The following is a 177,319-nucleotide window of genomic DNA, read 5'->3' as shown; positions in this document are numbered from 1 at the left end:
AGGAAGACAGCGAATCCTGCGGGGCCGATGGTGTAGGTTCCGTCGTCATTTTGACCGAGGGCGAGGACGTATGTTGAACCGGGAACGAGTTTGGTCTGCTCGTCGTAGGCGTACGTCTGTGTCTGCTCACGAAGCTCATCGGTGCTGAGATCTGTGAGTCCGCTCTTCTCGGCGCTTTCCTTCGGAGAGTCGTCGAGGACCTGCTGCAATGTCACGGTGCCGCCTGGATACAGGGCAGTGAAGTCCGACTCGATTGCGGGCCCTTTGAGGACGTCGCTGATGCGGAGGTCGACCTTCGTATATGGCATCCCATTGCCGGGGACCGTGAACGAGGCGCGGTCGGCGATCTTCGTCACCTCGGCCGTCACGATCAGGTCGGCGTGCTTGCGGATCTCCTCGATATTGGTGACGTCGAACGCCCACATCGCGGAAACCACCACGTCCGGCTCGGACACGATCGAAGTGTCAAGCTGCTGCTGCGGCTGCGCCTCACTCTGTGCTGGGGGTTCCGGGGCGGTCTCTGGCGCGGCAGAGCAGGAGGCCAGCATGAGGGTGGCGACCAAGAGGGTTGCGGGACCGAGTTTTCTCATCATCAACACCCTCGTCAGTACTTCGCGTTCAGGATGCTGTTCGCATCCGAGGTGAGACGTGTCGCTGTGCCCGAAACTGAGCCGAACATGATCGATGCTTGATTGGCGTTGTTGTACAGATCGCGTAGTCCGTAGCCATGCAGCATCTCGTGCACGATGACCGCTTCACGTTTCGTGTTCGTGAGCCCGTCCATGTGATAGTCGTTCAACCGAACTTCGGCGTAAACCCAGTTGTAAGTGTCCTTGTCGCTGGGAAGCATTGCATAGTAGTTGCCGCTCGCGTTCTTGCGATGGCTGGTTGTCTTCGCAACGGGTTCGGTCGAACTTGAGCTGTAGTACTGGTAAAAGTCCATGTTGGAGTTCGAGTTCACCGTGGTCTTCCACAACACCATGGGGTTGCTCATGCCCGAGGGGTACATGATCTTTTGAACCGCGTTCGGGATCGATGTCGTGTACTCATTGCCGGGAGCGATCCAGTAGCCAATGTTCTGGCCGGTCGCCATCTTCTTGAGCCAATCGATTCGCTCACCATTGACGGTCACCGCTCCAGCCGGTGTGCCGCTCGCGAATACCAAGAGTCCTGCAACAGCTGCGGCCAGAGCCGCTCGTTTGATCCGCGATCGCCGTTTCGACACGATTACCCCCCCCCCCCCCCCCCCCCCCCCCCCCCCCCCGTNNCCCCCCCCCCCCCCAGGTTCCCAGTGCCCAGAACATACAGGTCCGTGGACTAAAAGAAAAGCACCGGGATGACGAGCCCGTCCCGCCGAAAACGATCGTTTTCGGCGGAACCTGGCGGCAGCCGCTCCGAGCCGTGCCGCAATCGTCAGCCATAACCGGGTTTCGGGCAACGTTTTCGGCGCGGCTAATGCTCGAGAGGACCCAGGCCGAGTCTGCTCTTGTGGCGTGAAGACTTCCGCGCTCTCGCGCCGCCGCCACACAGTCCGCACGCCCTCTCGGCGATCGCTCAATCCAAGGCGGATCTGTTGTAGTCAGTCCCGAACGATCGCGTAGGGGTCTCCGTCGCTCTCATACCAAGGGTTAACGCAGTTATGGACGATCACATTCTGCGTACTTGCGAGAGGTTGCAACCCTGCTGTGGACGTGAGCGCGTCCCACCCATCTGCATGAGCTATTTCTCGAGCAGCCGACGACACGTCAAAGACAGCCCGCGATGCATCATCGTCACTTTCGTCCCAGAGGCCTTTGTAAGCTTCCCGACCAGCATCGATCACTGTTGCTTCGTCAACGACGCGGTAATCCCATCGCCCGACGACGGTCAGCGTCGCACCGCCGACAGCATCGTCATCGTCATCGTCATCGTCATCGTCATCGTCATCCGCGTTGAGGCGTAGTGGAAACGATCCACACCAGTCGAACTCGGCCCCGTCGAGGGCGACAGCAGCCGCACGAAGGCGCGACGCTGAGGGAAAGTACTGTTCAAACTCACCCTGACTGCCCAAGCGGGCCGCGGTGACGGCGATGTGCTCTCGCAAGGCTTCGAGCAACTCGTCACCCCGCGCAATGTATGCCTGGCGCGAAGCCGCCGTCCACTGCGTCTCTTCGATGTCATCGCTCACTCGTGAACTCTAGACAACGACAGCCCTCCGGCGGACGACCCGCGAATATGTCGGCCGCAGACTTCTCGAGATGACGTCCAGCGACTTCCGAGAGGTCCGCCCACCCTGGCCTCTTTCCGCTACTGTCCTTGCCGAAAACGATCGTTTTCGGCTAGCGACTGACTATCGGATGAAGAGGTGTGTTGTCTCGCCCTAGCGGTGCGTGCGAGCAGGGCGCGAGGATGCAGGCATGACGCACAACGATGGCGATTCATCGCCTCGCCGGTATCGGTGGAAGTACGGCCCGCTTCGTCTGGTGATGCCGTGGGTCTGCGTGGTCGTCGGCGTCGGCATGGCCATCAAGGGGTTAGTAGCCCCCGAGAACGACGGAACGACGTTCGTGGTCTTGGGTGTCGGGTTCGTGATCCTCGGCGTGGTCGCCGCGATCGTCGCGCGCTGGATGGCAAAACGTGGCATCTGACACGTCTTCCTGGAAGAGCTACCCGGCGCTCGGCCTGATCTTCATCGCGGTTTCCGTAGCGGCGATGCTGTTGCTTTCCGCAGGAGTCGACACCGGCAGGCTCTCCTCCTGGGCCCTTCTCGGTATCCCGATGGGGCTGGCGATCATCGGAATAGCGTTCTACAAGAAGCGAAAGCAATCTCGTCGCTGACCTCACCCGCCGATGCTCTCGAAGGCGACGCACCGGTCGGATGGTGACTTTCGGCTGTTCCGACCTCTCATCTACATGGCCCGCCAGAAACGTCTGCCAAAACTCGGTTCCGGCTTACCTTTCTGGCACCCCATCTGGCCGCTCCACGCCCTGCGAGCCGCAAACGATCGTTTTCGGCGGCGAGCCGCACCGCAGATGCCAAGTCAAATAACCCCGCTACCTGCGGACCAGACGATCGCTCTGTCGTTGAGAGTGTCGCGAACTGGGTGCCCTTGACCAGAGGGCGCGCGTCCCAAGCTAGCTGTCGGGGTCGTCAAGCATCTCGTACTGCTGCCACTGCTTCCTGGCGCGCGCGGTGTTGCTCCATATGAGCGCGAACGTCGAGACCAGAAGGACGGTGAGCGCCGGTATCAAAAGGACCCAGAGATCCCCGTCCCTGCTAGCAAAAACGATCGTCATCCAGATCAGCGCGCACCCAGCGAGAATCCCCGCGATTGGCCAGATAAAGCGCATCGAGACTTCGAGCAGTTTGGTCAGCCACCAGTGCATCGAAACGTCCTATCGAGCCCGATGTCGCGCTGGGCTGGCTGAATCGGCATGATCCTTCCTATCTCATACCGAGCCGCACAGAAACAGCTTCCACCACTCGACCTGTCCGCAGAATCCCGCGCACGGCCCGCCAGAAGGTCCACCGAAACCCTGTTCCGGCTTACCTTTCCGGGAGCCCGTTCGTTCACTCGCGCGCACCCCGCCGACAACGATCGTTTTTCGGCGGATGCTGGGCAGATGGCAGGTCCGCCGCGGTGACCCCACTAGCCACCGCTGTTTGCTCTCGATACGCTCGCGGCATGACAGGCGACCGGGAACACGCGCTCGCTCGCCGCAACATCTTGCGGGCGTACATCGCCGTTATGGATCAGCCAGAGAAGCTCTTGGCGGCTTGCGCGACTGCATCGGGTGACGCGAACGAAGTCCGGCGTGCCGTGGAGAAAGCATTCAATCTCCCCGCACTTGCCGCGAACGCAGTTCTATCAATGCAGATCCGACGTTTCACCCCCCGCGAGCGAGAGCGGATTGAGGACGAGCTCGAAGAACTGAAAGCAGCCCTGGCCTGACGAAACTGCCCGCAGGATCAGATCTCACAACACGACACCTAGTAAGCAAATATGACAGATCGAAAGCGATCGAGCACTGCGGCGGTCTTGGCTACTATCTCGTTGCTAGTCGGAGGCGTTGCGCATGCGTCCCCCGTTGCCGCAGCTCCTGTCACGCCAGCCGCTGTGACTAGTGCGTCAGGTTTACTTTTCTGCCCTGCTGGCACGGAACTATATGTAAGGACAACCTTGGCTTTCCGCGGAACCCTCAAGTACTACAACGGAAGCCGGCTCGTCCACACTGCTGATGGAAACTTCCACTTCTGGACCTACCCAAACTCGGGCGGCAAGACGACGTCTTGGCGGGTCCAGGCAAACACGAACATCGACGAAGTTGGTGACGGGTGCACCTGAACCACACCGCCACCGCCTTCCACGGCCACCTCACCAGCAACCTCGGAAGCAGCCACTGACCCAACCGAAAACGCCCGCCGAAATCAGTTTCTGACCCACCTTTTCGGCGGGCGTTCTTGCGCGTTCGGGACCACTCAGCCAAAAACGATCATTTTCGGCGGGCTGGGGTGAGTCAACACCACGGCTCGCAGAAGGGCGCTGGCAGGGTGACGTCGCCACTGGATACCCTTCCGACATGATGGACGATCGAGAAACGGATCGTGCTCGCCGCGACATCCTGCTTGCGTACATCGCCGTGATGGATCGACCAGAAGAGCTCCTAGCAGTCTGCGCGAATGCGTCGGGTGACGCGGATGACGTTCGACGCGCGATCGAGCGTGCTTTCGAGATCTCGGCGGTTGCAGCCGATGCAATCTTGTCGATGCCGGTGCGGCGCTTTACGCCCGCAGAGCGCAAACGCATCCAAGACGAACTGGCGACGCTGGACGCGGGCGCAACGTAATCAGCCGTACGACCGCGCGCGCCCGACTTGATGGATGCCCCGGAGTTCGGTGAATCACGCCGAAAAGGTCGGCCGAAACCAGGTTTTGATCAACGTTTCCGGTGGGGCCTTTGATGACTTCGTCTCGATGCGGCCGGAAACGATCGTTTTTGACACCACGTGGTGAGGCTCGCTTCCAGCGTCATCACACTCCGACAAGGGCAGATTGAGAGCAGCTACTCGTTGGGGCATCCTCGCAGGGCTGTCTCATCGAACGTCGGGGCGGGACGGGCCTGCGCCTCTTCTGGGGTTTCAGCGATTCCATTACTCGAAATGTCGTCGATGAGCCAGTTCATCTCGAGGATTTCGTTGCGCTGTGCCGCGCTGATTTCGGCGGCGAGTTCGCAGACGCGAACGTCCTGGATCTGTGCACGTTCGGAGCGGGTGATGGCGAGGGAGTGGTGGGGGATCATCGCGTTCATCCAGGCGGTGTCGTCCACGGTGATCTGACTGCGGTCAAGCGCGACTCCGCCGGCGAGCAGCAGGACGCTAACTGTGGCGACGGCGATGTTCGCTTTGACGCTCTTGTACATGTTGAGCATCCACGCCAGCATCACCAACCCCATCGCACCGCCCATGGTCAGGGCCATGAAGACGCGGCTTTCGCTGAAGCGGATGTGGCTCCACTCCCAGGAGCCGACGAACATCACCCAGTACATGACAACCATCCCGGTGAGGATCATCGCCCCGAATCGGAGATACATTTTCCAGGGCTTGGAATGACCCTGCTGGCTGTGATCGTCGGTCTCTGCGCTTTGGTCGTTCTGCTTGGGATCGGGGTGGTCGTTCGCGGTCATGACGTCTCCTGTTCGGATGGGAGGGGGTGCGGCGACGGTGGCTGGGCGGGCGATTGCGGCATCGACCGTCCCGTCAGCGACCGCCAATGGCGGGTAGTGCTCGCAGGAGGACTGCGAACCTGGTCCGCTTTAGAGAGCGGCGAGAAGGTCGGTGCATGCCTCCTCGCAGCGGCGGCAGGATTCGGCGCACACGCGGCAGTGCTCATGCATGTCTGCGTGCTGTTCACACTCGGCGGCACAGGACGCGCAGGCGGTGCGGCAGGCTTCGAGCAGGGCGCGAACCGTTGCAACATCCGGTGCGGTTTGACGGGAGAGCACTGCACCTGTGGCGGCGCAGATGTCTGCGCAGTCCGAGTTCTTCCGGATGCATGTAACGAGCTCCGCGACCATGTCTTCTCCGAGGCATGCGTCCGCGCAGGCGGTACATGCCTGGGCGCATTCGGCGCATGCCTCGATACAGCGCAGAAGGGCGTCCTGGGTTGCGGCGAAACCGACTTTCGGGTGGGTGGCGAGCATCTGATCTGCAACAGTCATGGCTGCTTTCCTTTCTTCGGGGGCCTTCCCCGACATGCGGTCACCCTAGAGCGGGGTCGAGGGTCGACGTAGGGGGTTGAGGTCTGTCGATGAATGGCGGCCGTAAACCAGGTTCAATACGGCCAACGTTCACGGCGGCCGGTTGACGCAGCCTCGGCTCGCCCGGAAACGATCGTTACCGGTGCGACCGCAGCGGAAGGCTGCTCAGATGGATGAAATGAGGTCCGCGCAAGCCTTCGCCCCTCGTCTGGCGATGTCCACTCGCCGTGCGCAGGAAGCAGTGGCCTCCTTGTGTGGTCCGCAGATGTCGCCACACGACGAGATCGCGGAAAGGCACCGCCGCACCGTATTCCGTACCGCGGCCAGCTCGACGGTGGCCTGGCCGAGCATCACCGCAACTTCCCGGCAGGCGTCGGCGGCCTGAATGACCGTAGCGTCCCACGCGCACAGGTCAGGCGATACACCCTCGGACTGGGCGTCGCGTGTATCAAGCTCTCGCGCCAGCTCCAGGTACACGGCAATGTGGGCTGCCCTCTGCGTAACGGTCATCCGGCCATCGAATGCACGCAGTTGCAACGCATGCTCCAGGGCAGATGTTCGCTCTTCGCCAGGTGCTGCCTCCGAGCGGCGAACAGTTGTGCCCGCGGGCGGTCCGGGGGTGGGGTGGTTCAAACTGCGACCCCTCGTGCTCGGAGGAAGGGGGCAGGGTCAACCCGGACGCCGCCGATGTACACCTCGAAGTGGAGGTGGCAGCCGCTGGAGGCGCCGGTGCTGCCGATGTACGCAATAACTTGACCGGCGCGCACTCGTTGCCCGTAGTTGACGTTGTAGCCACCGTTGATGATGTGCGCGTACCCAGTGACCGTGCCGTCTGCGTGCTGGATCTTGATGTAGTTGCCCCATGCGCCGCTGTGCCCAGCAAAGATGACGGTGCCGGGGTACGCGGCGTAGATCGGGGATCCGCAGCTGCTCGCGAAGTCAATCCCCCGATGGCCGGCGCGGGTGCAGTAGCCGTTACGGCAGATGCTGCCGCGGGTTCCGAACCACGAGCTGATCCATCCGTGCGCCGGTCGAACCCACCCGGAGGACTGGACCTTCCCCCCGCCGCCCCCGCTACTGGAGCTTTCGCCTCCGGTTCCGACGTTGTTTGGGGCTTGTCGGCGCCGTTCTTCCTCGCGGCGGCGTCGTTCTTCTTCGCGAGCGCGGGCAGCCGCTGCTTCCCGCGCACGGCGGATGCGCGCCTCGCGCTCCCTGCGTCGAACTTCCACACCGGCCTGGTACTGGCTGATCGTGCGGGATGTTGTGTCTGAAGGGCTGCGAGTTGAGCGTCGAGCACGTCACGGTACCCGTTCTGACTAGCTAGCGCGGCCAGGGCTGCCTGCGCCGCTGCTTGCGCCGTCTGCATCTTTTGTTCGGCTTCCGCCTCCCGGCGGTTACGTTCGTCGCGAGCTACCTGAGCTTGATCGCTGAGGTGGCGTGCGCTGTCGCGGGCGCCAGCAGCGTCGGCGTAGACCTTCCGGTTCGCGTCGACGAGACGGTCCATCGTCCCCAACCGGGACAGCAGATCCTCTGCGGAACCGGCGGAGCCGGAAGAGAACAGGTCCAGGGTCGGATCGGTGTTCCCTGAGCGGTATTGCTCAGCCGCGAGGGCACCAAGCTTGGCCGCGGCAGCGTCGGCCCGGGCCGACTCGGCGTCGGCCTGTTGCTGGAGGGACTCGGCGCGCGCGACGGCGTCCTCGTAGGCCTCCAGAGCGAGGACATGTTCTTGGCCGAGCCGGTCGGCTTCGGCTTGCTTCGTGTCCAGGTCCTGCTCAAGTGATCGGATCAGCCCTTGAATTCGGGTGACTCCGGCGCCCTTCGCGGCCTCGTTGTTCCGAGCCTTTTCGACGTCATCCCAGGTGGGGTATTCCGCGGCGAATGCTGACGGAGCGAGGCTGGCTCCGGTCGCGGCGAGGAAGACCCCGATCGCGCCGGCGCTGAGCGCGCGCCTCCGAGTGATTCCCCCACGTAGCGTGCGGGCCTCTTCCGCAGTGGGGCCGCAACCGCATGGGACGTCGTCAGTGACGCTCTGGATGTCCGTCATGGTCGGTCAGTTCGGTGAAGTCAACTGCTTGGAAACGGGTAGCGCGGTGAGCCCCGATTCCCCGGCGATAAGGATGTCGCCAGTGTCGGTAATCGCAACGGCCTGCGGGGTGGCTGGGGCAACGCCCACTTGCTCCCACGCCTGTGATCCTGCCTGCGCGACCCAGAGGGTGTTGCCGCTGCCAATCCCGACAATGCGTTGCCGGTCGGGGGACGTGTTGAGAAGTGCGATGAGTGGGGCACCGTCCCACGGGACGAAGCGGCCCCCGCCGTCGAGGCTCACCTGTAGTCCGTCGGGAGTGGATGCAATGAGGCGTTCATCTGCGTCGACGGTCAGGTTGAACGCCGGCAGGGCGCTGCCGGTGGGTGCCCATGTCTGGCCCTGGTCGGTGCTGGTGAGGATGTCGGGGTTGTCGGTCGTGATGCCGTACAGGGTGCCGCTAGGGCCGGCGGCGAGGACGTGGAAGTCCTTCTCGCCGGTGTAGGCGACGGGTTGCCAGGACTGCGCGGTGTCGGTGCTGCGGATGATGCCCAGGTGCGGGGCGCCGAGTTCGGGAGGAGTGTCGGGCCCGGGGTGACCGGAGGCGATCAGGGTGCCGTCGATCGAGGTCAGACCCATCGCATCGAACACGGGGCCGGCGACCGGGTCACCGAGCTGGCCGTCCTCGGTGGCGGTGTAGATGCCTTCGTGGGTGCCGATGAGGAACCCGTTTCCGTCCGGGGCAGGCACGATGCTGTGCACGTGGGTGGTGGCTACAGGCTCTGGTGATGTCACTTCCGGTTCGGGTGAGGCGCATCCGGCGAGGGTGAGAGCTCCGACCGCAATCGCGGTGACGGCGGCGAGGGAACGGCAACGGGTGAGCGTGCGGGATGAGGGCAGGGCGGAGTGAAGAGGGAGGTGTGTCATGGTGTTGACCTTGCGAAGCGGGAATCGAGGAGTGGGACGGCGCGGGCGCCGTCCCACTCCTGCCGGTCACAGGCTGGCGAGGATGTCCTCCATCGCAGCGATCTCGGCGGTCTGGTCGTCGACGATCTTCTGCGCGAGGGCGGTCGCGTTCGGGTTCTGCCCGTTGCTGACTTCTTCCTGAGCCATCTCGATTGCACCGTTGTGGTGCTCGATCATCTGCTCCAGGAACAGCTTGGCCGCCTCGGTGCCGGTCGCCGCGTCGAGGGCTTGCATGTCCTCTTCGCTCATCATCCCTCCGCCGTGATCCATGCCATCCATGTCCGTGCCGGAGGTGTCGGCGCCCCACTCCTGCAGCCAGCCGTTGAGCGTGTCGATTTCGGGCTGCTGGGCGGCTTTGATGCCATCGGCGAGGTCAACAACCCGTGGGTCGATGTCGTCCTTGCTCAGCAACACGTCGGACATCTCGATGGCCTGCTGGTGGTGCGCGATCATCATCGTCGCGAACATGATGTCCGCGTCGTTCGCGTTCGCAGACGCGTCAGCGGAGGGGGCGGCGCTGCTGCTGGAGCCGCCGTGGTCCATCCCAGACATGCCACCCCCGGCGTTCCCGGTGTCGGAGCACCCGGCGAGGATAAGGGCGGTGGTCAGGGCGAGCGCGGCAGTCGCCGCAGTACGGATCTTCATGAGGTTCTCCAAAAGTCGTCAACGAGGTTCCCGCCCGGCGGGCAGGGTGAGCCGTGCCTGCGCGGGGGCAGGCAGCGGCATCCTCAGGTGCGACTGATGCAGAGAACGATCAATGAGGGTGGAGGCACCGGTGCGAGGCAACCCGGCCACAACGAGACGGTCAGGGATCCGCGATCGGGGTCGGTGGTCCGCCAATTTCCGGTGATGCGGGCGAGGATCAGCACGGTCACGAGCAGGCCGAGCACGCACGCCAACCACATCATGGTGTCGTGCCCACCGGCACAGTCATCGCACTCCCCCGCCGCCGGTTCCCCGACCGGAGCGGCGTCCTGAGCGTGGTGCGAGGCGGCAGGGGCAGTCGTAACGGTGTCGAGGTGACCGGTGCTGGTGGCGTGGCTGTTCAGGGAGTGCATCGCAAGCAGCCCCGCGACGATCCCCGCAGTGATCGCGATCATCACGAGGAAGGTGCGGGTGAGCGTGCGCGTGCGTCCCATGGCATCCGCGAGCGTGATTAGCGACATGCTCCCCTCCTTCCTTCCCTACCGTCCAACGTAGTCCGCCTCTTTACTGGCGGCTGCTACAGGCGGCTGACCGTGTCGGGGGTGAGGTCCAGTCGGCGTAGAAGCTGCGCGTTCAGCGCGACAACGATCGTCGACAGAGACATCAGGATCGCCCCGATCGACATCGGCAGCACGAACCCGATCGGCGCGAGGATGCCCGCGGCAAGCGGCACGGACAGCAGGTTGTATCCCGCCGCCCACCACAAGTTCTGCTTCATCTTCCGGTAGCTCGCTCGTGACAGCTCAATCACCCACAGCACCGACCGAGGGTCGTCGCTAGCGAGGATCACCCCGGCAGAGGCGATCGCGACATCGGTGCCCGCGCCGATCGCGATACCCACGTCGGCCTGAGCAAGGGCGGGAGCGTCGTTGACGCCGTCACCGACCATCGCGACCTTCCGACCTTCGTCCTGCAGCGCCTTCACCTTCGAGGCCTTATCCTCGGGGCGCACCCCGGCGAAGTACCGGTCGATGCCGAGTTCCGCTGCGACGGACGCAGCGACGGCGTCGGCGTCCCCGGTGATCATGACCACCTGCACGTCCCGGTCGTGGAGGGCAGCCACTGCCGCTCGCGACTCGGACCGGACCTCGTCGGCCAGGCGTAGTGCACCAGCGACCTGCCCGTCGATGAGGACGTGGAGGATGATGGCACCTTCCTTGCGCCACTCATCCGCGGCCGGCAGCTCTGAGCCGCCTGCTTGTTCCAGCAGGTACGGTCCACCGACCTGCACGGCCCGTCCCCCCACCTGCGCACGCACCCCCACTGCGGGCGACGACGTGAAGTCGGTCGCGGCAGGTAGGCGCAGCTGCTTCTCTTTCGCGGCGTTCACAATCGCGCGGGCCAACGGGTGCTCGGAGTCGGACTCTGCCGCTGCGGCGAGAGTGAGCAGCTCGTCCGGGGTGATGTCACCTGCGGGCTCGATCGCAGTAACAGCCGGGGTGCCCTTAGTGAGGGTGCCGGTCTTGTCGAACAGGACCGTGTCCACGGTGCGCATGCTTTCCAGCGCGAGTCGGTCCTTGATGAGCACACCGCCGCGGGCGGCCCGCTCGGTCGCGATAGACACCACGAGGGGAATCGCCAGACCCAGCGCGTGCGGGCACGCGATCACCAGCACAGTGATGGTGCGGATCACCGCATCGTCGGGCAACCCGACCAGAGTCCACACGATCGCGGTGATCACACCGGCGCCGAGGGCGAACCAGAACAACCACGCGGCCGCACGGTCCGCGATCCGCTGGGCGCGAGATGAGGAGTTCTGCGCATCGGTGACCAGCTTCTGGATCCCGGCGAGAGCAGTGTCCTCCCCCACTGCAGTGATCTCTACTCGCACGCCGGAGTCGGTCGCGACGGTCCCGGCAACGACCGTGTCGCCGTCGCTGCGGCGGACGGGACGAGATTCGCCGGTAATCATCGACTCGTCCATGCTCGCTGAGCCCTGAACGATCCGCCCGTCTGCGGGAACCCGCCCACCGGGGCGGACGACCACAACATCCCCGACTCGCAGGTCCGCCGGCGCGACGGTCACGGTGTTGTCCCCGTCGACCTTCTCCGATTCATCGGGCAGGAGCGCGGCAAGGGAGTCCAGAGCGGACGTCGTCTGCGCGAGCGAACGCATTTCGATCCAATGCCCGAGCAGCATGATCACGATCAGCAGCGCGAGCTCCCACCAAAAATCGAGCTCGTGATCGAGGACCCCGAGGCTCGCACCCCAGGAAGCGAGGAACGCGACCGTGATCGCGAGGGCGATCAGCAGCATCATCCCAGGCTTGCGTGCCCGCAGCTCACTGACCGCGCCGGTCAGGAACGGGGTGCCACCCCACACGTACATGACCGTGCCCAGCACCGGAGAGACCCAGCCCACCCATGCCGCATCAGGAAGCTCGTACCCGATGAGCATCGCGAACATCATCGAGAACCCGACAACCGGAACCGCCAAGACCAGCATGATCCAGAACAGTCGACGGAAACTCGCCACATGGTCCCCGTGGCCGGCATGTCCGCCATGGTCGGCGTGACCGTGCCCGGAGTGTCCCGCGGCGGGTGCCCGGTCGTCTTCGCTGTGCGGGTGGCCCATTGCCGCGTGATCGTGTTGGGCGGTGGCCGCTGGGGCGCGGTGGGCTTGGTGGTCGGAGTGGTTGTGGTGGTCGTGCTGGCTCATTGGAGCCTCCTTCGCTGGGTGCGCCGGTGCGGCGGTACGGGTCAGGCCGGTTGGGGCACGGGAACGGGGCTCGTGGGGGCGGATGCCGGGTCGGGTCGGAACCGGCGCAGCCGGAGGCTGTTGGTCACGACGAATACCGACGACAACGCCATCGCCGCTGCGGCGACGAGAGGATTGAGCAGGCCGGCCATCGCGATCGGGATAGCGGCGACGTTATACGCGAACGCCCAGAACAGGTTCCCCTTGATGGTGCCGAGGGTGCGGCGGGAGAGGCGGATCGCGTCGGCGACGACGGTGAGGTCGCCGGAGACGACGGTGATGTCGCTGGCGGCGATCGCCGCGTCCGTGCCTCCGCCCATGGCCAGGCCGAGGTCGGCGGCGGCGAGGGCGGCGGCGTCGTTGACGCCGTCACCGACCATCGCGACCACATGCCCGTCGGCCTGGAGTTGGCGGATCACATCGAGCTTTCCGGCGGGCGTGACCTCGGCGTGCACGTCGGGGATGCCAACCTCCGCGGCGATCCGTGCGGCGGTGGTGGTGTTGTCGCCGGTGAGCAGCACCGGGCGCAACCCGAGCGCCTGGAAGCGGGCGATCGCGGCGGCGCTGGTTGGCTTCACAGTATCGGCCACCCCAATCGCGCCGAGGTATTGCCCGTCGCGACCGACCGCGATCGCGGTACCGGTTCGGGCGAGAGCCCCCAGCTCGGCGGCGGCTTCGGCCGGCGGGTGGATGCCCCACTGCTCCGCCAGCCAGGACGCCCGGCCCGCAACGACGGCGGATCCGTCCACGAGCCCCTGGACGCCGAACCCGGCGTGCGACGCGAAGCTGTCTGCGTAGGCGCCCGTGGGGGCGGCAGCGGTGACGGCACGGGCGACCGGGTGCTCAGATCCTGCCTCGACCGCGGCGGCAACGCGCAACAGCTCGTCCCGGGTGACACCGGCGACGGGGCGGATGTCGGTGACGGTCATCTGACCGGTGGTGACTGTGCCGGTCTTGTCGAGCACGATGGTGTCGACGGTGCGGGTCTGCTCCAGCACTTGCGGTCCACGAATCAGAATGCCCAGCTGGGAGCCGCGGCCGGTTCCGACCAGCAACGCGGTGGGGGTGGCGAGCCCGAGCGCACAGGGGCACGCGATGATCAGGGTGGCGACCGCCGCGGTGAACGCCAGCTCGAGCGAGGCTCCGGCGATTGTCCAGCCGAGGAACGCGGCCACGGCCAGTCCGATGACGATGGGGACGAAGACGGCAGACACGCGGTCCGCGATGCGCTGCACCTTGGCCTTGCCGGTCTGGGCTTCCTCCATCAGCCGGCGCATCCGGGCAAGCTCTGTGTCCGCGCCGACCCGGGTGATTTCGACGATGAGGCGACCGCCGACGTTCACCGTCGCGCCGACCACACGGGAACCGGCGGCCACTTCGACGGGCACCGATTCTCCGGTGAGCATGCTCGCGTCAATCGCGGAGGAACCATCGATCACCAGCCCGTCCGAGGGAACCTTCTCCCCCGGTCGGACAAGCACGGTGTCTCCTACCGCAAGCTGCGCGACCGGCACCGTCCGTTCGGCACCGTCGACGAGCTGTGTGGCGTGCTTCGCGCCCATCTCCAGCAGTGCCCGCAGCGCCTCCGACGATGACTTCTTCGCGCGTGCTTCGGCGTACCGGCCGGCGAGGATGAAGACGGTGACCAGCGCCGCGACTTCCAGGTAGATCTCGTGGCCGCCGGCCTGCGGGGTGCCGATGAGGGTGAAGGTCATCGTCATCCCGGGCATGCCTGCCCCGCCGAAGAACAGTGCGTAGAGGGACCATCCGAACGCGGCGATCACGCCGACGCTAATGAGGGTGTCCATGGTCGCCGCGCCGTGACGGGCGTTGACCGCCGCGGCCCGGTGAAAGGGCCACGCCCCCCATACCGCGACCGGGGCGGTGAGGGTGAGCGCCAGCCACTGCCAGTACTCGAACTGCAACGCCGGGACCATCGACAGCACCGCGACCGGCAACGACAGTGAAGTGCTGATCAGCAGCCGGCGCCGCAGCGCCCCTACCTCGTCAGCCTCCGAGCTGCGCGCTTCCTCGGCGTGGTCATCGCTTGCCGGCGGTGCGGGTAGGGCTGCCTGGTAACCGGCGGATTCGACCGTGGCGATGAGGGTGGCGGGGTCGACGTCGTGCCCGCGAACACGTGCTTTTTCGGTGGCGTAGTTCACCGTCGCTTCCACACCGGGAAGCTTGTTCAGCTTGCGTTCGATCCGGGTGGCGCACGACGCGCACGTCATCCCGGAGATATCGAGCTCGACGTCGACAGTGCTCATGCGGGGCTACCTGCCAGGGTGTAGCCAGCCTCCTCGACCGCGGCCTTCACTGCGTCAGAGTCGATCGGCCCGGCGCTGTGAATGGTGACGCGCGACGTACCGCCGGCATTCAGGTCGACCGTGACGTTCTCCACACCGTCGAGGGCGGTCAGCTCCTCGGTGACGCTCAACACGCAATGCGAGCACGTCATCCCGTCGACCAGGACGTCGTTCGTGACGGCGGCGGAGGTCGATGCGGGAGCGTCTGTCGTTGCCGATGTGGCGCAGCAGGCGCAGCCGGCGTTGGTGTCTTTCAGACCGAGGTCGATGCGGTCAGTCATGATGTGCTCCTCCAAATGGATTAGGTGTGATCAAGAACGGACGAGACGGGCAATGGCGTCGTTGGCCTCACGGATCTTCTCTGCAGCCACCTGGCCTCCTTCGGCGCTCGCTTCCGCGACGCAATGACTCAGGTGGTCTCCCAGCAGGGACAAAGCGACCGTTTCCAAGGCCTTCGTCGCAGCAGACACCTGCGTGAGGATGTCAATGCAGTATTTGTCTTCATCGACCATGCGCGCGATCCCGCGCACCTGGCCCTCAATCCGACGCAGACGCTTCTGCAGGTCGTCCTTGTTACCCTCATAACCGTTCACGTTTATACCGTACCCCCCTAGGGTATGTGCCGCAAGCAGTTCTGTCTTGTGCTGGAGAACGATCGTTGAACTGCGTTAGATCAGGGCGTCAGGTGCGCTGTCTGCGGCTGGCCCGGAGTCTTTCCTGCGTCACCGTGCGAAGAGAGCCGGAAATGGCGGCGCCCACACACAGCGTCGCGATGATGGGCATTCCGACGAAGAGGCCTTCGCGAGGTCGGCGCCTCTGGCCAGTGCTCCGATGAGAACCGCCCCTGCGCTAGAAACGATCGTTTTCGGCAGGGGTGTTCAAGGCCCCGCACGTGCTGAGCGCTGCCTACTAGTGGACGCGCTAAGCGATCGGTCGGAGGATGCCGTGGTCGACGGGAAACTGCGTCGAGTAGTACAGCTCGGTTGCAGAGGTGTTTCCCCAGTCGTCCTTCTGCGGGCGGATGCCGCCGGGCGAGACTTCGGCGACACGCACCTTCAGCCAGGATCCATCGTCCAGACGGAGCTCATAGGGGTCCGCGAGATACGTGAGCCCCAACGTGTCAAGCGTCTCCTCCGCGGTCAACCAGTCCACGGCCTCAGTGCGGCTGCGACCAAGCAGATCGATGGCGACGAAATCCTCACCGGCCGGCTTCATCCACCCCAACAGCTCGCCATCATCGGAACGTCGATGCTCAATCCAGTCCGCGTCCATCCAAACAGCCTAAGACGCCGAGATATCTCGCCCACTGCTGCTTCGAGCGGCGGACCGTAATCGATCGTCTTCGGCGGGGGAGCCTGACCCGGTTCAACATACGTCCTCGCCCTCGGTCAAAATGAGGACGGAACCTACACCATCGGCCCCGCAGGATTCGCTGTCTTCCTCGTCCAGGGCGACACGATCGTCAACGACGTCACGGGAGACAAGTACGCCCCAGCGGACTTGCGAGAGTAGCCCTCCTCAGCCCGCCCACCAGGCCACCGAAAACGCCCGCCGATCGTTTTCGGTGAAAAGCCACCGCCGCACCTCAGGGTTCGCCGGCGCCGCTTAGGGCCATGGAGCGATAAAGACTTGGGCTCTGTCTGACAGGGATTGACCGCCCCCGGCGAACTCATCTCCATCTGCGACGAGGTACAACGACAAGTTCTCCGCGCCCTCCCCTAACTTCGTTCCTGACCACAAGTAGCCCTGGTCGACGATCTGGGCCGGCTCAGTGCAGGCAACGAAGCCGACCCCGGGAGAGTCGAGCCTTTGCAAGGCGAGACAGATGAGCCGCTCATCACTGGTGCCCTTCTCCCCGGCAACAATCCATCCACGTGTCTCACCGTGGTCGAAAAGCCATAGCGCGGAGCTTGCGTCTAAGCGAACAGCGAAGGGGGCCGCACTGGGGACGTACGTATCCATCGGCTCTTGCGGCGAGTCCAGAACGGAGAACAGTTCGTTGGCGGCGACGGCTGCTGGTGAGGCGACGGGGGTATGGGGAGGGCTGCTCGCCAGGTCCGAGGCAGTGCACCCCGTCAGCGCGATCAGCAGGAGTCCCAGACCGAGAGGCCACCGCCAGGGGGAGCCCCGGCGATGACCTCTCACTGAACGAGTCATTCGAGTCCAGCGTCCGGTACCCGGAGCAACGCGAACTCGTCTCCCAGGCTGATGCAAGTTTCCGCAGCCCGTCGGCTCTGCTCCTTCGGGGCTTCCACGACAAGGTTCGTGCCGACCTTCTCGACGCTGCCGCGATCACCTGCCGCCGCGAAGTCCGGGATGAGATAGACGCGTGCGGCGTCGACCGCCGGGGTGCTGACGCTGATGCCGAGCCCCTGAGCGGCGAATTGCTCCGGAGTTGCGACCGCAACCGCCGAAACCCCACCCGGGAGGACGGCGACGAGCGCAACACCTCCGTCAAGAGATGATCCAGCCGCGTAAGTCGCCGACCCGACCTTCCCCAGGACCCGCAGTGAATCCGGGTCGACCGTCTCGCTCAGCCCGTCAGCTTCACCAGCAAGTCGCGTATCCCGGCTCGTCGGGAGCGTGTCGAGCACGCGCAGGTCATCCGACGACGTGTCGGCGGTGCGCATCGGGCCCGTGCCGGTGCCATTTCGGGAAATGTCGAGCTTGATCGTGCCCGGGTCGGTGGGGTCGATCACGAAACGCCATTTGCCGGTACTGCGGGCGGTTCGAGCGGGGTTATTGATCCGGCAAGGGTCGGTCAGTACCAGGTCTCCTGTTTCGCGCTGCTGTTGGAGTACACCTGACTCCACGCTGCATGTACAGCGGCCCCCGGAACCAGCAGTCCCACCGCCACCGCGCCCCCGACCAGCGCCTTGATCAGCTGACGTGGTGTTCCACGTGTGCTTTTCGACATCCTCGTACCCCCCGATTGTGAAGCGCCTCCATGACGCGTGCGCTCATGCTCACCCAGACGCGTGCCTCAGAGTGATGAGCGCGTCATCGCGCGAAACACGGCAATGCAGATCGTTCGGGTGAGTGGGCGGCCAGGTTGCGCACCACGTTTCCGGTCGACGTCTCGGCGTCTTGTCCGCGATGAGGCCGAAAACGATCATTTTCGGGGCAGCCTCTATGCGTGGTCTTCACAGGCGCACGACTAACGCGGCCCACGAGGCTGAACCCGGCGGGGCTTGACCCTCACACGGTGTCAGACTGTGGCCTGGGATCACCATGTTGAGTATCGGAGAGTTCGCCCGCCTCGCCGGCGTCTCGGTGCGGATGCTGCGTCACTACGACCAGCTCGGTCTGCTGCGCCCGCAGCGGGTCGATCCCTTCTCGGGATACCGCTCCTACGCCGCGTCGCAGTTGGACCGCGCCAATCGACTGGTCGCGCTGAAGGACCTCGGCTTCACGCTGGAGCAGGTCGGCGTCATGCTCGACGACGGGATGTCGTCGAGCGAGGTCGCCGTGCTCCTGCGCGAGCGGCGGGTCGAGCTCGCGGCCCAGATCGACGCGGACCGGCAGCGCCTGCACGAGGTCGAGACGAGGCTCCGATCGATCGAGAAGGAGAATCCCATGTCCGAGTACACCGAGACTGCGCTGCCCGAGCTGACGATCGTTCAGCTGTCGGCGAAGGTCGACGAGATGTCCCAGATCGAAGGCGAGATCAGCGAAATGTTCCAGCAAGTCGGCGCGCTGATCGAGGCCGCCGGTGCCACCCGCGTCGGCCCCGGCGTCGCCGTCTACACCACGGTCGACGACGGCATGATCGCTGCGGCGGCGGAGCAGATCGGCGATGCGCCCGTGCCCGATGGACTCGAGCGCGCGGTGGTGCCGCGGCATCCGCGTGCCGTCTCCACCCGCTTCGACGCGGCCGACCTCAGCGGCATCCAGGCCGCGTGGCAGGCGCTCGTCGCCGAGATCGAGCGCCGCGGGTTGCGGTTCGACGGCCCGGCACGCGAGATCTACGAGCAGACGCCCTACGACGGTCCCGGCTCGCGCTGGATCGTGGATCTGCAGCAGCCCGTGGCCTGAGCCTGCGTCACGCCCTCCACCCGGGCTCATCGCCGAGGCCGGTGAGGATGCGGTCGGTGATCGTCCGCAGGTGCTTCTGCTGCGCGGCGGTGAGCCGGTCGAGCACCGCCCGTCTCACCAGATCGACGTGGCCGGGGCCCGCCGCGCGACGGGCCTCGGCCCCCGCATCCGTGAGGATCGCGAGGGTGTAACGGCCGTCCGCGGCGTCGGTCTCACGGCGGAGGTATCCGCGCGATTCGAGGCGGGTCGCCGCGCGGGACAGGCGCGAGAGCGAGCTGTGGGCGTACCCGGCGAGCGTGCTCATCCGCAGCCGTCCGTCCTCGGCGCGGGACAGGGCGTAGAGGATGCCGTACTCGAAGTGCGTGAGTGCGGCATCCCTCTGCAGCTGAGCGTCCAGCGCCGCGGGCAGCCACTCGAGCAGCGTCGCCAGCGACGACCAGGTCTCGAGGTCGTCGGGGGAGAGGTCGTCGTCCGCAGTCACCTTCCGAGCCTATGTCATGACTTGCTCAGTCAAGTGATCCGGGCTACCGTCACTTGCTCAGTCAAGTGAAAGGCATCATCGATGGACTTCCAGCTGCGTGACACGCGCGCTCTCATCACCGGTTCGACGCAAGGCATCGGCTTCGCGATCGCCGAGGCCCTCGCCTCAGAAGGCGCCGCCGTCATCCTCAACGGGAGGGATGCCGCACGCACGCACGCGGCGGCCGAGCGGCTCCGCGCGCTCGTCCCCGGAGCGGACGTCGGCGTCGCGCCCGGGGACGTCGCCGACCCGACTGCGCTCTAGGGCCTTCCCGAGGTCGACATCCTCGTCAACAACGCCGGCGCGTTCGGGCTGAACGAGTTCGCCGACGCCGACGATGCGGAGTGGCAGCGTTACCTGGACGTGAACCTGACTGCCGGCGTTCGCCTCTCGCGCCGCGTGCTGCCGGGCATGCTCGAGCGCGGGTGGGGCCGCATCCTCTTCATCGCGAGCGAGTCGGGCGTGAACGTCCCGGCCGACATGATCCCGTACGGCGTCTCGAAGGCGGCGACGATCGCACTCGGAAACGGCCTCGCGAAACTCACGCGCGGCACGCAGGTCACCGTCAACACCGTGCTCGGCGGGCCGACCTTCTCGGACGGCGTCGCGACCGTGATCGAATCGATCGCGGCGGCGCAGGGTGTGCCGGCCGACGCCGTCGCGGCATCCGTCATCGGTCGGAACACGACGACGCTGCTGCAGCGCTTCATCCGACCCGAGGAGATCGCGGCGCTCGTCGCGTTCCTGGCGAGTCCGCGTGCGTCGGCGATCAACGGCGCCGCGCTCCGCGCCGACGGCGGGGTGCTGACCGGGATGCTGTGACGCCGGAACCCCGCGCCCCCGCGTCAGAAGACGATCGTGTGGTTCCCGTGGCGGATGACGCGGTCCTCGGAGTGCCAGCGCACCGCGCGAGACAGCACCTGGCGCTCGACGTCGGCGCCGCGGCGGACGAGCTCGGCGGTCGTGTCGGCGTGCGTGACGCGGATGGTGTCCTGCTCGATGATCGGTCCCTCGTCGAGGTCGCCGGTGACGTAGTGGCTCGTCGCGCCGATGAGCTTCACGCCGCGCTCCTTGGCCTTGCGATATGGCTCGGCGCCGATGAAGGCGGGCAGGAACGAGTGGTGGATGTTGATGACCGGCACCGCGAGCTCCTCGAGGAACTCCGGCGACAAGATCTGCATGTACCGCGCCAGCACGACGAAGTCGACGTTGCCCTTGAGCAGCTCGAGGATCTTCGCCTCGGACGCCGACTTGTCGGGGCCGGGCGTCGACGGCACGTGGAAGAACGGCACCCCGAACGAGCGGACGTCCTCTGCCGACGATGTGTGGTTGGAGATGACCATCGGGATGCTGGTGGGCAGCTCACCGCGACGGTTGCGCCACAGCAGGTCGAGCAGGCAGTGGTCCTGCTTCGACGACAGGATCGCCATGCGCTTGGGCACCGACTGGTCCGTCAGCGACCACTCCAGCTCGAACGGGGCGAGGGTCTCGGCGATCTCCGCCTCGATCGCGGGGCGCTGCGCACCGAAGCCGGGCCGGTGGAACACGACGCGCTGGAAGTACGCTCCGCCCCGGGGATCGTCGGAGTACTGGTCGAACTGCACGATGTTGCCGCCGATCCGTGTGATCATCGCCGAGACGGCGGCGATGATCCCCGGGCTGTCCTTGCCGTGCACGATGAGGCAGGCGTGGTCGGGGTGGAGCTGCGGGGCGGGCGACGTCATCCCTCGATTCTGCCCTGTGAGATGACGGGTGCCGACCGCGTGACGCGCGGCATCCGTCAGCGCACCCCCTTCATGAGCAACAGCACCGGCTTCACGCAGACCAGCAGCAGCACGCCCATCGCGATCGAGATCCCGCCGAGCGTCGCGAAGTACGGCACCTCGTTCGTCGGGTCGTACAGCGTCGCGAGCTGACCGGCGATCGCGGTGCCGAGCGACACCGAGAGGAAGAACAGCGCGACCATCTGCGTCTGGAACCGCTCCGGCGCGAGCTTCGTCGCCGCCGACAGCCCGACCGGCGAGAGCATCAGCTCCGCGATCGTGAAGACGAGCAGGATGCCGACGATCGCCAGCAGCGGCGTCGAGTTCGCCCCGCCACCGGCGAACGGCAGGAAGAGCAGGAACGCGACACCCATGACGGCGACACCCAGCGCGAACTTCACCGGGGTCGAGGGCTGACGCGAGCCGAGCTTCGACCAGACGGCCGTGAACACGCCCGCCAGCAGGATGATGAACACCGGGTTGATCGACTGCACCCACGGGATCGGCATCTCCCAGCCGAACAGGTCGCGGTTCAGGCGCTCGGCCGAGTACAGCGTCACGACCGTGAACTGCTGCTGGTAGAGCGACCAGAAGACGACAGACGTGAGGAACAGAGGCAGGAAGCCCCACACGCGGCTGCGCTCCTGCGTCGTGATCTGCCGGCTCAGCAGGATGACGGCGAAGTACGCGATCGCCGCGAGGATCACTGCCCCGATCACGATCAGCGCCAGGTTGTCGGCGCGGATGACACCGGTCAGGACCAGGACCACGATGACCACGACGGCCGCCGCGCCGATCCCCGCGAAGAGCGGGTAGCGCCCGCGCGGCAGCGGGTTGGGGACGACCCGCGCTTCGGCGGGCAGGCTGCGGCGGCCGAACGAGTACTGCGTGAGGCCGAGCGCCATGCCGAGGGCGGCGAGCCCGAAGCCCCAGTGGAAGCCGAGGGTCGACTGCAGCAGCCCGGTCAGCAGGGGGCCGGCGAACGCGCCGAGGTTGATGCCGAGGTAGAACAGCGAGAAACCGGCATCCCGTCGCGGATCGTCGGCGGCGTACAGGGTGCCGACGACGCTCGTGGCGGTCGCCTTGAGCCCACCCGATCCGAAGGCGACGAGGATCAGGCCGACGGTCACGCCCGCGAAGCCGGGGAGCAGCGCGAGGGCGATGTGCCCCGCCATGATGACGATCGCGCTGAGGAACAGGACGCGCTCGGCGCCGAGGATGCGGTCGGCGATCCACGCCCCGAGCACGGTCGACAGGTACACCGCGCCGCCGTACGCGCCGACGATGCTCGCGGCGACCGTCTTGTCGACCCCGAGCCCGCCGTCGGTGACGGAGAAGTACAGGTACAGGAGCAGGATGCCCTGCATGCCGTAGAAACTGAAGCGCTCCCACATCTCGACGCCGAACACGTGCGCGAGCGCGAACGGCTGGCCGAAGAATCGGGTGTCGCGCGCTGCGGTGTCGTCGGAGGACGGGAGGTCGACGGGAGGTACGTTCCGCATTCGTCCCAGGTTAGGCGCGTGTCCTGGACGGGGCGCCCAGGTTGTGCCGCACCGCGCGCGGGTGTATCAGTCCGCGTCAGCGGCGCGCGTCGCGTGCCGGTCGGCGACGAGGGTGTCGCGCACACGACGGCGGAGCACCTTGCCGATGAGGGATTTCGGCAGCTCGTCCCAGACGACGTAGGTCGTCGGCCGCTTGTACTCCGCGAGCCGCTCGCGAGCCAGCTCGCGTGCGGCGGCCTCGTCGAACGTCGCACCCTCCTCGAGGACGACGACCGCCGTGACGACCTCGGCACCACCGCCGCGGGGGATGCCGACGACCGCCGTCTCGGCGACGCCCGGCGTCCCGGTCACGACCTGCTCGACCTCCGACGGGGCGACGTTGAAGCCGCCCGTGATGATGAGCTCCTTCTTGCGGTCGACGACCGTGACGAAGCCGTCCTCGTCCTGCTGTACGAGATCGCCGGTGCGCACCCAACCGCCCTCGAGCAATGTCGCCGCCGTCTCCTCGGGGCGGTTCCAGTAACCGGCGAACACCTGCGGCCCGTGGATGAGCAGTTCGCCGGTCTCGCCCTGCGCCACCTCGCGGGTCGGTTCCTCCGGGTCGACGACCTTGATGTCGGTGGAGGGGAACGGGATGCCGATGGCCCCGATGCGGCGCGAGTCGTCGAACGGGTTGGCCAGGGCGATGGGACTCGTCTCGGTGAGGCCGTAGCCCTCGTTGAGCATGCTGCCGGCGAGCTTCTCCCAGCGCGAGACGACGGCGGGCGTGAGGGTCATCGCACCCGAGATCGAATACACGACGCGGCTCAGGTCGAGGTCGCCGTCGCGGGCGACCCGGGCCAGCCGGTCGAACATCGGCGGGACGGCGGGGATGAACGTTGGGGGGAACCGCTTCGCGGCATCCACCACCAGGTTGGGGTCGAACGTCGGGAACAGGACGGCGCGCGACCCGGTCTCGACGGAGTAGATGACCGACAGCAGCAGCCCGAAGGAATGGAACATCGGCAGCAGTCCGTAGATGCTGCCCTCGCCGTGGTGGAACTCCGGCATCCACGCGGCGCCCATGCGGGCGTTGGCCCACAGGTTGCCGTGGGTGATCATGGCGCCCTTCGGGACCCCGGTGGTCCCCGAGGTGTACTGCAGGCAGGCGAGGTCGTCGCGGCTCGGCCGCGGGTGGTCCGCGGCCAGGGCGGCGGAGTTCTCGAGCCGCCCGAACGGGATCGTCCCGGGTGCGGCGCCCGTGAGCTTGTCGCGCGACTCCCGGGCCTTCGCGACGGGGAGGCGCAGCAGCAGCCGCGTCGTCAGCGGCATGGCGGTGGTCACGTCGACCGAGACGACGTCGCGGATGCCGAGCTCGGCCGGCAGCGACTGCACGAGCGGCGCCACCTTGTCCCACGCGATGACGGTGCGCGCGCCGTGGTCGTGGAACTGCACCTCGAGTTCGTCCCGCGTGTAGAGCGGGTTGTGCTCGACGACGACGGCACCGAGCCGCAGCACCGCGTAGAAAGCGATGACGTGCTGCGGCGCGTTCGGCATGATCAGTGCGACGCGGTCGCCGGCGCCGACGCCGAGCTTCCGCAGGCCCTCGGCGACGCGCGCGACCCTCGCCCCGAGCTCGTCGTAGGTCACCGTCCGGCCGAAGAACGCGATCGCGTCGCCCTCGCCGTATTGGGCGACGCGCTGCTCGAGCAGATCGACGAGCGAGCCGGTGACGGGTTCGATGTCGACCGGCGTGCCGGCGGCGTAGAAGCGGTTCCAGGCGCGGGTCTCGTTCAGGTGCACGGCGACGATCCTAGGCAGCGGGGGTGTCGCGCGCGTGCCCCTTGCTCGCGAGGGGCACGCGCGCAAGCGTTCGCGGCGACGGATGCGGCCTGCGACGCTCGAGCGATGATCACCGATGCGCACCCCGCCCCCCGGGACCACGACGCCGGCTTCTTCGGCGACCTGCCCCGCGCGGACTACGGGGTCGTCGTCGGCAACTGCCAGGCCGAATCGGTGCGCCTCGTCCTCGATTCCGACGAGCTGCCGCTCGTGCGCGTCCCTCCCGTGTACCTGCTGGATGCCGCCGCGACCCGCCGCCTGCACGAGGTGGTCGCGGGCGCCGCGGCGCTCATCGCGCAGCCGGTGAAGGACGACTACCACGGGCTTCCCCTGGGGACGCGGCAGCTCGCGGCATCCCTCCCGCCGTCGGGCCGGGCAGTCACCTTCCCGATCGTCCGCTTCACCGGCCTGCACCCCTTCCAGGCCGCGCTGCACGTGCCGGGCGTCGAGGAGACGCCGCCGCTCGTCGCGTACCACGACGTCCGCACGCTCGCGCTGGCGGCCGGGGCGCCCGTGCGGGAGCGGCTCGACCCCGACGGCGTCCGCGCCGAGGCCGCCGCCTCGCTCGCCGAACTCCGCCGGCGCGAGGAGACCCTCGACGTCGCGGCGTCGGATCTGTTCGCCGAGCCCCGGTTCGACCTCGTCCGCACGGTGAACCATCCGGGCAACGAGGTGATCGTCGCGCTCGGCGACCGGATCCTGCGTGCGCTCGGCCGCGACGGTGCCGCGCGCGACCCGGGCCGACCCCTCCTGAACGCGGTCCACGCGCCGCGCGAGGACTGGGTGATCGACGCGTGGGGGCTCGACGCCCACGCGGTCCCGGACTGGACGGTCGACGGGCGACGCGTCGACCCCGCCGAGGTCCGCGACGCGCACCTCGCCTGGTACCGGGAGCACCCGCAGTTCGTCCGCGGCGCGGTCGACCGGCTGCGGCCCACGCTGGAGCGCTGGCGCCGCTGATCGGCGTAGCGTGGCGGCATGGCTGACGGGCTCGACATCCGCGAACTGCACACGATCGACGAGATGGTCGCCGCGAGCGGCGTGTTCGAAGCGGTCTGGGGTTCGCCCGACGGCGGGATGCCACCCAACCTGCTGCGGGCTCTCGAGCACTCCGGCAACTACGTCGTCGGGGTGTACGACGGCGACCGCATGATCGCGGCGTCGGCGGCGTTCTTCGGGCCCCCGGCATCCCGCAGCATGCACTCCCACGTCACGGGTGTGCTCCCCGATGCGCAGGCGCGCGGGATCGGGCGGGCGCTGAAGGCGCACCAGCGCGAGTGGGCGTTCGCGCGCGAGGTCGGCACGATCACCTGGACCTTCGACCCGCTCATCGCCCGCAACGCGTACTTCAACCTCGCGGTCCTCGGCGCGCGGGTCACCGACTACCTCGTCGACCACTACGGCGACATGGGCGACGCGATCAACAGCGGCGACGAGAGCGACCGGCTGCACGTCGCGTGGCACCTCGCCTCGCCGGTGCCCACGCCCGACGCGGCCGAGGTGGTCGCCACCGTCGCGATCCCGACCGACGTCGAGGCGCTCCGTCGGACGGATCCGGATGCCGCGACCCGGGCGCGCCACGAGGTACGCGCCGCGTTCCGGGCGCAGTTCGACGCGGGTCTCGTCGTGGGCGGGTTCCGCACCGGCGAGGGCTACCTCTTCGTCCGGCCCTGACGCCGCGCGCGTAGCCTGAGCCCATGCCGCTCGCCCAGCCCGCCGCATCCGTCCGCCTCGACCGACTCGAGCTGCGGGTCCTGCGCATCCCGCTCATCGCGCCGTTCACGACGTCGTTCGGGACGATGACCGATCGCGAGGTCATCGTCGTGCGCGCGCGGACCGACGCGGGCGACGGCTGGGGTGAGATCGTCACGCAGAGCGCGCCGGTCTATTCGAGCGAGTACACGCAGGGCGCGTGGGACGTCGCGACGCGCTGGCTCGGCCCGGCCCTGCTGCACCGCGGTGAGCTCGCGCCCGAGCAGGTCGCCCCGACGCTCGATCCGTTCGTCGGCCACCGCATGGCGAAGGCAGGTCTCGAGCTCGCCGTCCTCGACGCGGCGCTGCGCTCTGAGGGGCGCTCGTTCGCGTCGTACCTCGGCGCCACGGCGGCGACGATCCCGTCGGGGGTGAGCGTCGGCATCCAATCCGACCCGGCGGCGCTCGTCGAGACCGTCCGCGGCTACCTCGACGAGGGGTACGTGCGCATCAAGATCAAGATCAAGCCCGGTCGCGACATCGCCGAGACGGATGCCGTGCGTTCCGCGTTCCCCGAGATCCCGCTGCAGGTCGACGCGAACTCCGCCTACACCCTCGCCGACGCCGACACCCTGGCGCAGCTCGACCGCTTCGGTCTGCTACTCATCGAGCAGCCGCTGCAGGAGGACGACATCGTCGACCACGCCGCCCTCGCCCAGCAGCTGAAGACCCCGATCTGCCTCGACGAGTCGATCACCTCGGTGAAGGCCGCGCGCGACGCGCTGGCACTCGGCGCGACGACCGTGATCAACGTCAAGGCGGGCCGCGTCGGCGGCTACCTCGAGGCGCTCCGCATCGCCGACCTCTGCGAGTCGGCGGGGATCCCGGTGTGGTGCGGCGGAATGCTCGAAACCGGCATCGGACGTGCCGCGAACGCGGCGCTCGCCGCGCACCCCGCGTTCACGCTGCCGGGTGACGTCTCGGCATCCGCTCGGTTCTACACGGAGGACATCGTGACGGAGCCGGCCGTGCTCGAGGACGGGCACGTGCGGGTACCGACCGGTCCCGGGCTGGGCGTCGAGGTCGACCTCGACGCGCTCGAGCGGTTCACCGTGGCGCGCGAGACGCTGCGGCGCTGAGGGCGCTCAGGCGCGCGTCACCACCAGATGCCGCCGCCGAGCGAGATCCCACCCCAGGTGAGCAGGACGAAGATGCCCGCGAAGACGACGGGGGCGATGCCCTTCCCCCGCCGGGCGAGACCCTTCAGTAGAGCGATGACGACGAGCACGGCCGCGATGAGCGACAGTCCGCCGCCGAGGATCAGCCCGATGAAGGCCGGGATCGGCATGAGGATGAGGCCGAGGAGCCCCACCCAGAAGGCGGCCCAGGCGGTCGGGTTCGAGCGGCGTTCGGTGGCGTAGGACATGGACCCATCCTCCCCTGAGGCGTCGGATGCCGCGATGGGGCTGTCCCGAAGGATCGGGCGTGCTAGTGCGCGAGCAGGTCGGCGTGCGCGGACCGGCCGAGGTACAGCGCGACGGCGTCGCGGCTCTTGGTGAGGCAGGCGAGGCGGTCGTCGAGTGCCTGCAGCTCGGCGGCGAGCTCCTCGGCCAGGGCGCGGGTGCACGACGGGGGCTGCGTCGCCCGGCAGTCCGCCTCGAGGTCGAGGACGACCTTCACCATGCGGGTGGACAGTCCCGCCTGGATCAGACCGCGCACCCGCTGGGCGCGCTCGACGGCGTCGTCGTCGTACTCGCGGTAGCCGTTGTCCGCGCGATCCGAGGCGAGCAGTCCCTGCTCCTCGTAGTAGCGCAGCATCCGCTGCGGGATGCCGGTGCGCGCCGTGACCTCGCCGATCCTCATCCCGTCCCCGATCGCCGCTTGACCTTCACATTGATGTGAGACTCTACGCTCGAGGCATGAGCACGTCCACCGCTTCGGTCCCCACCACGGCCACCAGTGCGCCGCGGTTCCCGCTCGGAGCGCTGCTGCTGCTCAGCCTCGCCGTCTTCGTGACCGTGACGGCGGAGTCGCTCCCCGCCGGCCTGCTGCCCGAGATGGTCGCGGGGCTGCAGACCGACCCGCTCGGCGTGGGTCTACTCATCTCGGTGTGGGCGCTGACGGTGATCGTCACGAGCATCCCGCTCGCGCGCCTGACCGCGCGGTTCGACAGGCGCCTCGTCGCCGCGGGAGCCCTCGCCGCCTTCGCGGTCGCGAACGCCGCGACCGCGCTCGCCCCGACGTACGAGGTCGCCGTCGCGACGCGCATCGCGGCGGGTGTCGCGCACGGGCTCTTCTGGGCGATCGTCATCGTTTACGCGACGTCGCTGCTGGCCCCGTCCCACTTGGGGCGCGGGCTCGCCCTGGTGACGGCGGGCGGCACGGTCGCGACGCTCGCGGGCCTTCCGGCCGGTGCGCTCATCGCGCAGCTGCTGTCGTGGCGCTGGTCGTTCGGCGTGCTCGCGTTCGTCGCGTTCGCCCTCGCCGCGGCGATCGCGATCCGGCTGCCGCGGCGGACGCCCGAGCCGGCGCTGCCGAGGGCGGAGCGTCCGACCGGAGCGGATGCCTCGCTCCTCCCCATCGTGCTCTTCGCGGCGGCCGCGCTCGTGTTCGCCCTCGCCCAGTTCGGGACCTTCACTTATGTGCGCCCGCTGCTCGAGGTGTCGGCGGGGGCTCCGGCCGCGCAGATCCCGGTGCTGCTGTTCGGGTACGGCGCCGCCGGACTCCTCGGTGTCGTCGCGGCGGGCCCGTTGGCCGACCGGTGGCCGCGGGCGTCGCTCGTGGTCGCCCTCGCAGGTCTGGCGGCGGCCTTCGGCATCCTGAGTGTGGCGGCCGACACCCCGCTCATGTACGTCGCGCTCGCGGTGTGGGGTCTCACGATCGGCGCCTACTTCCCGCTGCAGCAGTCGATGCTGATGCGCATCGCGACCGATCGCACGCGGACGCTCGCCAGCGCCGGCACCGTCGTCACCTTCAATGTCGGCATCGCCGCCGGTCCGTGGCTCGGCGACCTCGTCGGCGGCGCCGCCCACCCGACGGGAGCCACCGCGCTCTCGGCCGGTGCGGTCCTGATCGCCCTCGTGCTCGTCGTCGCCGCGCTCCTCACAGCCACGCCCCGCGGCCTCGCCTGAGCGCCGGCGTCAACGGATGCAATGGATCCGCCCCGACACGCCGTCCACCGAGCGGATGCCGCGGCGTGTCGCGCGAGATCCATTGCATCCCGTGACGCCCACCGACCGCGCCCGACGCCCGCGCGCCCCGAACCGTCCCGTCAGCGCGGCAGCGAGGGGTGCGCTTCGTGCGGGTCGCGTCGCTGCGGGATGAACAGGGCGACGCCGAGCGCGACGACGGCGGCGCCGAGTCCCAGCGCGAAGGAGACCTGGAAGGCGGCGGGGGTCGGCACGGCGACCCCGTCCTGGACGGTCGACAGTCCTGCGAGGACGGCGCCGACGACGGCCGCCGCGATCGACGTGCCGAGCGAGCGGAACAGCGCGTTCAGCCCGTTCGAGGCACCCGTCTCGCTCTGCGGCACCGAGCGCATGATGAGCATCGGCATCCCGGCGTACCCGAAGCCGATGCCCACGCCGATGAGCAGGTTCGCGACGAGGATGTGCCACACCTCCGACGCCCACAGCAGCGAGTACGCGTAGGCGACGATCAGCGCGCTCGCGCCCATGATGAGCAGCACGCGGGGTCCGATCGTGCGGGCGAGGCGTCCCGAGAACGGCGACAGCACCATCATCACGAGGCCCGCGGGCATGACGATGAGGCTGGCCTGGAAGAGGGTGAGCCCGAATCCGCCGACGGATGCCGGCAGTTCGAGCATCTGCGGATACGACACGTTCGAGCCGAACAGCGAGAAGCCCATCGCCACCGAGGCGAGGTTCGTGAGCAGGACGGCCGGCCGCGCGGCGACCCGCAGGTCGAGGAGCGGTTCGCGGATGCGCAGCTCGAACCAGCCCCACAGCAGCAGGACCGCGAGCCCGCCGAGGCCGAGCGCGAGGGTCGCGGGCGACGTCCAGCCCCACTCGTTGCCGCGCGAGACGGCGAGCAGCACACCGGTGAGGCCGACGGCGAGCCCGGCGGCGCCGGCGAAGTCGAAGCGTCCCGCCGTGCGCAGGACGCTCGGCGGCACGATGAGGGCGACGAGCACGAACACCACCGCGCCGAGCCCCGCAGCCATCCAGAACAGCACGTGCCAGTCGCTCGTCTCGGTGATGATCGCGCTGACCGGCATGCCGACCGCGCCGCCGACACCGAGCGTCGCCGACATGAGGGCGATCGCGGCATCCACCCGGTCCTCGTGCAGCACGTCGCGCATGATCGAGATCCCGAGCGGCACGACACCCGTGACGGCACCCTGCAGCGCACGACCGACGATCACGCCGCCGATCCCGGGGGAGAGGGCGGCGATGACGGATCCCACGATGAGCAGGCCGAGCAGCACCAGCACGATGCGGCGCTTGCCGTACATGTCGCCGAGGCGCCCCGCGATCGGGGTGAAGACGGCCGCGGCCAGCAGGGTCGCCGTCACCACCCACGCCGTGTCCTCGCGGCTCGCGTTCAGCAGCTCGGGCAGCTTCGACTGGATCGGCACCACGAGGGTGAACATGAACGACGACGCGAGACCCGCGATCGCCAGGACCGCGACGATCGCGCCCTGTCGTGGCATCCGGGTCAGTCTGCGTCTGTCGTCCGGGGCCATCCCTCCAGGCTATCCCCGGCGCGCGCTGCCGGACGCGCTCAGCCCGCGCTGCGCCAGGCGTCGGACTCGAGGTGCGACCCGGCCTGCGGCCCCATCTGCAGCATCCCGCCGTCGACGACCCACGTCGCCCCGGTGACGTACGACGACGCCGGCGACGCCAGGAAGGCGATCACGTCCGCGATCTCCTCCGGCTTACCCGGACGCGGGATCGGGATGCCGGGGCGATGCGTGTTCTCGGCGTCCTCGGCATCCATGTCGTTGATCGGTGTCGCGATCTCGCCGGGGGCGACCGAGTTGACCGTGATGCCCTTCGCGCCGAGCTCCTGCGCCATCGTCTTCACAAGACCCTCGAGGCCGTGCTTCGACGCGACGTACGCGGCCGACCCGACCCGCGGCTGCGAGCCGTGCACGCTCGTCACCGCGATGATGCGTCCCTCCTGACCCGCATCCGCCATCAGCGTCGCCGCCGTGTGCATCCCGACGAACGCGCCGTCGAGGTTGAGGCCGACGACCTGACGCCACCCCTCGATGTCCATCTCGAGGAAGGGGCCGCCGGTCCCGCCGCCGGCGTTGTTGACGAAGACGTCGAGCCCGCCGAGCTCGGCGGCGAGGCCCCGGATGACGCTGGGCACCGAGTCGAGTTCGGTCGCGTCGAACTGGGCGACGACGGCGTTCCGGCCGCGGCGGCGCACCTCGGCGGCGGTCTCTTCGGCGCCCTCCTGGTCGGAGTGCCACGTGACCCCGACGTCCATGCCGGCGTCGGCGAGGGCGAGGGCGGTCGCCCGTCCGATGCCGGAGTCGGAGGCGGTCACGATGGCGCGGCGAGGGGTGAAGGTCATGCCGCCGACGCTACGGACCGCGCCGCGGACAGGGGGCGGGGTTGACAGCGGCGGGCCGCCCCGCAACACCCGTCCGCGTCAGCGCCCCGCAGCCGCCTGCAGCCGCGCGACCTCGTCCTCGGACAGCAACGCACGCGGCATGACCGCGACCCCGCCGGCCCACGAGCCGACCTTCAGCAGGAGCGCGTCGCCGACCGCATCCACCCGGCGGAACGCCGTCAACCGGATCTCGCTCGTCCCGAGCGCCGACGTGGCGTGCAGCGCGTCGTCGGTGAGGGTCGCGCTGGCGACGGAGCCGACCGGGTACGCCCGGAGGATGGAGGATCGCACCGCCACCCACGACACGATGACCGTCGCGCTGATGAGGACGACGAGCGCGATGCCCACCCACGCGGCGCCGTCGCTGCCGGTCGCGGTGAGGAACACGCTCAGCGCCACGACGACGGCGGTCGCGCTCAGGAGCAGGATCCACGACGGGCGACGAAGCTGCCAACGCAGGAACCCGCGCGCCAGTCGGGGGGCCAGGTGCTCGTCGACGACCAGCGACCTGCCCCCCTCGGCTGAGGTCACACGGCGTCCGGGGACGGCGCGGCGGGCGCGGCCGGCTCGGCGGCCGGGGCGGTCGCGGACTCGGCGACCGGCGCCGCGGGCTCCGCCGACGCACGGCGGCGCAGCGGGGCGGAAGCCTGCGCGTCCTGCTCCTGCTGCAGCCCCTGGGCGATGCCGCGGCCGGTGGCCTGGCCCTGGATGATGCCGCGCAGGTCGATGCCCGTCGCCGCCTGAACGGCGTCGAAGGTGGCGCGCATGCTCGAGGCGCTCTCGCCGGCGATGTGGCTCGACGCGCCCTCGCCGCCGAGGACCGTGATCGACCCGACCTTGTCGAAGCCGCGGGCGAACTCGGTCATGAGCGGCACGAGGGCCTCGATCGCGCGCTGCGCGAGCAGCGCCTCCTGGTTCTGCGCGATGGCCGCGGCCTCGGCCTTGATCGCCTCGGCGCGGGCCTCACCCTCGAGCCGGATCGCGTCGGCCTCGGCCTGGGCGCGAAGGCGCGTCGCCTCGGCTTCCTGGGCTGCGATCTGCGCGCGGGCCTCAGCGGCCTTGACCTGCGTGTACGCGTCGGCGTCCGCCGAGCGCTGGCGCTCGTAGAGCGACGCGTCGGCGACCTTCTTGACGTCGGCGTCGAGCTGGGCCTGACGGTTCTCGGCCTGCTGCAGGAGGACCGCCTGCTCGCGCTCGGCGCGGGCGAGGGCCTCGGCCTGCTCGGCCTCGGCGCGGGCGCGTCCGACCTCGGCGGAGGCCTGGGCGGTGTTGCGGTCGTACGCGGTCTGCTCGATGAGGTTCGCCTCGTCGGTGGCGATCTGACGCGCCTTGACCTCGCGGGCGGCGTTGATGCGGGCGACCTCGGCCTCGCGGCGCACGCGCTCGACCTCGGTGGCGCCGAGGGCGTCGATGTAGCCGTTCTTGTCGGTGACGCCCTGGATCTGGAACGAGTCGAGGATGAGGCCCTGCGCGAGCAGGTCGCTCTTGATGCCCTCGGCGATCTGGTCCGACAGCTTCTGCCGGTCCTTCATGAGCTGCTCGACGGTCAGGGTCGCGACCACGCCGCGCAGCGCACCCTCGAGCTGCTCGGTGGTGAACTGCTCGATCGCGCCGTCCTGCGAGAGGAACCGCTCCGCGGCGCGACGGACGAACTCGGGATCGGAGCCGATCTTGACGAGTGCGACACCACTGACGTTGACGGTGACGCCGTTGGATGCCTGTGCCGTCGGCTCCATCTTGATCTGGCGCGCGCGCAGCGAGATCATCTCGGCGCGCTGCGTGAGCGGGTTGACCAGGGCGCCGCCGCCGGTGATGACGGAGATGCGCGAGGAGTCCCCCGAGGCGCTCTTCTGATTGCGACCGACGATGACGAGCGCCTGGTCGGCCTTCGCGACCTTGTACCAGGCCCGCAGCACCACCATGAAGATGATGATGAAGACGACGACGGCGACGACGATGATGCCGCCGACGACAAACGCGCCTCCCGCGATGAGTGCATCCATGAGTGAGTTCCCCCCTGAGTCTCGATGTCCTTCGTGCGGCACGACGAACGTGCCCACGTCGAACGTATCGGTTACTCCAGCCGCGTGACGAGGTTCGCGGCATCCCGCCCCTGCCCCCTACGCTGGCGCCATGACGATGCCCCCGCCCCCGCCGCCCGCGCAGCCGTACCCGGTCGCGCCGCCGCTGCGTCCCGAGGACGAGAAGCTGTGGGCGACGCTGACCCATCTGAGCGGCATCTTCCTCTCGTTCGTGGGCGCGCTCGTCGTCTACCTCGTACTGCGCGACCGGGGGCCGTTCATCCGCGCCCACAGCGCCGCCGCCCTCAACTTCCAGCTCACGGTGCTCATCGCCGCGTTCGTGTGCATCCCGCTGTCGTTGATCGGCATCGGGTTCCTGCTGCTGCTCGCGGTGGGCGTCTACGCCCTCGTGATCGAGATCGTCGCGGCCGTGAAGGCGAGCCAGGGGCAGTGGTACACGCCGCCCCTCAGCATCCGCTTCGTCTCCTGACCTTCGTCGAGCGCCGGAACGGGCCCGGATAGACTGAGGGATGCCGCGTGTCGCGGCGTCCGCGCCCTCGCGCACCCTCTTCACGACGACCATTGGAGCCACCGTGGCCGAGCAGTCCCGTCTCGACAAAGTCATCGCCCTCGCCCGTCACCGCGGGTTCGTCTTCCAGGCGGGCGAGATCTACGGCGGGTCGCGGTCGGCGTGGGACTACGGTCCCCTCGGCACGGAGCTGAAGGAGAACATCCGGCAGCAGTGGTGGCAGACCTTCGTCCGCGGTCGCGGCGACATGGTCGGGCTCGACTCGTCGATCATCCTCCCCAAGCGCGTCTGGGAGGCGTCGGGTCACGTCGCGACCTTCACCGACCCGCTCGTGGAGTGCCTGCAGTGCCACAAGCGGTTCCGCGAGGACACGCTCATCGAGGACTTCGAGGCGCGCAAGGGACGCACGGCCGAGAACGGTCTCGGCGACGTGCCCTGCCCGAACTGCGGCACGAAGGGCCAGTACACCGAGCCGAAGTCGTTCTCGGGTCTCGTGAAGACCTACCTCGGCGTCGTCGACGACGAGAGCGGCCTCTACTTCCTGCGTCCCGAGACGGCGCAGGGCATCTTCGTGAACTTCTCGAACGTCCTCACCGCGAGCCGCAAGAAGCCGCCGTTCGGCATCGGCCAGGTCGGCAAGGCGTTCCGCAACGAGATCACCCCCGGCAACTTCATCTTCCGCACGCGCGAGTTCGAGCAGATGGAGATCGAGTTCTTCACGCCGCCGGCCGAGGCGGGCGAGTGGTTCGACCACTGGGTGCAGGCCTGCTGGAACTGGTTCATCGACCTCGGCATCGACCCCGAGAACATGCGTCAGTTCGACGTGCCCGAGGAGGACCGCGCGCACTACTCCGCCGGCACGATCGACGTCGAGTACCGCTTCGGTTTCGCGGGCAAGGAGTGGGGCGAGCTGATGGGTGTCGCCAACCGCACCGACTACGACCTGTCGAGCCACATCGAGGCCTCCGGGCAGAAGCTCACCTACTTCGATCAGGCATCCGGCGAGACCTACGTCCCGTACGTCATCGAGCCGTCGTTCGGTCTGACCCGCGCCATGATGGCGTTCCTCGTCGACGCGTACCGCGAGGAGGAGGTGCCGAACGCGAGGGGTGGCACCGACACCCGCACGGTGCTCGGCCTCGACCCGCGCCTCGCGCCCGTCAAGGTGGCGGTGCTGCCGCTCAGCCGCAACGAGCGCCTGTCGCCGCTGGCCCGCAAGGTGGCCGACGACCTGCGGGCGAACGGCTGGAACGTCGACTTCGACGACGCCGGCGCGATCGGCCGCCGCTACCGCCGTCAGGACGAGATCGGTACGCCGTTCTGCGTCACGGTCGACTTCGACTCGCTCGACGACGACGCCGTGACCATCCGCGACCGCGACTCGATGGCGCAGGAGCGCGTGGCCCTGACCGAGCTGCACGCCTACCTCGCTCCGCGCCTCCGCGGCGCCTGAGTCGGGCGTAGCGCGGTGCGGATCGTCGCGCATCTGATCGCGCTCCTCTGCGCGGTCGTGGCGATCGCGCTGTCGTTCCTCGTCGCCGTTCCGGTGTCGGCAGCGGTCGAATCGGATGCCGGGGGCACCCCGCGTGCGCAGGGACTGGGAGCCCTGCTCGTCGTGCTCGGGCTGCGCGACGGTGAGATCGTCGACAGCGGCGCAGCCTGGATCGCTCGCGGGATGCTGCTCGCGATCGTCGTCGTGCTGGTCGTCGCGGTGCTCGTCGAACGCTCGGCGGGTGCGCGGAAGCGCTGAAATGCGTTCCGTCCCGCGAAGGGCCGGTCAGTCGAGGACGGTGATCGTCGCGCCCGGCAGCTCGTCGTCGACGACCCGGCGCAGGGTGTCGGAGAGGATGCCTCGCAGCACGCCCTCGTCGACCGTCGCGAGGTCCTTCACGTAGAGGCAGCCGGCGCCCGTCGTGTGCGGCCCGAGCCTCGCGAGCGCCTCCGTGTGCGCGTCGGTCCGGTCGAGGTAGATCGTCGTGGCGGCCTTGCGGGGCGAGAAGCCGAGCAGCGGCATCTCGCCCGTGGTGCCGGTGGCGTAACGGTAACGGCAGGCGCCGAAGCCGATGATCGATCCGGTCCACATCTGCGGCTCGCGCCCGGTGAGCTCACGCATCAGCGCGACGAGGGTCTCGGCATCCGAGCGGCGCTTCGCGGGTGTGACCTGCGCGACGAACTCGTCGACGTCGCGCCCCGTGCGCTCCATGGCTCAGCCCTTCGCGGCCTTCGCGGCGGCTTTGGCGGCGCGCTTGTGCTCGCGGACCTTCGCGAGTGATTCCGGCGAGACGATGTCGGCGACGGAGCGGAACGAGCCCTCTTCCCCGTAGGCGCCGGCGGCGTCGCGCCAGCCGGCTCCCGTGAAGCCGTACTGCTTGCCGAGGAGCGCGAGGAAGATCCTCGCCTTCTGGTCGCCGAAGCCCGGCAGTGCCTTCAGCCGCTTCAGGACGGTTGCGCCGTCCAAGTCGCCCTCGGTCCACAGCGCAGCGGCATCCCCGCCCCACTCATCGACGAGTGCCTGGCACAGCGCCTGCACGCGACCGGCCATCGACCCGGGGAAGCGGTGCACGGCCGGGGTCTGACCGAACGCGGCGGCGAACTCCTCGGGGTCTGCGGCGGCGATGCCGGCGGCGTCGAGCCCGCCCGTGCGATCGCGGATCTTCAGCGGCCCGGCGAAGGCCGTCTCCATCGCGATCTGCTGGTCGAGCAGCATCCCGATCAGGAGGGCGAGCGGTTCGTCGGTGAGGAGCGCGTCGGCGGCCTCGTCGCCGGTGATGTGGAGGGCCATGCGTCCATGTTCCCACTCTCGGCTCACGCGGGGTGGGGGAGGATGGACAGCATGGATGCCGCGGCCGCCCCCGATCTCATCTCGCAGGCGCGACGTGCGCGCGTCGCCGTCCTCGGAGGCGGTGTCGCCGGGCTCGTCGCAGCGCTCGAGTGCGCCAAGCTCGGCATCCGGGTGACCCTGTTCGAGGCGGGGGACCGACTCGGCGGCATCGTCGCCTCCGCCGAGCTCGACGGCCGGCGGGTCGATGTCGCCGCCGACGGCTTCCGCGTCGCCCCGGGTGCCCTGCAGGAGCTCCTGGACGACCTCGGCCTCCGGGGCGCGGTCGTGTCGGCGCGCGAGGCCGAGACCTGGGTCGCCGGCGCGCACGGGGTCGCGCCGCTGCCGGATGCGTCGATCCTCGGCATCCCCGCCAACGCCTTCGACGCCCGCGTACGCCGCATCATCGGATGGTCGGGTACCTGGCGCGCCTACGTCGACCGGCTGCGGCCGCCGCTGACGATCGGCGCCCAGCGCAGCCTCGGGGCCCTCGTCGAGAGCAGGATGGGCGCGCGGGTCCTCGAGCGGATGGTCGCGCCGCTGACCTTCGGCATCCACGGCGTCCCTCCCGAGGAAGTCGACGTCGACCGGGCCGCCCGCGGCCTCAACGCCGCGCTCACGCGCACCGGTTCGCTCTCGGGCGCCGTCGCGCAGCAGTTGCCCGACGGCGACGCCGGGCCCTCGCGCGCCACGATCGAGGGCGGCATGTCGGTCTTCGTCGACGCGGTCGCGCAGCGCCTCGCCGACCTCGAGGTCGACGTCCGCACCGCAACCGCGGCCACGGGGCTGCGGCGCACCGACGACGGCTGGACCGTGACGTGGACGGCGGAGGACGAGGAGCAGACGCTCGACGTCGACGCGGTCATCGTCGCGACCCCCGAGGGGCCCGCTCGGCGACTGCTCGCGCCTCACCTGCCCGGCCTCGACGGCGCGGTCCTCTCGCCCGACGACGTCGACGTCGTGACGCTCGTCCTCGATGCCCCCGCCCTCGACGCCCGCCCGCGCGGTCACGCCGTCTACGCGGCTCCCGGCGCCGCGGCGGCGATCGCGGTCGTGCACGCGACGGCGACCTGGCCGCATCGCGCGGGCGAGCCGCACATCGTCCGGGTGACGACACCGGCGAGCGACCTGCCCGACGGCGACGCGATCGCCGCGTCCACGGCCGCCGCCGCCGAGCTGCTCGGCGTCGACCTGGGCACCGTGCGCGGCACGCACCGCGCCCGCTGGCCGCGGTCGCTGCCGTCCTCCGCCCTGTCACCCGCGCGGGACGAGGTGCGCCGCGCCGTCCGGCAGGACGAGCGGCTCGGCGTCGTCGGCGCGTGGGTCGACGGCACCGGCCTCACCCGCGTCGTCGCCGATGCGAAGGACGAAGCGGAGCGCATCCGATCCGGCCTGCTGTGGCACGCGGACGGGCAGGCTGCCTCCACCTGAGCCGCCTGTCAAGGGTGGATGCCGCGAACGGAATGCGCCGTTACGCTGGGTCCTCGGCATCACATCGCTTCGAACGTGAGGAATCGCCATGAAGGGCAAGATCGGAATCGTCGTCGGGCTCACCGCCGGCTACGTGCTCGGGGCCCGTGCGGGCCGCCAGCGCTACGAGCAGATCAAGGACGCGTACCTGCGCGTCTACAACACCCCCGCCGTCCAGAAGCAGGTCGACAAGGTCGGCGAGTTCGGCAAGTCGGCGGCCTTCGCCCTGCCGAGCGTGCTGTGGAGCAGCGCGGTGAAGATCACCCGCGCCGCCACCACGAAAGGCACCGCGGGAGACAAACTCGACGCCGCCCTCGACGCGTCGAAGGACGCCGCCGACGACGTGAAGGATGCCGCCGAGACGACCGCCGACGCCGTGTCGAGCTCCGCGAAGCGGTCGACCGGCTCGGGTACCGCGAAGCGTTCCTCCGGCACCGGCACCAAGAAGTCCTCGTCCGCCTCATGAGCACGCCTCGCGGATTCCGCGACCGGGGTGACGACAGCCTCCTCGGTCTCGTCGGCGAGCTCCCCGAGCTCGTCAAGAACCTCATCGTCGCCGAGATCAACGCGGCGAAGGCCTGGGCGACGCGGACCGGGAAGGATGCCGGCGTCGTCGGCCTCTGGTTCGTCCTGGCGCTGTTCGTCCTGTTCTGGACCCTCCCGGCGATCGGTGCCTTCACGGTCATCGGTCTGTCCTCGTGGATGGCGCCCTGGCTGGCGGCGCTCATCCTCGTCGTGCTCGGTCTGCTGCTCGTGGTGATCTTCGGGATCCTCGGGATGCTGCGGATCAAGCGCATGAAGAACCGTGAGAACCCCGCGAAGGCCCTGTCGACCGACGCCCGAATCGTGAAGGAAGTGGCCGATGAGTTCTGACCTGCCCCGCACCGCCGTTCCGCTCGGCATCACGGACCCCGTCGAGCGTGCGCGCGCCGAGTTGAAGGCCGCGCTCGCCGCGATCGAGGAGAAGGCGAACGTCCCCAAGCGCGCCGCCCGCGCTACGCGGCGCGCCCAGGTCTCGGCCCGCGAGTTCGCGGACCGCAACCCCTCGGGTGCCGTCGTCGCCGCGGTCGGTGTCGCCGCCGCCATCGGGCTCGTCGTCTGGGGAGCCGTCCGGCTGTACACGCGCTGATCGGTGCGGCGGATCCCGTCGCCGCGTCGCCGCTGACGACCCGGGGTATGCTCGGAGCAGGCAGCGGCGATGGTGCAGATGCTGCCGACGACAGGGTCCCGAACGTGCGCATCTGCGCGCATCCCTCCGCTGAGCGTCGGCCGTCTCGCTCGGGGGCGGCCACCGCCGACACGAGAGTCGAACCATGAACACACCTGCTGCGGCAGCACCGAAGCCCCTCAAGGGCTGGCGGGTGCTCGTCCCGCGCGGGGGTCCCTGGGGAGACAGCGTCGCCGCGGCGCTGCGCGCGCAGGGAGCGACGCCGGTGATCGCGCCGCTCATCAACTTCGCCCCGTCCGAGGACCCGACCGACCTCGAGTCGGCGCTCCGCGACCTCGCGGCGGGCGCCTTCGACTGGGTGACCCTCACGAGTTCGACGACCGTCGACGTCCTCCACGCCTACCGTGCGGTGATCCCCTCCACCACCCGCGTCGCCGCCGTGGGCGAGACGACGGCCGCGGCGCTCGGCGCCGTCGGCTACCGCGTCGATCTGGTCCCCGACGACGACAACTCGGCTGCGGGGATGGCGGCGCAGCTCATCGCCCTTGAGCCGAAGCCCATGCGGGTGCTGACGCTCCGCAGCGAACTGGCCAAGCCCGTCCTGACGCGGCTGCTCGTCGAGGCGGGGCACGACGTCCGCAGTGTCGTGGCGTACCGCACCGTCGGCGTGCCGGTCACCGAGAAGGTGGCCACCGACGTCCGTTCCGGGCGCATCAACGCGATCCTCGTCACCAGTGGCTCCGTCGCCGAACAGGTCCACGAGCAGTTCCCCGAGATCCCCGCCGGCACCGTGATCGCCGCGATCGGTCCCCGCACGGCGAAGGACGCCCGTCGCGCCGGGCTGGGAGTCAGCGTGATCGCGAAGGAGCAGACGGTCGCCGGGCTCATCGCCGCCGTGGCCCAGTTCCCGTTGCCGCACGCGATCGACGAGTTCGCCCCGCCGACCGGTTCGTTCCCCCGCATCCAGGGCTGAGGCGGATGGCTGAGACCGGATCGTTGCGGATGCGGCATCCGTCGCACCGGACGCGTTTGGCAGACTGATTCCATGGTGACGCTGCTGCTCGACTCGTCGCGACTGGAGGTCGCGCTCTCGGCCACCGAGCGTGCGCTGTCGTTCCGCAAGGACGCCGTCCGCGTCGAGCGCACCCACATCGCGAAGGTGCAGCTCGTCGACGACCCGTGGACGTGGCTGCGCGGGGTGCCGACACCCGGCACCGTCATCCCGCGGACCGTCGCGATGGGGCGGTGGCGCTCCGCCGGCGGCGACGATTTCGTGCTCGTGCGGCGGCGACGCCCCTCGGTCGTGATCGACCTCGACGGCGACCCCGAGTTTCAGCGCCTCGTCATCACCACGCGACACGGGCTCGCCCTCGTCCAGGCCCTGCGCCTCGAGGCCGACGACGAGCCAGTGGATGTCGTCGAGCTCGTGACGACGGAGATCCCGGTGCAGCGACCGGATGCCGCGGCGGACGGGCCCGTGCGGGCGCCGCGTCGCCGGACGGTACGACCCGCGCAGGCCTGACGCGCTCGGCCGGCACCGAGGATCCGGCCGGTAACGTTGCCCGGGTGAGTGAACCCGCGGCATCCCGTCTGCTTGTCCGTGCGGAGGGGAGCGTCGGACGCATCACGCTGAACCGGCCCGAGGCGATCAACGCCGTCGACCACGGCATGATCCGCGGCATCGCCGACGCGCTCGACGCGTGGGAGCATCACCCCGACATCCGCCTGATCCTGCTCGACGGCGCGGGCGAGCGGGGCTTCTGCGCGGGCGGCGACGTCCGCGCGCTGCGCGAGCAGATCCTGGCGGGCGAGGCCGAGGCGGCGATGGCGTTCTTCCGCGACGAGTACGCGCTGAACGCGAGGATCGCCGAGTACCCGAAGCAGGTCGTCGTCTTCGCCGACGGCGTGACGATGGGCGGCGGCATCGGACTGGCGGGCCACGCCTCGGTGCGCCTGGTCACCGAGCGCTCCCGACTCGCGATGCCCGAGACCCGTATCGGCTTCACCCCCGACGTGGGCGGGTCGTGGCTGCTCGGCCGCGCGCCGGGACGGGTCGGCGAGTACCTCGCCCTGACGGGCGGGACGATGGATGCCGCCGACGCGATCCACGCCGGTTTCGCCGACCACCTCGTGCCCGCCGACCGCCTCGGCGACGTGCGCCACGCCCTCGTCACGCGGGCCGACCCCGACACACCGACCGAGATCGCGATGCTGTTCGACGAGACCCCCGAACCCGGTCGTCTCGCCGCCTCGCGCGCGTGGATCGACGACGCGTTCGCCGCCGACACGGTCGCCGAGATCATCGCCCGCCTTCGCGAGCGCCCCGAAGCGGATGCCGCGGCCACGGCGGACCTGCTCGAGACCCAGGCTCCGACCGCGCTGACCGTCACCCTCGCCGCCGTGCGCTCGGCACGCGGGCTGCCGGACCTGCGCGCGGCCCTGGCGCAGGAGTACGCGCTCGTCGAATGGTTCGGCCGCACCCAGCCCGACCTCGTCGAGGGGATCCGCGCGCAACTCGTCGACAAGGACCGGGCGCCGCGCTGGCAGCCGGCCCGCCTGAACGAGGTCCCCGCTGAGACCGCCGACACCGCGCTCGCGTTCCGCCCGAGCGTCCCCCTCTGGAGCTGACGTGTTCGACAGTCCCCTCTCCGCGTCGGCGTACGAGGTCCTCGGCGTGACCGCCGACGCGAGCGATGACGACCTGCGCAAGGCCTACCGGTTGCGTCTGCGGCAGACGCATCCCGACACCGGCGGCGACGCCGCGCAGTTCGTGCAGGTGCAGCGCGCGTGGGAGCTCGTGGGGACCGCCGAGGCCCGCGCGGCGTACGACCGCGGCCACGGCTTCGGTGAGACCGCCTCGTACGGCCCGGATCCGTCGGCCCCGATGTGGCGGCCCCCGGCCCGGCAGGCCGACACCCGGCCGCGCGCCCGCTCGTTCGGGCAGCCCGGCGGCTGGCGTCGCGAGCGGTACCTCGACCTGATCCGCGAATGGGCGGGTCGCGGGGTGGACCTCGCCGACCCGTACGATCCCGCCCTCGTCCGCAGCGCGCCGCACGAGGTGCGCCGCCTGCTCGCGGATGCGCTCGCCGAGGAGGCGACGGCCCGGATCGTCGCCGAACTCGGCATGGGGTACACCGTGTGGCACGACGTGGCGGCCGACGCGCGGAACCCGGACGCGAAGCTCGACCACATCGTGCTGGGGCCGAGCGGTCTCTACGCCGTGCTGTCGGAGGACTTCGGCGCGCCGGTGCGCACCCGCCGCGGTGAGCTCGAGGGCGACGCGGTCGTCGGCGCTCCCGTCGCGCAGCTCGTGCTCGCGGCGCGCGCGCTCGGCCGTGCGGCGAAGGTGCGGTTCAGCGCCGCGCTCGTCGTCCTCCCCGACGACGACGTCGCGACGGCGGTGGAGGAACTCGGCAAGGTGAAGGGTCTGCCCGTCGCCGTCGTCGCCCGCAGCGTCCTCGCGACGGTCCTCCGCCGCGGCGTCAGCGGTGCGCGCGACATCGGCGGCAACGAGCTCTTCGACGTGCGGACGCGACTGCAGCAGACCGTCCGCTTCGCCTGAGTCTCAGTCGCCGCCGCCCACGAGCTGCATCGGGTGCGTGAGGCGCCACCACGGGTCGGGGCCGGAGATCGCGGTCTTCACGCTCACCGGCACCTCGACCTGGTCGGCCGGCCCCGAGAGGACGAGCGTGCCCGCATCCGCTCCGGCCGCGGCATCCGCCTCGATGTCGAAGGATGCCTCGGCCGTCGCCGTCGCACCGTTCCACAGGTGCAGATCGGCGTCCTCGTCGGTGACGAGCGTGGTCTTCGCGCCCCAGGCCGTGGTGACCTCGGCGACCACCGTGCCGGAGGGGAGGGTGGAGGTGACGGACGCCTCCTGCGCGACGGCGTCGAGCAGGGCTTCGGTATCGTCGACGCGGGCGCCGTCCGTCGGCGCGCCGGCCACGGAGGCGAACAGGGCCGTGGGGCCGCCGCCGAGGTCGACCGTGCGCGCGGCGACGAGGTTGTAGTAGCCCGCGTAGCTGCCGGTCTTCAGACCCAGGACGCCGTCGGTGCCGAGCAGGGCGTTGGTGTTCTCGAACTCGCCGGCGCCGGGGAGCTCCGCGGTCTCCGTGGCGACGATCTCGGCGATCACGGGGTTGGCGAGCGCCTTCTCGGCGAGGGCGACCATGGCCGCCGGGGTGGCGACGTTGCCGCGGTCGTAGCCGGAGGCATCCGTCACCGTGATGCCGTCGAGCCCGTTCTCGGCGAGCCACGCATTCGCGGCGGTGACGTACTCCTCGACGGAGCCGAACGCGTCGGTCGCGAGACGGTCGGCGTAGTTGCTCGCCGAGGCGATGAGCATGCCCTGAAGCATCTGGTACTCGGTCAGCGAGCCGTCGTCGGGGACGTTGAGCGCCGACTGGTTCTGCCCGACGTAGTCCCAGTACTCCAGGCGGTCGGCGTACGTGAACGAGTACTCGGGACCCTGCTCGCCGGCGGCGAGGGGCGCCTGGTCGAGGATGACGAGGGCGGTCACCAGCTTGGTCGTGCTCGCCATCTGCGCGGGCGTGTCCGTCGAGACGGCCGGGGCGAAGCCGGAGACCCCCACCGCAGCAGCGCCGTCCGCCGGCCACGCGATCGCGCTCGGCGAGCCCACGATCGAAGCCGAGTCCGAGGCAGTCGCGGAGGGGGCGATGTTGTCGAGCGGCCACAACAGCATGGCCGCGGTGTAGGCGATGGCGAGGCCTGAGACGGCGAGGGCCGGGATGCCGACCGCACCCGCACGTACGCGTCGGCGGCGGCGCAGGGGCGGCAGCATGTCGAATTGCTCCGCACGGCGTGCCGGGGCGGCGGCGAGTGATCGTCCCTCGTCGTCGATCCACGCCAGTGCGACACGACGCCCCGCGGTGGGGGAAGCCTGCGTCGACTCGCGCAGGCGCCGGCGCGTCAGGGGAGCATCGTCCACGGTCACCGGATAACGGTAGCGCGCTCTCCCTGTCGCTATACTCGACGCACGACCACGGGAGTCCGGTGAGCCGGGCTGAGAGGAAGCGATCCACGCTTCGACCGTCGAACCTGATCCGGATCATGCCGGCGCAGGGAGGAGAGAGAAATGCACGCTGTCGCGTCCACGTCCGAGACCCGGACCACCTCGTCGCCGAACCGCTACCGCTGGCGTGTCGTCGACATCGTCGTCGCCGCCGTCCTCGGTGTCGCGGTGGGCCTGCTGTTCTGGTTCTGGAACGGTGTCGGTTACGGCTGGTTCGAGGTGATGGATGCCGCGACCCCCGGCCTCGGCGGCTTCGCGGTCGGCATCTGGCTCATCGGCGGTGTCATCGGCGGCCTCGTGATCCGGAAGCCCGGCGCCGCGCTGCTCGTCGAGGTCGTCGCCGCGGCCGTCTCTGCCACGATCGGCAACATCTGGGGCCCGTCGACGCTGCTGTCGGGCCTCGTCCAGGGCCTCGGCGCGGAGCTCATCTTCGCGGTGTTCCTCTACCGCCGCTTCGGCATCGGCGTGGCCGCGCTCGCCGGCGTCGGCGCGGGCGTCGCCGCGTGGATCTTCGAACTGTTCTTCGGCTCGACCCCGAACGTCCTGAAGACGCTCGAGTTCAACCTCATCTACCTCGGCACGATCATCGTGTCGGGTGTCGTGCTCGCCGGCGTCGTGGGCTGGCTGCTCGTCCGGGCTCTCGCGAAAACCGGTGCCCTCAGCCGGTTCGCCGCGGGTCGAGAACAGGCGGACGAGGTCTGACCACCGAGTCCCGCCCGGCCGGACTCCGCGCACGCGGCTGGGGGTGGCGCTACGCGGGCCGCCGCCGACCGGCCGTCGCGGACGTCGACCTCGACATCGCCCCCGGCGAGCGCGTGCTCCTGCTCGGTGCATCGGGCGCGGGCAAGTCGACGCTCCTCGCGGGAATGGCGGGGCTGCTCGGCGGTGACGAGGACGGCGAGGCGTCGGGTCGGATGACGATCGACGGCGCCGACCCGAGCACGCAGCGCGGCCGTGTCGGGCTCGTCCTGCAGGATCCCGACGCCGGGGTCGTGCTCTCCCGCGTCGGCGACGACGTGGCATTCGGTTGCGAGAACCTCGGCGTCCCGCCCGAACGCATCCCGGCGCGGGTGCGCGCCGCGCTCGACGCCGTCGGGCTCGACGTCCCGCTCGACCGCGAGACCGCGCGGCTCTCGGGCGGCCAGAAGCAGCGCCTCGCGATCGCGGGCGCCCTCGCGATGGACGCGGGTCTGCTGCTGCTCGACGAGCCGACCGCCAACCTCGACCCCGTCGGGGTCCGCGAGGTGCGCGCCGCGGTCGGACGGGCGGTGGAGGCCACGGGCGCCACCCTCGTCGTGATCGAGCACCGGACGGACGTGTGGGTGGACCTCATGACGCGGGTCGTGGTCCTCGACGCCGAGGGGGGTCTGCTCGCGGACGGAACACCCGCCGAGGTGTTCACCCGCCACGCGGAGACCCTGCTCGCGGCCGGGGTCTGGCTGCCCGGTCATCCCGTCGACCTGCCCGCGCTGCCGGCGGTGGCGGCGGACGTCCCCGCCGCCCTCCGGGCGAGGGGGCTGGCCGTCTCGCGGGACGGGCGGACGCCGGTGCGCGAGGGATTGGACCTCGAGGTGGCGGCGGGAGCGGCATCCGTCATCACCGGACCCAACGGCGTCGGCAAGTCCACCCTCGCACTGACCCTCGCGGGACTCCTGCCGGAGTTCGCCGGGACCGTCGAGGCGGGCACCGTGCCCGCGGGGCGTCGGGGGGCGCGGCCTTCCCGCTGGAGTTCGCGCGAGCTCCTCACCCGGATCGGCACCGTGTTCCAGGATCCCGAGCACCAGTTCCTCGCCTCGACGGTGCGCGCGGAACTCGAGGTCGGGCCGCGCGCCCTCCGGCGCCCGCCCCGCGAGATCGACGCCGTCGTGGACCGGCTGCTCGACGAGCTCGGGCTCACCGCGCTCGCGCGCGCCAATCCGTTCACGCTGTCGGGCGGTCAGAAGCGGCGGCTGTCGGTGGCCACGGTCCTCGCCACGTCGCCCGAGGTGATCGTCCTCGATGAGCCGACGTTCGGGCAGGACCGTCGCGGCTGGGCCGGCATCGTCTCGCTGCTGCAGGCGCAGGTCGCCGACGGGCGCGCGGTCGTCGCGGTGACGCACGACGAGGACGCGGTGCGGCTGCTCGGCGGACGGCACATCGAGCTCGCGGCGGTCGCGTCATGACCCTCGCGGCGGCCGGCACCGGGACCGCGAGGCGGGACGCGTGGCTCGACGGGGTGAACCCGGCGGTCCGCATCCTCCTCGCCTTCGTCCTGGCCATCCCGCTGCTGACGACGATCGACGTGGTCAGCGCCGGCGTCGCCGTCGTGTTGATGGTGCTGTGCATCCCGCTGACCGGGATCGGGTTCGGAGCGACGCTGCGACGGATGGCGCCCGTGCTCGTGCTGATGCCGGTCGCAGGGCTGAGCATGCTGCTGTACGCCGAGCCGGGCGGGCGGGTGTACGCCTCGTTCTGGTACGCGACGATCAGCGACGCGTCGATCGGATTCGCGGTGGCGGTCGGGGTGCGGGTCATCGCGCTCGCGCTCCCGACGGTCCTGCTGTTCAGCCGCGTCGACCCGATCGAACTCGCCGCGGCGCTCGCTCAGATCGTGCGGCTGCCCGCACGACTCGTGCTCGGGGTGCTCGCCGGGACGCGCACGCTCGGGCTGTTCGTCGACGACTGGCGGGCCATGCGCCTCGCGCGGCGGGCGCGCGGCGTGGGGGACCGGAACGCCGTGCGCCGGTTCTTCTCGATGGCGTTCGTGCTCCTCGTCTTCGCGGTGCGTCGCGGTACCCGCCTGGCGACCGCGATGGAGGCGCGCGGATTCGGCGCGCCCGTCGAACGCACGTGGGCCCGCACCTCGCGCCTGTCCCGCCGGGACGTGGTCGCGGTCGCCGGTGCGTTGGCGATCGTGGCCGTGGCGATCGCGGTCGCCGTGGCCGTCGGCTCGTTCCGCGTCGTCTGGATGTGAGCGGCGGGTCAGAACGCGTAGGCGAAGCAGATCGAACGGGGCATCGTCTCGGCGTACGGCTCGTAGACCGGGATGCGGGTGAATCCGAGCGACTCGTAGAGGGCGACCGATTCCGGCTGGGGGATGCCGGTCTGCAGGATGACCCGATCGGCACCGCCCGCGCGTGCCCGGTCGAGCGCCGCGGTCATGAGGGTGCGCGCGATGCCGCGGCCCCGCGCCGCCGCCGTGACGACGAGGCGCTTGATCTCCCACTCCTCGCCGAGGCGACGGAGGATGACGTGGCCGGTCGGTGTGCCGTCGGCATCCACCGCGATCAGGGTCGCGACGATCTCGTCGGGGTGCATCGCGAGCGCGCGGGAGCGCGCGGCCTTCCGCTCGGCGGGCTCGTCGCCGTGGAACCCGTCGTAGCGGGCGCCGAGGTCGGCATCCAACTCGTCGCGAAGTGCCGCCGCGCGCGGGTCGTCCCACGCGACCTCGAGGATGCGGGACCCGGTGCTCGTCCGTTCGCTCACCGGACGAGCCTATGCGCCCCCAGGGGTGTCGAGGCGGCGGACGAGGCGGGCGGGCGCGGTTCGGCGATACGAGGCGTCGAGGAGTTCGGCGAGCTCGGTCTCATCCGTCTCGTCGAGGTCGATGCCGAGCCAGCCGGAGGGGCCGAGGTAGGCCGGCGTCCAGAACCGCGGGTCTTGGCGCAGTGCCGGCTCGTCGTCCCGATCCGGGAGGATCATGACGGCCGCATCGTGGCGCTCGAAGTCACCGGGACCGCGTCGGACCGAGCCGCCGAAGTAGGCGAACACCTTCGTCGTGAAGAACGTCGGCCGACCGTGACTGACCTTCTCCCCGGCCTCGGGGAGGGCGAGCGCGTGACGCCGGACGAGGGCGAGCAACGGATCGTCGTCGCGGAACATCAACGGGTGCTCGGTCACGGCTCGATCATGGCCCCGTTCGCGTCGCGGCTGGTAGCGTCCGCGGTATGTCCGCCCCCGCCGTGCCGCCGCGTCTGCGCCGCAGCGGTGCCGGCGCCGTTCTCGCGGTCGGGGTGCTGCAGGCGGTCGCGATCGCGGTCACCGGGGCGCTGTGGTTCCTGCGGGGCGTCTTCGCCGGCGGGTCCTGCTCTCCGTCGTGCGACTGGGGGACGGCGGATGCCGCGGGCATGCTCTTCGGCGGCGCGATCCTCGCGAGCCTCGCCCTCACCGCGGTCGCCGCGGTCGTCGCCTGGCGCACGGGACGCGACCTCGCGTGGGTGCCGCTCGTCTCGGCATCCGTCGTCGTGGCGGGCTACCTCGCGGCCGCTGTGGTCTTCGACGCCGCGATGCGCTGACGGGTCAGGTCGCGTTCCAGAGGTCGCGGTAGTAGGCGAGGCGCTCCTCGTCGGGCGCGACGCCGTAGGCCTCGAGCAGCAGGCCGTCCCACCCGGGGCCGTAGTTCCAGCCGGTGCTCATCGCGGCGACGGCGATGTCGCCCCAGCGATCGCCGAGGCCGAGCTGCCCGAGGTCGACGTGGCCACTCCACCGGCCGTCGTCCCCAATGAGCGTGTTCGGCGCGCAGGCGTCGCCGTGGCAGACCACGAGCTGGTCGATCGGCGGCGCCTCGCGCAGCTCGTCGGGGACGATCACCCCGCGCGCCGCGGCGTTCGCGACGCGCGACGGCACGGTCCAGTCGAACGGGCAGGATACCGCCGGCAGGCTCTCGTGCAGGGCGCGCAGGCCCTCGCCGATCGCCCGGACCGCCGTCTCGGGCCGCGCGACCCACGCCGGATCGACCGCCGAGAGGCCGGTGAGGGCGCGGGTCACGAGCCACTCCGTCTCGCCGTCGTCGCCCTGTTCCATCACCGTCGGCACGCGCAGGTAGGGAGCTGCCCAGGCCATCCGGTCCGCCTCATCCGCCATCGAGGTCTCGAGATGGACCGGACCGATCTTGATGAAGCGGTCGTCATCGGTTCGGAACGTCTGCCCGCCGAGCTTGTTCTCCCACACCGGCAGGAGTGCCGCACCGCGCGCGAGGCGGCGCACGATCGGGGGGACGGGCGCGTCGGCGAGGGGGATGGACATCCCTCCATCCTGTCGCCCACCGTCGCGGGCGGCTAGCCTGGAGGCATCCTGCTGCCGTGGCACCCAGTCGCGCGTAGGGTGGAACCCGATCCCGTTCGAAGGAGAGCGCATGGACATCGCCGCAGCATCCGCCCTCGTCACCGGCGGGGCGAGCGGACTCGGTCTCGCCACGGCCCGCCGCCTCGCCGCGCAGGGTGCGCACGTCGTCATCGTCGACCTGCCGACCTCATCCGGGTCCAACGTCGCCGCGGAGCTCGGCGGGACCTTCGCCGCCGCCGATGTGACGGATGCCGCGCAGGTGCAGGCGGCCGTGGCTGCGGCATCCGACGTCGCCCCGCTGCGCGTCGCCGTCAACTGCGCCGGGATCGCGCCGCCCGCGAAGGTCCTCACCCGCGACGGTTCGCCGAGCCCGATCGCCGACTTCGAGCGGATCATCCGCATCAACCTCATCGGCACCTACACCGTCGTCGCGCACGCGGCGGCGGCGATGGCGGCGACCGAACCCACGGCATCCGGGGACCGCGGAGTCATCGTGAACACCGCGTCGGTAGCGGCCTTCGACGGTCAGATCGGGCAGCCCGCGTACGCGGCCAGCAAGGGCGGTGTGCACGCGATGACGCTGCCGATCGCGCGCGAACTGGCGCGCTCGGCGATCCGCGTCTGCACGATCGCGCCCGGCATCATGGAGACCCCGATGCTCGCGGGGCTCCCCGAGGCGGCGCAGGAGTCGCTCGGCCGGCAGGTGCCCTACCCGGCGCGGCTCGGCAGGCCCGACGAGTACGCCGCGCTCGTGCAGCACATCGTCGAGAACGGCTACCTCAATGGCGAGACGATCCGTCTCGACGGTTCGATCCGCATGGCCCCGAAGTGAGTGGAGACCCGATGAGCGATTCGATCCTGCTGCGCCGCGAGGGTGCCCTCGCCCGGCTGACCTTCCACCGCCCGGCGTCTCTCAACGCGATGGACTTCGAGATGGGCACGCGCTGGCGCGACCTCGCGCACGAGCTGACGCGCGACGACACGGTCGGCGCGATCGTGTTGGATGCCGCGGGCCCGGCGTTCTGCGCCGGCGGCGACGTCGTGCAGATGGCGACCTCCGGCGGCAGCGGTGGCACGATCACCGAGATGGCCGGAGTGATCCACGACGGCATCCGGACCTTCGTGGAGTCGTCGATCCCGATGGTCGCGGCGGTGCAGGGAGCGGTCGCCGGCGGCGGGCTCGGTCTCATGCTGACGGCGGACTACATCGTCGCGTCACGGCGCGCGGTGTTCGTCAGCAAGTACGCGAACATCGGGCTCACCCCCGACCTCGGCGTCTCGACTCTGCTGCCGGCGGCGGTCGGACAGCGCCGCGCGCTGCAGCTGCTGCTCACCGACACGACGATCGACGCGCCGACCGCGCACGAGTGGGGGCTCGTCGCCGAGGTCGTCGACCAGCCCGGGGAGCGTGCCGACGAGATCGCGCGGGCCTGGCTCGACGGTGCGACCGGGGCGTTCGGGCAGGCGAAGCGCCTCGTCCGCACCGGCGCCGCGCGCCCGTTCGCCGACAACCTCGACGACGAGGCCCGCACGATCGGTGCCGCGTTCGACACCCCCGACGCGGCGACGCGGATCGCGGCGTTCGCCGCGGCATCCCGTTCGCGCCGTTCCTGACCCTCCTGGAGAACCCATGACCCTCGCCGGAAAGACCATCCTCATGTCGGGCGGCAGCCGCGGCATCGGCCTCGCGATCGCGCTGCGCGCTGCACGGGACGGCGCGAACATCGCGCTGCTCGCCAAGACCGACACCCCGCATCCCAAGCTCGAGGGCACGGTGCACTCGGCTGCCGAGCAGATCCGCGCGGCCGGGGGTCGTGCGCTTCCGATCGTCGGCGACGTCCGTGACGACGGCGACATCACCGAGGCAGTCATGAAGACGCAGGGCGAGTTCGGCGGCATCGACATCGTCGTCAACAACGCCTCGGTCATCGACCTCTCGGGCTCGCTCGAGCTCGCCGCGAAGAAGTACGACCTCATGCAGGACGTCAACGTGCGCGGCACGTTCATGCTGTCGCGGGCGGCGCTCCCGATGCTGAAGGATGCCGCGAACCCCCACATCCTCTCGCTGTCGCCGCCCCTCAACCTCTCGCCGAAGTGGCTCGGCGCGCACACCGGCTACACCCTCGCGAAGTACGGCATGACGATGGCGACCCTCGGCATGGCGGCCGAGTTCGCGAAGGACGGCGTCGCCGCCAACACGCTGTGGCCGCAGACGACGATCGCGACGGCGGCGGTGCAGTTCGCCCTCGGCGGCGATCGGATGATGAAGGTCAGCCGCACGCCCGAGGTCTACGCCGACGCGGCGTACGAGGTGCTCTGCAAGCCGGCGCGTGAGTACACCGGGCAGACTCTCATCGTCGAGGACGTGCTGAGGGATGCCGGTGTCACCGACTTCGCGCGCTACGCCGCGACGCCGGGGACACCCGACGCCGAGCTGTTCCCCGACATCTTCCTCGACTGAGGTCGGCGCGCCGGCGCGTCAGACCAGGCCGAGCTTCACGAACGCGTTCCACACGCCGTCGTCGAGGACGTCGGTGGTGACGTTGCCGGCGCGCTCCTTGAGGGCGGGGTCGGCGTTGCCCATGGCGACGGGGGAGCCGACGACGTCGAACATCTCGGCGTCGTTCCAGCTGTCGCCGATGCCGATCGCGTCGGCGGCATCCAGCCCGAGGATGTCGAGCACCCGCACTATCGCGGAGCCCTTGTTCGTCCCCGCCAGCCCGATCTCGCCGTTCGAGCCGCCGGGGAGAGGGATGCTGCCGGGGATGACGTGGAACCGCTCGCCGAGGTCGGCCTGGGCCTTGTCGACGCTGTCGGAGCGCTTGCTGATGAACGTGGTCTTCGCGATGGCGTCGAGGTCCGCCTCGCCGACGGGACGGTAGGTGACGATCGGCTTCGGAACGACGGCGTCGGTCTGCCCGAGCCGGCGCGCGTCCTCGAGGTGACGCTTGCGGCGCTCGGCGAAGTACTCGTCGAGCATCGCACCGACACCCTCGCTCGCGTAGACGGCCTCGTTCGACTGCAGGAAGTAGTCGATGTCCTCCGCTTCGAAGTAGGCGATGAGCCGGTCGGTGTCCTCGCGCGGCATCGGGTCGGCGAACAAGAGCTCGTCGCCGCGCACCGCGTAGGCGCCGCCGTTGGTGATCGCGCCGTCGTAGCCGATCTCGCGGACCTTGGGGTGGATGTCGCCGGCGGCGCGTCCCGTGCAGAGGTAGACGAGGTGGCCGTTCTCGCGTGCCGTCCGGATCGCGGTGATCGTCGATTCGGCGATGGCCGTTCCGTGCTCGAGGATGGTTCCGTCCACGTCCAGAAAAGCGATGCGCGTCATCCGTCCATTCTCCCGGACGCGGATGAACGCTCGGTGCGCGGGCGGGTCAGAGCTGCTTGCGGAGGAACACCTGCGCGGTGCCGTCGTCGCCGGGGACGCGCTCGCTCTCCTCGTAACCCTCGCGCTCGTAGAGGCGCAGGTTCGCCTCGCTGAGCGAGCCGGTGAACAGCTCCGCGGTCGTGGCGCCGGCCTCGAGGCCGCGCTCCTCGACCGCCGACAGCAGCGCGGTCCCGAGGCCCGAGCCCTGCTGATCGGGTGCGATCGCGATGCGGCCGATGAGCAGCAGGTCGCCGTCGACGCGGGCGCGCACGCACCCGACGATGCGTTCGCCGTCGAGGGCGACGCATCCGAAGTTGTCCTCGAGTTCGGCGCGGACCTCGTCGAGCGTCTGCGTGAGCGGCGGCATGTCGACGGCGTCGTAGATGAGCGCCTCCTGCACGAAGGCGGCCCGCTGCAGGGTGAGCACCTCGCCCGCGTCGTCGACGGTGATGGGACGGATGCGGGCGGTGCTCATCCGTTCAGCGTAATTCGCCTTCGGCGGCCCGCGGCCGGCGGCTTAGAGTGACCGCATGCCCGATGTCGCCGCCGCGATCGCCACCCGTCCGCTCGTCCTCGACGGTGGGCTCGGGACGATGCTCGAGGCCCGCGGCCACGATCTCAGCGGAGTGCTCTGGTCGGCGGGCGTGCTCATCGACGCGCCCGGTGACGTGCGCGACGTGCACGCCGCGTTCGTCGAGGCCGGCGCCGACGTCGTCACGACGGCCTCCTACCAGCTCGGGTACGACAACCTCGCCGCGGCGGGGCGGGATGCCGCCGAGGTCGATGCGCTGCTGACCACCTCGGTCCGCCTCGCCCGCGAGGCGTCGGACGGTCGGGCGTGGGTCGCGGCATCCGTCGGTCCCTTCGGTGCCGTGCGCGCGGACGGCAGCGAGTACACCGGCGAGTACGGTCTGTCGGTGGCCGAGCTGACCGCGTGGCACCGGCGGCGACTGCTCGCGCTCGCGGAAGCGGGGCCCGACCTGCTCGCCGTCGAGACGATCGCGTCGCCCGCCGAGGCCGAGGCGCTGGCGGCCGCGCTCGAGGGCGTGGCGATCCCGGCGTGGATCTCGCTGTCGGGCGCGAGCACCGCGTTCGAGCGCGACGACGCGCTCGCCGCTGCGCTCGGGGCCGCCGCGGCCGCGCCCGGGATCGTCGCCGTCGGAGCGAACTGCTGCCCGCCGGCCGCACTGACCCGCGTGCTGGACCGGATGCCGCCGACGACGCCCGCAGTCGTCTACCCGAACAGCGGCGAGGTCTGGGACGCCGCCTCGCGCTCGTGGCACGGCGACGCGACGGCCACCTTCGCCGACGTCGACGCCTGGGTGGAGGCGGGGGCACGGCTGATCGGCGGATGCTGTCGCACGACACCCGAGGACATCGCCGGCCTCGCCCGCCGGCTGAAGGACTGAGTCGCCCGGCATCCGCCCAGCCCGCCGCCGGTAGCCTGGATGGCATGACCGAGTCCACTCCCGCGCGCCCCGAGGGCATGTCCGCCGTGCGCTCGACGACGCCCAAGCAGGTGCGTCCCGCGACCGAGGGGTGGACGCAGGCGAAGGATGCCGAGGGCCGCCCGCTCCTGCAGTTCGCGAGCCCCAAGCGGGGCAAGCCGCCCGTGCACCTCGCCGACCTCAGCCACGATCAGCGCGTCGACAAGCTGAAGGAGCTCGGGATGCCGGGCTTCCGCGCCGCGCAGCTCGAGAAGCACTACTTCCAGCACTACACCTCCGACCCCGCCCACATGACCGATCTGCCGGCGGCGAACCGCGACGAGCTCGTCGGCGGGCTGCTGCCGAACCTCATGACCGAGGTGCGCCGGCTCGAGACCGACGGCGGCGACACGATCAAGTTCCTCTGGCGTCTGCACGACGGCGCGCTCGTCGAGTCCGTCCTCATGCGGTACACCGGGCGCATCACGCTGTGCGTGTCGAGCCAGGCCGGCTGCGGCATGAACTGCCCCTTCTGCGCCACCGGCCAGGCCGGGCTCACGCGCAACATGTCGGCGGCCGAGATCGTCGACCAGGTCGTCCGCGCCAACCGCCTCATCGCCGACGGCGGCCTGGGCGATCCCCGCAAGGTCGGCCACAAGGACGAGCGCGTCACGAACATCGTCTTCATGGGCATGGGGGAGCCCCTCGCCAACTACGCCCGCGTCATGCAGGCCGTCCGCACGATGGTCGACAAGAAGCACGGGCTCGGCATGAGCGCCCGCGGCATCACGGTCTCGACCGTCGGGCTCGTGCCGGCGATCCGCAAGCTGTCCGCCGAGGAGATCCCGGTCACCTTCGCACTGTCACTGCACGCCCCCGACGACCACCTGCGCGACGAGCTGATCCCGGTCAACTCGCGCTGGAAGGTCGATGAGGCCCTCGATGCCGCGCGCGAGTACTTCGACAAGACCGGGCGTCGCGTCTCGATCGAGTACGCGCTCATCAAGGACATGAACGACCACGCCTGGCGGGCCGACCTCCTCGCCGAGAAGCTCAACGCGCGCGGTCGCGGCTGGGTGCACGTGAACCCGATCCCGCTGAACCCGACCCCCGGCTCGATTTGGACCTCGTCCGACGTCGACGTGCAGAACGAGTTCGTCCGCAGGCTCAACGACGCCGGCATCCCGACGACCCTCCGCGACACCCGCGGCAAGGAGATCGACGGCGCGTGCGGTCAGCTCGTCGCGACCGAAGAGGATCAGGCCGCGGCGGCATCCGTCTGACCGACCTCGTCCGGCTCAGCGAGGCGGTGCGAAGGCGATCGTCGGATGTCCGGCCTCGACCGTGACGCGGCAGCGGACGCCGTAGACCTCCTCGATGAGGCCGTCCGTGAGGACGTCGGCCGGCGCCCCCGCGGCGACGGCGCGACCGGCCGCCATGACGAGCACCTCGTCGCAGAACATCGCCGCGAGGTTGAGGTCGTGGAGGGCCACGACGACGGTGACGGGCAGGCTCCGCACGAGGCTCAGCAACTCGAGCTGATGGCGGATGTCGAGGTGGTTAGTCGGTTCGTCGAGCAGCAGCTCGCGGGGTTCCTGCGCGAGTGCGCGGGCGATCTGGGTGCGCTGCTGCTCGCCGCCTGACAGGGTGTGCCACCGGGCATCCGCCTTCTCGGTCAGACCCGCCTGCGCGATCGCCGCGTCGACGATGTCGTCGTCCCGTGCGCCGCCCGCACCCCACAGCGAGGCGTGCGGCGTGCGGCCGAGGCGGACGACGTCGCGCACCGTCAGGTCGACCTCGGTCGTCGCGTGCTGGGTCACGGCGGCGACGGTCCGTGCCACCTCGCGACGCCCGCGGTGCCGGATGTCGGAGCCGTCGAGCAGGACGCGTCCCTCGTCGGGCTTCGCGATGCCCTGCAGCAGGCGCAGGAGCGACGACTTGCCCGACCCGTTCGGGCCGAGGAGGCCGACGACGGATCCGGGTTTCGGCGCGAGCGAGACGTCGTCGACGACGAGCGCGCCGCCGCGGCGCCACGACACGTGTTCCGCGATGAGGCTCATGCGCGCCTCCGACGTCGGACGAGGAGGGCGACGAAGACCGGCACCCCGATCAGCGCGGTGCCGACCCCCACGGGGAGCGGTGTCGGGGCGAACGCGACGCGGGACACGGCATCCACCGCGATCATGAAGACCATGCCGAGACCGATCGTCACGGGGATCACGCGGGCGTGACGCGAGCCGACGAGCAGCCGCGCGGCGTGCGGCAGGACGAGTCCGACGAACCCGATCGCGCCGGCGACGCTGACGAGGGTCGCGGCGATGAGGGCGGTCAGGACGAGCAGCAGCATCCGTGTCCGTGCGACGTGGATGCCGAGGGATGCCGCGACGTCGTCGCCGAACGCGAAGGCGTCGAGCGGACGCACCGAGGCGACCGCGACGACGGCGCCGACGAGGACGACGGCGGCGCAGAGGACGACGTCGTCCCAGCGGACGCCCTCGAGTGAACCGAGCAGCCAGAACATGACGCCGCGCGTCTCGTCGGAGTCGGCGAAGGCGAACACGGCGAGCGACGTGAGGGCGGAGAAGAACTGGGTCGCGGCGATGCCCGCCAGGATGAACGAGGCGGTGCCGCCGCCGGTGAAGCGCGAGACGACCAGGACGAGCCCGAACGCGACGAGCGCGCCGAGGAACGCGCCGCCCGAGAGGGTGAGCACGCCGCCGCCGATCCCGAACACGCCGAAGAGGACCGCGCCGGTCGAGGCGCCGGACGAGACGCCGAGGACGAACGGATCGGCGAGGGGGTTCCGCAGCAGTGACTGCAGGATGACACCGCAGAGCCCGAGACCGGCGCCGCACGCCGCGGCGACGAGCGCGCGCGGCAGGCGCTCCTGCCAGACGATCGCGTCGGCGGCGACGCGCACCGGGATGTCGGTGAGGCCGAGATGGTTCGTGATCACGTCGCGGACGTTCACGAGCGACACGTTCGCCGGTCCGAGGGTCAACGCGACGGCGATCGTGAGGACGACGAGGCCGATCGACAGCGCCGTGGCGACGATGGTGAGCGGGATGCGGCGCGCCCGGCGACGGGGGAGCGCCGCGGTGGCGGTCAGCGCCCCGCCTCGTTCTCGTCCCACCAGGCGCGGATCTTCTCGAGACCGTCGACGAAGCGGATCGACGGGTTCATCTCGGCGCCGTGCAGGGCGATGAAGCGCTTGTTCTTGACGGCGTCGAGCGAACGCGTCACGGGGTCGCTCTCGAGGAACGCGATCTTGTCGTCGAGTCGGTCACCGGGGAATCGGTCGCGTTGCAGGTCGCCGAGGACGAGGACGTCGGGATCGGCCTCGACGATCGCCTCCCACGAGGCTGCCGTCCAGTCGTCGGTCTCGTCGGGAAAGGCCCCCGTCATGCCGGTGGCCCGCTCGAGGATCGCCGGGGCACCCATCCCGCCGGCGACGTACGGGGTGCGGGTGTCGGCGAACCAGAACGCGACCTTCTCGCCGCCGAAATCGACGCCCTCGACGGCCGCTGCCGCGCGCTTCTTCAGCGAGGCGATGAGGGCGTCGCCGCGAGCGGGGACGTCGAAGATCTCGGCCAGCTCCCGGATCTCGCGGTAGAGGTCGTCGACCGTGAGCGGGGTGGTGCGCGTCCCGCCGGCGTTGACGCTCCGGTCGTCGGAGCAATCGGTCGGCGAGAGGTAGGAGCCGATCCCGGTCTCGTCGAGCCGGTCGCGCGTCACGACGCCGCCCTCGGCGAAGTGGCGCCCGAACGAAGCCGTCACGAAATCGGGGTCGGCGCCGAGCACGACCTCGTACGTCGGGGCGTTGTCGGCCAGGCGCGGGACGTCCTCGTTCTCGTCGGCGAGTGAGGGGAGCACGGGATCGGTCCAGGACGCGGTGCCCACGATGCGATCGCCGAGACCGAGCGAGAGGAGGATCTCGGTCGAGTTCTGATCGAGCGAGACGATCCGCTGCGGCGCCTCGTCGACCTCGACGGTCCGTCCGCAGTTCTCGATCGTCAGCGGATACGCGGTCGATCGCTCGCCGGTCGCGGCGGCCTTCTGCGTCACGACCTCGGAGGCACCGCACCCCGACAGAGCGAGGGCGGCGGCGGTCAGCGTAGCGAGCAGGGCGGAGCGGCGGGGGAAGGGCATCGATGGTCTCTCGTCGGGGCCGGGGACGTCGATGAGCGATCGTAGCAAGGTAAGGCTTACCTTCCCGAATCGCGGTCACTCCCGGGAGTGACGCCATGCCTCCAGCCGCGCTCCGTGACGCGTCCCGAACGCGACGCAGCCGGCGGCGAGACGCTCCGTGAGCCCGCTCTGCAGGATCACGGGAACCGATGCGCGCAACCGCAGGAGATCGGTTCGGGTCCAGTCCGGAAAGAGCGGCGCTGTCGACATGGCCAGAAGCGCCCGCAACGGCTCCGGCCCGAGATCGAGCGCCCAGACCTCCCAGTCGAGAGCGACGTCCGCGCCGGTGTCGTCGAGTCGGCGTCGTTCGAGGCTCCCGATGAAGTCCGCGAGCGTCGGCGCCGCGGGCGACGGATTCCACCGGCCTTCGCCGTGGACATCCTCCAGGATCGGGATGCCGGGCCGCGAGATGTCGGCGATGAACGGGTCGGCGTCGGTCGAGTCCAGCACGATCCACTCCGGGCGCCACGCGCCGCGGGCCGCGGCATCCGCCCATTCGTCGTCGTTGAGGACGAACCGGTAGCCGGCCTGCGCCGCCAGCGCCGAGGACTCGTCGACGACGCCGAGGCCGTCGAGCGTCCGCCCCGCGTGGCGCAGTTCGATGTCGTCCGGCAGGCTGCGCACGAACGAGAACCAGGCGTCGAGCCCGCGCGGGAGCGGCGGCAGCCGGAAGGTCTCGGGCATCTCGGGGACGGCGGGCATGCCGACATTCTGCCCGCGGCGTCACGCTGTCAAGGCCTCGGGAATCCAGCCGGCGGCGGGAGTAGCGTCGAACGCATGGTCAACTATCGATTCCTGGGCAACAGCGGCCTCAAGATCACCGAACTCACCTACGGCAACTGGCTCACCCACGGCTCGCAGGTCGAGAACGACGCGGCGATCGCGACGGTCCACAAGGCCCTCGATCTCGGCATCACCTCGTTCGACACCGCCGACGCGTACGCGAACACGGCGGCCGAGTCCGTCCTCGCCGAGGCGCTGAAGGGTCAGCGCCGCGAATCCCTCGAGATCTTCACGAAGGTCTACTGGCCGACCGGTCCCAAGGGGCCGAACGACCACGGTCTGTCGCGCAAGCACCTGCTCGAGGGCATCAACGGTTCGCTGAAGCGACTGGATACCGACTACGTCGACCTCTACCAGGCGCACCGCTACGACTACGAGACCCCTCTCGAGGAGACGATGCAGGCGTTCGCCGACATCGTCCGTCAGGGCAAGGCGCTCTACATCGGCGTCAGCGAGTGGACCGCCGAGCAGCTGCGCGCCGGGCATGCGCTGGCGAAGGAGCTCGGCTTCCAGCTCATCTCGAACCAGCCGCAGTACTCCGCGCTGTGGCGGGTCATCGAGGGCAAGGTCGTCCCGACCTCCGAAGAGCTCGGGATCTCGCAGATCGTCTGGTCGCCGCTGGCGCAGGGCGTCCTGACGGGCAAGTACCAGCCCGGTCAGCCGGCGCCCGAGGGGTCGCGCGCGACCGACGAGAAGGGCGGATCCGACATGATCAAGCGCTTCATGAAGGACGAGACCCTCACCGCGGTGCAGAAGCTGCAGCCGATCGCCGAGGGCGCGGGCATCACGATGCCGCAGCTCGCCCTCGCGTGGGTGCTGCACAACCCGAACATCGCCGCGGCGATCATCGGGGCGTCGCGTCCCGAGCAGCTCGAGGACACCGTGAAGGCCTCGGGGATCGAGCTCGACGACGACACGTACGCCGCGATCAACGAGGCGCTGGCGCCGGTGGCGGTCACCGACCCGGAGGAGACGTACTCCGTCTCGCCGAAGTCCCGTCTGATCTGACGAGCGCCGCCCGTCCGTGGCCACGCAGAGCGCCGGCATCCTGCTCTACCGTCTCGACGGTGGGGGCGGGGTGTCGGCGTTCGTCGCTCACATGGGCGGGCCGTACTGGGCGTCGAAGGACGAGGGTGCCTGGTCGATCCCGAAAGGCGAGCTCAAGGACGGCGAGGATGCGCTGGATGCCGCGAAGCGGGAGTTCCGCGAGGAGCTCGGCGTCTCCCCGCCCGAGGTCGAATACGCCGAGCTGGGCACGTTCGCGTACTCGTCGGGCAAGCGGGTGACGGTGTTCGTTGCCGACGGTGCGGGCTTCGAGGCGGAGGGGTTCGTGTTCGGCGAGTTCGAGATGGAGTGGCCGCCGCGATCGGGCCGGACGGCAACCTTCCCCGAGGTCGACCGCGCCGAATGGATGCCGCTGGATCGCGCGCGCGAGCGGGTCGTGAAGGGGCAGCGGCCGGCGTTCGACCGGCTGGCCGAGCTGCTGAGCGCCGCGGACACCTGACGGCCGCGGCAACAACCGCGGAGCATTCGCGGGGGTCGCGGGTCGGAACCGGTTGCGGAGCCCGACCTCGGCGAAGACTCCGCGGTCCGTGCCCGCACCGGTGCGCGAGTCAGCGCTTCTTCTTCGGCGCCTCGGACACGTCGAGCCGCTCGTGCAGGCCGCCGAGCGACGACCACGCCGATTCCTTGCCGGATGCCGCGTGTTCGGCGCCGCGCACGGCGCGCTCGTCGGCCCACTCGTTGAGGACGTGACCGCGGTGTCCGCGGACGTGCTCAAGGACCACGTCGGGAAGGCCCGCGCCGCGGCGCGCGTCGCGCGCGGCGATCAGCTGCTCGAGCAGGTCGACGTTCTTCGTGGGTGCGCCGGTGGACGTCTTCCAGCCGCGGCGGCGGTGACCGTCCATCCATTTCTCGTACGTGTCGATGGCGTACTTGGAGTCGGCCTGCACGACGAGCTCGCGGACATCCGCATGGTCCTCGATCGCCTTGAGGAGGCCCATCAGCTCGCCGACGTTGTTCGTGCCCTGGATGATCGAGCCCGCCGCCCAGTGGCCGTCCTCACCGACCCACGCCCACCCCGTCGGTCCGGGATTGCCCTTGCAGGCGCCGTCGGTGGCCACGACATAGCGGGAGGATTCTGTCACCCGACCACGCTACCCGCGCGCGGCGCAGTGGCCGCGCGCGGGTCGGGGGTCACGGGCGGAGCAGAACCTTGCCGACGCGGCCGGCGGTCAGGCTCGCGCGGGCGGCGTCGCGGGCCTGGCCGAGCGGGAACGTCGCCGACACCGGCAGGGTCAGGACGCCGGACGAGAGGTGCTGAGCGAGCTCGCCGAAGAGCTGGCCGCGCTTGGCGGCATCCATCTCGGTGCTCACCTTGCTTCCCCAGAACCCCTTGATCGTGATGTGGCGGAAGATGACCGGGCCCGAGGCGAGCTGCATGACGGGAGCGTCCATCGCGCCGAAGACGACGAGCGTGGCGTTCTCGCCGAGGAGCGAGAGGACGTGGCCGCTCGACTCGCCGCCGACGGAGTCGACGCCGGCGATGATCGAGGCGCCGCCGGTGATCTCGGCGACCTTGTCGCGCCAGTCGTCGGTGTCGACGGCGACGACGCGGTCGATGCCCTGCTCGGCGAGCTCGGTGACGGCGGCGCTGCGGCGGACGAGACCGAGGATGTTGAGGCCGCGGGCGCGACCCATCTGCGCGACCATGCGGCCGACGGCACCGTTCGCGGCGTTCTGCACGATCCAGTCGCCCGGCTTCACGTCGAGGAAGTCGATGAGGCTGATGGCGCTGAACGGCATGGAGACGAGCTGTGCGGCCTGCTCGTCGGGAAGGCCCTCGGGAACGGGGATGAGAGTCGCGGCGCGGGCGATGAACTGCTCCGCCCACACGCCGAAGGTGCCGCCGGTGGCGACGCGCTGACCGACCTGGAGGTTCTCGACGCCCTCGCCGAGCTCCTCGATGACTCCGACGGCCTCGGTGCCGGCGCGGGCGGGCAGTTCCGGCTTGAAGCCGTAGGTGCCGCGGATGGTCCACAGGTCGTGGTTGTGGATGGGGGAGGCGAGGAGGCGGACGCGGACCTCACCGGCGCCGGGCGTCGGGTCGGGGGTCTCGGTGGTCTCGAGAACGTCGGCCGGTTCGCCGAAAACGGGGTGGGTGACTGCGCGCATGCTTCCTCCAAGCGTCATTGTGTAACGATCGGTACAATATACTACGGGTAACCGAGAGGATCCACCATGGGCCGCACCAGCGCATTCGACCGTGACGACGTCATCCGCGCCGCGCGCGACGTCTTCTGGGCGCGCGGTTACGCCGAGACCGGTGTCGCGGAACTCGAAGAGGCGACCGGCCTCAAGCGCTCGAGCATCTACCACGCGTTCGGCAGCAAGAAGGGCCTCTTCGAGGCGGTCGTTGCGCGGTACCTGGACGAGGTCGTGCGCTCCCGCATCGGGCGCCTGCAGCAGCCGGATGCCGGCCCCGAGGCCCTCGAGCTGTACATTGCCGAGATGCGGGCCGCGATCGCGAGCGGCACCCCGCGGGCGCAGGCAGGGTGCTTGCTGCTGAACGCCGCATGCGCGCCCGTCGTCGACGACGACCCCGACGTGCGTGCGCTCGTCACGGCGTACACCGATGAGCTCCGTGCCGCGATCGCCGCGGGTGTGGATTCCGCGCGGCCGGAGATCTCGGCAGCCTCGCGCGCGGCTCTCTCGGAGGTCTGTGCGTCGCTGGTGATCGCCGCGCTCGCCGTGGCGAGGGTGGATCCGGATGCCGCTGATCGCAGCCTCGGCGCGGTCCACACCGCTGTCGCGTCATGGGTGTCGGCGTGACGCCTGTGTATACATAAGGCGGGGATCCACCGCTTCAACGCCTCCACCCAGACCCACTGTGCATACACTGAGATCATGACGGATGCACCCGCGCGGTACGCCGGGGTCCGCGCGTACGAGACGCTGCTGCGCGAGATCCAGGACGGGACGCTGCCTCCCGGGGCCGTTCTGGCGGAGGTCGAGCAGGCCGCACGACTCGGCGTGAGTCGGACGCCGCTCCGCGAGGCACTCCGCCGACTCGCCGCCGACGGGCTCGTCGAGCAGGCGTCCCCGCGGGTCACCGTCGTCGCCGGCATCGATGCCTCCGATATCGAGGCCCTGTTCGCCGTGCGCCGCGCGCTCGAGGAGACCGCGGCCCGGTTGGCGGCCCGAGCGGGCGATCGCTCCGTCTTCGCTGCGCTCGCCGCCGAGTTCGCAATGACGCAGGCGTCGGGCGGAGCGGCATCCGACGCCGACGCGTACTACGCGCTCATCGCCCGCTTCGACGCCGAGCTCGACGCCGCCGTCCGCAACGACTACCTCACCTCGGCGCTGCGCACCGTCCGCACTCACCTCGTGCGCGTGCGGCGCCTGGCTCGCGACAACCTCGAACGCCTCGCCGCCTCGGTCGCCGAGCACCGCCTCATCGCGGGCGCGATCGCCGCCGGTGACGGCGACCTCGCCGCCCACGCGACGCACGTGCACCTGCACAACGCGCTCGCCTCGATCCTCGACTCCCTGTCCGACACCCCGGAGGAACCGACATGACCGTCACCCACCACGTCCGCGTCTATCGCAGCGACGAGCCGCTGCCCCGCGAGGAGCAGCTCGCCCACAAGATCGCGCAGGTCGCCGTCGATCCGGTCCCCGTCGAGGACGACGTCGTCGACATGATCGTGAACCGGGTCATCGACAACGCGGCGGTGGCCGCGGCATCCCTCACCCGTCGTCCCGTTAGCGCAGCCCGTTCGCAGGCGCTGTCGCACCCGGTGTCGACGGGCGGCTACGGCGGCACGGTGTTCGGCGTGCCGAACGAGACCCGTACGAGCCCGGAGTGGGCGGCGTGGGCCAACGGCGTCGCCGTCCGCGAACTCGACTACCACGACACGTTCCTGGCGGCGGAGTATTCGCACCCGGGCGACAACATCCCCGCGATCCTCGCGGTCGCGCAGCACGTCGGCGCCGACGGGGCAGCCCTGGTCCGCGGGCTCGCGACCGGGTACGAGATCCAGGTCGACCTCGTCCGGGCGATCAGCCTGCACAAGCACAAGATCGATCACGTCGCGCACCTCGGCCCGTCGGCCGCCGCCGGCATCGGAACCCTCCTCGGCCTCGACGTCGACACGATCTCCCAGGCTGTCGCCCAGGCGCTGCACACCACCACCGCGACCCGGCAGTCGCGGAAGGGTGAGATCTCGACGTGGAAGGCGCACGCCCCCGCCTTCGCCGGGAAGATGGCGGTCGAAGCCGTCGACCGCGCGATGCGCGGCGAGACCTCGCCGTCGCCGATCTACGAGGGCGAGGACGGCGTCATCGCCTGGCTCCTCGACGGCAAGGACGCCGCCTACGAGGTGCCGCTCCCCGCCGCCGGCGAGCCGAAGCGCGGCATCCTCGACACGTACACGAAGGAGCACTCGGCCGAGTACCAGGCGCAGGCGTGGATCGACCTCGCCCGCAGGCTCGGCACCGAGCGGCCCGAACTCCGCGACCCGGCCAACATCGCCTCGATCGTGCTGCACACGAGCCACCACACGCACTACGTGATCGGCTCGGGCGCCGGCGACCCGCAGAAGTACGACCCCGCGGCATCCCGCGAAACGCTCGACCACTCGATCCCCTACATCTTCGCGGTCGCGCTGCAGGACGGCGGCTGGCACCACGTCGACTCGTACACCCCCGAGCGCGCCGGACGTCCCGACACCGTCGCCCTGTGGCACAAGGTCACGACCGCCGAGGATGCCGAGTGGACGCGCCGCTACCACTCGGAGGACCCCGCCGAGAAGGCGTTCGGCGGTCGCGTCGAGATCACCCTCGCCGACGGCTCCACCGTCGTCGACGAGATCGCCGTGGCCGACGCCCACCCGCTGGGTGCCCGGCCGTTCGCCCGCGAGGACTACATCCGCAAGTTCCGGCTGCTGGCCGAGCCCGTGCTCGAGCCCGCGGAGATCGAGCGGTTCCTCGCGCTCGTCCAGCGCCTGCCCGAACTCACCGCGGACGAGGTCCGTCAGCTGGACTTCGTGGCCGCGCCCGGCGTCCTCGCGGCCGCCCCCGCCCCGACGGGACTGTTCTGATGAAGAGCGTGGTCGGCCGCGCGTTCGGCATTCAGTCCCTGCTCTCGGGAGCCGATCGTCGTCCGGCTGCGGAAACCCGCGATTCCGGGACGCACGGTGAGGTGCGGCATCCGTCGGGACTGAATTCGGAACGCGGTCGCATCGAGAGAGGGACCTGCTGATGCTGTACGCACAGACCCCGGCGCACGAGAAGCGCCGCCTGTTCCGGGAGCGGCTCGCCTCGGGGGAGCTGTTGCGGTTCCCCGGCGCCTTCAACCCGCTGTCGGCCCGGCTCATCGAGCGCAAGGGCTTCGAGGGCGTCTACATCTCGGGCGCCCTCCTCTCGGCCGATCTGGGACTGCCCGACATCGGCCTGACGACGCTCACCGAGGTCGCCGCGCGCGGCCAGCAGATCGCCCGGACGACCGAGCTGCCCGCGATCATCGACGCCGACACGGGCTTCGGTGAGCCGATGAACGTGGCGCGGACGATCCAGACCCTCGAGGACGCCGGCATCGCAGGCGCACACATCGAGGACCAGGTGAACCCCAAGCGCTGCGGCCACCTCGACGGGAAGACGGTCGTCGACGAGGACACGGCCCTCAAGCGCATCCGCGCCGCGGTCGACGCACGCCGCGACCCGAACTTCCTCGTGATGGCGCGCACCGACATCCGTGCCGTCGAGGGACTGGATGCCGCAACCGACCGCGCGCGCAAGCTGGTGGACGCGGGCGCCGATGCGATCTTCCCCGAGGCCATGCGCACCCTCGAAGAGTTCGCGGCGGTGCGCGAGGCGGTCGACGTGCCGATCCTCGCGAACATGACCGAGTTCGGCAAGAGCGACCTGTTCACGGTCGACCAGTTGCGGGACGTCGGGGTGAACATCGTCATCTGGCCGGTGTCGCTCCTGCGGATGGCGATGGGCGCGGCCGAGCGTGCGCTCGATACGCTGATCGACGACGGGCGCCTCACGTCCCGGCTCGGCGAGATGCAGCACCGCGCCGACCTGTACGACCTCATCGACTACGAGTCGTACAACCACTTCGACACGAACGTCTTCACCTTCCGGATCGACCGCTGACGGTCGAGGAACAGGAGTGAGCATGACCGACCCCGACATCAAGAAGGGTCTCGCGGGCGTCTACGCCGACACGACCTCGATCAGCAAGGTCAACCCCGAGACGAACTCGCTGCTCTACCGCGGCTACCCCGTGCAGGAGCTCGCCGCGACGCAGTCGTTCGAGGCTGTCGCCTACCTGCTGTGGCACGGCGAGCTGCCGACGGCCGACCAGCTCGCCGAGCTGCAGGCGGTCGAGCGCGCCAACCGGGCGCTGCCCGCCGACATCCGCTCCTTCATCGACGCGATGCCGGTCTCGGCGCATCCGATGGACGAGGCCCGCACGGTCGTGAGCCTGCTCGGGGCGTTCGAAACCGCGGGGATCGCGAACGTGTTGGATGCCGCGGGTACACCGGCCGAGAACCTGGACCGCAGCATCCGCCTCTTCGCGATCCTGCCCGCGGTCGTCGCGTACGGGCAGCGGCGCCGGCGCGGCCAGGAGATCGTCGAGCCGCGCGAGGACCTCGGGTACGCCGCGAACTTCCTCTGGATGACCTTCGGCGAGGAGCCCGACGAGGTCCTCGTCGACGCCTTCAACCGCTCGATGATCCTCTACGCCGAGCACTCGTTCAACGCGTCGACCTTCACGGCGCGCGTGATCGCGTCGACCCTCAGCGACCTGTACTCCTCGGTCGTGGGTGCGATCGGTGCCCTCAAGGGACCGCTGCACGGCGGCGCGAACGAGGCCGTCATGCACATCTTCGACGAGATCGGAACCGCCGACGCGGTCGTGCCGTGGCTCGACGAGGCCCTCGCCGCCAAGCGCAAGATCATGGGCTTCGGGCACCGCGTCTACAAGCGCGGCGACTCCCGCGTGCCGACGATGAAGGCCGCGCTCGACGCGCTCGTCGCGCACTACGACCGCCCGGATGTCGCAGAGCTGTACGAGACGCTCGAGTCCGAGTTCGTCTCCCGCAAGGGCATCTACCCGAACCTCGACTACCCGTCGGGCCCGGCGTACAGCCTGATCGGCTTCGACACCCTCACCTTCACGCCGCTGTTCATCGCGGCGCGGATCACGGGGTGGACGGCGCACATCATGGAGCAGCAGGCATCCAACGCCCTCATCCGTCCCCTGTCCGCCTACGACGGCGCGGCCGAGCGGCACATCGACGGCTACGTTCCGGATGCCGCCGAGGTCGAGGCGCTGGAGCGGCCGGAGGAGGCCGCGGGGTGACCTCTGCCGAGCGCATCGCGATCGTCGCCGGCGCGCGCACCCCGGTCGGCCGGTTCGACGGCGCGTTCCGCGACACCCCGGCCCACGAGCTGGGCGCGCAGGCGGTGACGGCGGCCCTCGGCCGGTCGGGAGTCGACCCGCAGCGGGTGGGCGAGGTCGTGATCGGCACGATCGGTCAGGTCGCGGGCGACGCCTACATCGCGCGCCGCATCGCGCTGGCGGCGGGCCTCGCCGACGACACCCCCGCGTTCACGGTGAACCGGCTGTGCGGGTCGGGTCTGCAGTCGATCTGGTCGGCCGCGCAGGAGCTGCGCTGGGGCGGGATCGACGTCGCCGTCGCGGGCGGCGCCGAGAACATGACGCGGATGCCGTTCTACGACATGGACGCCCGGTCGGGGGCGACCCTCGGCCACCGACGCCTGCTCGACGGCACGCTCGCCATGCTCACCGACCCCTTCAGCGGGAAGCACATGGGGACGACGGCCGAGACGGTAGCCGAGCGGTTCGGTGTGACGCGCGAGGAGCAGGATGCGTACGCGGTCGAGTCGCAACGACGCGCTGCGACGGATGCCGCCCGCGCGGCGTTCGCGCAGGAGATCGCCGCGACGGCCACCACCGGACGCCGGCCGGTCGAGGTGACCGCCGACGAGCATCCGCGACCCGACACGACCCTCGAGGCGCTCGCCCGGCTGCGACCGGCGTTCACGACCGACGGGACCGTCACCGCGGGGAACGCCTCGGGCATCAACGACGGCGCCGCCGCGACCGTGCTCATGCGCGAGTCCGACGTGCGGGCCGAGGGGCTGTCGGCGCTGGCCACGATCGAGGCGGTCACGACCGCCGCGCTCGACCCCGCGATCATGGGGTACGCCCCGACGCTCGCGCTGAAGAAGCTCTTCGCGCAGACGGGGCTGACACCGGCCGACATCGCGACCGTCGAGCTGAACGAGGCCTTCGCGTCCCAGGTGATCGCCGTCATGCGGGACACCGGGCTCGATCCCGAGCGGACGAACCCGTACGGCGGTGCGATCGCGCTCGGCCACCCGGTCGGGGCGACCGGGACGATCCTCACGGTCCGGGCGGCGCTGACCCTGCAGCGCACGGGTGCGGAGTACGCCGTGGTCACGATGTGCATCGGCGGCGGTCAGGCCCGCTGACGGCGGATCGCGACGGGGTTCGCGACGCCGCCGGAGGCGATCGAGAAAAGCTTGGTGGGCTGTGCGGGGTCGGACGCGTGGAGGCGTCGAAGACGCCGCTCTCGTACGATCCGCGGGGCGTGAGGCTGAGGACGGCACCCTCGGCGGAGGCGCGGACGGGGTCGGGCACGACGGCCGCCGCGGGTGTCCAGGCCGTATCCCGGGGTGACCGGAGCGTGTCGGACGGGTGGAGGCATCCGTCTGCGAGCATGTCGGCATGACCGATTACGAGACCATCATCACCGAGACGCGCGGACGCGTCGGGTGGATCACCCTTAACCGGCCCGACGCGCTGAACGCCCTGAACGCGCAGGTCATGCACGATGTGGTGGATGCCGCGGAGGCGTTCGACGCGGATGCCGGGATCGGCGCCATCGTCGTGACCGGCAGCGAGCGGGCGTTCGCGGCGGGAGCGGACATCAAGGAGATGGAGGCGCTCAGCGGCAGCGAGATGCTGCTCGCCGACCACTTCGGCAAGTGGTCGCGGTTCGCGGCGGTGCGGACGCCGACGATCGCCGCGGTGGCGGGGTACGCGCTGGGTGGCGGGTGCGAGCTGGCGATGATGTGCGACATCATCCTCGCGGCGGATTCGGCGCGGTTCGGTCAGCCCGAGATCAACCTGGGTGTGATCCCGGGGCTGGGTGGCACGCAGCGTCTCGTGCGGGCGATCGGGTCGTTCAAGGCGGCGGAACTGGTGCTGACGGGGCGGCAGCTGACCGCCGAGGAGGCCGATCGTGCGGGGCTCGTGTCGCGCGTGGTCCCCGCGGCGGAGCTGCGCGAGGAGGCGCAGCGGACGGCCGAGACGATCGCGTCGAAGCCGTTGCCGGCGCTGTACGCGGCGACGGCGGCGTTGGACGTCGCGCTGGAGTCGACGCTCGCCGAGGGGTTGCGGTTCGAACGGCAGGCGTTCGCGGGGCTGTTCGACACGGCGGATCAGAAGGAGGGCATGGCGGCCTTCCGGGAGAAGCGGGCGCCGGAGTTCCGGCACCGATGAGCGCCGTGCATCTCGTGCGGTCGGATGCGCTGGCGGCGGCGCCGTACGCGTACGCGTCTCGGGTGGAGCCGGGGTCGGAGCTGATCTTCCTCGCGGGGGCCTGTCCGCTGGCGGCCGACGGGTCGACGGTCGCGGTGGGTGATGGGCGGGGCAGGCGCGGCGCTGTGTCGAGAACATGCTCGTCGCGCTGGATGCCGCGGGTGCCGGGCTCGCGGACTTCGCGTCTACGAGGGTCCTCGTCGCGTCGTCGGAGCGGCGGGATCTGGTCGCGGCCTGGGAGGTCGTGCGCGCGGCGTTCGGTGAGCACGACGTGCCGAGCACCCTGATGGGGGTGGCCGCCCTGGGCTACGAGGACCAGTTGGTGGAGGTCGAGGTCGTCGCCGCGGTGCGTCGCGGCTGATCGGCGGATGCTGCGGGTCGATCACGAGTCGCCCGCACGGCCGCCGTTGCGGGTCGCCGTGGGCGAGCGGGTGCACGTCGGCCGACGCGATGACGAGTAGCCGGCGTTCGTGTTCGTGACCGCGGCGGGCGGGTCGGGTTGGGTGCCCGCGCGGCACATCGAGGCGGGCGTCGTGGTGGCGGAGTACGACACGACCGAACTGCGGGCCACCGCTGGTGATGTCGTCGAGGTGGTCGTCGACGACGTCGAGAGCGGTTGGGCGTGGTGCCGCGACGTGCGCGGTCAGGAGGGGTGGATCCCGCATCGGGCGCTGGGGTCCGTGGGTTGAGGCCGGCTTGTTCCGGCTCGCCCGTGTGCCGTGGTTCTGTGTGTCCGGCGACATCCGTCGCCTTCGTCGGGACCACGGCGATTGTCGTGCGTGCGTCCGTGCGGCGAGGGCGGGTGTACCGGCCGCCTCGATGCGCCCGCGTTCGTCGGGTCCGAGCGCGCCTGGCCGCGCCGGGCGCGTGGGTCGGCGCCGAGATGCGCCCCCGTCCATCCGGACTCGAGCTCGCCAGGCCGCGCCGATGCGGCCTTGGGTCAGAAGGGTGCGGGTTCCGCTGGTGCGATTGGCGGCGGTGGAGGTGGTGGTGCGGCAGGAGTGAAGGCGACGGCCGGTGTCGGTACGTCTTCGCGGTAGGTCCTGCCGAGGGGTGAAGTCCATTCCAGGACGCCACCCTTCAGTTGTCGCACCCTCCACGCCGTGAACTGCTTCATCGAATGGTGCCGTTGGCACAAGTGCGCCAGGTTGGTGAGTTCGGTTCTGCCGCCGAGGGCGTGGTCGTGAGTGTGGTCGACTTCGCAACGGATGGCGGCGACTCGGCATCCGGGGAACCGGCAGTGCTGGTCGCGGGCTTGCAGGAACCGTCGCATCCCCGACGGGACACGGTACGAGTCGGTTGCAACGGTGACTCCGGTGGTGGGGTCGTGGAACAGGCGTTCCCAGATGTGGGTGCCGCCGGCGAGCGTCCGCGCGGTCGCGGGGTCGATCGGGGAGCGCCCGGTCAGGTCGCAGGGCCCGTCATCCTGACCGGTGAGTGTTGAGGCGGGGACGAGGACCTGCACGCGAGCGCGGATCGCGCCGAGCGGGCCAGCGGTGGTGTCTCCGGTGTCATCCAGCGCCGGGGTCCCGGCGAGGAGCAGGTCGGCGAACACGTCCGCCCGGACTTGATCGATGGAGCGCTGGTCTGTGGCGATGATCGTGGCGGCGTCATCGCCTCGGTCACCGTCAATGTCGCCGTCCGTATTGCACGTCGCAGCTGCTTCCCCGAACGCAACACCCGCACCGCCGCGCGCAGCGGCACGCTCGTCGCGGGTGTCAATGATCGCCCTGGCCTGCTGTGTGAGCCGGTCGTGAATCCCTTCGGCGATCACCGTCGGAACGGTTGCGACCACGTCGCTCATCCCGTCTCGTCCGGGCACGATCCGCACGCACCGCGTCGCGGCGGCTTCCTCGTGCCGTTCGGCGAACGAGCGAGGGTGCATCCGGTGCGCGAGGATCTCCAACTCTCCCCGGACACGGTTCGGAGTGTCGCGCTCACACCGGCTGATCGCAACCTGCTCGAACTCCGCCCACATCTCGGCCGGCAGGCTCGTCCCGGTCTCGAGAATCGCGATCGCGTGGCCCCGCACAATGCGACCTTGCTCCCACGCCTCGACCGTCGCGGGGAACCCTTCGACCAGAGTCCGCGCTTCACCGATGTGCCGTTGCACGGTCCGGTCGGTGACCCGCATCACGCCCCCGACCTCCGCGGCGATCGATCGCAGGGCCATGTCGTGGACCTGCACGCGGGCGTTGCGTTGCGCGGTCTGCGTCTCCGCCAACCGGCCCGCGGCGGCCAGCGCGCGCAGCTCCCGGATCTGCACCCGTGCAAGCTCGACGGCCACATCCCCGACGTCCGCGACGATACCCGCCAAAGTCGCGAGATAGTCCTCGCCACCGGGGGTTTCCGCCGCATCCGTCATACCTGCACTCTGCCACTGACCACCGACATCCACCCCGCCAAAACCGGCCCAGAACACACGTTGTGCACACCCGGAAAATGAGAGTCCTCTCATCCGAGGCGAGGGTGCTACCCGAGGTCCGATCCTCGCCCCGACCGGAATCGGAGAATGTCGCCAAATTCGGATCGACTCCTCGCACCTGATCCGAACCCGACGCACATCTCCGAATTCGCGCCCACCCCGCCGCGCCCCCCGCGCCCATCCCGCCGCACCGCGCCCTCGCGCCCACCGCGCCGCCCCCGCGCCCCCCGCCCACACCGCCTCGCGCCCACCGCACCGCGCCCACGACGCGGCATCCGTCCCGGCCCCGACCGTAGACTCGACACGATGCCGAGGAGGAGTCAATGAAGATCGTCGTCCTGCTGAAAGAAGTGCCGGACACCTGGGGTGATCGCACGCTCGACCTCGAAACGGGGCTCGCCGCGCGCAACGCATCCGAGCGCGTCCTCGACGAGATCGGCGAGCGCGCCCTCGAGGCTGCGCTGACCTACTCCGAGGCGAACGAGGGCACAGAGGTCGTCGTGATGACGATGGCATCGGATGCCGCGGCCGCCTCCCTTCGCAAGGGTCTCGCGATGGGGGCTCACTCCGCCGTGCAGATCACCGACGACGCCCTGCGCGGCGCCGACCTCGGCGTGACCGCGCGGGTCCTCGCCGCCGCGCTCCGACGCACCGGCTTCGACCTCGTCATCACCGGCAACCTGTCGACCGATGGCTCCGGGGGCGTCCTGCCGGCGATGCTCGCCGAGCACCTCGGAGTGCCCCAGGCGACCGCCCTCTCAGCCGTCGAGATCTCCGCCGACGCCGTCAGCGGCACCCGCGCCACCGACTTCGGCACCGCCTCGGTCACGGCTGCGCTCCCTGCCGTCATCTCGATCACCGAAGCACTCCCCGACGCCCGATTCGCCAACTTCAAGGGCATCATGGCGGCGAAGAAGAAGCCTTTCGAGACCCTCTCCCTCGCCGACCTCGACGTCGACGTCGACCCGGCATCCGCTCCGCAGTCGATCATGACCGCCGTCGCGCAGAAGCCGCCCCGCCAGGCAGGCACGAAGATCGTCGACGAGGGGGATGCCGGCGAGAAGCTCGCGGCGTTCCTCATCGAGAACCGCCTGGCGTGAGCACCGAGGAGACCATCGTGACCGACTTCGCCCCCGACTCCGTCCTCGTCTGGCTCGACGTGACCCCCGCCGGCGACCTCGCCGCCTCGGCGGCCGGACTCCTCGGCGCCGCCGCCTCGATCGGCACCCCTGTCGCCGTGATCGTCGCCGACGAGTCCCGCCACAGTGATCTGGCCGCCGCAGCCGGTGCCCTCGGCGCGACCACCGTGCTCACCGCAGGCCTCGGCGGCGCAGACACGGCACTGACCGTGCCCGTCGTCGACGCGGTGGCCGCGGCATCCGCTCTCGTGCAGCCCGACGCGATCCTCGTGTCGAACTCGATCGAGGGTCGGGATGTCGCGGGCCGCCTCGCGGCGCGCACCTCGGTCGCCCTCTGCGCCGACGCCGTCGGCGTCTCGCGCGACGACGAGGGCGTGCTCGCGCACCACTCGGTCTACGGCGGCGCCTACAACGTGACGGCCGCCGCGACCTACGGGCCGCTCGTCGTCACCCTGCGCCAGGGATCCGTCGACGCCCGGGCGACCGCGGTCGACGCGCCGGCCGTCGTGCCCCTCGAGGTCGCCGCCTCGGGCGCTCCCGCCGCCACCATCACCGGTTTCGACGAGACGGTCGCCGTCTCGAGTCGTCCCGAGCTGCGCGGCGCCGCGAAGGTCGTCTCGGGCGGACGCGGCCTCGGCTCGGCGGAGCAGTTCGCCCTCGTCGAGCAGCTCGCCGACGTGCTCGGCGCGGCGGTCGGAGCCTCGCGCGCCGCGGTCGACGCGGGCTACGTCCCCTACTCGTACCAGGTCGGCCAGACCGGTGTCTCGGTGTCGCCGCAGCTGTATGTCGCTCTCGGCATCTCGGGTGCCATCCAGCACAAGGCGGGCATGCAGACGGCGAAGACGATCGTCGCGGTGAACAAAGATGGAGACGCACCGATCTTCGACATCGCCGACTTCGGTGTCGTCGGGGACCTGTTCACCGTCGTGCCGCAGCTGATCGCGGCGCTCGAGGCGGGGAAGAAGTAGGAGCGGATGGCGACATACGCGCGTTCCGTGCGTCGGGGGCTCCCGCGCGTCTCCGGCGGCGAGCCCTGGCCGCCTGCGGGGTCGGCTCCGGTCGCCGACGCCGCCGCGGCTCGGGTCGCCGACGAGGCCGCGGAGACTCCGACCGCCGACGTGGTGACGCCGCGCACCGAGTCCGGCACGACACCGTCGGCCGAGTCCGCGACGCCCGCTCCCGCCTCGACGACGGCGGGCGATGCTGCGGCCTCGCACCCCGCCTCCACCCCCGCGACCGCGACACGACGCGGACTGCCGCGAACCCCCGGCGGCGAGCCCTGGCCCCCCGCATCCACCGGTCCGGCGCGGGCCGAGAGTGCGGCGTCGGCGGAGCATCGCCCGGACCCGGAGGTGGCGACCCCGGCGGCGGCATCAGCGGCCCAGTCCGTCGACCCGGGGGCACCGACCCGCGTCAGCGCGCCCGTCGCCGCATCCATCCCCCTGACCGGCGCGGTCCGCCGAGGCCTCCCGCGCGCCGCCGGCGAAGACGCCTGGCCCCCCGCCGAGACCACGCCCGCCCCGCGTGCCGCGCTCCCTCTTCGCCGGACTGCACGTGTCGGCCCAGACGACGATCTCGCGCCGCAGTCTCGGCGTGCGAATGCAGTCTCGGCGTCCTCGGAGCCCGAGCCCACGCCCGCGTCGGCGCCCGCCACCCCGGCCCCGGCGGCGACCGTCGCCACTCCGGAGGCCTCGCGCCCCCCGCTCGCCGAGCGCCCGCTCGCGCACGCGGGCGTCGCCCGCCGCCCCGCGCCCCGGCCGGAACCCGCGCGCATCGGTCCGTTCACGAAGGCGCAGTGGGCGGGAGTCATCGTCCTCGGGGGAGGCGCGATCCTCTACGCCGCCGCGATGGCGGTGCTCGCGGTGCGCTGGATCCTCAGCCTCGAACCGTTGCAGGACTTCCTCGCCACCTACCCCGGCGAGTACCACCTGCCCGAGGGTGCGCCCGTCGGCTTCCCCGCCTGGTTGAACTGGTCGCACTTCTTCAACGCGTTCTTCATGGTGCTGATCATCCGCACCGGCCTGCAGGTCCGCTCCGAGAAGCGACCGGCCGCCATGTGGATCTCCAAGAAGGACCGCAAGCGCCGCATGAGCCTCACGCTCTGGCTGCACCAGGCCCTCGACATCCTGTGGCTGGCCAACGGCCTGATCTTCGTCGTCCTGCTCTTCGCGACCGGTCAGTGGATGCGGGTGATCCCGACCTCGTGGGAGGTGTTCCCGAACGCGCTGTCCGCCGCTCTGCAGTACGTCTCCCTCGACTGGCCGACCGAGAACGGGTGGGTCAACTACAACGCGCTGCAGCAGCTCGCCTACTTCACGACGATCTTCCTCGCCGCACCCGTCGCCGCGCTCACCGGATATCGGATGAGCGCGATGTGGCCGAAGCAGGCGGCGACGCTGAACCGCGTGTACCCCGTCGAGTGGGCCCGCAAGCTGCACTTCCCGACGATGCTCTACTTCGTCGCGTTCATCGCCGTCCACGTTCTCCTGGTGCTCTCGACCGGGGCGCTGCGCAACCTGAACCACATGTACGCGGCGCAGGGCTCGACGGATCCTGACGCGTACGCCGACAACTGGACCGGCTTCTGGCTCTTCGCCCTGTCGATCGCGGTCATCGTCGCGGCCTACGTCGCGATGCGTCCGCTCGTCGTCGCCCCGATCGCCCGCCTGTTCGGCGAGGTCAAGAGCCGCTGACCCCGCGCCGTGCGGCATCCGCATCGGTGACGGATGCACGACGCGAGGTGCGCGTGCGGCCGATTCCGGCGCGCGAGTTCACACCAGCCCCGGCGATTGTGCAGACGTCACGGCCGACCCCCACACCCCCGAAACGGCCGACGGCGCGGCATCCGAAACGGGATGCCGCGCCGTCGAGTCTCCGAGCGTGCGTCAGCGCACGAAGCGGACCTCCGTCAGCGTCTCGCCGAGGAAGGGTTCGGTGTGGCTCGCCCCGTCGAGGGCGAACCCGTTGCGGGTGTAGAAGCGGTGGGCGCGGGGGTTGTCTTCGGCGACCCACAGGTACAGCGCAGTGTCATCGTCCGGGACGACGGCGTCGAACAGGCGCTGGCCGATGCCGGTGCCGTGCCACGCGTCGAGCAGGTAGATGAAGTAGAGCTCGCGGTTGCGGGGCGCGTCGCGGTCGCGGGCGGGCCCGGAGCCGGCGAATCCCACGATCTCGCCGCCGACGAGAGCGGCGACCATGCGGAAGTCGGGACCCTGCTGGGCCCAGTGCGTCCACAACTCGGCGAGGCGGCGGGCCGACACGTTCTCGAGCGCGGCCTTGCTGATGAGGTGGTCGTAGGTCTCGTGCCAGCACGTCGCATGCACGCGACCGAGAGCTTCGGCATCCACATCGCGAACGGGACGGACGACGATGTCGGTCTGGAGTTCGGGGTCCATGGCCAGACTCTACGCACGGCCCGACAGATCGTGAAATCGACAGGGGCGCCCCCGCGCGCGCGGCCCGTCGACTGTCGGAGAGCGACAACGGATGCCGCACTGTGCGCGTGACCATGACTAGGCTCGCCGCTCGTGAACGTATGGTGGCGGACCCTGCTGACCCTGATGCGCGCGCGGGTGCTGTACCGCCGCCGCGGGCCCCTCCCGCCCGACGCGGTGGGCCGGATCCGGCTGCGGACCCTGCCGACGGACATCGACCTGCTCGGCCACATGAACAACGGTCGCTACGCCTCACTGTTCGACCTCGGCCGGTTCGACCTGCTCACCCGCACCGGCATCTGGCAGACGATGGACGAGCGCGGCTGGTACGGCGTCGTCGCGAGCGAGACGGTCACGTTCCGCAAATCTCTGCAGCTGTGGCAGCGCTTCACGGTCGAGACGCGGATCATCGGCCACGACGACAAGTCCGTCTTCCAGATGCACCGCGCGGTCGTCGACGGCGAGATCTACGCCGAGATGGTCCTGCGTGTCCGGTTCCTCCGCAAGTCCGGCGGCATCGTGCCCCTCGAGGAGCTGTTCGACGCGCTCCACCGGCCCGACACCCTGCCCGAGATCCCGCAGTGGATCCACGACTGGGCCGCGGCATCCGCTCTTCCCTCGACCCGTGCCGAAGCGCCCAGTATCTGGCCCTAGCGTGTCCCGCCCCGGCGGCCGGAGGCGCGCATAGGCTGAGCGTCATGTCGGACAGCTCTGTCGCGCCACAAGCGCCCTCCTCCGACCTCGCCGAGCGGGCCATCGCCCTCGCAGAGCGCTGGGTCGCCGAATCCGCCGAGGTCACCGTCGACCCGTCGGCCGAGCGTCTCGCGGGGGTGTTGAAGGACCCGAACGGCCTGCCGTTCACCCTCGGCTTCGTCGACGGGGTGATGCGACCGGAGTCCCTCACCGCCGCGGCCACCAACCTGCAGCGTGTCGCGCCGCTCGCCCCCGCCTTCCTGCCCTGGTACCTCCGGGCAGCCGTGCGGACGGGCGGCGTCGTCGCCCCCGTCCTCCCGACGCCCGTCGTCCCCATCGCCCGTCGCGTGCTGCGCGAGATGGTCGGTCACCTCATCGTCGACGCCCGACCCGACAAGCTCGGGCCCGCCCTGCAGACCCTGCGCGAGTCGGGGGCGCGTCTCAACCTCAACCTCCTCGGCGAGGCGGTGCTCGGCGAGGCCGAAGCCCTCCGACGCCTCGAGGGGATCCACGAGCTCGTCCGGCGCGACGACGTCGACTACGTCTCGGTGAAGGTCTCGGCGATCGCGAGCCACCTCTCGATGTGGGCGTTCGACGAGATCGTCGACCGCGTCGTCGAGCGGCTGCGCCCCCTCTACCTGTCGGCGGCCGAGGACGGCACGTTCCTCAACCTCGACATGGAGGAGTACCGCGACCTCGACCTGACGATGGCCGTGTTCATGCGGGTGCTGGACGACCCGCGCCTGAAGGGCCTCGAGGCCGGCATCGTGCTGCAGGCCTACCTGCCCGACGCCCTCCCCGCCCTCCGAACGCTCACCGCGTGGGCGCGCGAGCGCGTCGCGGCCGGCGGCGCCCGCATCAAGATCCGCCTCGTCAAGGGTGCGAACCTCGCGATGGAACACGTCGACGCGGTCATGCACGACTGGCCCACCGCCCCCTACGACTCCAAGCTCGACACCGACGCGAACTACGTGCGCTGCCTCGACGAGACGCTGCGCCCGGAGAACACCGAGGCGGTGCGGATCGGCGTCGCCGGACACAATCTCTTCCACATCGCGTACGCATGGCTGCTCGCCGGCGAGCGCGGGGTGCAGCGTGACGTCGAGGTCGAGATGCTCCTCGGCATGGCGCAGGGCCAGGTGCAGGCCGTCGCCCGCGAGGTCGGGCACGTGCTGCTCTACGTCCCCGTCGTGCGGCCGGACGAGTTCGACGTCGCGATCAGCTACCTCGTCCGCCGGCTCGAGGAGAACGCCTCGAGCGAGAACTTCCTCTCCGCCGCGTTCGACCTCGCCTACGACCGGGCCATGTTCGTGCGCGAGCGCGACCGGTTCGCGGCATCCATCGACCGCGCCGCCGACCGCACGCTGGTGACCGGACCTCGGCGCCGCCAGGACCGCACGGCGGCAGCCGCCGATGAGGTGACGATGACGACGGATGCCGCGGCCCCCGCGCCCTCCGATGACGCCGCCCTCACGCAGGTCGTCCTCGGCATCGCCGCGAAGGACGCGCGCCCGGCGGACCCCGACGAGACGCAGCCGGCCGGCCTGCCCGGGGGGTTCGCCGGCGACGCGTTCGTCGAGACCGCCGTTTTCTCGCCGCGTGAGAGCGCCGCCGCCGCGGGCGCCCCCGGTTTCCGCAACGCCGCCGACACCGACCCCGCCCTCCCCGCGAACCGCGCGTGGGCGCGCGAGATCCTCGGCCGTGTCCCGTCGTCGACGGCGGGGGATGCCGCGATCGCCGCAGCCCGCATCGGCACCGAGTCCGAGCTCGAGGCCCTGCTCGGCCGCGTGGGTTCGGCGGCCGGCGCATGGGGCTCGCTGCCCGCCGCCGATCGCGCCGAGGTCCTCCTCCGTGCGGCCGGCGCGCTCGAACGTCGCCGCGCCGAGCTCATCGAGGTCGCGGCATCCGAGACCGGCAAGACCCTCGCCGAGGCCGACGTCGAGGTGAGCGAAGCCGTCGATTTCGCCCGCTACTACGCCGCGACCGCGCGCGAGCTCGACCGGGTGAGCGGTGCCGTCTTCGTCCCCGACCGGGTGACGGTCGTCACGCCGCCGTGGAACTTCCCGGTCGCGATCCCCGCCGGCGGCGCGCTGGCCGCCCTCGCGGCGGGCTCGGGTGTCGTCTTCAAGCCCGCACCCCAGGCCCGCCGCTGCGCTGCGGTGGTGGCCGAGGCGATCTGGGAGGCCCTGGACGGCGCCGCTGTCGGCCGCGACATCCTCGCCCTCGTCGATCTCGACGAAGGCGGCCTCGGCACGCAGCTCATCACGCACCCGTCGGTGGACCGCGTCATCCTCACGGGATCCTTCGAGACGGCCGCGCTCTTCCGCTCCTGGCGTCCGGACCTCGCCCTGCAAGCCGAGACGAGCGGCAAGAACGCCATGATCGTGATGCCCTCGGCCGACCTCGACCTGGCGGCATCCGATCTCGTCCGTTCGGCGTTCGGCCACGCGGGACAGAAATGCTCCGCCGCCTCGCTCGCGATCCTCGTCGGTCCGGTCGCCCGGTCGCAGCGGTTCCGCCGTCAGTTGGTGGATGCCGCGACCTCGCTCCGCGTGGGCGCGCCCGAGGACCCGCTGACCGAGGTCGGCCCCCTCGTCGAGGCCCCGACCGGCAAGCTCGCCTGGGCGCTGACGACCCTCGACGAGGACGAGGAGTGGCTCGTCGAGCCGCGCGAACTGCCGCACCAGCGCTACGGCGGACGGCTCTGGACCCCCGGCATCCGCACCGGGGTGAAGCCCGGCTCGCGGGTGCACCTCGAGGAGTTCTTCGGCCCCGTCCTGGGGGTCATGCACGCGCGGTCGCTCGAGCACGCGATCGAGCTGCAGAACGCGGTCGACTACGGCCTCACCGCGGGCCTCTACACGCAGAACCCCGACGACCTCGCTGTGTGGCTCGACCGGGTCGAGGCGGGCAACCTCTACGTCAACCGCGGCACGACGGGCGCGATCGTCCAGCGTCAGCCGTTCGGCGGCTGGAAGCGGTCTTCCGTGGGCGGCGGCGCGAAGGCCGGCGGTCCGAACCACCTCGTCGGACTCGGGTCGTGGCGGCCGACGGCGGGGGTGGCGGCGTCGTCGACGCTGCACCTCAAGGGGCTCGACTCGTCGATCGCCGACGTCATCGAGGCGGCCCAGCCCGCCCTGGGCTACGAGGCGTTCGAGTGGCTGCGCCGTGCGGCGTTGTCCGACGCCGTCGCGTGGGACCGCACCTTCGGCAAGGTCGTCGATGTCTCGCACCTGGGCGTCGAGCGCAACCTCTTCCGCTACCGTCCGGCGAGCGTCGAGATCCGATCGACGACGGATGCCGCGCCGCAGGCGCTCGTGCGCGCGATCATCGCCGCCGTCCGCGCCCGCTCGACGTTCACCGTCAGCACGCCCGCGGGACTGCCCGCCACCGTGCGACAGGCGCTCGGCGCGCTCGAGGTGGCGGTGTTCGTCGAATCGGACGAGGACTGGATCGCGCGGATGGCGGCGCCCCGCGCGGAGGGCGTCCCCGCGCGGGCCGACCGGGTGCGCCTGGTGGGGCCGCCGGAGCAGGCGGGCGAGGTGCGCACCGCGCTCGCCGCCGCGATCTCGGGCGATCCGGATCTGGCCGTCTACGCCGACGAGGTCACGCAGGCCGGGCGGATCGAACTGCTCCCATTCCTGCGCGAGCAGTCGATCACGATCACGGCGCACCGCTTCGGCAACCCCGACCGGTGGAGCGAAGCCGTCATCTGAGACCGGGCGGGGCGGCCGACGACGGATTTATCCATCCGAAGAAGAAAACAACTTATCTTTCTGGTGCGGCGTCCGTCCACCCTGTTGACTGTCCTCGTGCGCTTCTGGGGGAGGCGCACAAGAACACTCCGGGGGGAGTGTCGCCCCGGATCGAGGACCTGGCGTCCTCGGCCCGGGGCATCTTTCGTCCCGGCGGCTCAGGAGTAGTGCGGACGACGGGCGTAGGTGTCGGGGTCGGCGTCCTCCCGCGGCACCATGAACGAGTCGACGAGCGCGCGCACCGTGAGCCCCAGCAGCGTCCACTCGCCGGTCGGTGTGCCGTCCGCGCCCGACAGACGGAACGTCGGGTGCGGGATCCGTTCGAGGGACCGGATGGCGAAGCCCTCGGCCATCGCCGCCATCGCCTCGGCGAAATCGTCGATCGTCAGCCCCTCGCGCATGCGCATCCCGTAGGCGTCGATGACGTACTGGTAGAGCTCGGTGAATGCCCGGATGGACTCGCGGTGACGCTCGTGGCTGGCCTCGGTGAGCTCCGGCCAGGTGTCCGCGGCCGTCCGCAGCGCCAAAGCCACCCGGAACGACTGCGCCTCGAGCAGATCGGTCGGGTCCTCGGTGGACAGCTCCGCGGCGAGGACGTGCTGCCGGGCCGCCTGGCGGATGATCTCCTCGCCGGTGACCTCTTCGCCGATGAGCTCCTCGACCTGGGCACGCATCGCATCGGCGGGGCCGGCCACGCGCATCCGCATCATGGCGACGGCGAGCTCGCGGTGGTAGTCGGCCTGGTCGCTCCAGAGTCGGTAGGCCGCCCCGGTGGTGAGTCCCGCGCGGCGGAGGACGTCCTGCAGTCGGATGTGCTGGACGCCGGCACTGACGCCGCGCTCGAGGAGCATCTGCATACCGGTGCGCAGCAGGAGGGTCTTCGTCTGTTCACCCGTGCGTCTGGCCATGCTCTGCATCCTGTCATTCATCGGCATGCATCCGAGGCGCCTGTCCACCGTCGCCCTCTCGGATCGACCTGGCATGATGGATCCCGGCGTGCCCGATTCGTCGGCTTCCGCAAGCTCCGTCGGGCCTCTGGACAGCGTCCGCCGCCCCGGGAACGAGGAGCGAGAATGACGACGCAGAACGACACGGTGCCTCTGCGGATCGCCCAGCGCCGCCGCTACCTGATGTGCCGACCGGACCACTTCACGGTGTCGTACAGCATCAACCCGTGGATGGAGCCGGCGAACCCCACCGACACCGCGAAGGCCGTGCGCCAGTGGCAGGCGCTCCACGACGCGTACGTCGCCCTCGGGCACCAGGTGGAGCTCATCGATCCGGTGCCCGGGCTGCCCGACATGGTCTACACCGCGAACGGCGGATTCATCGTCGACGGGCGGGCGCTGGGAGTCCGCTTCCGTGTCGACGAGCGCCGTGGCGAGGAGCGGCCGTTCATGGACTGGTTCGCCGCACACGGCTTCGAGGTCGTCGAGCCCGTCGAGGTGCAGGAGGGCGAGGGTGACTTCCTCCTCGTCGGCGACACGATCCTCGCGGGCACCGGATTCCGGTCGGTCGGGGACAGTCACCGCGAACTCGCCGAGGTCTTCGGGCGCGAGGTGGTGTCACTGCGCCTCGTCGATCCGCGGTTCTACCACCTCGACACGGCCATCACCGTCCTGGATCCCGTCGAGGGCCCCACGGGAGTCGAGCGGGCGAACATCGCCTACCTGCCGTCCGCGTTCGACGAGGCGTCGCAGCGGGTGCTCGCCGAGCGCTACCCCGACGCCATCCACGTGTCGGATGCCGACGGTGCCGTCTTCGGGCTGAACGCGGCCAGCGACGGCCTCCATGTCTTCGTCTCGCCCCGCGCCACCGGCTTCGCCGCGCAGCTCGAGGAGCGCGGCTACATCCCCGTCCCCATCGATCTGTCCGAGCTCCTGCTCGGCGGCGGCGGCATCAAGTGCTGCACGCTCGAACTGCGCGGAGGTGCGCGATGACCGACGTCCGGCCCCAGACGACCCCGTCCGCAGATCTCATCGGGGCCGAAGAAGCCCACGTGGCGCACAACTACCACCCCCTCCCCGTCGTGGTCGCCGAGGGGGAGGGGTCGTGGGTCACCGACGTCGAGGGGCGGCGCTACCTCGACCTGCTGTCGGCGTACTCGGCCCTGAACTTCGGGCACCGGCATCCCGCCCTCGTCGCCGCAGCGACGGAGCAGCTCGGGCGACTGACCCTCACCAGCCGGGCGTTCCACAACGACCGCCTCGGCACCTTTGCCGACGCGCTCGCCGCCCTCGCCGGCAAGGACATGGTCCTACCGATGAACACGGGCGCCGAAGCCGTCGAGACCGGCATCAAGGTGGCGCGGGCGTGGGCGTACCGCGTGAAGGGGGTGCCCGACGGGGCGGCGAAGATCGTCGTCGCGGCCGGCAACTTCCACGGCCGCACGACGACCATCGTGGGTTTCAGCGACGACCCGCAGGCCCGCGACGGCTTCGGGCCGTTCGCGCCCGGGTTCGAGATCGTGCGCTACGGGGACGCCGCGGCCCTGGCCGCCGCGATCGACGAGAACACCGCCGCCGTCCTCATCGAGCCGATCCAGGGCGAGGCGGGCGTGGTCATCCCGCCGGACGGGTACCTCCGCGCCGTGCGCGAGGCCTGCACCGCGGCGAACGTGCTGTTCATCGCCGACGAGATCCAGTCCGGCCTCGGGCGGGTCGGCACGACGTTCGCGTGCGAGCGCGAGGGTGTCATCCCCGATCTGTACCTGCTCGGCAAGGCGCTGGGCGGCGGCATCCTCCCCGTGTCCGCCGTCGTGGGCGATCGTGACGTGCTGGGTGTCATCCACCCCGGCGAGCACGGCTCGACCTTCGGCGGCAACCCGCTCGCGGCGGCCGTCGGTCTCGCCGTCGTCGACCTGCTCCGCACCGGCGATCTGCAGAAGCGCGCACTGTCGCTCGGCGACCACCTGCGCGCGCGGCTCGAGCCCCTCCTCGGGGCGGGTGTCACGGCGATCCGCGTCGCGGGCCTCTGGGCGGGCGTCGACATCGACCCGGCCGTCGGCACCGGCCGCCAGGTCGCCGAGCGGCTGCTCGCGCGAGGAGTCCTCGTCAAGGACACGCACGGGCAGACCATCCGCATGGCACCGCCGCTGGTCATCCGCGCCACCGAGATCGACTGGGCCGTCGAGCAGCTGCGCCTCGCCCTCGAAGGCTGACCCGCGGGGCGAAACACTCCGGCAACACCGCCCGGATTAGGCTCGTCGCATGGGTGACCTCTTCGACGGATACGGCTCCACGCTGGCGCCGCGCAAGACCCCTTCCGGCGTCCCCGCATTCGACGAGATGTTCGCCGAGGTGGCGCATCCCGGCGAGGCGGCGCAGTCGCGGTCGACCTATCGCGAGCTCTATCAGGCCCTCGCGCAGATGACGCAGGACGAGCTGCGGGGACGCACCGAATCGCTCGCGAGCTCGTACCTCGCACAGGGCGTCACGTTCGACTTCGCGGGCGAGGAACGGCCGTTCCCGCTGGATGCCGTGCCCCGGGTCATCGCCTACGACGAGTGGTCGCGCATCGAGAAGGGTGTGCAGCAGCGCGTCCGTGCGCTCGAGGCGTTCCTCGACGACGCGTACGGTCACCAGCACGTCGTCCGCGACGGCGTGCTGCCGGCGAAGCTGATCGCGTCGTCGCAGTACTTCTACCGGCAGGCGGCCGGCATCCGCTCGGCCAACGGCGTCCGCATCCAGGTCGCCGGCATCGACCTCATCCGCGACGAGCACGGCGAGATGCGCGTGCTCGAGGACAACGTGCGTGTGCCCTCGGGCGTGAGCTACGTCATCTCCAACCGCCGGGTCATGGCGCAGACGCTGCCCGAGCTGTTCGTCTCGATGCGGGTGCGGCCCGTCGGCGACTACCCGAACAAGCTCCTGCAGGCGCTCCGCAACTCCGCGCCCCCCGGCGTCGACGACCCGAACGTCGTCGTCCTCACCCCCGGTGTATACAACTCCGCGTACTTCGAGCACACGCTGCTCGCCCGCCTCATGGGCGTCGAACTCGTCGAGGGGCGCGACCTCGTGTGCCAGGGCGGCAAGGTCTTCATGCGCACCACGCGCGGTCGGCGCCGGGTCGACGTCATCTACCGCCGCGTCGACGACGACTTCCTCGATCCGCTGCAGTTCCGCGCCGACTCGATGCTCGGCGCTCCCGGGCTCATGCTGGCCGCGCGCCTGGGCAACGTCACGATCGCCAACGCCGTCGGCAACGGCGTCGCCGACGACAAGCTGCTCTACACGTACGTGCCCGACCTCATCCGGTACTACCTCGCCGAGGAGCCCATCCTCAAGAACGTCGACACGTGGCGGCTCGAGGACCCGGGCGCCCTCGAAGAGGTGCTCGACCGCCTCGACGAGCTCGTCGTGAAGCCGGTCGACGGCTCGGGCGGCAAGGGCCTCGTCGTCGGCCCCGATGCGAGCCCCGCCGAGCTCGACGCCCTGCGCTCGAAGCTCCTCGCCGACCCCCGCGGCTGGATCGCGCAGCCGGTCGTCATGCTCTCGACGATCCCGACCCTGGTCGACGACGGGATGCGGCCGCGCCACGCGGACCTGCGACCGTTCGCGGTCAACAACGGTGACGAGGTCTGGGTGCTCCCCGGCGGCCTCACCCGCGTCGCGCTGCCCGAGGGGCAGCTCGTCGTCAACTCCAGCCAGGGCGGCGGGTCGAAGGACACGTGGATCGTCGGTGGCGACGCGCCGAACCGCGGGGAGTACGGGCAGGCGCAGTCCCTGGCCGGCCTCGTCGCCGAGCAGGCGACGGCGACCTCCGCCATCCCGATCATCTACGACGCCCAGGACGAACCGGACCACTCGCCGCAGGACCGGCCCCGCGCGACGGCCGAGCAGCAGGAGCAGCAGCAGCAGGGACGCGAGACCGCGGGAGGTGAGGACGGATGCTGAGCCGCATCGCCGAGAGCCTGTTCTGGATCGGGCGCTACATCGAGCGCTCCGACGGCACCGCCCGCATCCTCGACGTCCACCTGCAGCTCCTGCTCGAGGACCCGTGGATCGACGAGGACACCGCCTGCCGCTCGCTCATGGGCGTCATGGGCACGGTGACCCCCGCCGGAGATCAGCCCGTGACGCGCGCCGCCGTGCTGACGAACCTGGCCGTCGACCGCACCAACCCGTCGTCGATCGCCTACTGCCTGCAGGCGGCGCGCGAGAACGCCCGGCGCGCCCGCGAGATCGTGTCGACCGAGCTGTGGGAGACGCTGAACACGACGTACTCCCGGATGCCGCGACGGCTCAACGACGAGAAGACGCACGAGTTCTTCCAGTGGGTGCGCGAACGGGCCGCGCTCGCCGTCGGCGTGACCGACAGCTCCACGAGCCACGACGAGGCCTGGCAGTTCTTCACGCTCGGCCGCGCAATCGAGCGCACCGACATGACGGCGCGGATGCTGGCGACGCGGTCGCTGACCGAGGCATCCGGTCCGTCCTGGACGACCATCCTGCGCTCGTGCGGGGCCTACGAGGCGTACCTGCGCACCTACCGCGGCATGCCGAGCTCGCAGAACGCGGCCGAGTTCCTGCTGCTCGACCGGCTGTTCCCGCGCTCGATCATCCACTCCATCCGCACCGCCGAGCAGTGCATGAGCGCGATCGACCCCGTCGCCGACCGCGTCGGGCACTCCAACTCGGTGCTGCGCGCGCTCGGTCGCATGCGCAACGAGCTGGAGTACCGGCCGATCGAGGAGGTCCTCGCCGAGCTCCCCGCCCACATGCAGAGCGTCCAATCGGTCACCCGGGAGGCGTCCGAGGCGATCCGCGGGCGCTTCTTCCCCACCCAGGCCGAACCCAGCTGGATCGGAGAGACCTCATGAAGCGTCTGCGCATCGAGCACACGACGGGCTTCGACTACCCGGGCGAGGTCGGGGCGTCGTACAACGAGGCGCGGATGCTGCCGACGACGAGCGACAGCCAGTTCGTCCTCAGCTCGCAGCTCGACATCGAGCCCTCGACGAACGTCAACTACTACGTCGACTACTTCGGGACGCGGGTCGCCGCGTTCGACGTGCTGGCGAAGCACTCGGCGCTGCACATCACGGCGCGCTCGCTCGTCGAGGTGCGCGCGCGGCCCCTCACGCACCCCGACATGTCGTGGGAGGCCCTCTCTCGCGACGCGCAGCGGTCGATCGGCACGGTCGAGATGCTGTCGCAGACGCGCCGCACCGACCCGCATCCCGAGGTCGCGGCGCTCGCGTCGGGCATCGCGGCCCAGCACGAGAACCCCTCGCACGCGGCGCTCGCTATCGCGACGGCCATCGGCGAGGCCGTCGAGTACGTGCCCGGCGCGACCGAGGTGCAGTCCACCGGTGCCGAGGCGTGGGCGGAGCGCAAGGGCGTGTGCCAGGACATGGCGCACATCGCGCTCGGCGCGCTGCGCTCGGTCGGCATCCCCGCCCGGTACGTCTCGGGGTACCTGCACCCGAACCCCACCGCCGAGGTGGGCGTGCCCGTGGTCGGCGAGTCGCACGCCTGGATCGAGTGGTACGCCGGCTCGTGGCACGGCTTCGACCCGACCAACGACGCCGAGATCGGCGACCGGCACGTGACGGTGGGCCGCGGGCGCGACTACAACGACGTGCCGCCGCTGCGCGGGGTCTACGCGGGACCGTTCAAGAGCCGTCTCGAGGTGCGGGTGCTCATCACCCGCGAGGCCTGACCGCCGGGTCAGGCCGGGGAGTCGTCGGGGTCGAGCGTCTTGAGGGTGTCCTCCTCGACGGCGTTGTCGGCGTCGAGCTGCTGCTCGGTCGTCTCGTCGCCGCCGGTCGGGTCGTCCTGCTCGGGAGTGGGGGATGCGTCGCTCATGGCCGCGACGGTACGCGCGGCGACCGGCGGCATCCGACCCCTTGACAGTGCCCTCGGAGTGGTGGGGGAGTCGGGGCCCGGACTTCCCCCGAAGTCGTTGGGCCCCGAGCCGACGAGTCGAAGCCTGGCCCGTCGGTTCCCCCACACGTCAACCTAGGGTGCCGGCGGCGGGTGCCACGGGGGAGTGAGCCGGGCCGTCGCCGGCTGCCCGGCGCGGAAGTGCCCGGCTGCGGGGCGAGGAGGCGGGCCGCGGCCCGCGTGCTCCGCGCAGATCGGCTGTCGGGTTTCATCCGAATGAGTGACTAATTCGCGGACACCGCCGTGGATGACCGTGCGCGGCGGCGGGTCATGACAGGCTCCTGAGCGAGCGATCCGCTCCCGAGCCCTGAAAGCAGCACCGCCGATGACCCTCTCGACGCGCCCCGATCCGTCTGCGCCGGCCACGGTGCGGGCGCCTCTCGTCCTGCTTGGGACGACGCGCGCGTCGCTCCTGTTCGTCACGACGGTCTTCATCGCGACGCTCATCCAGGTGCTCGCGACGCCGACCGTCGCCTTGTGGGAGTCGCCCGATCTGGAATGGCCGTTGCCGACGTCGATCCCTGCGACCTACGGGCTGCTGGTCGCGGGGTGCGCGCTGCAGGCGGCGGCGCTGACGATGTTCTCCCGCCGCCCGGGGACGACCGTCGTGGTCGTCGTCGCCGTCCACCTCGCGCTCGCGGTGGGCCTGGGGGTGCCGACGTGGGTCCAGGGCATGCACATCGTCATCGCGGGCGCCCTCTTCCTCGTTGCGACCCGGGTGTCGACCGCGTGCGTGGTCGCGTGGTGCGCAGCAGTCGTGATCGCGGAATCCGCGGTGCTGCTCTGGTTCGTGCTCGGCTCGGGTGAGTCGGTGACCGTGGGGATCGGCTGGGTCGCGGCCAACGTCGTCTCGCTCGCCGCGCCGGCGGTCGCGGGCACGGCGCTCGGAGTCTGGTGGACGACGAAGACGCGCCGGATGCAGCAGGCCCGCGAGGAGGCGGAGCTCGCCACGCAGGAGCACGCGGACCGCGTCGCCGAGGCGCAGCAGCGCGAGCGCGCCCGCATCGCCCAGGAACTGCACGACGTCGCGGGCCAGCACCTGGCGGGGCTCATCACGCTGACCGACGCTGCCCTCACCGTCGCGCCGACGCGCGCCGACGAGGCGCTCGCCCTGCTGCAGGACGTCCGCGACGAGGGGCGCTTCGCGGCGGCGGGTCTCGCGGGGGCGCTCGCCGACCTGCGGGCGGGGGGTGTCGCCCCCTCCGGCACGACGCGGGATGTCCGAAGCCTCGACGAGCTCGTCGCGTTCTGGCGGGAACGGGGCGCGACCGTCGACGCCACGATCCGCGGCGACGTCGACGCACTGCCCGCCGTCGTCTCGACCACCGCTTTCCGGTGCGTGCAGGAGGCGCTGACGAACGCCGCCAAACACGCCCCGCGCGCGCCCGTCCGTATCGAGATCGTCCACGACGCGGACCGTCTCGTCGGCACGGTCGCCAACGCGGCGCCCGATCACGCCGGGCAGCGACGCGCCGTGGGCCTCGGCTGGGGGCTGAGCGGCATGCGCGAACGGGTCGAGATCCTCGGGGGCACGTTCGCGGCGGGAACGGATGCCGGGGGCGGCTGGACGCTGGCGTTCGAGATCCCCGTCGGCTCGGGTGGGACGGAGCGGTCGTGACCGAGACGAGGACGCACATCCGGGTGCTCATCGCGGACGACAACCGGTCGGTCCGCAAGGGGCTGCGCCTGCAGTTGGAGGCGGCCGGCGGCATCCGGATCGTGGGGGAGGTCGCGAACGGTGTCGACGCGGTGCGCGTGGCGCGCGCCGAGGCGGTGGACGTCGTGCTCATGGACATGCAGATGCCCGGCCTGAACGGTGCGGACGCGACGCGGGAGCTGCTGGACGGCGGCGGTCCTGCCCCGGCCGTCATCGTGATGACGAGCTTCGCCGTGGACGGGTACATCACCGACGCGATCGACGCCGGCGCCGTCGGGTACCTGCTCAAGAGCTACGACGCCGACCAGCTCGTGGGCGCCGTCTACGCCGCCGCGCGCGGAGAGGCGGTCGTCTCGACCCGGGCGATCACGCCGGTCCTGCGCGAGTTCGTCCGCCGCCGCGGGCCGAAGCCCGACCTGGACCTGCTCGATTCGCTCAGCCCCGCCGAGCGTCGCGTCGTCGCGATGCTCGCGTCGGGGGTGACCGCGAACGAGGCGATCGCGGCCGCGCTGCACGTCTCGGTCCACACCGTGCGCACGCAGCTCCAGTCCGCGCTGCGCAAGACCGGCCTCGCGGACCGCACGCAGCTCGCGCTGTGGGGCGTCCGCAACCGGCTCGACGACGAGGCCGCGCGCTCAGTGTGACCGCGGGTGGTGGGGCGCGGCATCCGCTCGGGGTTCCGGGGTCGCGTGTCGTCGCGCCGCCTCGGGGAAGGCGACGTCTCGCGTCCCTCGACTCGCCGCTCAGACCGCGCGGAACGTCCCGGGCTCGAGCTCGACCCGGCGCACGTCCCCCGCGACCTCCAGCGTGACGGATCGCGGCCGACGGTCGAGGTTGGCGGCCAGGATCGTCGTCGCCGAGCTGCGCCGGCCGATCGCCCACACGAGCCCGTCCGGGCTGTCGCCCCACAGCAGTTCGCCGCCGTCCCCATCGCCCAGGGCACGGATCGCGGCGGCGACCGGCAGATCGCCGCCGTCGGATGAGCGGATGCCGCGGGGCCCCCACTCCTCGAAGTAGGCGAGCGATGCGACACCCGGCACCGCGAGGGCAGCGGCGCTCGCGACGGTCCAGGCGGCAAGTTCCGGCGCGCTCTGTCGCTCGTCCGCCGTGCCCGTCAGGTGGGCGCCGTAGCCCTCGGACAAGTCGGTCGCCGGCGAGGTGGGTGCGGGGCGGGTCGCGACGTTGTTGAAGCGCGGACGCAGCGCGACCGGTCCGAGGTGCACCGGGACACCCCCCGCCGCCGCGACAGCCTGCCGTGCGACGAGCCGCTGCATCTCGAGCGACTCGACGAGCTGCTCCGTGCCGGTCGCGTGGAACAGCGGCGCCACGGTCGTCGTCACGCCGTCGAGATCGCTCGGTAGGCGGTGGCGCTCCCGGTTGAGCTCGGTGAAGTGCGACCGCGAGCCGCCGACCACCGGCACCGTGACGCCGGCACGGTCGAGGGCGGCGCGCAGCGCGGCGACGGTGTCGGCATCCGAGACGTGGGCCGCGCCTCCGGCTGAGGCGAAGGCGCCCACCCGGCGGACGTCGAGCCCTCGCAGGGCCGCGGCCGCGGCATCCGTTTCTGCGGCATCCTCGATGCCGGTCAACCGGACGTCGAGCGGCGCAGCGGACCCCGCGGCGCGGGCCAGGGCGGCCCGCCAGGACGGCGTGCGCAGGTCGAGCTCGACGAGCACACCGTTTCCGAGCGGCTCGACCGGTGGGGCCGGATCGGGCGCCGACGACGCCCCGAGGAGGATCTCAGGGAACGCGCCGCCGGGTCGGAGGGTGATCGTGTCGGATGCCGGCGGTGCGGGCGCGAGCTTCCCCGCGACCGACACCTCGACCGACTGCCGCACCCGCCCACCGGCGCTGACGCGGTAGGGGAATGGAAGGTCGAGGGGGCGGCTGTAGGTCTTGAACGAGGCGTCGGTCCAGTTGCGCTGGTCCTCCATCTCGAACACGTCGCCGTCGAACGCGACATCGACGGTCGCGCCGTTGACCTGCCACGTGAGCGCTGCGACGTCGCGCACCGGCTGATGCGGGCTGATCTCGCGGGGGAACGCGCTCCGAGTGAGGGTGCCGTCCGGATGCCGCACCTCGACCGCCGTGCCGGCGAGCGTGGGCGGGTGCAGCACGACCAGACCGGTGCGGTTCGTGGCGAACGCCGCCGCCGACTCGAGGTCGAGGATCACCCGGAGCTGCGCCTGACGCGCCTCGACCCGCACGACACCCGTGAACGACGAGCCCAGACCCGCGGACCGCACGTGCAGCATGAGGGTCTCGTCCCGCGTCTGGACCCGGTCGACGACGAGGTCGGCCGTGTCCCAATCGGCGTCCCGGACGACGGCGCGGATGCTGCGCAGCACCACTCGTCCGTCGATCGCGATGTCGGCGAGCTCGTCGCCGCGCAGCTCGAGCGACCAGCGGCCGCTGCGCCACGGCATCCCCTCGGTCCACCAGGTCATGACACGGTCCCGCGTCAGAGCGAGGTCATCCCGCCGTCGACCTGGAAGGTCGCGCCGGTCGCGAACGATCCGTCGTCGCTCGCGAGGTAGACCATGATCCCGGCGACGTCGTCGGGCGTCCCGGCGCGGCCGATCGGGATCCGGCCGACGATCGCGGCGCGGGAGGCGGGGTCCTCGCTGATCGCCGAGACGAGCGGTGTCTCGGTGTAGGCCGGCTGCACCGTGTTGACCCGGATGCCGCGGTCGGCGTACGCCGCCGCGACGGTGCGCGAGAGGCCGTGCACGCCGGCCTTCGAGGCGCTGTAAGCCGTGAAGTCCCGGCCCTCGCCGTTGACGGCCGTCGGGCTGCCGGTGAGGATGATCGATCCACCGCCCAGGGTCAGCATCGTCCGCACCGCGTACTTCACGGTCAGGAAGGCGCCGGTCAGGTTGACGTCGATCGTGCGGCGCCAGACGTCGAGGTCGAGGTCGGCGGCGGGGGCGTCCTGTCCGAACAGCTGGATGCCGGCGTTGGCCACCACCACGTTCGGTGCCCACCCCGCATCCGTTGCGGCGGCGAAGCCGGCAGCCACGGAGGCCTCATCGGAGATGTCCATCGTCACCGCCATCGCGGCGTCGCCGATGCGGTCGGCGGCGGTCTGCGCGCCCTCACCGTTGCGGTCGGCGAGGATCACGCGGGCGCCCTCGCGGGCGAAGCGTTCGGCGACGGCCGCGCCGATGCCGAGCGCGGCTCCGGTGACGAGGGCGGTCTTCCCGGCGAGTCGTGTCATGTCGGTCATCTCCGGATCAGCGCTCGATGCGGTCGAGGTGGAGCATGCGCGCGAGGTTCTTGTCGAGCTCGTCGTCGCGGAAGATCTTCTTCCAGTCCTTCTTGATGATGCTCTCGCGACCGTAGTCCATCGCGATCAGGCACGCGTCGCTGAACGGGTTGTCGCCGCGCAGGCCGTTCGCGAGCGCCACCTGGGTGTGCCCGTAGAGGATGCTGCGGGCCGCCGCCTCGGGGACGCCCATCGTGTGGATCGCCTCATCCAGCGCCTCGTTGAGGAGCGAGCCGATCATGCAGGCGACGGTCTCGACGAGGGTCGGCTCGAGCTGGGCGAGCTGCTTCACGGTGACGAAGTGCACGTCGATGACCGGCGCGTAGATCGCGCGGACGGTCTCCTCGACGATGCGGGCGTGATCGGGGTCGTCGGACTCGACGGCGGCGATCGCGTCCTGCGGTGCGGCGATTCCACCGAAGGTGTCGGCCCACTCCTCCTTCGTCGTGCGCTCGAGGAACACCGACGGGTGGCACGGGTGCGCGACGGCCTGGATGACGTCCTCGCGAGTCGTCAGCAGTCCCGCGTAGGCCGCGGCCGGGTCGAGCGTGAGGACGATGGCGCCGGACTTCAGCTGGGGGACGACGTCGGCGGTCACCGCCCCGAGGGCGAGGTCGGGAACGGCGAGGACGACGATGTCGGCGTCGGCGACCGCGACGGATGCCTCGGTCAACTCGCGTCCGGCGGCGACCGTCCGCTCGCGCCCGGCGGGCGAGTTCTCGACGTAGCGGACGACGTGGTCGGTCTTCACGAGGTTGTTGGACACGCGCATGCCCATCTTCCCTCCGGCGCCGATGACGGCGATGGTGTGACTCATTCGAGGCTCCTCAGGTGGTTCAGGGTGGCGCGGGTCCAGTCGCGCTCGGTGCGGACGGTGGTCTCGGGGTCGCCCTGCCAGGGCAACCAGTGCTCGACGATCTCGTTGACACCGCGCCCCCGCGGCCGGACGGTGTCGAGCAGGTGGCGGTAGTCGTGCAGGCCTTCGCCCATGCGGGCGCCCGAGTAGGTGAACCCGACCCAGCCCGGCTGTCGAGCGAAGGCGAAGTCCTTCGCGTGAACATTCACGACCACTTCGGCGGCCTCTTCGACGCAGGTGCGTGGCGATTCCAACCGCGCGACGACGTTCGCGGGGTCCAGGCAGATGCCGAGGTTCGGGCTGTCCGCCTCGTGCACCAGCCGCACGAGATCGGTCGTCGCGATCTGCTCGTACGTCTCGAGGGCCAGGGTCACCCCCGCTGCCTCGAAGGAGGGCAGGATGCCGCGCAGCAGCGCCCCGGCGTCCACAAGTGTCGGTCGGGAGTCGGGGCCGAACACCATGCTGCGCACGAGGCGTGCATCGAAAACGTCGGCGATGCGGAGGAAGCGCTCGAGGTGAGCGGTCTCGATGCCCTTCGTGCCGAGCTCGATCGTGAGGCCGAGTGTGCGGGCGGCGCGGGCGGCATCCGCGATCTCCCCGTCGGTCATCCCGGTCAGGGGGGCGTAGTCGCAGATCTGGAACAGCTCGAGGTCGAGCTCGCGGGTCGCCTCGAACGCTCCGATGAGACTGAGCGGTTCGTCGACGCGATCGGAGTGCTGCCAGAAGAACGCGTAGGTGCCGAGCCCGATCACGACGCGCTCCGGGCGAGCGCGTACGCCTCGTCCAGCACGTCGCCGAGCGCCACGGGATCATGCGCGGAGCGACCGAGGAAGAGGCCGTCCACCGCGTCGCCCAGTCCCGTCAAGAGGCCCGGACCCGCCGAGCCGCCATAGATGACGCGCGAGCCCGAGCGGTCGCCGTCGGCAAGGAGGGCGGTTCGCAGCGAGCGTGTCACCGTCCCGATGTGGTCGATCGGTGCGGGCGCAGGGGCGCCGATGGCCCAGACGGGCTCGTACGCGACGATCACCGGGCCGGCGGGGGCGCCGGCGAGGCTGCGTGCGAGCTGGGCGACGGTGGCGGCCGCGGCACCGGCGGCATCCGTTCGTTCCTCCTCGCCCAGGCAGAGCACGGGGGTCACCCCGTGGCGGAGGGCGGCAGCGGCCTTGGCGGCGACGTCGGCGTCGGATTCGCCGAAGAGGCGGCGCCGTTCGGCGTGACCGACCTCGGCGCAGGCGACACCGGACTCGGCGACCTCCGCGGCGGTCACCTCGCCCGTGTACGCGCCGGGCTCGAACGCGGAGACATCCTGCACGCCGAGGCGGACGCGGGTGCCGGCGAACGCGCCCGCGGCGTCGTCGAGCTGGAGGTAGGTGGGGATGACGAACGCCTCGACGGCGCCGGAACGCACACCTTCGTGCGCGCGCAGCACCGCGGCCGCGGCGGCGAACCAGACGCGCGCCTGCCGGCGACCGAAGTACGCCTTCAGGCTCACCCCCACCGTGATCTGCGGCATCAGCAGGATCCGGTGCTCTCGTATTCGCCGATGACCGCGACCTTCGATGCCGACGCCGACGACGGGTCGAACCGGTAGGTCAGCCACTCGCGCACGAGGCGGCGGGCGAGCTCGATGCCGACCACACGCTGGCCCATCGTCAGCACCTGCGCGTCGTTCGAGAGCACGCCCCGCTCGACGGAGAACGAATCGTGCGCCGTCACGGCGCGGATGCCGGCGACCTTGTTGGCGGCGATCGCGACACCGAGGCCGGTGCCGCAGATGAGCAGGGCGCGGTCGGCCTCGCCGCGGGCGACGCGCTCGGCCGCCTCTATGGCGACCTTCGGGTACGCGGTGTGACCGTCGGCATCCACTCCGACGTCGATCACCGACGCGACGCCGTCGTTCTGCTCGAGGTCGCGCTTGAGGATCTCCTTGTAGTCGTAACCGGCGTCGTCGCTGCCGATGACGATGCGCAGGGGGGTGGTCATGTCAGATCCTCTCGAGGGAGTCGGGTGATGCGGACCGACTGATGACGGGGGCGGCGGCGAGGGTCTCGCCGACCGCCGAAACGATGAGCGCGAAGGAGTGCGCGCCGGCGTCGACGGTGCCGACGGCGTGCGCGCCGTGCGTGCGGGCGCGTCCCTTCCGCGGGAGGAGGTCCGCGGTGGTGGCCGCCGCTGCGGACGCGGATCTCGCGGCCGTGCGCCAGGCATCCGCCAGTCGCGCCCCCGCCGCGACCTCGCGGCTGAGCGTCTCGGTGAAGGGCAGGAGAGCGTCGACCATCGTCTTGTCGCCGGGTTCGGCCTTGCCGTGTGCGATCACGGCGCCGACGCCGGCCGCGACCCCGTCGGCGATGCGGGCCGCGTCGGGGCGGCCGGCGTCGCCGAGGCGGTAGGCGAGCTCGGCCAGGAGCAGGCCCCACAGGGCGCCGGAGGTCCCTCCGGCCCGGTCCGACCAGGCGTCTGCGGCGCGCGCGAGGGTGGTCGCAGCTCCCGCACCCGCCGCGGCGGCGAGCCGTGCGGCAGCGACCGCGGCGCGGGAACCGCGCTGCATCCCGATGCCGTGATCCCCGTCGCCCGCGACGGCGTCGATGCGACCGAGCTCGTCGACGTTCTCCTCGATCGTCCGCGCGACGGTGTCGAGGGCGGCCACGACGGTCGCCGCGAGCAGGACGGATGCCGCATCCCCAGCGATCTCCTCGGCCGCCGCGGACGTGTCGGTGCGGGCGGGCTCCCGCCGTTCGGCGGCCGTGACAGCCCCGCGCCGGTACGCGGGGGTGTCGACCGGGGTCTCCCATAGGTCGGCGAGCTCGTCATCGAGCCAGAAGAGGGTGAGCGAGGTGCCGGCCATGTCGAAGCTCGTGCAGTACTCACCGACGTGCGGGTCGACGATCTCGAGTCCGGCCTGTTCGAGCAGTGCGGCCACGCGGCGGTAGACGACGAAGAGCTCCTCGTGCTTCAGCGACCCGAGGCCGTTCAGCAGGGGGACGACGCGGCCGTCGGCGCCGTCCGGGCGCTCGGTGAGCAGTCGCTCCACGAGCATGTCGGCGAGGCCGTCGGCGGTGGGGATGTCGGTCTCGTCGATGCCGGGTTCGCCGTGGATGCCCAGGCCCACGGCCATGCGTCCGTCGGGCACGGAGAAGAGCGGTGCCTCGGCCCCAGGAAGCGTGCAGCCCGTGAACGCGACGCCGAAGGAGCGGGTGCGCTCGTTCGCGAGCCGCCCGACGCGGGCGACACCCGCGAGGTCGTAGCCCGCCGCGGCAGCACCGGCCGTGGCGCGGAAGACGGTGAGGTCGCCGGCGATGCCGCGGCGACGCTCGCGTTCGTCGGGACCGGCGCTCGCGATGTCATCGGTCACGACGACGGTCTCGCAGTCGATGCCCTCGGCGCGCAGCCTCTCCTGGGCGGCGTCGAAGTTGAGGACGTCCCCCGCGTAGTTGCCGTAGGTGAGCAGCACGCCGCCGCCGGCGTGCGCCGCGTGCGCGACGGCGTGGACCTGCTGCGTCGAGGGCGAGGCGAAGAGGTTGCCCATCGCCGCGCCGTGGGCGAGGCCCGGGCCGACGAGCCCGCCGAAGGCGGGGTAGTGCCCCGATCCGCCGCCGATCACGACGGCGACCTGGCCGTCGGGGACGCGGGTGCTGCGGACGACGCCGCCCGTCACGCGCTCGACGTAGCGACCGTTCGCGGCGACGAAGCCGTCGATCATCTCGTCGGCGAAGTCGGCCGGGTCGTTCCACAGGCGCGTCATCGCGTGCTGCTCCTCGGGTCGCGGAAACGGGTGTCCATTCGCCATTGTGCACAACCGGTTGACCAATTGCAAGGGTCGACGTCTCGGCATCCGTCGTCCGCTCCCGTATGTTGAAGCCGTGCCCGCATACCCGTCCGACCGCTCCGCCGAGATCACGGCCGCCCTCGGCGCTCTGCCGTCGGGCACCCCCGTCTCCGAGGTCGCGCGGCGGCTCATGGATCTCTTCACGAGCGGGGAGATCGAGCCCGGCACGCGGCTTCCCCCCGAGCGGCAGCTCTCGCTGACCCTCGGTGTCGGCCGCTCCGCCGTGAGAGAGGCGCTCGCGGCACTCGAGATCCTCGGCATCGTCGACGTCCGCCCCGGATCCGGGACGTACCTGCGCGGCACGGCGAGCGACCTGCTGCCGCAGACCCTCCGCTGGGGGCTGCTCATCGGACGCCGCAGCACCGACGATCTGCTCGATGTCCGCTCGGGACTCGAGATCTACTGCGCGCGCCTCGCGGCATCGCGCGCCGACGGTGCCGACATCGCCCGCCTCGCGGTATCCCTCAACCGGATGCGCGGGGCGGGCACGGACCTGGCGGCCTTCGCCCGAGCGGATGCGGCCTTCCACGACGCGCTCGCCCGCGCGGCGGGCAACGACGCGCTCGTCGACCTGCTGCACGTCGTCCGCTCGCTGCTGCAGGTCTACGCCGATCGCGCCGTCCACGACGCCGACGCCGCGCGTCTCGCCGTCGCCGAGCACGACGCCGTCTTCCGGGCCGTCGAGGCGAGGGACGAGGATGCCGCGGCCTCGGCGATGGCCGTGCACATGACGACCGCCGCCGCACGCCTCGCGGGGTCGTCGGGGGACGCCTGATCCGTCGTTGCGCAAACCACTGAACGTTATTTAGTCTTTCGACGTCGGGACCGCGCCGGTTCCCGCCCGCCACGACGACGTCGCAGGAGACCGCAGTGACCGCATCCCTTTCCACCGCCCCCGACGGCACGCGTTACCGCGACCTCAACCGCAACGGCGTGATGGACCCGTACGAGGACCCGCGTCTGCCCGTCGCCGAGCGGGTCGCCGACCTCGTGTCGCGCCTCTCGCTCGAGGAGAAGGCGGGGCTCATGATCCAGACGATCGTCCCGACGACGACCGACGGCGAGGTCGACGGGCCGTCGATGATGCCGGGCCGCACCTCGGCGCGGGAGTTCGTGGAGGGCATGCACGTCACGCACCTGAACATCCACCAGATCCCCGACCCTCGGGCGATGGCGCGGTGGGTGAACGGGCTGCAGCGCGTGGCAGCCGCGTCGGGCCACGGCATCCCGGTCACCATCTCGACCGATCCGCGACACTCGTTCACCGAGAACGTCGGCGCGTCGTTCACCGCCGGCCACCTCTCGGCGTGGCCCGAGCCGCTCGGCCTCGGCGCGCTGGCCGACCCGGGGTTCGTGCGGGAGTTCGCCGACATCGCGCGGCAGGAGTACCTGGCCGTCGGCATCCGCTCGGCCTTGCACCCGATGCTCGACGTCGCGACCGAGCCGCGCTGGCCGCGCCAGTACGGCACGTTCGGACAGGATGCCGACCTCGTGGGACGCCTGGGTGTCGCCTACGTCGACGGGTTCGAGGGCGACCGGCTGACGGCGGCGAGCGTCGCGTGCATGGCCAAGCACTTCCCGGGCGGCGGGCCCGAGAAGGACGGCGAGGACCCGCACTTCCCGTACGGCACCGACCAGGTGTACCCGGGCGGCATGTTTGAGTACCACCTCGAGCCGTTCCGCCGGGTCATCGACCGGGGCGTCTCGGCGATCATGCCGTCGTACGGGATCCCGCGGGGCGTCGTCCTCGACGGCGAACCCGTCGAGGAGGTCGCCTTCGGCTTCAACCACCAGATCATCACCGGACTGCTGCGCGAGAAGCTCGGCTTCACGGGTGTCGTCTGCACCGACTGGGGGCTCATCACCGAGTCCCGTCTGATGGGCAAGGTGCTGCCGCCGCGGTCGTGGGGCGTGGAGCACCTCAGCGATATCGAGCGGGTGCGCAAGGCCCTCGACGCGGGTGTCGACCAGTTCGGCGGCGAGGACGACCCGGCCCTCGTGATCGAGCTCGTGCGCTCGGGTGCCGTGCCCGAGTCGCGGCTCGACGTTTCGGTCGCGCGGCTGCTGACCGTCAAGTTCGAGCTCGGCCTGTTCGACGACCCGTTCATCGACGAGGATGCCGCGGGCGAGATCGTCGGCAGCGCCGAGTTCCGGGCAGCGGGCGACCGCGCGCAGTCCCGGTCGACAGTGATCCTCCCCGGCGGGGCGGGCGAGGCGGCATCCGTCCTGCCGCTGCGGCCCGGTACCGCGGTGCACGCGCCGCAGGTCTCGGACGACGCGATCCGTGCGGCGGGGCTAGTGCCGGCCCCGTATGCCGCGGGTGCCGACGTCAGCGTGCTGCGGCTGCAGCCGCCGTTCGAGCCGCGCGACGAGTTCATGCTCGAGGCGCACTTCCACGCCGGTTCGCTGGCGTTCGACGACGCAGTCGTGGCGGGCGTCGCGGAGGTCGCCGCCGCGGCGCCGACCGTCGTCGCGGTGCACCTCGAGCGGCCCGCGCTGCTCGCGCCCGTCGCCGCGCACGCCCACGCCGTGGTCGCGACGTTCGGCGCGTCGGACGAGGCGCTGCTCGACGTGCTCACCGGCCGGGTGCCCGCCGCGGGACGCCTGCCGTTCGAGGTCCCGCGCGACGAGGCGGCGGTCCTCGCCGGGCACTCCGATGTCCCCGGCGGCACGGTCGACCCGGTGTACGAGGCCGGCACCCCCTCTCTCGTGGTGACGACGGATGCGTGAGCGGCGCACCTCAGCGCAGGGCCGGGAGAGTCGGGAACTCATCCTGCAGACGGCGCTCGAGGTCATCGGGCGGCGCGGGTTCGGCTCGACGTCGCTCCGCGACATCGCCGCCGAGGTCGGGATGACGCAGGCCGGCATGCTCCACCACTTCGGCACCAAGGAGAATCTGCTCGTCGAGGTGCTGCGCCAGCGCGACGCCGCGACCCGCGAGGCGCTCGCCGAGCAGGACGGCGACGAGCCGCCGTCGGTGCGGGTCGCGCGGCGCAACGCCGAGACGCCCGCGCTCGTGCACCTGTACGCGAGCCTGCAGGCGGCGGCATCCGCTCCGGACCATCCCGCGCATGCCTTCTTCGAGGAGCGTCAGCGGAGCGTGCACGCCGTCGTCGCAGCTGACATCCGTGCACGGCAGGATGCCGGCGAGATGCCGGCGGGGGTGGATGCAGACACCGCCGCGACCGTGCTGCTCGCCCTGTCGGACGGCCTGCAGCTGCAACAGGGCGTCGACCCGTCGATCGACATCGCCGAGATCCTCGCCTGGACCTGGGAACGGCTCGCGAGCCCGAACGAGCCCGATGGGAGTCACGACGGTCGGGTACCGGGCGGCGGAGCCTGAGAAACCTCCGTCCACACTTCCGTCATCGTTTCGATCAGCCCGTCCCGGACACTGATGAACGTCGCGCAGGCGAATTCCATCACTCCGCTGTCGTCACGAGCGGTGACGACGGATCGGCACGCGGCGCGCGTCTGATCTCCCAGGACCTCCTCGACACGCAGACCTTCGAATCCGGGGTAGGCGGCATTGAGTTCGATCCATGCCGCACGATCGAAGCTCTCCTCCGTGTGGACGTACCTGCAGGAGAAAGCCGGGTGCAGGTAGCGTTCCAGCTCATCCCAGCGATGCTCGTCGAGCGCCGACATCAGTTGGGACAAGAGCGACACAGCCTGCATCATCGAATCGTACGGCCCAGGCCACCCGGTCCTGGAGGTCTCCGAAGATGCCGCGCGCCGACCCGCGGCATCCGCTCAGTCGGGATCCCTGGCTCAGTCCACCCGCGTCACGCGGATCGCCATGAACTGGCGCCCCGGCAGCTCGACGCGCACCTGACCGCGATACGTTCCCGGCAGCTCGTCGATCGTGGTGTTCCAGGTGTCGATGACCTCGACCCGCCACTCGCCGTCGTCGAGGATGACGTTGCGGAACCGCGGCCGGTTGAATCCGAAGTAGGCGACCTTCAGGCGGCCGGGGACGCCACCCCAGGGGACGTCCCAGTCACTCGGCAGCGGGTCCCACACGCCGCCGGGTGCCTGCGACTGCAGGTGCTCGAGGAAGCCGATCCGCGAAGGGGACGAGCCGTGCAGCGCGCCGCCCTTCGACCACCAGAGGACCTCGTCGTCGTCGCCGACGGATGCCGCGCCCCCGAGGGCGGGCGGATAGTAGGTCTCGCCGTGGCCGACGTAGCCGCCGCGGACGGCGCCCTCCCAGAACCGGCGCACCATCTCCTCACCGGTGATGTTGCCCCAGCCCTGGTCGATGTCGCCCTCGTAGGCGCACTCGTCGATGACGACGGGCTTGCCCCACTCCTCGCGCCACTGGTCGGTGTTCTCCGCGGTGCGGTAGACGTCGACCCGCTGGATGCTGACGTGCGTGATCCACGGCTTCGCGTAGTCGTACACGGGACGGCAGTTGTGGATCGAGTTGAGGTGACCGAAGGCATCCTCTTCACCGACGATCGCCGCGAGGCGCTCCCAGTCGTCGAGGTCCTTCGACCACAGCAGGTCGTACTCGTTCGCCATCGACCACCACACGTTCGCGAAGCCCGACAGGCGCCGCACGACGTAGCGGACGTACCGCTCGTCGACGGCGGGGCCGAGGTCGGCGAATCCCCACCGGTCGTACGCGTGGAAGAGGATGAGGTCGGCCTGGATGCCGAGGGCCGCCAGCTCGCCGATTCGCTGCTCCAGCCGCCGGAAGTGCGCGGGGTCGAACCGCGTGTGGTCGAAACCGTCCGCGAGGCTGCCGACGAAGGGGAAGTCGGCCGGTTCGTTCGCGTTGTAGAGGTACGACTTGGGGAAGACGCACATGCGCAGCTTCGCGAACGGTGCCCCGGTGAGCGTTTCGAGGGTCTTCTCCTGCAGCTGCTCGGGCTGGTGGGTCCAGGCGTACGCGGTCGTGCCGATCGGGCGGTGCCGTGTGCCGTCGGCGTGCCGGAAGTGGAAGCCATCGACCCGCACCGGACCGTGCGAGCCGTCGCGCGCGCCGGTGACTTCGACCAAACCGGTGAGGCCGTCGAGCGAGCGCGCGGTGGAGCGCGTCTCGAAGGTCCAGGTGCCGACCGTGTCGGCCAGTGCGCGGATCACGTACACGCCGTCGCCGTCGTAGAAGCCGCCGACCCGGATCTCGTCGCCGCCGCGCCGGAAGACCGCGTCGAGCTCGACGTCGACGAACGGGTTGCCGTGCGAGGGTCCTGCGAAGCGCAGCTCGAGCGGATCCCACAGCGGCGTCGGCGTCGGCAGCGTCATCGTCGCCGACGCCCGCGCGACGTCGTCTCCCTCGTACGCGGGGTCGGGGGTGATCGCCGGCGCGTACGGCGGACGACCCGCCCCGGACCCGACCGCGGCGAGCGCGGCGAAGAACTGTTCGCGCACCTCGAGGTCCTCGAGGGCGGGGACGATCGCGACGAGCTGCCCGAGGCGGCCACCGCGGAACTGCGTCGCCATGGGCGAGGCGGCCACCCCCGGCAGGTACCGCTCGAGGATCGCGCGGGCGTCCGGGTCGTCGAGGGCTTCGCCGAAGGTGCTGGCACGGTCGAACATGGTGTCTCCTCGGAGGGGTCAGGCGGATGCCGTCGCCCGCCGGATCGCGTCATCGACGGACGCGAGCAGGTCGGGCGGGGTGAACATGAGCGCGGTCGTGACGGGACGCCCCGCGCCCCAACGGGTCTCGGAGCGGATCGCCTGCGCACGATCCGCATCGACTGCCGCGATCGTGTCGATGAGCGCGGCGTACGCTCGCGGGTCGTCGATGACGTCGGCGAGTGACGCGTGCAGGCCGTCGAGCGGTGGACGTGCCGGGGTCGCGGGTGCGGGGAAGCGCCACTCGTGGCTGCCCGAACCGACCTCGTCCGGGGCGCCGGGGATCGCGACCTCGGCGCGCGTGTTGGCGGGCACGACGGCGGTCACGACGATCTCGTGGCCGTCCCGGCGCCACGCCACGGACGCCTCGCCGTAGGGCGTCAGGTGGCGCGCTGAGGCGGACGACAGGCTCTCGGGCGGCTGCGGCGCGATCCGCAGCCGTCGGTACCCCGGCGCGGCGGGGGCGAGCCCCGCGACCGTCCGGTGCAGCCAGTCGGCGACCGCGCCGAGCGCGTAGTGGTTGAACGAGGTCATCTCGCCCGGGTTGACGCTGCCGTCCGGCAGCAGGGAGTCCCATCGCTCCCAGACGGTCGTGGCCCCCTGCGTCACGGGGTACAGCCACGACGGGCACTCGGTTTGCGTGAGCAGACGTTCGGCCGCGTCGAGGTGGCCGCCCTGGGTCAGCGCGTCGGCGACGAGCGGCGTGCCGACGAATCCCGTCCCGATCCGATACCCGCCCTCACGCACGAGGGCGGCGAGGCGGTCGGCGAGCGCCGTGCGCACGGCGGGATCGGTCACGAGGTCGAACTTCAGTGCGAGCGCGTAGGCGGTGGGCGCGTCGCTCATCATGCGGCCGGCGGGCGTGACGTATTCGTCGACGAAGGCGCGTCGGCTGCGCTCGGCGAGCGTGCCGTAGTGCGCGGCATCCGTCTCCAGCCCCAGCAGGCGCGCGGCCTCGGCGACCTGACGCAGCGACCGGGCGTAGTACGCGGAGGCGACGATGTCGCTGTCGACCTTGGCCTGCCCGGGCTTGTCGGGCGGTGCCGCCGGGTCGAGCCAGTCGCCGAGCTGCATCCGGCCCGCCCAGAGGCCGCTGTCCCCGGCGTCGCGCCCCACGGCATCCACCCACGCGCGCATGCTCTCGTACTGCGCCGCGAGGATGTCGCGGTCGCCGTAGCGCTCGTGCAGCACCGTCGGGACGACGGTCGCCGCGTCGCCCCACGCGGCGGGGGAGGCTCCGCCGCCGGTGAACCCGCTGAGCGCGGACGGCACCACGACGGGCACCGATCCGTCGTTCCGGGCCTGCTCGTGCGCGAGGTCGCGCAGCCACGACGTGAGGAAGCCGGCGCTGTCGTAGAGGAAGGATGCCGTCGGTGCGAACACCTGCAGGTCGCCCGTCCAGCCGAGGCGCTCATCGCGCTGCGGGCAGTCGGTCGGGATCGAGAGGAAGTTGCCGCGCATGCCCCACACGACGTTCTCGTGCAGCCGGTCGATGAGCGGGTCGGATGCCGCGAACCACCCGGTCCTTGCCATGTCGGTGTGCAGGACGACCGCCTCGACGTCGGCGGTGTCGACGTCGATACCCGTGATCTGCGCGTACCGGAAGCCGTAGAAGCTGAAGCGCGACTCGAGCACGTCGTCGCCGCCGGAGAGCTCGAACGTCGCGGTGGCTGCGGCGTTGCGCAGCGGCCGGAGCGCGAGCTCCCCGTCCTCGAGCACCTCGGCGTGACGGATCGTCACCGTCGTGCCGGCGGCGCCGCGCACCCGTACGCGGAGGCGTCCGACGAGGTTCTGGCCGAGATCGAGGATCGTGCCGCCCGACGGCGAGGCGAGGGTTCCCGCCACCGGGAGGGACTCGGTCCGGCGCACCGGCGGGGCGATGCGCGCCTCGGGCACGGGGATGTTCTCGTAGCCCGGCTTCGCGGCGGCTCCCACGCGGACGGGCGAGAACCCGCCCACGGCGCGTCGCAGGTCCTGATGCTCGCCCGCGTAGATGCCGCTGTCGACGATCGGTCCTTCGGATGCGGCCTCCCACCCCTCGCCGGTCGCGGCCACGGTCGTGGTCGTGCCGTCGTCGAAGGTCACCCGCAGCTGTGCGAGGAACGAGGGCTGCGTCCCGTAGAGCCGGTCGGCGAAGGCGAAGAAGCCGTACTTCTCGGTGTACCAGGCGCCCGCGAGCGTTGCCGAGAGCACGTTCTCGCCCTCGCGGACCAGCTGCGTGACATCGACGGTCTCGTGCACGAGCCGGTCGCGGTACGCCGTCCAGCCGGGTGAGAGCACGTCCTCCGACACGGGGGTGTCGTTGACCTCGGGCTCGGCGACGCCGAGCGCCGTCCAGAACAGCAGCGCCCGGGTGACCGGTCGCCCGAGCCGGAAGCGCGTGCGCACCACGGTCGGCTGCGCGTCGCGATCGGGGGCCGCCAGTCCGACCGGCTGTGCGACCCATTCGTCCGGCGCGAGGAAGCCGGCGGCGACGGTGAGCGGCTCCGACCAGCTCGTCCACGTGCCGGATGCCGCCTGTGCGCGCACCCGCACCTCGCGCTGCTCCCCGGCGGACAGCGGCGCGAACGGCCAGGCGATCAGGGCGCTTTCCTCGCCGGGGAGCGCGACGATGCCGGTGCCATCGTCGACTTCTGCCGCGACCTGCATCCAGCCGGGCTCGTCGGTGTCGACCGTCCAGCTCAGCCGGGGGCTGGGCGTGGCGACGAACGCGGTGTCGTCGCGCAGTTCGGCGCGGAAGGCGGCGATGCGGGATGCGGGGTTCACAGGGTCTCCGGTCGAGGTCAGGGGAGGACGCGGCCGAGCTCGGCGGCGAGGGCGACGGCACGCGGATCGGCGCCACCGGGCCACGGCCCGCGGGCGATGGTCCAGGCGAAGGCGACACCGGTGTCGGGGTCGACGCACGCGAGCGCACCCGCCGCACCGTCGTGGCCGAACGAGCGCGGACCGCCGAAGGCGAGCTGCTGCGACGGCTTCTGGAAGACGATCGCGTGCGCACGGTCGTGCTGGTGCAGCACCTCGTCGTACCCGCGGATCTGCTGCTGCCCGATCTGCGACACGGTGTCGGCGCTGAGGAACGGTTCGGCGCCGTCGACGCCGGTGACCGCCGAGGCGAAGAGTCGGGCGAGGCCGCGCGCGCTGCCGGTTCCACTGCCGCCCGGGTGACCGTAGCGCCAGCTCCGGGGCGAGTTGCCCAGGTCGACGTCTCCGCTCATCGATCCGAAGACGAGGGGGCCGAGCGCGGAGTACTCGCGGACGAGGGTGTCCGACACCGGGCGGATCATCGGAAGCACGTCCGTGCGCCGGTCCTCGAGCTCCGCCGGGAGGCCGAGGTAGAAGTCGATCCCGTGCGGCGCGCGGATCTCCTGCTCGTAGAACTCGTGGAGCGTGCGGCCGGTGACGCGGTACACGAGCTCGTCGCCGAGATTCCCGATCGTGATGGCGTGGTACCCGAACGCGCTTCCCGGGTGCCAGAACGGGGTCGAGTCCGCCAGGCGTGCCGCCGCCGCGTGGTGGTCGAGCAGCTCGTCCCACGTGAGGTTCGTGTCGGCCTGGGGCAGGCCGGCCTGGTGCGACAGCAGCTGGCGGACGGTGACTGCCCCCTTGCCCTTCGCGGCGAACTCCGGCCAGTACGTCGACACGCGCTCGTCGAGGTCCAGCGCGCCGCGTTCGACGAGCAGGCCGACCGACAGGCCGATCGTGTTCTTCGTGACCGAGTAGGGGACCATGACCGAGTCGCGCCCGAGGTGCGGACCGCCCCACGCGTCGAGGACGAGCCCGCCGCGGTGGTACGCCGCGACCTGGAACGACAGGTCGGGGTCGGCGCCCAGCCATCCCTCCAGCCGGTCGGCAACGTCGGCGAGGCGGTCGTCGATCGTGCCCTGCAGGAGGCTCACGCGTCCGCCTCCCACTCCAGCTCGAGGGGCAGATCGACCACCGATGCCCCGACGCGCAGGGTGAAGGCGCCCGGCTCCACGACCCAGCCGTCCGCCCAGTGCGCGAAGCGACGGGACGGGAGCGGGACGGATGCCGTCGCGGTGGCCCCGGCATCCGCTCGGACGACGGCATGGCCGACGAGCCAGCGCACCGGACGCTCGACGGACGAGTCCGCGCGCTCGGCGTAGACCTGGACGACCTGCTTGCCGGCGCGTGCGCCGATGTTGCGAACGGTCACCTCGAGGCTGTCGCCCCGCCGTGTCGCGGCATCCCACTCCCAGGTCGTGTATCCGAGGCCGTGACCGAAGGCGTACGCCGGTTCGGCGCCGGAGCGCAGCCAGGCGCGGTATCCGATGTGGATGCCCTCGGTGTAGCGGAGGACGCCGTCCTCGGGGGTGACCTGAGTGACCGGCACGTCGGTGAGGGCCGCCGGCCACGTGGTGGGCAGGCGCCCGCCCGGCTCGGCGGCGCCGGTGAGGATGTCGGCGACGGCGTGCCCGAACTCCTGCCCGCCGAAGTAGCCCTGCAGGATCGCGGCGACGTCCTCCGCCCAGGGGAGGACGACGGGCGAGCCCGCGTTCACGACGACGACCACCGGGGTGCCGGTCGCGGCGACGGCGCGGACGAGGTCGTCCTGGCAGCCCGGCAGGTCGAGGTCGGTGCGGTCATATCCCTCGGACTCGACCTTCGCGTTGGTGCCGACGACGACCACGGCGATCTCGGCGGAGGTCGCCGCCTCGACGGCGCGCGCGATGAGCTGGGCGGGGTCGGTGCGCTCGGGTGCGATCCCGACGGTGGCCGACATCGCGCCCGACAACGCACCCATGTCGGCGCGGTCGAACTCGACCCGCACGTCGATCGGGGTCCCCTCCTGCACCGCGACGGTGGCGGTGACAGAAGGCGGGTTGAGGAAGGCGGCGCCGAGGTCCGTTCCCTCGATCAAAGGGGAGTCGTTCAACAGCAGGTCGCCGTCCACCAGCAGCCGACCGGGGTTCGCGCCGGCGAACCCGAGCTCGATGGCGCCCGTGGCCTCGGGGGTGTACCGGGTCTCGAACACGACCGTGCGGCTCGCGGCGATCGGAGCGTCGCCGCCGAACCACACGAGGGCGCTCGAGCGGCGGTCCTCGGTGAAGAGGACCTCGGCGTCGTCACCGAGGAAGGTGACCCGCAGGCCGGGTTCGCCCGTGGCAGGGTTCGTCATGCGCGCGAGATCGAGCTCGGCGACGCCCTCCTGGACGACCGCGCCGATCTCGTAGACGACGTCGGCCCCCGGAAGCGCCTCGCGGAGGCCGTCGAGCGGCGAGACGGTCTTCTCGGGCAGGACGGTGGCCGAACCGCCGCCCTGCGTGCGGGCGTCGCGTGCGTTCTGGCCGATCACCGCGACGCGGCGGAGAGCCGCGGCATCCAGCGGCAGGACACCCTCGTTGCGGAGCAGGACGGACCCTTCGACGGCGGCCTCGCGGACGAAGGCGATGCCGTCGACGGATGCCGGTTCGACCGGGGCCGAGCCCTCAAGGGCGCCGACGCGCTCGGCGAGCAGCAGCATCCGCAGCACCTTGCGGTCGAGATCGGCCTCGTCGAGGCGACCGTCGCGCACGGCGTCGGCGAGGCCCGCCCAGGCCGGTGCCGGCCCGGGCATGGCGAGGTCCTGCGCGGCGGGGACGGCGTCCAGCGAGCGGACGGCGGTCCAGTCGCTGATCACGACGCCGTCGAATTCCCACTCGCTGTTCAGCGGCCTCTCGAGCAGGTCGTTCTCGGTCATCGTGACGCCGTCGACCGAGTTGTAGGAGCTCATGATGCTCCAGGTCCCGGCCTCGACGGTGCGCTCGAACGGCGCGAGGTAGAGCTCCCGCAGCGTGCGCTCGTCGACCTGGACGTCGACGGTGAAGCGGTCGGTCTCGGAGTCGTTCGCGACGTAGTGCTTGGGGGTGGCGGCGACGCCGTTGTCCTGCAGGCCGCGGACGTACGCGGCGCCGAGGCCCGCGGAGAGCTCGGGGTCCTCCGAGAAGCACTCGAAGTGGCGACCACCCAGCGGTGAGCGGTGCAGGTTGATGGTCGGACCGAGGACGACGTCGACACCCTTGCGGCGGGCCTCCGCGGCGGCAGCGGCACCGTAGCGGTGGGCGAGGTCGACGTCCCAGGATGCCGCCAGGGCCGACCCCGAGGGCATGTTCAGCGACGGGTCGCGCTCGTCCCAGCGCGGGCCGCGGACACCGGCGGGACCGTCCGACAGGGTCATCGCCCGCAGCCCGATCTCGGGCAGCGGCACCGTCGTCCAGAAGTCCGCGCCCTGGACGAGGGCCGCCTTCTGCTCGAGCGAGAGCTTCTCGAGGAGGGGGCGGAGGTGGTCGGTGGACGCGGTCGACGTCGTCGTGTCAGTCACGGTGCTTCCTTGCAGTAGAAGAAAAGGTGGGGGATGCGGGCGCGCGAGCGTCCGCGCGCCGGCATCCGATCAGGCGGCGCCGGCGACGGACGAGCCGGCCTCAGACGCGAGGAACGCCTTGCGCGCGGCGCGACGCTCCTCCTGCTTGTCGGGGTCGGGCACGGGCGCTGCCATGAAGAGGCGCTGCGTGTAGGGGTGCTCGGGCTCGGAGGTCACGCGGTCGCCGTCGCCGTACTCGACGATCTCGCCCCGGTACATGACGGCGACGCGGTGGCTCACGTGACGCACGACGGCGAGGTCGTGCGTCACGAAGAGGTACGCGACCCCGGTGCGCTCCTGGATCTCGATGAAGAGATCGAGCACCCGCGCCTGCGTCGACAGGTCGAGCGCCGAGACCGGCTCGTCGCACACGATGAGCCGCGGCTCGAGCGCGAGCGCCCGGGCGATGGCGACGCGCTGGCGCTGGCCGCCCGAGAACTCGCGAGGGAGTCGGCTCCGGGCATCCGTGGGCAGCCCGACCTGGTCGAGCAGGTCGCGCACGCGGGTGCGGGCGGTGTTCCTCGCCACCCCTGCCGCGGTCAGCGGCTCGGTGAGGATCTCCTCGATCGTCATCGACGGGTTGAGCGACGAGTACGGGTCCTGGAACACCACCTGGATCTCGGAGGTCAGCGACCGGCGCTGCCGCCGCGACAGGTGTGAGATGTCGCGGCCGTCGTACGTGATCGTCCCGCCGGTGACCGGCGCGAGCCCCAGGGCGGCGCGGCCGAGGGTCGTCTTGCCGGATCCGGACTCGCCCACGAGACCGACGGTCTCACCCGGCAGGATGTCGAGCGAGACGCCTTTCAGCGCGCGGAACGGTTCGGCGCGGAATCCTTTGCCGGGGTATTCGACGACGAGGTCCTTCACCTCGAGCAGCGGAGCGGTCATGCCCGTGCTCCCTTCGTGGCCAGCGGCGCCCGGGCGGGACCCTCGTCGAGGATCGCGTCCAGGAGCGCCTGGGTGTACGGGTGGCGTGCCTGGTGGAAGATGCTGCGCACCGGACCCTGCTCGACGAACACACCGTTCTGCATGACCGTGACGCGGTCGCAGAGGTCGGCGACGACACCGAAGTTGTGCGTGACGAGCAGCATGGCCATGTTGCGCTCGGCCTGCAGGTCGCGCAGCAGGTCGAGGACCTCGGCCTGCACCGTCACGTCGAGCGCGGTGGTCGGTTCGTCCGCCACGATCAGGTCGGGGTCGGTCGAGACGGCGCCGGCGATGAGCACGCGCTGCGCCATACCGCCCGAGACCTCGAAGGGGTAGGCGTCGAACGTCCGCTTGGGCTGCGGGATCCCGACCCGCGCCAGCAGGTCCAGCGAGCGCTCCGTCGCGTCCTTCTTCGACAGTCCGAGGTGCTTGCGCAGCGGTTCGACGAGCTGGCTGCCGATCGTGAACGACGGGTCGAGGTTGCTCATCGGCTCCTGTGGGATGTAGCCGATGCGCTTGCCGCGGATGCCCGCGTACGTGCGCTCCGACGCATCCGCCAGTTCGGTGCCTTCGTACATGATCGAGCCGCCCGTGACGTGGCCGCCGCGGGGGAGGAGGCCGAGGACGGCGAAGGCGGTCTGGGTCTTGCCCGAGCCGGACTCGCCGATGAGGCCGTGCACCTCGCCCTTGCGGATGTCGAGCGAGACGCCGTGGACGACCTCGATGTGCGACCCGTCGGGCTGGTCGTAGCCGACCCGCAGGTCGCGGACCTCGAGCACCTTCTCCGTCGCCTTGCTGCGGGCATCCTCCGCGTGCCGGATGACACCCTGGTTCTCGATGACGGGGAGCTCGTCCGGATCCTCGATGGGCTCGCCGCCGCTCGTCGACACCGACGTGGTGACGGCCGCGACCGAGCCCGTGGCCGTGGTGACGGCCCGGCGGCGCTTGCGGCGGACCGAGACGGTGCGCTCGAGCTCGTCGCGCATGACGTTGGCCAGGAGGGTCAGCGCGATGCAGGTGAGGGCGATCGCGAGCGAGGGCCAGATGAGCAGGAACGGTGTGCGGGCGATGTTCTTGAATCCGTCGGTGAGCATCGAGCCCCACGTCGGGGTGTTGACGTCGCCGAGGCCAAGGAACTCGAGTCCCGACTGGATCGCGAGGGCGATGCCGGCGATGATCGCCGCCTGGATGATGATCGGTGCCCGCACGACCGACAGGACGTGCCGGCCGATGATGCGGGTGTCGCTGAGCCCGGACACCCGCGCCGCGTCGACGTACAGCTCACCGCGGACGGCGGTGACAGCGGCGTAGACGAGCCGGAAGAACGACGGGGCGAGCAGGATGCCGAAGATGAACATCGCGGTCCAGACCGACGGCCCCACCACGGCGCGGGCGGCGAGCAGGACGACGATGCCGGGGAGGGCCATGTTCAGTTCGGTGACCCAGGTGGCGACCGTGTTGAACCAGCCCTGGTAGTAGCCGGCGATCAGACCGCTGACGACGCCGATGACGATCGCCACGGCGACGGCCAGCAGCGCGGCGAGCACGCTCGTCTGCGTCGCGAAGAGCAGGCGCGACCAGACGTCGCGTCCGCTGCCGTCGGTGCCGAGCAGGTGCTCGGCACTGGGCGGCGCGAGGACGGCTCGGATGTCGGCATAGGTCGGGTCGAGCGGTGCGATCGCGCCGCCGATCACGGCGAGGACGGCGATCAGCAGGAGGAAGACGGCGGCGCCGACGCCCACGGGTCGCTTCAGGAGTCGACGCGCGAGGTTCATGCGCACGGGAGCTACGTTCGGCAGGACGGGAGTGACGGGAGCTGCTTCGCTCACGAGAGCCTCACCTTCGGGTTCAGAGCGGCCTGCGCGAGGTCGATCAGGAGGTTGACGACGACGACGAGGATCGCGAACGTGATCACGAGCCCCATGACGACGGGGATGTCGCCGAGCGACGTCGATCGGACGCTGAGCTGCCCCATGCCGGGGATCGAGAAGATCTGCTCCACGACGACCGCGCCACCGAGGAGTCCGACGAACTGCAGGGCGAGGACCGCGAGCGCAGGCCCGCCGGCGTTGCGGAGAACGTGCTTGTAGATGACGGAGCGCTCGCTGAGGCCGCGGGCGCGGAGGGTGCGGACGTAGTCGCGGGACGTCGCGTCGATGACCGACCCGCGCACCTGCACGGCGACCGACGCGATGGCCCCGATCGACAGGGCGATGATCGGCAGGGTCACCGAGGCGATCCAGCCACTGAAGGAAGTAGCGATCGGCACGTATCCGGTCGCCTTGAACCAGTGCAGGTTGACGGCGAAGATCGACACGAGGATTAGGGCGATGAGGAAGCCCGGCACCGCGAAGCCGACGAGCGAGAGGAACTGGACGGTGCCGTCGATCGCGCCGCCGCGGCGAGCCGCGAGCACACCGATCACGATGGCGATGACCGCCGAGATGAGGGTTGCTCCGATGACGAGCGAGAGCGTGACGGCGAGGCGGTTCGCGACACTGACGCTGACGAGCTCGCCGGTGAACCAGCTGCGGCCGAGGTTGCCCGAGACGGCCGACATCAGCCAGTCGGTGTACTGCGTGAGCAGCGGACGGTTCAGACCCAGCTCCTCGGTCTTCTTCGCGACGGTCTCGGCCGTCGCGTTCTCGCCGAGGATGCGGCGGGCGATGTCGCCGCCACCCGCGTACAGCAGGAGGAAGGCGACGGCGGAGATGACCGCCACGAGGACGACGCCGGACACGACGCGTCTGATGATGAATGACAGCATGATGACCTTCCCGGGATGGTCGTCAGGTGGCGGCGCGGACGCCGCCACCTGACGGATCGATCAGTTCTTCGGCGAGAAGTCGAAGATCGACGGGTAGGCGTTGGTCGGCCAGAATTCGAGGTTCGTGTTCGCGTCGGTCGCGAACGAACCCTGGACGCGGTAGAACGGCGCGAACCAGGCCTGGTCGACGATGTAGGTGTTGAGCTCCTTCAGCGCGGCGGTCGCCTCGTCCTCGGTGCCGTTCTGGATCGTCGAGATGTAGCCGTCGACGGTGTCGTCCTGGTACTTGAACGGGTTAAAGGTGGCGTTCGGCGCGATCATGAAGTTGATGAGCTGCCAGTCGGGGTTCTGCTCCAGCGCCATCCACGTCGCCGGGTACTTCGGGGCGAGCATGTCCGTGATGAAGTTGCCCGTGCCGGGGTCGGTGTACTTCACCGTGACCCCGATGTCGGCGAGCTGCTGCGCGACGAGGTCGAACGTCTGCTGGAAGGCCGGCGTCGACATCATGTTCAGCGTGAACCCGTTCGGGTATCCGGCCTCGGAGAGCAGCGCCTTGGCGGCATCCGGGTCGTACGGGTAGGTGCTGTCGAGCGCCTCGTCGTAGGCGACGGAGGTCGCCGGGAAGACCTGCTCGGTGACGGTGCCGTAGCCGCTCTGCAGCGACTGCAGCAGCGCCTCGCGGTCGAACGCCATGTTGATGGCCTGGCGGACCTTCACGTCGGCCAGCTCGGGGGCCATCGTGCCGGCGCGGTCGAGCAGGAGCAGACCCTGGAAGTCGAGCTCGTTCGACTCGATCGTCCAGCCGGCGCCCTCGACCTCGGAGATGGTGTTGTTGTCGGCGATCTTCGCGCCGTTCGCCTCGCCCGCCTTGATGGCGTTGAGGACGGCGGTGACGTCCTCCATCACGTTGATGGTGAGGTTCTCGTACTTGACGGCGTCCTTGTTCCAGTAGTCCGGGTTCGCCGTGTAGTTGTACGTGGTGCCGGTGACGCTCGACGCGCTGTCGAGGATGTAGGGGCCCGAGCCGACCGGAGTGGTCGCCGAGTTCTCGTCGTCGAAGCTCGACGGGGCCTGGACGAGGCCGGGAGCGATCGAGAGGAGGTTCTCGAGCGACGGGTCCGGAGCGTCCTGCGTGATGGTGACGGTCGTCGCGTCGACGGCGGCGAACTCCTTACCGGCGAGCGTGGCCGCCTGCGGGGAGGTGCCGTCGCGGAAGCGCTCGAGGCTGCCGACGACCGCATCCGCATCGACCGCGGTGCCGTCGGTGAAGGTCGCGTCGTCGCGGAGCGTGAGGGTCAGGACGGTCTTGTCCTCGTTGTACTCCCACTTCGTGGCGAGGTTGGGCTGGATCTCGCCCGAGGAGTCCTTGCGCAGCAGCGTGTCGAAGACCGCCTCGAAGAACTCGCTGCGGTTGCCCCACTCGGCGCCGGCGCCGATGTCGTAGCTCGTCGGGGCTGCGATCGAGATGAGGGTCAGGCGGTCAGCCTTCCCACCCTCTCCGCTGGAGTTCGTCGTCTCTCCGCCGCCGGCGCATCCGGTCAGTGCGAGTGCTGCGACGACGGCGACGGCTGCTGTGGCCTTCCATCGGAACATCTTTGTCCTCATTTCGGGTGGCGATACCCCTGCGGATCGCTCTGCCGACGGACGCTAGCAGCAAATCCGAACGAGGACTAGGTTTTCAAAACAAAAATCTAGTTATCGCTAGGTTTTCGTTACCAAACCGTGCAAACTAGCCCGAACGATCGCTCACGGGAGCGATTTCAAGGAATCGATGAGGATGACGAACACGGACACCATCGCGACGGCGCAGGGGCGCCGCCGCGGCACCTACGCCAAGACCGAGGCGACACGACAGGCGATCCTCGACGCCGCCCTCGAAGTGTTCTCGGGCTCGGGCTACCGGTCGGGCTCCCTGCGCGAGATCGCCCTGCGCGTCGGGATGAGCGAGGCCGGTCTCCTGCACCATTTCCGCAACAAGAGCGCCCTGCTCGAGGCGGTCCTCGAGGAGCGCGACGACCGCGCCCGGGCCATGGTTCCGATCGGCTCCGACGACGGGGCCGCCGTTCTCCGCGGACTGATCGACCTCGCGCGCTACAACGCCTCCATCCCCGGTGTCGTGGAGCTGTACGCGACCTTGTCGGCCGAGGCGACGGCGCCGGATCACCCCGCGCACGCCTACTTCGTCCGTCGCTACGAGTTCACCCGCGGGAACATCGAGCGCGCTCTCACGGTCCTCGAGACCGAGGGTCGACTGCGACGCGGGATGACGCCGCGGCGCGCGGCCGTCACGATCATCGCGATGATGGACGGTCTGCAGGTCCAGTGGCTGCTCGATCGCTCCGTGCTCGACATGGCCGAGGAGCTGCAGGCCCTATTCGCGACGTTCGCCGACATCGACTGGGACGTCGACGAGACTCCGGCTGCGGGCGACGCCGCCGAGAACCCGTCGTGACCCGCATCCTCCTCCGGGACGGCTGGACCGCGGGTCCCAAACTCGGCCCCTTCGAGTCCCCCGCCGAGGGTCACGGCCCCGTGCCGGTCGTCCTCCCTCACGACGCGCTGCGCGATCTGCCGCGCTCCGCCGACGAGGTCCAGGGCGTTCACTCCGGCTACACACCCGGGGGCGCGTTCGAGTACGTCCGCGAGCTCGACGTCCCCGAATCGTGGCGGGAGAAGACCGTCCGCCTTGAGTTCGAGGGCGTCTACCGTGACGCCGTCGTGTTCCTGAACGGCGAGGTCGTCGTCCACGAGGCGAACGGCTACGCCGGCTTCACCGCCGAGCTCGACCCCTACCTACGCTTCGGCGAGACGAACCGCCTGACCGTCGAGGCCCGCGCGCACCGCGACAGCCGGTGGTACAGCGGCGCCGGCATCTACCGTCCCGTCCACCTCGTCGTCGCCGACCCGGTGCACATCCCCACGCACGGCGTGGTCGTCACGATGCCCGACGTCGACGACGACCGTGCCGTGGTCGAGGTCGCCGTGACGGTCCGTAACGCCGCACGGCACACTCGCGAGACGCGCGTGCGCTGGGAGATCGTGGCACCCGACGGCGAGACGGTCGCCTCCGGCACGTCTCCCGTGACCGTTCTCCCCGGGACGGATGCCGTCGCCCGCGCTCGCCTCACCGTTGCCGCCCCGGCGCGCTGGCACCCCGATCACCCGCACCTGTACTCCGTGCGGACGACCGTGACGGATGCCGCCGGTGCGGTTCTCGACGGGGAGTCGACGACCTTCGGCATCCGCACCCTGCAGGTCGACCCCGTGCGGGGCCTTCGCATCAACGGGCTGCCGGTGATGCTGCGCGGCGCCTGCGTGCATCACGACAACGGCGTGCTCGGTGCGGCAACGCACGACGACGCCGAGGATCGGCGAGTCCGCCTGCTGAAGGAGGCCGGCTTCAACGCGCTGCGGAGCGCCCACAATCCGATGAGCCGCGCGATGCTCGACGCGTGCGACCGGCACGGTGTGCTCGTCATGGACGAGCTCGCCGACGCCTGGACGCGGGCGAAGGCGCCGTTCGACGCCACGATCACCTTCCCGGAGCGCTGGGAGCGCGACATCCGCTCACTGGTCGAGAAGGACCGCAACCACCCCAGCGTCATCATGTACTCGATCGGGAATGAGATCCTCGAGCTCGGCACGCCGATCGGGTCGACGTGGAGTCGGCGACTCGCCGAAGCCGTGCGCGCGGCGGATCCCACCCGCTTCGTGACGAACGGCATCAACGGCATCATCGCCAACCTGCCGCGTATGGCCGAGGCCCGCGAGCAGGTCGAGGACGCCAACACGATGATGGCGAATATGGGCGACCAGATGGGGCTCATGAACGCCTCGCCGCTCGTGAGCGCGTCGATCGAGGAGTCCGCCGCGGTGCTCGACGTCGTCGGCTTCAACTACGCCGACTCCCGGTACCGGCAGGATGCCGTCGACCACCCGAACCGCGTCATCGTCGGGTCCGAAACCTTCCCGGCGCGCATCGACGTCATGTGGGGGCTCGTCGAGGAGCTGCCGCACGTCATCGGCGACTTCACCTGGACGGGCTGGGACTACCTGGGCGAGGCCGGCATCGGCCGCGTCGACTACGCCGACGAGCCCGGCTACGCCGACACGGGCACCGCGGGCCCCTTCCCGTACCGGCTCGCCGAGTCGGGCGACCTCGACATCACCGGCTATCGGCGGACGATCTCGTACTACCGCGAGATCGTCTACGGTCTGCGGACCGACCCCTACATCGCCGTGCATCGCCCGCAGCACCACGGCCGCCCCACCGCGACGACGCCGTGGTCGTGGACCGACACCGTGTCGACGTGGAGCTGGGATGCCGCACCCGGCGCGCCCGTCACGGTCGACGTGTACGCGGATGCCGACGAGGTCGAACTGCTCCTCGACGGCGAGAGCCTCGGCTCGGCGCCGGTGGGCGCGGAGAAGGCGTTCGTCGCGCGCTTCGAGACCGCGTTCCGCCCCGGCGAGCTCGTGGCCGTCGCGCGCCGCGACGGCCGTGAGACCGGTCGCCACGTCCTGCGCACGGCCGGCACCCCTCGCCTGCGGGCGCACGCCGAACGCGACGACGTCGCGGTCGGCGGGCTCGCGTTCGTCGCGATCACCCTCGCGGACGACGACGGCATCGCCGTCGCCGACCGCGACCTCCCCGTCGAGGTCTCCGTCTCGGGTCCGGGTGCGCTCGCGGGTCTCGGCTCGGGCCGCGCACTCACGGAGGAGTCGTTCGGCGCGTCGGCCTACATGACCTACGACGGGCGGCTGCTCGCCGTCGTCCGGGTCGACGGGCCGGGCGAGGTCGTCGTGACTGCCGCGGCGGTCGGCTACGACGCGGTCAGGACCTCGGTCGTCGGCGTCTGACCCCCGCCGTCGCCGGCGTCCCGGCATCCGTCATTCCTGCGCCTCGCGCGTCGGCGACCCGCCGCCCGCGCTTCGGGAACCCGCTCCGGGGACCCGTCCTGTCGCCCAGCCCGCGCCGACCCGGCACCTCGGGTCCCCGGAACGGCCGTCACCGGGGCGCTCCCGGTCTCAGCGTCCGCGTCGTGTCGCGGCATCCGCTCGCCCGGGGACGACGTCGCCGTCCTCGGGGAGTCGGATCGGCGTGGTCGCGGCGACCTCGTCACTGAACTCCTCGGGCGCGACGACGCTGATCGGCCGGGTCTCGTCGATCGTCATCGCGAAGCGGCGCGTCTCGTGGCGGTGCAGACGTCCCGAGAACAGCAGCCAGCCGCCGCCGACGCAGAAGGCGACCAGGGCCGCCGCGGCGCCGAGCAGGATCGCAGCGCGCGGTCCGAACGCGTCGGCCACCCAGCCGACGATGGGGGCGCCGAAGGGCGTGCCGCCCATGAGGATCGCCATGTAGAGCGCGAGCACGCGTCCGCGCAGGGCAGGCTCGGTCGTCGTCTGCACGTAACCGTTCGCCGTGGTAAGGGTCGTCACCGTCGCGAACCCGATGAACATGAGGGTCGCGGCGTAGGCGAGGTAGACGGGCATCGCGGCCGAGAGCACCGAGGCGATCGCGAACAGCCCGAGTCCGCCGATGACCAGGCGCAGCCGGGCGCGGTCGCGTCGCGCCGCGAGCAGGGCGCCGGCGAGCGACCCGATCGCGAGGATCGAGCTGAGCACGCCGTAGCCGTCGGCGTTCTGGCCGAACTCGAGAGCCATGGTCGAGGCGAGGATCGGGAAGTTCATGCCGAACGCGCCGAGCAGGAACACCATGATGAACGTCACGACCAGGTCGGGTCGGCCGCCGACGTAGCGCAGCCCGTCGGCCATCCGCGCGGCGCTCCGCAGCTTCGGCCTCGGGGCGAGCTCCGCGGGGCGGATGAGCAGCAGCGCGACGAGCATCGCGAGGAACGTCAGCGCGTTGACGAGGAACACCCAGCCGGTGCCGACGGCGACGATGACGAGACCGGCGACGGCGGGTCCGATCATGCGGGCGGTGTTGAAGGATGCCGCGTTCAAGGCGACCGCGTTCGAGGCGTTCTCGCGCGCCACGAGGTCGGAGACGAACGCCTGCCGGGTCGGGTTGTCGAAAGCGGCGACGACGCCGAGCGCGAACGCGAAGGCGTACATCGTCCACAGGTTCATCGCGCCGAGCAGGAGCAGCACGCCGATCGTGAGCCCGAGCACCATGAGCGAGCCCTGTGTCACGAAAAGCAGCTTGCGGCGGTCGAAGCGGTCGGCGACGAGCCCGGTCACGCCCACGAGCAGCAGGGGCGGCGCGAACTGCAGCGCCATCGTGACACCCATGGCGGTCGCGTCGTTGTCGGTGAGCTGCGTCAGCACGACCCAGCTGAGCGCCGTCGCCTGCATCCACGCGCCCACGTTCGACACGAGGGCGCCGATGAACCAGACGCGGTAGTTGAAGACGGAGAAGGAGCGGAACATCGCGGAACTCATCGCTCGGCCACCTCCTGCATGATCGCGGCGGCCTTCGCGAGGGTCGCCCGCTGCGCGGCGGTGAGGTCCTCGAAGGCGTGCTCCAGCCAGGAGTCGCGCCGCCGGACCGTCTCGACGACGACCTCCCGTCCGCTGTCGGTGAGCGCGATGACCACCTTGCGGCGATCGTTCTCGTCGGGTGTGCGGCTGAGGTAGCCGAGTTCCTCGAGGCAGTTGACGGTGCGGTTCATCGAGGGCGCCGACACCCGCTCGCGTTCCGCGAGCTCGCCGAGCGTGTGCGGACCGTGGACCTTGAGTGCCGCGAGCACGGCGAACTGGCCGTCGCTCATCGTGTCGACCGCGCGCTGCGAGCGCAGGCGCCGCGCGAGCCGGAAGGTCGCCATGCGGAAATCGGATGCCGCGTGAGCGAGGTCCTGGGTCTGGTCACCGGTCGCGTCGCTCATGTTTCATTAGCATAGCTCATTAGTCTGGCTAACGGCTCGGAGCGCGGCATCCGACCGGCCCTAGGATTCGAGCCATGCCCGAGTTCATCGATGCACACGGCATCGCGATCGTCTACGACGTCCACCCCGCCGAGGGGACGCCGCGGGGCGTCGTCCAACTGCTCCACGGCGTCGGCGAGCACGCCGGCCGCTACGCCGCCCTCATCGCGGCGCTCACCGCCGACGGGTTCACCGTCTACGCCGACGACCACCGCGGCCACGGCCGCACCGGCCTGCGTCAGCACGACGGCGACCACTCCCGTCTCGGCCGCCTGGGCCCGGGGGGCCTCCGCGCCGCGATCGCCGCGTGCCAGCAGTTCACCGGCATCATCCGCGGCCGCCACCCCGACCTGCCGCTCGTGCTCCTCGGGCACTCGTGGGGGTCGTTCCTCGCGCAGAAGCTCGTGAACGCCGACCCGCGCGCCTACGACGCGCTGGTCCTCTCCGGGTCGTCGCTCCTGTGGCCGGGCGCCCTCAACGCCGCGCCCCTCAACAAGCGCTGGGCGGGTGCCGACGCGACCGGTGTCGAATGGCTGTCGACGGATGCCGCGGTCGGCCGCGCGTTCCTCGACGACCCGCTCACGACGACGGTCCCGCTGCCGACACTGTTCGGCCCCGCCGACACCGTGCGCCTCCTCGGCAAGCCGAAGCGCGACCTCGGGGTCGATCTGCCCGTCCTCCTCATGGTCGGGCGCGACGACCCCGTCGGCGGCCCGCGGAGCGTCCACCGCCTCGCCGACGCCTACCGCACCCGGTCGGGACTCACCGACGTCACAACCCTCGTCTACCCCGACGCGCGGCACGAGATCTTCAACGAACACTGCGCCGCCGAGGCGCGCGCCGACCTGCTCGCGTGGCTGGACGCGCGCATCGCGCGGCGGGACGCGGCATCCGCTCCCGGCGCCGATGCCGCTGCGGAGACGGGAGAATAGGACCATGCACGGCGAGTACAAGGTCCCTGGCGGCAAGCTGGTCGTGGTCGATCTCGAGGTGGCCGACGGCCGCATCGCGGACTTCCACCTGGCGGGCGACTTCTTCCTCGAGCCCGACGACGCGCTCGCCGACATCGATGCGGCCGTGACGGGCCTCCCGACCGAAGCCGACGTCGCGACCATCGCCGCCGCCGTCCGCGGCGCACTGCCCGAGGGTGCGCAGCTGCTCGGCTTCACCCCGGAGTCGGTCGCCACGGCGGTGCGCCGCGCCCTCATCGTCGCTCCCGGCTGGAACGAGTTCGAGTGGGAGGTCGTCCACGAGAAGGCGGTCTCGCCGGCGATGAACCTCGCCCTCGACGAGGTGCTCACGACGCGCGTCGGCGACGGGCGCCGCACGCCGACCCTGCGCATCTGGGAGTGGAACGAGTCCGCCGTCGTCATCGGGTCGTTCCAGTCGTACCGGAACGAGGTCGATCCCGAGGGAGCCGCCAAGCACGGCTTCCAGGTCGTCCGTCGCATCTCGGGTGGCGGTGCGATGCTCATGGCCGCGAACTCGATCGTCACGTACTCGCTGTACGTGCCGGCATCCCTCGTCGCGGGGATGACCTTCGCGGACTCGTATGCGTTCCTCGACGACTGGGTGCTGCACGCGCTGCGCTCGCTCGGCATCGACGCGACCTACCAGCCACTCAACGACATCGCCTCGTCGAAGGGCAAGATCGGCGGTGCGGCGCAGAAGCGCCTCGCCAACGGGGGAGTGCTGCACCACGCGACCCTCAGCTACGACATGGACGGTCAGGTCCTGACCGAGGTCCTGCGCATCGGTCGCGAGAAGCTCTCGGACAAGGGCACGGCGTCTGCCGCGAAGCGCGTCGACCCGCTGCGCAGCCAGACCGGGCTGCCGCGCGCCGAGATCATCGAGCGCTTCAAGGAGACGTTCACGTCGCTGTACGGCGCGAAGCCGGGCGCGATCTCCGAGGAGGAATACGCCGAGGCCGAGGCGCTCGTCGAGTCGAAGTTCTCGACGGACGCCTGGCTGCGCCGCGTCCCGTGACCGTCGAGATCCATCTCGGCGACAACCTCGAGGTCGCCCGGCGCCTGCCGGACGCCTCCTTCGCGCTCGTCTACCTCGACCCGCCGTTCAACACCGGCCGCACGCAGGAGCGGGCGATCGAGTCCGCGCTCCGTATTCAGTCCCGAGCGGATGCCGCGGCGTCGGCATCCCCGGATCCGCGCGCCCCGGGCGCCGGGCCTGCCCGGTCGGGACTGAACACCGCACACCTCGTGCCCGACCCGGACGCTCCCGTCCCGCCGGCGGGCCCCGTCAAGGGCGGCTTCCGCGGCACGTCCTACGCCCGCACGCGGGGCGCACTGCGGCTGTACGACGACCGCTTCGACGACTACTGGGGCTTCCTCGAGCCGCGGCTGCGCGAGGCGTGGCGGCTGCTGCAGGACGACGGCACCCTGTACCTGCACCTCGATTACCGCGAGGCCCACTACGCGAAGGTCATGCTCGACGCCGTCTTCGGCCGGGACTGCTTCCTCAATGAGCTGATCTGGGCCTACGACTACGGCGCGAAGTCCCGCAAGCGCTGGCCGAGCAAGCACGACACGATCCTCGTGTACGTGAAGGACCCGTCCGCCTACTTCTTCGACTCGGATGCCGTCGACCGAGAGCCCTACATGGCTCCGGGCCTCGTGACCCCCGAGAAGGCGGCGCGCGGCAAGCTGCCGACGGACGTCTGGTGGCACACGATCGTCCCCACGTCGGGGCGCGAGAAGACGGGCTACCCGACGCAGAAGCCCGAGGGGATCCTGCGGCGGATCGTGCAGGCGTCGAGTCGGCCGGGGGATCGCGTGCTCGACCTGTTCGCGGGCTCGGGGACGACGGGCGCCGTCGCCGACGCGCTCGGCCGCGACGCCGTCCTCGTCGACCACAGCCCCGACGCGCTCGCCGTCATGCGTACCCGCATGCCCGGGGCGGTCGTCGTCGGCTGATCCGGTGCCCCGACCCCGGCGCGTCAGCCCTGACGGATGCGGGGCGCCATGGCGCGCAGTCGCGCGATGTCGGCGTCGTCCAACAGTTCGCGCGGCAGGATGATGGCCGGTCCGGTCAGTCCGTTGACCCGCACCCTGACCGAGTGCGGCCCCGTCGAGATGCGCCACAGAGCGGATGCCGCGACCGTCAGGCTCGTGGCCGACGTGGTCACGGTCAGGCCGGACTCGGTGACGGCGACGGTCAGCCGGTCGCCGGCGGGGTAGAGCCCCTCGATGACGCGGGTGAGCTTCTGCGTCCCCAGGTGGCGGATCGCGACGAAGCCGATCGCGATCAATAGGCCCCAGAACGCGGCCATGACCAGCGAGCGGACGTTCCCGTTGAGCGCGAACAGCCCGAAGCCGTAGACCAGCACGATCAGGATGCCGCCGACCCACAGCCCCGTCTGTTTGGTCCGCTGGTGGTCGCGGGCGAGGCGCCACCTCATCCCGTGATCGATGACCATGCTCTTGCCCGTCGACGTCTCCTGCACTGCGGCATCCGTCATCGCGACCCCCTCGCTCGTGCCCTCATCGTGGCACGACCCGTCCGCCGCTTCCACCATCGGATCGAGAAACGGCGTCCGGGACGGAACCCCGTCCCGGACGCCGTGTGCGGAGCTCAGCCCTGCAGGAACGCGAGCAGCGCCTCGTTGACCTCGGCGCCGTGGGTCCACAGCAGGCCGTGCGGCGCGCCGTCGATCTCGACGTAGGTCGCCTCGGGCAGGAGTTCCCGGAAGCGGCGCGCCGTGGCGTCGATCGGGAGGATGTTGTCCGCGGTGCCGTGCAGGATGAGCGCCGGGACGGTCACGGCCGGGATGTCGGCGCGGAAGTCGGTCGCCCACGTGAGCGGGGCGGCGGCGATCGCGGCGTTGCCGGCCTGATTCGCGACGGCGACCGAGGCGTCGAGCGCCTCCTGCGAGATGCGGGTGCCGAGGTAGTCGTCGAGGTTGTAGAAGTCCTTGAAGAAGCCCGTCAAGAAGGCGTACCGGTCCTCGGCGACGGCCGCAGCGGTGCCGTCGAAGAAGGCCTGGTCGCCCGCGCCGTCGGGGTTCTCATCGTTCTTCAGCAGCCACGGCTCGAGCGAGCCGAGGAAGGCGACCTTCGCGATGCGGTCGGCGCCGTAGCGCGACAGGTAGCGCGCGATCTCCCCGGTGCCCATCGAGAAGCCGACGAGCACGGCGTCGGTCAGCTCGAGCTCTTCGATGAGGGCGTGCAGGTCGGCGGCGAAGGTGTCGTAGTCCGAGCCCGACGCGGTCTTCGTCGAGGCGCCGAACCCGCGCCGGTCGTAGGCGATGACGCGGTAACCGGCCTCGAGCAGCGCGGCCTGCTGCTTGCCCCACGACTCCCCGTTGAGGGGGAAGCCGTGGATCAGCACGACGGGCTGTCCCGACCCCTGATCCGTGTAGAAGATGTCGACGTCGACCGAGTTCTCGGTCCCCACGGTGATGTACGCCACAGTGGCGCTCCTTCCCGCCGGAACGGTCGTCCGGCGACATCCCGACGCTACGGCCCCGGTCCGGTCGCGGCCAGGGCTTGACGGGATCCTTCGCCCGCCGTTCACCGTTCCCCGCCGCTAGCGTTGCCTCATGGCGGCGATCGACCTCAACGCGGACCTCGGCGAGACCGTCGACGGCATGCCGACGGCCGACGACGAGGCGATGTTCGCCGTCGTCTCCAGCGCTTCCGTCGCGTGCGGCGGTCACGCGGGCGACGCCGATTCGATGCGGGATGCCGTCCGCCGGGCGGCGGCGCAGGGCGTCGCCGTGGGGGCGCACCCGTCATTCGTCGACCGTGCCGGGTTCGGGCGCGTGCGGCTCGCCGTCCCGCCCGAGGTCCTCCGCGACCAGGTGCGGACGCAGATCGCCGCCCTCGTGTCGGCCGGTGCGGACCTCCGCTACGTCAAGCCGCACGGGGCGCTCTACCACGCGGTCTCCGCCGATCCGCAGACGGCGGAGGCGGTCGCCGACGCCGTCGCCGACGTGGCCGCGGACCTCGGCCGCGCGCTGCCGCTGCTCGGGATGCCGGGGGCGATCGCCGGCGCGGCCGCGAGCCGCGGCATCCCGTTCCTCCTCGAGGCCTTCCTCGACCGCGGGTACCTGCCGAGCGGCGCCCTCGTGCCGCGCACCGACCCGGGCGCCCTGCTGCACGACGCCGAGGTCGTCGCCGCGCGCGCCGTGCGCCTCGCGACGGGCGGCGGTGTCGAGGCCGTGGACGGCTCGGTCCTCGCCGTCGACGTGGCATCCCTCTGCCTCCACGGCGACACCCCGGGTTCGGTCGCGATGGCGCGGGCCGTGCGCGCGGCGCTCGACGCCGCGGGGGTCGGGGTGCGCGCGCCGTGGTGATCCGCCCGTTCGGCGACAGCGCGCTGCTCGTCGAGGTCGACGCGCTCGCCGAGGTGCTCGGGCTCCACGCCGCCCTGGTAGCGAGCCGGCCCCGCGGGGTGCGCGATCTCGTCCCCGCCGCGCGGACGGTGCTCATCCACGTCGACCCGGCCGTCCTCCCGCTCGCGGCCGCGCGCCGGTGGATCGAGGGAGTGGATGCCGCCGGTGCGCCCGCCGCGCCCGGTGAACCGGCGCCTGCGGAGGAGATCGAGATCCCCGTCGTCTACGACGGCCCCGACCTCGACGAGACGGCGACGCTGCTCGGCATCGGCGCCGGGGAGCTCGTCGCGCGCCACCTCGCGGCGCGCTGGACGGTCGCCTTCACGGGGTTCGCCCCCGGATTCGGGTACCTCGTCAGCGCGGACTGGCGCATCGACGTGCCCCGCCGCGCGACCCCCCGCGCACAGGTGCCGCAGGGGTCCGTCGCCCTCGCGGGGGAGTTCACGGGCGCCTACCCGCGCGAGACCCCCGGCGGCTGGCAGCTCATCGGGACGACCGCCGCGCCCCTGTTCGACCCGCTCGCCGACACCCCCGTGCTCCTGCGCCCCGGCACCCGCGTGCGGTTCCGCCGCGTCGCCGCCGCTGCGGTCACCGCGGGCTCCGCCACCGCCGTCCTTCCGGTCGAGCGCCCGGCCGCCGTCGTGCAGGACCCGGGCCCGTTCGCGACGGTGCAGGATGCCGGTCGCCCCGACGCGCTCGCCGACGGCGTCGCACGCTCCGGCGCCGCCGACCGCCCGGCGCTCGCCGCCGCGAACCGGCTCGTCGGCAACGCCCCGGGCGCCGCCGCGATCGAGGTGACCCTGGGCGGCTTCCGCGCGACCGCGACCCGAGATCTCTGGATCGCCGTCACCGGGGCGTGGGGAAGCGTCCACGTCGCCGGACGCGAGGTCGACCCGTACCGCCCGGTGCTCTGGTCCGCCGGCACCGACCTGTCGATCGGCATCTTCCGCGCCGGGGTCCGCGCCCTGCTCGCGATCCGCGGCGGCGTCGCCGGGCATCCCGTCGTCGGATCGATCGCGACCGACACGCTCGCGGGCCTCGGACCCGCACCGCTGCGCGCGGGTGACGGGATCGCGACGGCGGATGCCGCCCCGCATCCCGTCCCACCCGTCGACCTGTGGCCGTGGACGCCGCCGCCGACCGTCATCGACGTCCCCGTCGCCGCCGGTCCCCGCGCCGACTGGTTCACCCCGGCGGCGCGGCGGGCGTTCCTCGAGACGACGTGGGGCGTCGGCGCCCGTGCCGACCGTGTCGGCATCCGTCTCGACGGTCCCCCGCTGGCGCGGACGGCGGATGCCGCCTCCCGGGAGCTCGCGAGCGAGGGGATGCTGCCCGGCGCCGTCCAGGTGCCGCCGGACGGTCTGCCGGTCGTCCTCGGGCCGGACGGACCGGTGACCGGCGGGTACCCCGTGATCGGCGTGGTGACCGCCGCGGGGCGCGCGGCGCTCGCCCAGGCCCGGCCCGGTTCTCACCTTCGGCTCCGCAGCGCAAGCCCTCGGCGGTGATCGCCGCCGACGCGTAGGGTCGGCCGCATGTCGTCCCGTCGCGCCTCCGTCGCCCTCGCGTTCGCCGCCGCCCTGGGGTCGACGGCCGCGGTGGGGTTGACCGGATGCACCGCCGAGTCCGCGCCGCCCGCGGAAACGCAGGAGGTCTCGCCGCAGCAGACGGAGGCCGTCGAGTTCGCCCCCGCCACCGGCACGGAGGTCGCGACCGACGAGTACACGTTCCGCCTCCCCGACGGCTGGGGCTTCCCCGACGGCGCCCCCGACGGATTCGACCCCACGACGTTCGCCGCCGACCTCCAGGACGACGACGACTACCCCGACAACGTCAACATCCTCGTCTCGCCCGGCGGCGAGGTCACCTCCGACCAGGTCGAGCAGAGCGGCATCGACGAACTCGAGGATGCGGGCGCCACCGACGTGCAGACCCTCGACCGAGTGACCGCGGCGGGCTCCGAGTCCGCGCACCTCACGGCGACCGTGTCGACGGGGGAGGTCCCGTACGTGATCGACCAGTACTACCTCGTCGACGCCGGGCAGACCTACATCGTCACCTTCTCCTCGAGCGTCGACGTGCCGCAGGAGGATCGCGACGCGCTCGCGATGTCCGTCCTCGCGACCTGGCAGTGGGTCTGAGCGGCGGAGCCGGGGGTCTGAGCGGCGGAGCCGGGGGTCTGAGCGGCGCGAGTTATACCGCAGCATCCGAAAGTCGTCAACGATCCGACTGGACACGGCGCGTCGTCCGTCCTATAGTGGGTAGTTGCGCTCCCCTCTACTTGCCCTCATATGGTGGTCGGCTTGTGCCTGCGCCCCCGACGGTTCCCGTCGGCGCGCGCCGCAGGTGTCGGATGCGGGAGTACTCCACCTGACGACAAGGAAAACCAGCCCTCCCCGGGCTCACGGAGGTAATTCCCTTGGCTGCTGCGCGCAACGCAACTTCCACCACCACCACCAAGAACGGCCGCGGGGCATCCCGCCTCTCGTTCGCCAAGATCTCCGACACGCTGACGGTCCCCGACCTTCTGGCGTTGCAGACCGAGTCGTTCGACTGGCTCGTCGGCAACGAGGCGTGGAAGGCACGCGTCGCCGAGGCGCAGGCCGCCGGCCGCACCGATGTGCCCGAGATCAGCGGCCTCGAGGAGATCTTCGAGGAGATCTCGCCGATCGAGGACCTCGGCGAGACGATGCAGCTCTCGTTCACCAACCCCTACCTCGAGCCCGAGAAGTACTCCATCGAGGAGTGCAAGGAGCGCGGCAAGACCTACGCCGCCCCGCTCTACGTCGAGGCCGAGTTCATGAACCACCTCACCGGTGAGATCAAGACGCAGACGGTCTTCATGGGCGACTTCCCGCTCCAGACCGCCAAGGGCACCTTCATCATCAACGGCACCGAGCGCGTCGTCGTCTCGCAGCTCGTGCGTTCGCCGGGTGTCTACTTCGACAAGACGCCCGACAAGACCTCCGACAAGGACATCGTCTCGGCGCGCGTCATCCCGAGCCGCGGCGCCTGGCTCGAGTTCGAGATCGACAAGCGCGACCAGGTGGGCGTGCGCATCGACCGCAAGCGCAAGCAGTCCGTCACCGTCTTCCTCAAGGCCCTGGGCCTGTCGAGCGAAGACATCATGCAGGAGTTCGCGGGCTTCAGCTCGATCGAGGAGACCCTCGAGAAGGACACGATCCTCACCAAGGAGGACGCGCTCCGCGACATCTACCGCAAGCTCCGTCCGGGCGAGCAGGTCGCCGCCGAGGCCGCCCGCGCGCTGCTGGACAACTTCTACTTCAACCCGAAGCGCTACGACCTGGCCAAGGTCGGTCGGTACAAGATCAACCAGAAGCTCGGCATCGACAAGCCGCTCAGCGACTCGGTCCTGACCGTCGAGGACATCGTCGCGACGATCAAGTACCTCGTCCGCCTGCACCGCGGTGACGTCAGCTACGACGGTGTCCGCGCCGGCAAGCCCGCCGAGATCCGCCTCGACGTCGACGACATCGACAACTTCGGCAACCGTCGCATCCGCGCCGTCGGCGAGCTCATCCAGAACCAGGTCCGCACCGGTCTGTCCCGCATGGAGCGCGTCGTCCGCGAGCGCATGACCACGCAGGACATCGAGGCGATCACGCCGCAGACCCTGATCAACGTCCGCCCCGTCGTGGCCGCGATCAAGGAGTTCTTCGGGACCTCGCAGCTGTCGCAGTTCATGGACCAGAACAACCCCCTCGCGGGTCTGACCCACAAGCGTCGCCTCTCGGCGCTCGGCCCCGGTGGTCTCTCGCGTGAGCGTGCCGGCGTCGAGGTCCGTGACGTCCACCCCTCCCACTACGGCCGCATGTGCCCGATCGAGACCCCGGAAGGCCCGAACATCGGCCTCATCGGTTCGCTCGCATCGTTCGCGCGCATCAACGCGTTCGGTTTCATCGAGACGCCGTACCGCCGTGTCGTGGGCAACAAGGTCACCGACCAGATCGACTACCTGACCGCCGCCGAAGAAGCGGACTACGTCGTCGCGCAGGCCGGTGTCGAGCTCAACGCCGACGGCACGTTCGTCAACGACCGCATCCTCGCCCGTCGCGGTCAGGGTGGCGAGGTCGACCTGTTCCCGGTCGACGAGATCGGCTACATGGATGTCTCGCCGCGCCAGATGGTGTCGGTCGCGACCTCCCTCATCCCCTTCCTCGAGCACGACGACGCGAACCGCGCCCTCATGGGTGCGAACATGCAGCGTCAGGCCGTCCCGCTGCTGCGCAGCGAGTCGCCGATCGTCGGTACGGGTATGGAGGGCTACGCGGCCATCGACGCCGGTGACGTCCTCACCGCCGAGAAGGCCGGTGTCGTCTCCGAGGTCTCGGCCGACGTCGTCACCGTCCAGCTCGACGAGGGCGGCACGCAGGACTACTTCCTGCGCAAGTTCGACCGCTCCAACCAGGGCACCTCGTACAACCAGCGCGTCGTGGTCTCGGCCGGCGACCGCGTCGAGGTCGGCGAGGTCATCGCCGACGGCCCCGCCACGGAGAACGGCGAGCTCGCCCTCGGCAAGAACCTCCTCGTCGCCTTCATGACGTGGGAGGGTCACAACTTCGAGGACGCCATCATCCTCAGCCAGGAGCTCGTGAAGAACGACACGCTCTCCTCGATCCACATCGAGGAGTACGAGGTCGACGCGCGCGACACCAAGCTCGGCAAGGAGGAGATCACCCGTGACCTCCCCAACGTCAGCCCCGACCTGCTGAAGGACCTCGACGAGCGCGGCATCATCCGCATCGGCGCCGAGGTTCGCCCCGGCGACATCCTCGTCGGCAAGGTCACGCCCAAGGGTGAGACCGAGCTGTCGGCCGAGGAGCGCCTGCTCCGCGCGATCTTCAACGAGAAGAGCCGCGAAGTCCGTGACACCTCGCTGAAGGTGCCCCACGGTGAGCAGGGCACGATCATCGCCGTCAAGGAGTTCAACGCCGAGGACGGCGACGACGAGCTCGGCTCGGGCGTCAACCGCCGCGTCGTGGTCTACATCGCCCAGAAGCGCAAGATCACCGCCGGTGACAAGCTCGCCGGCCGCCACGGCAACAAGGGTGTCATCGCGAAGATCCTGCCCGTCGAGGACATGCCCTTCCTCGCCGACGGCACCCCGGTCGACGTCGTCCTGAACCCCCTCGGCATCCCCGGTCGAATGAACTTCGGTCAGGTCCTCGAGACCCACCTCGGCTGGGTCGCCAAGCAGGGCTGGAAGGTCGACGGTTCGCCCGAGTGGGCCGCGAAGCTGCCCGAGCAGGCCCGCGAGGCCGCGCCCGGCACGAAGGTCGCGACCCCGGTGTTCGACGGTGCGTTCGAGGAGGAGATCGCGGGTCTGCTCGACTCGACGAACCCCACCCGCGACGGCGAGCGTCTCATCGACAGCTCGGGCAAGGCGAAGCTGTTCGACGGTCGCTCCGGCGAGCCGTTCCCGGCTCCGATCTCGGTCGGCTACATGTACATCCTGAAGCTGCACCACCTCGTCGACGACAAGATCCACGCACGCTCGACGGGCCCCTACTCGATGATCACCCAGCAGCCGCTCGGCGGTAAGGCCCAGTTCGGTGGCCAGCGCTTCGGTGAGATGGAGGTCTGGGCGCTCGAGGCCTACGGTGCCGCATACGCACTGCAGGAGCTGCTGACGATCAAGTCCGACGACATCGTGGGACGCGTCAAGGTCTACGAAGCCATCGTCAAGGGCGAGAACATCCAGGAGCCCGGCATCCCGGAGTCGTTCAAGGTCCTCATGAAGGAGATGCAGTCCCTCTGCCTGAACGTCGAGGTCCTCTCGGCCGACGGCACCGAGGTCAACCTGCGCGACAGTGACGACGAGGCCTTCCGCGCAGCGGAGGAGCTCGGCATCAACATCTCCACCCGGTTCGAGTCGACGTCGATCGACGAGATCTGACCCGCACCGGCAACGAACAGAATTCCGACACAGGAGAATCAGTGCTCGAGTCACACACCTTCGATCAGCTTCGTATCGGTCTCGCCACCGCCGACGACATCCGTCGTTGGTCCTTCGGCGAGGTCAAGAAGCCCGAGACCATCAACTACCGCACGCTGAAGCCCGAGAAGGACGGCCTCTTCGGAGAGCAGATCTTCGGACCCTCCCGCGACTGGGAGTGCGCCTGCGGCAAGTACAAGCGCGTCCGCTTCAAGGGCATCGTCTGCGAGCGCTGCGGCGTGGAGGTCACCAAGTCCTCCGTCCGTCGTGAGCGCATGGGCCACATCGAGCTCGCCGCCCCCGTCACCCACATCTGGTACTTCAAGGGCGTCCCCTCGCGCCTGGGCTACCTGCTGGACATGGCGCCGAAGGACCTCGAGAAGGTCATCTACTTCGCCGCCTACATGGTGATCTCGGTCGACGAGGACGCACGCCACCGCGACCTGCCGACCCACGAGGCGAACCTCCGCCTCGAAATCAAGAACATCGCCGACCGTCGCGACGCCCGTGTCGCCGACCGCCTCCAGAAGCTGGAAGACGAGCTCGCCGCCCTCGAGGCGGAGGGCGCCAAGGCCGACCAGAAGAAGAAGGCCAAGGACGCCGCCGAGAAGGAGATGGCCACCATCCGCAAGCGCGGCGACGAGCAGGTCGCCAAGCTCGAGCGGATGTGGGACGAGTTCCGCAATCTCGAGGTCGGTCAGCTCAAGCAGGAAGACGACATCTTCCAGGAGCTGCAGGACCGCTTCGGTCAGTACTTCGAGGCCTACATGGGCGCCGAGTCGATCAAGCGTCGTCTCGAGGCGTTCGACCTGGCCGCCGAGGCGGACTCGCTGCACCTGCAGATCTCCGAGGGCAAGGGCCAGCGCAAGATCCGTGCGATCAAGCGCCTCAAGGTCGTCAACTCGTTCCTGTCGACGGGCATGAGCCCGGCGTCGATGGTCCTGGACGTCGTCCCGGTCATCCCGCCGGAGCTGCGCCCGATGGTCCAGCTCGACGGTGGCCGTTTCGCCACCAGCGACCTGAACGACCTGTACCGTCGCGTGATCAACCGCAACAACCGTCTCCGTCGACTGATCGACCTCGGTGCCCCCGAGATCATCGTCAACAACGAGAAGCGGATGCTGCAGGAGGCCGTCGACGCCCTGTTCGACAACGGCCGCCGCGGTCGTCCCGTCACGGGTACCGGCAACCGCGCCCTGAAGTCCCTCAGCGACATGCTGAAGGGTAAGCAGGGTCGCTTCCGCCAGAACCTGCTCGGCAAGCGCGTCGACTACTCGGGCCGTTCGGTCATCATCGTCGGCCCGCAGCTGAAGCTGCACCAGTGCGGTCTGCCCAAGCAGATGGCCCTGGAGCTCTTCAAGCCGTTCGTGATCAAGCGCCTCATCGACCTCGGTCACTCGCAGAACATCAAGGCCGCCAAGCGCGCCGTCGAGCGCACCCGCCCCGAGGTCTGGGACGTGCTCGAGGAGATCATCCGCGAGCGTCCCGTGCTGCTGAACCGTGCGCCCACGCTGCACCGTCTCGGCATCCAGGCGTTCGAGCCGCAGCTTGTCGAGGGCAAGGCCATCCAGCTCCACCCGCTCGTCTGCGCCGCCTTCAACGCGGACTTCGACGGTGACCAGATGGCCGTGCACCTGCCGCTGTCGGTCGAGGCGCAGGCCGAGGCCCGCGTGCTGATGCTCGCCTCGAACAACATCCTCAAGCCGTCGGACGGCCGCCCGGTGACCCTGCCCTCGCAGGACATGATCATCGGTCTGCACCACCTGACGACCATCAAGGAGGGTGCTGCCGGTGAGGGCCGTGTGTTCGGCTCCGTCGGCGAGGCGATCCTGGCCAAGGACGAGGGCACCCTCGACCTGCAGGCCAAGGTCCGCATCCGCGTCCCGGGTCTGACGTTCCTCGAGGGCGAAGCGCCCGAGGGCTACGAGCGCCACGGTCTGGTGGATGCCTCGCTGGGTCAGGCGATCTTCAACGACACGCTCCCCAAGGGCTACCCGTTCGTCCGCGAGCAGGCCGACAAGGGCAAGCTGTCGCAGATCGTCAACAAGCTGGCCGAGGAGTACCCGAAGACCGAGGTCGCGGCATCCCTCGACCGGATCAAGGACGCCGGCTTCTACTGGGCCACCCGTTCGGGTGTGACCGTCGCCCTCAGCGACGTCCTCACGCCGCCGAACAAGAAGGAGATCGTCGCCGCCTACGAGAAGCAGGCCGCGAAGGTCCAGGGTCAGTTCGAGAAGGGTCTCACCACCGACGCCGAGCGTCGTCAGGAGCTCATCAAGATCTGGACCGAGGCAACCGACGAGGTCCAGAAGGCGATGCGGGACAACTTCCCGTCCGACAACACCATCAACCGCATGGTGAGCTCGGGTGCCCGTGGTAACTGGCTGCAGATCCGCAACATCGCGGGTATGCGAGGCCTGGTGAACAACCCCAAGGGTGAGATCATCCCCCGTCCGATCATCTCCTCGTACCGCGAGGGTCTGTCGGTGGCGGAGTACTTCATTGCGACGCACGGTGCCCGTAAGGGTCTGGCCGACACGGCCCTCCGTACCGCCGACTCGGGGTACCTCACGCGTCGTCTCGTCGACGTCTCGCAGGATGTCATCATCCGCGAGGAGGACTGCGGCACGACCAAGGGTCTCGAGTTCACGATCGCCGCTCCCGGCACCGACGGCACGCTCGTGCGTGACGCCAACGTCGAGAACTCGGTGTTCGCCCGTACCCTCGCCGCCGACGTCATCGACGCGCAGGGCACCGTCCTGGCCGAGGCCGGCGACGACGTGGGCGACGTCCTCATCGACAAGCTGGTCGCCGGTGGCATCGAGAGCATCAAGGTGCGCTCGGTCCTCACCTGTGACTCCGCCGTCGGTGTGTGCGCCAAGTGCTACGGCCGTTCGCTGGCCAGCGGCAAGCTCGTCGACATCGGCGAGGCCGTCGGCATCATCGCGGCCCAGTCGATCGGTGAGCCCGGTACCCAGCTGACGATGCGTACGTTCCACACCGGTGGTTCGGCATCGGCGGACGACATCACCCAGGGTCTGCCCCGTGTCCAGGAGCTGTTCGAGGCGCGTACCCCCAAGGGTGCGTCCCCGATCGCCGAGGCCGACGGTGTCATCAAGATCGATGAGACCGAGAAGGCCAAGAAGGTCATCCTGACCCCGGACAACGGCGACGAGCCGCACGTCTACCCGGTCCTCAAGCGCGCCACCCTCCTCGTCGAGGACGGCCAGCGTGTCGTGGTCGGTCAGCCGCTGCAGGTCGGAACGCTCGACCCCAAGGAGGTCATGCGCGTGCAGGGTGCCCGCGAGGTGCAGAAGTACCTCGTCGGCGGCGTGCAGGGCGTGTACCGCTCGCAGGGTGTGCCGATCCACGACAAGCACATCGAGGTCATCGTGCGCCAGATGCTGCGCAAGGTCACGGTCGTCGACCACGGCGAGACGGACCTGCTGCCCGGTGAGCTGGTGGACTTCAAGCGCTACCAGCAGATGAACCGCGAGGCTGTCGCGGCGGGCAAGCGTCCCGCCTCGGGTCGCCCCGAGCTGATGGGTATCACGAAGGCGTCGCTCGCGACGGAGTCGTGGCTGTCGGCCGCATCGTTCCAGGAGACCACCCGCGTCCTCACGCAGGCGGCCATGGAGGGCAAGAGCGACCCGCTCGTGGGCCTCAAGGAGAACGTCATCATCGGAAAGCTCATCCCCGCCGGCACCGGCCTTGCGAAGTACCGCAACGTCGTGGTCGAGGCGACGGAGGAGGCCAAGAGCGAGCGGTACCCCAACCGCATCTTCGCCTCGGACGGCGCGTACAGCGACGCCGACCTGAGCTACGTCGACTTCGACAGCTTCTCGACCGACGACTTCACCCCCGGCAGCTATAACTGATCGAGGCGTGATCGTCTGACCGAAGGCCCCTGGGATCTCCCAGGGGCCTTCGGCGTCGTCGGCGCGGATCGGCCGGGCCGGGGGGGCTACCCTGGGGGCATGGCAGGGGTGGGAGGACGCAACGCCGGCTTCGCGTGGTTCGTCGGCGTCGTGAGCGCGGCGATCGTCGTGACGCTGCTGGTCCTCGCCGTGCCGATGTTCCCCGCCGCCTCGCGATGGATCTCCGAGGCCGCGGGGGTGCCGCAACCCACGGCATCCGCTGCGGCGACCTCCGCCCCTCTCGGCTGCCGCGACCTCTACAACGAGGCGGCGTGGGCCGGTCTCCGGTGGACCGAGGGTGCCGAGATGGTCGCCTCGACGGACGCGCCGGTGTCGTCGGCCGCCGACCTCGTCGCCGCTCTCGAGCCGCAGGTTCTCGTCACGTGCACCTGGACCTCGGGACGGGGAGAGATCTCCACGACGGTCGCGACCGTGCCGCCGGATGCCGGGGCCATCGCGACGGCTGCGTTGCCGCCGCTCGGGTTCGAGTGCGCCCCCGAGGGTGACCGCGTGCGCTGCTCGCGCACCGAGGGCGACCTGCTCGAGACGATCGAGGCCGGCGGCGGGCAGTGGGTGTCGACGTCGCAGCAGGCGTGGCATCCGACCCAGTACGCGGACGGCGTCGCCGCCGCGGTCTGGTCACGCGCAGGCTGAGCGCTCAGCCCCAGATCGACCGGACGATCGCCGCCGTGTACCCCTGGGGTGCGAGGTTCGAGTACTGCGTGTCGATCGCCACGCCGTCGCGCCAGTACACGGTGCGTCCGACGGGGAGCCCCAGCTCGTCGGTGCCGCTCTTCTCGCACCGCAGTCCCTCGTCCGGCTCGTAGCAGGTGTAGCCCTCGTCGACGCCGAGCAGGTAGAGCGCATCGCGCGCCTCGCGCTCGGGCGAGTAGCCCACGACGGTGACGAGGCTCGTGCGGCTCGCGCCGGGGTCGGCCCACACGCACACGCGGCTGCTGTCGGGTCGGATGCCGCCGCCAATGCCCGGTGCGTTGAGCGGGATGCCCTGCAGGGTGTCCAGGATGCCGGGGGTCAGGATGCTCTCGCAGTCCTTCGGCAGCGGCGTGGTCGAGGTCGACGGGCCGAACGGGAACTCCGCGATGGCGACGGGGGTGACGGTCGGGCTGGGGGTTCCGGATGCCGCATCCGTCGGCGCGGGCGGCACCGCGTCGGGCTCGGGGGCACAGGCCGTCACGGCGCCCGCGAGGGTGAGGGCGGCGAGGGCGCCGACGAGCGCACGGCGGATGCGGGGGCGTCGGCTCGACATGGGGTCCACGATACGTCTCGACCCGGACACGGCGTCGAGACACGTCGGGGCGCCTCCGCGGCGGGTGCGGGCGCCGACGATACGCTCGCTGCAGCGGTGGCGCACGCCTCCGCGTGAGGAGTGACACCGCCATGAGCGACCCCCAGTTCGGCGAGCGGAACGAACCGACGCGCGAGCCTGCCTACGGCGAGCCCGTCGAGGAGCCCACGTCCACCGGCGAGCCCCGCGACGTCGACCACGTCGTCGGCAGCGCCAACGACAGTCTCGCCGAGGCCGAGGCCGCCTCGCGCACCACCGAGGACCGCCCGCGCGGTGACGCGGACTTCTCCGCGACCGACCGCGGTTCGGACCTGTCGATCGACTACGGCAAGTACAGCGAGCCCGACGCGCCCGTGACGGCCTCCGCCGTCGAGAGCGAGCCGCTGTACCGTCCGGCGGCGACGGAGACGGACTCCGAGGCATCCACCGCCCACACCGACGTCGTCGACGCGCCCGCACGCCACGACGACGCCCCGGAGCCCGCCACGACCGCGGCTCCCGCCGCTGCTGCGGCGGCCCCGGCCGTCGCCACGGCGGCCTACTCGCACGCCGACCAGACCCCGACGACGGTGACCTCGAGCGAGCCCGCCGCCACAGGCGCGCCCACAGCGGTCTACTCGCAGCAGCCGATCTTCGTGCAGGCCCCCGAGGCACCGCGCGCACGCGGCAACCGCGGTGCCGCCGGCGCCATCGGTCTCGTCGCCGCGCTGGTGTTCGCGCTCCTCTACCTGGCCGCCACGCTCGGCCTCGCAGCGCTCGACGAGCCGATCGCGCTCGCGGACCTCGGCAGCCGCACCCTCGAGATCCTCACCACCTGGGCGTTCTGGGTGCCGGTGGCGGTGTTCTTCCTGGGCTTCTGGATCCTCGGCGCCTTCATCAACCGCGGTCGTTGGGGTCTGTGGGTGGTCTTCGGCCTGCTCGTGGGCGGCGCAGCCTACGGCGGTCACCTGCTCGGCCAGCTCTTCCAGGCACCGTTCTGGTCGATCGCGCCGTCTCAGGCTGCCCAGCTCGTGGGGGAGCAGCTCCTCGCCCCGCTCGCCGTCATCGCGTTCGTCCTCGGTCGTGAGATCACGGTGTGGTTCGGTGCCTGGGTCGCGCGTCGCGGTCGTCGGGTGACCGAGCTCAACGACGAGGCCCGGCGCGAGTACGAGCGCACTCTCGAGGCCGGCCCGCAGCTCCAGCAGTACTGACAGGCGGCCGCGGCAGGTGTCGCCGTCCGCCGGTGTCGCACCGCCGATCGCCGCGTTCTTCGCGACGATCGGATTCGCGGCGCTCGCGATCTTCGCCTTCGGCTTCACGAGCCTGCTGACCGACACCGACGTCCTCGCCGAGCCGGCGCTCGGCCAGGGCGCCGGGATCACGGCGATGCTGCTCGCGGCCCTCGTCTTCGCGGCCACCGGATACGGAGCGATCCGCCGCGGCCGCTACGTCGGGGCGCTCTGGGTGGCGGCCGCGACGGTGGCCGCCTATCTCGTCGGGATCGCGGCCGGCGGCATCCTGACGGGGGCGGATCCCGCGGTGTCGGTCGGTGCCGTCGGCGATTTCGCGGTGTCGTGGTACCTCCTCGTCCTGGCGGTGACCGCGGCCGTCGCGGCGTGGGCCGGGATCGCGCTCGGGCGCACGCGGGCGAGCAGACCGCAGTGGCCGTGGGAGCGCGCCGACGACGAGGAGTGACGGGCGACGTCATCCGGCACGGCGGAAATGCCCCGATCGGCGCGGATCTCCGCGACAATGGAGCCGTGGAGCGCTCGCTCGAGACGCAGGTGGACCAGGCCGTCGAGGCCTGGCTGCGCTGGTTGCCGCGCTGGGAGCCGGCCACGCACCGCGGCCGGGTCGCTCCCTGCCGGCGGTGCCTCGGGTCTCCCGTCCTCTCGGCGGCGGGTCTCGGGTCCGATGTGCCGCACGGGGTGCAGCACGGTCTGTCGACCCGGATCAAGACGATCGTCGACAACGCCGTCGCGCACTACACGGCACGCAACCTCCCGATGCTGCAGGCCGAGCTCGACCAGCAGGCCGACCGCAACCGGTCCCGCACCTACCGGCCCGCCGAGGGGCTCGAGCCGGAGTTCGACGGCCTGCCGATGGACCCGGATCCCGTCCCCGGCGCCCCCTTCCTGTTCACGATCGCGGGTCTGGCGGATGAAGCGGATGCCGCGGTGCCCGCGCTCCCTCCGCTCACCGAGGACGCGAAGGCGGCGCTCCGCCAGGAGGTCCGCCTCGCCGACGAGTACGCGAGCATGGTGGGGCGCGAGGTCTGCACGATCCTGCTGCGGCATCGCCTCCGGATCCAGACGGCCGTGGCCCAGTACGTCGAGCCGCAGATCGCGGCACTGCTCGACGAGTTGACCCGGTCGCTCGACGCACCGTTCGATTCGGGCGACGGTCTTCCCGGGGTCTGATGCGGCTCCGCTCCCTTCCGCGGGGGCCGGTCCTGCTCACTTAGGGTGGGGGGATGATCACGGGTGTCGACAGCGGTGCGGGTGTCGTCCTGGGACTGCTCGCCTTCGTCCTCGGCGCGGCAGTGTACGTGTGGGTCGCCCTGGCACTCTCGGCCGCCTTCCGGAAGATGGGCGAGGAGCCCTGGCGTGCATGGGTGCCCCTCCTCAACATCGCCGTGCTGCTGCGCTGGGGCGGGTTCTCGATGTGGCTCGCCCTCCTCGTCCTCGTGCCGGGTGTCGGCCCGATCGCCGTCTGGATCCTCCTGATCCTGACCGTGCACCGGCTGAACCCCGGTTTCGGTTACGGCGGCGGGATGACCGTCGTCGGGGCGCTCCTGTTCCCGGTCTGGGCGACGATCGTGGGGTTCGGTCCTGCCGAGTGGCGGGGCGCGCGCCCCGCCACTCGGCATCCCGATCCGGAGGCGCGGCCCGCGTCGCCTCCCTACGCGCCGTTCGGATCGCTCGGAACGGACTTCGGCGCGCCGTTGCCGCCGCCGCCCTTCCCCGCGCCGGCCGCCGCGCCGGGTGACGATGCGCGGCCCGGTCCCGCGGCCGCCCCGGCCTCACCCGTCGCGCCCCAGCCGTGGGCCCCGCAGGCCTCCGCGGCGGCTCCCGCCGATGCGTCGACGCTCGGCGCCGATCCGGGGGCGACGGGGGAGCAGCCCGACCCGACCGCTCCGACGCCGACGATGACTTCCGGCAGCGCGCTGCCGGAAGTCGCCGACACGTCCACGACCGCGCCGCAGGCGCCGTTCCCTCCGCAGGCCGCACCTCACGCGCCCCGCGACGCGAGCCCTCCCGTCGCCGCCGCGCCGGGGATCATCTCGTCGGTGCCGGGGCGCGACGAGGCGCCCGTCACGCGTCTGCGCCCGCCGGCGTTCGGCGCCGACCGCGACGAACGCGACGTCTTCCCCGAGCTGACCGGCGAGGTGTCCGCCATCCCCGGCTCGCCGGCCGCGGGTGCTCCCGTGTCGGCGAGCTCCTCGGTCTCCGCGCAGGAGCGCGAGCAGCAGGAATCGGCCCCCGCGCCGCGGGGCGAGGACCTCGAGCGCACCGTCGTCGTGCGTCGGGGACACTCTCGGTGGGAACTCGTCCTCCCGGACGGCTCCACCGCCGACCTGTCGGGCGACGTCGTCATCCTGGGGCGCAACCCCGTCGCCGACCCCGCGCATCCGCGTGCCCAGCTCCTTGCGATCGCCGACCCGACGCGGACCGTGTCGAAGACCCATGCCCGCCTCGAGCGGCGCGGCGAGGTGTGGCGCATCGTGGATCTGGGCTCGACGAACGGCATCCTGCTGCCCAGTCCCCTCGGCACGGACGTCGAGGTCGAGCCGGGCGGGGCGGCGGAGGTCGCCGATCGGTTCCTCCTCGGCGATGCGGCGCTCCGACTGCAGCGGACGGATGCCGGTTCCTGACCGGCGGCTACCTCACCTGAGCACTCGCGGTGAAGTCCGCCCTCGTTTGACCCGACTTCGTCATCCCGCGTATCATTGATCGGGTGTGCGCACACGCGCGCCATGCGACGTGCCTCGGTACGGGACAGGCGAGGCGAGCGCACCAGGGACAGGGCCTGCGAACAGGCCACCCCCACGGCATATCCATCACTCCCGTTCGTCGCGGTCGCGGCGTGCAGATGGATCTGTGGTGAAACCACGAACGCTGTCACCGTGCAGCACCTGTGCCCGGCGCGAGCCGCGCGCAGATCGACAAGGAGAGAACGTGCCAACCATTCAGCAGTTGGTTCGCAAGGGTCGCTCGCCCAAGGTCTCGAAGACCAAGGCGCCCGCCCTGAAGGCGAACCCGCAGCAGGCGGGTGTCTGCACCCGCGTGTACACGACCACCCCCAAGAAGCCGAACTCGGCGATGCGCAAGGTCGCCCGTGTGAAGCTCCGCAACGGGACCGAGGTCACCGCCTACATCCCCGGTGAGGGCCACAACCTGCAGGAGCACTCGCTCGTGCTCGTCCGCGGTGGTCGTGTGAAGGACCTCCCCGGTGTGCGTTACAAGATCGTCCGCGGCGCCCTGGACACCCAGGCTGTCAAGAACCGTAAGCAGGCTCGCAGCCGCTACGGCGCCAAGAAGGGTTGAGCTAGATGCCTCGTAAGGGACCCGCACCCCGCCGCGTCGTCGTCAACGACCCGGTCTACGGTGCTCCGATCGTCACCCAGCTGGTGAACAAGATCCTCGTCGACGGCAAGAAGTCCATCGCCGAGGCCATCGTCTACAACGCCCTCAAGGGTGTCGAGGCGAAGAACGGCCAGGACGCCGTCGCGACGCTCAAGAAGGCGCTCGACAACGTCCGCCCCACCCTCGAGGTGAAGAGCCGCCGCGTCGGTGGCTCGACCTACCAGGTTCCCGTCGAGGTCAAGCCGCACCGCGCGAACACGCTCGCGCTGCGCTGGCTCGTCTCGTACGCGAAGGGTCGCCGTGAGAAGACCATGACCGAGCGCCTCCAGAACGAGATCCTGGATGCCTCGAACGGCCTCGGTGCCGCGGTGAAGCGCCGCGAGGACACCCACAAGATGGCCGAGTCGAACCGCGCCTTCGCGCACTACCGCTGGTAATCAGCACCTCGGCGGCCGGCCGGGTCACCCCCGGCCGGTCGCCCCGCGACATCCGTCACTACACGTAAGGACACCCCGTGGCACAAGAAGTGCTCACCGACCTCAACAAGGTCCGCAACATCGGCATCATGGCGCACATCGATGCCGGCAAGACGACGACGACCGAGCGCATCCTCTTCTACACGGGTGTCAACCACAAGCTGGGCGAAACCCACGACGGCGCCTCGACCACCGACTGGATGGAGCAGGAGAAGGAGCGCGGCATCACGATCACGTCGGCCGCCGTCACCTGCTTCTGGAACAAGAACCAGATCAACATCATCGACACCCCCGGTCACGTCGACTTCACGGTCGAGGTGGAGCGCTCGCTCCGCGTCCTCGACGGTGCCGTCGCCGTCTTCGACGGCAAGGAGGGCGTCGAGCCCCAGTCCGAGACCGTGTGGCGTCAGGCCGACAAGTACGACGTGCCCCGCATCTGCTTCGTCAACAAGATGGACAAGCTGGGCGCGGACTTCTACTTCACCGTCGACACGATCGTGAAGCGCCTCGGCGCCAAGCCGCTCGTGCTGCAGCTGCCCATCGGTGCCGAGAACGACTTCGTCGGCGTCATCGACCTCGTCGAGATGCGTGCACTGGTGTGGCCCGGCGACGCCAAGGGTGACGTGACCATGGGCGCCAAGTACGAGGTGCAGGAGATCCCCGCCGACCTCAAGGACCGCGCCGAGGAGTACCGCCAGCAGCTGCTGGAGACCGTCGCGGAGAGCGACGAGGAGCTCCTCGAGAAGTTCTTCGGCGGTGAGGAGCTCACGATCGCCGAGATCAAGGGCGCCATCCGCAAGATGACGGTCGCCGGCGAGCTCTACCCCGTGCTCTGCGGCTCCGCGTTCAAGAACCGCGGTGTCCAGCCGATGCTCGACGCGGTCGTCGACTACCTGCCGTCGCCCCTCGACGTGCCCGCCATCGAGGCGCACGACCCGAAGGACGAGGAGAAGGTCATCGAGCGTCACCCCGACGCCAACGACCCGTTCGCCGCGCTGGCCTTCAAGGTCGCCGTGCACCCGTTCTTCGGTCGCCTGACCTACATCCGCGTCTACTCGGGTCAGCTCGACTCGGGTGCGCAGGTCATCAACTCGACCAAGGGCAAGAAGGAGCGCATCGGGAAGATCTTCCAGATGCACGCCAACAAGGAGAACCCGGTCGACGCGGTCACCGCGGGCAACATCTACGCGGTCATCGGTCTGAAGGACACCACCACCGGTGACACCCTCGCCGACCCGAGCGAGCCCGTCGTCCTCGAGTCGATGACGTTCCCCGAGCCCGTCATCGAGGTCGCGATCGAGCCGAAGACCAAGGCCGACCAGGAGAAGCTGGGTGTCGCCATCCAGAAGCTGGCCGAGGAGGACCCGACCTTCCGCACCGAGCTCAACCCCGAGACCGGTCAGACGGTCATCAAGGGCATGGGCGAGCTGCACCTCGACATCCTCGTCGACCGCATGAAGCGCGAGTTCCGCGTCGAGGCGAACGTCGGCAAGCCGCAGGTCGCGTACCGCGAGACGATCAAGAAGACCGTCGAGCGTTACGACTACACGCACAAGAAGCAGACCGGTGGTTCGGGTCAGTTCGCGAAGATCCAGTTCGCGCTCGAGCCCCTCGAGGTCACGGCCGACAAGACCTACGAGTTCGAGAACAAGGTCACCGGTGGCCGCATCCCGCGCGAGTACATCGAGCCGACCAACCAGGGCTTCCAGGACGCCATGCAGGTCGGTGTGCTCGCCGGCTTCCCCATGGTGGGCGTGAAGGCGATCCTCATGGACGGCGCGTCGCACGACGTCGACTCGTCCGAGATGGCATTCAAGATCGCGGGTTCGATGGGCTTCAAGGAGGCTGTCCGCAAGGCCAGCCCCGTGCTGCTCGAGCCGCTGATGGCCGTCGAGGTCCGTACTCCCGAGGAGTACATGGGCGACGTCATCGGCGACCTGAACTCGCGTCGTGGCCAGATCCAGTCGATGGAGGACGGAGCGGGTATCAAGATCGTCCGCGCCCTCGTCCCCCTGTCGGAGATGTTCGGCTACATCGGTGACCTGCGCTCGAAGACTTCGGGCCGCGCGGTCTACGCGATGGAGTTCGACAGCTACTCCGAGGTCCCGCGCGCGGTGGCCGACGAGATCGTCCAGAAGACCAAGGGCGAGTAACACTCGTTCTTCGGATGCCGGGGGCCCGGCCCCCGGCATCCGCCCAAACTGAATATCGTCACGTCAACTACACTGACAACATCCCCGTAGAAACCCGGTCGCAATCCAGCGCCCGGATGACTACACGACAGTCCTGAGGAGGACCCAGTGGCCAAGGCCAAGTTCGAGCGGACCAAGCCGCACGTCAACATCGGAACGATCGGTCACGTCGACCACGGCAAGACCACGCTCACCGCTGCCATCTCGAAGGTGCTCGCCGACAAGTTCCCGTCGGCCACCAACGTGCAGCGTGACTTCGCGTCGATCGACTCCGCTCCCGAAGAGCGCCAGCGTGGTATCACGATCAACATCTCGCACGTCGAGTACGAGACCCCGAAGCGTCACTACGCACACGTCGACGCCCCGGGTCACGCTGACTACATCAAGAACATGATCACCGGTGCCGCTCAGATGGACGGCGCGATCCTCGTGGTCGCCGCCACCGACGGCCCGATGGCTCAGACGCGTGAGCACGTTCTGCTCGCCAAGCAGGTCGGCGTTCCCTACCTGATGGTCGCGCTGAACAAGTCGGACATGGTCGACGACGAGGAGATCCTGGAGCTCGTCGAGCTCGAGGTCCGCGAGCTGCTGTCCAGCCAGGGCTTCCCCGGCGACGACGCTCCGGTCGTCCGCGTCTCGGGCCTCAAGGCTCTCGAGGGCGACGAGACCTGGGTCCAGTCGATCCTCGACCTGATGGACGCCGCCGACGAGTCGATCCCCGACCCGGTCCGCGACAAGGACAAGCCCTTCCTCATGCCGATCGAGGACGTCTTCACGATCACCGGTCGTGGCACGGTCGTCACCGGTCGCGCCGAGCGTGGCACCCTCGCCATCAACTCCGAGGTCGAGATCGTCGGCATCCGCCCGACGCAGAAGACCACGGTCACGGGTATCGAGATGTTCCACAAGCAGCTCGACGAGGCCTGGGCCGGCGAGAACTGTGGTCTGCTCCTCCGTGGTCTCAAGCGCGACGACGTCGAGCGTGGCCAGGTCGTCGTGAAGCCGGGTTCGGTTACGCCGCACACCAACTTCGAGGGCACTGCCTACATCCTCTCGAAGGAGGAGGGTGGCCGTCACAACCCCTTCTACACGAACTACCGCCCGCAGTTCTACTTCCGTACCACGGACGTGACCGGCGTCATCACGCTGCCCGAGGGCACCGAGATGGTCATGCCCGGTGACACCACGGACATGACGGTGGAGCTCATCCAGCCCATCGCCATGGAGGACGGCCTCGGCTTCGCGATCCGTGAGGGTGGCCGCACCGTCGGTGCCGGTACCGTCACGAAGATCATCAAGTAAGTCCTTCGGACTCACCGGCAGGGGTCGGGCCTTCGGGCCCGGCCCCTTTGTCGTTCCTGCAAGGGGGTGCGATCGGGTGGGGGCGGTCCTAGACTGACCGCGCCGCGGCATCCGCGGTCCGAGACGGAAGGGATCCCATGGGTATCGACGATGTGGTGGGCAAGGGCAAGCAGTTCCTCGAGCAGCACAAGGAGGAGATCGACCGGAACCTGAAGTCGGACAAGGCCGAGGACGTCAGCGACAAGGTCCTCGACGCCGCGGCCGAGTTCGTGAAGAAGGTCGCTCCCGACTCGGTCGACGCGAAGGTCGACGAGGTCCGCGACAACGTGGATCGGCGTATCGGGAACGAGTGATCTCTGCGAGGGGTCGGATGCCGCGGCATCCGGCCCCTCTGCTGTGCCCGGCGAGGGCGGTGGGGGAGCGTACCCGGCGGCGCGACACGCCCGGGTTTGCGACACGCCCGAACGGCACGTAGACTGTACAGGTTCCACATTCCTGCGCTCTGCGCGGGATCACTGCCAGGGCAGTGCATAGGCGAGAAGCCTAGGCCGCGGGCAGCAGAACATCACATCCCCACACCCACTCCGGAAACGGATGCGCACGCGTGCGTGCGAGGGGAAGCGGATGCCGCAGGTCTCCTGCGGACTGACATCAGAACAGCGGTGACGGATCCCCCACCTCCGGGCGGGGAGAAGTGCCCGGCGCGCAAGCGCCCCGTGCGTCCAATGCCCTCGAGGTACGACGCGAGAAAGAGAGTGAGCAGACAATGGCGGGACAGAAGATCCGCATTCGCCTGAAGTCGTATGACCACGAGGTCATCGACTCGTCGGCACGCAAAATCGTCGACACCGTGACCCGTGCGGGCGCGACGGTCGTGGGCCCCGTGCCCCTTCCGACCGAGAAGAACGTGATCGCAGTCATCCGTTCGCCGCACAAGTACAAGGACAGCCGCGAGCACTTCGAGATGCGCACCCACAAGCGCCTCATCGACATCATCGACCCGACGCCCAAGGCCGTCGACTCGCTGATGCGTCTCGACCTCCCGGCCGACGTCAACATCGAGATCAAGCTCTGAGGTCGATCATCATGGCTGACATCAACTCCAAGGTTTCCAAGGGCCTGCTGGGCACCAAGCTCGGCATGACCCAGGTCTGGGACGAGAACGGCAAGGTCGTTCCCGTCACCGTCATCGAAGTCGCCCCCAACGTGGTGACCCAGGTGCGCACGCCCGAGCGTGACGGCTACAACGCCGTGCAGATCGCTTACGGCCAGATCGACCCCCGCAAGGTCAACAAGCCGCAGACGGCCCACTTCGAGGCTGCCGGTGTGACCCCGCGTCGTCACCTCACGGAGGTGCGCACGGCGGATGCCGCTGACTACTCACTCGGTCAGGAGCTCACCGTCGACGCCACCTTCGAGGCCGGCCAGCTGGTCGACGTCGTCGGCACCAGCAAGGGCAAGGGCTTCGCCGGTGTCATGAAGCGTCACAACTTCAAGGGCGTCTCCGCTTCGCACGGTGCGCACCGCAACCACCGCAAGCCCGGTTCGATCGGCGCCTCGTCGACCCCGAGCCGCGTCTTCAAGGGCATGCGCATGGCCGGCCGTATGGGTGGCGAGCGCGTGACCGTCCTCAACCTCACGGTGCACGCCGTCGACGCCGAGAAGGGTCTGCTGCTCGTCAAGGGCGCCGTCCCCGGTGCTCGTGGCCGCATCGTCTACGTCCGCAACGCAGTGAAGGGTGCCTGAACATGGCTGACTCGACTCTCGCGCTCGACGTCGTGAAGGCAGACGGCAAGAAGGCCGGCTCCGTGGAGCTGCCCGCCGCGCTGTTCGACGTCAAGACGAACATCCCCCTCATCCACCAGGTCGTCGTCGCGCAGCTCGCGGCGGCTCGCCAGGGCACCCACTCGACCAAGCGTCGCGGTGAGGTCTCCGGTGCCGGCCGCAAGCCCTTCAAGCAGAAGGGCACGGGTAACGCCCGTCAGGGCTCGATCCGCGCGCCGCACATGACCGGTGGTGGCATCGTCCACGGACCGAAGCCGCGCAACTACTCGCAGCGCACCCCCAAGAAGATGGTCGCCGCCGCCCTCCTGGGCGCGCTCAGCGACCGGGCTCGCGGCGGGCGTCTGCACGTCATCGACTCGTTCGGCATCGAGGGTGCGCCCTCGACGAAGGCTGCTGCCGCGGTTCTGGCTCAGCTCGCGCCGACGAAGAACGTCATGGTCGTCATCACGCGTGATGACGAGCTGAGCGTCAAGAGCGTCCGCAACCTCGCGTACGTCCACGTGCTCACGTTCGACCAGCTCAACGCCTACGACGTGCTCGTCTCCGACGACATCGTCTTCACCAAGGCCGCCTACGACGCGTTCGTCGCTGCGAAGGCCGGCTCCACCGAGGAGGTCTCGGCATGACCGCCGTCAACAAGGACCCGCGCGACATCATCCTGAAGCCGGTCGTCTCCGAGAAGAGCTACGGGCTCATCGACGAGGGCAAGTACACGTTCCTCGTGGACCCGCGCGCCACCAAGACCGAGATCAAGCTCGCCATCGAGAAGATCTTCGGCGTCAAGGTCGCGTCGGTGAACACGCTCAACCGCCCGGGCAAGTCCCGCCGCACCCGTTTCGGCACCGGTAAGCGCAAGGACACCAAGCGCGCCATCGTGAGCCTGAAGTCGGGCACCATCGACATCTTCACGGCCGTCGGCTGACAGCTGGGATAGAGGACTAGAGACATGGCTATTCGCAAGTACAAGCCCACGACCCCCGGTCGTCGCGGTTCGTCGGTCGCCGACTTCGCTGAGATCACGCGGTCGACGCCCGAGAAGTCGCTCCTTCGCCCGCTGGCGAAGACCGGTGGTCGCAACAACCAGGGCCGCATCACGACCCGTCACATCGGTGGTGGCCACAAGCGCCAGTACCGCGTGATCGACTTCCGTCGTAACGACAAGGACGGCATCAACGCCAAGGTCGCTCACATCGAGTACGACCCCAACCGCACCGCGCGCATCGCGCTGCTGCACTACTTCGACGGTGAGAAGCGGTACATCCTCGCCCCGAACAAGCTGTCGCAGGGTGACATCGTCGAGTCGGGTGCCGGCGCCGACATCAAGCCCGGCAACAACCTGCCGCTGCGCAACATCCCCACCGGTACGGTCATCCACGCGATCGAGCTCCGCCCCGGCGGCGGCGCGAAGATGGCACGCTCGGCCGGTGCGTCCGTCCGCCTCGTGGCGAAGGACGGCCCGTACGCGCAGCTGCGTCTGCCCTCGGGTGAGATCCGCAACGTTGACGCGCGCTGCCGCGCCACCATCGGCGAGGTCGGCAACGCCGAGCAGTCCAACATCAACTGGGGCAAGGCCGGCCGTAACCGCTGGAAGGGCATCCGCCCGACCGTCCGCGGTGTCGCCATGAACCCGGTCGACCACCCGCACGGTGGTGGTGAGGGTAAGACCTCCGGTGGACGTCACCCCGTCACTCCTTGGGGCCAGGCCGAGGGTCGTACCCGGCACCCCAACAAGGAAAGCGACAAGTTGATCGTTCGCCGTCGCAACGCCGGCAAGAAGCGGAAGTAGGAGTAGAGGAAGATGCCTCGCAGCCTTAAGAAGGGCCCCTTCGTCGACGAGCACCTGCTTCGCAAGGTCGTCTCGCAGAACGAAGCCGGTACCAAGAACGTCATCAAGACCTGGTCGCGTCGTTCGATGATCATCCCGGCCATGCTGGGTCACACGATCGCCGTGCACGACGGACGCAAGCACATCCCCGTGTTCGTGTCCGAGACCATGGTCGGTCACAAGCTGGGCGAGTTCGCGCCCACCCGCACCTTCCGCGGCCACGAGAAGGACGACAAGAAGGGCCGTCGCCGCTGACGCGGCGACGCTCTCAGAGAGAGGAAGAGGAGGAGTAAAAGTGGTGGAATCCATCGCACGCGTGAAGCACATCCGCGTGACCCCTCAGAAGGCTCGTCGTGTCGTCGCGCTCATCAAGGGCAAGCAGGCTCAGGAGGCTCTCGCCATCCTGAAGTTCGCTCCCCAGGGTGCCAGCGAGCCCATCTACAAGCTCGTGGCCGCTGCGGTCGCGAATGCTCGTGTGAAGGCCGACAAGGACAACGAGTTCCTGGACGAGCAGGACCTGTACGTGAAGAACGCGTACGTGGACGAGGGCACGACGCTCAAGCGTTTCCAGCCCCGCGCCCAGGGTCGCGCGTTCCAGATCAAGAAGCGCACCAGCCACATCACGGTCGTGCTCTCGACCCCCGAGGTCGCCGAGTCCGCCCCGGCTGCCCAGACCAAGAAGGCGAGCAAGTAATGGGACAGAAGGTCAACCCGTACGGCTTCCGCCTCGGCATCACCACCGACCACGTGTCGCGTTGGTTCTCGGACTCCACCAAGCCCGGGCAGCGCTACGCCGACTACGTGGCGGAGGACGTCAAGATCCGTCGCCTCCTGACGACGTCGCTCGACCGTGCCGGCGTGAGCAACATCGAGATCGAGCGCACGCGTGACCGCGTCCGCGTCGACATCCACACCGCCCGCCCGGGCATCGTGATCGGCCGCCGCGGCGCCGAGGCCGAGCGCATCCGCGCCGACCTCGAGAAGCTCACCGGCAAGCAGATCCAGCTGAACATCCTCGAGGTCAAGAACCCCGAGGCCGACGCTCAGCTGGTCGCGCAGGGTATCGCCGAGCAGCTCTCCGCCCGTGTGGCCTTCCGCCGCGCGATGCGCAAGGGTCTGCAGGGTGCGCAGCGCGCCGGCGCCAAGGGCGTCCGCATCCAGGTCTCCGGCCGCCTCGGCGGCGCCGAGATGAGCCGGTCGGAGTTCTACCGCGAAGGCCGTGTGCCCCTGCACACCCTCCGCGCGAACATCGACTACGGCTTCTACGAGGCGAAGACCACCTTCGGCCGCATCGGCGTGAAGGTCTGGATCTACAAGGGCGACCTCACCAACAAGGAGCTCGCTCGCGAGCAGGCCAACGCGCCGAAGTCACGTCGTGACGACCGCGGTGGCGACCGTCGTCGTGGCCCGCGCAGCGAGGCCCCCGTCGCAGAAGGAGCGTCTGCCTGATGCTTATTCCCCGCAAGGTCAAGTACCGCAAGCAGCACCACCCGAAGCGTGACGGCGCCGCCACCGGCGGCACCGCGGTCACGTTCGGTGAGTTCGGCATCCAGGCCCTCACGCCCGCCTACGTGACGAACCGTCAGATCGAGTCCGCTCGTATCGCCATGACGCGTCACATCAAGCGTGGCGGAAAGGTGTGGATCAACATCTACCCCGACCGTCCGCTCACCAAGAAGCCGGCCGAAACCCGCATGGGTTCCGGTAAGGGTTCGCCCGAGTGGTGGGTCGCCAACGTCAAGCCGGGTCGCGTCCTCTTCGAGGTCGCGGGCGTCAACGAGCAGCTCGCTCGCGAGGCCCTGACCCGTGCCATCCACAAGCTGCCGCTCAAGGCACGCATCATCAAGCGCGAGGAGGGCGACGCGTAATGGCCGTCGGCACCAAGACGCTCGCCCCGAGCGAGCTGGACACGTTCGAAGACCAGCGCCTCGTGGAGGAGCTGCGCAAGGCCAAGGAAGAGCTGTTCAACCTGCGCTTCCAGTCGGCCACCGGCCAGCTCGAGAGCCACGGCCGCATCCGTGCGGTCAAGCGCGACATCGCGCGGCTCTACACCGTCATCCGCGAGCGGGAGCTCGGCATCCGTGCCACCCCCGCCCCGGTCGAGACGGCCACCAAGGCGAAGAAGAGCAAGGCCAAGAAGGCGGACGAGTCCGCTGAGGCCGCGAAGGAAGAGGCCGAGTGATGGCTGAGAAGAAGGATGCCGCTACGGCGCCCGTGACCGCTGGTCACGAGTCGGCCGAGCACGACGTCCGCGACGTCAACGCCCGTGGGTACCGCAAGGCCCGCCGCGGCTACGTCGTCAGCGACAAGATGGACAAGACGATCGTCGTCGAGGTCGAGGACCGCGTGAAGCACCCCCTCTACGGCAAGGTCATCCGCCGCACGTCGAAGGTGAAGGCTCACGACGAGCAGAACACCGCCGGCATCGGCGACCTCGTCCTCATCAACGAGACCCGTCCGCTCAGCGCCACCAAGCGCTGGCGCCTGGTCGAGATTCTCGAGAAGGCGAAGTAAGCAATGATCCAGAACGAGTCTCGCCTCAAGGTCGCCGACAACACCGGCGCCAAGGAGCTCCTCACGATCCGCGTCCTCGGTGGTTCCAACCGCCGTTACGCCGGTGTCGGGGATGTCATCGTGGCGACCGTCAAGGACGCGATCCCGGGCGGCAACGTCAAGAAGGGCGATGTGGTCAAGGCCGTCATCGTCCGCACCGTCAAGTCGACCCGTCGTCCCGACGGTTCGTACATCAAGTTCGACGAGAACGCCGCCGTCATCCTGAAGAACGACGGGGAGCCCCGCGGCACCCGCATCTTCGGCCCGGTCGGTCGTGAGCTTCGCGACAAGAAGTTCATGAAGATCGTCTCGCTGGCACCGGAGGTCATCTGATCATGGCGCACATCAAGAAGGGTGACCTGGTTCAGGTCATCAGTGGCCGCAAGCAGGACAAGGGCGGCGACCGCGGCAAGCAGGGCAAGGTCCTCGAGGTCCTCGTCGAGCAGAACCGCGTCGTGGTGGAGGGCGTGAACTACGTCACCAAGCACACCCGCGTCGGCCAGTCGCAGCGCGGCACCAAGACGGGCGGCATCGAGACGATGGAAGCCCCGATCCACATCTCCAACGTGGCGCTGGTCGACCCGTCGACCAAGAAGCCGACCCGTGTCGGCCACCGCGTCGAGGAGCAGACGAAGGACGGCGTCAAGCGCACCGTCCGCGTCCGCTACGCCAAGAAGAGCGGCAAGGACCTCTGAACATGAGCAACGCAACTGCCGCGGAGGCTGGCAAGATCCAGCCCCGCCTGAAGCAGAAGTACCAGACCGAGATCAAGAAGGCTCTGCAGGACGAGTTCGGCTACGCCAACGTCATGCAGATCCCCGGTCTCGTGAAGGTCGTCGTCAACACCGGTGTCGGTGAGGCTGCGCGCGACAGCAAGGTGATCGATGGTGCGGTCGACGACCTCACCAAGATCACCGGCCAGAAGCCGGTCGTCACCAAGGCCCGCAAGTCCATCGCGCAGTTCAAGCTGCGTGAGGGCCAGGCCATCGGTGCCCACGTCACCCTCCGCGGTGACCGTGCGTGGGAGTTCGTCGACCGTCTCGTCAACCTCGCCCTGCCCCGCATCCGCGACTTCCGCGGACTGTCGGCGACGCAGTTCGACGGCAACGGCAACTACACCTTCGGTCTCCAGGAGCAGTCCGTGTTCCACGAGATCAACCAGGACAAGATCGACCGCGTCCGCGGTTTCGACATCACCATCGTCACGACGGCGAAGACGGATGACGAGGGTCGGGCGCTGCTCAAGCACCTGGGCTTCCCGTTCAAGTCGGCGGACGCTCAGGCGTGATCCGATAAGATCGATCGTTCGGCCTCGGGGCGTGCTCCGGGGCCGAACGACTGCACAACTGAATATCGCTCATTCATAGAAGGTCGCCTGTCGTGTAACGGCAGTCGAAACCTCATGACTAAAGGAACACACTTATGACGATGACAGACCCGGTCGCAGACATGCTGACCCGTCTGCGCAACGCGAACTCCGCGCACCACGACACCGTCGCGCTGCCGAGCTCGAAGCTCAAGACGCACATCGCCGAGATCCTCCAGCAGGAGGGCTACATCTCCGGCTGGGAGGTCTCCGACGCCCGTGTCGGCCAGACCCTCACCCTGACCCTGAAGTACGGCCCGAACCGCGAGCGGTCGATCGCCGGCATCAAGCGCGTCTCCAAGCCCGGTCTCCGCGTGTACGCGAAGTCGAACGAGCTTCCCAAGGTCCTCGGTGGCCTCGGGGTCGCGATCCTGTCCACCTCCTCTGGCCTCCTCACGGACCGCCAGGCCGAGCAGAAGGGCGTCGGCGGGGAAGTCCTCGCCTACGTGTGGTGATCTGACATGTCGCGTATTGGACGTCTTCCCATCGACATCCCCGCCGGTGTGACCGTCACGGTCTCCGGCCAGGACGTCGCCGTCAAGGGCCCCAAGGGCGAGCTGAACCTCACCGTGGCACAGCCCATCGAGGTCAAGGTCGAGGAGAACCAGGTCCTGGTCTCCCGCCCCGACGACGAGCGCGAGTCGCGTGCTCTCCACGGGCTCACCCGCACCCTCATCAACAACAACATCATCGGCGTGACCCAGGGCTACACCAAGGGCCTCGAGGTCGTCGGCACCGGTTACCGCGTCGCTCAGAAGGGCACGGCGGTCGAGTTCGCACTCGGCTTCTCGCACCCCGTCCTGGTCGAGGCGCCGGAGGGCATCACGCTCACCGTCGAGGGCAACAACAAGCTCACCGTCGCCGGTATCTCGAAGCAGGCCGTCGGCGAGGCAGCCGCCAACATCCGCAAGATCCGCAAGCCGGAGCCCTATAAGGGCAAGGGTGTGCGGTACGCGGGCGAGGTCGTTCGCCGCAAGGCCGGAAAGAGTGGTAAGTAACCATGGCTCTCAAGTCGAAGTCCGACGCACGTTCGCGTCGTCACGCCCGTCTTCGCAAGAAGATCGTGGGCACCGAGGCGCGTCCGCGTCTCGTCGTGACCCGTTCCGCCCGCCACGTCTTCGTCCAGCTGGTCGACGACAGCAAGGGCTTCACCGTCGCATCGGCCTCCACCCTCGAGGCCGACCTGCGCACGTTCGATGGTGACAAGACCGCCAAGGCCCGCAAGGTCGGCGAGCTCGTCGCTGAGCGTGCGAAGGCTGCCGGCATCGAGACGGTCGTGTTCGACCGCGGCGGCAACCGCTACGCGGGCCGCGTCGCTGCGATCGCCGACGGCGCTCGCGAAGGAGGTCTGAACCTGTGACCGAGAACAAGGAGAACGAAGTGACCGCGACCGAGCAGCCCGCTGCGGCTGCGGCTACGGCCGAGGCGCCCGCCGAGCGCGAGCGCGAGCCGCGCCGCGGTGGCCGCGAGCGCAGCCAGACCCGCGACCGCAACTCGCGCGACCGCGGCGACAACCAGTTCCTGGAGCGCGTCGTCACGATCAACCGCGTGTCGAAGGTCGTCAAGGGCGGTCGTCGCTTCAGCTTCACGGCGCTCGTCGTCGTGGGTGACGGCAACGGTCTCGTCGGTGTCGGCTACGGCAAGGCGCGTGAGGTCCCCCTCGCCATCTCGAAGGGTGTCGAAGAGGCCAAGCGCAACTTCTTCCGCGTGCCGCGTGTCGCCTCCAGCATCCCGCACCCCGTCCAGGGTGAGGCTGCTGCCGGTGTCGTGCTGCTGCGTCCGGCCGCTGCCGGTACCGGTGTCATCGCCGGTGGTCCGGTCCGCGCCGTCCTCGAGTGCGCCGGCATCCACGATGTGCTGTCGAAGTCGCTGGGTTCGTCGAACACGATCAACATCGTGCACGCGACCGTCGCAGCGCTGAAGCAGCTCGAGGAGCCGCGCGCCGTCGCTGCGCGTCGTGGTCTCGACTTCGACCAGGTCGCCCCCGCGCGTCTGGTCCGTGCCGAGGCTGACGCCGCCAAGGCTGCAAAGGTGGGTGCATGATGGCTGCTCGTCTGAAGGTGACCCAGGTCAAGTCCAAGGTGAGCGAGAAGCAGAACCAGCGTGACACGCTGCGTTCGCTCGGTCTGAAGCGGATCAACGACTCCGTCGTTCGTCCCGATGACGCGCAGACGCGCGGGTACATCAAGACCGTCGCGCACCTCGTGAAGGTTGAGGAGATCGACTGATGGCTGAGAAGAAGGACGAGACGGTCGAGGCCGTCGAGCCCAAGGCCAAGAAGCCGGCAACCCGGAAGGCTGCGGCTGGGCCCGCTGCCGACAAGGCTGCCCCGAAGAAGGATGCGGCGCGCCCCGGCGTGCTGAAGGTCCACCACCTGCGTCCGGTCCCCGGTGCCAACGTCGCGAAGACCCGTGTCGGTCGCGGTGAGGGCTCGAAGGGTAAGACGTCGGGCCGCGGTACCAAGGGTACGAAGGCTCGTTACCAGGTCAAGGTGGGCTTCGAGGGTGGGCAGATGCCCCTCCACATGCGTACGCCGAAGCTGCGCGGGTTCAAGAACCCGTTCCGCGTCGAGTACCAGGTGGTCAACCTCGACAAGCTCGCGGAGCTGTACCCCAACGGTGGCGACGTCACCGTGACGGACCTCGTCGCCAAGGGCGCCGTGCGCAAGAACGAGAAGGTCAAGGTGCTCGGCACCGGCGACATCTCGGTCGCGCTGACGGTCTCCGTCGACAAGGTCTCGGGTTCGGCCGAGCAGAAGATCGTTGCCGCCGGCGGCTCGATCAAGTAATCACGTGCCAGGGGCCGGAGGATAACCTCCGGCCCCTGTTGCCGTATGTTGGAATGCGGCGTGCTCCGGCGCGCCCGGCATCCCACTGGAGGAAATCCCTTTGTTCAGCGCCATCGCGCGGGTCTTCCGCACTCCGGATCTCCGTCGGAAGATCGGTTTCACGCTCGGCATCATCGCCATCTACCGGTTCGGCGCGCACATCCCGGCTCCGTTCGTGGACTTCCCGAACGTGAAGACCTGCCTCGACCAGTCCGGGTCGACCGAGGGCCTGCTCTCGCTCGTGAACCTCTTCTCGGGCGGCGCGCTGCTGCAGCTGTCGATCTTCGCGCTCGGCGTGATGCCCTACATCACCGGCACGATCATCGTGCAGCTTCTCCGCGTGGTGATCCCGCACTTCGAGACCCTGTACAAGGAGGGCCAGGCCGGCCAGGCCAAGCTCACCCAGTACACCCGCTACCTGACGATCGCGCTGGCGCTGCTGCAGTCGACCACACTCGTCACCGTCGCCCGCTCGGGTCAGCTCTTCGGCATCACCGGCGTGGCCGAGTGCCAGCAGCTCCTCACCGACGAGGCCTGGTGGGCGCAGCTGCTCATGATCGTCACACTGACCGCCGGCACCGGCCTCATCATGTGGATGGCCGAGCTCGTCACCGAGCGCGGCATCGGCAACGGTATGTCGCTCCTCATCTTCACCTCGATCGCGGCGACCTTCCCGTCGGCGCTGTGGAGCATCGCGGTCGCCCGCAGCTTCGAGATCTTCCTGCTCGTCCTGGCCGTCGGCATCGCGACCGTTGCGCTGGTCGTGTTCGTCGAGCAGTCGCAGCGCCGCATCCCGGTCCAGTACGCGAAGCGCATGGTCGGGCGCCGGACGCTCGGCGGCAGCAACACGTACATCCCGATCAAGGTCAACATGGCCGGCGTCGTGCCCGTCATCTTCGCGTCGTCGCTGCTGTACATCCCGGCCCTCATCGCGCAGTTCAACGCGAACCCCGCTGCGGACGGCAGCGTGCCCGGCTGGGTGTCGTGGATCCAGGCGAACTTCGTCAACGGCGACCACCCGCTCTACATGGCGGTGTACTTCCTGCTCATCATCGGCTTCACCTACTTCTACGTCGCGATCACGTTCAACCCGGTCGAGGTCGCAGACAACATGAAGAAGTACGGCGGGTTCATCCCCGGCATCCGTGCGGGCCGTCCCACGGCGGAGTACCTCGACTACGTCCTCACCCGCATCACCCTGCCGGGTTCCATCTACCTGGGCCTCATCGCCCTGCTCCCGCTCCTGGCCCTCGCGACGGTGGGCGCCAACCAGAACTTCCCGTTCGGTGGCGCGTCGATCCTCATCATCGTCGGTGTCGGTCTCGAGACGGTGAAGCAGATCGACGCCCAGCTCCAGCAGCGCCACTACGAAGGACTCCTCCGATGACGCAGACCCCCGCCCGCCTCCTGATCATCGGCCCGCAGGGCTCGGGCAAGGGGACGCAGGGGGCCCGCATCGCCGAACGGCTCGGCATCCCCACCGTCTCGACCGGCGACGTCTTCCGCGCGAACGTCAAGGACGGCACGGACCTCGGGCTCAAGGTGAAGGCGATCATCGACGCCGGCGAGCTCGTCCCCGACGAGCTGACGAGCGAGATCGTCCGCGACCGACTGTCGCAGCAGGATGCCGCGCACGGCTTCCTGCTGGACGGCTACCCGCGCAACCTGACCCAGGTCGGCCACCTCGACGGCTTCCTCGAGCAGCGGGGCGAACCGCTCACCGCGGTCATCGAGCTCTCGGTGCCGCGGGACGAGTCGATCGCCCGCCTCTCGCGTCGTGCGGCCGAGCAGGGCCGCGCCGACGACAACGAGGAGTCGATCGCGAAGCGCCTGTCGATCTACGAGTCCGAGACCGCACCGATCCTCGACGTGTACCGCGAGCGCGGCATCGTCGACGAGATCGACGGCGTCGGGTCGCTCGACGAGATCACCGAGCGCATCACGGCGGCCCTCGCGGCACGCGGCATCACCGCCTGATGGTCTTCCGCCGCTCCATCTACAAGACGCCCGCGCAGCTGCGCGCAATGGTCGAACCGGGTCTCATCACCGCGGCGGCATTGGATGCCGTGCGTCCGGCGGTTCGCGCGGGTGCGACGACCGCGGAGCTCGATGCCATCGCCGAGCGCACGATCCTCGCCCGCGGGGCGGAATCGAACTTCCAGCTGGTCCGCGGCTACCACCACACGACGTGCATCTCGGTCAACCAGGAGGTCGTCCACGGCATCCCGGGTGATCGGGTCCTGCAGCCGGGGGACATCGTCTCGATCGACTGCGGCGCGCAGTTCGAAGGGTGGAACGGGGACTCGGCGATCACGATCGTCGTGCCCGACCCGGACCGTCCCGAGCTCGTCGAACGTCGTCAGCGACTGTCGGACGTGACCGAGGGCTCGCTGTGGGCCGGCATCGCCGCGCTCGCCTCGGCCTCGCGCGTCGGCGAGATCGGCGACGCCGTGCAGTCCTACGTCGAGGCGTCGGGGGAGGGCTACGGCATCCTCCGCGATTACGTCGGACACGGGATCGGCCGCAAGATGCACGAGGGCCCGACGGTCTTCAACTACCGCGTCGCCGACCTCGGACCCGAGGTGCGGCCGGGGCTGTGCGTCGCGATCGAGCCCATGATCGTCGCGGGGGACGAAGCGACCCTCGTCGAGGACGACGACTGGACCGTCAGCACGGTCGACGGCCAGGACGGCTCTCATTGGGAACATAGCGTCGCGGTGCACGATGGAGGTGTCTGGGTGCTGACGGCCCCCGACGGCGGTGCCGCGGGACTCGCGGCCTTCGGCATCACCCCCACCCCCATCTCCTGAGGAGGACACGCACATGGCGACGGCCACGGGTAAGACCAACTGGTTCGCGATCTGGATCAGCGTCGCGGTGGTGGCGGTCCTGGTGGGTGTCGTCGCCGTTGTCGCTGTGCTGAACTCGCAGGCGTCGGACCCCGGACCGGTCCCGCAGGCCAGCGGCATCAACCGCGAGACCGGTGCGATCACCTTCGGCGACGGGCCCGACACCGTCGCCACGTACGTGGACTTCATGTGCCCGTACTGCGGCCAGTTCGAGGAGGCCGAGGGCAAGACGATCTCGGGCCTCGTCGACGACGGCAGCATCACCCTCGAGGTGCACCCGGTCACGATCCTCGACCGGCTGTCGCAGGGCACCGAGTACTCAAGCCGTGCGGCATCCGCCATGTACGCCGTGGCCGAAGCCGACCCCGACAACGCCTACGCCTTCTTCCGTGCGCTCTGGGACAAGCGGCCCCAGGAGCAGACGCCGGGCCTGACCGACGACGAGCTCATCCAGATCGCGAAGGATGCCGGCGTGAACGTGACCGCCGAGCTCGAGAAGTCGATCAAGGACCACGAGTACAAGAGCTTCGCCCAGTCGCAGGAGCTGCCCGAAGGCGCCACCGGGACACCGACGCTCGTCGTGAACGACGAGGTCGTCCCGGTCACGTACGACCCGCAGGCCGACATCCTCTCGCGACTGTCCGCTCGCTGAGCGCGAAGCGGCGCTTACTCGCCGAGTCACCACTCGGTTGCCCCGTCACCACCCGAATGCGCGCCTTCGGGTGGTGATTCGGCGTTTCGGCGGTGATTCGGGGTGGGGAACACGTCGAACCGGTAGAGCTTCGAGCGCAGACCGCCGGGGGAGCGGATGTCGGCGGTCGTCCAGCGGATGACGCGACGCCCTGTCAGCCCTCGAATCCAGTCCTCCCGCTCCTTCTCCGCGCGCAGGACATCCTCCAGGGCCCGCCCGTGCCGCATGGCGAGGTCGCGGTACTTCACCTCGCCGTCGTACTCGCCCCACACCGCGGCGTCATCGAGGCCGAAGTCGACGAAGTAGGGCCCCACCGGCACCTGAAGCCTGATCCGCCGGAATCCCAGGTCGTGCAGGCGCAAGCGGCTCACACTTTCTCCCGCGGACTCCGAGCGCCCGACGGCGAGCTCCAGGAGTTCGCGCGCCTGCCGTACCCCGCGAGCGCCTGTGGCCAACCGTCGCGCGATCTCGGCGCGGAGATATTCGGCTGCATCGGCGTCGTAGAGCCGCTGCCGAGCGTCCCACGCGACCGCGCGGAGCGCGGCATCCGCTATTGCGATCGCGGTCTCGCGGGGCGTCGTCCGCAGCACGTCCGCGACGGTGCGCGCGGGCGCGGTGAGGACGATGCCACCCGATGAGACCACGTCGACGTCGGGTACGGCGCATCGATGGCGGGACACGTATGTTGCACCTCGTGAGACCGCCCCGTTGTGCTGCGTGTCGGAGACGTGCACGTGCGTCGGCGGGGCGCCCCAGAGAGGCAGTCCGTGCAGCAGCGCAGCGGTCAGGTGGGAGTAGACGACGCCGCCGCGCCGGCGCTGCTCATAGGCCGCCACCTGCAGGAGATGGCGTTCGGCGGGCCACGCCGCATCCCACGTCTCCGATGCGACGAACGCGCCCCGAGCGAGCTTCCGAAGATCTCCGTGGCTCAGCGTCGCGATGTCGCGGCGGGTCATCCCCGCTCGGAGGAGCGCGGGACGCGTCTCGATCCGGGACGCGGCGTCGTCGAAGTCCATCCGCCCACCCTCGCCTCCCGTCGAAGCCCGCGCCATGCGGAACAGCCGTCGGGGGACGTCCGCGGCATTCATCGGGCTGTGCAGGAAGCCGTGGGCGCGTCGAATCACCATCGCTGCGTCGAATCACCAGCGAGATGCGTGCCATCGGATGGTGAATCGGCACGTGGATGGTGACTCGGCGAAGAACAATCGCGGGCTGAGCGCGCGGCGGCGACACGCCGAGTGGCGGGTCGCCCCGATATCACGTACACTAAATCTTTGGTGCGTTGCGCCTGTTTCGGCGTGTCACCACAATCCCCACTCACCGCAGACCGACCGGTCTGCCAACTGTAAGCGAGCGTATGGCGAAGAAAGACGGTGTCATCGAGATCGAGGGTGTGATCTCCGAGGCTCTGCCGAACGCGATGTTCCGCGTCGAGCTGAGCAACGGTCACAAGGTCCTGGCCACGATCTCCGGAAAGATGCGGCAGAACTACATCCGCATCATCCCCGAAGACCGTGTCGTCGTGGAGCTCTCGCCTTACGACCTCACGCGCGGTCGCATCGTCTACCGCTACCGCTGAGACCGGTCGAGAAGTAACGCCCCGCACACCCGTGTGCGTCGGCGAAGACAGCGAATCAGGAAAATCATGAAGGTCAACCCCTCCGTCAAGCCCATCTGCGACCACTGCAAGGTCATCCGCCGCCACGGTCGCGTCATGGTCATCTGCAAGTCGAACCCGCGTCACAAGCAGCGCCAGGGCTGATGGGATGCCGCGCCCCGGCGCGGCCTCGCAGGCTCACAACTGAACACATCTCGGCAGGATCAGAACCCGCTCAGCGGGGGACACCTCGGGTCGGAGGCCCGGGCACCGATCCTGCTCCACACCTCCACTTACTCCTAGGAGACATCGCATGGCACGTCTTGCCGGCGTTGACATCCCGCGCGACAAGCGCGTGGTGATCGCCCTCACCTACATCTACGGCATCGGCCGTACCCGCTCCGTCGAGATCCTCAGCTCGACCGGCATCGACGAGTCGATCCGCGTCAAGGACCTCACCGACGACCAGCTGGTCGCTCTCCGCGACCACATCGAAGGCACTTACAAGGTGGAGGGTGACCTGCGCCGCGAGGTCGCCGCAGACATCCGCCGCAAGGTCGAGATCGGCTCGTACGAGGGTATCCGCCACCGTCGCGGCCTGCCCGTGCGCGGCCAGCGCACGAAGACCAACGCGCGTACCCGCAAGGGTCCCAAGCGCACCGTCGCCGGCAAGAAGAAGGCGCGCTAAAGCGCGGCCGCCACAGGTTTAGGAGAACACTCACATGGCACAGGCCAAGTCCGCTGCGCGCAAGCCGCGCCGCAAGGAGAAGAAGAACATCGCGCTGGGCCAGGCCCACATCAAGTCGACGTTCAACAACACGATCGTTTCGATCACCGACCCCTCGGGTGCGGTCATCAGCTGGGCCTCCTCGGGTGGCGTCGGCTTCAAGGGCTCGCGCAAGTCGACCCCGTACGCCGCCGGTATGGCCGCCGAGTCCGCTGCGCGTCAGGCGCAGGAGCACGGCGTCAAGAAGGTCGACGTCTTCGTCAAGGGCCCCGGCTCGGGCCGCGAGACCGCGATCCGTTCGCTGACGGCCGCCGGCCTCGAGGTCGGTTCGATCCAGGACGTCACGCCTCAGGCCCACAACGGCTGCCGCCCCCCGAAGCGCCGCCGCGTCTGATCCTCGACGGATGCCGGGGGTGCGACGTGCGTCGTGCCCCGGCATCCCGGTCACAACTCAACACTTCACCAACTGCACGTGTCATATAGCGGTCACGTGACTGAAAGGAACACATAGTGCTCATTGCACAGCGTCCCACTCTGACCGAGGAGAAGGTCGGCGACTTCCGCAGCCGATTCGTCATCGAGCCCCTCGAGCCGGGCTTCGGCTACACGATCGGCAACGCGCTGCGTCGCAGCCTGCTGTCGTCGATCCCGGGTGCCGCGGTCACCAGCATCCGCATCGACGGCGTGCTGCACGAGTTCAGCACCGTCCCGGGTGTCAAGGAGGATGTCACCGAGATCATCCTCAACATCAAGCAGCTGGTGGTCTCCAGCGAGCGCGACGAGCCCATCACCGCGTACCTGCGCAAGACGGGCGCCGGCGAGGTCACGGCCGCCGACATCTCCGCTCCCGCGGGTGTCGAGGTCCACAACCCCGACCTGGTCATCGCGACGCTCAACGACTCGGCGAAGTTCGAGCTCGAGCTGACGATCGAGCGCGGCCGCGGCTACGTCTCGGCCACGCAGAACCGCAACGAGTACGCCGAGGCCGGTCAGATCCCGATCGACTCGATCTACTCGCCCGTCCTCAAGGTCAGCTACCGCGTCGACGCCACCCGTGCCGGTGAGCGCACCGACTTCGACAAGCTCGTCCTGGACGTCGAGACCAAGTCGTCGATCAGCCCCCGCGACGCCGTCGCGTCGGCCGGTCGCACGCTGGTCGAGCTGTTCGGTCTCGCCCGCGAGCTGAACGTCGAGGCCGAGGGCATCGAGATCGGCCCCGCGCCGGTCGCCGAGGTCATGACCAACGAGCTCTCGATGCCGATCGAGGACCTCGACCTGTCGGTCCGCTCGTACAACTGCCTCAAGCGCGAGGGCATCAACACGGTGTCCGAGCTCGTCGCCCTTTCGGAGACGCAGCTCATGAACATCCGCAACTTCGGTCAGAAGTCGGTCGACGAGGTCAAGGACAAGCTCGTCTCGCTCGGCCTGTCGCTGAAGGACTCGGTCCCCGGGTTCGACGGTGCGCACTTCTACGGCGGCTACGACGACGAGACCGTCTGAGCGGACTCCGGTTCGCCCCGGTCCACTGACTGAATTTCTTTCCAGGAGTAATTGACATGCCCAAGCCCACGAAGGGTGCCCGCCTCGGTGGCGGCCCCGCCCACGAGCGTCTTCTGCTTGCGAACCTCGCTGCCGCGCTGTTCACGCACAAGTCGATCACCACGACCGAGACCAAGGCCAAGCGCCTGCGTCCGTTCGCCGAGCGCCTGGTGACGTTCGCCAAGCGCGGCGACCTGCACGCTCGCCGTCGCGTCCTGTCGGTCATCGGCGACAAGTCCGTCGTGCACGAGCTCTTCGCCGAGATCGCGCCGCTGGTCGCCGAGCGTGAGGGTGGCTACACCCGCATCACGAAGGTCGGCAACCGCAAGGGCGACAACGCGCCCATGGCCGTGATCGAGCTCGTCCTCGAGCCCGTCACGCCGAAGGCGAAGTCGTCGAAGAAGGCTGCTCCGGCCGCCGCTGCTCCGGCCGCCGAGGAGCCCGCTGCTGAGGAGACCGAGGTCGAGAGGCCCGCTGAGGACGCCGCCGACGCCGGTGCCGAGTCGCCCGAGGAGGGCGCTGCTGCCGAAGCCACCGCCGAGGACGCCGTCGCGTCCGACGACGAGAAGGCCGACGAGGCCAAGTAAGGCTCCCTCCCCGGAGGGAATTCGAGGGCCCGCCCCCGTTTCGGGGCGGGCCCTTTCTCGTACCCGCGCGGGGGCGTCGGGCCGCCGCCTCCCTGGCCACATCATGTGCTCGCAACGACATCACACGCTGTGCACGGTCCAGAACGTGTGCCCTCGTCCGGAGCACATGATGTGGATGCGGAGGGGGCGTCGCTCGGCGGGCGCGGTGGCGGGGAGCGGTCCTGAGAGGGTCAGCGCGCGGCGTCGAAGGTCTGGGCGACGGCCCACTGGGCGAGCTCGACGCGGTAGCGCAGCTGCGCGCGGCTGTTCTCGACACCGTCGATCGCGTCGGCCACGGCGTCGGCGTAGCGCTGTCCGCCACGGGCGCCGGGGTGGATGCCGTCGCCCGCCAGCAGGTCTTCGTGACCGCTGATCGCCGCCGACCAGTCTGCGATCGCGACCCCAGGGGTGTGCTGCGCGAAGGCCTCGAGCTCCTCGTTGACGCCCGGGATCCAGTCGCGGGGCGCGTGGGCGGTCACGAGCACGAGCGTGCGGTGAGGGCCGACATCCTTCTTCAGGCGCGCGAGGTCGTCGGGGTCCACCGGTCCGTTCGTGCCGAGACCCACGACGACGTAGTCGCGCAGCTGTCCGCGCGCGGCGAGACGGTCGACGATCGCGACGCCGGCCCCCATCGAGCGGGACACCTTCGCGTCGACTTGGGCGCCCGGCATCCGGTCGAGGAGGCCGCCGGCGGACGCGAGCATCACGGAGTCGCCGACGAGGGTCACGCGCGCTCCGGCGACACGGACGGAGGCGGGCGGTGCGGGGCGGCCGTCCGGCGGGGTGCAGAGTCCCTCGTCGTCGCTGAGGTGCGCGGACGGGCACTCCGGACGCAGCACGGCGTCGTCGCTGCGGAGGGCGGCGCCGGGCAGCGTCGCGTGATGCGAGCGGGAGGATGCCGCGTCGAGGGCCGCGCGTCCGTCGCGGACGGCCGCTTCGCTCGAGGCCATCGTCGGCGCGTCGGCGACCGCCGCGGTCGTGCCGGCGACGACGAGGAGCCCTGCGGCCATCGCGGCCGTGGCGGTGAGGCGTCGCACGGGGCCGCCGCGGAACGCGCGCCCGGCGGACCGAAGCGACGCGCGGAACCCGAGCCGGCGTACCGGCTGCTCGATGAAGCGGAACGACACCTCGGCGGCGACCAGCGTGAGCGCCAGGGTGAGGAGCGCGACCTCGACCGGGACGGCGACGTCGGGGGAGGAGCGCGTGGTCGCGACCGTCAGGATGACGACGAGAGGCCAGTGCCAGAGGTAGATCCCGAAGGACCGCTCGCCGATCCAGCGCAGCGGCGCGACGTCCAGCGCCTGTCCGAGGCGCGAACCCGCGCGCACGGCTGACGCGATCGCCACGACGGTCAGGACGGATGCCGCGACGAGAAGCCCGGGGAAGGTCTCGATCCCGTCGCCCGGCGTCACGAACGCGAGCCCGATGACCCCGGCGATCGCCGCGCCGCCGACCACGGCAGGCACGCCGCCGCGGCGCTCCGCCGGGCGCAAGAAGGCGAGGGCGACGCCGAGCAGCAGACCGAAGGCGTGCGTGTCCGTGCCGAAGTACACGCGGGTCGCGCCGCTGCCGGCGAGGAGCACCGCGGCCAGGACGGATGCCGCCGCCAACCCGACGGCGACGGGCACGCGGCCTCGTCGCAGCCTCAGGACGAGCGGCAGTAGCAGCGGCCAGAGCAGGTAGAACTGCTCCTCGACGGCGAGGGACCAGAGGTTCCGCAGCAGTTCGGGCGCGGAGGAGTCGAGACCGCCGCCGAAATAGGACGACCCGTTCGCGACGGCCACCCAGTTGTACGAGAACGTCGTCGCACCGAGCAGCTGACCGCCGAGACCCACGAGGATGTCGCCGCCCACCATCCAGGCGAGCGACGCGGTCACGAGGACGACGACCCCGATCGCGGGCAGCAGGCGGCGAGCCCGCCGCCGCCAGAAGTCCAGCAGGCCGATCCGACCGTGCTCGTCGCGCTCGCGGAGGAGCAGGGTCGTGATGAGGAACCCGGAGATCACGAAGAAGACGTCGACACCGAGGAACCCGGCGGGCAGCGCCGGGAACAGGTGGTACACGACGACCAGCAGGACCGCGACGGCGCGGAGTCCGTCGAGGCCTGGCAGGCGCGCGGAAGAAGGTCGAGTCATGTCGAAGCGGGGGAGGGGTCTCGAGGCGAGCGGGCGATTCGCGGCATCCAGTCTAGGTCGGCATCCTGAACGGGCCCGCCCCTTCCCGCCTCGCCCGTGGCCGGGATAGGTTGGCATCACCGAGACACGGACGAGCGCCCGCAGACGTCACCGCGATCCGGCAGGCGCGTCGCCCCCAGAAGGGACGTGCAGCATGGCCGGAAAGATCATTATCGGAGTCACGGGTGCCCCGGTGTCGCGCCGTGCCGTGGACTGGGCCGTGACCCGTGCCGCCCAGCGCCGGCAGGCGGTCGAGCTGGTCTCGGTCGTCGGCGGCGCGGTCGGGGCCGTCGGCGAGGCCGAGGTGCTCGGTGCGGCGCAGACCGCGACGCAGCGTCTGCTCGACGGCGAGGCGGCGCGGGTGGCGGATGCCGGGGTCCCGGTCACGACCCGCGTCGAATCCGGCAACCCCGTCACCAAGCTGATCGAAGCCGCCGCGGACGCCGCGCTCCTCGTCATCGGCAGCGACTACCGGGGACCGGGGACCGGCCCGGCACGCGGGGTGCACGGCATCCGGATCGCGGCGGGCGCGAAGTGCCCCGTCGTGGTCGTCCCCGACCGCGATCTCGGGGAGGGGATGGGGATCGTCGTCGGCATCGACGGGTCCGAGGTGTCCGAGCACGCGATCGAGTTCGCCGCCGCCGAGGCGGACCGGCTCGGCGAGCCGCTCATCGCGGTGAACGTCTGGACGCCGGTGCACACGCCGCGGAACGCGATGGAGGTCTACCCCGACCTCTACCTCGCGAACATGCAGTCCACGGCCGAGGAGGTGCTGGCGCTGTCCGTCGCCGGCCTGTCGTCGCGCTACCCCGACCTGCGCATCGTCCGCCGCGTCGAGCGCGGTCATCCGTCGCAGGTGCTGGCCGGGATCGCCGCCGACGCCCGCATGGTCGTCGTCGGCACCCACGGCCGGGGTGCGCTCGCCCGCTTCCTGCTCGGGTCGATCAGTCAGGAGCTCCTCTCGCACCTGCCGACCATCACCGCCGTCGTCCGCTGACATCGACGTGCGCGCCCGCGGGCGACGTGCGAAAGTGAGGGCATGACCTCTCGGCACGCCGTCCTCGTCCTCGGCGAAGCGCTCATCGACATCGTGGAGCGGGACGGCGGTGACGCCGAGTTCGTCGGCGGCAGTCCCGCGAACGTGGCCGTCGGCATCGCGCGGCAGGACGTGCCGGCGACCCTGCTGACGCGCCTCGGCCGCGACGACCGCGGCCGGCGGATCGCCGATCAGGTGACCGCGTCGGGTGCGGTCGTCCACGAGGCGTCCTGGACGGATGCCGCGACCTCCACCGCCCGTGCCCGGCTGCGCGCCGACGGCTCGGCCGAGTACGACTTCGACATCGTGTGGGCGCTCGAGGCCGACGCGGCGGCGGACGCGGCAGCGGCGGCATCCGTCGTCCACTCCGGATCGATCGCGCTGTTCCTGCAGCCCGGGGGAGAGGTCGCGCTCGCGACCCTCGAACGCGCCCGGCAGGCGGGCCGTGTCGTGACGGTCGACCCGAACGTGCGGCCGGCGCTCGTCGGACCCGACCCGCGGCCGGTCGCCGAGCGGGCATTCGCGGCGGCGACGCTGGTGAAGCTGAGCGATGAGGATGCCGAGGCGCTCTACCCGGGTGTGCCCGCCGCGCGCGTGCTCGAGACCATCGCCGCCCGGGGGTCGCAGATCGTCGTGATGACGCGCGGCGGCGAGGGCGCCCTCGCGCTCGGGCCGTCGGGTCTCGTCGAGGTCGCGCCGCTCGTCGTCGACGTCGCCGACACGATCGGCGCGGGCGACGCGTTCATGGCGAGCCTCATCACGAGCCTCGTCGACGACCCCGGACTGCTCGCGGGCGACGCTGACGCTTTGCCGCGCGCGCTCCGCCGCGCCGTCGTGACGGCAGGGATCACCGTGTCGCGGCCCGGCGCCAACCCGCCCACGCGCGCGGAGGTCGACGCGGCAGTCTGACCGGCGCGGATAGGCTGACACCGTGCGCCTGCGGATCGATCTCGCCTACGACGGCACCGACTTCCGAGGCTGGGCGCGGCAGCCGGGCCTGCGGACCGTGCAGGGGACGCTCGAGGCGGCGATCGCCCGCATCCTCGGCGGAGACCCGCGGCTCGTGGTCGCGGGTCGGACGGATGCCGGGGTGCACGCTTCGGCGCAGGTGGCTCACCTCGACCTGACCGACGGGCAGGAGCGCCGGCTGCTGTCGGGACGGCGACCGGAGCCCGAGGCGCTCGCGGCGCGCATCAACGGTGTGCTCGGTCCGTACCCGGATGTGGCCGTGCACCGCGTGAGCGTGGCGCCCGAGGGCTTCGACGCGCGTTTCTCCGCCGTGTGGCGGCGGTACGCCTACCGCGTCGCGGACCGGACGACCGGCTACGACCCGCTCGAGCGCGGACGCACGACCTGGGTCGCGGCGCATCTCGATGTGGCGTCGATGGATGCCGCCGCCCGCAGCCTGCGCGGACTGCACGACTTCGCCGCCTACTGCAAACCGCGCGAGGAGGCGACCACGATCCGGACGCTGCTCGAGTACGGCTGGCGCCGTGAGGAGTCCGGCGTCCTCGTCGCCTCGGTGAAGGCGGATGCGTTCTGCCACAGCATGGTGCGCGCGCTCGTGGGCGCCTGCGTCGCGGTCGGGGAGGGGCGCATCGGAGTGGACCGTGTCGCCGAGATCCGCGACGAGCTGGTCCGCACGAACGAGGTGAAGGTGCTCGCCGCCCGCGGGCTGACGCTCACCGAAGTCGGCTACCCAGCGGATGATCTGCTGGCCGCGCGCGCGGAGCAGACCCGGGCCCGACGGGAACTGGGCGCCGTCGACGACTGAGCCCCGATGACGCGAGAAACGGGAGAACCCCCGGACCGTGGCCCGGGGGTTCTCCCATTTGCGATGGTTCGCGAGTGCCTTATGCCCGACGCGTGCGGCGGACCGAGGTCGCGACCGCGATGCTCGCACCGGCGAGGACGAGGATGCCGCCGCCGACCCAGAGGCCGAGGAGCGCGTCACCGTCGAAACCGGTGTCACCGAGGGCGGGTCCGCCGGCGCTGCCGCCGTCGCTGTCCGAGCCGCCGGATGCAGCCGCGAGCGCGATCGTCACGGTCTCGGCGGCGCCGCTCTCAGCGCCAACTGCGGCCAGGGTGTAGGTACCGGTCGCGTTGTCGGGGAGGGTGACGGTGGCCGTGGCCGCGCCGTCTTCGCTCGCGTCCTTCGTGACAGACGTGGAGGTCACAGCAAAGGACACGAAGGCGAGGTTGTCGGCGCCGATGCCCTCACCCGTCAGGGTGAAGGTGACCTGCTCGCCCGGCTCGAAGCCGGTGAACTGAACGGGAGCCGTGCCGCCGGGGGTGACCGTGATGGTCTCGGGGCCGGCGGGGGTCGGAGTGTAGGCGCTCGCGACGGCCGGAGCCGCGAAGACCGCCGCGATGGCGACGGCGAGAGCCGCCGCAGCCTTGCTGATCTTGTGCTTCATGGTGCTTCTTTCGGTCGTCGTGAGTTCGGGGCGCAGCGGCAAAAGAAGATCCAACCGACCGCCCCCCGTTGGTTGGACTCTGCCAGTATTCAGGAATTGCTCAGGAATGGCAACTAACGCGGGTTTCGAACAGGTAAACACTGTCGCACTCCGACACATGCGCGTCGGGCGGGCCGCGGCATCCGCACTTGTAGACTGACGGCACCGCAGGGAGGGGTCATGATGCGGATGAGAACCATGCGTCTGGCCGCCGCTGCGGCGATCGTCGGCGGCGCTGCCCTGCTGTCGGGATGCGGCCCGTCCCCGTGGGCCCTGCAGAGCCCGACCCCGACGGCCTCCGCCGCAGTGTCGAGTCCGCCGGTCGTGGTCGCGCCGCCCGTCGAGAACGACCTCTCGAGCGGGTCCACGCAGCGGGACCTGAAGGCGGGCGCCGTGAGCGTCGCCGTCAACTACTGGTCCGACCTGCGGATGGACCGGTGGACGGCGAACGCCGTCAAGCCCGTCAGCCTGTCGCTCGTGACGACCATCACGCCCAACGACGGGCAGAAGGTGTACCTGCAGAAGGCGACCATGCTCGCCGTGCCGGCCAACGCCGAAGAGACCTTCCCCGCGCTCGACCCGCAGATCGACGAGGCGAGCGTGAAGAACGGCTACCTCGTCCTGAAGCCCTACAGCTACTCGCAGACCTTCAACGTCGGGCAGGTTCCCGAGGGCGCGACGTACGTGACTCTGCAGTTCACCTACGACTTCCTCGTGCAGACCAAGCCCAAGGCCGACGAGTACGCGAAGCAGACCGCGACCGACACGGTGACCGTCGCCATCGCGCAGCAGGCGGCATCCGGCTGAACCTCAAGAACCTCAAGGTCCGGTAAAGACCAGCGCGAGGCTTCGCGAAGTCACCGGTGAGCGAGGGTTTCCGACCCTACGGTGAAGACGTGGCACTGGCGGCGGCGACCCGAACCCCGCCGCCGGTGCCCTCCATCCTTCACACCGAACGAGGTTCGCGCATGTCCATCCGTCCCACCGCCCGTCGCCGGCTCGGCGTCGTCGCCCTGGCCGCCGCGGCTGCGCTGTCGCTCTCGGGGTGCGCTCAGGTCGTCGAAGCCTTCAACTCCATCTCGGGGACGAGCGAGAACGTCGCCGCCACCCCCGCTCCGAACGCGACGCCCGCGACCGGGACGGTGGAGATGCCGTTCGACTCGCAGTTCACCTACGACGGCTCGGTGCAGATGACGTACGAGATCGCCGACGGTCTCGACATCATCCTCGACTTCTGGGCCGTCGACTCCAAGCGCACCCGCGAGTGGTACCCCGACAACGCGAAGACCTTCGGCTTCGCGGTCAACGTCAAGGACACCCGCGTCGACGAGAAGGCGGTGCTCAAGCAGAAGCGTCGCGTGTTCCTCTCGAACGTGTCGATCTCGTCGCAGACGGCGCAGTCCTCGAACCAGGTGAGCTCGCCGTTCCAGTTCAGCGCCGACCCCCGCACGCTCGTGCCCACCGACACGATCCGCTCGAGCAAGGGCCTGCTGATCAACAGCTACCAGGGCGGTCTGCTCGTCCCCGAGACGACGATCAACCAGCTGCCGCCGGACACCTACGGGATCACGCTGCAGTTCGCGCTCGACGTCTGGGTCGAGGGGACGGCCGACGACGACAAATCGTTCGTGCAGCAGACGGTCTACCCCGTCATCCCGATTGCGATCTATCCTCGTGAGACAGAGACCGACGGGTCCACGGGGGGCGCAACCGACGGCACGTCGAACGACGACTCCCAGGGAACCACCGGCACCGACGGGTGGACCACCACCCCCGGGTCCGGCGGTCCCACCACTCCGTGAATCCAGTTCGAGGAACCGACGTGACGAGTCCGTACATCCCCGGCCCGCAGGGCTGGCAGCCCGCGCAGCCCCCGGTGGGCGCGCAGCCGGCGGCCGGCGCCTGGCCGGGCCAGGAGCCGCAGTGGGGCCAGCAGCCCGCGTGGCAGGCTCAGGCGCAGCAGCAGCCGCAATGGCAGCAGGCGCAGCAGCAGCCGCAGTGGCAGCAGGCGCAGTCGGCGCAGCCGCAGTGGCAGCAGCCCGCTCCGCAATGGCAGGGCGTCGCCCCGCAGGGTTCCTGGCAGGCGGCCCCCGAAACGGCCGGTTATGCCGCGTCGCCCGGCGGTCCCGGCGAGATCGTCCCGGTGGACGAGTTCGCCGATGACTTCGCCTCGGTGCTCGAGAACCACTCGGTGCACCGGTCGACGATCGGATGCATCATCCCGGCCTACAACGAGGCGGAGTCGATCGCCGACGTCATCCGGTCGCTCCTCGAGCAGAGCCGCGTGCCCGACGTCATCCACGTGGTCGTCAACAACACCTCGGATGACACGGTGAAGATCGCGTCGGAGTTCTCGGGACCGCACGAGGTCGAGACCGAGCTCGGACTGCAGTTCACCGAGGTGTTCGTCCACGACATCGGCAAGAACCCCGACAAGAAGGTCGGCGCGCTCAACTACGGCTACGCCCTCGTCGAGGGGTACGACTACCTGCTCGGCGTGGACGGCGACACGACCGCCGACCGCCGCGCGGTCGAGTACCTCGAGAACGAGGCCGTGTCGGACTCGCGCATCGGCGGCATCTCGGCGATCTACACGATCGACGACCGCCCCATCAAGGGCTTCATCGCCAAGTGGCTGATCGCCGGTCAGCGCACCCAGTTCGCGGCCTTCAACATGCAGAACCTGCTGCGCGGCCGCAACATGGCGGTGCTCGGCGGGCAGTTCTCGATCTTCTCGACGACCGCGCTCCGCGACATCATGAAGGAGAACCACCAGAACTCGCCGTGGGTCAAGGACTCCGAGGTCGAGGACTCGCTGCTCTCCCTGCAGATCAAGTCGGCCGGGTACCTGACGAAGATCAGCCCGTTCGCCCGGGCGGATGTCGGTGGCATGACGACCCTCAAGGGGTACGACGCGCAGCAGGTGAAGTGGACCTACGGCGCCATCGAGCTGATGTGGCCCGGTCAGCGAGGAGACACGAAGGGGCAGCCGTTCCACCCCAACCTTCGTCTGCGCTGGTTCGAGCAATTCTCGATGCTCACGAACTTCTTCGTCCGTGTCGCGTTCATCACACTGCTGATCGCCTCGCTGTCGATCAACGCGTTCGTGTTCTCGCCGTGGTGGTTGATCCCGCCGCTCGTGGCCGCCGGACTGAACCTGCGCATGGCCCGCGCCATGGAGAAGTGCAACTCGCGCGACATCGCCTTCGCCGTGCTGCTGTTCCCCGCCGAGATCTTCATGTGGATCCGCATCAGTCACTTCATCCGGTCGTGGACCCGCTTCCTCTCCAAGAAGAAGGTCGACAACTGGGCCCTGCAGGCGCGGGCCGAGAAGGGCGGCGTGAGCTTCGGACACTGGACGCCCTTCATCATCCTCGCCATCGTCGCCGTCGCGATCGCCGTCATCTGGAACCTGCTCGACCCGATCACCCAGTCCGCGATCCTGTGGGTCGGCTGGCCGATCGTCGGTGTCGTCACGGTCCTGCAGACCCTCACGATGGCCATCAAGCTGTTCCAGCGCCACCAGGGCTACAAGGTCTGACCTCGCCCGTCCCGAACGAAGCCCCCGGAGTTCATCTCCGGGGGCTTCTTCCGTGTGGCCGGGTGCACGAGCGACGCACGCGCACGCGCGGGGGCGGGGCGAGGGTCAGGCGCCGGCGACGGTTTCGGAGGTGAGGCGGTAGCCGACACCCCGGACGGTCTCGATGTACCGGGGGTTGTTCGGGTTGTCGCCGAGCTTGCGGCGCAGGTTCGTCATATGCGCCTCGATCGCGCGCTTGTCGGCCTCGCCGACGAAGTAGCTCGTCACGTACGACTCGCCGCGCAGCACGAGCGTCAGGTCGGCCTTGCTGCGCACACGACGCTTGGATTCCATGAGGGTCGACAGCAGGTCGAACTCCGTGCGGGTGAGCGTCAGCTCGCGCCCCGCGACGAGGACGACCCGGTGCTCGGCGTGCACGGCGAGGTCGCGGTGCACAGTCCAACCGGGTCCGCCCACGGGCGGGACAGCGGATGCCGGGGCCACCGCGTTGCCGGGATGCGCGACCGGCGGCTGGCCGCCGAGATGCGGCATGCCCGGGTGGGGTGCGCCCTGCTGCGGCGCACCCTGGTGCGGAGCGCCCTGCGGCGGCAGGACCACCGCACCGCCCTGCGGCGGCTGGTCGCTGTAGACGGGCGTCATGATGCGCTCGTCGAAGACGGGGGAGGTGGGCACGGCGTCGTGCTGCGGGACGGCGGGTCGCGCGCCCGGGAACGACGGACCGGTCGCTTCCTGCCGCGGCGCGGCGGCGACGGCCGTGCCGGTGGCGCGCGGGCGGCGCAGCAGCGACTCGACGCGCGCACGCAGTTCGCGCGGGCGGAACGGCTTCACGACGTACTCGTCGGCGCCGGCACCGAGGCCGAGGACGACGTCCGCCTCTTCTTCGAGGCCGGTGATCATGATGATGTAGGTGTCGCTCTGCGCACGGATGCGGCGCGCCGCCTCGAACCCGTCGATGCCGGGCATGTTCACGTCGAGGGTCGTGATGAGCGGCTGGTACGAGAGTACGGCGCGGACGCCGTCGATGCCGTTGCCGACCGAGACGGTCGAGAAGCCGGCGGCCTCGAGGACCTCGACGATGAGATGACGGATGTCGGGATCGTCCTCGACGATGACCGCCGTCTTATGCATCGACATCGAATCACTCATCGATGTAGCCCCCGATTCCGGTGTGAAAGTCGGTCCTCATGCTACACAGGCGGCAGGCACCGCCTCGCGCGGTCGCAGCCGCGCTCACCGGACGTCCCGCGTCAGCTCGACGCCGGCTTCGGGCCAGTAGACACCGGCCGCCGGTCCGCCGTTGCACTCGCCGTCGCTCTCGCCCGGCGGTTTGATCCAGAGGTTCGTGTCGACGACGGTGTCGTGGAAGGTGCCGCCCGGCTCGCCGACGAGCTGACCCGGGGGGTTGCACCATTCGCCGCCCGAGGTGGCCGCGCCGCTGCGGGAGGTGTCGACGATGGCGTGCGCACCGTCGAGGAGCGACGACAGGGATGCCGCGTAGGTGAACTCGTCGGCGGGGGACTGGTAGTTCGAGACGTTCGTCACGAAGCCGCGCACCCGGTCGATGACACCGGTCTGCCGGATGAGGTCGGCCATCTTTTGCGGCGGCAGCCAGTTGCTGTGCCCGCCGTCGATGTAGATCCAGGTGTTCGGCGACGTGATCAGGTCGACCGCCGTGCTGAGCTGGCGGGCGCGATCGGCGATGTTGCCGCACTCCTCCGACAGGGCGATGCTGTCGGGCTCGAGCGCGACGATCTTCTGCACGTCGGGCGCGGTTTCGAGGGCCGAGCCGATCTCGCGCAGCCAGACCGGGTAGTCCTGCTCTGACAGGCCGCCGGCGGAGTGGTTGCCGCAGTCGCGCCCGGGCAGCCCGTAGACCACCAGTGCGACGGAGCGACCCTGGTCGCGCGCCTGGGAGATGAGGTCGAGCACGGTCCCGCCGGCGGTGCCGATGGGGTCCTGCTCGGGGGTCAGCCAGTAGGCGGTCGGCTGCGCGGCGAGGTAGTCGGCGGCATCCTTCTGCTCACCGGAGAGCTCGCGCGCGGCTGTGGCGGCCTTCGCCTGGGTCGGCGCGATGACCGTCGTCCCCATCTCGGGGGCGCGCGCCGTGAGCGCATGGAATCCGCGGGTCACGGCGCCTCCGATGACGCCCACGAGCACGAGGACCACGACGAGTCCCAGCACGATGCCCAGGGGGACGAGTACGCGGGCCGGCGGCATCCGCAGCTTCTTCCTGGGAGCCACTCTTGAACTCTAGTCATAGGCTGATACTCCGATGATCACTGTCGTCTCGTACAACCTGCGCAAGCACGCCGCGGCGGGCGAACTCACCGAACTGGTGAGCCGCTACGACGTCGACGTGCTGTGTCTGCAGGAGGTGGACACGACCGACATGCCCGAGCGCATCGGCGGCCTCGTCCTCGCCGATGCGACCCGCTCGAACCGATTGGGCCTGGCGATCTACTACCGCGAGAACGGGTTCCGCGCCGGTGCGAGCCGCACCTTCTCGCTGAAGAAGTCGTTGCACGACATCGTGCTGAAGCCCGCCGACGAGCGGATGCTGGGGCTTCACCTGCATGACATCGATCACGGCACCGACTTCATCGTCGCGTCCTTCCATGCGGCGCCGCTCACCGCGCTGAACTCGCTGCGTCGTCACCAGATCCGGGCGGCGCTGCGCGAGCTGTCGAGCCTCGGCAAGGGGGCGCCGATCCTCATGGTCGGCGACTTCAACTACCCGGTGTTCAAGGAGAACCTGGGGCAGGTGATCCGCGAGAGCGGGTACGAGCTGAGCCTGAGCGACGCGCGCACGTACACGCGGTACAAGTTCTTCAAGGGCTACTACGACTTCGCGACCTCGAGCGGGTTCGAGATCCAGCAGGTGCGGACGCTGCCGCAGGGGGCGAGCGACCACCTGCCGATCCTGGTGACGGCTGAGCCCATCGCGCGGGCGAAGCCCGACGTCGCCTGACGTCAGTCGTCGATCCGGTCGCGTCGGCGACGCAGGCCCGCGGCGACGAGGATGACGGCACCGGCGGCGACGAGGGCGCCGGCGCCGATCCACAGCCCCGTGAGCTGGCTGCCGTCGAAGCCCGCCCGCACGAGCGGGTCGGTGCTCTGGCTGGTGTCGATCACGGCGCTGGCGGTGCCGCCTGCCGAGGTCGCCGAGACGGCGGCGATGTTGTACACCCCGCGGGCGTCGGAGGGCAGGGTGATGCGGACGGTGGGCAGCGCCCCGCTCGCGTCGGACTCGTAGACGGCGCTCGCCGTCGAGACGGCCATGCGCACCATCGCGAAGGTCGCGCCGGCGCCGTTCTCTCCCGTGACGGTGACCGTGACGGTCTCGTTCGGGCCGAACGTGGTGTCGTCGCACGAGAAGCTGACCGTGTCGCCCGGGCCGGCACCGGCGGCATCCGACTGGCAGGCGTCGACCGGCGGGTAGATCGTCGAGGCGTGAGCGGCGACGGGCGCGCCGACGGCCAGTGTCGCGAGGACGGTGGTCGTGAGGAGGGCGCGGGGGAGACGGCGCATGGATGCTGCTTTCAGGCCGGGTACTCACCTGAGTGTAACCGAGGCCGCCCGACCTGGGGTTTCCGTTGCGTGACGATTCGGGGTGCCGGCCGGATCAGCCGAGGACCGCACCGTCGGCGGGGTCGCACGACGCGCGCACGACCGGCGGGAGATCGGCGTCGGCGGTGGGGGTGACCCATGCCTCGGCGTCACGGATGTCGGTGTCGGCGGTGACCTCGATCGTCACCGTCTGCGTGTCGCCGGGTTTCAGGTCGACCGAGTACGACAGCACCTGACGGCCGCCGACCATGCCGCCGCCGAACCCGCGCTCCGTCGTGATCTCGGAGGAGGCGACCTCGAAGCCCTCGGGCAGGTAGACCTCGCCGACGGTTCGGGCAGTTCCC

The 177,319-nt window shown here is 70.2% G+C and carries 184 protein-coding genes, 2 pseudogenes and 1 riboswitch (1 of these 187 running past the window's edge); of the genes and pseudogenes, 114 read left to right on the top strand and 72 right to left on the bottom strand.

From position 1 onward, the window contains the following. The 3 genes from AYL44_RS11660 to AYL44_RS14590 form a co-directional block, all read right to left on the bottom strand. The coding region (locus AYL44_RS11660; protein WP_157532656.1) for a hypothetical protein at positions 1-455 on the bottom strand (455 nt) is incomplete at its 3' end. Between the two features lie 149 nt (positions 456-604). Continuing rightward, positions 605-1,225, bottom strand: a complete 621-nt coding sequence (locus AYL44_RS14595; protein WP_157532654.1) for a hypothetical protein — start codon at positions 1,223-1,225, stop codon at positions 605-607. A 354-nt stretch (positions 1,226-1,579) separates the two neighbouring features. Then, the gene (locus AYL44_RS14590) at positions 1,580-2,167 is read right to left on the bottom strand and encodes a hypothetical protein (protein ID WP_157532653.1); all 588 of its coding nucleotides are present in this window, start codon (positions 2,165-2,167) and stop codon (positions 1,580-1,582) included. 229 nt (positions 2,168-2,396) lie between these two features. On the opposite strand from AYL44_RS14590, the gene AYL44_RS14585 reads away from it, so the two are divergent. Further along, on the top strand, positions 2,397-2,627 hold the full coding sequence (locus AYL44_RS14585) for a hypothetical protein (protein WP_157532651.1): 231 nt from the start codon (positions 2,397-2,399) through the stop codon (positions 2,625-2,627). Beyond that, complete coding sequence (locus tag AYL44_RS14580) at positions 2,617-2,817, top strand: hypothetical protein (protein ID WP_157532649.1); 201 nt, start codon at positions 2,617-2,619, stop codon at positions 2,815-2,817. The genes AYL44_RS14585 and AYL44_RS14580 overlap by 11 nt, the downstream gene beginning before the upstream one ends. A 297-nt stretch (positions 2,818-3,114) precedes the next feature. On the opposite strand, the gene AYL44_RS11645 is transcribed toward AYL44_RS14580, so the two are convergent. Continuing rightward, positions 3,115-3,366, bottom strand: coding sequence for a hypothetical protein (locus AYL44_RS11645; protein ID WP_064003451.1), 252 nt, complete (start codon positions 3,364-3,366; stop codon positions 3,115-3,117). Between the two features lie 299 nt (positions 3,367-3,665). On the opposite strand from AYL44_RS11645, the gene AYL44_RS14575 reads away from it, so the two are divergent. Both AYL44_RS14575 and AYL44_RS11640 read left to right on the top strand, forming a co-directional pair. Then, entirely contained in the window at positions 3,666-3,932 is a 267-nt protein-coding gene (locus tag AYL44_RS14575) for a hypothetical protein (protein WP_157532647.1), read from the top strand. 628 nt (positions 3,933-4,560) lie between these two features. Continuing rightward, entirely contained in the window at positions 4,561-4,827 is a 267-nt protein-coding gene (locus AYL44_RS11640) for a hypothetical protein (protein ID WP_064003450.1), read from the top strand. Positions 4,828-5,042: 215 nt separating this feature from the next. On the opposite strand, the gene AYL44_RS11635 is transcribed toward AYL44_RS11640, so the two are convergent. The 3 genes from AYL44_RS11635 to AYL44_RS14870 all read right to left on the bottom strand — a co-directional run bounded on the left by AYL44_RS11635 (position 5,043) and on the right by AYL44_RS14870 (position 7,465). Next, positions 5,043-5,663 (bottom strand): DUF305 domain-containing protein, encoded by a 621-nt coding sequence (locus tag AYL44_RS11635; RefSeq protein WP_231872791.1) that lies wholly within the window; start codon positions 5,661-5,663, stop codon positions 5,043-5,045. Positions 5,664-5,792: 129 nt separating this feature from the next. Beyond that, entirely contained in the window at positions 5,793-6,233 is a 441-nt protein-coding gene (locus AYL44_RS14460; protein WP_419865922.1) for a four-helix bundle copper-binding protein, read from the bottom strand. 632 nt (positions 6,234-6,865) lie between these two features. After that, positions 6,866-7,465 (bottom strand): M23 family metallopeptidase, encoded by a 600-nt coding sequence (locus AYL44_RS14870; protein ID WP_331709488.1) that lies wholly within the window; start codon positions 7,463-7,465, stop codon positions 6,866-6,868. 365 nt (positions 7,466-7,830) lie between these two features. On the opposite strand from AYL44_RS14870, the gene AYL44_RS14865 reads away from it, so the two are divergent. Then, a complete protein-coding gene (locus tag AYL44_RS14865; RefSeq protein ID WP_064003448.1) occupies positions 7,831-8,016 on the top strand; it encodes a hypothetical protein in 186 nt (61 codons plus the stop codon). A 270-nt stretch (positions 8,017-8,286) separates the two neighbouring features. Here the strand turns inward: AYL44_RS14865 and AYL44_RS11620 are convergent, their stop codons facing one another. The 9 genes from AYL44_RS11620 to AYL44_RS11575 all read right to left on the bottom strand — a co-directional run bounded on the left by AYL44_RS11620 (position 8,287) and on the right by AYL44_RS11575 (position 17,633). Then, complete coding sequence (locus AYL44_RS11620; protein WP_231872790.1) at positions 8,287-9,021, bottom strand: sialidase family protein; 735 nt, start codon at positions 9,019-9,021, stop codon at positions 8,287-8,289. A gap of 231 nt (positions 9,022-9,252) precedes the next feature. Next, positions 9,253-9,870, bottom strand: coding sequence for a DUF305 domain-containing protein (locus AYL44_RS11615; RefSeq protein ID WP_064003447.1), 618 nt, complete (start codon positions 9,868-9,870; stop codon positions 9,253-9,255). 83 nt (positions 9,871-9,953) lie between these two features. Then, a complete protein-coding gene (locus tag AYL44_RS11610) occupies positions 9,954-10,391 on the bottom strand; it encodes a DUF6153 family protein (RefSeq protein ID WP_064003446.1) in 438 nt (145 codons plus the stop codon). A 56-nt stretch (positions 10,392-10,447) separates the two neighbouring features. Next, positions 10,448-12,589: a heavy metal translocating P-type ATPase gene (locus tag AYL44_RS11605; protein WP_064003445.1), complete on the bottom strand. Its 2,142-nt coding sequence runs from the start codon at positions 12,587-12,589 to the stop codon at positions 10,448-10,450. A gap of 41 nt (positions 12,590-12,630) precedes the next feature. Next, the gene (locus AYL44_RS11600; protein WP_064003444.1) at positions 12,631-14,895 is read right to left on the bottom strand and encodes a heavy metal translocating P-type ATPase; all 2,265 of its coding nucleotides are present in this window, start codon (positions 14,893-14,895) and stop codon (positions 12,631-12,633) included. Next, positions 14,892-15,215 (bottom strand): heavy-metal-associated domain-containing protein, encoded by a 324-nt coding sequence (locus AYL44_RS11595; RefSeq protein WP_064003443.1) that lies wholly within the window; start codon positions 15,213-15,215, stop codon positions 14,892-14,894. The genes AYL44_RS11600 and AYL44_RS11595 overlap by 4 nt, the downstream gene beginning before the upstream one ends. A 30-nt stretch (positions 15,216-15,245) precedes the next feature. Further along, a complete protein-coding gene (locus AYL44_RS11590) occupies positions 15,246-15,527 on the bottom strand; it encodes a metal-sensitive transcriptional regulator (protein WP_064003442.1) in 282 nt (93 codons plus the stop codon). Between the two features lie 328 nt (positions 15,528-15,855). Then, positions 15,856-16,206 (bottom strand): hypothetical protein, encoded by a 351-nt coding sequence (locus AYL44_RS11585; protein WP_064003441.1) that lies wholly within the window; start codon positions 16,204-16,206, stop codon positions 15,856-15,858. Positions 16,207-17,087: 881 nt separating this feature from the next. Beyond that, positions 17,088-17,633 (bottom strand): hypothetical protein, encoded by a 546-nt coding sequence (locus tag AYL44_RS11575; RefSeq protein ID WP_064003439.1) that lies wholly within the window; start codon positions 17,631-17,633, stop codon positions 17,088-17,090. Between the two features lie 532 nt (positions 17,634-18,165). Between AYL44_RS11575 and AYL44_RS11570 the strand changes: the two genes are divergently transcribed. Further along, positions 18,166-18,969 (top strand): MerR family transcriptional regulator, encoded by an 804-nt coding sequence (locus AYL44_RS11570; protein ID WP_064003438.1) that lies wholly within the window; start codon positions 18,166-18,168, stop codon positions 18,967-18,969. A gap of 7 nt (positions 18,970-18,976) precedes the next feature. Here AYL44_RS11570 and AYL44_RS11565 read toward each other — a convergent pair whose 3' ends face one another. Then, positions 18,977-19,450 carry a MarR family winged helix-turn-helix transcriptional regulator gene (locus tag AYL44_RS11565; protein ID WP_064003437.1) on the bottom strand — a complete coding sequence of 158 codons (474 nt, stop codon included), beginning with the start codon at positions 19,448-19,450 and terminating at the stop codon, positions 18,977-18,979. Positions 19,451-19,531: 81 nt separating this feature from the next. Between AYL44_RS11565 and AYL44_RS11560 the strand changes: the two are divergent. After that, positions 19,532-20,311 (top strand): annotated as a pseudogene (locus AYL44_RS11560) (SDR family NAD(P)-dependent oxidoreductase). 23 nt (positions 20,312-20,334) lie between these two features. Here the strand turns inward: AYL44_RS11560 and purU are convergent. The 3 genes from purU to AYL44_RS11545 all read right to left on the bottom strand — a co-directional run bounded on the left by purU (position 20,335) and on the right by AYL44_RS11545 (position 24,536). Continuing rightward, positions 20,335-21,213: a formyltetrahydrofolate deformylase gene (gene purU / locus AYL44_RS11555; protein WP_064003436.1), complete on the bottom strand. Its 879-nt coding sequence runs from the start codon at positions 21,211-21,213 to the stop codon at positions 20,335-20,337. A 56-nt stretch (positions 21,214-21,269) separates the two neighbouring features. Next, a complete protein-coding gene (locus AYL44_RS11550; RefSeq protein WP_064003435.1) occupies positions 21,270-22,754 on the bottom strand; it encodes a peptide MFS transporter in 1,485 nt (494 codons plus the stop codon). 66 nt (positions 22,755-22,820) lie between these two features. Next, positions 22,821-24,536 (bottom strand): long-chain-fatty-acid--CoA ligase, encoded by a 1,716-nt coding sequence (locus AYL44_RS11545; RefSeq protein WP_064003434.1) that lies wholly within the window; start codon positions 24,534-24,536, stop codon positions 22,821-22,823. A 105-nt stretch (positions 24,537-24,641) separates the two neighbouring features. On the opposite strand from AYL44_RS11545, the gene AYL44_RS11540 reads away from it, so the two are divergent. The 3 genes from AYL44_RS11540 to menC are packed head-to-tail and all read left to right on the top strand — an operon-like array spanning position 24,642 to position 27,406. After that, a complete protein-coding gene (locus tag AYL44_RS11540; protein WP_064003433.1) occupies positions 24,642-25,535 on the top strand; it encodes a WcbI family polysaccharide biosynthesis putative acetyltransferase in 894 nt (297 codons plus the stop codon). An 18-nt stretch (positions 25,536-25,553) separates the two neighbouring features. Beyond that, the gene (locus AYL44_RS11535) at positions 25,554-26,249 is read left to right on the top strand and encodes a GNAT family N-acetyltransferase (RefSeq protein ID WP_064003432.1); all 696 of its coding nucleotides are present in this window, start codon (positions 25,554-25,556) and stop codon (positions 26,247-26,249) included. Positions 26,250-26,272: 23 nt separating this feature from the next. Next, positions 26,273-27,406, top strand: a complete 1,134-nt coding sequence (menC, locus tag AYL44_RS11530; protein WP_064003431.1) for an o-succinylbenzoate synthase — start codon at positions 26,273-26,275, stop codon at positions 27,404-27,406. 17 nt (positions 27,407-27,423) lie between these two features. Here menC and AYL44_RS11525 read toward each other — a convergent pair whose 3' ends face one another. Together AYL44_RS11525 and AYL44_RS11520 are read right to left on the bottom strand one after the other, a co-directional pair. Continuing rightward, a complete protein-coding gene (locus tag AYL44_RS11525) occupies positions 27,424-27,693 on the bottom strand; it encodes a hypothetical protein (protein ID WP_064003430.1) in 270 nt (89 codons plus the stop codon). Positions 27,694-27,755: 62 nt separating this feature from the next. Then, positions 27,756-28,130 (bottom strand): MerR family transcriptional regulator, encoded by a 375-nt coding sequence (locus AYL44_RS11520; RefSeq protein WP_064003429.1) that lies wholly within the window; start codon positions 28,128-28,130, stop codon positions 27,756-27,758. 56 nt (positions 28,131-28,186) lie between these two features. Between AYL44_RS11520 and AYL44_RS11515 the strand changes: the two genes are divergently transcribed. Further along, the gene (locus tag AYL44_RS11515; protein WP_064003428.1) at positions 28,187-29,398 is read left to right on the top strand and encodes an MFS transporter; all 1,212 of its coding nucleotides are present in this window, start codon (positions 28,187-28,189) and stop codon (positions 29,396-29,398) included. A gap of 140 nt (positions 29,399-29,538) precedes the next feature. Here AYL44_RS11515 and AYL44_RS11510 read toward each other — a convergent pair whose 3' ends face one another. The 4 genes from AYL44_RS11510 to AYL44_RS11495 all read right to left on the bottom strand — a co-directional run bounded on the left by AYL44_RS11510 (position 29,539) and on the right by AYL44_RS11495 (position 33,853). Further along, the gene (locus AYL44_RS11510) at positions 29,539-30,939 is read right to left on the bottom strand and encodes an MFS transporter (RefSeq protein WP_064003427.1); all 1,401 of its coding nucleotides are present in this window, start codon (positions 30,937-30,939) and stop codon (positions 29,539-29,541) included. A 71-nt stretch (positions 30,940-31,010) separates the two neighbouring features. Further along, positions 31,011-31,811 carry an SDR family oxidoreductase gene (locus AYL44_RS11505; protein ID WP_064003426.1) on the bottom strand — a complete coding sequence of 267 codons (801 nt, stop codon included), beginning with the start codon at positions 31,809-31,811 and terminating at the stop codon, positions 31,011-31,013. A gap of 78 nt (positions 31,812-31,889) precedes the next feature. Next, the gene (locus AYL44_RS11500) at positions 31,890-32,381 is read right to left on the bottom strand and encodes a hypothetical protein (RefSeq protein ID WP_064003425.1); all 492 of its coding nucleotides are present in this window, start codon (positions 32,379-32,381) and stop codon (positions 31,890-31,892) included. Further along, positions 32,378-33,853 carry an SPFH domain-containing protein gene (locus AYL44_RS11495; RefSeq protein WP_064003424.1) on the bottom strand — a complete coding sequence of 492 codons (1,476 nt, stop codon included), beginning with the start codon at positions 33,851-33,853 and terminating at the stop codon, positions 32,378-32,380. The genes AYL44_RS11500 and AYL44_RS11495 overlap by 4 nt, the downstream gene beginning before the upstream one ends. 130 nt (positions 33,854-33,983) lie before the next feature. On the opposite strand from AYL44_RS11495, the gene AYL44_RS11490 reads away from it, so the two are divergent. The 3 genes from AYL44_RS11490 to AYL44_RS11480 all read left to right on the top strand — a co-directional run bounded on the left by AYL44_RS11490 (position 33,984) and on the right by AYL44_RS11480 (position 36,150). Beyond that, positions 33,984-34,361 carry a DUF4870 domain-containing protein gene (locus AYL44_RS11490; protein ID WP_064003423.1) on the top strand — a complete coding sequence of 126 codons (378 nt, stop codon included), beginning with the start codon at positions 33,984-33,986 and terminating at the stop codon, positions 34,359-34,361. Between the two features lie 103 nt (positions 34,362-34,464). Beyond that, the gene (locus AYL44_RS11485) at positions 34,465-35,853 is read left to right on the top strand and encodes a glycine--tRNA ligase (RefSeq protein WP_064003474.1); all 1,389 of its coding nucleotides are present in this window, start codon (positions 34,465-34,467) and stop codon (positions 35,851-35,853) included. A 15-nt stretch (positions 35,854-35,868) separates the two neighbouring features. Next, on the top strand, positions 35,869-36,150 hold the full coding sequence (locus AYL44_RS11480; RefSeq protein ID WP_064003422.1) for a hypothetical protein: 282 nt from the start codon (positions 35,869-35,871) through the stop codon (positions 36,148-36,150). 27 nt (positions 36,151-36,177) lie between these two features. On the opposite strand, the gene AYL44_RS11475 is transcribed toward AYL44_RS11480, so the two are convergent. Together AYL44_RS11475 and AYL44_RS11470 are read right to left on the bottom strand one after the other, a co-directional pair. Then, complete coding sequence (locus tag AYL44_RS11475) at positions 36,178-36,603, bottom strand: DUF1801 domain-containing protein (RefSeq protein ID WP_064003421.1); 426 nt, start codon at positions 36,601-36,603, stop codon at positions 36,178-36,180. 3 nt (positions 36,604-36,606) lie between these two features. Then, a complete protein-coding gene (locus tag AYL44_RS11470; protein ID WP_064003420.1) occupies positions 36,607-37,182 on the bottom strand; it encodes an HhH-GPD-type base excision DNA repair protein in 576 nt (191 codons plus the stop codon). Positions 37,183-37,233: 51 nt separating this feature from the next. On the opposite strand from AYL44_RS11470, the gene AYL44_RS11465 reads away from it, so the two are divergent. The 8 genes from AYL44_RS11465 (at position 37,234) to AYL44_RS11430 (ending at position 43,418) form a co-directional block, all read left to right on the top strand. Further along, positions 37,234-38,649 (top strand): protoporphyrinogen/coproporphyrinogen oxidase, encoded by a 1,416-nt coding sequence (locus AYL44_RS11465; RefSeq protein WP_064003419.1) that lies wholly within the window; start codon positions 37,234-37,236, stop codon positions 38,647-38,649. Positions 38,650-38,737: 88 nt separating this feature from the next. Continuing rightward, the gene (locus AYL44_RS11460) at positions 38,738-39,154 is read left to right on the top strand and encodes a hypothetical protein (RefSeq protein WP_064003418.1); all 417 of its coding nucleotides are present in this window, start codon (positions 38,738-38,740) and stop codon (positions 39,152-39,154) included. Continuing rightward, entirely contained in the window at positions 39,151-39,561 is a 411-nt protein-coding gene (locus AYL44_RS11455; protein ID WP_064003417.1) for a phage holin family protein, read from the top strand. The genes AYL44_RS11460 and AYL44_RS11455 overlap by 4 nt, the downstream gene beginning before the upstream one ends. Beyond that, positions 39,551-39,817, top strand: coding sequence for a hypothetical protein (locus tag AYL44_RS11450; protein WP_064003416.1), 267 nt, complete (start codon positions 39,551-39,553; stop codon positions 39,815-39,817). Before AYL44_RS11455 ends, AYL44_RS11450 begins: the two co-directional genes overlap by 11 nt. Positions 39,818-40,001: 184 nt before the next feature. After that, entirely contained in the window at positions 40,002-40,829 is an 828-nt protein-coding gene (locus AYL44_RS11445) for a uroporphyrinogen-III synthase (RefSeq protein WP_064003415.1), read from the top strand. 72 nt (positions 40,830-40,901) lie between these two features. After that, positions 40,902-41,378 carry a hypothetical protein gene (locus tag AYL44_RS11440; RefSeq protein ID WP_064003414.1) on the top strand — a complete coding sequence of 159 codons (477 nt, stop codon included), beginning with the start codon at positions 40,902-40,904 and terminating at the stop codon, positions 41,376-41,378. Positions 41,379-41,422: 44 nt separating this feature from the next. Then, positions 41,423-42,484 (top strand): enoyl-CoA hydratase/isomerase family protein, encoded by a 1,062-nt coding sequence (locus AYL44_RS11435; RefSeq protein WP_064003413.1) that lies wholly within the window; start codon positions 41,423-41,425, stop codon positions 42,482-42,484. A 1-nt stretch (position 42,485) separates the two neighbouring features. Next, complete coding sequence (locus AYL44_RS11430) at positions 42,486-43,418, top strand: J domain-containing protein (RefSeq protein ID WP_064003412.1); 933 nt, start codon at positions 42,486-42,488, stop codon at positions 43,416-43,418. A 3-nt stretch (positions 43,419-43,421) separates the two neighbouring features. On the opposite strand, the gene AYL44_RS11425 is transcribed toward AYL44_RS11430, so the two are convergent. Continuing rightward, positions 43,422-44,810 carry a D-alanyl-D-alanine carboxypeptidase family protein gene (locus AYL44_RS11425; protein ID WP_064003411.1) on the bottom strand — a complete coding sequence of 463 codons (1,389 nt, stop codon included), beginning with the start codon at positions 44,808-44,810 and terminating at the stop codon, positions 43,422-43,424. A gap of 38 nt (positions 44,811-44,848) precedes the next feature. Further along, positions 44,849-44,958, top strand: a riboswitch (TPP riboswitch). Here AYL44_RS11425 and AYL44_RS11420 point away from each other — a divergent pair. The 3 genes from AYL44_RS11420 (at position 44,952) to AYL44_RS11410 (ending at position 47,841) form a co-directional block, all read left to right on the top strand. Next, positions 44,952-45,590 (top strand): ECF transporter S component, encoded by a 639-nt coding sequence (locus AYL44_RS11420; RefSeq protein WP_064003410.1) that lies wholly within the window; start codon positions 44,952-44,954, stop codon positions 45,588-45,590. Its footprint overlaps the riboswitch before it by 7 nt. 113 nt (positions 45,591-45,703) lie before the next feature. After that, a complete protein-coding gene (locus AYL44_RS11415; RefSeq protein WP_064003409.1) occupies positions 45,704-47,050 on the top strand; it encodes an ABC transporter ATP-binding protein in 1,347 nt (448 codons plus the stop codon). After that, entirely contained in the window at positions 47,047-47,841 is a 795-nt protein-coding gene (locus AYL44_RS11410; RefSeq protein ID WP_064003408.1) for an energy-coupling factor transporter transmembrane component T family protein, read from the top strand. The genes AYL44_RS11415 and AYL44_RS11410 overlap by 4 nt, the downstream gene beginning before the upstream one ends. 8 nt (positions 47,842-47,849) lie before the next feature. Here the strand turns inward: AYL44_RS11410 and AYL44_RS11405 are convergent, their stop codons facing one another. After that, positions 47,850-48,353, bottom strand: coding sequence for a GNAT family N-acetyltransferase (locus AYL44_RS11405; protein ID WP_064003407.1), 504 nt, complete (start codon positions 48,351-48,353; stop codon positions 47,850-47,852). 9 nt (positions 48,354-48,362) lie between these two features. Beyond that, positions 48,363-48,767, bottom strand: a complete 405-nt coding sequence (locus AYL44_RS11400; protein ID WP_331709487.1) for an MmcQ/YjbR family DNA-binding protein — start codon at positions 48,765-48,767, stop codon at positions 48,363-48,365. A 47-nt stretch (positions 48,768-48,814) separates the two neighbouring features. Here AYL44_RS11400 and AYL44_RS11395 point away from each other — a divergent pair, with 47 nt between their 5' ends. Continuing rightward, entirely contained in the window at positions 48,815-49,162 is a 348-nt protein-coding gene (locus AYL44_RS11395) for a hypothetical protein (protein ID WP_064003406.1), read from the top strand. Between the two features lie 4 nt (positions 49,163-49,166). Here AYL44_RS11395 and AYL44_RS11390 read toward each other — a convergent pair whose 3' ends face one another. After that, complete coding sequence (locus AYL44_RS11390; RefSeq protein ID WP_064003405.1) at positions 49,167-49,892, bottom strand: aminoglycoside 3'-phosphotransferase; 726 nt, start codon at positions 49,890-49,892, stop codon at positions 49,167-49,169. Positions 49,893-50,001: 109 nt separating this feature from the next. On the opposite strand from AYL44_RS11390, the gene AYL44_RS11385 reads away from it, so the two are divergent. The 3 genes from AYL44_RS11385 to AYL44_RS11375 are packed head-to-tail and all read left to right on the top strand — an operon-like array spanning position 50,002 to position 52,392. Continuing rightward, the gene (locus tag AYL44_RS11385; protein ID WP_064003404.1) at positions 50,002-50,763 is read left to right on the top strand and encodes an SDR family NAD(P)-dependent oxidoreductase; all 762 of its coding nucleotides are present in this window, start codon (positions 50,002-50,004) and stop codon (positions 50,761-50,763) included. 11 nt (positions 50,764-50,774) lie between these two features. Next, on the top strand, positions 50,775-51,545 hold the full coding sequence (locus AYL44_RS11380; RefSeq protein ID WP_064003403.1) for an enoyl-CoA hydratase/isomerase family protein: 771 nt from the start codon (positions 50,775-50,777) through the stop codon (positions 51,543-51,545). 16 nt (positions 51,546-51,561) lie between these two features. Then, positions 51,562-52,392: an SDR family oxidoreductase gene (locus AYL44_RS11375; protein WP_064003402.1), complete on the top strand. Its 831-nt coding sequence runs from the start codon at positions 51,562-51,564 to the stop codon at positions 52,390-52,392. Between the two features lie 18 nt (positions 52,393-52,410). Here the strand turns inward: AYL44_RS11375 and AYL44_RS11370 are convergent, their stop codons facing one another. Then, complete coding sequence (locus AYL44_RS11370) at positions 52,411-53,259, bottom strand: Cof-type HAD-IIB family hydrolase (RefSeq protein WP_064003401.1); 849 nt, start codon at positions 53,257-53,259, stop codon at positions 52,411-52,413. Between the two features lie 46 nt (positions 53,260-53,305). After that, positions 53,306-53,773, bottom strand: coding sequence for a GNAT family N-acetyltransferase (locus tag AYL44_RS11365; RefSeq protein ID WP_064003400.1), 468 nt, complete (start codon positions 53,771-53,773; stop codon positions 53,306-53,308). Positions 53,774-53,828: 55 nt separating this feature from the next. Here AYL44_RS11365 and mmuM point away from each other — a divergent pair, with 55 nt between their 5' ends. Further along, positions 53,829-54,707 (top strand): homocysteine S-methyltransferase, encoded by an 879-nt coding sequence (mmuM, locus tag AYL44_RS11360; RefSeq protein WP_064003399.1) that lies wholly within the window; start codon positions 53,829-53,831, stop codon positions 54,705-54,707. A gap of 44 nt (positions 54,708-54,751) precedes the next feature. Continuing rightward, positions 54,752-56,008: a 23S rRNA (adenine(2503)-C(2))-methyltransferase RlmN gene (gene rlmN / locus AYL44_RS11355; protein ID WP_064003398.1), complete on the top strand. Its 1,257-nt coding sequence runs from the start codon at positions 54,752-54,754 to the stop codon at positions 56,006-56,008. Between the two features lie 15 nt (positions 56,009-56,023). Here the strand turns inward: rlmN and AYL44_RS11350 are convergent, their stop codons facing one another. The 4 genes from AYL44_RS11350 to AYL44_RS11335 all read right to left on the bottom strand — a co-directional run bounded on the left by AYL44_RS11350 (position 56,024) and on the right by AYL44_RS11335 (position 59,615). Then, entirely contained in the window at positions 56,024-56,785 is a 762-nt protein-coding gene (locus AYL44_RS11350; protein ID WP_064003397.1) for an ABC transporter ATP-binding protein, read from the bottom strand. Beyond that, a complete protein-coding gene (locus tag AYL44_RS11345) occupies positions 56,782-57,858 on the bottom strand; it encodes a FecCD family ABC transporter permease (protein ID WP_064003396.1) in 1,077 nt (358 codons plus the stop codon). The genes AYL44_RS11350 and AYL44_RS11345 overlap by 4 nt, the downstream gene beginning before the upstream one ends. Then, positions 57,831-58,874: an ABC transporter substrate-binding protein gene (locus tag AYL44_RS11340; protein ID WP_064003395.1), complete on the bottom strand. Its 1,044-nt coding sequence runs from the start codon at positions 58,872-58,874 to the stop codon at positions 57,831-57,833. The genes AYL44_RS11345 and AYL44_RS11340 overlap by 28 nt, the downstream gene beginning before the upstream one ends. A 75-nt stretch (positions 58,875-58,949) precedes the next feature. Continuing rightward, positions 58,950-59,615 carry a hypothetical protein gene (locus AYL44_RS11335; protein ID WP_064003394.1) on the bottom strand — a complete coding sequence of 222 codons (666 nt, stop codon included), beginning with the start codon at positions 59,613-59,615 and terminating at the stop codon, positions 58,950-58,952. Between the two features lie 75 nt (positions 59,616-59,690). On the opposite strand from AYL44_RS11335, the gene AYL44_RS11330 reads away from it, so the two are divergent. Continuing rightward, the gene (locus tag AYL44_RS11330; protein ID WP_064003393.1) at positions 59,691-60,704 is read left to right on the top strand and encodes an aldo/keto reductase family protein; all 1,014 of its coding nucleotides are present in this window, start codon (positions 59,691-59,693) and stop codon (positions 60,702-60,704) included. Between the two features lie 16 nt (positions 60,705-60,720). Next, positions 60,721-61,200: an NUDIX domain-containing protein gene (locus AYL44_RS11325; protein ID WP_064003392.1), complete on the top strand. Its 480-nt coding sequence runs from the start codon at positions 60,721-60,723 to the stop codon at positions 61,198-61,200. A 109-nt stretch (positions 61,201-61,309) separates the two neighbouring features. Here AYL44_RS11325 and AYL44_RS11320 read toward each other — a convergent pair whose 3' ends face one another. After that, positions 61,310-61,843, bottom strand: coding sequence for a ribonuclease H family protein (locus AYL44_RS11320; protein WP_064003391.1), 534 nt, complete (start codon positions 61,841-61,843; stop codon positions 61,310-61,312). Positions 61,844-61,892: 49 nt separating this feature from the next. Next, the gene (locus tag AYL44_RS11315) at positions 61,893-62,870 is read right to left on the bottom strand and encodes a zinc-binding dehydrogenase (protein ID WP_064003390.1); all 978 of its coding nucleotides are present in this window, start codon (positions 62,868-62,870) and stop codon (positions 61,893-61,895) included. A 66-nt stretch (positions 62,871-62,936) separates the two neighbouring features. On the opposite strand from AYL44_RS11315, the gene AYL44_RS11310 reads away from it, so the two are divergent. From AYL44_RS11310 to AYL44_RS11270, 9 genes and pseudogenes are all read left to right on the top strand, one after another. Next, entirely contained in the window at positions 62,937-63,527 is a 591-nt protein-coding gene (locus tag AYL44_RS11310; protein WP_064003389.1) for a TetR/AcrR family transcriptional regulator, read from the top strand. Between the two features lie 75 nt (positions 63,528-63,602). Continuing rightward, entirely contained in the window at positions 63,603-64,274 is a 672-nt protein-coding gene (locus AYL44_RS11305) for a GntR family transcriptional regulator (protein WP_064003388.1), read from the top strand. Further along, the gene (locus AYL44_RS11300) at positions 64,271-65,797 is read left to right on the top strand and encodes an MmgE/PrpD family protein (RefSeq protein WP_064003387.1); all 1,527 of its coding nucleotides are present in this window, start codon (positions 64,271-64,273) and stop codon (positions 65,795-65,797) included. Before AYL44_RS11305 ends, AYL44_RS11300 begins: the two co-directional genes overlap by 4 nt. Positions 65,798-65,957: 160 nt before the next feature. Then, positions 65,958-66,857, top strand: a complete 900-nt coding sequence (prpB, locus tag AYL44_RS11295) for a methylisocitrate lyase (protein ID WP_064003386.1) — start codon at positions 65,958-65,960, stop codon at positions 66,855-66,857. Between the two features lie 22 nt (positions 66,858-66,879). After that, positions 66,880-68,070 (top strand): bifunctional 2-methylcitrate synthase/citrate synthase, encoded by a 1,191-nt coding sequence (locus AYL44_RS11290; RefSeq protein WP_064003385.1) that lies wholly within the window; start codon positions 66,880-66,882, stop codon positions 68,068-68,070. Beyond that, positions 68,067-69,227: a thiolase family protein gene (locus AYL44_RS11285; protein ID WP_064003384.1), complete on the top strand. Its 1,161-nt coding sequence runs from the start codon at positions 68,067-68,069 to the stop codon at positions 69,225-69,227. The genes AYL44_RS11290 and AYL44_RS11285 overlap by 4 nt, the downstream gene beginning before the upstream one ends. Before the next feature lie 256 nt (positions 69,228-69,483). Continuing rightward, positions 69,484-70,260 (top strand): enoyl-CoA hydratase-related protein, encoded by a 777-nt coding sequence (locus tag AYL44_RS11280; RefSeq protein WP_064003472.1) that lies wholly within the window; start codon positions 69,484-69,486, stop codon positions 70,258-70,260. After that, a pseudogene (locus AYL44_RS11275) lies at positions 70,257-70,660 on the top strand (Rid family hydrolase). The gene AYL44_RS11280 and the pseudogene AYL44_RS11275 overlap by 4 nt, the downstream one beginning before the upstream one ends. A gap of 109 nt (positions 70,661-70,769) precedes the next feature. Beyond that, positions 70,770-70,988: an SH3 domain-containing protein gene (locus tag AYL44_RS11270; protein WP_064003383.1), complete on the top strand. Its 219-nt coding sequence runs from the start codon at positions 70,770-70,772 to the stop codon at positions 70,986-70,988. A gap of 251 nt (positions 70,989-71,239) precedes the next feature. Here the strand turns inward: AYL44_RS11270 and AYL44_RS11265 are convergent, their stop codons facing one another. After that, a complete protein-coding gene (locus AYL44_RS11265; protein ID WP_064003382.1) occupies positions 71,240-72,664 on the bottom strand; it encodes an HNH endonuclease signature motif containing protein in 1,425 nt (474 codons plus the stop codon). 383 nt (positions 72,665-73,047) lie between these two features. On the opposite strand from AYL44_RS11265, the gene AYL44_RS11260 reads away from it, so the two are divergent. From AYL44_RS11260 to AYL44_RS11250, 3 genes are read left to right on the top strand one after another with little or no spacing between them, the layout of a single operon-like run. Then, the gene (locus tag AYL44_RS11260; protein ID WP_064003381.1) at positions 73,048-73,824 is read left to right on the top strand and encodes an electron transfer flavoprotein subunit beta/FixA family protein; all 777 of its coding nucleotides are present in this window, start codon (positions 73,048-73,050) and stop codon (positions 73,822-73,824) included. Positions 73,825-73,841: 17 nt separating this feature from the next. After that, on the top strand, positions 73,842-74,831 hold the full coding sequence (locus AYL44_RS11255; protein WP_064003471.1) for an electron transfer flavoprotein subunit alpha/FixB family protein: 990 nt from the start codon (positions 73,842-73,844) through the stop codon (positions 74,829-74,831). A 6-nt stretch (positions 74,832-74,837) separates the two neighbouring features. Further along, positions 74,838-76,556, top strand: a complete 1,719-nt coding sequence (locus AYL44_RS11250; RefSeq protein WP_064003380.1) for a cytochrome b/b6 domain-containing protein — start codon at positions 74,838-74,840, stop codon at positions 76,554-76,556. A gap of 192 nt (positions 76,557-76,748) precedes the next feature. Here the strand turns inward: AYL44_RS11250 and AYL44_RS11245 are convergent, their stop codons facing one another. Then, positions 76,749-77,258, bottom strand: coding sequence for a GNAT family N-acetyltransferase (locus AYL44_RS11245; RefSeq protein ID WP_064003379.1), 510 nt, complete (start codon positions 77,256-77,258; stop codon positions 76,749-76,751). A 132-nt stretch (positions 77,259-77,390) separates the two neighbouring features. Between AYL44_RS11245 and AYL44_RS11240 the strand changes: the two genes are divergently transcribed. Together AYL44_RS11240 and AYL44_RS11235 are read left to right on the top strand one after the other, a co-directional pair. Continuing rightward, complete coding sequence (locus AYL44_RS11240; protein ID WP_064003378.1) at positions 77,391-77,951, top strand: acyl-CoA thioesterase; 561 nt, start codon at positions 77,391-77,393, stop codon at positions 77,949-77,951. 44 nt (positions 77,952-77,995) lie between these two features. Next, the gene (locus tag AYL44_RS11235) at positions 77,996-81,706 is read left to right on the top strand and encodes a proline dehydrogenase family protein (protein ID WP_064003377.1); all 3,711 of its coding nucleotides are present in this window, start codon (positions 77,996-77,998) and stop codon (positions 81,704-81,706) included. A 197-nt stretch (positions 81,707-81,903) separates the two neighbouring features. On the opposite strand, the gene AYL44_RS11230 is transcribed toward AYL44_RS11235, so the two are convergent. Further along, positions 81,904-82,653 (bottom strand): hypothetical protein, encoded by a 750-nt coding sequence (locus tag AYL44_RS11230; RefSeq protein WP_231872789.1) that lies wholly within the window; start codon positions 82,651-82,653, stop codon positions 81,904-81,906. Between the two features lie 165 nt (positions 82,654-82,818). On the opposite strand from AYL44_RS11230, the gene ddaH reads away from it, so the two are divergent. The 5 genes from ddaH to AYL44_RS11205 are packed head-to-tail and all read left to right on the top strand — an operon-like array spanning position 82,819 to position 88,408. Continuing rightward, positions 82,819-83,685: a dimethylargininase gene (gene ddaH / locus AYL44_RS11225; protein ID WP_064003375.1), complete on the top strand. Its 867-nt coding sequence runs from the start codon at positions 82,819-82,821 to the stop codon at positions 83,683-83,685. Further along, positions 83,682-84,905 carry an ornithine--oxo-acid transaminase gene (rocD, locus tag AYL44_RS11220; RefSeq protein ID WP_064003374.1) on the top strand — a complete coding sequence of 408 codons (1,224 nt, stop codon included), beginning with the start codon at positions 83,682-83,684 and terminating at the stop codon, positions 84,903-84,905. The genes ddaH and rocD overlap by 4 nt, the downstream gene beginning before the upstream one ends. Before the next feature lie 49 nt (positions 84,906-84,954). Beyond that, entirely contained in the window at positions 84,955-86,640 is a 1,686-nt protein-coding gene (locus tag AYL44_RS11215) for a circularly permuted type 2 ATP-grasp protein (RefSeq protein WP_064003373.1), read from the top strand. Continuing rightward, the gene (locus tag AYL44_RS11210; protein ID WP_064003372.1) at positions 86,634-87,566 is read left to right on the top strand and encodes an alpha-E domain-containing protein; all 933 of its coding nucleotides are present in this window, start codon (positions 86,634-86,636) and stop codon (positions 87,564-87,566) included. The genes AYL44_RS11215 and AYL44_RS11210 overlap by 7 nt, the downstream gene beginning before the upstream one ends. Next, on the top strand, positions 87,563-88,408 hold the full coding sequence (locus AYL44_RS11205; RefSeq protein ID WP_064003371.1) for a transglutaminase family protein: 846 nt from the start codon (positions 87,563-87,565) through the stop codon (positions 88,406-88,408). Before AYL44_RS11210 ends, AYL44_RS11205 begins: the two co-directional genes overlap by 4 nt. Positions 88,409-88,416: 8 nt before the next feature. Here AYL44_RS11205 and AYL44_RS14710 read toward each other — a convergent pair whose 3' ends face one another. Continuing rightward, the gene (locus tag AYL44_RS14710) at positions 88,417-88,554 is read right to left on the bottom strand and encodes a hypothetical protein (protein WP_197471649.1); all 138 of its coding nucleotides are present in this window, start codon (positions 88,552-88,554) and stop codon (positions 88,417-88,419) included. Between the two features lie 403 nt (positions 88,555-88,957). On the opposite strand from AYL44_RS14710, the gene AYL44_RS11200 reads away from it, so the two are divergent. Then, positions 88,958-90,250, top strand: a complete 1,293-nt coding sequence (locus AYL44_RS11200) for a sensor histidine kinase (RefSeq protein ID WP_064003370.1) — start codon at positions 88,958-88,960, stop codon at positions 90,248-90,250. Then, positions 90,247-90,933, top strand: coding sequence for a response regulator transcription factor (locus AYL44_RS11195; RefSeq protein ID WP_064003369.1), 687 nt, complete (start codon positions 90,247-90,249; stop codon positions 90,931-90,933). Before AYL44_RS11200 ends, AYL44_RS11195 begins: the two co-directional genes overlap by 4 nt. Before the next feature lie 99 nt (positions 90,934-91,032). Here the strand turns inward: AYL44_RS11195 and AYL44_RS11190 are convergent, their stop codons facing one another. From AYL44_RS11190 to AYL44_RS11160, 7 genes are read right to left on the bottom strand one after another with little or no spacing between them, the layout of a single operon-like run. Further along, positions 91,033-92,736, bottom strand: coding sequence for a hypothetical protein (locus AYL44_RS11190; protein ID WP_064003368.1), 1,704 nt, complete (start codon positions 92,734-92,736; stop codon positions 91,033-91,035). Between the two features lie 14 nt (positions 92,737-92,750). Then, the gene (locus AYL44_RS11185) at positions 92,751-93,506 is read right to left on the bottom strand and encodes an SDR family NAD(P)-dependent oxidoreductase (RefSeq protein WP_064003470.1); all 756 of its coding nucleotides are present in this window, start codon (positions 93,504-93,506) and stop codon (positions 92,751-92,753) included. Between the two features lie 16 nt (positions 93,507-93,522). Next, a complete protein-coding gene (locus AYL44_RS11180) occupies positions 93,523-94,371 on the bottom strand; it encodes a phosphogluconate dehydrogenase C-terminal domain-containing protein (RefSeq protein WP_064003367.1) in 849 nt (282 codons plus the stop codon). Further along, the gene (locus tag AYL44_RS11175; RefSeq protein ID WP_064003366.1) at positions 94,368-95,162 is read right to left on the bottom strand and encodes a sugar phosphate isomerase/epimerase family protein; all 795 of its coding nucleotides are present in this window, start codon (positions 95,160-95,162) and stop codon (positions 94,368-94,370) included. The genes AYL44_RS11180 and AYL44_RS11175 overlap by 4 nt, the downstream gene beginning before the upstream one ends. Further along, on the bottom strand, positions 95,159-95,923 hold the full coding sequence (locus AYL44_RS11170; protein ID WP_064003365.1) for a triose-phosphate isomerase: 765 nt from the start codon (positions 95,921-95,923) through the stop codon (positions 95,159-95,161). The genes AYL44_RS11175 and AYL44_RS11170 overlap by 4 nt, the downstream gene beginning before the upstream one ends. Next, on the bottom strand, positions 95,923-96,393 hold the full coding sequence (locus AYL44_RS11165; RefSeq protein ID WP_064003364.1) for a ribose-5-phosphate isomerase: 471 nt from the start codon (positions 96,391-96,393) through the stop codon (positions 95,923-95,925). Before AYL44_RS11165 ends, AYL44_RS11170 begins: the two co-directional genes overlap by 1 nt. Position 96,394: 1 nt before the next feature. Beyond that, positions 96,395-98,152 (bottom strand): dihydroxyacetone kinase family protein, encoded by a 1,758-nt coding sequence (locus tag AYL44_RS11160; RefSeq protein ID WP_064003363.1) that lies wholly within the window; start codon positions 98,150-98,152, stop codon positions 96,395-96,397. Between the two features lie 118 nt (positions 98,153-98,270). Here AYL44_RS11160 and AYL44_RS11155 point away from each other — a divergent pair, with 118 nt between their 5' ends. From AYL44_RS11155 to AYL44_RS11145, 3 genes are all read left to right on the top strand, one after another. Further along, positions 98,271-99,011 (top strand): FadR/GntR family transcriptional regulator, encoded by a 741-nt coding sequence (locus AYL44_RS11155; protein WP_064003362.1) that lies wholly within the window; start codon positions 98,271-98,273, stop codon positions 99,009-99,011. Between the two features lie 95 nt (positions 99,012-99,106). Next, positions 99,107-100,966, top strand: a complete 1,860-nt coding sequence (locus tag AYL44_RS11150) for a glycoside hydrolase family 3 protein (RefSeq protein WP_064003361.1) — start codon at positions 99,107-99,109, stop codon at positions 100,964-100,966. Further along, the gene (locus AYL44_RS11145) at positions 100,959-101,579 is read left to right on the top strand and encodes a TetR/AcrR family transcriptional regulator (protein ID WP_064003360.1); all 621 of its coding nucleotides are present in this window, start codon (positions 100,959-100,961) and stop codon (positions 101,577-101,579) included. The genes AYL44_RS11150 and AYL44_RS11145 overlap by 8 nt, the downstream gene beginning before the upstream one ends. On the opposite strand, the gene AYL44_RS11140 is transcribed toward AYL44_RS11145, so the two are convergent. The 9 genes from AYL44_RS11140 to AYL44_RS11100 all read right to left on the bottom strand — a co-directional run bounded on the left by AYL44_RS11140 (position 101,546) and on the right by AYL44_RS11100 (position 115,464). Beyond that, positions 101,546-101,917: a nuclear transport factor 2 family protein gene (locus tag AYL44_RS11140; protein ID WP_064003359.1), complete on the bottom strand. Its 372-nt coding sequence runs from the start codon at positions 101,915-101,917 to the stop codon at positions 101,546-101,548. The genes AYL44_RS11145 and AYL44_RS11140 overlap by 34 nt on opposite strands. 90 nt (positions 101,918-102,007) lie before the next feature. Beyond that, positions 102,008-103,780 (bottom strand): DUF5605 domain-containing protein, encoded by a 1,773-nt coding sequence (locus AYL44_RS11135; RefSeq protein ID WP_064003358.1) that lies wholly within the window; start codon positions 103,778-103,780, stop codon positions 102,008-102,010. An 18-nt stretch (positions 103,781-103,798) separates the two neighbouring features. After that, entirely contained in the window at positions 103,799-106,585 is a 2,787-nt protein-coding gene (locus AYL44_RS11130; protein ID WP_064003357.1) for an alpha-L-rhamnosidase, read from the bottom strand. 17 nt (positions 106,586-106,602) lie between these two features. Further along, the gene (locus tag AYL44_RS11125) at positions 106,603-107,715 is read right to left on the bottom strand and encodes a serine hydrolase domain-containing protein (RefSeq protein WP_064003469.1); all 1,113 of its coding nucleotides are present in this window, start codon (positions 107,713-107,715) and stop codon (positions 106,603-106,605) included. Beyond that, entirely contained in the window at positions 107,712-110,138 is a 2,427-nt protein-coding gene (locus tag AYL44_RS11120; RefSeq protein ID WP_064003356.1) for a beta-glucosidase, read from the bottom strand. The genes AYL44_RS11125 and AYL44_RS11120 overlap by 4 nt, the downstream gene beginning before the upstream one ends. Before the next feature lie 69 nt (positions 110,139-110,207). Further along, complete coding sequence (locus tag AYL44_RS11115) at positions 110,208-111,065, bottom strand: ATP-binding cassette domain-containing protein (RefSeq protein WP_064003355.1); 858 nt, start codon at positions 111,063-111,065, stop codon at positions 110,208-110,210. Then, the gene (locus AYL44_RS11110; protein ID WP_231872788.1) at positions 111,062-112,933 is read right to left on the bottom strand and encodes a dipeptide/oligopeptide/nickel ABC transporter permease/ATP-binding protein; all 1,872 of its coding nucleotides are present in this window, start codon (positions 112,931-112,933) and stop codon (positions 111,062-111,064) included. Before AYL44_RS11110 ends, AYL44_RS11115 begins: the two co-directional genes overlap by 4 nt. Then, complete coding sequence (locus tag AYL44_RS11105; protein WP_064003467.1) at positions 112,930-113,871, bottom strand: ABC transporter permease; 942 nt, start codon at positions 113,869-113,871, stop codon at positions 112,930-112,932. The genes AYL44_RS11110 and AYL44_RS11105 overlap by 4 nt, the downstream gene beginning before the upstream one ends. A gap of 60 nt (positions 113,872-113,931) precedes the next feature. Further along, positions 113,932-115,464 (bottom strand): ABC transporter substrate-binding protein, encoded by a 1,533-nt coding sequence (locus AYL44_RS11100; protein ID WP_064003354.1) that lies wholly within the window; start codon positions 115,462-115,464, stop codon positions 113,932-113,934. A 184-nt stretch (positions 115,465-115,648) separates the two neighbouring features. Here AYL44_RS11100 and AYL44_RS11095 point away from each other — a divergent pair, with 184 nt between their 5' ends. Continuing rightward, complete coding sequence (locus AYL44_RS11095) at positions 115,649-116,323, top strand: TetR/AcrR family transcriptional regulator (RefSeq protein WP_231872787.1); 675 nt, start codon at positions 115,649-115,651, stop codon at positions 116,321-116,323. Further along, complete coding sequence (locus tag AYL44_RS11090; RefSeq protein ID WP_064003352.1) at positions 116,320-118,731, top strand: glycoside hydrolase family 2 TIM barrel-domain containing protein; 2,412 nt, start codon at positions 116,320-116,322, stop codon at positions 118,729-118,731. Before AYL44_RS11095 ends, AYL44_RS11090 begins: the two co-directional genes overlap by 4 nt. 168 nt (positions 118,732-118,899) lie before the next feature. Here the strand turns inward: AYL44_RS11090 and AYL44_RS11085 are convergent, their stop codons facing one another. Both AYL44_RS11085 and AYL44_RS11080 read right to left on the bottom strand, forming a co-directional pair. Beyond that, positions 118,900-120,261, bottom strand: a complete 1,362-nt coding sequence (locus AYL44_RS11085) for an MFS transporter (RefSeq protein WP_231872786.1) — start codon at positions 120,259-120,261, stop codon at positions 118,900-118,902. 8 nt (positions 120,262-120,269) lie between these two features. Next, on the bottom strand, positions 120,270-120,716 hold the full coding sequence (locus AYL44_RS11080; protein ID WP_064003350.1) for a MarR family winged helix-turn-helix transcriptional regulator: 447 nt from the start codon (positions 120,714-120,716) through the stop codon (positions 120,270-120,272). A gap of 74 nt (positions 120,717-120,790) precedes the next feature. Between AYL44_RS11080 and AYL44_RS11075 the strand changes: the two genes are divergently transcribed. From AYL44_RS11075 to AYL44_RS11065, 3 genes are read left to right on the top strand one after another with little or no spacing between them, the layout of a single operon-like run. Continuing rightward, on the top strand, positions 120,791-121,687 hold the full coding sequence (locus AYL44_RS11075; protein WP_064003349.1) for an alpha/beta fold hydrolase: 897 nt from the start codon (positions 120,791-120,793) through the stop codon (positions 121,685-121,687). A gap of 4 nt (positions 121,688-121,691) precedes the next feature. Next, complete coding sequence (locus AYL44_RS11070) at positions 121,692-122,741, top strand: lipoate--protein ligase family protein (protein WP_064003348.1); 1,050 nt, start codon at positions 121,692-121,694, stop codon at positions 122,739-122,741. Beyond that, a complete protein-coding gene (locus AYL44_RS11065; protein WP_064003347.1) occupies positions 122,738-123,685 on the top strand; it encodes a DNA-methyltransferase in 948 nt (315 codons plus the stop codon). The genes AYL44_RS11070 and AYL44_RS11065 overlap by 4 nt, the downstream gene beginning before the upstream one ends. Before the next feature lie 23 nt (positions 123,686-123,708). On the opposite strand, the gene AYL44_RS11060 is transcribed toward AYL44_RS11065, so the two are convergent. Both AYL44_RS11060 and AYL44_RS11055 read right to left on the bottom strand, forming a co-directional pair. Next, on the bottom strand, positions 123,709-124,230 hold the full coding sequence (locus AYL44_RS11060; protein ID WP_064003466.1) for a hypothetical protein: 522 nt from the start codon (positions 124,228-124,230) through the stop codon (positions 123,709-123,711). Between the two features lie 113 nt (positions 124,231-124,343). Beyond that, entirely contained in the window at positions 124,344-125,180 is an 837-nt protein-coding gene (locus AYL44_RS11055; protein ID WP_064003346.1) for an alpha/beta fold hydrolase, read from the bottom strand. 130 nt (positions 125,181-125,310) lie between these two features. Here AYL44_RS11055 and pxpA point away from each other — a divergent pair, with 130 nt between their 5' ends. The 6 genes from pxpA (at position 125,311) to AYL44_RS11025 (ending at position 136,629) form a co-directional block, all read left to right on the top strand. Further along, positions 125,311-126,066, top strand: a complete 756-nt coding sequence (gene pxpA / locus AYL44_RS11050; protein WP_064003345.1) for a 5-oxoprolinase subunit PxpA — start codon at positions 125,311-125,313, stop codon at positions 126,064-126,066. After that, complete coding sequence (locus AYL44_RS11045; RefSeq protein ID WP_064003344.1) at positions 126,060-127,610, top strand: 5-oxoprolinase/urea amidolyase family protein; 1,551 nt, start codon at positions 126,060-126,062, stop codon at positions 127,608-127,610. Before pxpA ends, AYL44_RS11045 begins: the two co-directional genes overlap by 7 nt. A 27-nt stretch (positions 127,611-127,637) precedes the next feature. Beyond that, positions 127,638-128,243: a hypothetical protein gene (locus AYL44_RS11040; protein ID WP_064003343.1), complete on the top strand. Its 606-nt coding sequence runs from the start codon at positions 127,638-127,640 to the stop codon at positions 128,241-128,243. A 278-nt stretch (positions 128,244-128,521) separates the two neighbouring features. Then, positions 128,522-132,019 (top strand): DNA-directed RNA polymerase subunit beta, encoded by a 3,498-nt coding sequence (locus AYL44_RS11035; RefSeq protein WP_064003342.1) that lies wholly within the window; start codon positions 128,522-128,524, stop codon positions 132,017-132,019. Positions 132,020-132,060: 41 nt separating this feature from the next. Then, complete coding sequence (rpoC, locus tag AYL44_RS11030; RefSeq protein WP_064003341.1) at positions 132,061-135,936, top strand: DNA-directed RNA polymerase subunit beta'; 3,876 nt, start codon at positions 132,061-132,063, stop codon at positions 135,934-135,936. 99 nt (positions 135,937-136,035) lie between these two features. Continuing rightward, positions 136,036-136,629, top strand: a complete 594-nt coding sequence (locus AYL44_RS11025; RefSeq protein ID WP_064003340.1) for a hypothetical protein — start codon at positions 136,036-136,038, stop codon at positions 136,627-136,629. A gap of 4 nt (positions 136,630-136,633) precedes the next feature. Here AYL44_RS11025 and AYL44_RS11020 read toward each other — a convergent pair whose 3' ends face one another. Further along, positions 136,634-137,242, bottom strand: coding sequence for a hypothetical protein (locus tag AYL44_RS11020; protein ID WP_064003339.1), 609 nt, complete (start codon positions 137,240-137,242; stop codon positions 136,634-136,636). A 131-nt stretch (positions 137,243-137,373) separates the two neighbouring features. Between AYL44_RS11020 and AYL44_RS11015 the strand changes: the two genes are divergently transcribed. From AYL44_RS11015 to AYL44_RS10855, 33 genes are all read left to right on the top strand, one after another. Continuing rightward, on the top strand, positions 137,374-138,471 hold the full coding sequence (locus AYL44_RS11015; RefSeq protein WP_064003338.1) for a hypothetical protein: 1,098 nt from the start codon (positions 137,374-137,376) through the stop codon (positions 138,469-138,471). Between the two features lie 16 nt (positions 138,472-138,487). Beyond that, positions 138,488-138,955 carry a DUF6121 family protein gene (locus AYL44_RS11010; RefSeq protein ID WP_064003337.1) on the top strand — a complete coding sequence of 156 codons (468 nt, stop codon included), beginning with the start codon at positions 138,488-138,490 and terminating at the stop codon, positions 138,953-138,955. 65 nt (positions 138,956-139,020) lie between these two features. Continuing rightward, positions 139,021-139,680, top strand: coding sequence for a hypothetical protein (locus AYL44_RS11005; RefSeq protein ID WP_064003465.1), 660 nt, complete (start codon positions 139,021-139,023; stop codon positions 139,678-139,680). Between the two features lie 53 nt (positions 139,681-139,733). Then, positions 139,734-141,134, top strand: a complete 1,401-nt coding sequence (locus AYL44_RS11000; RefSeq protein ID WP_064003336.1) for a DUF5684 domain-containing protein — start codon at positions 139,734-139,736, stop codon at positions 141,132-141,134. A 304-nt stretch (positions 141,135-141,438) separates the two neighbouring features. Further along, positions 141,439-141,807, top strand: coding sequence for a 30S ribosomal protein S12 (rpsL, locus tag AYL44_RS10995; protein WP_018171438.1), 369 nt, complete (start codon positions 141,439-141,441; stop codon positions 141,805-141,807). Between the two features lie 5 nt (positions 141,808-141,812). Beyond that, positions 141,813-142,283, top strand: a complete 471-nt coding sequence (gene rpsG / locus AYL44_RS10990) for a 30S ribosomal protein S7 (RefSeq protein ID WP_018187368.1) — start codon at positions 141,813-141,815, stop codon at positions 142,281-142,283. A gap of 77 nt (positions 142,284-142,360) precedes the next feature. Next, on the top strand, positions 142,361-144,475 hold the full coding sequence (gene fusA, locus AYL44_RS10985) for an elongation factor G (RefSeq protein WP_064003335.1): 2,115 nt from the start codon (positions 142,361-142,363) through the stop codon (positions 144,473-144,475). Positions 144,476-144,622: 147 nt separating this feature from the next. Beyond that, entirely contained in the window at positions 144,623-145,816 is a 1,194-nt protein-coding gene (gene tuf / locus AYL44_RS10980; RefSeq protein WP_064003334.1) for an elongation factor Tu, read from the top strand. A gap of 137 nt (positions 145,817-145,953) precedes the next feature. Next, positions 145,954-146,169 (top strand): Rv0909 family putative TA system antitoxin, encoded by a 216-nt coding sequence (locus tag AYL44_RS10975; protein WP_064003333.1) that lies wholly within the window; start codon positions 145,954-145,956, stop codon positions 146,167-146,169. 413 nt (positions 146,170-146,582) lie between these two features. After that, positions 146,583-146,891, top strand: coding sequence for a 30S ribosomal protein S10 (gene rpsJ / locus AYL44_RS10970; protein WP_018171443.1), 309 nt, complete (start codon positions 146,583-146,585; stop codon positions 146,889-146,891). 11 nt (positions 146,892-146,902) lie between these two features. Beyond that, complete coding sequence (gene rplC / locus AYL44_RS10965; RefSeq protein WP_064003332.1) at positions 146,903-147,562, top strand: 50S ribosomal protein L3; 660 nt, start codon at positions 146,903-146,905, stop codon at positions 147,560-147,562. 2 nt (positions 147,563-147,564) lie between these two features. Next, complete coding sequence (rplD, locus tag AYL44_RS10960) at positions 147,565-148,227, top strand: 50S ribosomal protein L4 (protein ID WP_064003331.1); 663 nt, start codon at positions 147,565-147,567, stop codon at positions 148,225-148,227. Beyond that, entirely contained in the window at positions 148,224-148,523 is a 300-nt protein-coding gene (rplW, locus tag AYL44_RS10955; RefSeq protein ID WP_064003330.1) for a 50S ribosomal protein L23, read from the top strand. The genes rplD and rplW overlap by 4 nt, the downstream gene beginning before the upstream one ends. Before the next feature lie 24 nt (positions 148,524-148,547). Further along, positions 148,548-149,387 (top strand): 50S ribosomal protein L2, encoded by an 840-nt coding sequence (gene rplB / locus AYL44_RS10950; RefSeq protein WP_036309862.1) that lies wholly within the window; start codon positions 148,548-148,550, stop codon positions 149,385-149,387. Positions 149,388-149,399: 12 nt separating this feature from the next. After that, entirely contained in the window at positions 149,400-149,681 is a 282-nt protein-coding gene (rpsS, locus tag AYL44_RS10945; protein WP_018187348.1) for a 30S ribosomal protein S19, read from the top strand. A gap of 40 nt (positions 149,682-149,721) precedes the next feature. Beyond that, positions 149,722-150,120 (top strand): 50S ribosomal protein L22, encoded by a 399-nt coding sequence (rplV, locus tag AYL44_RS10940; protein ID WP_064003329.1) that lies wholly within the window; start codon positions 149,722-149,724, stop codon positions 150,118-150,120. Further along, complete coding sequence (gene rpsC / locus AYL44_RS10935) at positions 150,120-150,875, top strand: 30S ribosomal protein S3 (RefSeq protein ID WP_064003328.1); 756 nt, start codon at positions 150,120-150,122, stop codon at positions 150,873-150,875. Before rplV ends, rpsC begins: the two co-directional genes overlap by 1 nt. Continuing rightward, a complete protein-coding gene (gene rplP / locus AYL44_RS10930; protein ID WP_064003327.1) occupies positions 150,875-151,294 on the top strand; it encodes a 50S ribosomal protein L16 in 420 nt (139 codons plus the stop codon). Before rpsC ends, rplP begins: the two co-directional genes overlap by 1 nt. After that, positions 151,294-151,608 (top strand): 50S ribosomal protein L29, encoded by a 315-nt coding sequence (gene rpmC / locus AYL44_RS10925; protein ID WP_018187344.1) that lies wholly within the window; start codon positions 151,294-151,296, stop codon positions 151,606-151,608. The genes rplP and rpmC overlap by 1 nt, the downstream gene beginning before the upstream one ends. Beyond that, a complete protein-coding gene (gene rpsQ, locus AYL44_RS10920; protein WP_082886192.1) occupies positions 151,608-151,940 on the top strand; it encodes a 30S ribosomal protein S17 in 333 nt (110 codons plus the stop codon). The genes rpmC and rpsQ overlap by 1 nt, the downstream gene beginning before the upstream one ends. 3 nt (positions 151,941-151,943) lie before the next feature. After that, positions 151,944-152,312 (top strand): 50S ribosomal protein L14, encoded by a 369-nt coding sequence (gene rplN / locus AYL44_RS10915; protein ID WP_064003326.1) that lies wholly within the window; start codon positions 151,944-151,946, stop codon positions 152,310-152,312. A gap of 2 nt (positions 152,313-152,314) precedes the next feature. Beyond that, a complete protein-coding gene (rplX, locus tag AYL44_RS10910) occupies positions 152,315-152,674 on the top strand; it encodes a 50S ribosomal protein L24 (RefSeq protein ID WP_064003325.1) in 360 nt (119 codons plus the stop codon). A gap of 2 nt (positions 152,675-152,676) precedes the next feature. Further along, positions 152,677-153,267 (top strand): 50S ribosomal protein L5, encoded by a 591-nt coding sequence (gene rplE, locus AYL44_RS10905; protein WP_064003324.1) that lies wholly within the window; start codon positions 152,677-152,679, stop codon positions 153,265-153,267. A 134-nt stretch (positions 153,268-153,401) separates the two neighbouring features. Continuing rightward, positions 153,402-153,800, top strand: a complete 399-nt coding sequence (gene rpsH / locus AYL44_RS10900; RefSeq protein ID WP_064003323.1) for a 30S ribosomal protein S8 — start codon at positions 153,402-153,404, stop codon at positions 153,798-153,800. 6 nt (positions 153,801-153,806) lie between these two features. Next, positions 153,807-154,343 carry a 50S ribosomal protein L6 gene (gene rplF / locus AYL44_RS10895; RefSeq protein ID WP_064003322.1) on the top strand — a complete coding sequence of 179 codons (537 nt, stop codon included), beginning with the start codon at positions 153,807-153,809 and terminating at the stop codon, positions 154,341-154,343. Between the two features lie 2 nt (positions 154,344-154,345). Beyond that, a complete protein-coding gene (gene rplR / locus AYL44_RS10890; protein ID WP_064003321.1) occupies positions 154,346-154,705 on the top strand; it encodes a 50S ribosomal protein L18 in 360 nt (119 codons plus the stop codon). Continuing rightward, positions 154,702-155,388 carry a 30S ribosomal protein S5 gene (rpsE, locus tag AYL44_RS10885; RefSeq protein ID WP_064003320.1) on the top strand — a complete coding sequence of 229 codons (687 nt, stop codon included), beginning with the start codon at positions 154,702-154,704 and terminating at the stop codon, positions 155,386-155,388. The genes rplR and rpsE overlap by 4 nt, the downstream gene beginning before the upstream one ends. Beyond that, entirely contained in the window at positions 155,388-155,573 is a 186-nt protein-coding gene (gene rpmD, locus AYL44_RS10880) for a 50S ribosomal protein L30 (protein ID WP_020098644.1), read from the top strand. The genes rpsE and rpmD overlap by 1 nt, the downstream gene beginning before the upstream one ends. Further along, entirely contained in the window at positions 155,573-156,133 is a 561-nt protein-coding gene (rplO, locus tag AYL44_RS10875) for a 50S ribosomal protein L15 (RefSeq protein ID WP_082886191.1), read from the top strand. The genes rpmD and rplO overlap by 1 nt, the downstream gene beginning before the upstream one ends. A gap of 100 nt (positions 156,134-156,233) precedes the next feature. Beyond that, a complete protein-coding gene (gene secY / locus AYL44_RS10870) occupies positions 156,234-157,559 on the top strand; it encodes a preprotein translocase subunit SecY (RefSeq protein ID WP_064003319.1) in 1,326 nt (441 codons plus the stop codon). Further along, positions 157,556-158,149, top strand: a complete 594-nt coding sequence (locus AYL44_RS10865; protein WP_064003318.1) for an adenylate kinase — start codon at positions 157,556-157,558, stop codon at positions 158,147-158,149. The genes secY and AYL44_RS10865 overlap by 4 nt, the downstream gene beginning before the upstream one ends. Then, positions 158,149-158,982, top strand: coding sequence for a type I methionyl aminopeptidase (gene map / locus AYL44_RS10860; RefSeq protein WP_064003317.1), 834 nt, complete (start codon positions 158,149-158,151; stop codon positions 158,980-158,982). The genes AYL44_RS10865 and map overlap by 1 nt, the downstream gene beginning before the upstream one ends. Before the next feature lie 13 nt (positions 158,983-158,995). Next, complete coding sequence (locus tag AYL44_RS10855; RefSeq protein WP_064003316.1) at positions 158,996-159,673, top strand: DsbA family protein; 678 nt, start codon at positions 158,996-158,998, stop codon at positions 159,671-159,673. 26 nt (positions 159,674-159,699) lie between these two features. Here AYL44_RS10855 and AYL44_RS10850 read toward each other — a convergent pair whose 3' ends face one another. Then, positions 159,700-160,728, bottom strand: a complete 1,029-nt coding sequence (locus AYL44_RS10850; RefSeq protein ID WP_064003315.1) for a hypothetical protein — start codon at positions 160,726-160,728, stop codon at positions 159,700-159,702. Between the two features lie 341 nt (positions 160,729-161,069). On the opposite strand from AYL44_RS10850, the gene infA reads away from it, so the two are divergent. The 6 genes from infA to rplQ all read left to right on the top strand — a co-directional run bounded on the left by infA (position 161,070) and on the right by rplQ (position 164,162). Continuing rightward, positions 161,070-161,291 (top strand): translation initiation factor IF-1, encoded by a 222-nt coding sequence (gene infA, locus AYL44_RS10845; protein ID WP_017201569.1) that lies wholly within the window; start codon positions 161,070-161,072, stop codon positions 161,289-161,291. Between the two features lie 66 nt (positions 161,292-161,357). Continuing rightward, positions 161,358-161,474 carry a 50S ribosomal protein L36 gene (gene rpmJ / locus AYL44_RS10840; protein WP_005050492.1) on the top strand — a complete coding sequence of 39 codons (117 nt, stop codon included), beginning with the start codon at positions 161,358-161,360 and terminating at the stop codon, positions 161,472-161,474. A 148-nt stretch (positions 161,475-161,622) separates the two neighbouring features. Further along, the gene (rpsM, locus tag AYL44_RS10835) at positions 161,623-161,997 is read left to right on the top strand and encodes a 30S ribosomal protein S13 (protein WP_064003314.1); all 375 of its coding nucleotides are present in this window, start codon (positions 161,623-161,625) and stop codon (positions 161,995-161,997) included. 34 nt (positions 161,998-162,031) lie between these two features. Then, positions 162,032-162,430, top strand: coding sequence for a 30S ribosomal protein S11 (gene rpsK, locus AYL44_RS10830; protein ID WP_018171470.1), 399 nt, complete (start codon positions 162,032-162,034; stop codon positions 162,428-162,430). A 116-nt stretch (positions 162,431-162,546) separates the two neighbouring features. Continuing rightward, positions 162,547-163,536, top strand: coding sequence for a DNA-directed RNA polymerase subunit alpha (locus AYL44_RS10825; protein WP_064003313.1), 990 nt, complete (start codon positions 162,547-162,549; stop codon positions 163,534-163,536). Positions 163,537-163,592: 56 nt separating this feature from the next. Further along, a complete protein-coding gene (gene rplQ / locus AYL44_RS10820; protein ID WP_064003312.1) occupies positions 163,593-164,162 on the top strand; it encodes a 50S ribosomal protein L17 in 570 nt (189 codons plus the stop codon). A 230-nt stretch (positions 164,163-164,392) separates the two neighbouring features. Here the strand turns inward: rplQ and AYL44_RS10815 are convergent, their stop codons facing one another. Next, complete coding sequence (locus tag AYL44_RS10815; RefSeq protein ID WP_064003311.1) at positions 164,393-166,336, bottom strand: acyltransferase family protein; 1,944 nt, start codon at positions 166,334-166,336, stop codon at positions 164,393-164,395. Between the two features lie 193 nt (positions 166,337-166,529). Between AYL44_RS10815 and AYL44_RS10810 the strand changes: the two genes are divergently transcribed. From AYL44_RS10810 to truA, 3 genes are read left to right on the top strand one after another with little or no spacing between them, the layout of a single operon-like run. Beyond that, on the top strand, positions 166,530-167,372 hold the full coding sequence (locus AYL44_RS10810; protein ID WP_064003310.1) for a universal stress protein: 843 nt from the start codon (positions 166,530-166,532) through the stop codon (positions 167,370-167,372). 42 nt (positions 167,373-167,414) lie between these two features. After that, positions 167,415-168,320, top strand: coding sequence for a PfkB family carbohydrate kinase (locus AYL44_RS10805; protein ID WP_064003309.1), 906 nt, complete (start codon positions 167,415-167,417; stop codon positions 168,318-168,320). Positions 168,321-168,342: 22 nt separating this feature from the next. Beyond that, a complete protein-coding gene (gene truA, locus AYL44_RS10800; RefSeq protein WP_064003308.1) occupies positions 168,343-169,185 on the top strand; it encodes a tRNA pseudouridine(38-40) synthase TruA in 843 nt (280 codons plus the stop codon). Between the two features lie 79 nt (positions 169,186-169,264). Here truA and AYL44_RS10795 read toward each other — a convergent pair whose 3' ends face one another. Beyond that, the gene (locus AYL44_RS10795) at positions 169,265-169,828 is read right to left on the bottom strand and encodes a hypothetical protein (protein WP_064003307.1); all 564 of its coding nucleotides are present in this window, start codon (positions 169,826-169,828) and stop codon (positions 169,265-169,267) included. A 228-nt stretch (positions 169,829-170,056) separates the two neighbouring features. Here AYL44_RS10795 and AYL44_RS10790 point away from each other — a divergent pair, with 228 nt between their 5' ends. From AYL44_RS10790 to AYL44_RS10780, 3 genes are all read left to right on the top strand, one after another. Next, positions 170,057-170,674 carry a hypothetical protein gene (locus AYL44_RS10790; protein WP_231872785.1) on the top strand — a complete coding sequence of 206 codons (618 nt, stop codon included), beginning with the start codon at positions 170,057-170,059 and terminating at the stop codon, positions 170,672-170,674. 161 nt (positions 170,675-170,835) lie between these two features. Beyond that, positions 170,836-171,669, top strand: coding sequence for a hypothetical protein (locus tag AYL44_RS10785; RefSeq protein ID WP_064003305.1), 834 nt, complete (start codon positions 170,836-170,838; stop codon positions 171,667-171,669). 20 nt (positions 171,670-171,689) lie between these two features. Next, a complete protein-coding gene (locus AYL44_RS10780; protein ID WP_064003304.1) occupies positions 171,690-173,408 on the top strand; it encodes a glycosyltransferase family 2 protein in 1,719 nt (572 codons plus the stop codon). Positions 173,409-173,513: 105 nt separating this feature from the next. Here AYL44_RS10780 and AYL44_RS10775 read toward each other — a convergent pair whose 3' ends face one another. Both AYL44_RS10775 and AYL44_RS10770 read right to left on the bottom strand, forming a co-directional pair. Further along, on the bottom strand, positions 173,514-174,554 hold the full coding sequence (locus tag AYL44_RS10775) for a response regulator transcription factor (RefSeq protein WP_231872784.1): 1,041 nt from the start codon (positions 174,552-174,554) through the stop codon (positions 173,514-173,516). A gap of 84 nt (positions 174,555-174,638) precedes the next feature. After that, positions 174,639-175,649 (bottom strand): glycoside hydrolase family 6 protein, encoded by a 1,011-nt coding sequence (locus AYL44_RS10770; protein ID WP_231872783.1) that lies wholly within the window; start codon positions 175,647-175,649, stop codon positions 174,639-174,641. Positions 175,650-175,680: 31 nt separating this feature from the next. Here AYL44_RS10770 and AYL44_RS10765 point away from each other — a divergent pair, with 31 nt between their 5' ends. Continuing rightward, positions 175,681-176,376: an endonuclease/exonuclease/phosphatase family protein gene (locus AYL44_RS10765; protein WP_064003302.1), complete on the top strand. Its 696-nt coding sequence runs from the start codon at positions 175,681-175,683 to the stop codon at positions 176,374-176,376. Positions 176,377-176,378: 2 nt separating this feature from the next. Here the strand turns inward: AYL44_RS10765 and AYL44_RS10760 are convergent, their stop codons facing one another. Together AYL44_RS10760 and AYL44_RS10755 are read right to left on the bottom strand one after the other, a co-directional pair. Then, complete coding sequence (locus AYL44_RS10760) at positions 176,379-176,936, bottom strand: hypothetical protein (protein ID WP_064003301.1); 558 nt, start codon at positions 176,934-176,936, stop codon at positions 176,379-176,381. Between the two features lie 94 nt (positions 176,937-177,030). Continuing rightward, positions 177,031-177,319, bottom strand: the end of a protein-coding gene (locus AYL44_RS10755; protein WP_064003300.1) for a DUF4012 domain-containing protein. The gene runs 1,508 nt beyond the window's last position; the window shows 289 of its 1,797 coding nt (coding positions 1,509-1,797); its start codon lies beyond the right edge, outside the window — the gene reads right to left on this strand; its stop codon occupies positions 177,031-177,033.

Origin of the sequence: Microbacterium oleivorans (genome assembly GCF_001644225.1) — a bacterium.
In the GTDB taxonomy this organism is placed as follows: Bacteria; Actinomycetota; Actinomycetes; order Actinomycetales; family Microbacteriaceae; genus Microbacterium; species Microbacterium gawkjiense.
Note: the sequence above shows the minus strand (reverse complement) of the source record. Positions and strands in the feature narration are given on the sequence as shown.

Excerpts from the sequence above, each read along its gene's own strand:
- AYL44_RS14585 (WP_157532651.1), top strand. The coding sequence starts at position 2,397 with ATGACGCACAACGATGGCGATTCATCGCCTCGCCGGTATCGGTGGAAG.
- AYL44_RS11645 (WP_064003451.1), bottom strand. The coding sequence starts at position 3,366 with ATGCACTGGTGGCTGACCAAACTGCTCGAAGTCTCGATGCGCTTTATC.
- AYL44_RS14575 (WP_157532647.1), top strand. The coding sequence starts at position 3,666 with ATGACAGGCGACCGGGAACACGCGCTCGCTCGCCGCAACATCTTGCGG.
- AYL44_RS11640 (WP_064003450.1), top strand. The coding sequence starts at position 4,561 with ATGATGGACGATCGAGAAACGGATCGTGCTCGCCGCGACATCCTGCTT.
- AYL44_RS11635 (WP_231872791.1), bottom strand. The coding sequence starts at position 5,663 with ATGACCGCGAACGACCACCCCGATCCCAAGCAGAACGACCAAAGCGCA.
- AYL44_RS14460 (WP_419865922.1), bottom strand. The coding sequence starts at position 6,233 with ATGTCGGGGAAGGCCCCCGAAGAAAGGAAAGCAGCCATGACTGTTGCA.
- AYL44_RS11615 (WP_064003447.1), bottom strand. The coding sequence starts at position 9,870 with ATGAAGATCCGTACTGCGGCGACTGCCGCGCTCGCCCTGACCACCGCC.
- AYL44_RS11610 (WP_064003446.1), bottom strand. The coding sequence starts at position 10,391 with ATGTCGCTAATCACGCTCGCGGATGCCATGGGACGCACGCGCACGCTC.
- AYL44_RS11605 (WP_064003445.1), bottom strand. The coding sequence starts at position 12,589 with ATGAGCCAGCACGACCACCACAACCACTCCGACCACCAAGCCCACCGC.
- AYL44_RS11600 (WP_064003444.1), bottom strand. The coding sequence starts at position 14,895 with ATGAGCACTGTCGACGTCGAGCTCGATATCTCCGGGATGACGTGCGCG.
- AYL44_RS11595 (WP_064003443.1), bottom strand. The coding sequence starts at position 15,215 with ATGACTGACCGCATCGACCTCGGTCTGAAAGACACCAACGCCGGCTGC.
- AYL44_RS11585 (WP_064003441.1), bottom strand. The coding sequence starts at position 16,206 with ATGGACGCGGACTGGATTGAGCATCGACGTTCCGATGATGGCGAGCTG.
- AYL44_RS11570 (WP_064003438.1), top strand. The coding sequence starts at position 18,166 with ATGTTGAGTATCGGAGAGTTCGCCCGCCTCGCCGGCGTCTCGGTGCGG.
- purU (WP_064003436.1), bottom strand. The coding sequence starts at position 21,213 with ATGACGTCGCCCGCCCCGCAGCTCCACCCCGACCACGCCTGCCTCATC.
- AYL44_RS11550 (WP_064003435.1), bottom strand. The coding sequence starts at position 22,754 with ATGCGGAACGTACCTCCCGTCGACCTCCCGTCCTCCGACGACACCGCA.
- AYL44_RS11540 (WP_064003433.1), top strand. The coding sequence starts at position 24,642 with ATGATCACCGATGCGCACCCCGCCCCCCGGGACCACGACGCCGGCTTC.
- AYL44_RS11535 (WP_064003432.1), top strand. The coding sequence starts at position 25,554 with ATGGCTGACGGGCTCGACATCCGCGAACTGCACACGATCGACGAGATG.
- menC (WP_064003431.1), top strand. The coding sequence starts at position 26,273 with ATGCCGCTCGCCCAGCCCGCCGCATCCGTCCGCCTCGACCGACTCGAG.
- AYL44_RS11525 (WP_064003430.1), bottom strand. The coding sequence starts at position 27,693 with ATGTCCTACGCCACCGAACGCCGCTCGAACCCGACCGCCTGGGCCGCC.
- AYL44_RS11520 (WP_064003429.1), bottom strand. The coding sequence starts at position 28,130 with ATGAGGATCGGCGAGGTCACGGCGCGCACCGGCATCCCGCAGCGGATG.
- AYL44_RS11515 (WP_064003428.1), top strand. The coding sequence starts at position 28,187 with ATGAGCACGTCCACCGCTTCGGTCCCCACCACGGCCACCAGTGCGCCG.
- AYL44_RS11510 (WP_064003427.1), bottom strand. The coding sequence starts at position 30,939 with ATGCCACGACAGGGCGCGATCGTCGCGGTCCTGGCGATCGCGGGTCTC.
- AYL44_RS11505 (WP_064003426.1), bottom strand. The coding sequence starts at position 31,811 with ATGACCTTCACCCCTCGCCGCGCCATCGTGACCGCCTCCGACTCCGGC.
- AYL44_RS11495 (WP_064003424.1), bottom strand. The coding sequence starts at position 33,853 with ATGGATGCACTCATCGCGGGAGGCGCGTTTGTCGTCGGCGGCATCATC.
- AYL44_RS11490 (WP_064003423.1), top strand. The coding sequence starts at position 33,984 with ATGACGATGCCCCCGCCCCCGCCGCCCGCGCAGCCGTACCCGGTCGCG.
- AYL44_RS11475 (WP_064003421.1), bottom strand. The coding sequence starts at position 36,603 with ATGGAGCGCACGGGGCGCGACGTCGACGAGTTCGTCGCGCAGGTCACA.
- AYL44_RS11470 (WP_064003420.1), bottom strand. The coding sequence starts at position 37,182 with ATGGCCCTCCACATCACCGGCGACGAGGCCGCCGACGCGCTCCTCACC.
- AYL44_RS11465 (WP_064003419.1), top strand. The coding sequence starts at position 37,234 with ATGGATGCCGCGGCCGCCCCCGATCTCATCTCGCAGGCGCGACGTGCG.
- AYL44_RS11460 (WP_064003418.1), top strand. The coding sequence starts at position 38,738 with ATGAAGGGCAAGATCGGAATCGTCGTCGGGCTCACCGCCGGCTACGTG.
- AYL44_RS11455 (WP_064003417.1), top strand. The coding sequence starts at position 39,151 with ATGAGCACGCCTCGCGGATTCCGCGACCGGGGTGACGACAGCCTCCTC.
- AYL44_RS11450 (WP_064003416.1), top strand. The coding sequence starts at position 39,551 with ATGAGTTCTGACCTGCCCCGCACCGCCGTTCCGCTCGGCATCACGGAC.
- AYL44_RS11445 (WP_064003415.1), top strand. The coding sequence starts at position 40,002 with ATGAACACACCTGCTGCGGCAGCACCGAAGCCCCTCAAGGGCTGGCGG.
- AYL44_RS11440 (WP_064003414.1), top strand. The coding sequence starts at position 40,902 with ATGGTGACGCTGCTGCTCGACTCGTCGCGACTGGAGGTCGCGCTCTCG.
- AYL44_RS11420 (WP_064003410.1), top strand. The coding sequence starts at position 44,952 with ATGCACGCTGTCGCGTCCACGTCCGAGACCCGGACCACCTCGTCGCCG.
- AYL44_RS11410 (WP_064003408.1), top strand. The coding sequence starts at position 47,047 with ATGACCCTCGCGGCGGCCGGCACCGGGACCGCGAGGCGGGACGCGTGG.
- AYL44_RS11395 (WP_064003406.1), top strand. The coding sequence starts at position 48,815 with ATGTCCGCCCCCGCCGTGCCGCCGCGTCTGCGCCGCAGCGGTGCCGGC.
- AYL44_RS11390 (WP_064003405.1), bottom strand. The coding sequence starts at position 49,892 with ATGTCCATCCCCCTCGCCGACGCGCCCGTCCCCCCGATCGTGCGCCGC.
- AYL44_RS11385 (WP_064003404.1), top strand. The coding sequence starts at position 50,002 with ATGGACATCGCCGCAGCATCCGCCCTCGTCACCGGCGGGGCGAGCGGA.
- AYL44_RS11380 (WP_064003403.1), top strand. The coding sequence starts at position 50,775 with ATGAGCGATTCGATCCTGCTGCGCCGCGAGGGTGCCCTCGCCCGGCTG.
- AYL44_RS11375 (WP_064003402.1), top strand. The coding sequence starts at position 51,562 with ATGACCCTCGCCGGAAAGACCATCCTCATGTCGGGCGGCAGCCGCGGC.
- AYL44_RS11370 (WP_064003401.1), bottom strand. The coding sequence starts at position 53,259 with ATGACGCGCATCGCTTTTCTGGACGTGGACGGAACCATCCTCGAGCAC.
- AYL44_RS11365 (WP_064003400.1), bottom strand. The coding sequence starts at position 53,773 with ATGAGCACCGCCCGCATCCGTCCCATCACCGTCGACGACGCGGGCGAG.
- mmuM (WP_064003399.1), top strand. The coding sequence starts at position 53,829 with ATGCCCGATGTCGCCGCCGCGATCGCCACCCGTCCGCTCGTCCTCGAC.
- rlmN (WP_064003398.1), top strand. The coding sequence starts at position 54,752 with ATGACCGAGTCCACTCCCGCGCGCCCCGAGGGCATGTCCGCCGTGCGC.
- AYL44_RS11350 (WP_064003397.1), bottom strand. The coding sequence starts at position 56,785 with ATGAGCCTCATCGCGGAACACGTGTCGTGGCGCCGCGGCGGCGCGCTC.
- AYL44_RS11340 (WP_064003395.1), bottom strand. The coding sequence starts at position 58,874 with ATGCCCTTCCCCCGCCGCTCCGCCCTGCTCGCTACGCTGACCGCCGCC.
- AYL44_RS11335 (WP_064003394.1), bottom strand. The coding sequence starts at position 59,615 with ATGCCCGCCGTCCCCGAGATGCCCGAGACCTTCCGGCTGCCGCCGCTC.
- AYL44_RS11330 (WP_064003393.1), top strand. The coding sequence starts at position 59,691 with ATGGTCAACTATCGATTCCTGGGCAACAGCGGCCTCAAGATCACCGAA.
- AYL44_RS11315 (WP_064003390.1), bottom strand. The coding sequence starts at position 62,870 with ATGCGCGCAGTCACCCACCCCGTTTTCGGCGAACCGGCCGACGTTCTC.
- AYL44_RS11310 (WP_064003389.1), top strand. The coding sequence starts at position 62,937 with ATGGGCCGCACCAGCGCATTCGACCGTGACGACGTCATCCGCGCCGCG.
- AYL44_RS11305 (WP_064003388.1), top strand. The coding sequence starts at position 63,603 with ATGACGGATGCACCCGCGCGGTACGCCGGGGTCCGCGCGTACGAGACG.
- AYL44_RS11300 (WP_064003387.1), top strand. The coding sequence starts at position 64,271 with ATGACCGTCACCCACCACGTCCGCGTCTATCGCAGCGACGAGCCGCTG.
- prpB (WP_064003386.1), top strand. The coding sequence starts at position 65,958 with ATGCTGTACGCACAGACCCCGGCGCACGAGAAGCGCCGCCTGTTCCGG.
- AYL44_RS11290 (WP_064003385.1), top strand. The coding sequence starts at position 66,880 with ATGACCGACCCCGACATCAAGAAGGGTCTCGCGGGCGTCTACGCCGAC.
- AYL44_RS11280 (WP_064003472.1), top strand. The coding sequence starts at position 69,484 with ATGACCGATTACGAGACCATCATCACCGAGACGCGCGGACGCGTCGGG.
- AYL44_RS11265 (WP_064003382.1), bottom strand. The coding sequence starts at position 72,664 with ATGACGGATGCGGCGGAAACCCCCGGTGGCGAGGACTATCTCGCGACT.
- AYL44_RS11260 (WP_064003381.1), top strand. The coding sequence starts at position 73,048 with ATGAAGATCGTCGTCCTGCTGAAAGAAGTGCCGGACACCTGGGGTGAT.
- AYL44_RS11250 (WP_064003380.1), top strand. The coding sequence starts at position 74,838 with ATGGCGACATACGCGCGTTCCGTGCGTCGGGGGCTCCCGCGCGTCTCC.
- AYL44_RS11245 (WP_064003379.1), bottom strand. The coding sequence starts at position 77,258 with ATGGACCCCGAACTCCAGACCGACATCGTCGTCCGTCCCGTTCGCGAT.
- AYL44_RS11235 (WP_064003377.1), top strand. The coding sequence starts at position 77,996 with ATGTCGGACAGCTCTGTCGCGCCACAAGCGCCCTCCTCCGACCTCGCC.
- AYL44_RS11230 (WP_231872789.1), bottom strand. The coding sequence starts at position 82,653 with ATGGCCAGACGCACGGGTGAACAGACGAAGACCCTCCTGCTGCGCACC.
- ddaH (WP_064003375.1), top strand. The coding sequence starts at position 82,819 with ATGACGACGCAGAACGACACGGTGCCTCTGCGGATCGCCCAGCGCCGC.
- rocD (WP_064003374.1), top strand. The coding sequence starts at position 83,682 with ATGACCGACGTCCGGCCCCAGACGACCCCGTCCGCAGATCTCATCGGG.
- AYL44_RS11215 (WP_064003373.1), top strand. The coding sequence starts at position 84,955 with ATGGGTGACCTCTTCGACGGATACGGCTCCACGCTGGCGCCGCGCAAG.
- AYL44_RS11210 (WP_064003372.1), top strand. The coding sequence starts at position 86,634 with ATGCTGAGCCGCATCGCCGAGAGCCTGTTCTGGATCGGGCGCTACATC.
- AYL44_RS11205 (WP_064003371.1), top strand. The coding sequence starts at position 87,563 with ATGAAGCGTCTGCGCATCGAGCACACGACGGGCTTCGACTACCCGGGC.
- AYL44_RS14710 (WP_197471649.1), bottom strand. The coding sequence starts at position 88,554 with ATGAGCGACGCATCCCCCACTCCCGAGCAGGACGACCCGACCGGCGGC.
- AYL44_RS11200 (WP_064003370.1), top strand. The coding sequence starts at position 88,958 with ATGACCCTCTCGACGCGCCCCGATCCGTCTGCGCCGGCCACGGTGCGG.
- AYL44_RS11190 (WP_064003368.1), bottom strand. The coding sequence starts at position 92,736 with ATGACCTGGTGGACCGAGGGGATGCCGTGGCGCAGCGGCCGCTGGTCG.
- AYL44_RS11185 (WP_064003470.1), bottom strand. The coding sequence starts at position 93,506 with ATGACACGACTCGCCGGGAAGACCGCCCTCGTCACCGGAGCCGCGCTC.
- AYL44_RS11180 (WP_064003367.1), bottom strand. The coding sequence starts at position 94,371 with ATGAGTCACACCATCGCCGTCATCGGCGCCGGAGGGAAGATGGGCATG.
- AYL44_RS11170 (WP_064003365.1), bottom strand. The coding sequence starts at position 95,923 with ATGCCGCAGATCACGGTGGGGGTGAGCCTGAAGGCGTACTTCGGTCGC.
- AYL44_RS11165 (WP_064003364.1), bottom strand. The coding sequence starts at position 96,393 with ATGACCACCCCCCTGCGCATCGTCATCGGCAGCGACGACGCCGGTTAC.
- AYL44_RS11160 (WP_064003363.1), bottom strand. The coding sequence starts at position 98,152 with ATGACGCGCCTGTGGAACGACCCGGCCGACTTCGCCGACGAGATGATC.
- AYL44_RS11145 (WP_064003360.1), top strand. The coding sequence starts at position 100,959 with ATGCGTGAGCGGCGCACCTCAGCGCAGGGCCGGGAGAGTCGGGAACTC.
- AYL44_RS11140 (WP_064003359.1), bottom strand. The coding sequence starts at position 101,917 with ATGATGCAGGCTGTGTCGCTCTTGTCCCAACTGATGTCGGCGCTCGAC.
- AYL44_RS11135 (WP_064003358.1), bottom strand. The coding sequence starts at position 103,780 with ATGTTCGACCGTGCCAGCACCTTCGGCGAAGCCCTCGACGACCCGGAC.
- AYL44_RS11115 (WP_064003355.1), bottom strand. The coding sequence starts at position 111,065 with ATGACCGCTCCGCTGCTCGAGGTGAAGGACCTCGTCGTCGAATACCCC.
- AYL44_RS11105 (WP_064003467.1), bottom strand. The coding sequence starts at position 113,871 with ATGCTGTCATTCATCATCAGACGCGTCGTGTCCGGCGTCGTCCTCGTG.
- AYL44_RS11100 (WP_064003354.1), bottom strand. The coding sequence starts at position 115,464 with ATGTTCCGATGGAAGGCCACAGCAGCCGTCGCCGTCGTCGCAGCACTC.
- AYL44_RS11095 (WP_231872787.1), top strand. The coding sequence starts at position 115,649 with ATGACGAACACGGACACCATCGCGACGGCGCAGGGGCGCCGCCGCGGC.
- AYL44_RS11085 (WP_231872786.1), bottom strand. The coding sequence starts at position 120,261 with ATGTTCCGCTCCTTCTCCGTCTTCAACTACCGCGTCTGGTTCATCGGC.
- AYL44_RS11080 (WP_064003350.1), bottom strand. The coding sequence starts at position 120,716 with ATGAGCGACGCGACCGGTGACCAGACCCAGGACCTCGCTCACGCGGCA.
- AYL44_RS11075 (WP_064003349.1), top strand. The coding sequence starts at position 120,791 with ATGCCCGAGTTCATCGATGCACACGGCATCGCGATCGTCTACGACGTC.
- AYL44_RS11070 (WP_064003348.1), top strand. The coding sequence starts at position 121,692 with ATGCACGGCGAGTACAAGGTCCCTGGCGGCAAGCTGGTCGTGGTCGAT.
- AYL44_RS11060 (WP_064003466.1), bottom strand. The coding sequence starts at position 124,230 with ATGACGGATGCCGCAGTGCAGGAGACGTCGACGGGCAAGAGCATGGTC.
- pxpA (WP_064003345.1), top strand. The coding sequence starts at position 125,311 with ATGGCGGCGATCGACCTCAACGCGGACCTCGGCGAGACCGTCGACGGC.
- AYL44_RS11040 (WP_064003343.1), top strand. The coding sequence starts at position 127,638 with ATGTCGTCCCGTCGCGCCTCCGTCGCCCTCGCGTTCGCCGCCGCCCTG.
- AYL44_RS11025 (WP_064003340.1), top strand. The coding sequence starts at position 136,036 with ATGGCAGGGGTGGGAGGACGCAACGCCGGCTTCGCGTGGTTCGTCGGC.
- AYL44_RS11020 (WP_064003339.1), bottom strand. The coding sequence starts at position 137,242 with ATGTCGAGCCGACGCCCCCGCATCCGCCGTGCGCTCGTCGGCGCCCTC.
- AYL44_RS11015 (WP_064003338.1), top strand. The coding sequence starts at position 137,374 with ATGAGCGACCCCCAGTTCGGCGAGCGGAACGAACCGACGCGCGAGCCT.
- AYL44_RS11000 (WP_064003336.1), top strand. The coding sequence starts at position 139,734 with ATGATCACGGGTGTCGACAGCGGTGCGGGTGTCGTCCTGGGACTGCTC.
- rpsG (WP_018187368.1), top strand. The coding sequence starts at position 141,813 with ATGCCTCGTAAGGGACCCGCACCCCGCCGCGTCGTCGTCAACGACCCG.
- AYL44_RS10975 (WP_064003333.1), top strand. The coding sequence starts at position 145,954 with ATGGGTATCGACGATGTGGTGGGCAAGGGCAAGCAGTTCCTCGAGCAG.
- rpsJ (WP_018171443.1), top strand. The coding sequence starts at position 146,583 with ATGGCGGGACAGAAGATCCGCATTCGCCTGAAGTCGTATGACCACGAG.
- rplC (WP_064003332.1), top strand. The coding sequence starts at position 146,903 with ATGGCTGACATCAACTCCAAGGTTTCCAAGGGCCTGCTGGGCACCAAG.
- rplD (WP_064003331.1), top strand. The coding sequence starts at position 147,565 with ATGGCTGACTCGACTCTCGCGCTCGACGTCGTGAAGGCAGACGGCAAG.
- rplW (WP_064003330.1), top strand. The coding sequence starts at position 148,224 with ATGACCGCCGTCAACAAGGACCCGCGCGACATCATCCTGAAGCCGGTC.
- rplB (WP_036309862.1), top strand. The coding sequence starts at position 148,548 with ATGGCTATTCGCAAGTACAAGCCCACGACCCCCGGTCGTCGCGGTTCG.
- rpsS (WP_018187348.1), top strand. The coding sequence starts at position 149,400 with ATGCCTCGCAGCCTTAAGAAGGGCCCCTTCGTCGACGAGCACCTGCTT.
- rpsC (WP_064003328.1), top strand. The coding sequence starts at position 150,120 with ATGGGACAGAAGGTCAACCCGTACGGCTTCCGCCTCGGCATCACCACC.
- rplP (WP_064003327.1), top strand. The coding sequence starts at position 150,875 with ATGCTTATTCCCCGCAAGGTCAAGTACCGCAAGCAGCACCACCCGAAG.
- rpmC (WP_018187344.1), top strand. The coding sequence starts at position 151,294 with ATGGCCGTCGGCACCAAGACGCTCGCCCCGAGCGAGCTGGACACGTTC.
- rpsQ (WP_082886192.1), top strand. The coding sequence starts at position 151,608 with ATGGCTGAGAAGAAGGATGCCGCTACGGCGCCCGTGACCGCTGGTCAC.
- rplN (WP_064003326.1), top strand. The coding sequence starts at position 151,944 with ATGATCCAGAACGAGTCTCGCCTCAAGGTCGCCGACAACACCGGCGCC.
- rplX (WP_064003325.1), top strand. The coding sequence starts at position 152,315 with ATGGCGCACATCAAGAAGGGTGACCTGGTTCAGGTCATCAGTGGCCGC.
- rplE (WP_064003324.1), top strand. The coding sequence starts at position 152,677 with ATGAGCAACGCAACTGCCGCGGAGGCTGGCAAGATCCAGCCCCGCCTG.
- rpsH (WP_064003323.1), top strand. The coding sequence starts at position 153,402 with ATGACGATGACAGACCCGGTCGCAGACATGCTGACCCGTCTGCGCAAC.
- rplF (WP_064003322.1), top strand. The coding sequence starts at position 153,807 with ATGTCGCGTATTGGACGTCTTCCCATCGACATCCCCGCCGGTGTGACC.
- rplR (WP_064003321.1), top strand. The coding sequence starts at position 154,346 with ATGGCTCTCAAGTCGAAGTCCGACGCACGTTCGCGTCGTCACGCCCGT.
- rpmD (WP_020098644.1), top strand. The coding sequence starts at position 155,388 with ATGGCTGCTCGTCTGAAGGTGACCCAGGTCAAGTCCAAGGTGAGCGAG.
- rplO (WP_082886191.1), top strand. The coding sequence starts at position 155,573 with ATGGCTGAGAAGAAGGACGAGACGGTCGAGGCCGTCGAGCCCAAGGCC.
- AYL44_RS10865 (WP_064003318.1), top strand. The coding sequence starts at position 157,556 with ATGACGCAGACCCCCGCCCGCCTCCTGATCATCGGCCCGCAGGGCTCG.
- map (WP_064003317.1), top strand. The coding sequence starts at position 158,149 with ATGGTCTTCCGCCGCTCCATCTACAAGACGCCCGCGCAGCTGCGCGCA.
- AYL44_RS10855 (WP_064003316.1), top strand. The coding sequence starts at position 158,996 with ATGGCGACGGCCACGGGTAAGACCAACTGGTTCGCGATCTGGATCAGC.
- AYL44_RS10850 (WP_064003315.1), bottom strand. The coding sequence starts at position 160,728 with ATGGACTTCGACGACGCCGCGTCCCGGATCGAGACGCGTCCCGCGCTC.
- infA (WP_017201569.1), top strand. The coding sequence starts at position 161,070 with ATGGCGAAGAAAGACGGTGTCATCGAGATCGAGGGTGTGATCTCCGAG.
- rpmJ (WP_005050492.1), top strand. The coding sequence starts at position 161,358 with ATGAAGGTCAACCCCTCCGTCAAGCCCATCTGCGACCACTGCAAGGTC.
- rpsM (WP_064003314.1), top strand. The coding sequence starts at position 161,623 with ATGGCACGTCTTGCCGGCGTTGACATCCCGCGCGACAAGCGCGTGGTG.
- rpsK (WP_018171470.1), top strand. The coding sequence starts at position 162,032 with ATGGCACAGGCCAAGTCCGCTGCGCGCAAGCCGCGCCGCAAGGAGAAG.
- rplQ (WP_064003312.1), top strand. The coding sequence starts at position 163,593 with ATGCCCAAGCCCACGAAGGGTGCCCGCCTCGGTGGCGGCCCCGCCCAC.
- AYL44_RS10815 (WP_064003311.1), bottom strand. The coding sequence starts at position 166,336 with ATGACTCGACCTTCTTCCGCGCGCCTGCCAGGCCTCGACGGACTCCGC.
- AYL44_RS10810 (WP_064003310.1), top strand. The coding sequence starts at position 166,530 with ATGGCCGGAAAGATCATTATCGGAGTCACGGGTGCCCCGGTGTCGCGC.
- AYL44_RS10805 (WP_064003309.1), top strand. The coding sequence starts at position 167,415 with ATGACCTCTCGGCACGCCGTCCTCGTCCTCGGCGAAGCGCTCATCGAC.
- AYL44_RS10795 (WP_064003307.1), bottom strand. The coding sequence starts at position 169,828 with ATGAAGCACAAGATCAGCAAGGCTGCGGCGGCTCTCGCCGTCGCCATC.
- AYL44_RS10790 (WP_231872785.1), top strand. The coding sequence starts at position 170,057 with ATGAGAACCATGCGTCTGGCCGCCGCTGCGGCGATCGTCGGCGGCGCT.
- AYL44_RS10785 (WP_064003305.1), top strand. The coding sequence starts at position 170,836 with ATGTCCATCCGTCCCACCGCCCGTCGCCGGCTCGGCGTCGTCGCCCTG.
- AYL44_RS10775 (WP_231872784.1), bottom strand. The coding sequence starts at position 174,554 with ATGAGTGATTCGATGTCGATGCATAAGACGGCGGTCATCGTCGAGGAC.
- AYL44_RS10765 (WP_064003302.1), top strand. The coding sequence starts at position 175,681 with ATGATCACTGTCGTCTCGTACAACCTGCGCAAGCACGCCGCGGCGGGC.
- AYL44_RS10760 (WP_064003301.1), bottom strand. The coding sequence starts at position 176,936 with ATGCGCCGTCTCCCCCGCGCCCTCCTCACGACCACCGTCCTCGCGACA.